Source organism: Lentzea sp. CA-135723, from assembly GCF_050936595.1.
GTDB lineage: Bacteria > Actinomycetota > Actinomycetes > Mycobacteriales > Pseudonocardiaceae > Lentzea.
This window is the reverse complement of the sequence record NZ_JBNJMK010000001.1, coordinates 3,530,484-3,757,677: the sequence shown is the minus strand read 5'-3', so window position 1 is coordinate 3,757,677 and position 227,194 is coordinate 3,530,484. Positions and strand designations below refer to the sequence as shown.

220 protein-coding genes, 3 rRNA genes and 2 pseudogenes (2 of these 225 only partly in view) are annotated in these 227,194 nt (G+C 69.5%); 128 read left to right on the top strand and 97 right to left on the bottom strand.

Annotated features, from left to right (window positions below):
• Both cobT and cobU read right to left on the bottom strand, forming a co-directional pair.
• Positions 1–595: pseudogene (gene cobT, locus ACQEU1_RS16455) on the bottom strand (nicotinate-nucleotide--dimethylbenzimidazole phosphoribosyltransferase) (its annotated part extends 437 nt beyond the left edge of the window); the annotation flags it as partial.
• Between the two features lie 9 nt (positions 596–604).
• Positions 605–1,144, bottom strand: a complete 540-nt coding sequence (gene cobU, locus ACQEU1_RS16450) for a bifunctional adenosylcobinamide kinase/adenosylcobinamide-phosphate guanylyltransferase (RefSeq protein ID WP_433201813.1) — start codon at positions 1,142–1,144, stop codon at positions 605–607.
• Between the two features lie 20 nt (positions 1,145–1,164).
• Here cobU and ACQEU1_RS16445 point away from each other — a divergent pair, with 20 nt between their 5' ends.
• Positions 1,165–1,365 carry a hypothetical protein gene (locus ACQEU1_RS16445; RefSeq protein ID WP_433201810.1) on the top strand — a complete coding sequence of 67 codons (201 nt, stop codon included), beginning with the start codon at positions 1,165–1,167 and terminating at the stop codon, positions 1,363–1,365.
• A gap of 1 nt (position 1,366) precedes the next feature.
• On the opposite strand, the gene ACQEU1_RS16440 is transcribed toward ACQEU1_RS16445, so the two are convergent.
• The 3 genes from ACQEU1_RS16440 to ACQEU1_RS16430 are packed head-to-tail and all read right to left on the bottom strand — an operon-like array spanning position 1,367 to position 3,657.
• The gene (locus tag ACQEU1_RS16440; protein WP_433201807.1) at positions 1,367–2,353 is read right to left on the bottom strand and encodes an aldo/keto reductase family protein; all 987 of its coding nucleotides are present in this window, start codon (positions 2,351–2,353) and stop codon (positions 1,367–1,369) included.
• A 33-nt stretch (positions 2,354–2,386) separates the two neighbouring features.
• Positions 2,387–3,019, bottom strand: coding sequence for a class I SAM-dependent methyltransferase (locus ACQEU1_RS16435; RefSeq protein WP_433201804.1), 633 nt, complete (start codon positions 3,017–3,019; stop codon positions 2,387–2,389).
• Positions 3,019–3,657 (bottom strand): DUF3043 domain-containing protein, encoded by a 639-nt coding sequence (locus tag ACQEU1_RS16430; RefSeq protein ID WP_433201801.1) that lies wholly within the window; start codon positions 3,655–3,657, stop codon positions 3,019–3,021. The genes ACQEU1_RS16435 and ACQEU1_RS16430 overlap by 1 nt, the downstream gene beginning before the upstream one ends.
• Positions 3,658–3,699: 42 nt before the next feature.
• Between ACQEU1_RS16430 and ACQEU1_RS16425 the strand changes: the two genes are divergently transcribed.
• Both ACQEU1_RS16425 and ACQEU1_RS16420 read left to right on the top strand, forming a co-directional pair.
• Positions 3,700–4,752, top strand: a complete 1,053-nt coding sequence (locus ACQEU1_RS16425; protein ID WP_433201798.1) for a glycerate kinase family protein — start codon at positions 3,700–3,702, stop codon at positions 4,750–4,752.
• A gap of 206 nt (positions 4,753–4,958) precedes the next feature.
• Positions 4,959–5,330, top strand: a complete 372-nt coding sequence (locus tag ACQEU1_RS16420; RefSeq protein WP_089922497.1) for a HesB/IscA family protein — start codon at positions 4,959–4,961, stop codon at positions 5,328–5,330.
• Positions 5,331–5,505: 175 nt separating this feature from the next.
• Here ACQEU1_RS16420 and ACQEU1_RS16415 read toward each other — a convergent pair whose 3' ends face one another.
• Positions 5,506–5,679: a hypothetical protein gene (locus ACQEU1_RS16415; RefSeq protein ID WP_157512842.1), complete on the bottom strand. Its 174-nt coding sequence runs from the start codon at positions 5,677–5,679 to the stop codon at positions 5,506–5,508.
• A gap of 157 nt (positions 5,680–5,836) precedes the next feature.
• Between ACQEU1_RS16415 and ACQEU1_RS16410 the strand changes: the two genes are divergently transcribed.
• The gene (locus ACQEU1_RS16410) at positions 5,837–6,769 is read left to right on the top strand and encodes a carbohydrate kinase family protein (protein ID WP_433211531.1); all 933 of its coding nucleotides are present in this window, start codon (positions 5,837–5,839) and stop codon (positions 6,767–6,769) included.
• Positions 6,770–6,776: 7 nt separating this feature from the next.
• The gene (locus ACQEU1_RS16405; RefSeq protein ID WP_433201793.1) at positions 6,777–7,544 is read left to right on the top strand and encodes a class I SAM-dependent methyltransferase; all 768 of its coding nucleotides are present in this window, start codon (positions 6,777–6,779) and stop codon (positions 7,542–7,544) included.
• Between the two features lie 42 nt (positions 7,545–7,586).
• Here ACQEU1_RS16405 and asnB read toward each other — a convergent pair whose 3' ends face one another.
• Positions 7,587–9,515, bottom strand: coding sequence for an asparagine synthase (glutamine-hydrolyzing) (gene asnB, locus ACQEU1_RS16400; protein ID WP_433201790.1), 1,929 nt, complete (start codon positions 9,513–9,515; stop codon positions 7,587–7,589).
• 194 nt (positions 9,516–9,709) lie between these two features.
• Between asnB and ctaC the strand changes: the two genes are divergently transcribed.
• Both ctaC and ACQEU1_RS16390 read left to right on the top strand, forming a co-directional pair.
• Positions 9,710–10,642 carry an aa3-type cytochrome oxidase subunit II gene (gene ctaC, locus ACQEU1_RS16395; protein WP_433201787.1) on the top strand — a complete coding sequence of 311 codons (933 nt, stop codon included), beginning with the start codon at positions 9,710–9,712 and terminating at the stop codon, positions 10,640–10,642.
• Between the two features lie 12 nt (positions 10,643–10,654).
• A complete protein-coding gene (locus ACQEU1_RS16390; protein ID WP_382439721.1) occupies positions 10,655–11,071 on the top strand; it encodes a cytochrome c oxidase subunit 4 in 417 nt (138 codons plus the stop codon).
• A 337-nt stretch (positions 11,072–11,408) separates the two neighbouring features.
• On the opposite strand, the gene ACQEU1_RS16385 is transcribed toward ACQEU1_RS16390, so the two are convergent.
• The 4 genes from ACQEU1_RS16385 to ACQEU1_RS16370 form a co-directional block, all read right to left on the bottom strand.
• Positions 11,409–12,089: a lysophospholipid acyltransferase family protein gene (locus tag ACQEU1_RS16385; protein ID WP_382439722.1), complete on the bottom strand. Its 681-nt coding sequence runs from the start codon at positions 12,087–12,089 to the stop codon at positions 11,409–11,411.
• A 192-nt stretch (positions 12,090–12,281) separates the two neighbouring features.
• On the bottom strand, positions 12,282–13,325 hold the full coding sequence (gene trpD, locus ACQEU1_RS16380; RefSeq protein WP_433201783.1) for an anthranilate phosphoribosyltransferase: 1,044 nt from the start codon (positions 13,323–13,325) through the stop codon (positions 12,282–12,284).
• A 6-nt stretch (positions 13,326–13,331) separates the two neighbouring features.
• Positions 13,332–13,742, bottom strand: a complete 411-nt coding sequence (locus tag ACQEU1_RS16375; RefSeq protein ID WP_433201780.1) for a hypothetical protein — start codon at positions 13,740–13,742, stop codon at positions 13,332–13,334.
• 65 nt (positions 13,743–13,807) lie between these two features.
• Positions 13,808–14,209 carry a hypothetical protein gene (locus tag ACQEU1_RS16370; RefSeq protein WP_433201777.1) on the bottom strand — a complete coding sequence of 134 codons (402 nt, stop codon included), beginning with the start codon at positions 14,207–14,209 and terminating at the stop codon, positions 13,808–13,810.
• A 93-nt stretch (positions 14,210–14,302) separates the two neighbouring features.
• On the opposite strand from ACQEU1_RS16370, the gene ctaE reads away from it, so the two are divergent.
• The 4 genes from ctaE to qcrB are packed head-to-tail and all read left to right on the top strand — an operon-like array spanning position 14,303 to position 18,558.
• Positions 14,303–14,911, top strand: a complete 609-nt coding sequence (gene ctaE, locus ACQEU1_RS16365) for an aa3-type cytochrome oxidase subunit III (RefSeq protein WP_382439726.1) — start codon at positions 14,303–14,305, stop codon at positions 14,909–14,911.
• Positions 14,912–14,963: 52 nt separating this feature from the next.
• On the top strand, positions 14,964–15,776 hold the full coding sequence (gene qcrC, locus ACQEU1_RS16360) for a cytochrome bc1 complex diheme cytochrome c subunit (protein WP_433201774.1): 813 nt from the start codon (positions 14,964–14,966) through the stop codon (positions 15,774–15,776).
• The gene (gene qcrA / locus ACQEU1_RS16355) at positions 15,773–16,897 is read left to right on the top strand and encodes a cytochrome bc1 complex Rieske iron-sulfur subunit (RefSeq protein ID WP_433201771.1); all 1,125 of its coding nucleotides are present in this window, start codon (positions 15,773–15,775) and stop codon (positions 16,895–16,897) included. Before qcrC ends, qcrA begins: the two co-directional genes overlap by 4 nt.
• On the top strand, positions 16,894–18,558 hold the full coding sequence (gene qcrB / locus ACQEU1_RS16350) for a cytochrome bc1 complex cytochrome b subunit (protein WP_433201768.1): 1,665 nt from the start codon (positions 16,894–16,896) through the stop codon (positions 18,556–18,558). Before qcrA ends, qcrB begins: the two co-directional genes overlap by 4 nt.
• Before the next feature lie 64 nt (positions 18,559–18,622).
• On the opposite strand, the gene ACQEU1_RS16345 is transcribed toward qcrB, so the two are convergent.
• A complete protein-coding gene (locus tag ACQEU1_RS16345; RefSeq protein WP_045309335.1) occupies positions 18,623–18,910 on the bottom strand; it encodes an Lrp/AsnC family transcriptional regulator in 288 nt (95 codons plus the stop codon).
• 69 nt (positions 18,911–18,979) lie between these two features.
• A complete protein-coding gene (locus tag ACQEU1_RS16340; RefSeq protein WP_433201764.1) occupies positions 18,980–20,680 on the bottom strand; it encodes a DEDD exonuclease domain-containing protein in 1,701 nt (566 codons plus the stop codon).
• A 184-nt stretch (positions 20,681–20,864) separates the two neighbouring features.
• On the opposite strand from ACQEU1_RS16340, the gene ACQEU1_RS16335 reads away from it, so the two are divergent.
• The 5 genes from ACQEU1_RS16335 to ACQEU1_RS16315 all read left to right on the top strand — a co-directional run bounded on the left by ACQEU1_RS16335 (position 20,865) and on the right by ACQEU1_RS16315 (position 25,443).
• Positions 20,865–22,223, top strand: coding sequence for an NYN domain-containing protein (locus tag ACQEU1_RS16335; RefSeq protein WP_433211528.1), 1,359 nt, complete (start codon positions 20,865–20,867; stop codon positions 22,221–22,223).
• Between the two features lie 128 nt (positions 22,224–22,351).
• Positions 22,352–23,293: a C40 family peptidase gene (locus ACQEU1_RS16330; RefSeq protein ID WP_433201761.1), complete on the top strand. Its 942-nt coding sequence runs from the start codon at positions 22,352–22,354 to the stop codon at positions 23,291–23,293.
• 10 nt (positions 23,294–23,303) lie between these two features.
• On the top strand, positions 23,304–24,071 hold the full coding sequence (locus tag ACQEU1_RS16325; protein WP_433201758.1) for a hypothetical protein: 768 nt from the start codon (positions 23,304–23,306) through the stop codon (positions 24,069–24,071).
• A gap of 9 nt (positions 24,072–24,080) precedes the next feature.
• Positions 24,081–25,184: a glycosyltransferase family 4 protein gene (locus ACQEU1_RS16320; RefSeq protein WP_433201755.1), complete on the top strand. Its 1,104-nt coding sequence runs from the start codon at positions 24,081–24,083 to the stop codon at positions 25,182–25,184.
• Between the two features lie 115 nt (positions 25,185–25,299).
• Complete coding sequence (locus ACQEU1_RS16315) at positions 25,300–25,443, top strand: hypothetical protein (RefSeq protein ID WP_433201752.1); 144 nt, start codon at positions 25,300–25,302, stop codon at positions 25,441–25,443.
• Here ACQEU1_RS16315 and ACQEU1_RS16310 read toward each other — a convergent pair.
• Complete coding sequence (locus ACQEU1_RS16310; protein ID WP_433201749.1) at positions 25,436–28,300, bottom strand: BTAD domain-containing putative transcriptional regulator; 2,865 nt, start codon at positions 28,298–28,300, stop codon at positions 25,436–25,438. The genes ACQEU1_RS16315 and ACQEU1_RS16310 overlap by 8 nt on opposite strands.
• 252 nt (positions 28,301–28,552) lie before the next feature.
• Entirely contained in the window at positions 28,553–30,349 is a 1,797-nt protein-coding gene (locus tag ACQEU1_RS16305; protein ID WP_433201746.1) for an AMP-dependent synthetase/ligase, read from the bottom strand.
• Positions 30,350–30,447: 98 nt separating this feature from the next.
• On the opposite strand from ACQEU1_RS16305, the gene ACQEU1_RS16300 reads away from it, so the two are divergent.
• The 6 genes from ACQEU1_RS16300 to ACQEU1_RS16275 are packed head-to-tail and all read left to right on the top strand — an operon-like array spanning position 30,448 to position 34,703.
• A complete protein-coding gene (locus ACQEU1_RS16300; protein ID WP_433201743.1) occupies positions 30,448–30,828 on the top strand; it encodes a polyketide cyclase / dehydrase and lipid transport in 381 nt (126 codons plus the stop codon).
• Between the two features lie 57 nt (positions 30,829–30,885).
• On the top strand, positions 30,886–31,674 hold the full coding sequence (locus tag ACQEU1_RS16295) for a metallophosphoesterase family protein (RefSeq protein WP_433201740.1): 789 nt from the start codon (positions 30,886–30,888) through the stop codon (positions 31,672–31,674).
• Positions 31,675–31,697: 23 nt separating this feature from the next.
• Positions 31,698–32,138 carry an SRPBCC family protein gene (locus ACQEU1_RS16290; protein WP_285647274.1) on the top strand — a complete coding sequence of 147 codons (441 nt, stop codon included), beginning with the start codon at positions 31,698–31,700 and terminating at the stop codon, positions 32,136–32,138.
• Complete coding sequence (locus ACQEU1_RS16285; protein ID WP_433201737.1) at positions 32,135–33,343, top strand: ArsA family ATPase; 1,209 nt, start codon at positions 32,135–32,137, stop codon at positions 33,341–33,343. Before ACQEU1_RS16290 ends, ACQEU1_RS16285 begins: the two co-directional genes overlap by 4 nt.
• A 26-nt stretch (positions 33,344–33,369) precedes the next feature.
• Positions 33,370–33,711 (top strand): hypothetical protein, encoded by a 342-nt coding sequence (locus ACQEU1_RS16280; RefSeq protein ID WP_433201734.1) that lies wholly within the window; start codon positions 33,370–33,372, stop codon positions 33,709–33,711.
• Positions 33,711–34,703: an ROK family glucokinase gene (locus tag ACQEU1_RS16275; protein ID WP_433201731.1), complete on the top strand. Its 993-nt coding sequence runs from the start codon at positions 33,711–33,713 to the stop codon at positions 34,701–34,703. Before ACQEU1_RS16280 ends, ACQEU1_RS16275 begins: the two co-directional genes overlap by 1 nt.
• Here ACQEU1_RS16275 and ACQEU1_RS16270 read toward each other — a convergent pair.
• On the bottom strand, positions 34,700–35,032 hold the full coding sequence (locus tag ACQEU1_RS16270) for a DUF3140 domain-containing protein (RefSeq protein WP_433201728.1): 333 nt from the start codon (positions 35,030–35,032) through the stop codon (positions 34,700–34,702). The genes ACQEU1_RS16275 and ACQEU1_RS16270 overlap by 4 nt on opposite strands.
• 52 nt (positions 35,033–35,084) lie before the next feature.
• Here ACQEU1_RS16270 and ACQEU1_RS16265 point away from each other — a divergent pair, with 52 nt between their 5' ends.
• Complete coding sequence (locus ACQEU1_RS16265; RefSeq protein ID WP_433201725.1) at positions 35,085–35,303, top strand: DUF2945 domain-containing protein; 219 nt, start codon at positions 35,085–35,087, stop codon at positions 35,301–35,303.
• Between the two features lie 99 nt (positions 35,304–35,402).
• On the opposite strand, the gene ACQEU1_RS16260 is transcribed toward ACQEU1_RS16265, so the two are convergent.
• Entirely contained in the window at positions 35,403–35,534 is a 132-nt protein-coding gene (locus ACQEU1_RS16260) for a hypothetical protein (RefSeq protein WP_382439742.1), read from the bottom strand.
• Between the two features lie 66 nt (positions 35,535–35,600).
• Positions 35,601–36,113, bottom strand: coding sequence for a hypothetical protein (locus ACQEU1_RS16255; RefSeq protein WP_433201722.1), 513 nt, complete (start codon positions 36,111–36,113; stop codon positions 35,601–35,603).
• A gap of 181 nt (positions 36,114–36,294) precedes the next feature.
• On the opposite strand from ACQEU1_RS16255, the gene ACQEU1_RS16250 reads away from it, so the two are divergent.
• From ACQEU1_RS16250 to ACQEU1_RS16230, 5 genes are all read left to right on the top strand, one after another.
• A complete protein-coding gene (locus tag ACQEU1_RS16250; protein WP_433201719.1) occupies positions 36,295–37,029 on the top strand; it encodes a lysophospholipid acyltransferase family protein in 735 nt (244 codons plus the stop codon).
• Positions 37,030–37,050: 21 nt separating this feature from the next.
• Complete coding sequence (locus ACQEU1_RS16245; RefSeq protein WP_433201716.1) at positions 37,051–37,563, top strand: polyadenylate-specific 3'-exoribonuclease AS; 513 nt, start codon at positions 37,051–37,053, stop codon at positions 37,561–37,563.
• Between the two features lie 76 nt (positions 37,564–37,639).
• Positions 37,640–38,668 (top strand): 6-phosphofructokinase, encoded by a 1,029-nt coding sequence (locus ACQEU1_RS16240; protein WP_433211525.1) that lies wholly within the window; start codon positions 37,640–37,642, stop codon positions 38,666–38,668.
• A 208-nt stretch (positions 38,669–38,876) separates the two neighbouring features.
• Positions 38,877–39,239, top strand: a complete 363-nt coding sequence (locus ACQEU1_RS16235; RefSeq protein ID WP_433201713.1) for a putative quinol monooxygenase — start codon at positions 38,877–38,879, stop codon at positions 39,237–39,239.
• 3 nt (positions 39,240–39,242) lie between these two features.
• Complete coding sequence (locus ACQEU1_RS16230) at positions 39,243–41,039, top strand: FAD-dependent monooxygenase (protein WP_433201710.1); 1,797 nt, start codon at positions 39,243–39,245, stop codon at positions 41,037–41,039.
• Positions 41,040–41,070: 31 nt separating this feature from the next.
• Here ACQEU1_RS16230 and ACQEU1_RS16225 read toward each other — a convergent pair whose 3' ends face one another.
• The 4 genes from ACQEU1_RS16225 to ACQEU1_RS16210 form a co-directional block, all read right to left on the bottom strand.
• The gene (locus ACQEU1_RS16225; RefSeq protein WP_433201707.1) at positions 41,071–41,430 is read right to left on the bottom strand and encodes a nuclear transport factor 2 family protein; all 360 of its coding nucleotides are present in this window, start codon (positions 41,428–41,430) and stop codon (positions 41,071–41,073) included.
• Complete coding sequence (locus ACQEU1_RS16220; RefSeq protein WP_382439749.1) at positions 41,427–41,885, bottom strand: cupin domain-containing protein; 459 nt, start codon at positions 41,883–41,885, stop codon at positions 41,427–41,429. Before ACQEU1_RS16220 ends, ACQEU1_RS16225 begins: the two co-directional genes overlap by 4 nt.
• Positions 41,845–43,350: a flavin-containing monooxygenase gene (locus tag ACQEU1_RS16215; RefSeq protein ID WP_433201703.1), complete on the bottom strand. Its 1,506-nt coding sequence runs from the start codon at positions 43,348–43,350 to the stop codon at positions 41,845–41,847. The genes ACQEU1_RS16220 and ACQEU1_RS16215 overlap by 41 nt, the downstream gene beginning before the upstream one ends.
• A 77-nt stretch (positions 43,351–43,427) precedes the next feature.
• Complete coding sequence (locus ACQEU1_RS16210) at positions 43,428–44,210, bottom strand: IclR family transcriptional regulator (RefSeq protein WP_433201700.1); 783 nt, start codon at positions 44,208–44,210, stop codon at positions 43,428–43,430.
• 39 nt (positions 44,211–44,249) lie between these two features.
• On the opposite strand from ACQEU1_RS16210, the gene ACQEU1_RS16205 reads away from it, so the two are divergent.
• Genes ACQEU1_RS16205 through ACQEU1_RS16190 form a run of 4 tightly spaced genes read left to right on the top strand, consistent with a single transcriptional unit; the run spans position 44,250 to position 47,375 of the window.
• A complete protein-coding gene (locus ACQEU1_RS16205; RefSeq protein WP_433201697.1) occupies positions 44,250–45,020 on the top strand; it encodes an SDR family oxidoreductase in 771 nt (256 codons plus the stop codon).
• 38 nt (positions 45,021–45,058) lie between these two features.
• A complete protein-coding gene (locus ACQEU1_RS16200; protein ID WP_433201694.1) occupies positions 45,059–45,565 on the top strand; it encodes a cupin domain-containing protein in 507 nt (168 codons plus the stop codon).
• Positions 45,562–46,446, top strand: coding sequence for an alpha/beta fold hydrolase (locus ACQEU1_RS16195; RefSeq protein WP_433201691.1), 885 nt, complete (start codon positions 45,562–45,564; stop codon positions 46,444–46,446). Before ACQEU1_RS16200 ends, ACQEU1_RS16195 begins: the two co-directional genes overlap by 4 nt.
• The gene (locus ACQEU1_RS16190; RefSeq protein ID WP_433201688.1) at positions 46,446–47,375 is read left to right on the top strand and encodes a 2,3-dihydroxyphenylpropionate 1,2-dioxygenase; all 930 of its coding nucleotides are present in this window, start codon (positions 46,446–46,448) and stop codon (positions 47,373–47,375) included. The genes ACQEU1_RS16195 and ACQEU1_RS16190 overlap by 1 nt, the downstream gene beginning before the upstream one ends.
• Positions 47,376–47,500: 125 nt before the next feature.
• On the opposite strand, the gene dmpG is transcribed toward ACQEU1_RS16190, so the two are convergent.
• From dmpG to ACQEU1_RS16175, 3 genes are read right to left on the bottom strand one after another with little or no spacing between them, the layout of a single operon-like run.
• Positions 47,501–48,499 (bottom strand): 4-hydroxy-2-oxovalerate aldolase, encoded by a 999-nt coding sequence (gene dmpG / locus ACQEU1_RS16185; RefSeq protein WP_433201685.1) that lies wholly within the window; start codon positions 48,497–48,499, stop codon positions 47,501–47,503.
• Positions 48,496–49,422 (bottom strand): acetaldehyde dehydrogenase (acetylating), encoded by a 927-nt coding sequence (locus tag ACQEU1_RS16180; protein WP_433201682.1) that lies wholly within the window; start codon positions 49,420–49,422, stop codon positions 48,496–48,498. Before ACQEU1_RS16180 ends, dmpG begins: the two co-directional genes overlap by 4 nt.
• Entirely contained in the window at positions 49,419–50,195 is a 777-nt protein-coding gene (locus ACQEU1_RS16175; RefSeq protein ID WP_433201679.1) for a 2-keto-4-pentenoate hydratase, read from the bottom strand. The genes ACQEU1_RS16180 and ACQEU1_RS16175 overlap by 4 nt, the downstream gene beginning before the upstream one ends.
• Before the next feature lie 80 nt (positions 50,196–50,275).
• On the opposite strand from ACQEU1_RS16175, the gene ACQEU1_RS16170 reads away from it, so the two are divergent.
• Positions 50,276–51,040, top strand: a complete 765-nt coding sequence (locus tag ACQEU1_RS16170) for an IclR family transcriptional regulator (RefSeq protein WP_433201676.1) — start codon at positions 50,276–50,278, stop codon at positions 51,038–51,040.
• A gap of 91 nt (positions 51,041–51,131) precedes the next feature.
• Here ACQEU1_RS16170 and ACQEU1_RS16165 read toward each other — a convergent pair whose 3' ends face one another.
• Positions 51,132–52,139 (bottom strand): DUF2891 domain-containing protein, encoded by a 1,008-nt coding sequence (locus ACQEU1_RS16165; RefSeq protein WP_433201673.1) that lies wholly within the window; start codon positions 52,137–52,139, stop codon positions 51,132–51,134.
• A gap of 166 nt (positions 52,140–52,305) precedes the next feature.
• Here ACQEU1_RS16165 and ACQEU1_RS16160 point away from each other — a divergent pair, with 166 nt between their 5' ends.
• Positions 52,306–53,694, top strand: a complete 1,389-nt coding sequence (locus ACQEU1_RS16160) for a class II 3-deoxy-7-phosphoheptulonate synthase (protein WP_433201670.1) — start codon at positions 52,306–52,308, stop codon at positions 53,692–53,694.
• Positions 53,695–53,753: 59 nt separating this feature from the next.
• Here the strand turns inward: ACQEU1_RS16160 and pknB are convergent, their stop codons facing one another.
• Positions 53,754–55,796 (bottom strand): Stk1 family PASTA domain-containing Ser/Thr kinase, encoded by a 2,043-nt coding sequence (gene pknB, locus ACQEU1_RS16155; RefSeq protein ID WP_433201667.1) that lies wholly within the window; start codon positions 55,794–55,796, stop codon positions 53,754–53,756.
• Between the two features lie 77 nt (positions 55,797–55,873).
• Here pknB and ACQEU1_RS16150 point away from each other — a divergent pair, with 77 nt between their 5' ends.
• Positions 55,874–56,242, top strand: a complete 369-nt coding sequence (locus ACQEU1_RS16150) for an Rv2175c family DNA-binding protein (protein ID WP_433201664.1) — start codon at positions 55,874–55,876, stop codon at positions 56,240–56,242.
• A 95-nt stretch (positions 56,243–56,337) separates the two neighbouring features.
• On the opposite strand, the gene ACQEU1_RS16145 is transcribed toward ACQEU1_RS16150, so the two are convergent.
• The 3 genes from ACQEU1_RS16145 to ACQEU1_RS16135 all read right to left on the bottom strand — a co-directional run bounded on the left by ACQEU1_RS16145 (position 56,338) and on the right by ACQEU1_RS16135 (position 59,964).
• Positions 56,338–57,246, bottom strand: coding sequence for a phytoene/squalene synthase family protein (locus ACQEU1_RS16145; RefSeq protein ID WP_433201661.1), 909 nt, complete (start codon positions 57,244–57,246; stop codon positions 56,338–56,340).
• Complete coding sequence (mptB, locus tag ACQEU1_RS16140) at positions 57,243–58,691, bottom strand: polyprenol phosphomannose-dependent alpha 1,6 mannosyltransferase MptB (protein ID WP_433201658.1); 1,449 nt, start codon at positions 58,689–58,691, stop codon at positions 57,243–57,245. The genes ACQEU1_RS16145 and mptB overlap by 4 nt, the downstream gene beginning before the upstream one ends.
• Positions 58,692–58,860: 169 nt before the next feature.
• Positions 58,861–59,964: a polyprenyl synthetase family protein gene (locus ACQEU1_RS16135; RefSeq protein WP_433201655.1), complete on the bottom strand. Its 1,104-nt coding sequence runs from the start codon at positions 59,962–59,964 to the stop codon at positions 58,861–58,863.
• A 68-nt stretch (positions 59,965–60,032) separates the two neighbouring features.
• Here ACQEU1_RS16135 and metF point away from each other — a divergent pair, with 68 nt between their 5' ends.
• The gene (metF, locus tag ACQEU1_RS16130) at positions 60,033–60,914 is read left to right on the top strand and encodes a methylenetetrahydrofolate reductase [NAD(P)H] (protein WP_433201652.1); all 882 of its coding nucleotides are present in this window, start codon (positions 60,033–60,035) and stop codon (positions 60,912–60,914) included.
• On the opposite strand, the gene ACQEU1_RS16125 is transcribed toward metF, so the two are convergent.
• Entirely contained in the window at positions 60,911–61,573 is a 663-nt protein-coding gene (locus tag ACQEU1_RS16125) for a DUF3153 domain-containing protein (RefSeq protein ID WP_394621773.1), read from the bottom strand. The two genes, metF and ACQEU1_RS16125, sit on opposite strands and share 4 nt — an antisense overlap.
• A 99-nt stretch (positions 61,574–61,672) precedes the next feature.
• On the opposite strand from ACQEU1_RS16125, the gene ACQEU1_RS16120 reads away from it, so the two are divergent.
• Positions 61,673–63,325, top strand: coding sequence for a DUF885 domain-containing protein (locus tag ACQEU1_RS16120; protein WP_433201648.1), 1,653 nt, complete (start codon positions 61,673–61,675; stop codon positions 63,323–63,325).
• A gap of 316 nt (positions 63,326–63,641) precedes the next feature.
• Here ACQEU1_RS16120 and ACQEU1_RS16115 read toward each other — a convergent pair whose 3' ends face one another.
• Positions 63,642–64,136 (bottom strand): VOC family protein, encoded by a 495-nt coding sequence (locus tag ACQEU1_RS16115; RefSeq protein ID WP_433201645.1) that lies wholly within the window; start codon positions 64,134–64,136, stop codon positions 63,642–63,644.
• A 24-nt stretch (positions 64,137–64,160) separates the two neighbouring features.
• Here ACQEU1_RS16115 and ACQEU1_RS16110 point away from each other — a divergent pair, with 24 nt between their 5' ends.
• On the top strand, positions 64,161–65,732 hold the full coding sequence (locus ACQEU1_RS16110) for an alkaline phosphatase D family protein (protein ID WP_433201642.1): 1,572 nt from the start codon (positions 64,161–64,163) through the stop codon (positions 65,730–65,732).
• On the opposite strand, the gene ACQEU1_RS16105 is transcribed toward ACQEU1_RS16110, so the two are convergent.
• Together ACQEU1_RS16105 and ACQEU1_RS16100 are read right to left on the bottom strand one after the other, a co-directional pair.
• Complete coding sequence (locus ACQEU1_RS16105) at positions 65,709–66,455, bottom strand: maleylpyruvate isomerase N-terminal domain-containing protein (RefSeq protein ID WP_433201639.1); 747 nt, start codon at positions 66,453–66,455, stop codon at positions 65,709–65,711. The genes ACQEU1_RS16110 and ACQEU1_RS16105 overlap by 24 nt on opposite strands.
• Complete coding sequence (locus ACQEU1_RS16100; protein ID WP_433201636.1) at positions 66,452–66,919, bottom strand: SAV_6107 family HEPN domain-containing protein; 468 nt, start codon at positions 66,917–66,919, stop codon at positions 66,452–66,454. The genes ACQEU1_RS16105 and ACQEU1_RS16100 overlap by 4 nt, the downstream gene beginning before the upstream one ends.
• Before the next feature lie 203 nt (positions 66,920–67,122).
• Here ACQEU1_RS16100 and ACQEU1_RS16095 point away from each other — a divergent pair, with 203 nt between their 5' ends.
• The 4 genes from ACQEU1_RS16095 (at position 67,123) to ACQEU1_RS16080 (ending at position 69,979) form a co-directional block, all read left to right on the top strand.
• Complete coding sequence (locus tag ACQEU1_RS16095; protein ID WP_433201633.1) at positions 67,123–67,665, top strand: YbaK/EbsC family protein; 543 nt, start codon at positions 67,123–67,125, stop codon at positions 67,663–67,665.
• On the top strand, positions 67,662–68,225 hold the full coding sequence (locus ACQEU1_RS16090) for a GNAT family N-acetyltransferase (protein WP_433201630.1): 564 nt from the start codon (positions 67,662–67,664) through the stop codon (positions 68,223–68,225). Before ACQEU1_RS16095 ends, ACQEU1_RS16090 begins: the two co-directional genes overlap by 4 nt.
• 141 nt (positions 68,226–68,366) lie before the next feature.
• Entirely contained in the window at positions 68,367–68,996 is a 630-nt protein-coding gene (locus ACQEU1_RS16085) for a GntR family transcriptional regulator (protein ID WP_433201627.1), read from the top strand.
• A complete protein-coding gene (locus tag ACQEU1_RS16080) occupies positions 68,993–69,979 on the top strand; it encodes a 1-aminocyclopropane-1-carboxylate deaminase (RefSeq protein ID WP_433201624.1) in 987 nt (328 codons plus the stop codon). Before ACQEU1_RS16085 ends, ACQEU1_RS16080 begins: the two co-directional genes overlap by 4 nt.
• Positions 69,980–70,081: 102 nt before the next feature.
• Here the strand turns inward: ACQEU1_RS16080 and ACQEU1_RS16075 are convergent, their stop codons facing one another.
• Positions 70,082–74,626: an ATP-dependent helicase gene (locus ACQEU1_RS16075; protein WP_433201621.1), complete on the bottom strand. Its 4,545-nt coding sequence runs from the start codon at positions 74,624–74,626 to the stop codon at positions 70,082–70,084.
• A 109-nt stretch (positions 74,627–74,735) separates the two neighbouring features.
• Between ACQEU1_RS16075 and ACQEU1_RS16070 the strand changes: the two genes are divergently transcribed.
• The 7 genes from ACQEU1_RS16070 (at position 74,736) to ACQEU1_RS16040 (ending at position 81,608) form a co-directional block, all read left to right on the top strand.
• Positions 74,736–76,580, top strand: coding sequence for an Hsp70 family protein (locus tag ACQEU1_RS16070; protein WP_433201618.1), 1,845 nt, complete (start codon positions 74,736–74,738; stop codon positions 76,578–76,580).
• Positions 76,581–76,633: 53 nt separating this feature from the next.
• Positions 76,634–77,890, top strand: coding sequence for an MFS transporter (locus ACQEU1_RS16065; RefSeq protein ID WP_433201615.1), 1,257 nt, complete (start codon positions 76,634–76,636; stop codon positions 77,888–77,890).
• Positions 77,891–77,899: 9 nt separating this feature from the next.
• Positions 77,900–78,094 carry a DUF3046 domain-containing protein gene (locus ACQEU1_RS16060; protein ID WP_433201612.1) on the top strand — a complete coding sequence of 65 codons (195 nt, stop codon included), beginning with the start codon at positions 77,900–77,902 and terminating at the stop codon, positions 78,092–78,094.
• A gap of 147 nt (positions 78,095–78,241) precedes the next feature.
• Positions 78,242–79,288, top strand: a complete 1,047-nt coding sequence (gene recA / locus ACQEU1_RS16055) for a recombinase RecA (RefSeq protein ID WP_433201609.1) — start codon at positions 78,242–78,244, stop codon at positions 79,286–79,288.
• Between the two features lie 13 nt (positions 79,289–79,301).
• Entirely contained in the window at positions 79,302–79,811 is a 510-nt protein-coding gene (locus ACQEU1_RS16050; protein ID WP_382439782.1) for a regulatory protein RecX, read from the top strand.
• A 395-nt stretch (positions 79,812–80,206) separates the two neighbouring features.
• Positions 80,207–80,659, top strand: coding sequence for a MarR family winged helix-turn-helix transcriptional regulator (locus tag ACQEU1_RS16045; protein WP_433201606.1), 453 nt, complete (start codon positions 80,207–80,209; stop codon positions 80,657–80,659).
• Positions 80,660–80,804: 145 nt separating this feature from the next.
• A complete protein-coding gene (locus tag ACQEU1_RS16040; RefSeq protein ID WP_433201603.1) occupies positions 80,805–81,608 on the top strand; it encodes an alpha/beta fold hydrolase in 804 nt (267 codons plus the stop codon).
• A gap of 67 nt (positions 81,609–81,675) precedes the next feature.
• Here the strand turns inward: ACQEU1_RS16040 and ACQEU1_RS16035 are convergent, their stop codons facing one another.
• Positions 81,676–82,476: a S1 family peptidase gene (locus tag ACQEU1_RS16035; protein WP_433201600.1), complete on the bottom strand. Its 801-nt coding sequence runs from the start codon at positions 82,474–82,476 to the stop codon at positions 81,676–81,678.
• A 146-nt stretch (positions 82,477–82,622) separates the two neighbouring features.
• Here ACQEU1_RS16035 and ACQEU1_RS16030 point away from each other — a divergent pair, with 146 nt between their 5' ends.
• The 4 genes and pseudogenes from ACQEU1_RS16030 to ACQEU1_RS16015 all read left to right on the top strand — a co-directional run bounded on the left by ACQEU1_RS16030 (position 82,623) and on the right by ACQEU1_RS16015 (position 85,334).
• Complete coding sequence (locus ACQEU1_RS16030) at positions 82,623–83,384, top strand: hypothetical protein (protein ID WP_433201597.1); 762 nt, start codon at positions 82,623–82,625, stop codon at positions 83,382–83,384.
• Between the two features lie 42 nt (positions 83,385–83,426).
• Positions 83,427–84,194: an RNA ligase family protein gene (locus ACQEU1_RS16025; RefSeq protein WP_433201594.1), complete on the top strand. Its 768-nt coding sequence runs from the start codon at positions 83,427–83,429 to the stop codon at positions 84,192–84,194.
• Positions 84,187–84,627, top strand: a pseudogene (locus ACQEU1_RS16020) (HD domain-containing protein); the annotation flags it as partial. The gene ACQEU1_RS16025 and the pseudogene ACQEU1_RS16020, both read left to right, overlap by 8 nt.
• A gap of 332 nt (positions 84,628–84,959) precedes the next feature.
• Entirely contained in the window at positions 84,960–85,334 is a 375-nt protein-coding gene (locus ACQEU1_RS16015; protein ID WP_433201591.1) for an AAA family ATPase, read from the top strand.
• A gap of 58 nt (positions 85,335–85,392) precedes the next feature.
• On the opposite strand, the gene ACQEU1_RS16010 is transcribed toward ACQEU1_RS16015, so the two are convergent.
• Positions 85,393–86,622 (bottom strand): DUF4142 domain-containing protein, encoded by a 1,230-nt coding sequence (locus ACQEU1_RS16010; RefSeq protein WP_433201588.1) that lies wholly within the window; start codon positions 86,620–86,622, stop codon positions 85,393–85,395.
• A 258-nt stretch (positions 86,623–86,880) separates the two neighbouring features.
• Here ACQEU1_RS16010 and ACQEU1_RS16005 point away from each other — a divergent pair, with 258 nt between their 5' ends.
• The 3 genes from ACQEU1_RS16005 to ACQEU1_RS15995 all read left to right on the top strand — a co-directional run bounded on the left by ACQEU1_RS16005 (position 86,881) and on the right by ACQEU1_RS15995 (position 90,623).
• A complete protein-coding gene (locus tag ACQEU1_RS16005; protein WP_394621751.1) occupies positions 86,881–87,408 on the top strand; it encodes a sigma-70 family RNA polymerase sigma factor in 528 nt (175 codons plus the stop codon).
• Between the two features lie 74 nt (positions 87,409–87,482).
• The gene (locus tag ACQEU1_RS16000; RefSeq protein WP_433201584.1) at positions 87,483–87,848 is read left to right on the top strand and encodes a zf-HC2 domain-containing protein; all 366 of its coding nucleotides are present in this window, start codon (positions 87,483–87,485) and stop codon (positions 87,846–87,848) included.
• A gap of 234 nt (positions 87,849–88,082) precedes the next feature.
• Positions 88,083–90,623, top strand: a complete 2,541-nt coding sequence (locus ACQEU1_RS15995; RefSeq protein ID WP_433201581.1) for a LuxR C-terminal-related transcriptional regulator — start codon at positions 88,083–88,085, stop codon at positions 90,621–90,623.
• On the opposite strand, the gene ACQEU1_RS15990 is transcribed toward ACQEU1_RS15995, so the two are convergent.
• The 4 genes from ACQEU1_RS15990 to edd form a co-directional block, all read right to left on the bottom strand.
• On the bottom strand, positions 90,583–91,785 hold the full coding sequence (locus ACQEU1_RS15990; RefSeq protein WP_433201578.1) for an MFS transporter: 1,203 nt from the start codon (positions 91,783–91,785) through the stop codon (positions 90,583–90,585). The genes ACQEU1_RS15995 and ACQEU1_RS15990 overlap by 41 nt on opposite strands.
• 32 nt (positions 91,786–91,817) lie before the next feature.
• Entirely contained in the window at positions 91,818–93,782 is a 1,965-nt protein-coding gene (locus ACQEU1_RS15985; protein ID WP_433201575.1) for a PEP/pyruvate-binding domain-containing protein, read from the bottom strand.
• Positions 93,783–93,996: 214 nt separating this feature from the next.
• A complete protein-coding gene (gene eda, locus ACQEU1_RS15980) occupies positions 93,997–94,620 on the bottom strand; it encodes a bifunctional 4-hydroxy-2-oxoglutarate aldolase/2-dehydro-3-deoxy-phosphogluconate aldolase (protein WP_433211522.1) in 624 nt (207 codons plus the stop codon).
• A gap of 311 nt (positions 94,621–94,931) precedes the next feature.
• On the bottom strand, positions 94,932–96,788 hold the full coding sequence (gene edd / locus ACQEU1_RS15975; RefSeq protein ID WP_433201572.1) for a phosphogluconate dehydratase: 1,857 nt from the start codon (positions 96,786–96,788) through the stop codon (positions 94,932–94,934).
• A gap of 227 nt (positions 96,789–97,015) precedes the next feature.
• On the opposite strand from edd, the gene ACQEU1_RS15970 reads away from it, so the two are divergent.
• From ACQEU1_RS15970 to ACQEU1_RS15955, 4 genes are all read left to right on the top strand, one after another.
• Positions 97,016–97,306 (top strand): hypothetical protein, encoded by a 291-nt coding sequence (locus tag ACQEU1_RS15970; protein WP_433201569.1) that lies wholly within the window; start codon positions 97,016–97,018, stop codon positions 97,304–97,306.
• An 86-nt stretch (positions 97,307–97,392) separates the two neighbouring features.
• Entirely contained in the window at positions 97,393–98,157 is a 765-nt protein-coding gene (locus tag ACQEU1_RS15965) for a hypothetical protein (protein ID WP_433201566.1), read from the top strand.
• A 9-nt stretch (positions 98,158–98,166) separates the two neighbouring features.
• A complete protein-coding gene (locus tag ACQEU1_RS15960) occupies positions 98,167–100,035 on the top strand; it encodes a fumarate reductase/succinate dehydrogenase flavoprotein subunit (RefSeq protein WP_433201563.1) in 1,869 nt (622 codons plus the stop codon).
• Entirely contained in the window at positions 100,032–100,781 is a 750-nt protein-coding gene (locus tag ACQEU1_RS15955) for a succinate dehydrogenase/fumarate reductase iron-sulfur subunit (RefSeq protein WP_433201560.1), read from the top strand. Before ACQEU1_RS15960 ends, ACQEU1_RS15955 begins: the two co-directional genes overlap by 4 nt.
• On the opposite strand, the gene ACQEU1_RS15950 is transcribed toward ACQEU1_RS15955, so the two are convergent.
• A complete protein-coding gene (locus ACQEU1_RS15950) occupies positions 100,768–101,433 on the bottom strand; it encodes a LuxR C-terminal-related transcriptional regulator (protein WP_433201557.1) in 666 nt (221 codons plus the stop codon). The two genes, ACQEU1_RS15955 and ACQEU1_RS15950, sit on opposite strands and share 14 nt — an antisense overlap.
• A 114-nt stretch (positions 101,434–101,547) precedes the next feature.
• Between ACQEU1_RS15950 and ACQEU1_RS15945 the strand changes: the two genes are divergently transcribed.
• From ACQEU1_RS15945 to ACQEU1_RS15935, 3 genes are read left to right on the top strand one after another with little or no spacing between them, the layout of a single operon-like run.
• The gene (locus tag ACQEU1_RS15945; RefSeq protein ID WP_433201554.1) at positions 101,548–101,817 is read left to right on the top strand and encodes a hypothetical protein; all 270 of its coding nucleotides are present in this window, start codon (positions 101,548–101,550) and stop codon (positions 101,815–101,817) included.
• 20 nt (positions 101,818–101,837) lie between these two features.
• Complete coding sequence (locus ACQEU1_RS15940; protein ID WP_433201551.1) at positions 101,838–102,203, top strand: hypothetical protein; 366 nt, start codon at positions 101,838–101,840, stop codon at positions 102,201–102,203.
• Positions 102,188–102,655 carry a hypothetical protein gene (locus ACQEU1_RS15935; RefSeq protein WP_433201548.1) on the top strand — a complete coding sequence of 156 codons (468 nt, stop codon included), beginning with the start codon at positions 102,188–102,190 and terminating at the stop codon, positions 102,653–102,655. The genes ACQEU1_RS15940 and ACQEU1_RS15935 overlap by 16 nt, the downstream gene beginning before the upstream one ends.
• Positions 102,656–102,705: 50 nt before the next feature.
• Here ACQEU1_RS15935 and ACQEU1_RS15930 read toward each other — a convergent pair whose 3' ends face one another.
• From ACQEU1_RS15930 to ACQEU1_RS15915, 4 genes are all read right to left on the bottom strand, one after another.
• On the bottom strand, positions 102,706–103,590 hold the full coding sequence (locus tag ACQEU1_RS15930) for an amino acid ABC transporter permease (protein WP_433201545.1): 885 nt from the start codon (positions 103,588–103,590) through the stop codon (positions 102,706–102,708).
• Positions 103,587–104,234, bottom strand: coding sequence for an amino acid ABC transporter permease (locus ACQEU1_RS15925; RefSeq protein WP_433201542.1), 648 nt, complete (start codon positions 104,232–104,234; stop codon positions 103,587–103,589). Before ACQEU1_RS15925 ends, ACQEU1_RS15930 begins: the two co-directional genes overlap by 4 nt.
• Positions 104,235–104,313: 79 nt before the next feature.
• Entirely contained in the window at positions 104,314–105,207 is an 894-nt protein-coding gene (locus ACQEU1_RS15920) for a glutamate ABC transporter substrate-binding protein (RefSeq protein ID WP_433201539.1), read from the bottom strand.
• Between the two features lie 41 nt (positions 105,208–105,248).
• Positions 105,249–105,977: an amino acid ABC transporter ATP-binding protein gene (locus tag ACQEU1_RS15915; RefSeq protein WP_177230107.1), complete on the bottom strand. Its 729-nt coding sequence runs from the start codon at positions 105,975–105,977 to the stop codon at positions 105,249–105,251.
• Positions 105,978–106,136: 159 nt separating this feature from the next.
• On the opposite strand from ACQEU1_RS15915, the gene ACQEU1_RS15910 reads away from it, so the two are divergent.
• Both ACQEU1_RS15910 and ACQEU1_RS15905 read left to right on the top strand, forming a co-directional pair.
• Positions 106,137–106,811: a response regulator transcription factor gene (locus ACQEU1_RS15910; RefSeq protein WP_266042156.1), complete on the top strand. Its 675-nt coding sequence runs from the start codon at positions 106,137–106,139 to the stop codon at positions 106,809–106,811.
• A gap of 56 nt (positions 106,812–106,867) precedes the next feature.
• Complete coding sequence (locus ACQEU1_RS15905) at positions 106,868–108,253, top strand: sensor histidine kinase (protein WP_433201535.1); 1,386 nt, start codon at positions 106,868–106,870, stop codon at positions 108,251–108,253.
• Between the two features lie 10 nt (positions 108,254–108,263).
• On the opposite strand, the gene ACQEU1_RS15900 is transcribed toward ACQEU1_RS15905, so the two are convergent.
• Positions 108,264–109,163 (bottom strand): TAXI family TRAP transporter solute-binding subunit, encoded by a 900-nt coding sequence (locus ACQEU1_RS15900; protein ID WP_433201532.1) that lies wholly within the window; start codon positions 109,161–109,163, stop codon positions 108,264–108,266.
• A gap of 155 nt (positions 109,164–109,318) precedes the next feature.
• Between ACQEU1_RS15900 and miaB the strand changes: the two genes are divergently transcribed.
• Together miaB and ACQEU1_RS15890 are read left to right on the top strand one after the other, a co-directional pair.
• Complete coding sequence (gene miaB, locus ACQEU1_RS15895; RefSeq protein WP_433201529.1) at positions 109,319–110,797, top strand: tRNA (N6-isopentenyl adenosine(37)-C2)-methylthiotransferase MiaB; 1,479 nt, start codon at positions 109,319–109,321, stop codon at positions 110,795–110,797.
• A 14-nt stretch (positions 110,798–110,811) separates the two neighbouring features.
• Positions 110,812–111,282 (top strand): Rv2732c family membrane protein, encoded by a 471-nt coding sequence (locus ACQEU1_RS15890; protein WP_433201526.1) that lies wholly within the window; start codon positions 110,812–110,814, stop codon positions 111,280–111,282.
• 341 nt (positions 111,283–111,623) lie between these two features.
• Here ACQEU1_RS15890 and ACQEU1_RS15885 read toward each other — a convergent pair whose 3' ends face one another.
• Positions 111,624–112,973 (bottom strand): DUF349 domain-containing protein, encoded by a 1,350-nt coding sequence (locus tag ACQEU1_RS15885; RefSeq protein ID WP_433201523.1) that lies wholly within the window; start codon positions 112,971–112,973, stop codon positions 111,624–111,626.
• A 170-nt stretch (positions 112,974–113,143) separates the two neighbouring features.
• Here ACQEU1_RS15885 and ACQEU1_RS15880 point away from each other — a divergent pair, with 170 nt between their 5' ends.
• Genes ACQEU1_RS15880 through dapF form a run of 3 tightly spaced genes read left to right on the top strand, consistent with a single transcriptional unit; the run spans position 113,144 to position 115,523 of the window.
• A complete protein-coding gene (locus ACQEU1_RS15880; protein WP_433201520.1) occupies positions 113,144–113,824 on the top strand; it encodes a class III extradiol dioxygenase subunit B-like domain-containing protein in 681 nt (226 codons plus the stop codon).
• Positions 113,821–114,729, top strand: coding sequence for a tRNA (adenosine(37)-N6)-dimethylallyltransferase MiaA (miaA, locus tag ACQEU1_RS15875; RefSeq protein WP_433201517.1), 909 nt, complete (start codon positions 113,821–113,823; stop codon positions 114,727–114,729). Before ACQEU1_RS15880 ends, miaA begins: the two co-directional genes overlap by 4 nt.
• Positions 114,717–115,523, top strand: coding sequence for a diaminopimelate epimerase (gene dapF / locus ACQEU1_RS15870; RefSeq protein WP_433201514.1), 807 nt, complete (start codon positions 114,717–114,719; stop codon positions 115,521–115,523). The genes miaA and dapF overlap by 13 nt, the downstream gene beginning before the upstream one ends.
• 32 nt (positions 115,524–115,555) lie before the next feature.
• On the opposite strand, the gene ACQEU1_RS15865 is transcribed toward dapF, so the two are convergent.
• Together ACQEU1_RS15865 and ACQEU1_RS15860 are read right to left on the bottom strand one after the other, a co-directional pair.
• Positions 115,556–116,437, bottom strand: coding sequence for an SMP-30/gluconolactonase/LRE family protein (locus ACQEU1_RS15865; RefSeq protein WP_433201511.1), 882 nt, complete (start codon positions 116,435–116,437; stop codon positions 115,556–115,558).
• On the bottom strand, positions 116,430–117,671 hold the full coding sequence (locus ACQEU1_RS15860) for an MFS transporter (RefSeq protein WP_433201508.1): 1,242 nt from the start codon (positions 117,669–117,671) through the stop codon (positions 116,430–116,432). Before ACQEU1_RS15860 ends, ACQEU1_RS15865 begins: the two co-directional genes overlap by 8 nt.
• 54 nt (positions 117,672–117,725) lie before the next feature.
• Between ACQEU1_RS15860 and ACQEU1_RS15855 the strand changes: the two genes are divergently transcribed.
• From ACQEU1_RS15855 to ACQEU1_RS15845, 3 genes are read left to right on the top strand one after another with little or no spacing between them, the layout of a single operon-like run.
• Positions 117,726–118,226, top strand: a complete 501-nt coding sequence (locus ACQEU1_RS15855) for an ArsR/SmtB family transcription factor (protein ID WP_433201505.1) — start codon at positions 117,726–117,728, stop codon at positions 118,224–118,226.
• Positions 118,227–118,251: 25 nt separating this feature from the next.
• Positions 118,252–119,715, top strand: a complete 1,464-nt coding sequence (hflX, locus tag ACQEU1_RS15850; protein ID WP_433201502.1) for a GTPase HflX — start codon at positions 118,252–118,254, stop codon at positions 119,713–119,715.
• A 35-nt stretch (positions 119,716–119,750) separates the two neighbouring features.
• The gene (locus ACQEU1_RS15845) at positions 119,751–120,662 is read left to right on the top strand and encodes a hypothetical protein (protein WP_433201499.1); all 912 of its coding nucleotides are present in this window, start codon (positions 119,751–119,753) and stop codon (positions 120,660–120,662) included.
• 102 nt (positions 120,663–120,764) lie between these two features.
• Here the strand turns inward: ACQEU1_RS15845 and lexA are convergent, their stop codons facing one another.
• Positions 120,765–121,442: a transcriptional repressor LexA gene (lexA, locus tag ACQEU1_RS15840; protein WP_433211518.1), complete on the bottom strand. Its 678-nt coding sequence runs from the start codon at positions 121,440–121,442 to the stop codon at positions 120,765–120,767.
• Positions 121,443–121,664: 222 nt separating this feature from the next.
• Here lexA and ACQEU1_RS15835 point away from each other — a divergent pair, with 222 nt between their 5' ends.
• The 3 genes from ACQEU1_RS15835 (at position 121,665) to ACQEU1_RS15825 (ending at position 125,599) form a co-directional block, all read left to right on the top strand.
• The gene (locus tag ACQEU1_RS15835; protein ID WP_433201496.1) at positions 121,665–121,949 is read left to right on the top strand and encodes a hypothetical protein; all 285 of its coding nucleotides are present in this window, start codon (positions 121,665–121,667) and stop codon (positions 121,947–121,949) included.
• Positions 121,950–122,222: 273 nt separating this feature from the next.
• Positions 122,223–122,693 carry a transcriptional regulator NrdR gene (gene nrdR, locus ACQEU1_RS15830; protein ID WP_089924179.1) on the top strand — a complete coding sequence of 157 codons (471 nt, stop codon included), beginning with the start codon at positions 122,223–122,225 and terminating at the stop codon, positions 122,691–122,693.
• A gap of 65 nt (positions 122,694–122,758) precedes the next feature.
• On the top strand, positions 122,759–125,599 hold the full coding sequence (locus ACQEU1_RS15825; RefSeq protein ID WP_433201492.1) for a vitamin B12-dependent ribonucleotide reductase: 2,841 nt from the start codon (positions 122,759–122,761) through the stop codon (positions 125,597–125,599).
• A gap of 90 nt (positions 125,600–125,689) precedes the next feature.
• Here the strand turns inward: ACQEU1_RS15825 and ACQEU1_RS15820 are convergent, their stop codons facing one another.
• Positions 125,690–126,211, bottom strand: coding sequence for an HNH endonuclease (locus ACQEU1_RS15820; protein ID WP_433201489.1), 522 nt, complete (start codon positions 126,209–126,211; stop codon positions 125,690–125,692).
• A gap of 98 nt (positions 126,212–126,309) precedes the next feature.
• On the opposite strand from ACQEU1_RS15820, the gene ACQEU1_RS15815 reads away from it, so the two are divergent.
• Positions 126,310–126,861 carry a hypothetical protein gene (locus tag ACQEU1_RS15815; RefSeq protein WP_382444397.1) on the top strand — a complete coding sequence of 184 codons (552 nt, stop codon included), beginning with the start codon at positions 126,310–126,312 and terminating at the stop codon, positions 126,859–126,861.
• On the opposite strand, the gene ACQEU1_RS15810 is transcribed toward ACQEU1_RS15815, so the two are convergent.
• Positions 126,836–127,633, bottom strand: coding sequence for a LysR family transcriptional regulator (locus ACQEU1_RS15810; protein WP_433201486.1), 798 nt, complete (start codon positions 127,631–127,633; stop codon positions 126,836–126,838). The genes ACQEU1_RS15815 and ACQEU1_RS15810 overlap by 26 nt on opposite strands.
• Positions 127,634–127,670: 37 nt before the next feature.
• Between ACQEU1_RS15810 and ACQEU1_RS15805 the strand changes: the two genes are divergently transcribed.
• The 3 genes from ACQEU1_RS15805 (at position 127,671) to ACQEU1_RS15795 (ending at position 131,839) form a co-directional block, all read left to right on the top strand.
• A complete protein-coding gene (locus tag ACQEU1_RS15805; RefSeq protein WP_433201483.1) occupies positions 127,671–128,567 on the top strand; it encodes an ADP-ribosylglycohydrolase family protein in 897 nt (298 codons plus the stop codon).
• 88 nt (positions 128,568–128,655) lie between these two features.
• On the top strand, positions 128,656–131,154 hold the full coding sequence (locus tag ACQEU1_RS15800) for a PEP/pyruvate-binding domain-containing protein (protein WP_433201480.1): 2,499 nt from the start codon (positions 128,656–128,658) through the stop codon (positions 131,152–131,154).
• A 28-nt stretch (positions 131,155–131,182) separates the two neighbouring features.
• Positions 131,183–131,839 carry an EcsC family protein gene (locus ACQEU1_RS15795; RefSeq protein WP_433201477.1) on the top strand — a complete coding sequence of 219 codons (657 nt, stop codon included), beginning with the start codon at positions 131,183–131,185 and terminating at the stop codon, positions 131,837–131,839.
• Here ACQEU1_RS15795 and ACQEU1_RS15790 read toward each other — a convergent pair.
• Entirely contained in the window at positions 131,836–132,594 is a 759-nt protein-coding gene (locus tag ACQEU1_RS15790) for a DUF4239 domain-containing protein (protein ID WP_433201474.1), read from the bottom strand. The genes ACQEU1_RS15795 and ACQEU1_RS15790 overlap by 4 nt on opposite strands.
• Positions 132,595–132,918: 324 nt before the next feature.
• Here ACQEU1_RS15790 and ACQEU1_RS15785 point away from each other — a divergent pair, with 324 nt between their 5' ends.
• From ACQEU1_RS15785 to ACQEU1_RS15770, 4 genes are all read left to right on the top strand, one after another.
• A complete protein-coding gene (locus ACQEU1_RS15785; protein ID WP_433201471.1) occupies positions 132,919–133,878 on the top strand; it encodes a DUF6923 family protein in 960 nt (319 codons plus the stop codon).
• 199 nt (positions 133,879–134,077) lie between these two features.
• Positions 134,078–134,239 carry a hypothetical protein gene (locus ACQEU1_RS15780; protein ID WP_433201468.1) on the top strand — a complete coding sequence of 54 codons (162 nt, stop codon included), beginning with the start codon at positions 134,078–134,080 and terminating at the stop codon, positions 134,237–134,239.
• A gap of 139 nt (positions 134,240–134,378) precedes the next feature.
• Positions 134,379–134,807, top strand: a complete 429-nt coding sequence (locus ACQEU1_RS15775; protein ID WP_433201465.1) for a CBS domain-containing protein — start codon at positions 134,379–134,381, stop codon at positions 134,805–134,807.
• A gap of 25 nt (positions 134,808–134,832) precedes the next feature.
• Entirely contained in the window at positions 134,833–135,759 is a 927-nt protein-coding gene (locus tag ACQEU1_RS15770; RefSeq protein WP_433201462.1) for an MBL fold metallo-hydrolase, read from the top strand.
• Between the two features lie 65 nt (positions 135,760–135,824).
• On the opposite strand, the gene ACQEU1_RS15765 is transcribed toward ACQEU1_RS15770, so the two are convergent.
• Positions 135,825–136,370: an SRPBCC domain-containing protein gene (locus ACQEU1_RS15765; protein WP_433201459.1), complete on the bottom strand. Its 546-nt coding sequence runs from the start codon at positions 136,368–136,370 to the stop codon at positions 135,825–135,827.
• Positions 136,354–136,701 carry an ArsR/SmtB family transcription factor gene (locus tag ACQEU1_RS15760; RefSeq protein WP_433201456.1) on the bottom strand — a complete coding sequence of 116 codons (348 nt, stop codon included), beginning with the start codon at positions 136,699–136,701 and terminating at the stop codon, positions 136,354–136,356. The genes ACQEU1_RS15765 and ACQEU1_RS15760 overlap by 17 nt, the downstream gene beginning before the upstream one ends.
• Before the next feature lie 92 nt (positions 136,702–136,793).
• Between ACQEU1_RS15760 and ACQEU1_RS15755 the strand changes: the two genes are divergently transcribed.
• Positions 136,794–137,759, top strand: coding sequence for a DUF3500 domain-containing protein (locus ACQEU1_RS15755; RefSeq protein ID WP_433201453.1), 966 nt, complete (start codon positions 136,794–136,796; stop codon positions 137,757–137,759).
• Positions 137,737–138,402 (top strand): endonuclease V, encoded by a 666-nt coding sequence (locus ACQEU1_RS15750; protein ID WP_433201450.1) that lies wholly within the window; start codon positions 137,737–137,739, stop codon positions 138,400–138,402. Before ACQEU1_RS15755 ends, ACQEU1_RS15750 begins: the two co-directional genes overlap by 23 nt.
• Here ACQEU1_RS15750 and lspA read toward each other — a convergent pair.
• From lspA to ACQEU1_RS15735, 3 genes are read right to left on the bottom strand one after another with little or no spacing between them, the layout of a single operon-like run.
• Positions 138,374–138,859, bottom strand: coding sequence for a signal peptidase II (gene lspA / locus ACQEU1_RS15745; RefSeq protein ID WP_433201447.1), 486 nt, complete (start codon positions 138,857–138,859; stop codon positions 138,374–138,376). The genes ACQEU1_RS15750 and lspA overlap by 29 nt on opposite strands.
• Before the next feature lie 49 nt (positions 138,860–138,908).
• Entirely contained in the window at positions 138,909–139,376 is a 468-nt protein-coding gene (locus tag ACQEU1_RS15740) for a YybH family protein (protein WP_433201444.1), read from the bottom strand.
• Between the two features lie 4 nt (positions 139,377–139,380).
• Positions 139,381–140,679: a 6-phospho-beta-glucosidase gene (locus ACQEU1_RS15735; protein ID WP_433201441.1), complete on the bottom strand. Its 1,299-nt coding sequence runs from the start codon at positions 140,677–140,679 to the stop codon at positions 139,381–139,383.
• Between the two features lie 312 nt (positions 140,680–140,991).
• Here ACQEU1_RS15735 and ACQEU1_RS15730 point away from each other — a divergent pair, with 312 nt between their 5' ends.
• Complete coding sequence (locus tag ACQEU1_RS15730; RefSeq protein ID WP_433201439.1) at positions 140,992–143,016, top strand: helicase; 2,025 nt, start codon at positions 140,992–140,994, stop codon at positions 143,014–143,016.
• Here ACQEU1_RS15730 and cutA read toward each other — a convergent pair.
• Entirely contained in the window at positions 142,999–143,313 is a 315-nt protein-coding gene (gene cutA, locus ACQEU1_RS15725; protein ID WP_433201437.1) for a divalent-cation tolerance protein CutA, read from the bottom strand. The two genes, ACQEU1_RS15730 and cutA, sit on opposite strands and share 18 nt — an antisense overlap.
• Entirely contained in the window at positions 143,310–144,311 is a 1,002-nt protein-coding gene (gene add, locus ACQEU1_RS15720) for an adenosine deaminase (RefSeq protein ID WP_433201434.1), read from the bottom strand. Before add ends, cutA begins: the two co-directional genes overlap by 4 nt.
• A gap of 108 nt (positions 144,312–144,419) precedes the next feature.
• Between add and ACQEU1_RS15715 the strand changes: the two genes are divergently transcribed.
• Positions 144,420–146,219 (top strand): Xaa-Pro dipeptidyl-peptidase, encoded by a 1,800-nt coding sequence (locus ACQEU1_RS15715; RefSeq protein ID WP_433201431.1) that lies wholly within the window; start codon positions 144,420–144,422, stop codon positions 146,217–146,219.
• Between the two features lie 173 nt (positions 146,220–146,392).
• The gene (locus ACQEU1_RS15710; RefSeq protein WP_433201428.1) at positions 146,393–147,433 is read left to right on the top strand and encodes a DUF4192 domain-containing protein; all 1,041 of its coding nucleotides are present in this window, start codon (positions 146,393–146,395) and stop codon (positions 147,431–147,433) included.
• Here the strand turns inward: ACQEU1_RS15710 and ACQEU1_RS15705 are convergent.
• Genes ACQEU1_RS15705 through ACQEU1_RS15690 form a run of 4 tightly spaced genes read right to left on the bottom strand, consistent with a single transcriptional unit; the run spans position 147,403 to position 152,279 of the window.
• Positions 147,403–149,406, bottom strand: a complete 2,004-nt coding sequence (locus tag ACQEU1_RS15705) for a prolyl oligopeptidase family serine peptidase (RefSeq protein WP_433201425.1) — start codon at positions 149,404–149,406, stop codon at positions 147,403–147,405. The two genes, ACQEU1_RS15710 and ACQEU1_RS15705, sit on opposite strands and share 31 nt — an antisense overlap.
• A gap of 6 nt (positions 149,407–149,412) precedes the next feature.
• Positions 149,413–150,375, bottom strand: a complete 963-nt coding sequence (gene galE / locus ACQEU1_RS15700; protein ID WP_433201422.1) for a UDP-glucose 4-epimerase GalE — start codon at positions 150,373–150,375, stop codon at positions 149,413–149,415.
• A 36-nt stretch (positions 150,376–150,411) separates the two neighbouring features.
• On the bottom strand, positions 150,412–151,587 hold the full coding sequence (galK, locus tag ACQEU1_RS15695; protein ID WP_433201419.1) for a galactokinase: 1,176 nt from the start codon (positions 151,585–151,587) through the stop codon (positions 150,412–150,414).
• A complete protein-coding gene (locus ACQEU1_RS15690; RefSeq protein WP_433201412.1) occupies positions 151,584–152,279 on the bottom strand; it encodes an iron dependent repressor, metal binding and dimerization domain protein in 696 nt (231 codons plus the stop codon). The genes galK and ACQEU1_RS15690 overlap by 4 nt, the downstream gene beginning before the upstream one ends.
• Positions 152,280–152,357: 78 nt before the next feature.
• On the opposite strand from ACQEU1_RS15690, the gene ACQEU1_RS15685 reads away from it, so the two are divergent.
• Complete coding sequence (locus ACQEU1_RS15685) at positions 152,358–153,209, top strand: sulfurtransferase (protein WP_433201409.1); 852 nt, start codon at positions 152,358–152,360, stop codon at positions 153,207–153,209.
• A gap of 27 nt (positions 153,210–153,236) precedes the next feature.
• Here ACQEU1_RS15685 and ACQEU1_RS15680 read toward each other — a convergent pair whose 3' ends face one another.
• Positions 153,237–153,845, bottom strand: a complete 609-nt coding sequence (locus ACQEU1_RS15680; protein WP_433201406.1) for a hypothetical protein — start codon at positions 153,843–153,845, stop codon at positions 153,237–153,239.
• Between the two features lie 78 nt (positions 153,846–153,923).
• Between ACQEU1_RS15680 and ACQEU1_RS15675 the strand changes: the two genes are divergently transcribed.
• From ACQEU1_RS15675 to ACQEU1_RS15655, 5 genes are all read left to right on the top strand, one after another.
• Entirely contained in the window at positions 153,924–155,096 is a 1,173-nt protein-coding gene (locus tag ACQEU1_RS15675; RefSeq protein ID WP_433201403.1) for an acetoin utilization protein AcuC, read from the top strand.
• A gap of 15 nt (positions 155,097–155,111) precedes the next feature.
• A complete protein-coding gene (locus ACQEU1_RS15670; protein ID WP_433201400.1) occupies positions 155,112–157,760 on the top strand; it encodes a GNAT family N-acetyltransferase in 2,649 nt (882 codons plus the stop codon).
• 175 nt (positions 157,761–157,935) lie between these two features.
• Entirely contained in the window at positions 157,936–158,766 is an 831-nt protein-coding gene (locus ACQEU1_RS15665; protein ID WP_433201397.1) for a glutamate ABC transporter substrate-binding protein, read from the top strand.
• A gap of 31 nt (positions 158,767–158,797) precedes the next feature.
• Positions 158,798–159,565, top strand: a complete 768-nt coding sequence (locus ACQEU1_RS15660; protein WP_433201394.1) for a GntR family transcriptional regulator — start codon at positions 158,798–158,800, stop codon at positions 159,563–159,565.
• Between the two features lie 274 nt (positions 159,566–159,839).
• Positions 159,840–160,187, top strand: a complete 348-nt coding sequence (locus tag ACQEU1_RS15655; RefSeq protein ID WP_382444365.1) for a hypothetical protein — start codon at positions 159,840–159,842, stop codon at positions 160,185–160,187.
• Between the two features lie 60 nt (positions 160,188–160,247).
• Here the strand turns inward: ACQEU1_RS15655 and ACQEU1_RS15650 are convergent, their stop codons facing one another.
• The 5 genes from ACQEU1_RS15650 to ACQEU1_RS15630 form a co-directional block, all read right to left on the bottom strand.
• Positions 160,248–160,829 (bottom strand): hypothetical protein, encoded by a 582-nt coding sequence (locus tag ACQEU1_RS15650; protein WP_433201390.1) that lies wholly within the window; start codon positions 160,827–160,829, stop codon positions 160,248–160,250.
• Entirely contained in the window at positions 160,822–161,406 is a 585-nt protein-coding gene (locus tag ACQEU1_RS15645) for a hypothetical protein (RefSeq protein ID WP_433201387.1), read from the bottom strand. Before ACQEU1_RS15645 ends, ACQEU1_RS15650 begins: the two co-directional genes overlap by 8 nt.
• A gap of 71 nt (positions 161,407–161,477) precedes the next feature.
• Positions 161,478–162,656, bottom strand: coding sequence for an RtcB family protein (locus ACQEU1_RS15640; protein ID WP_433201384.1), 1,179 nt, complete (start codon positions 162,654–162,656; stop codon positions 161,478–161,480).
• 96 nt (positions 162,657–162,752) lie between these two features.
• Entirely contained in the window at positions 162,753–163,553 is an 801-nt protein-coding gene (locus ACQEU1_RS15635; RefSeq protein ID WP_433201381.1) for an ABC transporter permease, read from the bottom strand.
• Positions 163,550–164,506: an ATP-binding cassette domain-containing protein gene (locus ACQEU1_RS15630; RefSeq protein ID WP_433201378.1), complete on the bottom strand. Its 957-nt coding sequence runs from the start codon at positions 164,504–164,506 to the stop codon at positions 163,550–163,552. The genes ACQEU1_RS15635 and ACQEU1_RS15630 overlap by 4 nt, the downstream gene beginning before the upstream one ends.
• Positions 164,507–164,615: 109 nt before the next feature.
• Between ACQEU1_RS15630 and ACQEU1_RS15625 the strand changes: the two genes are divergently transcribed.
• Both ACQEU1_RS15625 and cpt read left to right on the top strand, forming a co-directional pair.
• Positions 164,616–165,935 (top strand): flavin-containing monooxygenase, encoded by a 1,320-nt coding sequence (locus ACQEU1_RS15625; RefSeq protein ID WP_433201375.1) that lies wholly within the window; start codon positions 164,616–164,618, stop codon positions 165,933–165,935.
• Positions 165,936–165,975: 40 nt separating this feature from the next.
• Positions 165,976–166,524 (top strand): chloramphenicol phosphotransferase CPT, encoded by a 549-nt coding sequence (cpt, locus tag ACQEU1_RS15620; protein ID WP_433201372.1) that lies wholly within the window; start codon positions 165,976–165,978, stop codon positions 166,522–166,524.
• Here the strand turns inward: cpt and ACQEU1_RS15615 are convergent.
• From ACQEU1_RS15615 to ACQEU1_RS15600, 4 genes are all read right to left on the bottom strand, one after another.
• Positions 166,521–167,309, bottom strand: coding sequence for a radical SAM protein (locus ACQEU1_RS15615; protein WP_433201369.1), 789 nt, complete (start codon positions 167,307–167,309; stop codon positions 166,521–166,523). The two genes, cpt and ACQEU1_RS15615, sit on opposite strands and share 4 nt — an antisense overlap.
• Before the next feature lie 300 nt (positions 167,310–167,609).
• Entirely contained in the window at positions 167,610–169,112 is a 1,503-nt protein-coding gene (locus ACQEU1_RS15610) for an aldehyde dehydrogenase (NADP(+)) (RefSeq protein ID WP_433201366.1), read from the bottom strand.
• Complete coding sequence (locus tag ACQEU1_RS15605) at positions 169,109–169,936, bottom strand: NAD-dependent epimerase/dehydratase family protein (RefSeq protein WP_433201363.1); 828 nt, start codon at positions 169,934–169,936, stop codon at positions 169,109–169,111. The genes ACQEU1_RS15610 and ACQEU1_RS15605 overlap by 4 nt, the downstream gene beginning before the upstream one ends.
• A 40-nt stretch (positions 169,937–169,976) precedes the next feature.
• On the bottom strand, positions 169,977–170,765 hold the full coding sequence (locus ACQEU1_RS15600; RefSeq protein ID WP_433201360.1) for an IclR family transcriptional regulator: 789 nt from the start codon (positions 170,763–170,765) through the stop codon (positions 169,977–169,979).
• A 126-nt stretch (positions 170,766–170,891) separates the two neighbouring features.
• Between ACQEU1_RS15600 and ACQEU1_RS15595 the strand changes: the two genes are divergently transcribed.
• The 8 genes from ACQEU1_RS15595 (at position 170,892) to ACQEU1_RS15560 (ending at position 178,595) form a co-directional block, all read left to right on the top strand.
• On the top strand, positions 170,892–172,211 hold the full coding sequence (locus ACQEU1_RS15595) for an ABC transporter substrate-binding protein (RefSeq protein ID WP_433201357.1): 1,320 nt from the start codon (positions 170,892–170,894) through the stop codon (positions 172,209–172,211).
• A 77-nt stretch (positions 172,212–172,288) separates the two neighbouring features.
• Positions 172,289–173,179 carry a carbohydrate ABC transporter permease gene (locus ACQEU1_RS15590; protein ID WP_433201354.1) on the top strand — a complete coding sequence of 297 codons (891 nt, stop codon included), beginning with the start codon at positions 172,289–172,291 and terminating at the stop codon, positions 173,177–173,179.
• On the top strand, positions 173,176–174,057 hold the full coding sequence (locus tag ACQEU1_RS15585) for a carbohydrate ABC transporter permease (protein WP_433201351.1): 882 nt from the start codon (positions 173,176–173,178) through the stop codon (positions 174,055–174,057). The genes ACQEU1_RS15590 and ACQEU1_RS15585 overlap by 4 nt, the downstream gene beginning before the upstream one ends.
• Positions 174,058–174,065: 8 nt before the next feature.
• Positions 174,066–174,968 carry a 5-dehydro-4-deoxyglucarate dehydratase gene (locus ACQEU1_RS15580; RefSeq protein WP_433201348.1) on the top strand — a complete coding sequence of 301 codons (903 nt, stop codon included), beginning with the start codon at positions 174,066–174,068 and terminating at the stop codon, positions 174,966–174,968.
• Between the two features lie 13 nt (positions 174,969–174,981).
• On the top strand, positions 174,982–176,241 hold the full coding sequence (locus ACQEU1_RS15575) for a glucarate dehydratase family protein (protein WP_433201345.1): 1,260 nt from the start codon (positions 174,982–174,984) through the stop codon (positions 176,239–176,241).
• Positions 176,238–177,365 carry a hypothetical protein gene (locus tag ACQEU1_RS15570; RefSeq protein WP_433201342.1) on the top strand — a complete coding sequence of 376 codons (1,128 nt, stop codon included), beginning with the start codon at positions 176,238–176,240 and terminating at the stop codon, positions 177,363–177,365. The genes ACQEU1_RS15575 and ACQEU1_RS15570 overlap by 4 nt, the downstream gene beginning before the upstream one ends.
• Positions 177,366–177,619: 254 nt before the next feature.
• Entirely contained in the window at positions 177,620–177,910 is a 291-nt protein-coding gene (locus tag ACQEU1_RS15565; RefSeq protein WP_433201339.1) for a hypothetical protein, read from the top strand.
• Positions 177,911–178,052: 142 nt separating this feature from the next.
• Entirely contained in the window at positions 178,053–178,595 is a 543-nt protein-coding gene (locus tag ACQEU1_RS15560; protein ID WP_433201336.1) for a hypothetical protein, read from the top strand.
• A gap of 28 nt (positions 178,596–178,623) precedes the next feature.
• Here the strand turns inward: ACQEU1_RS15560 and ACQEU1_RS15555 are convergent, their stop codons facing one another.
• From ACQEU1_RS15555 to ACQEU1_RS15530, 6 genes are all read right to left on the bottom strand, one after another.
• A complete protein-coding gene (locus tag ACQEU1_RS15555; protein WP_433201334.1) occupies positions 178,624–179,004 on the bottom strand; it encodes a glyoxalase in 381 nt (126 codons plus the stop codon).
• Between the two features lie 62 nt (positions 179,005–179,066).
• Entirely contained in the window at positions 179,067–180,731 is a 1,665-nt protein-coding gene (locus tag ACQEU1_RS15550; protein WP_433201331.1) for a fumarate hydratase, read from the bottom strand.
• A gap of 238 nt (positions 180,732–180,969) precedes the next feature.
• Positions 180,970–181,959 (bottom strand): sigma-70 family RNA polymerase sigma factor, encoded by a 990-nt coding sequence (locus tag ACQEU1_RS15545; RefSeq protein ID WP_285647443.1) that lies wholly within the window; start codon positions 181,957–181,959, stop codon positions 180,970–180,972.
• A gap of 250 nt (positions 181,960–182,209) precedes the next feature.
• Positions 182,210–182,635, bottom strand: coding sequence for a D-aminoacyl-tRNA deacylase (gene dtd / locus ACQEU1_RS15540; protein WP_433201327.1), 426 nt, complete (start codon positions 182,633–182,635; stop codon positions 182,210–182,212).
• Positions 182,632–184,086, bottom strand: coding sequence for a DUF7059 domain-containing protein (locus tag ACQEU1_RS15535; protein ID WP_433201324.1), 1,455 nt, complete (start codon positions 184,084–184,086; stop codon positions 182,632–182,634). Before ACQEU1_RS15535 ends, dtd begins: the two co-directional genes overlap by 4 nt.
• A gap of 91 nt (positions 184,087–184,177) precedes the next feature.
• Positions 184,178–185,662 carry a PucR family transcriptional regulator gene (locus tag ACQEU1_RS15530; protein WP_433201321.1) on the bottom strand — a complete coding sequence of 495 codons (1,485 nt, stop codon included), beginning with the start codon at positions 185,660–185,662 and terminating at the stop codon, positions 184,178–184,180.
• Between the two features lie 76 nt (positions 185,663–185,738).
• Between ACQEU1_RS15530 and ACQEU1_RS15525 the strand changes: the two genes are divergently transcribed.
• The gene (locus ACQEU1_RS15525) at positions 185,739–186,053 is read left to right on the top strand and encodes a DUF3099 domain-containing protein (RefSeq protein ID WP_433201318.1); all 315 of its coding nucleotides are present in this window, start codon (positions 185,739–185,741) and stop codon (positions 186,051–186,053) included.
• A 51-nt stretch (positions 186,054–186,104) separates the two neighbouring features.
• On the opposite strand, the gene ACQEU1_RS15520 is transcribed toward ACQEU1_RS15525, so the two are convergent.
• Positions 186,105–186,983 carry a carbohydrate kinase family protein gene (locus ACQEU1_RS15520; protein ID WP_433201315.1) on the bottom strand — a complete coding sequence of 293 codons (879 nt, stop codon included), beginning with the start codon at positions 186,981–186,983 and terminating at the stop codon, positions 186,105–186,107.
• Positions 186,980–187,870 (bottom strand): pseudouridine-5'-phosphate glycosidase, encoded by an 891-nt coding sequence (locus tag ACQEU1_RS15515; protein WP_433201312.1) that lies wholly within the window; start codon positions 187,868–187,870, stop codon positions 186,980–186,982. The genes ACQEU1_RS15520 and ACQEU1_RS15515 overlap by 4 nt, the downstream gene beginning before the upstream one ends.
• Before the next feature lie 31 nt (positions 187,871–187,901).
• On the opposite strand from ACQEU1_RS15515, the gene ACQEU1_RS15510 reads away from it, so the two are divergent.
• The gene (locus ACQEU1_RS15510; protein ID WP_090006425.1) at positions 187,902–188,153 is read left to right on the top strand and encodes a DUF3039 domain-containing protein; all 252 of its coding nucleotides are present in this window, start codon (positions 187,902–187,904) and stop codon (positions 188,151–188,153) included.
• Positions 188,154–188,213: 60 nt separating this feature from the next.
• Here the strand turns inward: ACQEU1_RS15510 and ACQEU1_RS15505 are convergent, their stop codons facing one another.
• Entirely contained in the window at positions 188,214–189,311 is a 1,098-nt protein-coding gene (locus ACQEU1_RS15505) for a YihY/virulence factor BrkB family protein (RefSeq protein WP_433201309.1), read from the bottom strand.
• Positions 189,312–189,479: 168 nt separating this feature from the next.
• Here ACQEU1_RS15505 and ACQEU1_RS15500 point away from each other — a divergent pair, with 168 nt between their 5' ends.
• Complete coding sequence (locus tag ACQEU1_RS15500; protein WP_433201306.1) at positions 189,480–191,165, top strand: DEAD/DEAH box helicase; 1,686 nt, start codon at positions 189,480–189,482, stop codon at positions 191,163–191,165.
• 18 nt (positions 191,166–191,183) lie between these two features.
• On the opposite strand, the gene ACQEU1_RS15495 is transcribed toward ACQEU1_RS15500, so the two are convergent.
• Positions 191,184–191,972, bottom strand: coding sequence for a class I SAM-dependent methyltransferase (locus ACQEU1_RS15495; RefSeq protein ID WP_433201303.1), 789 nt, complete (start codon positions 191,970–191,972; stop codon positions 191,184–191,186).
• 247 nt (positions 191,973–192,219) lie between these two features.
• Here ACQEU1_RS15495 and ACQEU1_RS15490 point away from each other — a divergent pair, with 247 nt between their 5' ends.
• From ACQEU1_RS15490 to ACQEU1_RS15475, 4 genes are all read left to right on the top strand, one after another.
• A complete protein-coding gene (locus ACQEU1_RS15490) occupies positions 192,220–193,347 on the top strand; it encodes a sugar ABC transporter substrate-binding protein (RefSeq protein WP_433201300.1) in 1,128 nt (375 codons plus the stop codon).
• Positions 193,348–193,426: 79 nt separating this feature from the next.
• Positions 193,427–194,200, top strand: coding sequence for an ATP-binding cassette domain-containing protein (locus tag ACQEU1_RS15485; RefSeq protein ID WP_285647425.1), 774 nt, complete (start codon positions 193,427–193,429; stop codon positions 194,198–194,200).
• Positions 194,201–194,223: 23 nt separating this feature from the next.
• Positions 194,224–195,654: a sugar ABC transporter permease gene (locus tag ACQEU1_RS15480; RefSeq protein ID WP_433201296.1), complete on the top strand. Its 1,431-nt coding sequence runs from the start codon at positions 194,224–194,226 to the stop codon at positions 195,652–195,654.
• 4 nt (positions 195,655–195,658) lie between these two features.
• Positions 195,659–196,813: an ROK family protein gene (locus tag ACQEU1_RS15475; RefSeq protein ID WP_433201293.1), complete on the top strand. Its 1,155-nt coding sequence runs from the start codon at positions 195,659–195,661 to the stop codon at positions 196,811–196,813.
• 81 nt (positions 196,814–196,894) lie between these two features.
• On the opposite strand, the gene ACQEU1_RS15470 is transcribed toward ACQEU1_RS15475, so the two are convergent.
• The 4 genes from ACQEU1_RS15470 to ppgK form a co-directional block, all read right to left on the bottom strand.
• Positions 196,895–197,074, bottom strand: a complete 180-nt coding sequence (locus ACQEU1_RS15470) for a DUF7455 domain-containing protein (RefSeq protein WP_231642793.1) — start codon at positions 197,072–197,074, stop codon at positions 196,895–196,897.
• Between the two features lie 427 nt (positions 197,075–197,501).
• Entirely contained in the window at positions 197,502–198,044 is a 543-nt protein-coding gene (locus ACQEU1_RS15465; RefSeq protein WP_433201289.1) for a helix-turn-helix domain-containing protein, read from the bottom strand.
• 148 nt (positions 198,045–198,192) lie between these two features.
• Positions 198,193–199,503 carry an RNA polymerase sigma factor gene (locus ACQEU1_RS15460; RefSeq protein ID WP_433201286.1) on the bottom strand — a complete coding sequence of 437 codons (1,311 nt, stop codon included), beginning with the start codon at positions 199,501–199,503 and terminating at the stop codon, positions 198,193–198,195.
• A 218-nt stretch (positions 199,504–199,721) separates the two neighbouring features.
• Positions 199,722–200,483, bottom strand: coding sequence for a polyphosphate--glucose phosphotransferase (gene ppgK, locus ACQEU1_RS15455; RefSeq protein WP_433201283.1), 762 nt, complete (start codon positions 200,481–200,483; stop codon positions 199,722–199,724).
• Between the two features lie 116 nt (positions 200,484–200,599).
• Between ppgK and ACQEU1_RS15450 the strand changes: the two genes are divergently transcribed.
• Positions 200,600–201,394: an inositol monophosphatase family protein gene (locus ACQEU1_RS15450; RefSeq protein WP_433201280.1), complete on the top strand. Its 795-nt coding sequence runs from the start codon at positions 200,600–200,602 to the stop codon at positions 201,392–201,394.
• A gap of 233 nt (positions 201,395–201,627) precedes the next feature.
• Here the strand turns inward: ACQEU1_RS15450 and cei are convergent, their stop codons facing one another.
• Positions 201,628–202,347 (bottom strand): envelope integrity protein Cei, encoded by a 720-nt coding sequence (gene cei, locus ACQEU1_RS15445; protein ID WP_433201277.1) that lies wholly within the window; start codon positions 202,345–202,347, stop codon positions 201,628–201,630.
• A 422-nt stretch (positions 202,348–202,769) separates the two neighbouring features.
• Here cei and ACQEU1_RS15440 point away from each other — a divergent pair, with 422 nt between their 5' ends.
• On the top strand, positions 202,770–203,069 hold the full coding sequence (locus tag ACQEU1_RS15440) for a DUF4193 domain-containing protein (RefSeq protein ID WP_030474775.1): 300 nt from the start codon (positions 202,770–202,772) through the stop codon (positions 203,067–203,069).
• 124 nt (positions 203,070–203,193) lie between these two features.
• Here ACQEU1_RS15440 and ACQEU1_RS15435 read toward each other — a convergent pair whose 3' ends face one another.
• On the bottom strand, positions 203,194–203,655 hold the full coding sequence (locus tag ACQEU1_RS15435; RefSeq protein WP_433201273.1) for a DUF3093 domain-containing protein: 462 nt from the start codon (positions 203,653–203,655) through the stop codon (positions 203,194–203,196).
• 24 nt (positions 203,656–203,679) lie between these two features.
• On the opposite strand from ACQEU1_RS15435, the gene dut reads away from it, so the two are divergent.
• Positions 203,680–204,153 carry a dUTP diphosphatase gene (gene dut, locus ACQEU1_RS15430; RefSeq protein ID WP_382444324.1) on the top strand — a complete coding sequence of 158 codons (474 nt, stop codon included), beginning with the start codon at positions 203,680–203,682 and terminating at the stop codon, positions 204,151–204,153.
• Between the two features lie 4 nt (positions 204,154–204,157).
• Positions 204,158–204,772 (top strand): DUF3710 domain-containing protein, encoded by a 615-nt coding sequence (locus tag ACQEU1_RS15425; RefSeq protein WP_433201270.1) that lies wholly within the window; start codon positions 204,158–204,160, stop codon positions 204,770–204,772.
• Here the strand turns inward: ACQEU1_RS15425 and ACQEU1_RS15420 are convergent.
• Complete coding sequence (locus ACQEU1_RS15420; RefSeq protein ID WP_433201267.1) at positions 204,769–205,425, bottom strand: alpha/beta fold hydrolase; 657 nt, start codon at positions 205,423–205,425, stop codon at positions 204,769–204,771. The two genes, ACQEU1_RS15425 and ACQEU1_RS15420, sit on opposite strands and share 4 nt — an antisense overlap.
• Positions 205,426–205,494: 69 nt before the next feature.
• Between ACQEU1_RS15420 and ACQEU1_RS15415 the strand changes: the two genes are divergently transcribed.
• Together ACQEU1_RS15415 and ACQEU1_RS15410 are read left to right on the top strand one after the other, a co-directional pair.
• Positions 205,495–205,875 (top strand): OB-fold nucleic acid binding domain-containing protein, encoded by a 381-nt coding sequence (locus ACQEU1_RS15415; RefSeq protein ID WP_030474780.1) that lies wholly within the window; start codon positions 205,495–205,497, stop codon positions 205,873–205,875.
• Positions 205,872–206,636 (top strand): DUF3159 domain-containing protein, encoded by a 765-nt coding sequence (locus ACQEU1_RS15410; protein WP_433201264.1) that lies wholly within the window; start codon positions 205,872–205,874, stop codon positions 206,634–206,636. The genes ACQEU1_RS15415 and ACQEU1_RS15410 overlap by 4 nt, the downstream gene beginning before the upstream one ends.
• Before the next feature lie 104 nt (positions 206,637–206,740).
• On the opposite strand, the gene ACQEU1_RS15405 is transcribed toward ACQEU1_RS15410, so the two are convergent.
• The 4 genes from ACQEU1_RS15405 to ACQEU1_RS15390 form a co-directional block, all read right to left on the bottom strand.
• The gene (locus ACQEU1_RS15405; protein WP_433201261.1) at positions 206,741–209,287 is read right to left on the bottom strand and encodes an AAA family ATPase; all 2,547 of its coding nucleotides are present in this window, start codon (positions 209,285–209,287) and stop codon (positions 206,741–206,743) included.
• Positions 209,288–209,330: 43 nt separating this feature from the next.
• On the bottom strand, positions 209,331–211,874 hold the full coding sequence (locus ACQEU1_RS15400; protein WP_433201258.1) for an AAA family ATPase: 2,544 nt from the start codon (positions 211,872–211,874) through the stop codon (positions 209,331–209,333).
• Positions 211,875–211,970: 96 nt separating this feature from the next.
• Positions 211,971–212,627, bottom strand: a complete 657-nt coding sequence (locus ACQEU1_RS15395) for a potassium channel family protein (RefSeq protein WP_433201255.1) — start codon at positions 212,625–212,627, stop codon at positions 211,971–211,973.
• Positions 212,627–213,289 (bottom strand): potassium channel family protein, encoded by a 663-nt coding sequence (locus ACQEU1_RS15390; protein WP_433201252.1) that lies wholly within the window; start codon positions 213,287–213,289, stop codon positions 212,627–212,629. Before ACQEU1_RS15390 ends, ACQEU1_RS15395 begins: the two co-directional genes overlap by 1 nt.
• 82 nt (positions 213,290–213,371) lie before the next feature.
• On the opposite strand from ACQEU1_RS15390, the gene ACQEU1_RS15385 reads away from it, so the two are divergent.
• From ACQEU1_RS15385 to ACQEU1_RS15340, 10 genes are all read left to right on the top strand, one after another.
• Positions 213,372–215,357 (top strand): APC family permease, encoded by a 1,986-nt coding sequence (locus ACQEU1_RS15385; RefSeq protein ID WP_433201249.1) that lies wholly within the window; start codon positions 213,372–213,374, stop codon positions 215,355–215,357.
• Positions 215,354–216,559, top strand: a complete 1,206-nt coding sequence (locus ACQEU1_RS15380; protein WP_433201246.1) for a class I SAM-dependent RNA methyltransferase — start codon at positions 215,354–215,356, stop codon at positions 216,557–216,559. The genes ACQEU1_RS15385 and ACQEU1_RS15380 overlap by 4 nt, the downstream gene beginning before the upstream one ends.
• A 62-nt stretch (positions 216,560–216,621) precedes the next feature.
• Positions 216,622–218,526, top strand: coding sequence for a 1-deoxy-D-xylulose-5-phosphate synthase (gene dxs, locus ACQEU1_RS15375; protein ID WP_433201243.1), 1,905 nt, complete (start codon positions 216,622–216,624; stop codon positions 218,524–218,526).
• Between the two features lie 221 nt (positions 218,527–218,747).
• Positions 218,748–219,389: an SPFH domain-containing protein gene (locus ACQEU1_RS15370; RefSeq protein WP_433201240.1), complete on the top strand. Its 642-nt coding sequence runs from the start codon at positions 218,748–218,750 to the stop codon at positions 219,387–219,389.
• 63 nt (positions 219,390–219,452) lie between these two features.
• On the top strand, positions 219,453–220,136 hold the full coding sequence (locus tag ACQEU1_RS15365; protein ID WP_285647383.1) for a response regulator transcription factor: 684 nt from the start codon (positions 219,453–219,455) through the stop codon (positions 220,134–220,136).
• Positions 220,137–220,139: 3 nt separating this feature from the next.
• Positions 220,140–221,267, top strand: a complete 1,128-nt coding sequence (locus tag ACQEU1_RS15360; RefSeq protein ID WP_433201236.1) for a sensor histidine kinase — start codon at positions 220,140–220,142, stop codon at positions 221,265–221,267.
• 392 nt (positions 221,268–221,659) lie between these two features.
• Positions 221,660–223,176: ribosomal RNA gene (locus ACQEU1_RS15355) — 16S ribosomal RNA — on the top strand.
• A 342-nt stretch (positions 223,177–223,518) separates the two neighbouring features.
• Positions 223,519–226,603 (top strand): 23S ribosomal RNA (locus ACQEU1_RS15350).
• A gap of 110 nt (positions 226,604–226,713) precedes the next feature.
• Positions 226,714–226,830, top strand: a 5S ribosomal RNA gene (rrf, locus tag ACQEU1_RS15345).
• Together the 16S, 23S and 5S rRNA genes form the textbook arrangement of a ribosomal RNA operon.
• A gap of 179 nt (positions 226,831–227,009) precedes the next feature.
• The gene (locus ACQEU1_RS15340) at positions 227,010–227,174 is read left to right on the top strand and encodes a hypothetical protein (RefSeq protein ID WP_170176444.1); all 165 of its coding nucleotides are present in this window, start codon (positions 227,010–227,012) and stop codon (positions 227,172–227,174) included.
• Positions 227,175–227,176: 2 nt separating this feature from the next.
• Here ACQEU1_RS15340 and ACQEU1_RS15335 read toward each other — a convergent pair whose 3' ends face one another.
• A protein-coding gene (locus tag ACQEU1_RS15335) for a hypothetical protein (protein WP_433201232.1) crosses the window boundary here: on the bottom strand, positions 227,177–227,194 show its final stretch. It continues 573 nt past the right edge of the window; only the last 18 of its 591 coding nucleotides appear in the window; the start codon falls outside the window, past its right edge; the stop codon is at positions 227,177–227,179.

The following is a 227,194-nucleotide window of genomic DNA, read 5'->3' as shown; positions in this document are numbered from 1 at the left end:
CGCGCCCGACGACCGCGACGGGTTCCGACCCGGTCAGCGACGCGATCAGAACGGCCGACGGCGTCGTGTTGCCGATGCCCATGTCGCCGGCGATGAGCACGTCGGCGCCCGCGTCGACCTCCTCGTCGGCGAGCGCGCGGCCCGCCGCGACGGCGAGTTCGCACTGCTCGCGGGTGAGGGCGTCCTCGCGGTCGATCGACCCGGACGAGCGCCGCACCTTGTGCTGGCTGACCGCGGCCGGGGTGTCGGCGTCGACGGCCATGTCGACCACGCGCACGGTGGCGCCCGCGACCTGGGCCAGCACGTTCACCGCGGCGCCGCCGGTGAGGAAGTTGGCGACCATCTGCCCGGTCACCTCGCTCGGGTACGCCGACACGCCCTGGGCCGTGACGCCGTGGTCGCCCGCGAACACGACGACCCGCGGCCGCACGAACGGCTTCGGCGGCACGACGCCCTGGCAGGCGGCGATCCAGTTGCCCAGCTCTTCCAGGCGCCCGAGGGAGCCGATCGGCTTCGTCAGCACCGCGTGGCGGGCCTCGGCCTCGCGCAGAACTGTCTCGTCCGGCGGTTCGACCGGCGGGAACTCGGTGCTCACCTGGCGCTCCTATCGCAGCTTCAACGGGATACCGGCGACGAGGAGCGTGACCTCGTCGCACACCTCGGCGACGCGCGCGTTGAGCGCACCGAGGTGATCGCGGAAGAGCCTGCCAGAGCGCGTCGACGGAATGACGCCGAGGCCGACCTCCGCGGTCACGAGCACGAGTCGCGCGCGGCACGTGGCGACCGAGCGGTACAGCGCGTCGGCGTGGTGAGCGATCACGTCCGCGCCGTCGCCCTCCCACGCGCCCGCGTCGTCGAGCACGCCGACCAGCCACGTCGACAGGTCGTCGACCAGGATCGGCGGGTCCTCGTACTGGGTGGCCGTGAGCAGGGCGGGCAGGTCGGCGGGCGTCGACGCCTCGACCGTGTGCCACGTGGCGGGGCGCCGGGCGACGTGCGACGCGATGCGCGCGTCCCAGTCGGGGTCGTCCGGGTACCTGCGCGCGGTGGCCACGTACGTCACCACCGGGTCGGTGAGCAGGCCTTCCGCGTGTGCCGACTTGCCTGAACGCGCTCCGCCGAGCACGAGCGTTCTGGGTGACAAGAGTCAGTAGCCTTCGTCTCATGGAATTCCGCTGGCACTACCAGGATGCACACGGACGCGAGGTCGCGGGCCCGGATGTGACGTTCGCGGAGCAGACGGAAGCCGAGGACTGGTTCAGCGACCAGTGGCGTGACCTGCTCGAAGCCGGTGTCGAGCAGGTCACGCTGCTGCGGTCGGAGATCGAGGTGTACGGCCCGATGAGCCTGCACCCCGCGGGCTGACTCAGCCCTGGGCGGTGAGCCTCGGGTCGTCGGTGACGACGCCGTCGAGGACGGTGTCGATCTGCTTGAGCACGTCGTCGCCGAGCTCGACGTCGATGGCCTTGACGTTCTCGAAGACCTGCTCCGGACGTGACGCGCCGATGATCGCCGACGCGACGTTCGGGTTCTTCAGCACCCACGCGACGGCGAGCTGCGCGAGCGTGACGCCCGCTTCCTCGGCGATCGGCTTGAGCTGCTGCACGGCGTTGAGGACGTCGTCGCGCATCCAGCGCGCGATCATCTGCGACCCGCGCGCGTCGGCGAGGCGCGACCCCTCCGGCGCCTCGGCGCCCGGCAGGTACTTGCCGGTCAGGATGCCCTGCGCGATCGGGGAGAACACGATCTGGCTGATGCCCTCGCGCTCGCACGCCGGCACGACCTGCGGTTCGATGACCCGCCACAGCATCGAGTACTGCGGCTGGTGCGACACGAACGGCACGTTCAGCTCGCGGGCCAGCGCGGCGCCGCGGGTGATCTGCTCGGCGGTCCACTCGGACACGCCGACGTAGAGGACCTTGCCCTGGCGGACGAGGTCGGCGAACGCCAGCATCGTCTCTTCCAGCGGGACGGTGTGGTCGTACCGGTGCGCCTGGTACAGGTCGACGTAGTCGGTCTGCAGGCGCTTCAGCGACGCGTTGGCCGACTCCATGACGTGCTTGCGGCCGAGCCCGCGGTCGTTGGGGCCGCCGGGACCGGTCGGCCAGTAGACCTTGGTGAGGATCTCGAGCGACTCGCGCCGCTGCCCCTGCAGCGCCCGGCCGAGCACCGACTCCGCCGCCGTGTTGGCGTAGACGTCGGCTGTGTCGAAGGTCGTGATCCCCGACTCCAGCGCCGCCTTCACACAGGCGTGAGCCTGCTCCTCTTCCACCTGGGAGCCGTGGGTGAGCCAGTTGCCGTACGAGATCTCACTGATGGACAGGCCGCTGCGGCCGAGTCGACGGAACTTCATACATCGGAGCTTAAACCGACTTCGTTCGTACTGCTAATGAACTTCGGGCGCGTGCCACACGAGGGAATACCGCCAGAACAGCCGCCTGCGGATCCGCGCGCCGGGCAGGATCTCGGCCGCGGCCGCCCGGATCTCGTTCAGCGAGGGCGCGCTCATCACGATCGGCATGTCGACGTCGTACGGCTTGCCCGCCGTGCCGGTCGCGGCCTTCGCGAGACCGACCAGCGCGTTGGCGGGCAACGTCACCGCCTCCACCGCCCAGTCCACCGGGGTCGCGATGACGTAGAGCCCGACGACGACCAGCGTGCCGCCCGGCGCCGTCAGCTCCGCCAGCCTGCGGAGGCCTTCGCGCAACGGCAGGTGGTGCAGGCTCGCCTCGGCCGTGACGACGTCGTACCGACCGAGGTCCTCGGTGAACACGTCACCGCGCACCCACCGCACCCGGCTCGGCGTCGCGCTCGCGATCTCGATCATGCGCTCGCTGGCGTCGATCGCGGTGACCTCGCCTGCCGGGATCGACCGCGCCAGCACGCCGTGCCCGCAGCCGACGTCCAGCGCCGTCCTCGCCCCGGACGGCAGCTGCCGGAGCAGCCACCGGCGGTACCACGCGTTGTGGTCCCACCAGAGCTTCTCCGGAAGCTGGAGGTTGAGAGGAATCCTGCGCACTACTTGATGGCGTCGCCGGGGCCGACGCGCGGCTTGGGCACGCGCAGCTTGCGGATCTGGCTCGCGCGGATGAACGAGTACCAGCCGATCGACAGGCCCTTGATCGGCTCGGTCGGGAACTTGGCCCGCACCCGCCGCGTGACGAGCCTGCCGAGCACGATGCCCTCGATGACCATCGCGATCAGCATGAACGTCGTCGCCAGCGTCGCGTACCGCTGCACCGCGAGCGACGGCGTCAGCAGCGCCACGAACACCAGGACCGCGAGCGGCATGAACAGGCCCATGAGGTTGCGGCGCGAGTCGACGAGATCGCGGATGTACGCCTTCACCGGCCCGCGGTCGCGCGGCAGCAGGTACTTGTCCTCGCCCGCCATCATCCGCTGACGACGCTCCGTCGCCGCGGCACGACGCTCTTCCTTGCTCACCTTGTTGCCGCGCATGCGCTTGAACGCCTCGCGCTGCGTCTTGGGAGGCGGCGGCACCGGCCCGCTGCGCCGACCCTGCGCCTCACGCCGCTTGGGCGTCGCCTTGCCCTTGGCCGCCGTGCGCCCCCTGTCGAGAGGCTCGGCGAGCTCGGCCCCGGAGTCGGGAGCCTCGGCGGTGGCGGTGTCGTCGGAGTTGCGGCGCAAGAACCTCACACCATCAGGGTAGGGCAGCAGGTTTTCTGTACCTTTCGCGAGGTGCGCGTACTCATAGCTCCGGACTGCTTCGGCGGCACCCTGACCGCCCGCGAGGCCGCCGACGCCATCGCCACCGGCTGGCGCGAGGCCAAGCCCGACGACGTCGTCGTCCAACGCCCCCTGGCGGACGGAGGCCCCGGCTTCGTCGACGTCCTGCACGCCGCCCTCGACGGCGACATCCGGCACATCATGGTGACGGGCCCGCTCGGCACGCCCGTCGAAGCGCGCTGGCTCAGCGTGCACACCAACGGCACACGCACTGCGTACATCGAGTCCGCCGAGGCGTGCGGCCTCCACCTCATCCCCGCCGACCTCCGCCCGCAGACCTGCGAGACGGCCACGACGCGAGGCGTCGGCGAGCTCATCGCGGCAGCCGCGGTTGACAACGATGTCATCACGGTCGGCCTCGGCGGCTCCGGCACGACCGACGGCGGCGCCGGCATGCTCGCCGCCCTCGCCGACGCCAACGACGGCGCCGGTGCCGGCGCCGTCCTGACTGATATATCGCTCGTCGCCGCCTCCGACGTTGAGAACCCGCTTCTTGGCCCGCACGGCGCCGCTCACACCTTCGGCCCGCAGAAGGGCGCGTCGCCGGAGGCCGTCGAACGCCTCGAAGCCAGGCTCGCCGCCATGGACGTCCTCAAGCCCGTATCCGATATATCGGGTGCCGGCGCGGCAGGAGGCCTCGGCGCCGCGCTCCTGTCGCTGGGCGCGACGATGACGTCGGGCGCGGGCCTGGTCCGCACCCTCACCGGCCTCGACAGCGCGCTCGACGACGCCGACGTCGTCGTCACCGGCGAGGGCAGCTTCGACTGGCAGTCGCTGCGCGGCAAGCTCATCACCGCCGTCGCGGGCGGCGCCGCCGAACGCGGCATCCCGTGCATCGCCATCGCGGGCCAGGTGAGCGTCGGCCGCCGCGAGATGGGCGCGGCCGGCGTGCAGGACGCCTACTCCGTTTCGGAACACGTCGGCTCCGTGCGGAAGGCGATCGAGGAGGCTCGCGACAGCGTCGTCGCCACGGCCCAGCACGTCGCACGGCAGTGGTCGCGCTAACGCGACGACGACGTCGTCGTCGAACGCGGGTCGATCTCGGGCGCGGGGCCAGCTGATATATCGGTTGGCTCGAGCGTGGTCTACGTGACAGTCGACACCTAGGGCGTCGAGGCCCGTCGTTGTGGGACCATGGGGAGTGGAACAAGGCGGGGAACGCCCGTGTTGTTGATGGGTGAACCGCCCGCAGAGGACCTCTTAGGAGAGCCATGACGACCGCTCAGGACGCCGCTTCGACCGCTTCCGAGGCGCCCAGCCACGGCGTGACGCTGACCGATGCGGCCGCCGTCAAGGCCAAGGCGCTGCTCGACCAGGAGGGCCGCGACGACATGCACCTGCGCATCGCCGTCCAGCCCGGTGGTTGCGCCGGCCTTCGCTACCAGCTGTTCTTCGACGAGCGTGCGCTCGACGGCGACGCGATGGTCGACTTCAACGGCATGAAGGTCGCCGTTGACCGCATGAGCGCGCCCTACGTCGAAGGCGCTGTCATCGACTTCGTGGACACGATCGAGAAGCAGGGCTTCACGATCGACAACCCGAACGCCGGCGGGTCCTGCGCCTGCGGCGACTCGTTCCACTAAGGCGAACCAACGCGAGAGGCCGCGTTCCCGCACCGACGGGAACGCGGCCTCTCCGCGTGTGCGGGACCGGGAAAACTCCCAGTTGAGCCTGAAGGGACTGGTCGCCGGAGGCTCTGACCGGAAAGGTCAGACCCGCAAGCACGACCAGTCGCAAGACCCGGAAGTCAGGCCTGCGTCAGACGCCGTACTCGGCAAGGCCCTCGACCTGGTGGGCGCACCGCTCGTCGACCTGCCAGGGCGCGGCGGCGCGCGGGGCGGGAAGGGGGTGCTCGGGGTGGGTGAGAGCGAAGGGGAGCTGCGCGCAGTCCTCGATCAGTTCACTCATCGTGGTCGCTTCTGGGATCGTCACCAAAGGACCGTATGACGACGGCCTGACCTGCGGTAGCCCTACCAAACAGTAGTGTTCACGGCGGTACTCGTCCGGGTGAGCAGCTACGTAGCGCAACAAGAAAAGAGGAGCCGACGTGCCCCTAGCCGTGTGCGGCAGCATCGCGACCGACCATCTGATGCACTTCCCGGGTCGTTTCGCGGACCAGCTGGTCGCGGAGCGTCTCGACCGCGTGTCCCTGAGCTTCCTCGTCGACGACCTCGTCGTCCGGCGCGGCGGCATCGGCGCGAACATCGCGTTCGGCCTCGGTGTGCTCGGGGTGCGTCCGGTGCTCGTCGGCGCCGTCGGCAAGGACTTCGACGACTACCGCTCGTGGCTCGAACGGCACGGCGTCGACACCTCTGGCGTGTACGTGTCCGAGGTCTCGCACACCGCGCGGTTCGTGTGCACCACGGACGACGACATGTGCCAGATCGCCTCGTTCTACGCGGGTGCGATGGCCGAGGCGCGCAACATCGAGCTCGCGCCGATCGCGGGCCGCGTCGAGAACCTCGAGCTCGTCGTCATCAGCCCGGACGACCCCGCGGCGATGCTCCGGCACGCCGAGGAGTGCCGTCAGCGCGGCTACAAGTTCGCCGTCGACCCGTCGCAGCAGCTGGCCCGCATGGACGGCGAGCAGGCGCGCGCGTTCATCGACGGCGCCGAGTACCTCTTCAGCAACGACTACGAGTGGGAACTGCTGCTGCAGAAGACCGGCTGGACCGAGGCCGACGTCCTCGCCCGCGTCGGCAAGCGCGTCACCACGCTCGGCGCCAAGGGCGTCGAGATCGTCGACCGCGACGGTTTCTCGCTGCACGTCCCGGCTGTCCCCGAGGTCGCGAAGACCGACCCGACGGGTGTCGGCGACGGCTTCCGCGCGGGCTTCCTCGCCGGCATCACCGCGGGCCTGAGCATCGAACGGTCCGCTCAGCTCGGTTCGTTCATCGCGGTCGAGGTGCTCGAGACCGTCGGCACCCAGGAGTGGGTGATCGAGCGCGAAGCCGCGCTCACCCGCATTCGTGGCGCGTTTGGTACGGAAGCCGCTGAGGAGATCGCTCCCGTCCTGCCATGATCGGACAATGGGGACGTACCTGTTCGGCGACGCCGACGAAGAACCGCTCGATCCCAAGTTCGACGCGCTGAGCTCCCTGCTCGACGCGGGCACGTTCGCCCGCGTCGAGCAGCTCGGTGTCGCGGACGGCTGGCGCTGCCTCGAGGTCGGGGGTGGCGGGGGATCGGTCGCGAACTGGCTCGCCGACGTGGTCGCCCCGTCCGGGCACGTGACCGTCACCGACATCGACGTCACCCGGCTCGAGGAACGCGACAACGTCACCGTCCTGGAGCACGACGTAGTATCCAATATATTGCCGGGCAACGCGTTCGACCTGGTCCACGCCCGCCTGGTGCTCTTCTACCTCCCCGCCCGCGAGGTCGTGCTGCGCAAGCTGCGCGACGCGCTGCGCCCCGGCGGCTGGCTCGTGCTCGAGGAGTTCGACTGCCTCCCGCTCGAGGTCCTCAAGGCCGCCCCCGACGACGCGAAGCTGATAATGCGGGTGAAGAACGCCCTGCTGACGCTGCTCGACCAGGCAGGCGCCGAACTGGCGTGGGGCGCCCGCGTCGAGAGGGCGTTGCTCGACGCCGGCCTGAACGACGTCAGCGGCTCCCGCGAGGTGCAGGAGTGGGAGGGCGGGTCGGCCGGCTGCCGCCTGCTCGCCGCCACGGCACGCCTCGTGCGCGCGAAGCTGCCGCTCACCGACGACGAGTTCGACCGCTACCTCGACCTCATGGCGTCCCCGGAGACCGTCGTCAGCTCGTACGCGATCTGCAGCGCGCAGGGACGTCGATAACGCAGAAACGGAAAGGGCCCCTCCGCGGAGGGGCCCCACCGGTCAGAGCTTGACCGGGTAGTGCGGTTCCGGCACCACCGGGTGGATGCGGGCCTCGACGAAGATCCCGTGCCAGATCATGAACACCAGCAGCGCCCAGATGCGGCGGCTGTGGTCGAGCACGCCGGAGCGGTGCTCCTCGATCAGGCGCAGCACCGCGTTCTTGTCGATGTACTGGTCGGTCTGCGACGAACGCACGATGTCGACGGCCCACTCGTGCATCTCGTCCTTGAGCCAGTGCCGGATCGGCACCGGGAAGCCGAGCTTGCGGCGGTTCAGCACGTGCGCCGGCACGATGTCGCGGATCGCCTTGCGGAGCGCGAACTTCGTCGTGTCCTTCGTGATCTTCAACTCACTCGGGATCTGCGACGCGATCTTGAAGACCTCGGGGTCGAGGAACGGGACGCGCAGCTCCAGCGAGTTCGCCATGGTCATCTTGTCGGCCTTGACCAGGATGTCGCCGCGCAGCCACGTGAACAGGTCGACGTGCTGCATGCGCGTCACCGGGTCCCACGCCATCGACTCGCGGTACGGCTTCGCGGTCGCGTCCATGTGCGACACCGACGGGTCGTACGTCTTCAGCACCTGACGCAGCTGGTCGTCGAGGAAGATGCGCGCGTTGCCGTAGTAGCGCTCTTCGAGAGAGAGCGCGCCACGACGCAGCAGGTCCTTGCCGCGCACGCCGTGCGGGATCTTCGTGGAGACCTTGCCCATGGCCTTGCGCAGCGCGCCCGGCACCTTCTCGAAGCCCGCCAGCGACAGCGGCTCGCGGTAGATCGTGTACCCGCCGAACAGCTCGTCCGCGCCCTCGCCGGACAGCACGACCTTCACGTGCTGGCGCGCCTCACGCGCGATGAACCACAACGGCACGAGCGCAGGGTCGGCCACCGGGTCGTCGAGGTACCAGGTGATCAGCGGCAGCGCGTCCATCATCTCCTGCGCGCTGACCGTCCTGACCACGTGCTTCACGCCGATCAGCGCGGCCGACTCGGCGGCCACGTCGACCTCGGAGAACCCCTGCCGCTCGAAACCCGTCGTGAACGTGATCAGGTCCGGGTTGTGCTCCTTGGCGAGCGCCGCGACCACCGTCGAGTCGATGCCGCCGGACAGGAACGAGCCGACCGTCACGTCCGCGCGCATGTGCTTGGCGACCGAGTCGCGCAGCGCGGCGGTGATCTCGTCGTACAGGGCGTTCGCCTCGGCCTCGCTGCGGACCGTGCGGACCTTGAACTCCGCCGGGAAGTACCGCTCGAACCGCGGCGACTCGCCGGGGACCAGCGTGAAGGAGTGCCCCGACTCGACGCGCTGGATCGAGTCGTGCAGCGAGGCGGGCTCCGGCACGTACTGCAGCGTCAGGTAGTGCTGCAGGCCCTTGACGTTCATCTTCGGCGCGATGCCGATCGAGGACGCGATCTCCAGGAGGATCTTCTTCTCGCTGGAGAACGCGACACCGCTCTGGCCCTGCGCCCAGTACAGCGGCTTGATGCCGAACGGGTCGCGGCCGCCGAACAGCAGCTCGCGCTCGGAGTCCCAGATGATGAACGCGAACATGCCGCGCAGCTTCGTGATCGCCGCAGGTCCGAAGTAGTGGTAGGCGGCGACGATCGTCTCGGTGTCGCCGTCGGTGTGGAAGACCGCGCCGTGCTTCTCGGTGAGCTCGGCCCGCAGCTCCAGGTAGTTGTAGATCTCGCCGTTGAAGTTGATCGTGTACCGGCTCGGCGACTCCGCCGGACCCCAGGTCAGCGGCTGGTGGGAGTGCTCGATGTCGATGATGGCGAGCCGGTTGAAGCCGAACACGACCTCGTCGACCCGCCTGGTGCCGCTCTCGTCCGGCCCTCGGTGCCGCATGCAGCGCAGCGCCGCCTGCACGGCCGGGCGCGCGTTCTCGGCCTCGTTCTCGCTAGGGCAAACAAGTCCTGCCAGGCCGCACAAGGCTCTCGCACCTCTCAAGAAACACGAAGGGGAAGACCACGGGGAAGTCCTCAGTATGCCGAAGGCGCTCTGTGTGACCGAAACTGCACCGCAGCGGCGGTGCCCCCAAGGGGTGAGCGCAGTCCCGCTGGGCTACGCTCCCGCTTGATCCGTTGGCATGGCCAGATGTTTGTGAACGAGGAGGCGGGCGAGCAGTGGGCCTGAAGGAGGGCACCAGGGCATCCCGGCTGGTGAAGACCGCCGGGCTGGTAGGCCTGGTCGGTATCGGGGCCACCGGTTGCTCCACGGACGAGGTGCTGCGCTTCGGATGGCCGCAGGCCGTCACGCCGCAGGCCGAGAAGATGCGCGAGCTCTGGACGTGGTCCGTGATCGCCGCGCTCGTCGTCGGCGTCATCGTGTGGGGCCTGATCCTGTGGTCGATCGTGTTCCACCGCAAGAAGTCGGAGGAGCTGCCGCGTCAGACGGCGTACAACCTCCCGCTGGAGATCGTGCTCATCGTCGTGCCGACGGTGATCGTGGCGGTGCTGTTCTACTTCACCGCCATCACGCAGAACTACGTCACCGACAAGTCGGGCAAGCCCGACGTGAACGTCGACGTGATCGCGTTCCAGTGGAACTGGGAGTTCCAGTATCCGGACCACAAGACCGAGGAGGGCAAGGCCGTCAGCACGGTCGGCACCTCGGGTGAGGTCCCGATCATGGTGCTGCCGGCCGGCAAGCGCATCCAGTTCACGCTGCGCTCGACCGACGTCATCCACTCGTTCTTCGTGCCGGAGTTCCACTTCAAGCGGGACGTCTTCCCGCAGCCGGAGAAGAACAACCAGGACAACGTCTTCCAGATCGACCAGATCGACCGTCCCGGTGCGTTCGTCGGACGTTGTGCCGAGCTCTGCGGCTCGTACCACGCGGTGATGAACTTCGAGGTCCGCGCTCTCGAGTCGGCCGACTTCGACAAGTACATCGAGCTGCGCAAGCAGGTCAACGAGAAGACGGGCAAGCCGTACACCACGGCAGAGGCCCTGTCTCAGGTGAACTGCGACAAGTGGTGCTCCCCGCTGGCCACGACGACCACCCCGTTCAACACCGACCGGACGGCCCGCGAGGCCTCCGGCGCGGGCCAGAAGTAGGGACGCCCCGCGATGAAGATCGAAGCTCGCGTATTCGACCTGGTCATGGCCTTCTCGTTCCTGATGGCCATCGTCTACGGCTACTGGACGCACCTCGCGACCGGCCACGTCGAGCCCACCGGCACGGTGGCGCTCGCGCTGACCGGTGGCCTGGCCCTCATCACCGGCACCTACTTCCGGTTCGTCGCCCGCCGCATCGAGGTGCGGCCGGAGGACAACCCCGACGCCGAGGTGTCGGACGGCGCCGGCGAGCTGGGCTTCTTCAGCCCCGGCTCGTACTGGCCGGTCGGCCTCGCCGCCGCGGCGGCGACCACGGGTGTCGCGGTGGCGTTCTGGCACGTGTGGCTGCTCGTGATCGCCATCGTCATGGTGCTGATCATGGTCGGTGGCCTGGTGTTCGAGTACCACACCGGACCCAACCACGACTGATATCCGATATACCGGATATCGGACATCGCTCGGCCGAGGCCCTCTCCGCACGCGGAGGGGGCCTTCGTCGTTCCCGGCCCGACATCCAGCATGTGATACATCGCATACGGGATATCGCGTCCGAGCGCGAACATCGGATACGGGATATCGCGTCGTGCGCACAAGACAACGTTGTCATCCGCGAGGCGCCTGACTGGTCAGCTGATACATCGGATATCGGATATCGGTGGGCGCGCGACGGGTCCGCCGCGACCCCGCCGGACGTGACCACAAGCGAAAGGCCCTCCTCGCCGTCGTGGCGAGGAGGGCCTTCCGCTTCAAGCCCTGGGGGAGCCGGTCAGGCCGCCGCCGGCACCGGAGTCTTCTGGTAGGCGTCCACGTACTCCTGGCCGCTCAGGTCCAGGATGCGGTAGATGATCTCGTCGGTGACGCTGCGCAGCACCGGAAGCGACTCCTGCATGCCGTCGTAGCGGCTGAAGTCGAGCGGCTCGCCGAAGCGGATCGTCACCGGGACGATCTTGGGGAACCTGCTGCCGACGGGCTGCACCTTGTCCGTGCCGATGATGCCGACCGGGATGACCGGGGCGCCGGACTCGAGCGCCATGCGCGCCACGCCCGTGCGGCCGCGGTGCAGCATGCCGTCGAGCGAGCGGGTGCCCTCGGGGTAGATGGCGAACGCGTCGCCGCGGGCGAGGATCTCGGCGGCCGTGTCGAGGGCCGCGCGGGCGTCACGGCCCTTGCCGCGGTGCACCGGCACGTGGCCGAGCGACGAGAAGAACCAGCGCGACAGCGAGCCCTTCACGCCGGTGCCGGTGAAGTACTCGGCCTTCGCGAGGAACGACACGCGGCGCGGCACGACCATCGGGATCACGACGCTGTCGATGAAGCTGAGGTGGTTGGCCGCCAGGATGACGGGGCCGTCGGTGGGGATGTTCTCCAGACCGTCCACCACCGGGCGGTAGACGAGACGGGCTGTGCGCGCGACGACGTGCTTCATCACCGGGTAGAGGAGGGCCATGACTCCAGCATTCCAGGTGGCGATTGCGACGGCGTTACCACGTGGTGCGCATCTCGGGCCCATCACTCGCTCGGACTACACCGATGCGGCGGCCGTGCGACCACGGTCACGCGTCGGCGACGACGCGTGACCGAAACGGCCCCTCAGGCGGTCGAAGGAGCCTCAAGCGGCCCTCAGGCCGCCGAAAGAACTTCAGCGGCCCTTCAGGGCCGTCGAGAGCTCCACCCAGCGCGTCAGCAGTGCCGAGGCCTTGCCCGAGTCGATGGCGTCGGCCGCGCGGCTCAGCGAGGCCGTCAGGTCGGCGTGCAGGTCGTCGGAGAACCCACCGTGCGCCGCGATGGCGCCCGCCGCGTTCACGAGCACCGCGTCCCGCACCGAACCGGTCTTGCCGGCCACGAGGTCGCGGACCACCTGGGAGTTGACGGACGCGTCGCCGCCCTTCAGGTCCTCCTCGCGCGCGGGCTTCACGCCCAGCACCGCCGGGTCGATCGTCTCCGTGCGCACCACACCGTCCTGGGCGAGCCAGGCCGACGTCGTCGTGGTCGTGGTGATCTCGTCGAGGCCGTCGTCGCCGCGCACCACCAGCGCGGTGTTGCGGCGCCGCGCGAACACGCCGGCGATCAGCGGTGCCGCCGCCGCCCGCGCGCAGCCGATCAGGCCGACCTTGGGCTGCGCCGGGTTCGTCAGCGGGCCGAGCAGGTTGAACGACGTCGGGATGCCGATCTCGCGCCGCACCGGGCCCGCGTGCCGGAAGCCGGGGTGGAACACCGGCGCGAAGCAGAACCCGATGCCGAGCTCGCGCACGGTCTCCCGCACGCCCTCGGCGGGCAGGTCGATGGCGACGCCCAGCGCCTCCAGGACGTCCGCCGTGCCGCACTGCGACGACGCCGCCCGGTTGCCGTGCTTGACCACGGGCACGCCCGCGGCGGCCGTGATGATCGCGGCCATCGTCGAGATGTTGACCGAACCGGAATGGTCGCCGCCGGTGCCCACGATGTCGGTCGCCCGCACGTCCACCGTGAACCGGTTCGCGTGGTTGAGCATCATCGTGGCGAGGCCGTCGACCTCCTCCGGCGTCTCGCCCTTGGCGCGCAGCGCGACGATGAACGCCGCGATCTGCGCCGCCGTCGCCTCACCCGACATCACCTGGTCCATGCCCCAGGCGGTGTCGTCGGCGGTCAGGTCGGCGCCGTCGAGCAGGCGGTTGAGCAGCGAGGGCCAGGTGCGCTGGCTCATGGCGGATCAGCCCTTGACGACGGGCAATGCCGAGCCCCGCAGCACCTCGGCCACGGTCTCGGCGGCGGCCAGCGGGTCGAGCGGGTGCACCAGCACCGCGTCCGCCTGCGACCAGGTCGCGAGCCACCGGTCGTCCTTGCGGCGCACGGCCACCACGATCGGCGGGCAGTTCGTGATCTCGTCCTTGAGCTGGCGGGACAGGCCCATGCCACCGGTCGGCTGCGCCTCGCCGTCGAGGATCAGCAGGTCGACCGTGCCGTTGTCCACCTCGTAGAGGACGTCCGCGATCGTCCCGGCCTCGACGTAGTCGACGCGCCCGAGGTCCGGCGCGGGACGGCGGCCGACCGCAGTGATGATCGTCTCACGCACCTCGGGCCGGTGGCTGAACACCAGGATCTTCGTGGTCTGCGTGCTCATCTGGATCCTCCGCTGCGACTGCCGACTGCGGTCCTGTGAAGAAAGTGACCAAGGTCGCCACGATGCTATCGGGCCGGTTCGCGGGCGGGTTGCAGGGCGTCCCACCCCAGCGCCTCACCGCCCAGCCGCTGCGCCAGCGACGCCATCCGGGAGCGCTCCTGGGCGCAGTGCAGGGCGTCCAGCTTCTGCACCCTGCTGATATGCGATATATCACCGGCGACGAGTGTCCAGCCGTCCGGGCTCAGCAGCTCCCGCGCGCGTTCTACCTGGTCAGCGGGGATGCGCAGGTGGTGACGCAGAACGGCGAGGTCGTCCGCGCGCCACTGCGGGGAACGGGCCAGAACGGCCGAATCGGCCTCCGCGTGGTCGAACGCCTCGGCCACCACGACGAGCCCGGGATCGTCGATCGACAACGACGGCTCCTCCCGTCGCCGCAGCCTGTCCCGCAATCGGCCCAGCAAGCTCATTCGTTGATCTCCTAGCGATCACCCGCTGTGTGACCCGTCCCGCCCATGATCCGCGCAGGACCCGATGGGCGGACGGAAATTCCGCAAGCAATAATGCTGCGCGTGACCACGGCAGCGCCTTCAATCGGCCAGCGCGTGCACTCGCTGAACCGCCCGAACATGGTCAGCGTCGGCACGATCGTCTGGCTGTCCAGCGAGCTCATGTTCTTCGCTGGCCTCTTCGCCATGTTCTTCACGGTGAAGGCCCAGAACGAGGGACCTTGGCCCCCGCCCCCCACGCACCTGAACGTCCCCTACGCGTCGGTCTTCACGATCATCCTGGTCGCGTCGTCCTTCACGTGTCAGTGGGGCGTCTTCGCGGCGGAGCGGGGTGACGTCTTCGGCCTGCGTCGCTGGTACATCGTGACGCTGATCATGGGCGCGATCTTCGTCGGCGGGCAGGCAGGCGAGTACATCGAGCTGGTCGAGCACGGCACCACGATCCCGTCCTCGGCTTACGGCACGGTCTTCTACCTGACGACCGGCTTCCACGGCTTGCACGTCATCGGCGGTCTGATCGCCTTCGTCTACCTGCTGATCCGGACGAAGCTGAGCAAGTTCACGCCCGCGCAGGCCACCTCGGCGATCGTCGTGTCGTACTACTGGCACTTCGTCGACGTCGTGTGGATCGGGCTGTTCGCCATCATCTACATCGTGCCCTGACCTGCTCCCCAGCCACGAGCTCCCGAACTGACAGCAAGGGTTGCCGCACACCATGACCACCACGACGAAACGCCCCCGCGGCGCCCGCACCAAGCTGCGCCGCCGGGTGGCCGGACTGCTCGCACTGGGCTTCGCCCTGCTGAGCGCCGGCATGCTGTTCGCCGCCTTCGCGCCCCAGGCGCAGACCGCCCAGGCGCAGCAGCAGGACGCCCTGGTCCGCCAGGGCGAGCAGATCTACCTCAACACCTGCCTGAGCTGCCACGGCACGTCTCTCGAAGGTGTGAAGGACCGCGGGCCGAGCCTGATCGGCGTCGGCGACGCCGCGGTCTACTTCCAGACTTCCTCCGGCCGCATGCCCATGGCACGCCAGGAGGCGCAGGCCATCCGCAAGCCCGCGAAGCTCTCCCCCGAGGAGATCAACGCGCTGATGGCCTACATCACCACCAACGGCGGCGAGGGCCCGAAGAAGCCGTCCGAGTCCGGTGAGGCCCTGCGCGGCGACAACCCGGCGCGCGGTGGCGAGCTCTTCCGCCTCAACTGCGCCAGCTGCCACAACTTCACGGGTCGTGGTGGCGCGCTGTCCTCCGGCAAGTTCGCGCCCGAGCTCGACGGCGTGACCGAGGACCAGATCTACACGGCGATGCTGACCGGCCCGCAGAACATGCCGAAGTTCGGCGAGCGCCAGCTCACGCCGGAAGAGAAGAAAGACATCATCGCGTACGTCAAGTCGGTCACCGACGGCAACAACAACTCCGGTGGTGCCCCCCTCGGTGGGCTCGGGCCGGTGTCCGAGGGATTGATCGCGTTCATCGTGGGTATCGCCGCGCTCATCGGCGTGACCCTCTGGATCGGAGCCAAGGCATGAGCGGCGACAAGCCGATCGAGCTGCCCAGCGAGGCAGAACTCGCGGAGATGAGCCGGGACGAGCTCGTCAGGCTCGGCACGAAGATGGACGGCGTCGAGCTCGTCCACTACGAGGAGAAGTTCCCGGTCCCGGGCACGCGCGCCGAGCGTCGCGCCCAGCGCTCCGTCGCGCTGTGGTTCCTGATCTCCGCGCTGTCCGGCCTGGCCTTCCTCGGTGTGTTCCTGTTCTGGCCGTGGCAGTACGAGGCCCCGCACACCGACGGCCACATGTGGCACCAGCTGTACAACCCGCTGATCGGCCTGTTCTTGGGCCTGTCGGTCACCGGCCTCGGCGTTGGAGCGCTGCTCTACACCAAGAAGTTCCTCCCCGAGGAGCTCGCGGTGCAGCAGCGCCACGACGGCCCGTCGTCGGCCGTCGACCGCGCCACCCTGGTCGCGGAGCTCGCCGACGCGGGTGACCGCAGCGGCATCGCGCGCCGCAGCCTGATCAAGCGCACCGCGGGCCTCGGCGCCGGCGTGCTGGGCCTGGGCGTGGCCGCCGTTCCGCTGGGCGCGCTCATCAAGAACCCGCACTCGGACAGCGAGACCAAGAACTCGCTGTGGCACACCGGCTGGAAGGCCGAAAAGGGCGAGAAGGTCTACCTGCGCCGCCACACCGGCAACTTCCACGAGGTCTCGCTCGTGCGTCCCGAGGACGTCGAGCCGGGCGGTTTCGAGACGGTCTTCCCGTTCCGCGAGTCCGAGCGCGACGACGAGCACGCCCTGGTCGCGGCCCTCAAGCGCGCCGACGCCCCGGTCATGCTCATCCGCATGCGCCCGAACCAGGCGGTCACCAAGCGCGCGGGCCAGGAGGACTTCAACTACGGTGACCTGTACGCGTACTCGAAGATCTGCACGCACCTGGGTTGCCCGACGTCGCTCTTCGAGCAGCAGACCGGTCTGCTGCTGTGCCCGTGCCACCAGTCGCAGTTCGACGTCTTCGAATACGCGAAGCCGCGCTTCGGCCCGGCGACCCGTCCTCTTCCACAGCTTCCGATCACTGTGGATGAAGAGGGATACTTGGTAGCCCGCAGTGACTTCATCGAGGCTGTGGGACCGGCGTTCTGGGAGCGTAAGTCATGAGTGCCATCACCACGCCGACGAAGCCGGCCAACGCGGCCGCGCGCGTCGCAGGGGCGGCGGCCAACGCTGCCGACGAGCGGTACCACCCGGCCTCCGGGCTGCGGAAGCAGATCAACAAGGTCTTCCCGACCCACTGGTCGTTCCTGCTCGGTGAGATCGCGCTGTACAGCTTCATCGTGCTGCTGCTGTCGGGTACGTACCTGGCGTTGTTCTTCGACCCGTCGATGACCGAGGTCACCTACAACGGCGCGTTCGAGAACCTGCGCGGCATCGAGATGTCGCGGGCGTTCGCGTCCACGCTCGACATCTCGTTCGAGACGCGCGGTGGCCTGTTCGTCCGCCAGGTGCACCACTGGGCGGCGCTGCTGTTCATGGCCGCGATCGTCGTGCACATGTTCCGGATCTTCTTCACCGGCGCGTTCCGCAAGCCGCGTGAGATCAACTGGGTCATCGGCATCGTGCTGTTCATGCTCGGCGCGATCGAGGGCTTCCTCGGCTACTCGCTGCCGGACGACCTGCTCTCGGGCACCGGCCTCCGCGTCATGGCGGCGCTGCTGATCTCGTTCCCGGTCATCGGCACCTGGCTGAACTGGCTGATGTTCGGCGGGGAGTTCCCCGGCACCGACATCATCCCGATGCTCTACACCGCGCACATCCTGATCATCCCGGCGATCATCCTGGGTCTGATCGCGGCGCACCTCGCGCTCGTCTGGTACCAGAAGCACACGCAGTTCCCGGGCGTGGGCCGCAAGGAGACCAACGTCGTCGGCGTCCGCATCATGCCGGTGTTCGCGGCCAAGGGCGGTGGCTTCTTCGCCATCGTCGTCGGTGTCATCGCGATCATGGGTGGCGTCTTCCAGATCAACCCGATCTGGAACTTCGGCCCGTACAACCCCGCGCAGGTCTCCGCCGGTTCGCAGCCCGACTGGTACATGGGCTGGACCGACGGCCTGGTCCGCATCTGGCCGGCGTGGGAGTTCTACCTGGGCAACTACACGATTCCGGCGCCGTTCCTGCCGTTCATCCTCGGTCTGCCGCTGCTGACCGGCATCGCGGCGGTCTACCCGTGGATCGAGCGCAAGATGACCAAGGACTACGCGCACCACAACCTGCTGCAGCGCCCGCGTGACGTTCCGGTCCGCACCTCGCTCGGCTGGATGGCGATCACGTACTTCATGGTCCTGCTGCTCATGGGCGGCAACGACATCTTCGCGTACAAGTTCGACATCTCGTTGAACCTGACGACGTGGATGGGCCGCATCGGCATGCTGATCCTGCCGCCGATCGCGTACTTCATCTCGTACCGCGTCTGCATCGGCCTGCAGCGCGGTGACCGCGAGGTGCTGGAGCACGGCGTCGAGACGGGCATCATCAAGCGCCTGCCGCACGGCGAGTTCATCGAGATCCACCAGCCGCTCGGTCCGGTGGACGACCACGGCCACCCGATCCCGCTCGCCTACCAGGGCGCGTCGGTGCCGAAGAAGATGAACAAGCTCGGCTCGGCCGGTCACCCGGTCGCCGGCAGCACCTGGTCGCCGGACCCGGTCGAGGAGACCGTGGCCCTGGAGAACGCGCGCAAGCACGCGCACGTCACCGAGGGCACCAGCGCCCAGGACACGGCCGGTGAGCTCGCGGGCAAGCCGTCCGACACGAAGGACTGATCTTCAGCAGTGACGCGAAAGGCCCCCGTGAACTCCACGGGGGCCTTTCGTCTGTCTGCGGCTCCTACTGGGCGTCGTCGAGGCCGATGGCGAACGCCGCCTCGTCGTCGCGCTTCGAGTAGCTGCGGAACGCGATGTGCGTGTCGGTGTTCAGCACGCCGGCCACCTTGCTGATCTTGCCGGGGACGAGCGCGGCCAGGTCCTCGTGCTTGCTGACGCGCACCAGCGCGATCAGGTCGACGTCGCCGGCGCACGAGTACACCTCGGTGACTCCGTCGATGTCGGCGATCTCCTGCGCAGCCTCGGGAATGCGTTCGGCGGCGGCCTGGATCAGCACGATGGCGGTGACCACGGCGTCCTCCTCGGGGTCTGGGTGGCTCGAGCACCCGTAGTCTGCCCTACCGCCTGATCACCGGCGGCGTCAGTTCCAGCGGTCGAGCGGCGGGCGCGCCCCGGCGGCCTGCTCGGCCCACGGCACCCAGGCCGCGGCGGCAGCGGCGGGCGACGACCACGGTTCGTCCGCGTACACGAGGCGGGTGCCGGGCTGGTCGAGCCAGCGCAGCACGACACCGGCCTCCTCCGGCGGGGCGCCCCGGAGCGGGCCGGGCGTCGGGACGACCGTCTCGGCGGAGGCGACGAGCGCGTCGACCACCGGCATCGGGCGGATGCCCCGGCGAGCCACCCCCGCGGAAGCGAGACGGCCGTAGCGGACGACGGAGAACTCCCAGCCGCCCTCGCGGTCCGGCCTGGCGGCCACGAGCTGGGGGAGGGCGGCCAGGGCGGCGAGCCGCTGGGCGCGGTCGAGGGAGCGGACCAGGCCCGCCAGGCGGTCACGGCGGCGGGCCGCCTCCTCGAAGCGCTCGGCCGAGGCCAGGCCGTTGAGCTGGGTGACGAGGGTGTGGAGCGGGTCGGCGTTGCGGCCCACGACGAGGTCCTGCACGGCGACGACGGCGGGGGAGTACTCGGCGGCGGTCTGCCTGCCGGCGCAGGGGGCCTGGCAGCGGTCCAGTTCGGCGAGGGCGCAGGGGGAGGCGCGCTGGTTCGTCGCCGGGATCTTGATGGTGCACGAGCGCAGCGGCACGGCGTCGAGCAGGGCGTCGGCGACCGACTCGGCGGCCTGGCGTGTGCGGAACGGGCCCAGGGCGCCGTCGCGCGGTGTGCGGACCAGCGAGAACCGGGGGAAGGGTTCGTCGGTCAGGGTCAGCCACCAGGCGTGGTGGGGGTTCTTGGAACGCCGGTTGTAGGCGGGGCGGTGTGCGCGTAAGAGGCGCAGTTCGCGGACTTCGGCCTCCAGCGGGTGTGCGCACTCGACGGCGTCCACGCGGACGGCGAGAGCGACCATCTCGCGCAGCCTGCGGCGGCCCTCGCTGGCCGTGAAGTACTGGCGGACGCGGCGGCGCAGGTCGGACGCCGTGCCCACGTAGAGGACCTCCTCGCTCGGGCCGCGGAACAGGTACACGCCCGGCGAGTTGGGCAGGTGGGCCGCCAGGGAGCGCTTGCGGCGCTGTTCCGGCGTCACCTCCGGCAGGTACGCCAGCAGTTCTTCGAGCGAGTGCACGCCGACGTTGCCGACGCGTTCCAGCAACGAGTGCAGCACCTCGACCGTCGTGCGGGCGTCGGCGAGCGCGCGGTGCGTGGGCTTGGTCTCGGTGTGGAAGAGGTCGGAGAGCGCGGACAGGCGGCAGGACGGGGCCTCGTCGCGGCTCAGGACGCGGCGGGCGAGCTTCACCGTGCACACCACCGACGGCTTCGGCCAGCGGTAGCCGTGCCGTTCGCAGGCGGCCTTCATGAACCCGACGTCGAAGCCCGAGTTGTGCGCGACCAGCACCGACCCGGCGGCGAACTCCAGGAACGCGGGCAACACCGTCTTCATCGTGGGCGCGCCCGTCACCATCAGCTGCGTGATCCCGGTCAGCTGAGCCACCTGCGGCGGGATGCCGCGTTCGGGGTCGACGAGCGTCGCGAACTCGCCGAGGATCTCGCCGCCGCGCACCTTCACCGCACCGATCTCGGTGACGGCGTCCTCCTCGTGGCTGCCGCCCGTCGTCTCCAGGTCGAAGACGACGAACGTCGTGTCGCGCAGGGGCGTCCCGAGTTCGTCGAAGGACAGTTGTCCGGTCACGGTCGCTGACGTTAGCGACGGGGTCTGACAATTTTCGGAGCTGATCTTCGGGGCCGCTCTGACCTGCGGTTGCTCCATTGGAGTGGCGATCGGGTGATCTTTTCCAGATCGTTGTTCCGAAGGGCGGACACGTCCGTGCGTTGCTCGAGTGCGAGGGCTCTAGCCTGTGGGGGTGCCCGACCCGATGCCCGACCCGGAGATCGACCTGCCTGCTGAGGAGGCGGGTGAGTCCGCGGTGGAAGAGTCCCCTGAGGAATCCACTGTGGACTGGTCGGCGCTGCCGGAACCGCTGCGGGTGCGGCTCGCGGAACTGGGCGCGGACGCGCTGGGCGAGATGGCGAAGGTCGACGTGCCGCAGCACCTGCGTCCGGTGGCGAAGTTCGCGCCGACCAAGCGCGCCAGGCTGGGCGGCTCGCAGGTGGTGGCGGGGCTGCGCGACTCGGCGAACTTCCGCACCGCGGTGGTCGAGTGGCTGCGCAAGAACCGGCCGTCGACGCTGGAGGTGACGTCGCCGGACCCGGTGACGGCGGCCGCGGCGGCGGTGCTGACCGGCGACGACGTCGCGCTGCACTACGTGGAGCTCGTGTCGCGGCGGGTCGGTGACGCGACGCTGCGCGCGGAACGGGACGCGGCCGTCGTGCGCGCGGAACGGCTCGAAGGCGAGCTGGAACGGCTGCGGGCCGAGCGCACGCAGCTCGACGGCGCCGCCGAACGCGTCCGCGCGGACGCCGAAGTCGAGCTGGAACGCCTGCGCAAGCGGTTGCGCGAGCAGGGCGTGAAGCTGCGCGAGGCCAAGGACGCCGCCGAGGCCGCGGCCGCCGAGGTCGACAAGATCCAGGTGCGCACCGCGGACGAGGTCAAACGGGTCTCGGCTGAACGCGACCGCGAACGCGAACGCGCCGAGACCGAGCGCGGCAAGGCCCAGCGCGCGATCGCCGACGCCGAGGTGGCGCGGCAGTCCGCCCGCGAGGCCAGGCAGGCCGACGAGGTGCGGCTCGCGTTGCTCGTGGACACGCTCGACGGTGCCGTCACGGGCCTGCGCCGCGAGCTGGCGCTCGGAGGCAGCGGGCCGCGTCCCGCCGACCTCGTGCGGGGCGCCAGCGCGTCGCAGGGGGCCGTGGGGCGCGTCGAGGACCCGGCGGCGCTGGACCGGCTGCTGGCGTTGCCCGCCGTGCACCTCGTGGTGGACGGCTACAACGTCACGAAGACGGGCTATCCGGAGCTGTCGCTGTCGGATCAGCGCGATCGGCTCGTGCACCAGCTGGCGGTGCTGGCGGCGCGCACGGGAGCCGAGGTGACGCTGGTGTTCGACGGCGCCGGTGTGGTGGCCGTGCCCGCGGCGGCTCCTCGTGGCGTGCGCGTGCTCTTCAGCGACCCCGGCGTGCTGGCCGACGACGTGATCCGTGCGCTGGTCACCGCGGAGCCCGAGGGGCGGCCCGTGGTGGTGGTGACGTCGGATCGCGCGGTCGCGGACTCGGTGCGGCGGCGGGGTGCGCACCCGGTGCCGTCCGCTGTGCTGCTGGCCCGTCTCGGGCGCGTTTGATCACCCGGTAGCCTGACGCCGTCGATCTTGGCGGTCTGGTTCTGGCGAAGGGGATCGGCGACCTCATGTCGCGCAACTTCACCCGCGTTCTCGTGGTTCTCTTGTTGTTGGTTCCGGTGACTCCGGCTGTGTCCTTAGCCGCGCAACCGGCTGATCCCGCGCGCGCGTACGCGGATCTGACCGCGCAGGCGACGAAGCTCAACGAAGAGGTCCTACGCGCGCAGGAAGACCTCGTGAAGCGCAAGGGCGAGCTCGAACGCGCGACCGCGACGGTGGGAGCGGCGCAGCAGGTCGAGCGGCAGGCCAAGCGCGACAGGGACGACTTCCAGGGCCAGGTGGACCTCATCGCCCAGGCGTCGTTCGAAGGCGCCCGGTTCAACCAGCTGTCGGCGCTGCTCGTCGCGGACTCTCAGCAGGACTTCCTGAGCCGCCTCGAGATGATGCGCGTGCTGGCCGCGGACAAGGAGGAGTCGCTCGCGCGGCTGTCCGGCGCGGTCGAGCAGGCCCAGCAGGCGCACCAGGTCGCGGAGGACGCCCGCGCGCGGGCCGCGGAGACGACCGCGGCGGCCGAGAAGCTGAAGGGCGACCTGGACGCGCGCAACGCGGCGTTGCAGACGCAGATCAACGAGGTGCGGGCGGCGCTCACGCGACTGCCGGCGCCCGTCGTGAACCAGCTGCGCGATCCGGGGGACCGCGCGCAGGTCGGCGTGCCGGCAGGGGTGGCGGGGCAGGCGCTGACGTTCGCGCTGGGGCAGCGCGGCGACTCCTACCAGTACGGCGGCCTCGGGCCAGACGGCTGGGACTGCTCCGGGCTGACGATGAAGGCCTACGCCGCCGCCGGGTACACGATTCCGCGCACCTCCGGCGGCCAGGCCGGGGTCGGGCGCGTCGTGTCGCGCGGCGAGGTCCGCGCGGGTGACCTGATCGTCTACTACCCGAGCCGCTCCCACGTGGCCATGGCCGTCGACAACCAGCGCGCCGTGCACGCCTCGACCGAGGGGCAGCCGGTGAAGATCGCGCCCATCGACGCCATCGGGCCCATCGCGGTGATCCGGCGCATCGAGGGCTAGCGTTGCGCCGGTGAAGCACCTCCGGACGTTGATGGCGGTCACCGTCGCCATGACGTTCCTGCTGGGCGTCAGCGTCGCCTTGCGGCCTGTCGAGTCGCGGTCGACCGCGACCGACCGGTGCACCGAGTCGGTGCTGACGGCGTCGTCGGGCACCGTGACCAGCAGTTCCTGCGATGGAGAGCTGGCGGCGCGGGTGTCGGGGTTGCTGGACTCGTCCGTGCGCGAGGTCGGCGATATATTGGATATCGGTTGGGCTCGCCACGTCGACGTCGTCGTGCCGGCTTCGGACGGCGAACTCGTCGCGCTCGTCGGGCCCGCGTTCGCGGACATGGCGGGGATCGCCATCCGAGACGGTTCCGGGCAGAAGGTCGTGATCAACCGGGTGCGGGCCGCGGCGCTGACGGACCTGGAACTGCGGGTGCTGTTGCGGCACGAGATCACGCACGTCGCCACCCGCGATCTGACCTCGGACTCGGCGCCGCTGTGGCTGGTGGAGGGGTTCGCGGACTGGGTGGCGTTCCACGGGCTGGGGTTGTCGCTCCGGCAGGCCGCGCCGCTGCTCGAGCCGGACGTCTCGGCGTTGCCGTCCGACTTCGGCGGCCCCGGTCGCGATCTCGCCTACCAGCAGGCGTACTCGATCATGGTGTACCTCGAGTCGCGGCTGGGGGAGCGCGGCGTCGTGGACTTCTTCCTGCGCACCGCGTCGTTGTCCGCGGTGGACCCCGGTGCCGTCGACGTGGCGGGCTGGCGCGAGTTCCTGCGAACGAGCATCGGATAGCGTTGGTTCGTGCGTCGAACCTTGCTGGTGACCAACGACTTCCCGCCCCGCCCCGGTGGCATCCAGTCCTACCTGCACGCGTTGGCGACACGGATGCCCGCGGACTCGCTGGTCGTGTACGCGCCGAAGTGGAAGGGCGCGCGGGAGTTCGACGCCGAGCAGCCGTTCCCGGTGGTGCGGCACCCCACGTCGCTGATGCTGCCGACGCCGGACGTCCTGTCCCGCGCCCGCTCGATCGCCCGCGCCGAGTCGTGCGACGCGGCGTGGTTCGGGGCGGCGGCACCGCTCGCGTTGCTGGCGCCGTCACTCGGGCTCAGCCGCGCGGTGGCGTGCACGCACGGGCACGAGGTCGGCTGGTCGATGCTGCCGGTGGCGCGGCAGGCGTTGCGGGCGATCGGGTCCGGTGTGGACGTCGTGACCTACGTCAGCCGCTACACCCGGTCGCGGTTCGCGGCGGCGTTCGGGCCGATGGCGGCGCTCGAACACCTGCCGTCCGGTGTGGACACCGAGCAGTACCGCCCCGACCCGGCCGCGCGCGCCGAGATGCGCCGCCGCTACGGGCTGGGCGACCGGCCGGTGATCGTGTGCGTGTCGCGCCTGGTGCCGCGCAAGGGGCAGGACGTGCTGATCCGCGCGTTGCCCCTGATCCAGCGGACGGTGCCGGACGCCGCGCTGCTGATCGTCGGCGGCGGCCCGTACCGCGCGACGCTGGAGAAGCTCGCCGCCGGCTCGCGCGACGTCGTGCTGACCGGGTCCGTGCCGTGGGAGGAACTGCCCGCGCACTACAACGCAGGCGACGTCTTCGCGATGCCCTGCCGCACCCGCGGCCGCGGCCTCGACGTCGAAGGGCTCGGCATCGTCTACCTGGAGGCGTCGGCGACCGGGCTGCCGGTCGTGGCCGGACGGTCCGGCGGCGCCCCGGAGACCGTGCGGGACGGCATCACCGGCAACGTCGTCGACGGCCTCGACGTCGACGCCGTCGCCGAACGGATCGCCTCGTTGCTCGCCGACCCCGAGACCGCCGCCAAGATGGGGCGCGCCGGCCGGGAGTGGGTCAGCGACCACTGGCGTTGGGACCAGCTCGCGCACCGCCTCGAAACCCTCATCGGCTGACTGCACTACCCGATGTGTCGCGTTACTTGACGACGTTGACGACAGTGACGTCAACATTGACGACGCCCTCAATGTTGACGCTGATGTTGACGACATTGACGACGAGGTTGACTGCATGGACGTCGTCAATGTCGTCGTCAACATCAGCGTCAATGTCGTCAACATCAATGTCGTCGAGCTTGACGGAAGTGTGCTGTCGAAGACAACGTTGTCATTCGACCGTGCACTGATATATCGGATATCGGTTCAGGTCAGGTGAGGTCGCGGGCGCGGAGTTCCAGGGCGCGCAGGCCCAGTTCGGCGCCGCGCCGCACGGCCTCGTCAGCGGCGGAACGGGCGTCGGCGTCGCGGCCGTGATCGCGCAGGACGAGGGCGAGACCGATCAACGCTCGCACCTCGCCCGAGGCGTAGCCGATCCGCCGGGCCGTCGTGAGGGCCTGCTGGAAGAGGTCGGTGGCGGCGTCGAGGTCGGCCTGGGCGCGGCGCACCTCGCCCAGGGTGATGCGGGCGGAGGTCGCCACCTGCTGGTCGCCGCCGTCGGCCACCAGCCGCAGGGCGCGGGTGGCCAGCGAGGCGGCCGCGTCGGTGTTGCCGGCGGCGAGTTCGACGGCGGCCAGGTTCTCCAGGGTCTCGGCCTCGCCGGCCGGGACGTTGCCGATCTCCAGGGCCCGGCCGAGGTGCGCGCGGGCCTCGTCGAGGCGGCCCTGCAGGCGCAGGGCCATGCCCAGGTAGGTGTGGCTGTCGGCGTTCGGGGCGAGGGCCAGGGCCTGGGAGAAGTGGTCGACGGCGCCGTCGATCTCGCCCAGCTCGACGGAGAGCTGGCCCAGGTTGTAGAGGCTGGTGCTGACGGTGTCGGCCGACGACGAGCGCAGCATCTCCGTGCAGCGCAGCAGGACCTCGCGGGCGGCGGTCAGGTCGCCGGAGCGGCGGTGCACGAGGCTGAGGTTGTTCAGCACGCCCGCTTCGGCGTCCTCGTCGCCCAGCTCCCGGTACAGCGCCACGGCGTGGTCGTGGTGCTCGACCGAGCGCGCGTACTCGCCGAGCCGCAGGTAGAGGGTGCCCAGGTTGGCGTGCATCGCCGCCTCGGCCGGGCGGTGGCCGGACTCCTGGGCTGCCTGCAGGCCGTGGTGGGCCGTCGCCAGCCACTCGCCGACGTGCTGGCCGATCCAGAGGTAGCCGCGCAGGGCGTCGGCCAGCTGCCAGGCCATGACGGCGGGGCCGTGCTCGGCGGCGTGGCGGATGGCGGCGATCAGGTTCGGGCGTTCCGCGTCGAGCCAGGCCAGGGCCTCCGCGGAGCCGGAGATCCTGGGTGCGGGGCCCGCTGCCGACGACGCCAGCCGCACGATGCCGGGGTAGAGGAGCTCGGCGCAGCGTTCGACGCCGCGCTGGTAGTGGTTCAGCAGGGCGTTCCAGGAGGCCTGCTGCTCGGACGGGCTGTCGGACTCCTCGCGCAACGCGGCGGCGTAGCGGACGAGCTCGTCGTGGAAGCGGTAGCGGCCGGGCCCCGAGGAGACGACGAGGCGGGCGATCTCCAGCACCGTCAGCAGGCCCTCGGCGTCGACGTCAGCCAGCGCGGACGCCGCCTCCGCCGTGAAGTCCGGGCCCGGGACCAGCGACAACAGCCGGAACAGGCGTTGAGGGGCCGGCGGCAGGGCGGCGTAGGCGAGCTCGATCGGCGAGCCGGAGATCGTCACGTCACCGCGCCCCGCCAGGTAGGCCGCTGCCACGCGCAACGCCAGCGGCAGGTGCCCGCAGCGTTCGGCCAGCTCGGCGTGCGAGCCCGGTCCCAGCAGCGACGTCAGCAGCTGCACGGACTCGGCGGGTGGGAAGACATCCACCGGCACGGTCCGCGCGCCGTTGAGGGCGATCAGCCCGCGCAGGTCGTCCCGCGACGTCACGATCACCCGGCACGACGCCGTCCCCGGCAGCAACGGCCGCACCTGGTCCGGCGCCGACGCGTTGTCCAGCACCAGCAGCATCCGCCGTCCCGACAGCAACGACCGCAGCATCGTGCTCTGCTCGTCCAGGTCGGGCGGGATCTCGTCCGGCGGCACCCCCAGCGCCCGCAGGAACCGCGACAGCACGTCGACCCCGTCCGCCGGCGCGCCCAGCGCGTAGCCGCGCAGGTCGACGTAGAGCTGCCCGTCCGGGAACCGGTCCCGCAACAGGTGCGCCACGTGCACCGCCAGCGTCGTCTTGCCCACCCCCGGAGGCCCCGCCAGCGTCACGATCGGCACCGACCCCGTGACCAGCCCGGAGATCCGCTCGACGTGCGCCGCCCGCCCGGTGAAGTCCGCGATGTCGTCCGGCAGCCGCATCGGCGCCGCCGGCTCCCGCGCCACCACCGCGGCCACAACGGGCGCCGCGAGAGAGGGCGACCCCATCAGGATCGCCTGGTGCAACGACCGCAGCTCCGCCGACGGGTCGATGCCCAGCTGCTCGTCCAGCGTCCGGTCGAGCTGCCGGAACGCCTCCAGCGCCTCCGCCTGCCTGCTGGACCGGTACAACGCCAGCATCAGCTGCGCCCAGAACCTCTCCCGCAACGGGTGGTCCCGCGTCAGCGCGAACAGCTCCGGCACCAGGTCGGCGTGGTCGCCCAGCGCGAGCTCCACGTCGATCCGCTGCTCGTGCACCGTCATCAGCAGCTCGGTCAGCCGCGGCGCGTGCGCGCTGTACAACGTCTCCGACGGCACGTCCGACAGCACCGGCCCGCGCCACAGCTCCAACGCCTCGGCGAACGCCTTCCGCGCCGTCTCCAGGTCCTCCGCCGCGACCGCCACCCGCCCGCGAGCAGCGGCGTCGGCGAACCGGTGCGCGTCCACGGCCAGCGGATCCACCCGCATCCGGTAGCCGTCCGCGGCCGTCTGGATCAACGACGGATCACCCAACGCCGCGCGCAACCGCATCACGTACGTCTGCAACGTGCCCCGCGTGCGCGCGGGCGGCGTGTCCCCCCACACGTGCTCGACGAGTTCCGTCACGGGAACGACGCGGTTCGGCCGCAGCAGCAACGCCGCCAGCAACGCCCGGTGCTTGCCCGCCCGCAACACGACAGCGGAGCCGTCCAGGCGTACTTCCAACGGGCCGAGCAGCCGGAACTGCGGACCCGAAGCCATTGCCTACCCCTCGTGCGAGCCGGATGATCCCCCTCTGCCGCACAGCCTATTGGCGCGCTGTCGCCGAGTGACATCGGCGCGTCAGCGATACGTCAGCGCCGTACGGCAATCTTCTCCACGTCCCGGTCGGGGGGCCGGGGCAACAAACTTCTCGGGTTCGGCGGAGCACTCCGCGGATCACGATCGCTGGGGGTCGAAAGGCCCAGGAGCTCTCTCTCAGCTCCTGGGCCTTTCGCGCATTCCTACCTGGGACTACTTGGCGTAGATCGCGTCGATGTCCGCCGAGTACGTCGTCGCCACGACCGAGCGCTTCAGCTTCAGCGACGGCGTCATCTCGCCACCCGCCTCGGTGAAGTCGACCGGCAGCACCCGGAACTTGCGGATCGCCTCGGCCTTCGACACCGACTTGTTCGCCTCGTCCACCACGGCCTGGATCTCGGCCAGCAGGTCCGCGTCCTCGATCAGGTCGGGCACCTCGGCCGACGCGGGCTTGCCGCGCGACTCCTTCCACGACGGGAAGAACTCCGGGTCGATCGTGATCAGCGCGCCGATGAACGGCTGCTTGTCGCCGACGACCATGCACTGCGAGATCAGCGGGTGCGCCCGGATCCGGTCCTCGAGCTGCGCGGGGGAGACGTTCTTGCCACCGGCGGTGACGATGATCTCCTTCTTGCGGCCCGTGATCTTCAGGAACCCGTCGTCGTCGAGCTCGCCGATGTCACCGGTGTGGAACCAGCCGTCCTCCAAGGCCTCCTTGGTGGCGGCCTCGTTGTTCCAGTAGCCGGTGAAGACGATGTCGCCCTTGATGAGGATCTCGCCGTCGTCGGCGATCTTCACCGACGTGCCGGGCACCGGCAGGCCGACCGTGCCGACCTTCTCCTGGCCGCGGAACGTCACGCAGGCCGCCGCCGACGTCTCCGTCAGGCCGTAGCCCTCGTAGACCGGGATGCCCGCGCCGCGGAAGAAGTGCGACAGCCGGTCACCCAGCGGCGCGCCGCCGGAGACCGCCGCGATCGCCCGGCCGCCCAGTGCGCCGCGCAGCTTCGCGAACACCAGCTTGTCGAACACCGCGTGCTTGACCCGCAGCCCGAGGCCGGGACCGCCGTTGTCGAGCGCCTGGCTGTACGCGACGGACGTGGCCTCGGCGGCGTCGAAGATCTTGCCCTTGCCGCCGGCGTGCGCCTTCTGCTTCGCGCCGTTGTAGACCTTCTCGAACACGCGCGGCACCGCGACGACGAACGTCGGGCGGAACTGGCCGAGGTCCTCGACGAGGTTCTTCACGTCCGCGGTGTGGCCCAGCGTCGCCCGCGAGTACACACACGCGAGGTACAGGGCACGCGCCAGGATGTGCGCGAGCGGCAGGAACAGCAGCAGCGAGTTGCCGGCCGTGAGGATCTCCGGGAACCGCGACAGCGCCGACCGCACCTCGGACAGCAGGTTGCGGTGCGTCAGCGTGCAGCCCTTGGGCCGGCCCGTCGTGCCGGACGTGTAGACCAGCGTCGCCGTGGCGTCCGCCTGCACCTGACCGCGGCGCTCGTGCACCTGCTCGTCGGTGATCTCGGCGCCCAGCGCGGTCAGCTCGTCGACCGCGGCCGCCGAGCCCTCGATCTGCCACACGTGCCGCAGCTCGGGGAGCTTGCCGACGACGTCGTCGACCATCGTGCGGTGCGACGACGCCTCGACGAACACGGCCGTCGCGCCGGAGTCGGACAGGATCCACTCGATCTGGTCCGCCGACGACGTCTCGTAGATCGGCACCACGACGCCGCCCGCCGCCCAGATGGCGAAGTCGAGCAACGACCACTCGTAGCGCGTCTTGGACACCAGCCCGACCCGGTCGCCGAGCTCCAGACCGGCGGCTACCAGACCCTTCGCGACCGCCATGACCTGCGCGGCGAAGTCACGCGCGGTGATGTCGACCCAGGTGCCGTCGACCTGCCTGCGGAAGCTGACGGCGTTGCCGAAGCGCTCCGCGTTGGCCCACACCATGTCGGTGAGGTTCTCCTCCGGAGCCACAGCGGCGGTGGCGGGGACGCTGAACTCGCGCACGTCAACCTCCGTACGGTGATTTGTTACTGGTGGGGAAACTTAGCGTGTGATTCCGGCGATACAAAGGTCGGTACGCCCTTCCGTTACCTTTTGTCCTTATGGCCAGCGTGGACGTCGTCGACGAGACCTTCCTGGCGGTACCACCCGGTGTGGTCGCCGCCGCCTTCTCAACGCCCTCCTCGTGGCGCCTGTTCTGGCCCGACCTGGAGCTCGACGTGTACGCCGACCGGGGTGAGGAGGGGCTGCGCTGGACCGTCGGCGGCGCGCTCGTCGGCACGATGGAGGTCTGGCTCGAACCGGTGCTCGACGGCACTGTGCTGCACTACTTCCTCCGCGCTGACTCACCCGCCGGGCCGTTCGCGCCCCGCGACGCCCGCCGCGAGGTGCAACGCCGCCAGCTCGACGCCAAGTCGGTCTCGCTGGGGCTCAAGCTGACGCTGGAGGACGGTCGCCCGGCCGGATGCCCTCCGTCCGTGTGATCTTGCTCGACGTGCGTCCCGCTGAACACCCCCAAGCGCGTCAACTAAGTTGGAGACGTGCGGGTTCACGTGGTCTCGGATGTGCACGGCAACGCGGAGGCGCTGGCGCGCGCCGGTGAGGGCGCGGACGCCCTGGTCGTGCTCGGCGACCTGATCGACTTCGTCGACTACCACGACCACTCCAGGGGAATCCTCGGCCGCGTCTTCGGCCCGGAGAAGGTCGGGATCTTCGCCGAGCTGCGCCGCGGCACGCGCCGCGCGGACACGGCGAGCTACATCCGTTCCCTGTGGGACGGACTCGCCGACGCCCGTTCCGTGGTGGAAGAAGCGGTGCTGGAGCAGTACACGGCGTTGTTCGCGGCCATGTCCGCGCCCACCTACGCGACACCGGGCAATGTGGACAGTCCGCACCTGTGGCCGCAGTTCGCCGGGGTCGGCGTGCACGTCCTCGACGGCGAGGCCGCGGAGATCGGCGGGCTGAGGTTCGGGTTCGCGGGTGGCGGGCTGATGGTGCCCGGACTCGTGCGCAACCCCAACGCGCCGTGGTTCCCGTACCTGCGCACGGAGGAGGACATGGCCGCCGCGCTCGACCGGATGGGCCAGGTCGACGTGCTGTGCACGCACATCCCGCCGTTGGTGCCCGAACTCACCTACGACGTCGTCGCGCGCCGTCCCGAATGGGGGTCGCGGGCCGCGCTGGACAAGATCGTGCGCGAACGTCCGCGCTGGTCGGTGTTCGGGCACGTGCACCAGCCGCTGTCGCGCCGGGTGCGGGTCGGCTTCACCGAGTGCGTCAACGTGGGACATTTCCAGCGCAGCGGCAAGCCTCACGTCCTCAACTGGTGACCACGCGAGTAACCTCCACGTTCATGGCCGACGAGTCCACTCAGTCCATCGTCATCGACGCTCCGCCTGAGAAGATCATGGCGATCATCGCGGACTTCCCGTCGTACCCGGACTGGGCGAACGGGATGAAGGAAGTCGAGGTCCTCGACTCCCGCGACGACGGCCGTGCCGAGCAGGTGCGGTTCGCGATCGACCAGGGTCCCGTGAAGGACGAGTACACCCTGAAGTACGACTGGGCCGCCGACGGTCTGTCGGTGAAGTGGGAGCTCGTCAAGGGCACCATGCAGAAGGCGCAGCAGGGCAGCTACGTGCTGGCGCCGTCCGGCACCGGCACCAAGGTCACCTACACGCTCTCGGTGCAGCTGGTGATCCCGATGATCGGCCTGTTCCGCCGCAAGGCCGAGAAGCTGATCCTCGACACCGCGCTCAAGGAGCTCAAGAAGCGCGCGGAGAAGGCGGCTTGAGCCGGGTCCTGCTCTTCACCGGCAAGGGCGGGGTCGGCAAGACGACGTTGTCGGCCGCGACCGCCGCCTCGCTGGCGGCGAACGGCCGCAAGGCGCTCGTGGTGTCCACCGACCCCGCGCACTCGCTGGGCGACGCTCTCGACGTGCGGCTCGGCGCCGAACCGTCCGAAGTAGACGGATCCGCCGGTCTGTACGCGTGCCAGATCGACCCGCGCGGCCTGGTGGACGAGGCGTGGGGCGAGCTGCGCGGCCATCTGCGGACCGTGCTGGCGGGCGCCGGCGTCGACGAGCTCGACGCCGAGGAACTGACCGTGCTGCCCGGCGTCGAGGAACTGCTCGCTTTGGCCGAGGTGCGGCGGCTCGCCGCGTCCGGGCCCTGGGAGGTCGTGGTCGTCGACTGCGGGCCGACCGCGGAGACGTTGCGGCTGCTGTCGCTGCCGGAGGCGTTCGCGGGCTACCTCGAACGGCTCTTCCCCACGCACCGGCGCGTGGTGCGAGGGCTGCTCGCGGGCGTCGCGGGCACCGGCACCGTCGAGAAGTGGGACGCGACGGCCGACGCGCTGAGCCGTCTCGCGGAACGGCTGGACGCGTTGCGGTCGATGCTCGCGGACCCGTCGTCGTGCTCGGTGCGGCTGGTGCTGACGCCCGAACGCGTCGTCGCCGCCGAGACCCGCCGCACGCTGACGGCGTTGGCGCTGCAGGGAATCCGGGTCGACAGCGTGATCGCGAACCGCCTCGTGCCCTCGCCGGGTGCCGCGCGCGGGGCGGCCGCCTCGTGGCTGCGCACGCGCCGGCAGGAGCAGGACGCGGTGCTGGCCGAGCTGACCGGGATCGGCGAGATCCGCACGGTCGACCACCGCGCGTCGGAGCCCGTGGGCGTGCCGGCGCTGCTGGAGGTCGCCGAGCAGCTGTACGGCTCCGCGGACCCGTTGCCGGGAGACGCCGACGCCACGTCGATGCTGGAGGTGTCGGGCAGCGGACGCGGCCTCGACGCCCGGTACTCGCTGCGGATCGCGTTGCCGCTCGCCGACGACACGGAGCTGGACCTCGCGCGCGTGGGCGACGATCTGGCGTTGACCGTCGACAGCAGGCGTCGGCTCGTGGCGCTGCCGTCGTTGTTGAGGCGCTGCATCGTCACCGATGCGGAGATGGACTCGGGTGGCGTGACGGTGGGGTTCCGTCCAGACCCTTCCCTCTGGCGCTGACCGTGGCGCTGATCAGGAGTTCGTAGATGACCCAGGACAACGCAGGCAAGCTCGCCGAGGAGCTGCGGCTGCTGATCGACACCGCCGCCGAGCGGATGCAGCCGTGGCTGCAGCGCGTCGCCGAGGCGGGTGACGGCACGCACACGCCGGAGACGTGCGGCTGGTGCCCGCTGTGCAACGGCGTGGCGCTGCTGCGCGGCGACCGCTCCGAACTGGCCGCGAAGGCCGCCGAGCACGCGGCGGGCCTGGTCGCGGTGCTGCGGGCGGCCCTGCGCGAACCCGGCACGCCACCGCCTCCCGCGGACGAGCCGCGGCCGGACGCCGGTCAGCGCGTGCAGCACATCAAGGTCGTCAGGAAGACCGACTAGTGCTCACCGTCGGAGTGGACATCGGTGGCACCAGCGTGCGCGCGGGCGTCGTGGACCCGCGCGGCTCCGTCCTGGACACGTCCCGCGCCCCCACGCCCGCCGGTGAGCGCGCTCTCGAGGACGCGATCGTCGCCGCCGTCGAGGAGGTGGCCGACCGCCACACCGTGAGCGCCGTCGGCCTCGCCGTGGCGGGCTTCATCGCCTCGGACCGGCGCACGGTCCGGTTCGCACCGCACCTGGCGTGGCGGCAGGCCGACGTCGCCGACCGCATGAGCGACCGCCTCGGCATGCCGGTGGTCCTGGAACACGACGCGAACGCCGCCGCTCTCGCCGAACACCGGTTCGGCGCGGCCCGGGGCGCCAAGACCGCCGTGCTGGTCGCCATCGGCACCGGCATCGGCGCCGCGCTGCTGCTCAACGGCGAGGTCTTCCGCGGCGCCCACGGCGTGGCCCCCGAGCTGGGCCACCTGCGCGTCGTCCCGGACGGCCGCCCCTGCCCGTGCGGCAAGAACGGCTGCTGGGAGCGCTACTGCAGCGGCACGGCCCTGAGCGCCACCGCCGTGGAACTGCTGGCCAAACATCCCGGCGTGTCCACCGTCCTGGCGCGCGAGGCGGCCGGCGACTCCCGTGCCGTGACGGGCCGCCGCGTGGCCGGAGCCGCCCGAGACGGCGACCCGCTGGCCAAGCGCGCGATGGCCGACCTGGCCCGCTGGCTGGGCGAGGGCCTGGCGCTCGTCGCCGACGTCTACGACCCCGAGGTGATCGTCATCGGGGGAGGCGTGTCGACCTCGGCGCCGCTGTTCCTCGACGACGCCCGCGAGCGCTACGCCGCCGTCGTCACCGGGGCGGGGCACCGTCCGCTGGCCCGCATCCGCACCGCGCAGCTCGGCGACGACGCGGGCATCGTGGGCGCGGCGACCCTGGCCCGCGAGATGGCCACCAAGAACTCGCTGGGCAAGAACTCGCTGGCCAAGAACTCGCGGCGCTCCTAGCGCCGGAGGGGGTCGTGACCCCGGTTCATGAGGGAGTAGCGCCAGCGGGTGTCCTCCACGTCGCCGCCGGGCCGTTGCGCGAGGTGGCGGTGGACGTAACCGACCACCTTGCGCATGTGCTCGAAGTCGGCCTCGGTGAGGTCGTCGCGCCGCTTGCGCAGCAACGTGACGATGCGGCGGCCGGACGCGTGCCCGGTCGACTCGCCCGACTGCTTGTCGCCGGCCTGCTTCGACTCGTCCGACGCGAGCCACTCCTCGAGCGACGACGCCGTCATGTTGACCGCCTCGCCGAACTCCTCACGCGTCTGCTGCCGCTCGTCTTCGCGCACGGGTCGTCCTCCTGCTCGGATGGGTTCGTCCGAGTGGGGTACCCGTCCGGGCATGACGAAGCATCCGCTGAAGCCAGGTGACGAGGTCGAGTGGTCGAGCCACGGGTCGACCACCCACGGCGAGGTGAAGGAGGAGATCACCGAGGAGACGGAGGCCGCGGGGCGCGAGGTGAAGGCCTCGCCGGACGAGCCGCAGTACCGGGTCGAGAGCGCGAAGAGCGGCCGCGACGCCGTCCACAAGCCGGAAGCACTGCGGAAGAAGTCACACTGATATATCGGATATTGGAGTGTCGCGGCGGGCGTGTCGGGGTTGTTCACCCGCCGCGAACACCCTGGTTCAGCGTCCAGCCGGGTGTGGCCGGACCGGGATCTAGCGGCCGAGCAGGCGCAGGATGCGCGGGCGGCGGCGCTTGGCGCGCTCCGCGTCCTTCTTGCTCAGGGTCGCCATGGCGCGGGCCATCATCAGGTGCTGCATCTGGTCCATGGGCGCCACGGTAGGCATGACCGAATCGTTATCTGAAGGTTTGAGTGGCCGTTATCACGCCGTTACCGAATCCGGCGTGACCTGTCACACCTGGGCGCCGTCGTCCCATCCCGAGTCCGGTGGCGGGGTGTTGCGCATGCGCAGGATCAGCCAGCCGACGCCCGCGCACAGCGCCACCAGCGACAGCGGCGTGCCGATGCGCGACTGGAGTCCGAAGATGCCTGGTGCGACCAGCAGCAGGATGCCCAGCAGGAACAGGCCGAGCGCCGCGATCGTCGAGGCGCGCAGCACCGGGAACGGCGGCGGCTCCGGCGGCACGTAGTGGTCCTCGTCGGCCGGATCTCGGTATTTGGGCTCGTCGTCGAGGTCCGGCACCGGCTCGTCGGCGACCGCCGTGCGGGGTTCCTGCCCGCCGCGCCCGCCGTCCGGACCGCTGTCGGGCCCGTCGTCGGTGTCCGTGTTCGCCTCGTCCAGGTCGAGCCAGTCCTTGCCGACCCCGTCCCGTTCGAGACCCGCGACGATCTCGGCAAAGAGCTCGTCGACGTTCTCCGGTCCGTCGGTCGAGTCGCGCCGGGCGTTCATCCAGAGCCTCTCCACAAAGCAGCAACCCTCTGACCCCACATCGTTGCACGGGCGCGATGTGTTGCGGGTTACGGCAGTCGGCTCAGCCACCGCCGTGACGCACTAAGACGGGACTCGTTGTGTGAGGTGCGGTCGGCTCCGTAGGCTGATTGTCGGGATCAAGGTTCGCGGGGTCTTAAGGGAGGCGCTTCCCAAGGTGCTGTACTGGTTGATGAAGCACGTCCTCCTGGGACCGATTCTGCGGCTGTTCTTCCAGCCGAAGATCATCGAGGGCGCCGAGAACATCCCGAAGGACGGCGGCGCCATCCTGGCGAGCAACCACCTCGCCGTCTCCGACTCGTTCTTCCTGCCGCTGATGCTGTCGCGGCGGGTGACCTTCCCGGCGAAGATCGAGTACTTCACCGGCACGGGGATCAAGGGCAAGCTGCAGAAGTGGTTCTTCTCCGGCGTCGGCCAGGTGCCGATCGACCGGTCCAGCGCGTCCGCCGCGCAGGGAGCGCTCGACACCGGCGTCCGGATCGTGCGCGAGGGCAAACTGCTCGGCATCTACCCCGAGGGCACGCGCTCGCCCGACGCCCGTCTCTACAAGGGCAAGGTCGGCGTCGCGTGGATCGCGCTGGAGTCCGGCGCGCCGGTCATCCCGGTCGCGATGTTCGGCACGGACAAGGCCAACCCCATCGGCTCGAAGATGTGGAAGCCGTACCCGATCCGCATCAAGATCGGGAAGCCGCTCGACTTCTCCCGCTACGAGGGCCTGTCGGGTGACAGGTTCGTGCTGCGGTCCATCACCGACGAGATCATGTACGCGTTGATGGAGCTCTCCGGCCAGGAGTACGTCGACGTCTACGCGGCCAAGGCCAAGGAGCAGGCCGCCGACGTGCCCGAACAGGGCAAGAAGAGCGACCGGGTGCCCGAGAAGAAGGCGAGCTGACCGCACCCCTAGGGTGTCGCGGTGCGGTTTTTCTACGACTGTGAGTTCATCGAGGACGGGCTGACGATCGACCTCGTGTCGATCGGTGTGGTCGACGAGGAAGGCCGCGAGTTCTACGCCGTGTCCACCGAGTTCGACCCCGATCGCGCGGGGCCGTGGGTGCGCCAGAACGTCCTCAACCAGCTGCCCTCGCCCGCGGACAAGGCGTGGCGCAGCCGTGACCGCATCCGCGAGGACCTGCTCGACTTCCTCGGCGCCCGCAACGCCGCGCGCGACGAGGTCGAGCTGTGGGCGTGGTTCGCCGCCTACGACCACGTGGCGCTCGCGCAGCTGTGGGGTGCCATGCCGGCGTTGCCGCGCGCGTTGCCCCGGTTCACGCGCGACCTGCGGCAACGCTGGGACGACGTCGGCCGCCCCCGGCTGCCCGCGCCTCCGGCGGACGCCCACGACGCCCTCGCCGACGCCCGGCACAACCTCGCGCGCTGGAAGGTGATCGAGGAACAGCGGCGCAAAATCGGGTTTCCCGTCCGGTAGGTGAGACCCCGCGTTGCTGCACCGATACAGCTCGTGAAAGTCTGCGTGACACAGAACACGAGAGATGGGGAAGCAGATGCGCATCGGTGTGCTCACTGGCGGTGGTGACTGCCCCGGTCTGAACGCCGTGATCCGGGCCGTGGTCCGCAAGGGCATCAAGGCACACGGCTGGGAGATCGTCGGGTTCCGCAACGGGTGGCAGGGCCCGATCGAGAACCTCACCAAGGAGATCGGCCTCGCGGACGTCGAGGAGATCCTCACCCGCGGTGGCACCATCCTGGGCTCGTCGCGCACCAACCCGTACAAGGTCGAGGGCGGTGTCGACCGCATCCGCGAGACCATCGCGGCGAACAACATCGACGCCATCGTCGCGATCGGCGGCGAGGACACCCTCGGTGTCGCGAAGCGCCTGACCGACGACGGCATCGGCGTCGTGGGCGTGCCGAAGACGATCGACAACGACCTCGGCGCCACGGACTACACGTTCGGCTTCGACACGGCCGTGCACATCGCGACCGAGGCCATCGACCGCCTCCGCACCACGGCCGAGTCGCACCACCGCGCGCTCGTCGTCGAGGTCATGGGCCGGCACGCGGGCTGGATCGCGCTGCACTCGGGTCTCGCGGGTGGCGCGAACGTCATCCTCGTCCCGGAGCGCCCGTTCAGCGTCGACAAGGTCGTCGAGTGGGTCGAGCGCCGCTTCGAGCGCGAGTTCGCCCCGATCATCGTCGTCGCCGAGGGCGCGATCCCCGAGGGCGGCGCCGAGGTGCTGCACTCCGGTGAGCGCGACGCCTTCGGTCACGTCCGCCTCGGTGGCGTCGGCCAGTGGCTCGCGGAGGAGATCGCGGACCGCACCGGCAAGGAGTCCCGCGCGGCCGTCCTCGGCCACATCCAGCGCGGCGGCACGCCGACCGCCTACGACCGCGTCCTCGCGACCCGCTTCGGCCTGCACGCCGTCGACGCCGTCGCCGCCGGTGACTTCGGCACCATGGTCGCGCTGCGCGGCACCGACATCGTCCGCGTGAAGCTGTCGGAGGCGACGGCCGAGCTCAAGACCGTGCCGACCGAGCGCTACGAAGAGGCCGAGGTCTTTTTCGGCGCGTGATCCTCGGGCCTGATCTCTGGGCCTGATATATCGGATATTGCTGTGAATGCCGGGTGTCGACGCACAGTCGACGCCCGGCATTCCGCTTGTATACCGCCGGTGTCCCAACAGGTCCGCGAGTCCCGCTCGCTGGGACTCGCGTTGTGATCGCGTGCTCGCTCGCTGCGATGGTGAATTCACCATCCGTTGAGCAGTCAAGGGAGACCTCATGAGCGACGCGCGAGTGGCACCGGTCCTGCCGGAGCCGGACGCCGACGAGACAGGCCCGTACACGCACCTCGGGTTCGCGACGGCCAGGCCCGGTCACGAGGACGAGGTCGAGGCGTTGATCCTCGGCCTGGTCGCACCGTTGCGCGCGGAGGAGGGCTCGATCGAGTTCCACGTCCACCGCGACCGCGTCGACCGGCGGCGGTTCGTGATCTACGAGGCGTTCCGATCGAAGCAGGACCTCGAGAAGCACCTCGCCGAGCCGTACGTGCAGGAGTTCGTGCGGGCGATTCAGCCGCTCGTCGAGGGACCGCTCGTGCAGCAGTTCCTGCGCATGGTGAGCGACCTGCCGGCGGGGAGGTAGACCGTGGGCCTGCTGATCTTCGCCGTCGTCACCGTGCTGTTCCTGCTCACCCGCAGGATGTGGGGCAGGCTCACCGGCAACCCGTTGCCCCAGGTGACCGCCCGGCCGGGCCGTGGGTTCCTGGTCAACCTGGGCAAGGCGCGCACCCGTCCGGAACCCTCGGTCACCCCACCGAAACACGCCGGTCCGAGGCTGCCGCGCTACGACTGCGACGTCCTCGTCGTCGGCGCGGGGCCGAGCGGGCTGATGACCGCCGCGCTGCTGGTCCGCCAGGGCGTGAAGGTGTGCGTGGTCGACGCCAACGCCGGTCCGGCCACCGAGTCGAGGGCGTTCGCCGTCCAGGCCCGCACGATCGAGCTGTTCCGCAGCATCGGGCTCGCGGACGAACTCCTCGAACGCGGCGTCGTCACCACCGGCATCCGCTTCCACATCAGGGGCAGGCACGTCGGCGGGCTGAACTTCGACCGCGCGAAGGCCGCGACCACGCCGTACCAGTTCATCCTGATGGCGCCGCAGTCCGAAGTGGAGGAGGTGCTGCTGCAGGACCTCGCCCGGCACGGCATCACGGTCCGCCGCGGCACGAGGCTGACGCACCTGCACCAGACCGAGGACGCCGTCACCGCGAAGGTCGGCGAACGAACCGTCACGGCCCAGTACGTCGTCGGGGCCGACGGCGCGCACAGCACCGTCCGGCAGCAGCTGGGCATCAGCTTCGACGGCGACAAGTACGGCCAGCGCTACCTGCTCGCCGACTGCAAGGTCGACTGGCCGCTCGACCACGCGCACTTCCGGGTGTTCGTGAACCGCGAGCGCATCGGCCTCTTCCTGCCGCTCAACGGCGCCGAGACGTCCAGGGTCATGGTCACCGACTTCGGCGACCCGAAGGCCGAGTTCGACCTGCGGAACCTGCAACAGGAACTCCGCAAGGCGATGAACCTCGACGTCACCCTCAGCGCGCCGATCTGGACGAGCCGCTACCAGGTCCACCTCAAGGGCGTCGACGACTACCGCAGGGGCAGGGGTTTCCTGGTCGGCGACGCCGCCCACATCCACTCCCCGGCGGGCGGCCAGGGCATGAACACCGGCCTGCACGACGCCGCCAACCTCGCCTGGAAGCTCGCCACCGCGATCAACGACGACGTCGACCTGCTCGACACCTACTCCGCGGAACGGCACCCGGCGGGCGTGCGGCTGCTGAAGTTCACCGACCGCCTATACCGCGTCGCGGCCGGCCTGCGCGGCACCAGGGCGTGGCTGCGCGACACCGCGGGCCCGTTCCTGATCGGACGGATGTCGGCGGCGCCGCTCCCGCACCGCAGGTCGTTCCAGCGGCTCAGCCAGATCAGCCTCGGCTACCGGCCGAGCGCCCTCAACGTCAACGAGCTGCTCTACTCGCTCAAGGGACCGCTGGCGGGACAGCGCGTGCCGGACGCGCGGATCAACGACCGCGAGCAGGTGTTCGACCTGCTCCAGGACTACCAGCTGCACGTCGTCGCGTTGTCCCGCAAGCACCTCACGACGGACGAGATCAACGACCACACCAAGGCACTCGCCGAGCTCGACGTCATGCACCACCTGGTCGCCCGCGTCGAGCTGAGGACGGACGACCGCGTGCACCGGGCCGACTCGCCGCAGGTGTTCGAGCACTTCGGACTCACCGAGCCGGACTCCCAGGCCCTGTACGTGATCCGCCCGGACGGCCACGTCGCCTGGCGCTGCGACGAGCTGGACTTCGAGGCCTGCCGGCGGTTCCTCGGCACGCTGCGACGACCAGCCGTCCAGCAGGTCCAGGCCGCGTAAGAGAAAAGGGCCCGGGAGTCCCGGGCCCCTTTCACGCCAGCGCCGGCGCTATGTCCATGTGCACGCGGTAGTCCACGATCTCGTCCCCGGACATCCAGATCACCGTCACGCACGGCAACGCGAGCGGTTTCCCGTCCGGCGCCTCGGTCTCGATGGTGAACCGGCAGAACAACTGGTCGCCGACCTCGGCCACCTGGTCGACCACGTGCCGCACCCACGGCAACGCCCCCGCGGCACCGGCCGTGGCCGCCACCACCGCGTCCCGCCCGATCAACGGCTCGTTGTTGCCGAACACGTAACGAGCGTCCGCGGCGAACCAGGCTCCAAATGCCTCGGCGTCACCGGCATCGACGGCGGCGCACATCCGCCGCACCATGTCGGCGCGCGTCATGGCTTCTTCTGCAGCGAAAGACCGTGCTGCACCATGATCTCCGCGACCAGCTTCATGTCGCGCGGACCGGGAGGCAGCTCGGACAACGCCTGGTAGTAGTTCTCCAGGCCGGGAGGCGACACGACGGCCACCACCCGCGTCTCCTCGTCGAACGGGTTGTGGAACATGTGCGGCACTCCGCGCGGCATCAGCAGCGAGTCCCCGGCCCCCAGCACGTGCTCCTCGCCGTCGAGCTCGACCACGACCCGCCCCTGCACGCACGTGAACAGCTCGTCCTCGCGCGAGTGGATGTGCGTGGGCGGCCCGCCCAGGTTCGGCGGCACCACGTACTCGAACAACGAGTAGGCGCCCTTGGTGTCCGCGCCGGTCAGCCGCGTGTAGATGCCCAGGCCGATCGCGCCGACGTTCGTGCCCTCACCGCTGCGGTAGACGTGATGCTTCACGGGGGTTTCCATGGTCTCCAACCTCATTTCGACTGAGCCGGGCGAGCAGTGCGGGCGTGACCTTGCGGTACGCCGAGGGCGCGACGGGGTTGAGCCAGTGCGACGCGCGGGCCGCCCTGCCGATCTGCAACCCGAGGTCGGCGAGCACCTCGTCGGCGTTCTTGAGCGAGAACGGGATGATCTTCGTGCCGCGGCAGTGGTGCCGGTTCGTCGCGGTGTCCATGAACGCCAGCTGCGCGTCCACGTCCGCCCGGCGTGCTTCGGCGTTCGGGAGCGAGAGCGCTCCCACCAGGTCGGCCGCGATCCACAAGGCGGCCATCTCGGCGTTGAGCGGGCTGAAGAACGACGAGTTGTAGCCGTTGAAGTAGAGGCCGGGCACGCCGATCGGCTGGATCTGCCGGTACAGCACGAAGTTCCCGCGCTCGTCGAACAGGCGTTCCTGGACGGCCTCGGGCAGGAACGGCACTCCCTGCGTGAACCCGGTCGCGCACACGACGAGGTCCGCGGGCAGCACCGTGCCGTCCGAGAGTTCCGCACCTCCGGCCTTCAGCCGCGCGATCGTGCGGTCGCGGTGCACCCGGATCGCGCCGGAGTCGACGCCCTCGAAGAACCCTTCGGTGGCGAGGCCGATCGCGCCCTTGACGATGTCCTCCATCTGCCCGGACGGCACCAGGTCGTGCTTCGCGAGCCCGAACTGCCTGACCGACACCGACCCGAGCGAGTTGAGCATCGACCGGCGCATCCCGTTCGCCGGGCCGTGCAGGAACTTCTCGAACCCGCGCACCCACCGGTAGCGGAACAGCCCCTCGCCCATGCGCGTCAGCAGCAGCATCTTGAAGTTCACGACGCCCGCGATCTTGCGCGGCACCTTCCACAGCAGCTGCCGGGCGATGATGTCGGTGCTCGCGGCGACCCCGCTGATCGGCACCGTGACGTCGCACGCCGACTTGCCGTACCCGACGACGAGCGCGTGCTTGTCGCGCGCCTCCTCGACGTCGAGGAACTCGGTGCCCGCGAGCACCCGTCCGCCGGCGGCCTCGAACTCGTCACGGCCGGGGAAGTCCGGCACCAGCGGTTCGCAGAACACGCCGTTCGCCACCACCACGCGGTCGTAGCGGTACGTCGAACCCGTGTGCGTGGTCAGTTCCCAGCCGCCGCCGGCGGGCACCACGGACGTCACGGTCGTTTCCAGGCGCAGGCAGGCGTCGACGCCGAAGTGCCACGTGTAGGCCTCCAGGTACGCCTGCACCTGCTCGCCGGTCGGCCACTCCGGCAGGTCCTTCGGCATCGGGAAGTCCGAAAAGGAGTACTGGGCCTTCGGGCTCTGCGTGGTGAGCCCGGGATAGCGCCGGGTGCGGCTCCACACGCCGCCGACGTCCGGTGTCCGGTCGAAGACCTCGACCTCGTGGCCTGCCTGCAACAACACCTTCGCGGTGGTCAGGCCGGCGACTCCGGCGCCGATGATCGCGACTCGCATCCTGGGCCTCCTCGGTGAGGACGTGACGGACCACACTGTGGAGCTCGCCGCTGTGCCCGACCAACCAGGAGTCCCGGCTAGTGGGACTCCCAGCGCCGCGTCGAGTAGGCGCGGGTGGCCGCCGCTGCCGCCATCCGCACGGCGGGGCCGATCCGTTCCGGGCGCACCGCCGCGCTCGGCCCGGTCACCGACAACGCTGCCGCAACGCCGCCACCAGCGCTGAAGATGGGCGCGGCGATGCAGCTGATGCCGACGATGCCCTCCTCGCGGTCGTAGGCCCAGCCCCGGTCCGGGATCGCGGCGAGCTCACGGCGCAGCGTGGTCGGGCTGGTGATCGTGCGCGGGGTGCGGCGTTCCAGGCCCGCGGCGATCACCGCGTCCACAGTGGACGGATCGGCGTAGGCGAGCATCGCGCGGCCGAGGCCCGAGCAGTGCGCCGGGATCACGCCACCGACCTGGTCGAGCATCGGCATCGGCCGGTGCCCGGTGATCTTGTCCACGACCAGCACGCGGGTGCCGTCGAGAACCCCGAGCTGCACGGTCACGCGCGCGGCGGCGTACAGGTCCTGCAGGAACGGCAGCACGGCTTCGCGCAGCTCATGCCGCACGGGCACCAGGCTGGAGAGCTTGAACAGACCGGTGCTGATCCGGTAGCGGTCGCCCGGCTTGTCGAGCCAGCCGAGCTCGATCATCCGCCCGGCCGTCCGGTGCACCGTCGAGCGCGGAAGCCCGGACCTGCGCACCAGTTCGGCGAGGCCGAGCTCGCGGTGCGCGACGTCGAACGCGTCGAGGATCGCCGCCGCGCGTTCGAGTGAACCGCTCGGCTCGCCTGACTGCGAGTCCCGGTGACTGGGACTCATCCTTGGTCAACCATTCGCACACGGCGACTGTAGGAGCTCATGGACGCAAACACCACGCGGGTCGCACTCGTCGGGGGCGGCGCCGGCGGAATCGGGGCGGCGACGGCCGCGGCGCTGCGCGAGAGCGGGCACCGCGTCGTGCTGGCCGGGCGCACCGAGGCCACGTTGAAGGAGACCGCCTCCGCCCTCGACGCCGGCTACCTCGTCTGCGACCTCGCCGACCCGGCAGAGGCCACCGCGGTCGTCGGGGACGTCATCGACCGGTACGGCTCGCTCGACGTGCTGGTCGTGAACGCGGGCGGGCCGTCGCCCGGCGCGCTGCTCGACGTGCCGGACGCGCAGTGGCACCGCGACCTCGACCTCTTGTTGCTCGGGCCCCTCGCGTTGCTGCGGGAGGCTCTGCCGCTGATGGCGCGGCGGGGGTTCGGCCGCGTCGTCACGATCACCTCGACGGCCGTGCGGCAGCCGCAACCCGGCCTGGCGTCGTCGACGGTGCTGCGCGCTGCCGTGACGTCGGCGATGAAGCTGGCGTCACGGCGGTTCGCGGCGGACGGCGTCACGGTCAACTGCGTCGCACCGGGCGCGACGCTGACCCCGCGCCGGATGGAGGTGCTGATGCGCAGGGCGGAGTCGCTGGGTGTGGACTTCGGCACCGCCGCGGCTCAGGACATGGCGGACATCCCCGCTCTGCGCGCGGCGGATCCGGGCGAGATCGCCGCCGCTGTCGCGTTTCTGGCTTCACCGCAGGCTTCCTACGTCAACGGCACCGTGCTGACCGTCGACGGCGGCCGCACCGAGTTCTCCGTCTGAAAGGGATCGAGTTGGCCACCTCAGGACCCGACTTCGCCATGACCGACTTCCTCGGGGCGCTCACCCACGCCGTGCGGCCGGACGGCGCGCGGCCGTTGGTCGTGCACGACGACGAGCTGGAGACGATCCCGCCGGGCGCGGTGCCGAACCCGACGACGCTGCGCATCGCGGGCAAGCTGCCGACGTCGACGTTCGAGCTGTTCCGGCAGGTCATCCCGCCGGGCGAGAGCTCCGACATGCAGCGGCACTACCACGAGACCGTGCACTTCGTGATCTCCGGCGACGGCCACAGCGAGATCCAGCTCGCCGAACCCGACGTCTACGACACCGTGTCCTGGACCACCGGTTCGTTCGTCTACACGCCGCCGTGGACCTGGCACCGCCACTACAACGACTCCGCGGAGCACCCCGTCGAGTTCCTCACGATCGAGAACTCGCGGCTGCTCGCGCTGTTCGGGCTCGCCCGCAGGCAGAGCGCCGGCCTCGCGACGTTCGACGAGGCCCGCGCCCGTTTCGACACACCACCTTCTGGGGAGGACCAGTGATTCCCGAGCACGTCAGCATCTGGGGCGAACTGTCGCATGTGGACCACGTGGTGCGGCACGTCGACGTTCCGGTGCGCGGCCACACCGTGCGCACCAGGGTCCTGCAAGCGGGCTCCGGGCCCGAGCTGGTGCTGCTGCACGGCACCGGCGGCCACCTGGAGGCGTACGCGCGTGACATCGCGGGACTGGCCGAGGACTTCCACGTCACCGCCTACGACATGATCGGGCACGGCTGGTCGTCGTTGCCCGATCTGCCGTACACGATCGACGTGCTGTCCGAACACCTCGTGGGCCTGCTGGACGCGTTGGGTGTCGAGCGCGCGCACCTGTCAGGCGAGTCGCTGGGCGGCTGGGTAGTCGCGTGGGTCGCCGCGCACTTCCCGTCCCGTGTCGACCGGCTGGTGCTGAACACGCCGGGCAACATCGCGAACAAGCCCGAGGTCATGCAACGCATGCGGGACAGCACGATGGCGGCGGTCACCGACCCGAGCGAGGAGACCGTGCGGCGGCGGGTGGAGTTCCTGTTCCACCACAAGGAGATGGTCACCGACGAGCTGGTGAACCTGCGCCGCCAGGTGTACTCGCGGCCGGGGTTCGTGCAGGCCATCACCAACACGCTGGTGTTGCAGGACCCGGTGGTGCGCAAGGACTTCGCGTGGGACCCCGCGTGGGTCGGCAAGGTGGCCGCGCCGACGTTGCTGCTGTGGACCAGCCACGACCCGACGGGCGGCCTCGACGAGGCGGACATGCTGCTGGGGTGGCTGCCGGACGCGCGGCTGCACGTCATCGACGACGCCGGGCACTGGCCGCAGTGGGAGAAGGTCTCCGAGTTCCTCGACACGCACCGCACGTGGTTGCTGCACGGAAAGGACCCGTCCTGATGGCCGAGATCATCGGATTCGCGGGCATGTCGCACAGCCCGTTCGCGACGCTGCTGCCGCCGGACGGCGCCGGTCCCGGTTCGGTGTTCCTGCGGGACGCGGACCGGGTGCGGCTGGCGGTGGAGGAGCTCGCGCCGGACGCGATCGTCGTCGTCGGGCCGGACCACTTCCACGCCAACTTCTACGACGTGATGCCGCCGTTCGTGCTGGGCGTCGAGGAGGCGGTGGGGTTCGGCGACTTCGGCAGCAGCTCCGGCCCGCTGCCGGTGGAGCGGACGCTCGCCTGGTCGGCGCACAGCGGGCTGGCCGACGCCGGGTTCGACGTGTCGCTGTCGTACTCGCTGACGGTCGACCACGGGATCGTGCAGAGCTACGAGATGATCACCGGCGGCACGACGCTGCCGCTGGTGCCGCTGGTGGTCAACACGGCCGCGCCTCCGCTGCCGTCGCTCGACCGGTGCGTGGAGATGGGGCGCGCGCTGGGGGCGGCGCTGCGGTCGTCGGCGTTCCCCGGACGCGTGCTGGTCGTCGCCTCGGGCGGGCTGTCGCACTGGTTGCCGTCCAACGACCCGCGCGACCCCTCGGTGGTGGGGGAGCGGCGCGAGTCGCTGATCCGGGGCCGGGCCTACGCGAAGGAGTTCGCGGCGGCGCGGGAGCCTCGGGTGCGCGCGATGGGGGGCAACCCGGAGGCGCGCGTGAACGCGGCGTGGGACGGGTGGTTCCTCGACCGGCTGGCGGCGGGGGCGGCAGGGGAGGTCGCGGCGCTCGGGCACGAGGCCCTGGAGGACCACGCCGGCAGCGGCGGGCACGAGATCCGGTGCTGGCTGATCGGGCAGGTCGCCGTCGGCCTGCCGCTGGTGTGGACGAGCTACGAGCCCGTGCCGGAGTGGATCACCGGCATGGGCATCGGAACCACCTTCGAGGTGTGACCAACCGGTTGGTCGCCAGCCGCTCGGGCAACCAACCGGTTGGACGCTCCCTTTGAGCCAACCAACCGGTTGGGCACATCGGCCAGGCCAACCAACCGGTTGGACGCACCTGCCGGGGCAACCAACTATTTGGTCAGGTCCAGGGCGATGTCGGTGAGCATGTCCTCCTGGCCGCCCACCAGGCGCCGGCGTCCCGCTTCCAGCAGGAGGGTGCGGACGTCGGCGCCCGTGCGTTGGGCGGCCGTGTCGGCGTGGCGCAGGAACGAGCCGTAGACGCCCGCGTAGCCGAGGGTGAGGCTTTCGCGGTCTACGCGCACGGGCTTGTCCATGATCGGCCGGACGAGGTCGTCGGCGGCGTCCTGGAGTCGGAACAGGTCGGCGTTGTGCTGCCAGTGCTGGAGGTCGGCGACGGCGACGAACGGTTCGATGGGGCAGTTGCCCGCTCCCGCGCCGAGTCCGGCCAGGGACGCGTCGACGCGGGTGGCGCCCTCCTCGACGGCCGTGATGGAGTTCGCGACCGCGAGTGAGAGGTTCTCGTGGGCGTGAATGCCTATCTCGGTCGTGTCGTCGAGCACGTTCTTGTAGGCGCGGATGCGGTCGCGGACGTCGTTGGGCAGCAGGCGGCCGCCGGAGTCCGTCACGTAGACGCAGTGCGCGCCGTACGACTCCATGAGCTTCGCCTGCCTTGCGAGCTCTTTCGGTTCGGCGAGGTGACTCATCATCAGGAACCCGGACACGTCCATGCCGAGTTCGCGCGCGCCGGCGATGTGCTGGGCCGAGATGTCGGCCTCGGTGCAATGCGTGGCGATACGAACCGACTGCACGCCAAGGCCGTGTGCGCGCTTCAGGTCGTGCAGCGTGCCGATGCCCGGCAGCAGCAGCGTCGTGAGTTTGGCCTGGGTCAACGCTCCCGCGGCGGCCTCGATCCACTCCCAGTCGGTGTGGCTGCCGGGTCCGTAGACGAGCGAGCCGCCGCTGAGGCCGTCGCCGTGCGACACCTCGACGGCGTCGACCCCGGCCTCGTCCAGGGCCTTGGCGATCTCGGCGACCTTCTCGGGGTCGATGCGGTGCCGCAGGGCGTGCATGCCGTCCCTGAGCGTCACGTCCTGGAGGTAGAGCTTCATGCCCGCACCGCCGCTTTCCTCGCCGCCGCCATCGTTTCGGCGACCTGGAGCGCCGCGCTGGTCATGATGTCCAGGTTGCCCGCGTACGAGGGCAGGTAGTCGGCCGCGCCCCCGACCTCCAGCAGCACGGTGACCTGGTGCGTCACGGGGTCTTCCGTGAGCGTGCGGGGCTGGTCGGCCGGGTCGATCTGCACCGGTTGCTTGAGGCGGTAGCCGGGGACGTACGCGGCGACCTGCGTGATCATGTGCTCGACGGACTCGCGGATCCGGTGCCGCGTCTGCGGGTCCGGTGCGTTGACGAGCGCGAACACCGTGTCCCGCATGGTGATCGGCGGGTCGGCGGGGTTGAGCACGATGACGGCCTTGCCCCGCTTCGCGCCGCCGACGTCCGCGATGGCCTGCGCGGTCGTCTCGGTGAACTCGTCGATGTTGGCGCGCGTGCCGGGGCCGGCGCTGCGCGACGAGATCGAGGCGACGATCTCCGCGTACGGCACGGATGTGACCGTGTTGATCGCGGCGACGATCGGGATCGTGGCCTGGCCGCCGCAGGTGACCATGTTGACGTTGGGCGCGTCGAGGTGCTCGTCCAGGTTGACCGTCGGCACCACCATCGGCCCGATCGCGGCCGGGGTGAGGTCGATGACCTTCTTCCCGTGCCGCGCGAGGATCTCCGCGTGCCGGGCGTGGGCGCCTGCGGACGTCGCGTCGAACACGATCTCGACGTCCTCGAAACCGGGCATCGCGACGAGGCCGTCGATGCCGTCCGACGTGGTGGCGACGCCGAGCCCGCGGGCCTTGGCGAGGCCGTCCGAGCCGGGGTCGATGCCGGCGAGCGCCGCCACCTCCAGCGCGCTGGACCGCTTGAGCACCTTGATGACGAGGTCGGTGCCGATGTTGCCCGACCCGATGATCGCGACCTTCACCCGTTCCTCCCGAAGCTCGCGCGGACGGTGCCGAGGCCGGTGATGGTCGCCTCGACCTCGTCGCCCGCGACGACCGGCACCACGGGACCGAGCGCGCCGCTCAGCACGACCTCGCCCGCCTTCAGCGGGTCGCCGAGCGCCGCGGACGTCGTGGCGAGCCAGGCGAGGGCGGTCAGCGGGTCGCCCATGCAGTCGGCGCCGGTGCCGGTCGAGCGCTCCTCGCCGTTCAGCTTCAGCGTCATCCGGACGTCCTCGGTGGTCACGTCCCGGAGGTCCTTCTGCTCGCTGCCGAGCACGAACAGGCCGGCCGAGGCGTTGTCGGCGACCGTGTCGGCGAAGGTGATGTTCCAGCCCTCGACGCGGCTGTCCACAATCTCCAGCGAGGCCAGCACGGCCCCGACCGCCCGCGCGACCGTCTCCTCGTCGAACGGGCCCTCGTCGAGGTCCTCGCTCAGCACGAACGCCACCTCGGCCTCGACCCGCGGCTGCAACAACCGGCCGGTCGGCAGCACGTCGCCGTCCTTGAAGGCCATGTCGTCGAGCAACACCCCGAAGTCCGGCTGGCCGACCCCGAGCTGCCTGCGCACGGCGGGCGACGTGAGACCGATCTTGCGCCCGACCTGGACGGCGCCGTCCGCGACGCGCGCGGCGATGTTGAGCTGCTGCACCTCGTAGGCCTCGGCGTCGCCGACGAGATCCCGGACGGGCGCACACGTGACCTTGTCGCGCGAGGCCGTGGCCAGGCGCCGCGCTGCGGTTCGGACTTCGTTCATGCCGCACATCGTGGAGTCGCCCGCCGTCCCGTGGACACCAGAAAGTTCCGCTGAACGGAACTCGGTGGCACGATCGGGTCATGACCGAGGTCCCGAACACCCTGCTCGGCAAGGTGATGACGGTGCTCAACGCCTTCGGAGCCGACGACGACGAGCTCGGCTTCGCCGAACTGGGCCGCCGCACCGGCCTCTCGAAGGCGACCCTGCACCGCCTGCTCGGCGACCTGGTCGAGGTCCGCCTCCTGGACCGCGGCAGCCGCGGCTACCGCCTGGGCGGCCACCTGTTCCAGCTGGGGATCCGGGCCTCCGTCGAACGGCGCCTGGTCGAGGTGTCCACGCCGTACCTGGAAGACCTCTACGAACGCACCCACGAGACCGTCCACCTCGGCATCTCGGAAGGCCACGACGTCGTCTACGTCGCCAAGATCGGCGGCCACCGCCAGACCCCGACCCCGTCCCGCCTGGGCGGCAGGATGCCGCTGCACGCGTCGGCGATCGGCAAGGCCCTGCTCGCCCACTCACCCGCGGCGCTGCTCGCCTCAGTGCTCTCGGCCCCGCTGGAACGCCGGACGCCGCGCACGATCGCGACGCCGGGGATGCTGCGGCGGCAGCTCGCCACCGTCCGCGAGACGGGGGTGGCCTACGAGTTCGAGGAGTCGCGGGTCGGGCTGTGCTGCGTGGCGTCGCCGGTGCTCGGGCACGACGGCGAGGTGGTGGCGGCGGTGAGCGTCGCCGGCCCGACCACCCGGTTCGACCCGCGGGCGCACGCGGCCTCGGTGCACGCGGCGGCGACGGGCATCGCCCTCACCCTGATCCGCCGGGCAAGCCTCACCGCGGGCCACTGATATCCGATATCCGATGTACCGGACCTGGCCACTGATATCCGATATACCGGGTGCGGCCGCTGATATCCGATACATCAGCGGCCCGGCGGTGTCAGAAGGCCTTCACGTCCAGGTACGCGCCGAACGTGCCGAGCCAGTGGTCGGCCATGTACCCGTGCCCGCCGAACACGTAGCTCCACCCCGCCTCGCGGTGCGCCGCCGACGCGGTCCGGGCGAGCGACACGTACCGGTGCCCGTCCGGGAGGGCGTCCGCGATCGCCTCCCAGTTCCACGCGCGCGACAACGCGAGCCCGGCGAGGTGCGAGCCGTACGGGTCGCCGGGGTCGTCGACCGGGAACGGCTCGCGCAGCACGCGCCACCGTTCCGCCGTCAGGTCCGGCAGGTAGGCGTCGAGCCAGCCGGCGAACGCGTCGGCGGGCAGGGCGCGGCGCATCAGGTCGGCCGTCGTCAGCGCGGGGGAGAGGAAGTCGGCGGCGTCGGGTTCGAAACCGCCGTACCCGGCCTCGTCCCCGTGCCAGCGCAACGCGGCCGCGACGCACGCGTCGGCCAGTTCGGTGTCGCCCAGCGCCACGGCGGAGTCGTGGACCAGGCCCGTCGCGAACGCCGTGTTGCTGTGCGTGCCGGTGCGGATCGGCAGGCGCGCGGCCGAGACCCACTCCAGCCATCGGTCGCGCAGCACGTCCGCGATCGGCGCGACCGACCACGGCAGGTCCGAGGTCCGCAGCTCCGCGTCGAGCAGCAGCAGCCACGCCCAGCCGTACGGGCGCTCCCAGTACCGCCCGGCCGGGGAGGCGAAGAAGTCGGCCTCGACGGCGCAGTTGTCGGGGGTGACGAGCTTGTCGAGAGCGTTGCGTGCCGTGTCCGCTCCCGAGAGAGAGGGACGCAGACGCAGCAGCCGCACGGCGAGCCACGTCTGGTGCACGCACGAGTGCCAGTCGAACGACCCGGCGAACACGGGGTGCAGCACCCGTTGCGGCACGAGGCGGTGGTCTCCGTCGATCACGTGCGTCCAGTGCACCGGGTGATCGCGTTGGATGTTGTCGATCGCGATGCCCAGCAGCCGGGTCGCGGTGCTGTCATCCAATCGGGTGGCGTCCATGGCCCACATCATGCAATGAGATGTCTCGACTGGGCAGAGGTCGATAGTTGACCAGTAACAGACTTCACTCCGGTGGGGGTGTGGGCCACGTCGCCTGGAAACCACGTGCTGGACAGCTGACAGGCCCGGCAGGGTCTCTCAGTGTGGGACAACTAGGATGAGCAGCGTGAACTGGACCGTGGACGTGCCCATCGACACGCTTCCCGAGCTTCCGCCGCTGCCTCCCGAGATGCGCCAGCGCCTGGACGACGCCCTGTCGCGCCCGGCCGCCCAGCAGCCCGAGTGGCCCGACGCCGAACAGGTGCGTCGCGTGCGGACCGTGCTCGAGAGCGTGCCGCCGATCACCGTGCCCGCCGAGATCGACCGGCTGCACACGCAACTGGCGCAGGTCGCGAACGGTGAGGCGTTTCTGCTGCAGGGCGGTGACTGCGCGGAGACGTTCGCTGACAACACCGAGCCGCACATCCGCGCGAACATCCGGACCCTGCTGCAGATGGCCGTGGTGCTGACCTACGGCGCGAGCCTTCCCGTGGTGAAGGTCGGCCGCATCGCCGGCCAGTACGCCAAGCCCCGGTCGTCGGGCATCGACGCCCTCGGCCTGCCGTCCTACCGCGGCGACATCATCAACTCCCTGGTCGCGACGCCCGAGGCGCGCATCGCCGACCCCGGCCGCATGATCCGCGCGTACGCCAACGCGGGCGCGGCCATGAACCTGCTGCGCGCGCTCACCGGCGCGGGTCTCGCCGACCTGCACCGCGTGCACGACTGGAACCGCGACTTCGTGCGCACCTCGCCCGCGGGCGAGCGCTACGAGGCGCTGGCGGGCGAGATCGACCGCGGCCTCAAGTTCATGTCCGCGTGCGGCGTGAACGACCAGTCGCTGCACGGCACGGAGATCTTCGCCTCGCACGAGGCGCTGCTCCTCGACTACGAGCGCGCGCTGCTGCGCCTCGACACGACGGGCGACGAGCCGCGGCTCTACGACCTGTCGTCGCACTTCGTGTGGATCGGCGAGCGCACCCGTCAGCTCGACGGCGCGCACATCGCGTTCGCGGAGATGCTGTCGAACCCGATCGGCCTCAAGATCGGCCCGACGACGTCGCCGGAGCTCGCCGTCGAGTACGTCGAGCGCCTCGACCCGCACAACCGGCCGGGCCGCCTGACGCTCATCTCGCGCATGGGCAACCAGAAGGTGCGCGACGTGCTGCCCGCCATCATCGAGAAGGTCGAGGCCAGCGGCCACAAGGTCATCTGGCAGTGCGACCCGATGCACGGCAACACGCACGAGTCGTCGACCGGCTACAAGACCCGGCACTTCGACCGCATCGTCGACGAGGTCCAGGGCTTCTTCGAGGTGCACCGCCGTCTCGGCACGCACCCCGGCGGCATCCACATCGAGCTCACGGGTGAGGACGTCACCGAGTGCCTCGGCGGCGCCCAGGAGATCTCGGACGACGACCTCGCCGGCCGCTACGAGACGGCGTGCGACCCGCGCCTGAACACGCAGCAGTCGCTGGAGCTCGCGTTCCTCGTGGCCGAGATGCTGCGCTCGTAACTCCAGCCGAACGACGAAGGGCCCCGCGTCGAGAACGCGGGGCCCTTCGCTTTGCGGCCCTAGAGGCCGACGATCGTGATCTCGGTACCTCGCCGCACCCGCTGACCCGGCGGGATCGACTGGTTCACCACGGTCGCGTTGTTGCTCTTGTTGAACTCGACCTTCACCTTCAGGCCGGCCCGTTCGAGCTCCTCCTTCGCCTCCCGCACCTTCTTGCGGGCGACGTCCGGCACCTCGACCTCGCGGTTGTTCTCGAAGAACACCGTGACGCGCTTGCTCTGCGTCGGGTCGAGCACGGTGCCCGCGGGCGGGTCCGTGCGGGCCACCCGCGACCCGCCGTTCTCGGCGGCGTCCTCGCCACCCGCCTCGACGACCTCGATGCCCGCGCGCTGCAGCTCGGCGAACGCCTCGTCCTTCGTCTTGCCGACGACGTTCGGCACCGGCAGACGCGGCGGCGGTCCCTTGCTCAGGATCAGGATGACCGGCGAGTCGAGGTTGAGCGTCGTGCCAGGACGTGGGTCGACGCCCACGACCTTGCCGATCGGCACGGTGTCGTGGAACGCGTCCTTCGCCGCGTCCTTGGCGGCCTTCAGGCCCGCCGCCTGGATCTCCTTGGTCGCCGCGTCCACCTCGGCGCCGGTCTGGATGAACGGGACCACGGGCTTGCCGCGCGACACGACGATCTTCACGGACTCGTTCTTGCGCAGCTCGGTGCCCGGAGCGGGATCCGAGCTGATGACGGTGCCGTTGGGCACGTCGTTGGACGCCACCTTCTCGATCAGCCCGGTGAGGTCGGCCTTCTGGAGCAGCAGCATCGCGTTCTGCTCGGACTGGCCGGTCACCGTCGGCATCTCGGTGTAGCGGGCGGCGTTCACGTAGTAGGAGAACGCGCCGATCGCGATGATCAGCACGGCCGCCACGGAACCCCAGATCGTGAAGAGCTTCTTGCGCCGCTTGCGCTGCTCCTCGACGGGGTCGACCTTCGGCTTCTTCTGCGCGGGACGGCGGCGCGGCGGTGCGGGCGGGTCCTGCCGCTGCATCGTGCGCGTCGCCGAGATGCCGGGCGGGGGCGTGGGCGGACCGGTGTTGATGGTCGTCATCGCCGACGCGTTGGAGCTCGCCGGGCCGATCGGCGGCTTCGGCACCACCGGCCTGGTCAGCTCCGCCGCCGACGGCGGCGTCGCGCCCACCGCGACCGGGACCGGCCGCATGATGACCGTCCGGTCGTTCTCGGGCAGCGAACCGGGCACGGGCACCGGCTGCGGCGTGAGGCCCAGCTCCGTGCCCACCCGCTCCAGCTCGGCCAGGAACGCGTCGGCGTTCGCGGGCCGCAGCACGGGGCTGCGCCGCGTCGACTTGCGCACCAGCGTGTCGAGCGCCAGCGGGATGTCGGGAACCGACGGGACGTCCGAGTTCACGTGCTGGTAGGCCACCGAGAGGGGCGTCTCGCCCCGGTACGGCGCCTGGCCCGCCAGCATCTCGTAGAGCACGATGCCGGCCGCGTACACGTCACTGCGCGCGTCCGCGGCGCCCGTTTCCACCTGTTCAGGTGAAAGGTAGGCGACGGTGCCGAGGATCTCGCTGTCGCTCGTGACGCCGTTGACGCCGATCGAGCGCGCCAGCCCGAAGTCCGCCACCTTGACCTGGCCGCCGGGTCCGATCAGCACGTTCTCCGGCTTCACGTCCCGGTGCACCAGCCCGGCGCGATGTGCCGCGCCCAGCGCGGACAGCACCGGCCCGAGAATGCTCAACGCGACGGCGGGAGGGAGCTTGCCGCGCTGGTTGAGCAGGTCACGGAGGTTGCCGCCGTCGATCAGCTCCATCACCAGGTACACCTGGTCACCGTCGACGCCCTGGTCGTGCACGGACACCACGGCCGGGTGATGCAACTGGGCCGCGGCCCGTGCCTCGCGCTCGAAGCGCGCCACGAACGCGGGGTCGGCAGTAAGGTGAGGATCCATCACCTTGATGGCGACATCGCGATCGAGGCGGGTGTCACGACCTCGATAGACGGTGGACATGCCACCCCGTGCGAGCACGGAGTCCACCCGGTAGCGCTGCTCCAGCAGTCCACCCATCACGTTCGAAACCGACCTCTCCACAGTGCGAGATGGTAAAGCTCAGGATGACCCGGTTGGCGGAAGGGCGTTCCCAGTTCGGTTATGGCATTGTGACCCCCGTGAGTGCGATTCCTGCCGCTGCGGATGTACTGGCTGCCGACCTGGAGGTTCTCGACCTCCCCGAGGTGGCCGACCGAATGGGGCTTCCGGTCACCCGGGTCCACCAACTGCTGCGCGACGGGCAACTGCTCGCCGAGCGGCGCGCCGGCGTTCTCGTCATCCCCGCGGCGTTCCTCGCCGCCGGAGGAGCCGTGGTCAAGGGTCTGCCCGGCACCATCACGGTGCTGCGCGACCAGAACTTCTCCACGGCCGAGATTCTGCGCTGGCTCTTCACGGAGGACGACAGCCTCCCTGGCACTCCGATCGAAGCATTGCGCGGAGACCGTGGGCGCGAGGTAAAGCGCCGCGCGCAGTCCATGGGCTTCTAGACCACCTGACACGGCGGTTCCGGGCGTCTCCGCAGACGAGAGGCGCCTGGAGCCGCCGTGCGCGTCTCCGGGCCCCGCTACGGCTAAAGCAGGCCTCACCGCGACGTCACTGGGGGCGTCACCGGCTGCGTCGCACGGGCGAGAAGGGCACGGCCCGCGCCGGGCGCCGCCACGGCCAGCCGCCGCCATCCCGGCACGGCCACGCGCCGCCACAGCACCTCGCAGCCGACGAGCGCGAGGATGTCGCGGTACAGCGTGAACGCGGTCCGGACGCACGGCCGCGACGCCGCCGTCAGCATTCCGATGCCCGGCTCCGCCGACTGATATATCGCATATGAGTGTGCGACGAGGTCGTCGAGCGCCGCGCGCACCCGCTCGTCCGCGCGACGACCTCGTCGCACCCACCACAGCAGGTCGAGGTCGACGCCGTGCGCGGCGAGGACGTCCTGCGGCAGGTAGACGCGGCCGCGGTCGAGGTCCTCGCCGACGTCGCGGAGGAAGTTCGTCAGCTGGAACGCCACGCCGAGCCGGGCCGCGTACGGGGCCGCCTCCTCGCGCGGCACGACGGTGCCGAGCACCGGCAGCATCTGCAGGCCGATGACCTCGGCCGAGCCGTGCACGTAGACGCCGAGCGCGTCGAGGTCCGCGTACTCCGTCACGTCGAGGTCCATCCGCATCGACGTGAGGAAGTCGGCGAACAGCGACCGGTCGATGTCGTAGCGGCGCATCGTGTCGGTGAGCGCGTTCAGGACGGGGTTCGACGGCTCCCCGCTCGTGACGTCGCGGTCGAGGAGCGTCTCCAGGCGGTCGAGTTCACTCGCGCGGTCCTCGACCCCGGCGGCGTCGACGATCTCGTCGGCCCAGCGCGCGAACGCGTACAGCGCGTGCACGGCGGGACGCTGCTCAGGCCGCAGCAGCGTCGTGGCCAGGAAGAACGTCCTGCCGTACCGCGCGTTCACCCGGCGGCAGGCGGCGTAGTCCGAGGCCAGGCTCGCGGTGCTCATTCGTAGCGGGAGGACAGGCCGAACGGGTCCGGCTTCACCAGCGACCGCGCCGCGACACCCGACACCACCAGCGCGAAGAACAGGTAGCCCCACGAGTACAGGGCCGTGTCGCCGTTCGGGAACGTCACCAGCATCAGGAACAGCGACGCCACCACCATGGTGACCAGCGCGCCCGTCGTCCACGCGAACCCGGCGGCGAGGGCCAGCGGCCAGCTGAAGTACCAGGGCAGCGTCGCGGGGGACAGCAGCGCCACGGCCAGCATCGTCAGCGCGCCGCGGCGGATCGTGTCGCGCACCTCGCCGTCGCGCGACGCCCACCACTGCGTGTACGCGATCCAGACCAGGACCACGGACCCCAGGGCCCGCGCCACGCCGAGGAAGATGCCGCCGTCGACGTAGACGAACCAGTTCACGACCATGCGCACGAAGTCGCCGACCGCGCTCGGCAGCGACAGCCAGTTGATGATCATCGACGAGCTGCGCAGCGCCGGGATCCAGCCGAGGCTCACCCCGGCGATCACCGTGCACACCGCGAACGTCCCGAGGAACGCCACGAGGCCGGGCACCAGCGCCTTGCGGAACTGGGTCTTCCGGTCGCCGTCGAGGCGCGCCGCCCAGATCCAGACGAGGAACGGCACGATCACGACCGCCGTCGCCTTCACCGAGAACGCGAGGGCGAGCAGCACGAACCCGAGCACGTGCCTGCGGTCGAGCACCAGCAGCACGCCGGCCGCCATGAGCCCGATCATCAGCAGGTCGTTGTGCGCGCCGCCGATCAGGTGGATCAGCACCAGCGGGTTCGCCGCGACCAGCCACAGCGCGATCGTCGACTTGCCGCCCAGGTGCCTGCTCAGGCCCGGCAGCGACCAGCACAGCAGCACCAGGCCGCCCGCGAGCGAGAACCGCATGGCGACGACGCCGAGGATGACGCTCGCGTCCGTGATCCACACGATCGCCTTCGCGACCAGGATGAACAACGGCCCGTACGGCGCCGGCGTGTGCTGCCACACCCAGCTGACGTTCTCGCTCAGCGTGCTCTGCAGCACGGCGGGCCCGACCGTGTACGGGTCGTACCCGCTCAGCGCGAGCTGGCCCTGCGCCAGGTAGCTGTAGATGTCCTTGCTGAACAGCGGCGGTGCGAAGAGCAGCGGCAACGTCCAGACCGTCACCGCGACCAGCACCGCGAAGTCGCCGATCTCACCCCACCGCACGAGGCGGCCGAGCCGGATCCACGCCCAGATGACGAGGCCGAGGCCGAGGTACAGGACCATGCTCGCGAGGTCGCGGCCGTGGCCGTAGCGCAGCCAGCTCAGCCCCACCTGGGCGAGCAGCGGGTCGCGCTCCAGGATCGCGCCGGCACCCATGCCCCCGAGCGCGATCAGCGCCACGCCCAGCAGGCCCAGCATGGTCGTGCGGATGGGGATGGCGTAGGTGTTCGCGCGCACGACTGGATCAAGCTCCTGTGGAGACGCCTCGGAGCTCGTGCGGGGGAGGGACGGAGTTGCTGCCATCGCCCGAACATCGTTGCACAACGCGCGGAAGCGTCAGCAGGCAACGGCCCACACGGTCACGAGCAGTTAACCAACTCTCAGGAAAGAGGTTCCTTGATCGACTTCAGAAGGCCCGCTTCGTCGAGCTGATCGCGAGGTCCGCGAGCTTGGCCGCGGCCGGTTCGGCGACGGGGGCGTCGTCGAGGGCGGCCAGCGCGCTCTTCGTCAGCTCCTCGATGCGCTCCTCGACGGCGTCGACGGCGCCGACGTCGACGAGCGCGCGCCGGACCTCCTCGACGGTCTCGAGGTCGAGGTCGGGCTTGCCCAGGGCGATATCCAATATATCGGCGCCGAACTGCATGCCCAGCGCCACGAGCAGCGTGCGCTTGCCCTCGGCGAGGTCGTCGCCCGCGGGCTTGCCGGTGACCTCGGGGTCGCCGAACACGCCGAGCAGGTCGTCGCGCAGCTGGAACGCGACGCCGATGTCCGCGCCGAACGCCCGCAGCCCGTCGATCAGCTCCGGCGAGCCGCCCGCCATCGCCGCGCCCATGTGCAACGGCCGTTCGACGGTGTACGCGGCCGTCTTGAGCCGGTCGATGCGCACCGCGGCGTCGGGCGACGAGTCGCCCCGCGCCTGCGTCAGCACGTCGAGGTACTGGCCCGCGAGCATCTCCGTGCGCATGTCCCGCCACGGCTCGCTCATCCGGCGCAGCACCTCGGCGGGCAGCCCGGCCGCGAACAGCATGTCGTCCGCCCACGCCAGCGCGACGTCGCCGATCAGCACGGCCGCCGACATGCCGAAGCGTTCCGACGACCCGAGCCAGCCCTGCTCGCGGTGCCGCGCGCCGAACGCGATGTGCACCGTCGGCCTGCCCCGGCGCACCGAGGAGGCGTCCATCAGGTCGTCGTGGATCAGCGCGCACGCCTGGATCAGCTCCAGCGAGCTGACCGCCGTGAGCACCTCGTCCGCGAGCTCGCCGTCGGGGTCGCCCCCTGCCGCGCGCCAGCCCCACCACGCGTAGGTCGGGCGGATCCGCTTGCCCCCGCCCAGCACGAAGTCGGAGAGCGCGTCGACGGCGCTCGCGAAGCTAGGGTCCATCGCCTCTCCGGACGCGCGCCGGGAGGCCAGATAGGCGGTCAGTGCTTCTTCGACGTGCTGGGGCAAGGCGACGTCGATGGGGTGGTGGGACACACGTCCATGGTCCGCTGTGTCCCGGGACACGCGCATGTCGGGTCCGGCGTACCACATGGTGAGCTGGTGTCTCACCCAGCGGAAGACCCACTAGGGTTGGACCCATGACGTCGGTGGTGGACAGGCTCCAGGGGGAGTCCCCCAAGTTCTCGGTGGAGTTCCTGCCACCCAGGGACGCGGAGGACGAGAAGGTCCTCTGGAAGGCCGTCCGCGAGCTCGAGGGCCTCGACCCGGCGTTCGTGTCGATCACCTACGGCGCCGGCGGGTCGCGCCGCGACCGCACGATCCGCGCCACCGGCCGCATCGCGCAGGAGACGACGCTGCTGCCCGTCGCGCACCTCTGCGCCGTCGACCACTCGGTGGCCGAGCTGCGCAACGTCATCGGCTGGTACGCGGCGATCGGCGTGCGCAACGTCCTCGCGCTGCGCGGCGACCCTCCCGGCGACCCGATGGGCGAGTGGGTCGCGCACCCGGAAGGCCTGAACTACGCCGACGAGCTCGTCTCGCTCGTGCGCGAGCTCGGCGACTTCTGCGTGGGCGTGGCGGCGTTCCCGTACGGGCACCCGCGCTCGGCCGACCTCGACACCGACCTGAAGTTCCTGCTGCGCAAGCTCAACGCGGGCGCGGACTACGCGGTGGCCCAGCTGTTCCACGCGCCGGAGCCGTTCCTGCGGCTGCGCGACCGGGTGGCGGACGCGGGCTGCACCGCCGCGATCCTGCCGGGCATCATGCCGATGCTGTCGCCGCGCGGGCTGTCCAAGATCGTGGAGCTGTCCGGCGCCGACCTGCCGCTCGACGTCGTGCGGCGGCTGGAGCCGTACGCGGACGACGTCGCGGGGTTCCGGGCGACCGGCATCGACATCGCGACCGAGATGTGCCAGCGGCTGCTCGACGAGGGCGTTCCCGCGCTGCACTTCTACACGATGAACAGGTCGAAGGCGACGAAGGAAGTGCTGGGGCGCCTGGGTCTGGTCGCCCGCGCCTAGATCGTGACGTTGCGCTTGTGCGCGATGAGCGCGAGCACGACGACGATCAGAGCGGCGCCGCCGGTGAGCCCGGCGACCAGCAGCGCCCAGCCGAAGAACGACTGGGAGTTCTCGCCCGCGTACTGCACGGTCGCCTGGAGCATCGAGGCCTGACCGGGCTTCGGAGACCACGCGATCGTGTTGTTCTCCTCCTCTCGGCCGTTGGTGTTCACGATCTTGCCGGGGAAGCTGACCTTGATCTGGATGTCCGCGCGTTCCACCGGGACCTGCGTCAGGTCGACCGACCCCGACAGCGTGACAAGATCACCCGACCGGCGGAAGTTCAGGCTGTAGCGGCTGTTCGACGAGCTGGTGGTCATCGACAGCGTGCGCATCTCGTCGAACGACAGCCCGTTGAAGAACAGCTGCGTGCCGGCGTAGGACTCCACCCGGTACGGCTTGGTGGTCACCCGGCTCGCGAGCTCCGGTGGCACCTTGAGCTGCGGGCCGGGATCGTTGTCCTGCGTCGGAGGTGTCGCCGCGACGATCTCGCCGGAGATGCGGTCGTCGTCCGACACGGCCATGGCCGCGTACACGCGCACGCAGCCACTCAACGAGAACAAGGTGAGCAGCAAGAAGACCGGCAGCAGCAGTGCCCGGGAACGACGCACGGCGGACATCCTGCCAGGGCGGCCCAAACGACGCAGGTCCCCTCCGAAGGTCGTGAGCTTGACTAACTACCTTTTGGTGCCGAGGGGCGCGAGGTAGCGTCTCGAAACATGGCATCCGTGCACGACATCAGCAACAAGTTCGTCCGCGACTTCGTGGCGCTCGACCCCATCACGGCCACGAGCCTGGGCTTCGCGGGATCCGACGACCAGCTCACGGACCTCTCCCCGGACGGGCACGCCGCGCGCGACGACCTCGCCGCCCGCGCCCTCGCCGACGTCACCGCCGCCCAGCCCGCGGATGCCTCCGAGGAAGCGGCCCGCGCCGTCTTCCTGGAACGGATCGGGCTGGAGCACGAGCTGTACGAGGCAGGCGAGACCGAGTCCTCGCTGAACGTCATCGCGAGCCCGATCCAGTCGGTGCGCGACATCTTCGACCAGATGCCCACCGACACCCCGGAGCAGTGGGCCACGATCGGCCGCCGCCTCGCCGCCGTGCCCGCCGCACTGGACGGTCTGCGCGCCTCTCTCTCGCACGCCGCCTCCCGCGGAAACGTCTCCGCGCTGCGTCAGGTCACCCAGGTCGCCAAGCAGTGCGACACCTTCGCGTCGACCTTCTTCATCCCGTTCGCCGCCTCCGCGAACGTCGACGGCACCGTGCGCACCTCTCTCGACGCCGGCGCACAGGCCGCAGCCGCCGCCTACGCCGACTTCGCGTCGTTCCTGCGCACGACGCTCGCACCCCAGGCGCCGGCGAAGGACGCCGTCGGCGAGGAGCGCTACCGCCTCGGCTCGCGCTACTTCACCGGCTCGCGCCTCGACCTCGCCGAGGCCTACGCGTGGGGCTGGGAGGAGTTCCTCGGCATCGAGGCCGAGATGAAGGAGATCGCGGCGCGGCTCAAGCCGGGCGCCTCCCTCAAGGAGACCGCCGAGTACCTCGACGAGCACCCGCGTTACCAGGTGCACGGCCAGGACGGCCTGCGGAACTGGATGCAGGAGCTCTCCGACAAGGCCCTGCTCGACCTGCGCGACGTGCACTTCGACCTGCCCGACGCGCTGATGAACCTCGAGTGCAGGATCGCCCCGCCCGGTGGTGCCGTGGGCGCCTACTACACGCCGCCGACCGCGGACTTCTCCCGTCCCGGCCGCATGTGGTGGTCGATCGCCGAGGGCAAGTCGGTGTTCCCGACGTGGCGCGAGACCTCGACGGTCTACCACGAGGGCGTGCCGGGCCATCACCTCCAGTGCGCGACGGCGGTGTACCAGTCCGAGAAGCTGAACGACTTCCAGCGCCTCATGTGCTGGGTGTCGGGCCACGGCGAGGGCTGGGCGCTCTACTCCGAACGCCTCATGCGCGAGCTCGGCTACCTCGACGACGACGGCGACCTGCTCGGCATGCTCGACGCGCACCTGTTCCGCGCGGCCCGCGTCATCATCGACATCGGCATGCACCTGGAACTGGAGATCCCGGCGGGCACCGGCTTCCACCCCGGCGAGCGCTGGACGCCCGAGCTCGGCCTGGAGTTCATGCTGACCCGCACCCTTTCCGAGCCGGCCCACGTCCACGACGAGATCGACCGCTACCTCGGCTGGCCGGGCCAGGCGCCGGCGTACAAGATCGGCGAACGCCTGTGGCTCGCCGCCCGCGAGGACGCGCGGACCCGCAAGGGCGCCGACTTCGACCTCAAGCGCTTCCACACGGAGGCCCTGGAGATGGGTTCGATGGGCCTCGACACGCTGCGCGAACGGCTGGCCGCGCTGTAACCGACCGGTTGGTTGCAATGCTTTGACCAGAATTCGTGGTCCTTGTGCACAGACGTTCGCGGTCGTCCGCGACGTCTGTGCACAAGGGAACCTGTCGGCCAGGTGATATATCGGATATCAGCGGGGTTGCGTCCGCAGGCGGATCGACCGGATGGGCACCGCCGCCGCTCTTGATCCGCTGCGACAGCTGATGAGCCAGGCACTGCGCGAGGCTGTAGCCCTTGCCGGTGCCGCCCACCTCGGCGTTGAGCTCTCGGGCGACCTCCGGGTACGCCCTGTCGACCTTGACCGGCTGTCGCGGGATCGCTTCCGGGCGTCACGCAGGATCGGCGTAGCGGACGCGCACCCGGTTCGTGATCGGCTCCGGATCGTCGGTCCGCACGAACTCGAGCCACGGGCCGGGCTCTGGCCGCACCGACGCGAACCCGTCGCCGTCGCGCACCACCGGGTGGCCGGTCGCCTCGGCCGACGCCCGCGGGTCGGGCGAGTCGACGACGACGGCCGCGATCACGCCGGGGTACTCGGGGCGGGGTTCGAGGACGCAGAACTCGTTGCCCTGCGGGTCGCGCAGCACCACCCAGGGCACGTCGGCCTGGCCGACGTCCGCGTGTTCGGCGCCGAGCTTGAGCGCCCGCGCGACGATGTCCGCCTGGTGTTCGGGTGTCGACGAGGCCAGGTCGATGTGCACCCGGTTCTTCTCGATCTTCGGAGCGTCGCTCCACACGAACGTCAGCTCGATCTCGTCGCCGGCGAACTCGGACCAGAACGCGGCCAGCGCGGAGGGATCCGCCGACTCGAACGTGATTTCCACGCGTGCGAGGGTACTGTCTCGCGCGTGGCGAAGCTGGTGCTCGGACCCCTCCTGAGGCATGTCGACTCAACGTCCGCGACGGTGTGGGTCGAGGCCGACACCTCGTGCGAGGTGGACGTCAACGGACGCACGGCGCGGACGTTCCAGGCGGGTGCTCAGCACTTCGCCCTGGTACGGCTGGAAGAACTGGGGCCGCGCACCGAGTACGAGGTCAGGCTCGACGGCGACCTCGTCTGGCCGGAACCTGACAGCGAGTTCCCGAAACCCGTCATCCGCACCGGCGAGGTCCGCCGGATCGCCTTCGGGTCGTGCCGCGCCGCGCCCACCCAGCCGCTCGGGCCCGACGCGCTCGACGCGTTCGCGCAACGGCTGATGAAGACTCCAGAACAGGAGTGGCCGCAGGCCATGATCCTGCTGGGCGACCAGGTCTACGCCGACGAACCCACCGAAGACACCAAGCAGTGGCTGAAGAAGCGCCGCGACGGCACGGAGGAACCCGACGGCGAGGTCGTCCACTTCGGTGAGTACGCCCGGCTCTACCACGAGACCTGGGGCGACCCGGAGATCCGCTGGCTGCTGTCGGTCGTGCCCACCGCGATGATCTTCGACGACCACGACGTGCGCGACGACTGGAACACCTCGGAGACGTGGCGCAAGCAGATGGCCGACAAGCCGTGGTGGAAGGACAGGGTCCGCGGCGCCATCGCCTCCTACTGGGTCTACCAGCACCTGGGCAACCTCAGCCCGGCCGAGCTGGCGAAGGATCCCTTGTACGCCAAGGTGAAGGCCCAGGACACGGACGTGCTGCCGATGCTGGAGGAGTTCGCCGAGGCCGCCGACAAGGAGGTCGACGGCCACAAGTCGACGTGGTGGAGCTTCCGCCGCGACTTCGGCAGGGCCCGGCTGCTCATGGTCGACACGCGCTGCGGCCGCATCCTCGACGAGGGCGCGCGGCAGATGGTCAGCGACGACGAGTTCGCCTGGATCGAACGCAACACCGAGCACGACGACGAGTACGACCACCTGCTGATCGGCTCGTCGCTGCCGTGGCTGATGCCGCACGCGCTCAGCCACCTCCAGTCCATCAACGAGATCGGCGCGCAGAAACCCGGCTGGCAGGGCTGGGCCGCCGAGAAGATCCGGCAGGCCGTCGACCTGGAGCACTGGCCCGCGTTCCGCGCGTCGTTCGACCGGCTCTCCCGCATGATCGAGAAGGCCGGGAACAACGGCGCCGCGACGGTGTGCGTGCTCTCCGGCGACGTCCACCACAGCTACGTCGCCGAGGCCGAGTTCGCCAGTCCCACCAAGGCGGTCGTCGCGCAGCTCGTCTGCTCGCCGATCCACAACGAGGCGCCGAAGATCCTCCGGCCGGGGTTCCGGCTGTCGTGGTCCCGCCCGGCCTCGAAGGTCTTCCGCCGCCTCGCGACGTTCGTGGGCGTGCCGGAGGACCTGGTGCACTGGCGCAAGACCAGCGGCCCGCACTTCGGGAACTCCGTGGCACTGCTGGACTTCGACGGCCGCCGCGCCCGTTACCGGCTGATCTCGGCAACGGGCGGGGAGACGGCGTCGGTGTCACTTGGTCGCGAGCCGCAGTAGCGCCCACAGCTGCGCGACCGCGTCGTGGTCGCCGATCGTCTCGACCAGCCGGTCGGGCAACCGCCCCCACAACCAGCGGTACATCGTCATCGGGCTCGCCGACACCTGCGCGTCCGCGACGTGCGCGTCCTCCGGGTCGACCACCCGCCACGCCGACGCGCCCTGCGGACCGCAGCGCGTGAGCCACAGGTGATCCTCGACCTGGATCGTGACGAGGCTGTCTCGCGACCCCAGCACCCCGAGCACGTCCAGCTTGTGGCCGAGCCACAACGTGAGCACCTCGTCGACGCCGTCGACCGCCACCTCGTCGGCGACGGCACCGACCTCCATGCCCGCGGCGCCCTGGACGTCCATGCGGTGCAACGTCGTCTCGTGCGCGAGCCGCCGCCGCCAGAACCCGTGGTTCTGCTGTTGCGGCCACCACGTCGCGCACGGCTCGTCCTCGTCGTGCGCTTCGAGCCGCGCGATCACGGCCTGCGCGCCCGACCGCATGAACTCCAGCGGGTCGCCGCCGGGTTCCGGGTGGTCCTGCCACTCGCCGGCCTCTGGCTCGCGGCCGAGGTCCATCCACGCCAGCGCCCAGCGGTAACCGCCGCCGACGTGCCGCACGGTCTCCCCGAGGTTCAGCCCCGGACAGGCCGGCACGCCCTTGTGCGGCGGCTGGCCGAGCGCGGACATGGACAGCAGTTCCGCCTCGCGCCGCAGAACTTCCAGGTGGTTCACCTTCGTGCCTCGCTCATCACGCGGTCGACGAGCGCCACGAACTGAGCGGTCTGGCGCACCAGGTCGTCGGCCGTGCGCGCGTCGACGTGCCTGGTGATCCCCGCGAGCACGGCGGCCCGCGTGGACGACCACGACGCGAAGAAAGCCGCCCACTCACCCAGTTCGGGTGCGATCGCCGTGAGCAGCACCCACGCGCTGGTCGGCCGGGAACGCCCGCGATGAGGCCGTCCGCGCAACGCGAGCACCGCGGCGGCGGCGCGCAACGCGGCGAGGTAGGCGGTCGCGAACCGCTCGGACGGCTCCGGCGTGCTCTCCGCCTCGGCGAGCGAGTCGTGGGCCTGTCGCAGCAGGGCCAGCGCGGACGCCGGCGGCAACGACAGGGGTAGTGGTTCCGGCCTCGGTACGGGCAGTGGAATCGGGACGGGGACTGGGAAGGCTGCCGGATTCGTTGGTTCGGCTGTCATCTCGGCCTCCTCGTGGCGTCGGCGAACGACGTCACCGCCGAGGGGAAGCCGGCGGCTCTCGGAGGTGGGGTGCTTCCCCCACCCCACCTCCGAGGCATGGTGAGACTCGAACACATGTTCGAGTCCCCCTCAGCGTAGCTCCCGGCCGATGGATTCCTCAACCCGCCCCACCACGTGGGCGCGAGTCGTGGTCTGATGGAGACGTGAGTGCGCTCGAACACCCCGGAATCCGCAAGGTCGCGGAAGCCCTGCCGCCCGCCACCGCCGAACGCATCGTCGTGCTGCCGGACGCCGTGCGGACAGCGGCGGCCGCGGCGCAGGCGGTGGGCGTGCAGGCGGGCGCGATCGCGAACAGCCTGGTCTTCGCCGCCGTGCGCGACGGCGAGGCCGCCCCGTTGCTCGTGCTGACGTCGGGCGCGCACCGCGCGGACACGTCGCTGGTCGCCGCGCTCGTGGGCGCGGACGCCGTCAAGCGCGCCGACCCCGAGTTCGTCCGCGAGCACACGGGCCAGGTGATCGGCGGCGTCTCGCCGGTCGGGCACCCGGCGCCGATCGAGACCCTCGTCGACGAGTCCCTCTCCGGCTATGTCGAGATCTGGGCCGCCGCAGGGCATCCGCACGCCGTCTACCCCACGACGTTCGCGGACCTCGTCGAACTGACCGGCGGCCGCGTGGCCGTCGTGTCCGCTGAGGGGTCCGATGCCGCGTCCGGTTCTGCGTCTGTTCCCGGGGAGGTGCCGGCATGACGGCGTCGCCGCGCCTGGAGCGCATCGTCGAGTTCACCGCGCAGGAGCTGAACGTGCGGCTGGGCGAGGCCCTCGCCCTGTACGTGACGGCCATGAACTACCCGCCCGGCACCGTCGAGCAGCGCGCCCCGATGTGGCTCGCGCACATGATGCGCGAGGACTGGCGCTGCGTCGTCGCGCTGGGGGAGCAGGACGAGCTCGTCGGCATCGGCTACGGCTACCGGGGCGCGTCCGGTCAGTGGTGGCACGAGCAGGTGCGGCGCGGCCTCATGCAGGTGTCGCCGCCGCCCGTCGTCGAGGACTGGCTCACCGACTACTTCGAGCTCACCGAGCTGCACGTGCTGCCGCGCGCCCAGGGCCGCGGCCTCGGCGAGGACCTGCTGCGCCGCCTGATGGAGGGCGTGCCGTCCTCCCGCGTGCTGCTCTCCACGCCGGAAGGCCCGAGCAAGGCGTGGAAGCTCTACCGCCGTGTCGGCTTCGTCGACGTGCTGCGCCACTACCAGTTCACCGGCGACCCGCGCCCGTTCGCCGTCCTCGGCCGGACCCTGCCCGTCGTCTGACCCTGCCCGTCGGCTGGTCTTCCCCGTCGCCTGACCTTCCCTGACGGCCGACCTTCCCTGCGTCACCCGAGCCCCCGAGCCGCTTCCTGGCCAGGGGGCTCGTTGTTGCGATCACCGGGTCCCGCCCCTACTCTCACCAATATGCAATATATTGGATATGGGTCACTGAAGGAGCGGGCGGCGGCGGAGATCCGCACGGCCATCGTGCGCGGCGACCTGGAACCGGGCACGCCGATCAAGGACGTCGAGCTCGCCGAGAAGCTCGGCCTGTCCCGCACCCCGGTGCGCGAGGCGCTCGCCACGCTGACCGACGAGGGCCTGGTCGAGACCAAGCCGCACGCGTACACGAGGGTCACCGCGCTGGAGGCCGAACCCGTGCGCGACGCCCTCGTCGTCGTGCAGTCCATGCACTCCCTCGCCATCGGCATCGCGGTGCCGAAGATGACGGCCGACGACATCGCCGCGATGCGTGCCGCGAACAAGGCCTTCAAGAAGGCGCTCGACGCCGACGACGCCACCGCCGCGCTGGCCGCCGACGACGACTTCCACGCCGTCGCCGTCCGCTGCTGCGACAACTTCGCGATCACCGCGACCATCGACCGCTACACCCCGCTGGTGCGCCGGCTCGAGCACAGCCGCTTCTCCTCGCCGAACGCGCGCCACTCCGTGACGCAGCACGAGCAGATCATCGAGGCCTGCGAGAAGGGCGACGACCTGCGGGCCGCGACCTTGGCCGACCAGAACTGGAGCACGCTGAAGGAGGAACTGTGAACAGATTCCCGTTGCTCTTCGGGCCCTCGCCGGTCCACCGCCTCGACCGCCTGACCTCCCACCTCGGCGGCGCCGCGGTCTGGGCGAAGCGCGAGGACTGCAACTCCGGCCTCGCCTACGGCGGCAACAAGACCCGCAAGCTCGAGTACCTCGTCGCCGACGCCCTCGCCACCGGCTGCGACACCCTCGTGTCCATCGGCGGCATCCAGTCCAACCACACCCGCCAGGTCGCGGCCGCCGCGGCCCGCGCCGGTCTGAAAGCCGTGCTGGTGCAGGAGAGCTGGGTCGACTGGACCGACACCGGCAGCGACCGGGTGGGCAACATCCTGCTCAGCCGCATGATGGGAGCCGACGTCCGGCTGGTCAGCGCCGAGTTCGGCATCGGCGTCAAACCCGCCTGGGAACAGGCGATCGAGGAGGTCCGCGCCAACGGCGGCAAGCCCTACCCGATCCCGGCCGGCGCCTCCGACCACCCGCTGGGCGGCATGGGCTTCGCGAACTGGGCCGACGAGGTCCGCCGGCAGGAAGCGCAGCTCGGCGTCTACTTCGACACGATCGTCGTCTGCTCCGTCACCGGCAGCACCCAGGCGGGCATGGTCGCGGGCTTCGCCGGCGAGACCGGCCGCCGCGTGCTCGGCATCGACGCCTCCGCCAAGCCGGCCGAGACCCTCGCCCAGATCACCCGCATCGCCCACAACACCGCCAAGCTCCGCGAGGTCGCGGTGTCCGAAGAGGACATCCTCCTCGACGACCGCTTCCACGCCGGCACCTACGGCATCGCCGACGAGTCCACCGTGGACGCCATGCGCCTCGGCGCGAGCCTCGAAGGCATGATCACCGACCCGGTCTACGAGGGGAAGTCTCTGGCGGGGCTCATCCACCTCGTGTCGTCGGGGGAGATCGGCCGCGACTCCACCGTCCTCTACGCACATCTGGGCGGCCAGCCGGCGCTGAACGCCTACAGCTCGCTGTTCCCGGCGTAGCACCGGGGGAGAGGGCGCGGCACGAAACGGCGCTGTGGCAAGGAATGCGTGAGCGAACACGCACGCCCTGACGTCACGCCCTCAGACGTCATGCCCCAGATGTCACGCTCGGAGGCGCAAGCCCTTGGGCGTGGCCCGGAAGCCCGCCTCCTGCAGCACCGTGGCCAGGTGCGAGGTCAAGGCCACCTCTCCGTCGGCCCGCTGGACGGCGAGCTGGCCCAGCCAGCCGTCGCGGACCGCCCGGCTCAGGGCGTTCGCGGCGATGCGGAGGACGGGCTCGTCGTCGGTGAACGACAGCAGGGACTTGCCTCCTCTCTCCACGTAGAGCGCCGGTGTGCCGTCGACCAGCACGGCCAGCGCGCCTGCCTTGCGGGCCGGCCTGTGCTTGCCCTCGCCCAGCGGCGGCGGCCAGGGGAGCGCGGCTCCGTAGGGCTGGGCCGGGTCGGCCGCGGCCAGGACCACGGCCTGCTGGTCCGACGGGGGTTGCTGGCCCGGCGGGCGGGAGAGGGCTCGCATGCGGTCCACCGCGCCTCGGGCCGCGAACTGGGCCGCGCCCAGACCCTCGACCACGTAGCCGCGGATCACCTGACCGGACTCCTCCATGGCGCGCAGGACCTTGTAGACGCCGCTGAAGCCGCCTGTCACCCGTTCGGTGTCGAGGGCGCCCCTGGTCAGGACGCCGTGGCGTTCCAGGAAGGCCTCCGCTCTGGCGTGGGCTCGGCGGGTCGGGTCCTGGGCCGGGACCACGGCCAGGGACCAGCGGCCCGCGGCGGTGGGCGGGCCCGTGCGGGACGGCATGTCCGGGCGGGCGGCTCGCAGGCGGGCGTAACGGCCCCGGGGAGTGGCGCGGCGGGGTTTGTGGGCCGCGCCACCGCCGGAGACCAGGGCCCGCAACGGGGACAGGGTGTCGTTGGTGATCAGGCCCGCCCACACCAGGTCCCAGAGGGTGCCGACGACCTCGGCGTCCGTGCACGCCACGGACGCCGAGGCGCGGTCCACGACCTGGCGGAAGAACAGGGCGCCGCCCGCCAGGGCCTCCAGGACGGCGGTGTGCAGCGGGGACTCCGGGACGGACTCCGGCACCAGGTCCGGCAGCAGCAGGTCGGCCACGTCGGTGGGGGCCAGCGCGATCCAGCCGTCGCCGCCGCTCAGGGCGCCGCAGCCGGTCCAGGTCACCTCGCCGGACGCCGTCAGCTCGTCCAGCAGCGCCGGGTAGTAGCCGGGCAGGCGGGACGGCATGAGCAGGGACTCCAGCGCGCTCGCCGGGAGCGGGGCGCCCGCCAGCTGTTCCACCACCGAGAAGACGTCGTCGATCGTCGGGGCCGAGCGCAGGCGGCGGCCCAGGCCGTGCCACTGCGGCAGGAACCGCCCCAGCGCCGCGGGTTCCACCGGCTCCACCTCGGAGCGCAGCAACGCCAGCGAGGCCCGGCGCAGGCGGCGCAGGACGTCCGCGTCGCAGTACTCGGTGTGCGTGCCGCCGGGGCGCAGTTCGCCGCGCACCAGGCGGCCGGTCGCCGCCATCCGTTCCAGCACCGCCGTCACCACGGCGACGCCCAGGCCGAAGCGGGCGGCCGGTTCCGAGGCGGGGAACGGGCCGTGCGTGCGGGAGTAGCGGCTCAGCAGGTCGCCCAGCGGGTCCGCCACCGGCTCCGTGAACGCCTCGGGCACACCCACGGGAAGGGCCACGCCCAACGCGTCGCGGACCCGGCCCGCGTCCTCGATCGCGATCGTGCGTTCCTCGCCCGCGATGCGCACCCGGATCGCACGCCGCTGCGCCAGCAGCTCGTCCAGCCACTCGCGCGGGACGCCCCGCTCCAGCGCCTCGGCGTCGGAGAGATCTCCCAGGAACCGCAACAGGTCCGCGGTGTCCTCTGCGTGCCGGGGGCGCCGGTCCTCGCTCAGCCGCTGCAGGGCGCGTTCGACCTCGGCCACCACGTCCGGGTCGAGCAGCTCGCGGATCGCCTCCGAACCCAGGAGCTCCGCGAGCAGCGTCGAGTCGAGCGACAACGCGGCCGCGCGGCGTTCGGCCAGCGGCGCGTCGAGCTCGTAGAGGAACATGCCGACGTACCCGAAGAGCAGGCTGCGCGCGAACGGCGACGGCGACTTCGTCTCCACCTCGACCACCCGCACCCGCCGCGCGCGGACGTCCGCCATCAGCTCGCGCAGGCCCGGCACGTCGTAGACGTCCTGCAGGCACTCGCGCATCGCCTCCAGCACCACCGGGAAACGCTCGTACTTCGAGGCCACCGACAGCAGCTGCGCCGACCGCTGCCGCTGCTGCCACAACGGCGTGCGCCGGCGCGGATCGCGGCGGGGCAGCAGCAACGACCGGGCCGCGCACTCGCGGAACCGGGCCGCGAACAACGCCGAGCCGCCCACCTCCGCGACCACGATCTGCTCGACCTCGTCCGGGTCGAGCAGCACGTCCTCGGCGCTCGCCGTCACCTCCACGCCCTCGTAGTCCAGCGCGTCCGGCAGCCGCAGCACGATGCCGTCGTCGGAGTGCGCCGCCTGCACCTCGACCCCGCGCTTCTCCCGCAACCGGGCCGCGATCGCCAACGCCCACGGCGCGTTCACCTGCGCGCCGAACGGCGAGTGCACGACGAGCCGCCAGTCGCCCAGCTCGTCGCGGAACCGCTCCACCAGCACGGTCCTGTCGTTCGGGACGTGCCGGGTCGCCTCCCGCTGCTCGCCCAGGTACGCGAGCAGGTTGTCCGTCGCCCACTCGTCCAGCCCGGCGGACGTGGCCCGCTCCCGCGCCGCCGCGTCCTCCATCGTGGACACTTCGCGCAGGAACTTCCCCATCGCCCGGCCGAGCTCCAGCGGACGGCCCGGCGCGTCGCCCTTCCAGAACGGCATCCGCGCGGGCTGCCCCGGCGCGGGCACCACGATCACCCGGTCGTGCGTGATGTCCTCGACCCGCCACGACGACGTGCCCAGCAGGAACGTGTCGCCGACGCGGGACTCGTAGACCATCTCCTCGTCGAGCTCGCCGACCCGCGAACCCGGGCCGTTCTCCGAGGCGGGCGTCATGACCGCGAACAGCCCCCGGTCGGGGATCGTGCCCCCGGACGTGACCGCCAGCCGCTGCGACCCCGGCCTGCCGCGCAGCTCGGAGTTCACCCGGTCCCAGGTGATCCGCGGCCGCAGCTCGCCGAACTCCTCGGACGGGTACCGCCCCGACAGCATGTCGAGCACCGCGTCCATCGCCGAGTCCGGCAGCCCGGCGAACGGCGCCGCCCGCCGCACCAGCGCCGTCAGGTCGGCGACCGGCCACGACTCCATCGCCACCATCGCGACGACGTGCTGCGCCAGCACGTCGAGCGGGTTGCGCGGGAACTTCACGGCCTCGATCGCGCCGTCGCGCATCCGTTCCGCCACCACCGCGCACGACACCAGATCGCCCCGGAACTTCGGGAACATCACGCCCCGCGACACCGCGCCCACCTGGTGCCCGGCGCGGCCGACGCGCTGCAGACCGGAGGCGACCGACGGCGGCGCCTCGACCTGCACCACCAGGTCGACCGAGCCCATGTCGATGCCGAGCTCCAGCGACGACGTGGCCACCACGCACGGCAACCGGCCCGACTTCAGGTCCTCTTCCACGGCCGTGCGCTGCTCACGCGACATCGACCCGTGGTGCGCGCGGGCGACGGACGCCGTCTTCTGCACCGTCATCCCCGACTGCCCGATCGCCTCGGCGGGGAACGACTCCAGCTCGGCGGTCTCTTCCGCGAGCTCGTTCAGGCGCGCGGTCAGCCGTTCCGCGAGCCGCCGCGAGTTCGCGAACACGATCGTCGACCGGTGCGCCCGCACCAGCTCCAGCACCCGAGCCTCGACCGACGGCCAGATGGACGTGCGCTGCTCGGCGCCGGCGGCCGACCCCGACACCTCGCCCGTCGGCTGGCCGAGCAGCGCCATGTCCTCGACCGGTACCTCCACCTCGACCTGGATGGTCTTCGGCGTCTTCGGCTGCACGACCGTGATCGGCCGCCCGCCGGACAGGAACGTGCTGATCTCCTCGACCGGCCGCACCGTCGCGGACAGCCCGATCCGCTGCGCCGGGCGCTCCAGCAGCGCGTCCAGCCGTTCGAGTGACAACGCGAGGTGCGCGCCGCGCTTGGTGCCCGCCACCGCGTGCACCTCGTCGACGATCACCGTCTCCACGCCCCGCAACGACTCCCGCGCCGACGACGTGAGCAGCAGGAACAACGACTCCGGCGTCGTCACCAGCACGTCCGGCGGGGTGCGCCCGAACGCCCTGCGTTCCTCCGGCGACGTGTCGCCCGTGCGCATGCCGACCGTGATCGACGGCTCCGCGAGCCCCAGCCGCTGCGAGGCCTGCCTGATCCCGGTCAGCGGCGCGCGCAGGTTGCGTTCGACGTCCACCGCCAGCGCCTTCAACGGCGACACGTACAGCACCCGGCACCGCCGCTTCGGCTCGCCGGCGGGACCGGCCGACGCCAGCCGGTCGAGCGCCCACAGGAACGCCGCCAGCGTCTTGCCCGAGCCCGTCGGGGCGATGACCAGCGCGTGCTCGCCCGCCGCCGCGGCCGCCCACGCCCCTGTCTGCGCCTGGGTTGGCGCGGCGAAGGCCCCGGCGAACCACTGCCTGGTCGCCGGTGAGAATGCCTCCATCACGTCCATGGCGACCATCATGACGCCGGGGTCCGACAATTTCTGATTACGCAGGTCCGAGCACCCGGCACAGGCCGCTGTGGCACGATCACCCCGTACGTCCTGCGAGGGGAGCACGGTGCGCGTCCTGTCCGTCGACCTGGGCACCGCCAACACGGTTGCGGTGCTGTCCGACCACGGTGTGGTGGAGGTGGACGGCGGGCCGACGATGCCCTCGTCCGTCTACCTCGACGAGGACGGCTCCCTGCGCGTCGGCCGGGAAGCGGAGCGGCGCTCGCGCGAGGACCCGTCGCGCTACGAGGCGAACCCCAAGCGCCACATCGACAAGGCGACGTTCAAGATCGGTGAGCGGAACCTCCCGGTCAACGACGCGCTCGCGGCCATCTACGCGCGCGTGATGGAGGCCGTCACGGCGCTGCTCAAGGGCGAGCACCTCGACGAGATCCGCCTGACGCACCCGGCCGAGTGGGGCCCGAGCAGGCGCAACAAGCTGCTGTCGTCGGCCAGGCTCGCGGGCATGACCGGCGAGCTCGTGCCGGTGCCCGAGGCCATCGCGGTGGCCTCGCTCGGCGGCGGCCGCCCCCTCGCCGTCTACGACTTCGGCGCCGACACGTTCGACGTGTCCGTGCTCGACGCCCAGCACCGCATCCTCGCCGACGGCAGCCTCAGCGACGTCGGCGGTCTCGACATCGACCAGGCGCTGCTGGAGCACATCGGCCGCATGGTGTCGCACAAGGACCCGGCCGGCTGGCAGCGGCTGCTGCGTCCCACCACTGTGGACGACCACCGCGCGCGCCTGGGCCTGCGCGAGGAGCTGCGCCTGGCCAAGGAGGACCTCTCCGAGCTGCCTCAGGTCGAGGTGCTGATGCCGGAGCCGTTCGAGAAGGTCGTCATCACCCGCGCCGAACTGGAGGCGCTGGTCAGGTCGAGCCTCATCCGCACCACCGAGGTCCTGATCTCCGCGGTCCGCAAGGCGGGTGTCACGCCGGAGCACGTCTACCTCGTCGGCGGGTCCTGCCGGATGCCGCTGGTCGCGCAGATGATCGCGGAGAAGGTCGGCATCGTCCCGACCAACCCCGACCACCCGGAGACGATCGTCGCGTCCGGCGCGCTTGTCGTGGACCGCGAGATGATCACGCTCAAGGCCGAGGACGACAAGCCCAAGTTCGTCGAACCGCCCACGGTCGTGACCGCGCCGGTCAGCCCCGCCGTGACCGGGCCGCACCCGGTGAACCCGAACGTCAGCGGCTCGTACCCGAGCGGTTCCTACCCGAGTGGTTCCTACCCCAGCGGGTCGTACCCGCCCAGCGGCGGCTACCCGGTCACCGGCCCGTACCCGGTGAACCCGAACACCAGCAGCAGCTACCCCGCGAACTTCCCTCAGCAGCAAGCGCCCAAGAAGGACAACAAGAAGATCTTCATCGGCGTCGGTGCCGCCGTCGTCGCGGTGGCGGCCGTCATCGGCGCGACCGTCGCGCTGTCCGGCCCGAGCCTGCCGAGCGCCGACGAGTGCAAGGACGACGTCTCGCAGGACGACCAGGGCTTCACCAAGTGCCTGCGCCAGCTCGCCGGCCACGTGCCCGACGGTGGTGGCTGCGAGAAGGCCGACTCCGCGCAGATCACCGGCATGGAGGAGATCAAGGGCACCGTCGTGAGCTGCACGATCCGCGACGGCTACGCGGTGCAGTACATCCTCACCGACAGCGTCACGGGCGCCGAGAACAACGCCGAAGCCATCGCCAAGTCGTTCCAGACCGACCGCGTCGAGGCCGACTGGACCGGCAACGGCCTGCAGGGCGACTACCGCGCGGCCACCTCCAGCGGCACCGGCGTGCTCGTGTTCAGGGCCAAGGACCGCCCCATGTTCGGCATCCTCACCAAGAACGCCGAGGAGAACGCCGACGAGCTCAAGCCGGACGAAATGGCCGATTTCTTCGAGAAGTCGGTGCAGCCGGGCGAGTAACCGCCCCTGATGGACCTGTCGGCGCGAGGCCCGGCCGTGCCACGATCGTGATCATGGTGACCGTCGCGCCGCAGGTCGAACGCGTGCAGCGCAAGGTCGTCCGCGTGCTGACCGGCACCCAGGTGCTGGGGTCGGCGGCGGTGACGATCGGCCTCGCGTTCAGCACGCTGATCGCCGCGTCGCTCTCCGGGTCCGAGGCCGTCGGCGGACTCGCGCAGACCGCGGCCGTGGCCGGTGCCGCGCTGCTCGCCCTGCCCGGTGCCCGGCTCGCGCAACGGAGCGGGCGCCGTCCCGCGCTCGTCCTCGGCTACGGCATGGGCGCGCTCGGCGCGGTGATCGCCGCCGTCGCCGTGGGCCTCGGCCTGTGGCAGGTGCTGCTGGTGGGCCTGCTGCTCTTCGGAGGGGCGTCCAGCGCGAACTACGCGGCCCGTTACGCCGCAACGGATCTGGCGCATCCACACCGCCGTGCGCGGGAGCTCTCGAGAGTGGTGTGGGCCGCCATGATCGGCGCGGTCATCGGCCCGAACCTCGCCGACCCCGCCGGACGTGCGGCGGGCGCGCTGGGACTTCCGGCGGGCGTGGGGCCGTTCCTGCTCGCGGCCGTCGTGCTCGGCGCCGCCGTGCTGGTGATCCAGTTCGGACTGCGGCCGGACCCGCTGGTCGTCGTGAAGAGCACACGACCGGTTGAACCTGCTCACTGCGCCGGGGGCTCCAGCGCTACTCCCGGTGGCCTGAAGATCTGGGGATCACTCAATCCCATGGCACGACTTGCACTCGTTGGTGTGATGTTGTGCCACACCGCGATGGTCGGGCTGATGTCGATGACCCCGGTGCACATGAACCACGCCGGGTCTTCGTTGCGCGTCGTCGGCGTCGTGATCAGCCTGCACGTCGCCGCCATGTACGCCGCCAGTCCGCTGTTCGGGTGGCTGGCCGACCGGATCGGCCGCGTGCCGGTGCTCGCGATCGGCGCGTCGCTGGTGGTGGCGGCCTCCGGGGTCGCCGGGATGGCGCCCTCGCACGACGCGCCGCAGCTCGCCGCGGGCCTCGCGCTGCTCGGGTTCGGCTGGTCGGCGGGGCTGGTGGCCGGGTCGGCGTTGCTGACGGAGTCCGTGCGGGTCGAGGACCGCCCCGCCGCGCAGGGCCTGTCCGATCTGGTGATGAACGCCGGCGGCGCCATCGGGGGAGCGGTGTCCGGCATCGTCGTGACGGCGTGGTCCTACGCGGTGCTCGGGCTGATCGTCGGGTTCACCGCGCTGCCGCTGCTCGTCGTGTGCCTGCTGACCTCGCTGCGCAGGCCCGTTCGTTAGGGTCTGCCGGTGCGCATCACCATGTTCCGCAAACTCATGGCGGGGGAGTTCGGCCAGGTCAGGGCCGAGATGATCGCCCGCGACCACGTCCTGTCGGCGCTCGGCGGCCGCACCGCGGACCAGGCGCTGGAGGCCGGGATCGGCGCGAAGGAGATCTGGGTCGCGGTCTGCGAGGCGTTCGAAGTTCCCGAAAATCGTCGTTGAACAGCCGGTTCGGAGTGTCACGTGTGCTCGAACACGTGTTCGGCTACAGTGGCCGCGACCCCCGGCTTCGCAGAATTGTCAGACCCCGCCAGTAGCGTCAGGTCCAACATGACGAAGCAACGGCAGACGACAAAAGGTGGACCCAAGATGGCACCCGCAGCACCCGACCGGGACAAAGCGCTCGAGCTGGCCCTGGCGCAGATCGACAAGCAGTTCGGCAAGGGCTCCGTGATGCGCCTCGGCGAAGAGGGCCGTGCCCCGATCGAGGTGATCCCGACCGGCGCGATCGCGCTGGACGTGGCGCTCGGCATCGGCGGTCTGCCGAAGGGTCGCGTCGTCGAGATCTACGGTCCTGAGTCCTCCGGTAAGACCACCGTCGCCCTGCACGCCGTCGCGAACGCCCAGAAGGCCGGCGGCATCGCCGCGTTCATCGACGCGGAGCACGCCCTCGACCCGGAGTACGCGAAGCGGCTGGGCGTCGACACCGACGCGCTGCTGGTCTCCCAGCCCGACACCGGTGAGCAGGCGCTCGAGATCGCGGACATGCTGGTCCGCTCCGGCGCGCTCGACATCCTCGTCATCGACTCGGTCGCCGCTCTCGTGCCGCGCGCCGAGATCGAGGGCGAGATGGGTGACAACCACGTCGGTCTGCAGGCCCGCCTGATGAGCCAGGCGCTGCGCAAGATCACCGGTGCGCTCAGCGCGTCCGGCACGACCGCGATCTTCATCAACCAGCTGCGCGAGAAGATCGGCGTGATGTTCGGCTCCCCGGAGACCACGACCGGTGGTAAGGCGCTGAAGTTCTACGCCTCCGTGCGTCTGGACGTGCGCCGCATCGAGACCCTGAAGGACGGCGGCGAGCCCGTCGGCAACCGCACCAGGGTCAAGGTCGTGAAGAACAAGGTCGCGCCGCCGTTCAAGCAGGCCGAGTTCGACATCCTCTACGGCAAGGGCGTCTCCCGCGAGGGCTCGCTCATCGACATGGGCGTCGACCAGGGCATCCTGCGCAAGTCCGGTGCCTGGTACACCTACGAGGGCGACCAGCTGGGCCAGGGCAAGGAGAACGCCCGCAAGTTCCTGCTGGACAACCCGGACATCGCCAACGAGGTCGAGAAGCGCATCAAGGACAAGCTCGGCATCGGCGCCACCCTCGACGCCGAAGAGGCGGCCCCGGCCGCGCCCGTCGAGTTCTAAGAGGTAGTGGGGTTTGGACGAGGCTGAGGAGCAGCGCAAGGCGCGGGACATCTGCTACGCGCTGCTCACCGCCAGGGCCCGCTCCCGGCAGGAGCTGCACGACGCCCTGCTGCGCAAGGGAATCAGCGCCGGTGCCGCCGAGGTCGTGCTCGGCAAGTTCGACCGCGCCGGCCTGATCGACGACGCGCAGTTCGCCGAGATGTGGGTGCGGTCCCGGCACACGTACAACGGCCTGGGCCGCCGCGCCCTCGCCATGGAACTGCGCCGCAAGGGCGTGGCGGACGAGGTGGTGGCCGAGGCCGTCGCCGCGGTCGACGGCGAGGCCGAGGAAGAACGCGCCCGCGAGCTCGTCCGCAAACGGCTGCGCACCCTCTCCGGCGTGGACGAGACGACGAAGATCCGCCGCCTCGTGGGTGCGTTGGCGCGCAAGGGATACGCGGAAGGCCTGGCTTACCGCGTGGTGCGCGACGAGCTGCGGGACGCGGGCGACGAGGCGTCGGCGCTGGACGAGCCCTGGTCGTAGCCGGCCGCGGCTCGCGCGCCGGCGAGGGGCTGCTCGTGGTGGTGGCTCGCGTTTCGTGGTGGCGGCCGCTCGCGGTTGTGGCTTGCGGGCTGGCGTGGACCGCTGGTGGCTCGCGTGCTGTGAGCGGCATGTGGTGGCTGGCGTGGAACGCTCATGGCTGGCGTGGGCTGGTGGTGGCCGACGTGTCGTGGGCTGCTCGTGGTCCTGGCTTGCGGACGTGTTTTGCATGCCGTGGATCGCTCGTGGTGGCGGCTCGCGGTTCGTGATCGTGGCCGCCCGCTGTTATGGCTCGCGTGCCGGCGTGGACCGTTCGTGGTCGTGGCTTGCGCGGGCGTCAGCGGGGCGGCGTTCGCGGTAGCACCAGGTCCGGCGCTACCGCGAGTAATCTGGTTGACGTGAGCACCACTCCCGACACGTCGTCCGCGGTGACCCCCACGGTCTCCGACCTGCTCTGCTTCGACCTCTACACGACGTCGCGAGCGGTCACCGGCTTCTACCGGCCGATCCTCGACAAGGCGGGCATCACCTACCCGCAGTTCCTGGTGATGCTGCTGCTGTGGGAGCGGGACTCGCGGCCGATCCGGGAGCTCGTCCAGGAGCTCGACCTGGAGTACAGCACGCTCTCGCCGTTGATCAAGCGGCTGGAGAAGAGCGGCCTGCTGGTGCGCGTCACGCACCCCGACGACGAGCGCTCGGTGCTCGTCCAGCTCACGGACAAGGGCCGTGACCTGCGGTGGATCGGCGCCGAGATGACGACCCAGCTCGGCAAGGCCCTCGGCATGACCATCGAGGAGATCACCGTGCTGCGCAAGGCGTTGCACCGCGTGAAGCACGGTGCGGAGCGCTAGTCCGTCACCTCTGGTTCGTGAGCTCCCCTTGGTGAGCTGAAACACATCGCGCGCGAGGTAACTCGTCGGGTAACTTTCATCGTGCACGACCTAATCGAGCACGATGCGACACCGCCAAGGTGCCTGACGAGAGAGTGAGAGAGCAATGCGAGTGCGCAAGGTGATCGCGGTTCTGGGAACGCTGCTGGCTCTGGGCGCCGTGGTGCCGTCTTCCGCGGGTGCGGCCGACGAGACCGCTGAGAAGCACGGCGCGAAGAAGCCCACGGTCGTGCTGGTGCACGGTGCGTTCGCCGACGCCTCCAGCTGGAACGGCGTGGTGGACCGCTTGCAGCGCAAGGGTTTCCCGGTGGTGGCGGTGGCGAACCCGCTGCGGTCGGTGAGCGGTGACGCGAACTACCTGAAGCAGGTGCTGGCCTCGATCGAGGGGCCGATCGTCCTCGCCGGGCACTCCTACGGCGGCATGGTCCAGTCGGCAGCGGCGGTCGGCAACAAGAACGTGAAGTCGCTCGTCTACATCGCGGCGTTCGCGCCGGAGAAGGGCGAGAGCGCGCTCGGCCTGACCAACAAGTTCCCCGGCAGCAGCCTCGGGGACGCGGTGCGGCCGATCCCGCTCGGCGACGGCACCAACGACCTGGTGATCGCGCAGGACAGGTACTGGCAGCAGTTCGCGGCCGACGTGTCCCGCAAGGACGCGACGATCGCGGCGGCGACCCAGCGCCCGATCAACGACACCGCGCTGACCGAGGCGGCCGGCGAGCCCGCGTGGAAGACCATCCCGTCGTACTTCCTGGTGGCGGGCAAGGACAAGAACATCCCGCTCGCCGCGACCAAGTGGATGGCCGAGCGCGCCCACGCCCGTGAGCTGGTCGAGGTCAAGAACGCGTCGCACTCGGTGGCCGTGTCGCACCCGGACACCGTGGCCGACCTGATCGTGCGCGCCGCGCGGTAGGTCGCCGGACCGGTGCGAAGGACGGGGAAGCCGGGACGCGGGCAGGGGCGTCCCGGTTTCCCCGTGTCTACTGGGGTTTCGCGACCGCGCAGCCGGGCAGGGTGAGGTCGAGCGCGGAGCCGGGACCGAAGCAGGCGACGAGGCCGGCGGTCTGCTGGCCGTAGCCGATGCCCTTGCGGACGGTGATCTCTCCGGCGGTGTCGACCTCGCACGGGTTGTTCATCGTGCAACGGCCGCCGCTCTCGTTGCCGGTGTTGTTGACACCGACGACCTTGCCGCTCGCGGCGTCGACGATCGGTGAGCCGGACGTGCCGCCGATGGTGTCGCACGGCCGGGTGTAGCGCAGCGAGTCCTGCCAGGTCCACTTCGCTTCCCTGACCTGGTGGACGACGGCGTCGACCTGACACGAGTAGATCTTCGTCCAGTAGCCGGAGACGATCCGGATCTCCGACTGGGCGACGGGCCGCGACGCCGACAGCTCGAGTGCGCGGCCACCGTGCTTCCGCTGGATCTGCTGGTAGGTCTGGTCGAGCCGGTAGAGCGCGGCGTCGGTGCCGGTCATCGTCGCGTACACGATCTCGGTGCTCTTCAGCGTCGCGAGCTCCTTGCCGGATCCGTCGAGCAGCTTGAAGTCCCGGTTCGCGGGGACGCCGGTGAGCACCGCTCCCGGCTTCATCAGCTCGACGCAGTGGCCGTTCGTGAGCACGAGCGCCTGGTCGGTCTGGGTCGAGCCGGGCAGGCGGACGAGCGACCCCGAGCAGTTGTTCAGCTTCACCGCGCCGGTGAAGTCGGCGGCCTGAGCGGGAGTGGTCGTGACGCCGAGGGCGGTGATCGCGGTGAGCAGGGTTGCGACGAGTCGTCGAGCCATGTACGGATCGTAGTCGATCAACTACCTTCGGGAGTCGGCTGACTGGCCGCTACGTAACTCGATCGGGTGACGGAGCCAGGTGGAGCTAACAGTCGAAGCGGACCAATCGACGTCGTGGTCACACATCGCAACCGCCAGGAGCCGTGATGACCTACCCGCCGCCCGTCTACGCCCCGCCTCCGGTCGCCCCGCCGAAGCCCGCCCGGTTCGGCGCGCTCGCCTGGACCGCGGTGATCCTCGGAATCGTCGGCATTCTCAGCTCGTGGCTCATCTTCTTCAACAACCTCACCGCGATCGCCGCGTTCGTCGGTGTCGTGCTCGGCGTCGTCGCGTTGTTCGGCACGCGCAAGGTGCTCGCGGCGATCGGCGTCGTGCTCTGCGTCGTGGCGATCGTGCTGACGATGGTGGCGCAGCAGGCCGCGGTCGAGGAACTGGACAAGATCCTCGGCGGCGACACGAACCAGGGCCAGGTCGGCACCCCCGGCGAGCCCGCGAAGCAGGACGCGCCGGTGCAGAACCCGACCTGGGGCAAGCGCTTCACGTGGGACAACGGCCTCGCGGTCGACGTCGCCGCGCCGGTCGCGTGCCAGCCGGGCCAGTTCTCGATCCCGTCGGACATCGCCCGCGCGGTGAGGTTCGAGATCACCATCACCAACGGCACGACCGCCGCGTTCGAGACCGCGCTGATGTCGATCGGCACCGACGCGCAGTTCAACGGCCAGAAGGCCGAGATGGTGATCGACACCAGTGGCGGCTGCGACAGCACGTACGACTCGGCGACGGTGCTGCCGGGCAAGACCTACACGTTCCACGTCGCGTACGCGGTGGGCGCGCAGCCGGGGGAGATGCAGCTCGTGTTCGAGCCGACGTTCAACTCGTCCAAGGCGGCGTTCATCGGGCAGGCGTAAACCGTTCGCCCGCGAGCGTGCGGGCGGGTTACAAATCGGGGCATGTTGCGCAAGTACCCGCGAACGCCCCATCTGGAGGGCTCGCGCCTGCAGCCGGGCGACGAGGACCTCGGTCAGGTGCCGTTCCGCGCGATCGCGGGGCGGCACCTCGTCGTCGAGGAGAAGCTCGACGGCGCCAACGCGGGCATCAGCTTCGACTCCGGTGGCGTGCTGCGGCTCCAGTCGCGCGGTCACTTCCTGGCGGGCGGGCCGCGGGAACGGCAGTTCGCGCCGTTGAAGGCGTGGGCCGCGACGCACCAGAGCGTGCTGTGGGAACGGCTCGGCACGCGGTACGTGCTGTACGGGGAATGGCTCTACGCCAAGCACACCGTGTTCTACGACGCGCTGCCGCACCACTTCTGCGAGTTCGACCTGCTCGACCGGGAGTCGGGCGAGTTCCTGTCCACACCGGAACGCCGCCGCGTGCTCGCCGGGACGCCGGTGGTGTCCGTGCCGGTGCTCCACGAGGGTTCGCTGCGCCGGCTGAAGGACCTGACCGCGCTGCTCGGCCCGTCGACGTGCCGGACCTCGTCGTGGCGTGACGCGTTGGTGTCCTCGGCCCGTGCGCTGGGGCAGGACCCGGAAGTCGTTGTCGCGGAGACGGATTCCGACGACGACATGGAAGGCCTCTACATCAAGGTGGAGGAGGGCGGGCGCACGGTCGAGCGCTACAAGTGGGTGCGGCCGACGTTCCTCACCGCCGTGCTGGACTCGGGCAGCCACTGGCAGGACCGCCCGATCCTGCCGAATCTGGTGGTGGCCCGTGGTTGAGCAACCCGTGTTCGAACGGCTCTGCCCGACCGGTCCGCAGTGGACCCTCGACTGGGACGCCGTGCGCGAGGCGTTTCCGTGGGTGCGCGCTCTCGAAGGCGTGCCGCAAGACCCTGTGCACCACGCCGAGGGTGACGTCGCGATACATACCCGCATGGCGTGCGAGGCCTTGGCGTCGTTGCCCGAATGGCGCGCGCGACTCCCGGAAGACCGTGTGCGGTTGTTCGCGACGGTGCTGCTGCACGACGCCGCAAAGCCGTTCCGCACCCAGATCACGGACGGCCGTGTCACCGCGCACGGCCACTCGCGTGCCGGGGACCTGCTGGCCCGCAACGTGTTGTGGGAGATGGGCCGCCCGATCGCGTGGCGCGAGCACGTCGCCGCGCTGATCCGCCACCACCAGGTGCCGTTCTGGGCGCTCGAACGACCGGACCTCGACCGCATCGCGTTCCGGGTGAGCCTGCTCGCGCGCAACGACGACCTCGCGACCCTCGCCCGCGCCGACATCCTCGGCCGCGTCTGTTTCGACGCCGGCGCGGTGCTGGAGAACATCGCGCTGTTCGAGGAGTACTGCCGCGAACGCGCGTGCCTGGACCGGCCGCGCGAGTTCCCGTCCGACCACGCGCGCTTCCAGTACTTCCGCACGCCCGGCCGTGATCCGTCGTACGCCGCCTACGACGACACGCGCGTCGAGGTGACGGTCCTGTCCGGACTGCCGGGCGTCGGCAAGGACACTGGATCGCCACCCACCGCCCCGGATGGCGCGTGGTCAGTCTTGATGCCGTGCGTCTCCGTCTCGGCGTCACGCCCGATGGCGACCAACGAGCCGTTACCGCCGCCGCGTTCGAAGAGGCCCGTGTGCTGCTGCGGGCAGGGGAGCGGTTCGTGTGGAACGCGACCAACATCTCCCAGCAGATGCGCGAACGCTGCATCGGCCTCGCCGCCGACTACCGGGCACGGATCACGCTCGTCGGGCTCGAAGCGCCGAAGAACGTGATCCACGCACGCAACAGGGCCCGTCCGGAACCGGTGCCGGCCGCCGTCATCGACCGGCTCGCCGGCAAGTGGGAGGCCGTCGACCCGACCGAGGCGCACGTCGTCGACCTCGTCGACACCGCTGGTGTGAACCCCGGGCACTGATATATCGGTTGGCGAGGGCGGCATCCGATATATCAGTGCCCGGGGTGACGCCGATGTATCAGCGCCGGTGTTCGCCGTGGTGTCCTACGGCCCGGACCAGCCAGAGGGTGCCGGCGGCGGCCACCACCAGGACGGCGATGCCGGTGAGGAAGCCGACGCTCGTGGACGAGTCGTCGGGCTGAGGTGCCGGGCTGCTGTTCGGCTTGGGCTGCGCGATGGTCGGGATGTCGGTCATCAGCAGCGAGTTCGCCTTCACCAGGCCGGTGCTCTCCAGCAGGAGCATGTGCTTGAGGAGCAGGGTCAGCGCGGTCTGCGCGGCGGTGCGCGCCGCGACGTTCCTCGTCGTGGCCCGCGCCTGGGCGACCCGCATGATGAGCGAGCCGTCCGCGGCGCGGGACAGGTTCGCGTACATGCTGTCGAGCTCCTCGCCGGAGCTCGCCGAGATGGCCGTCGCCCACGACTTCTGCTCCGTCGTCGGCTCGGACGGGAGGTCCACCCCGATCTGCCGGGCCGCCTCCGCGACCGTCGCGGTCAGCTGCGTGTGCTCGGCGGCGAGCTGGCCCGCCACCTTGCGGACCTTCGCCTCGCGGGCGCGGTCGGAGCTCTCGCGGCTCGCCGGTTTCTGCCACAACGAGTGCTGGGTGAGCAGAACGAGCAGTTCCCGATCCGACGGTTCGATGTTCTGCCCGATCACGCGGACCGCGTTCACCTGTGCCTTGGCCGTCACCAGATCGAATGCGGACGGGTCGGCCTTGCCGGTGTTCTCCAGGGTCGTCATGGTGCGCACCAGCATTTGCACGGTCTGGTGGGCGAGCGTGCGAATTGTGGTGTTCTGCGTTGTCGCGCGCGTTTGCACGGCCATCACCAGAAGACCGCCCTGGGTCTGCCGGACGATCGTCGCGTAGGCGCGATCATGGTTGTCCCCGGTGCGTTCCGCCATCTCGTTGATGAGTGACTGGTGTTCACTGCTGACGTCGTTCGGCAGGACCACACCGAGTCCTTCCGCGGATTTCAGAAGATCGACGTCGAGTCGTGAGTGTCCCTCGAAGATGTCGCGCCCCGCGTTGCCCATCGCCGCATTCGTCGTGCGTGCCGGAGCCTCTTTGCTCACCGGTACCAACCAAGAGTTCGCTTGGCGCAGAGACACCATGAACGAACGATCCGACGGCTGCACGTCCGTCGATTGCGCATTGGCCGGGACGGCTCCGATGAAAGCTCCCAGAAATACGGCTGACAGGATGGCAAACAGTGCTGCCTGCTGTCCCAGCGTGCCCAACTGGTGACGCATAGTGCCCGTTCCTCCCCGCGATCGAGCTGCCTTCAAAGGTGATACGCGCTGGTGAGGTCTGAGTTCACGGGTGCGTTCGAATATGCATGTGATGTGGATCACATGGCTGTTGGCGAACCATTCGGGCTGAATTTACGTACCCGAGAGGTTTTCGTGTTCACGATGTAGGATTCCCCTCGATTCCACGCTCGGCCACCGAGTCGCTAGGTCTGCCGCCCGAAGCGAACGTCGCCGATATCTGGGGAGGTCGTCAGCTTCATGGGTGATCAGGGCAAGGTCGCACAAGCCCATCAGGACGAAGAATTGCTCACGTTGCTCTACGGGCAGTTCCAGAGGATGTTGTTCTCGCAGGTCCTGTGCCTGACCAACTACGACCGCCAGTGGACGGAAGACGTCGTTCAGGAGACGTTGATCAGGGCTTGGCAGAACTCCGCGCATCTCGTCCGGGAACCCGGTATGTTGCGCGGCTGGCTTTGTACTGTGGCTCGTCGCATTGTGATCGACGGATGGCGGAGCAGGCAGGCGCGCCCGCAGGAAGTGGAATTGTTGCGGCCGGACATCGCCGAATCCCCGGACGACACGGAACAGACACTTTCGGTAATGGTCATAACCGACGTGGTGCGCCAATTGAGTGACGAACACCGGTCGGCAATCTACGAAACGTATGTCATGGGACGAACGGTGAAGGAGGCCGCGCACGTTCTGGGAGTCCCGGAAGGAACCGTCAAGTCCCGGCTGTACAAGGCGATGCACACGATCCGCCGGGCGCTGCAGGACAGGAGCTAGTGATGGTGACCCGTCAACCACATCACGAGCACGCGCGAGCAGGACACGACCAAGATCCAGACGACGAAAACCGCATGAGCCCGGAAGGGCCGTGCGGTGATGTGGCGGCGTACGTGCTGGGGGTGCTCGACCCGGCCGAGCACGTCAGGTTTTCGAGGCACCTAGCCGGGTGTGAAGACTGCAAGCGCGACGCGGCCGACTTCGGCATGTTCGCGCCCGTGCTGCGGCCGGTGGTGCGCAGGTACCCGCCGGTGCGCGAGCCGTGCCCCATCGCGCGCAGCATCCTGCTGGTGGCGGCGGGCGTCGTGGTGGCCATCGCCGCGGTGCTCTCGGTCGTGGAGTCGCTGTCCTCGCACGGGGCCGACACCGTGGACGTCGGCACGCTCATCCGCGCCGCGCCCGCGCACCACGAGGGATTCCCGCTGGTCGAACGCATGTGACTCGTGACGGGAGCCGGTGAGCAGGCGGGCAAGGCGCAACCACGCGCGCACCAGCCCGGCGAACACCATCGCTCTCTCCCGTTCCCGACCGCGAACAGCTCACAGTTCCGTTAACCGTTACCTGTGGGTAAGTTTGCCCGACGACGAAGCGCAGGTCTCTACGGTCGGCACCGAAGGAACACCGAAACCTTCGACCTGCGGTCCTCTCGGTACCGAAGGCAGGGGTAGACAGAGGTGACATCTCCACTACTCGGCCGGGACGCGGAACTCGCGACTCTCGGACGCTTGCTCGACGACGCGGTCGACGGAACCGGCTCGTGCGTCGTCGTCACCGGTGGGTTCGGCATCGGCAAGACCGCGGTCCTCGACGCGCTCGCCGCCGACGCCCGCGACCGCGGCTTCACCGTCCGGCTCGCCAAGAGCGCCCGGCTGGAAAGCCATCTGCCCGGCGCCGTCGTGCGCCAGCTCGCGCCGTGCCTCGCCAACGAACACGACCTCGAAGAGCTGTACGCGCGCGCCGCGAACTCCGCGCGCAAGACGCCGATCCTCATGATCATCGACGACGTCCACGTCGCCGACACCTTCTCCAAGCGCGCGCTCGCGTACCTGCGCCCCCGGCTGCGGCACATGCCCGTCGTCATCGCGCTCGGCGCGTCGCAGGGCTACCTCGCCACCGACGAGGTCACGCTGCCCGAGATCGCCGGCGCCCACCCGCACCGCCTCGACCTCGACGGCCTCGACGTCGTCGCCGTCGAAGCGCTCGTCGAGGACCACCCCGACCGGGACCCGAAGCGCTGCCACGAGCTCACCGGCGGCAACCCGTACCTGCTGCAGGCCCTGCTGCGCGAGGACGGCGAGGGGTCGGCCGCCGTCGGCGAGATGGTCGGCGTGCGGCTGCGCGAGTACACCGGCGCCGCCGAGGTCGCGCGGTCCGCCGCCGTGCTGGACGGGGACGCGGGCCTGGAACTGCTGTCCGCGCTCACCGGGTTCGACGCGCTGCCCGCCGTCGACACGCTCGTCCGGCTCGGCGTGCTCGCCGACACGGACCCGCTCACGTTCCTGCACCCGTTCGTGCGCAACAGCATTCTCGCCGACATGCCGGTCGCGGTCCGGTCCGCCGCGCACGCCCGCGCCGCCTGGCTGCTGTTCGAGTCGGACGCCCCGGACGAACGCGTCGCCGAGCACGTGCTGAAGGCCAGGTCCGTCCGCTTACCGTGGTCCGTCGACCTGCTGCGCGAGGTCGGCGGCGTCGAGCACCTCGAACGCGCGCTGGAGGAACACCTCTCCGAACCCGACCGGCTGGCCGTCGAGGTCGAGCTCGGGCACACGGAACACCTGCGGGACAACGCACTCGGCCGCGACCGGGTCCGCGACGCGTTGATGCGCTGCGAGGACCCGCACCTCGCCGCGAACGTCGCGCTGGCGTTGATCCAGCGCATGTGCACGGGCACCGACGCGCACTTCGCCGTCTCGCTCGCGATCATGGTCGTGGCCCGGCTGATGCCCGAGGACCGCGACCTCGTCTGGAACCTCGTCTGCACCACGTACCTGTTGTCCGCCAACAGGGACGCGCGCATGGCCAACTGCGCCGGCAAGTACTTCGAGGACCTCGTCAACGACGTGCCGCAGGCCCAGGACCTCCAGCGCGCCCGGTCCGCGCTGCTCGCAGTCGGCAACGCCCGCAGCGGCGACTCGTACGCCGAGGCCGTCGAGTACGCGCTGGAAGCACTCGAGGGCGACTGGGTCGACGTCTTCGGCGAGCCCTACGTCTTCACGTTCCTGGTGCCCGTGCTCGGCGACAACCCCGAGCACATCAACAAGTTCTGGCTCTCGCACAGCACCGCGCCGGTCTCGCACGACCCGCACCTGCGCCGCGGGATGCTCAGCATGATCGCCCGCGCCAACGCGTTCCACAACGGCGGCGACCTCGCGCGCGCCTACACGTTCCTGACGCCGCCGGTGTCGACCGGCAACCAGGACTGCCCCGCCGTGGTGCTCGCGACCGCGAAGCTCGCCGAGGTGTGCGTCGAGATGGGGCAGTTCGACGAGGCCGCCCCGCTGGTCGCGCAGGACGGCGACCTGTTGCAGCACATCAACGTCGTCTACGCCCGTGGCCGGCTCAAGCTCGCGTCCTGCCACGCGGAGGGCGGCCTGGAGGACCTGCTGGAAGCGGGCCGCCGGCTCGCCGCGCGGGACATGCCGAACCCCGCGCTGATGCCGTGGCGCCATCACGCCGTGCGTGCGTACCTCGCGATCGGCAACCGCGACGACGCCGCCCGGCTCGCGCACGAGGAGCTCGACCTGGCCAAGCGGTGGGGTTCGCCGCGGGTGATCGGGACGGCGTTGATGAGCGTCGGCATCAGCACCGACGACGTCGAGGTCCTGCAGGAGGCGGAGGAGATCCTCGCCTCGTCACCGCACCGGTTGCTGCACGCCCAGTCGTTGTACTGGCTCGGCCACCACCTGCGCCGCAAGGGCCGTGCCGAGGCCGCGGCCCCGCACCTGCGGCAGGCGTACGACCTGGCCCGGCACCTGAGCGCGCACCCGCTCGCCAAGATCGCGGGCGACGAGGTCCGCGACGAGGACGACCAGGTGCAGTGCCTCACCAAGCAGGAGAACCGGGTCGCGCGGATGGCGGCGCAGGGCCTCACGAACCGGCAGATCGCCGAAGCCCTGCACCTCACCCGCCGCACCGTGGAGCTGCACCTGTCGAGCGCCTACCGCAAGCTCGGCATCACGGGACGGGCTGAGCTCGTCGCCGCCTTGTGGTCCTGACGACGAGCAGCAGACCCGCCAGCAACGCCATCACGAGCACGGTGACGGCCGACGAGAGGACCAGGAACTCGTCGAGCCGCCCGCTCGTGAGGTACGCGCCGAGCGCGATCGCCACGACCGCGCACACGGCACGGTCCATGATGGACTCCATCGACAGAATCGTGGCACGGTAACGGGAATCGGGGATCGCCTCGTTCAGCAGCTTCTTCTGGATGGGGAAGCTCATGCCCGCCGTCACGGAGAACAGGCACAGCAGCACGATCGTCACGACCCCACCGGACGGCACGATGAACCCGATCGCCAGCGCCATCACGACGGTCAGCAGGAACACCGACCTCGCCGGGCCGATCCTGCGCGACAGCCAGTGCGGACGCGCGGCGGCGACGGCCTCGAAGATCGTCATCGCGGCGAGCACCGAGCCGTACCAGGTGACCGGGACGTCCTTGGTGTCGAGGACGGGCTGGAACAGGTTCACCTGCAGGATCCTCACCAGCGTGAACATCGCGATGCCCTGGATCATCAGGAGCAGCAGCCAGCGCGAGCTCCTCAACGCCTGGAACGCGCCGCCGACGCCCGCGAGCAGTTTCGACGTCCTGCCCTCCGGTCGTTGCCAGCCTGGGATCGGCGGAAGCTTCAACGCGAAGACGACGGCGATCGCGGCGTTGATCGCGGTGAGCCAGTACGGCGACGGCATGTTCCACTGCATCAACAGGCCGATGACCGGCCAGTACACGATCTTGCCGATCAGGCTGTACGACCGCCCGACGCCCTCGGCCTTGAGGTAGAGGTGCCCGGCGCCGTGTGCGTGCAGATATTCGTAGAGGTACGCGCTCTGGGCGCCGGAGATCAACGACCTGGCGAGCGCGATCAGCAGGAAGTGCACCAGGAACCCGGTGTAGTTCCCGGCGAGTACCGGCACCAGGTTCGCGACGACCAGCACGCTCGCGCCGAGCCACAACGACGTGCGGTAGTCGAAGCGGTCCGCGACCATGCCGGTCGGGATCTCCATCAGGCAGAACGCGATGTAGTAGATCGACTGGATGCCGAAGATCTCGGCGTCACTCAGCCCGAGCTGCTTCTGGTACTCGTAGAAGACCGGGATCCACAGCAGCAGCCCGAAGAAGAACTGGAAGCCGTACGTCAGGCGGACGGCACGCGCCACTTCCGGAGTCGCCGGTACGCGAAGACCCGGCATCAGATCGAGTACGGCCGCAGCTGGAGCACGTACAGCACGTCGTCGGTGGCGAGCCACTCGATGTCGACCGGCGAGTCGAAGGTGTAGTCCGGCGAGAAGTGCGACTGGAGCAGGCGGCCCACGATCGCGAGCCGTTGCAGCTGCCGGTGGGCCTCGGGGCCGAGGTCCTGGGACGCGTCGCCGAGGGAGACCGTGCGGCCACCACCCTCCACAGTGGAGTACAGGTACTGCATGGGCTGCGTCGAACCCTCGACGACGTCGGTGACGTCCGGCGAGACGTTGACGTAGACGTTGCGGAAGTCGGCGCGGTTCATGGGGTTCGTGGTGACCATGACGCCACCGAAGTCGGCCTTGACCTGTTCCTGGACCACGACGCCCATGAAGCAGTCGTCCAGCGAGATGCCCGCCTGCTGCCTCAGTCGCACGCTTCTCGCGGACACGAGCGACGCCCACACCTCCTTGACCGACTCCACGATCTTCTCGGCGCTCGTGACGTGGTTGTACGACTCGTAGATGCCCGCGGCGGAGAACCCGGCGAGGTCCTCGGCGTTGGACGAGCTGCGCACCACGAACGTCCTTACACCGGCCAGGTTCTCGACGAGTGCGGTGTCCAGTTCGGACAGCAGGTAGTCCGGCACACGGGTCTTGCGGATGAGCTGCTGGAGCTCGACGCACAGCGGTTCGATCTCGCGGGCGTTGAGCTCCAGCGCCATCTTGAGCTTGCCGATGGCCTGCTGGATCTTCGGCGACGACTCCAGGAAGCCCTGGTGCATCGAGAACGGCAGCGCGACGCCGCGCGGCACCCTGACCCGTTCGGCGAGGAGCTGCTGGGCGGCCTGGAGCAGGTCGTCGTTCTCGGCGTCGAGCAGTTTCCGGAGGTAGGGCAGGAGGTTGTCGCGCGGCGGGCGCGGCACCGAGAAGAACCCGAGCAGGCGGCGCGGCGACTCGGAGGCGAGGACGTGGTGCAGCTCGCCGAGGTTCGCGGCCTTGGTGCCGTAGCGGTGGCTGTCGTTGTGGCGGATCCTCGCGAGGTTCACGATCGGGTTGTAGGTGTGCTCGGGCTCGTCGAGCGTGACGCGCTGCGCGTACCAGGCGGGCCGCTGACCGAGGTCCTGCGGCTCGTCGATCAGCCGCAGCCCGACCCCCGCGCTCTTGGGCGACACCTCGTACTCGACCCACTGGCCGTCGAGGTTCTCCCGGTCGATCAGGTCGAACGCCCCGATCTGGATGGCGTTCGGAATGGACCAGCCGGTCGCCAGGACGTTCGTGTGCGACAACGGTGTCGTGTGGCTCGCGTTGATGATGCCGGCGAGCCGCGGAATGTCGTCCGGAACGCGGTGCATCACCACGATGTCGAACCATTCGAGAGTGTTCTCGCGGTACTCCCGCTCGTCGCGGAATGCGCGCAACCGGCCCTTGGCCGTGCCGGGGTTCAATGCGACGAACTCCGCCGTCGAGAACAGTTCGTGCGCCAGGATGCGCGGCAGCCTGTCCGCCGGAATGCCGGCGACGGCCTGTTCCTGGAGGTGGTTCGCCGGCTTGAAGAACAACGGCGTCGCGGCGTCGACGTTGCGGCGCACCTCGGCGTGGAAGAACTCGATCATGTCCGCCGACATGGTGTCGACCTCGACGGTCTCCAGCGAGAACATGTTCCGGTCCTCGCGCTGGTGCAGTGACAGGATGCCGAGGAAGAACCGCCGGTCAGAGGCGTGGTAGAAGCTCTGGTTGAACTCGTCGATCCGCGCCCGCAGCTCGCTTTCGGCGAGGCCGAGGATCTCCGTGCCGATGTAGATCGCGTGGAACTCGTGGCGCGCGTTGTTCAGGAAGTGGATGGTGTCGTTCTGCCGGTCCACCACCACCTTGACGAATGAATAACCACCCAGACTGCCGGACAGCTGGTTGAATGCTGACAGGGTCAGCGGTTCTCCGACCAGCCCCGCCACGTCGGCTTCCTGGACAGCCACATCCGCTCCTCTCGCGCTCCATTGCAACGAGTGAGTGTGACATCGCTGTGGGTGGGGTTATTCCAGTCCGAATCTCAGTTGGTTCAACTTCTGTTCGCTTTTCCTTAAACCTCTGTTAATTGGAGACCGGCGTCACCTCCCGTCGGGTGAAGAATCCAACGTGGTGGGACGCCGGTCTCGTGTGCTGAGCCGAACTTCCGGTTCGTGATCTGGGTTACCCGAGCTGGGCGGACTCCCGGGCGAGCTTCTCGATCCGCTCCCAGTCGCCCTGCGCCAGGGCGTCCTTCGGCGCGAGCCACGAGCCGCCGACGCAGCCGACGTTCGCGAGCTTCAGGTAGTCCGGCGCGGTCTGCGGCGTGATGCCACCGGTCGGGCAGAACCGGACGTGCGGGATCGGCCCGCCGATCGACTTCAGGTAGTCCGCCCCGCCCGCCGCCTCGGCCGGGAAGAACTTGAGCGCCGTCAGCCCGCGCTCGGCCAGCCGCATCACCTCGGACACCGTCGCCGCACCCGGCAGGTAGGGCAACCCGGTCGCGTCGGCGGCGTCGAGCACCCGCTCGGTCGTGCCGGGCGTCACGAGGAACGCCGCACCGGCCTTCGCCGCCTGCTCCGCGTGCTCCGGCGCCGTGACGGTGCCCGCGCCGATCACGATCTCCGGCACCTCGCGCGCGACGTTCTCGATCGCGGCGAGCGCGGCCGGGGTGCGCAGCGTCAGCTCGATGACGCGCACGCCACCACGCAGCAGGGCCTGGGCGAGCGGCACCGCGTGGTCGGCGTCGTCGACCACGACGACGGGGATGACGGGCGACAGGCCGAGGAGGTCCGCGCCGGTGCTCACCCGAAGAACGTCGCTGGGGTTGTCGCCGTTGGTCACTGCTGCTCTCCTTGCCGGGATCCTGCTGCTGATGATGTTCTCAACGTTGACGACGTTGATGCTGACATTGACGACGTTGACGCCGAGGTTGACGACGTTGATTTCGTCAACCTCGTCAACGTCGACGTTGACGGAATCAACGTTGATGACGCCGAGGTTGAAGAGATCAACGTTGACGGCATCGTCGTTCGCCTCATTCCAGCCCGTCACCGTGGCGGCCGCCCACCGGGAGTGGCCGCTCTCACGTCCGCCACCCCGGCAAGCTGGTCGTCCACCTAGTGGTGCGTGACCGGCGCGAAGTGGTCGGCCGTGATCGGGCCGAACACCGTGGCGCCGCGGTCGGCGGGTCCGACGCTGCGGCGCAACGCGGCGAACAGCTCGCGCCCGGTGCCCATCCACTCGCGGCTGGTCGGCGGGAAGTCGACCAGCGGGCGCGTCGCCAGCTCCTCGGCGGGCACCCGCACCTCCAGCGTCCCGGCGCCGGCGTCGAGGCGGACGACGTCGCCGTCGCGCACCCGGCCGAGCGGGCCACCCACCGCGGCCTCCGGGGTCAGCTGGATGGCGGCCGGGATCTTGCCCGAGGCGCCGGACATGCGGCCGTCGGTCACCAGCGCGACCTTGTAGCCGCGGTCCATCAGGACGCCCAGCGGCGGGGTGAGCTTGTGCAGCTCCGGCATGCCGTTGGCCTGCGGGCCCTGCTGGCGGACGACGACGACCACGTCGCGGTCGAGCTCGCCCGCCTTGAAGGCCTCCTGGAACGCCTCCTGGGTGGTGAAGACGCGGGCAGGGGCCTCGACGACGTGGTTCTCGACCGCGACGGCCGACACCTTGATGACCGCGCGGCCGAGGTTGCCGGACAGCATGCGCAGCCCGCCGTCCGCGGCGAACGGCTCCGTGACCGGGCGCAGGACGTCGGTGTCGAGGGAACGGCCGGGGCCGTCGACCCAGATCAGCTCGCCGTCGGCCAGCATCGGCTCCTGGCGGTAGCGGTCCAGGCCGTGGCCCGCGACGGTGTTCACGTCGGCGTGCAGCAGGCCGGAGTCCAGGAGGGTGCCGACGACGAACTGGACGCCGCCCGCCGCCTGGAAGTGGTTGATGTCGGCGGCGCCGTTCGGGTAGACGCGGGCGATCAGCGGCACGACGGACGACAGGTCGGAGAAGTCGTCCCAGCTCAGCTCGATGCCCGCGGCGGCGGCGATGGCGACGAGGTGCATCGTGTGGTTCGTCGAACCGCCGGTGGCGAGCAGCGCCACCACGCCGTTGACCACGGCCTTCTCGTCGACGATGTGCGCGATCGGGGTGTAGCCCTCGCCCTTGGCCATCTCGACGGCGCGGCGGGCGGCGTGCTCGGTCAGCGCGCGGCGCAGGGTCGTCCCCGGCGGCACGAACGAGGCGCCCGGCAGGTGCAGGCCCATGACCTCGACGACCATCTGGTTCGAGTTCGCGGTGCCGTAGAACGTGCAGGTGCCGGGGGAGTGGTACGCGGCGGCCTCGGCCTCGAGCAGGTCCTCGCGGGACGCCTTGCCCTCCGCGTAGAGCTGCCGGACGCGCGCCTTCTCCTTGTTCGACAGGCCCGACGACATGGGCCCGGCGGGCACCAGGATCGACGGCAGGTGCCCGAACGAGAGCGCGCCGATCAGCAGCCCGGGCACGATCTTGTCGCACACGCCGAGCAGCACGGCCGCGTCGAACATCTCGTGCGACAGGGCCACACCGGTCGACATGGCGATGACGTCGCGGCTGAACAGCGACAGCTCCATGCCCTCACGGCCCTGGGTGATGCCGTCGCACATGGCGGGCACGCCGCCCGCGAACTGGGACACGCCGCCCGCCGCGCGGACCGAGTCCTTGATCCAGGCCGGGTACTCCTGGAACGGCTGGTGGGCCGACAGCATGTCGTTGTAGGACGACACGATCGCGACGTTGGACTTGCGCAGCGCGCGCAGCGCCGCCTTGTCACCGCCGGTGATTCCGGCGAAGCCGTGCGCCAGGTTGCTGCACGCGAAGCCGGACCGGGAAGTTCCGTCCTGCGCGGCGTCCGCCACGCGCTCGAGGTACGCACGGCGCGAGTCGGCGCTGCGGGCGGCGATGCGGCGTGTCACCTCAGTCAGAACAGGATGCAGTTCGGTCATGGGGGTCTCCGGGTCATCACGGGCCGTGGTGGGGCCCTTACGAGACGACAACGGTGGCGTCCCACGGACGGGCGTGACGCCACACACACTAAGTCATGGCTGGTCGTAGACACAAAAACGATTCAGTAACTGGGACTGAACCAGTTTTGAATCTTGGCGTGTGGTGCTTGTCACATGGCTTGAGATTGGGCAGAGTGCGGGGCACGACCTTGGAACGGAGGTGTCCCATGAACTCCACGGAGATCGTCGAGCTGCGCCGGGTCATCGGTCAGATGCGGCATGCCGTCAGCAATCTGCGCGCCCGATACGGCGACGTGGCTGCGGTTCAGCGTCTGGCCAACGACGTGGAACGCATGGACATCGACGCTTCCGAACTCGTCGACCTCGCCACCCCCAGGCAGCGGGAAGCGCCTCAAGTGGAACGCGAGGTCGTGGTCGTGCCAGACACGCCTTACGACGAGTCGCTCTGGAAGGACGCGGACGACGAAGGACTCGGTGGGTACCGGAACCGGACCTGACCCAGCCCGACCTCACGGCCCTCGCGGACAGCGGGGGCCGTTACGCGTTTTCTCCACAACGACGTGGACCCCCAGAAAGGTGACCAATGGCGAGGGCAGAGATCGCCGCCAGGACTCTGCGCACGGACCGATGGTGGTTGCCGCCGCTGACGACGTTCGTCGGCCTGCTGCTCATCTCGATCTACGCGGCGTTCCGCACGTTCCAGGGGGACTACTACTGGGTCGACCAGTACCACTACCTCACCCCGATGTACTCCCCGTGCCTCACGGAGGAGTGCGTACCGGCCGCATCGCACTTCGGTCAGTGGTTCCCCGCGCTGCCGGGGTTCCTGACACCGCCGCTGCTGATCATCCCGTTCCTGCTGGGATTCCGGATCACCTGCTACTACTACCGCAAGGCCTACTACCGCGCGGCCTGGGCGTCGCCGCCCGCGTGCGCCGTGGCCGAGCCGCACAGCAAGTACACCGGTGAGACCCGGTTCCCGCTCATCGCGCAGAACCTGCACCGCTACTTCTTCTACGCGGCCTCGCTGCTGTTGCTGGTCAACATCTACGACGCGATCTCCGCGTTCAGCACCGGCCTCGGGCTCGGCAACATCATCCTGCTGGTCAACGTCGGCCTGCTCGCCGCGTACACGCTGTCGTGCCACTCGTGCCGGCACATCGCGGGCGGGCGGCTCAAGCACTTCTCCAAACACCCGGTCCGCTACTGGATGTGGACGCAGATCTCCAAGCTCAACAACCGGCACATGCAACTCGCCTGGGCTTCGCTGATCTTCGTCTGCCTCACGGACCTGTACGTCGCGCTGGTCGCCTCGGGAACGATCTCCGACCTCCGCTTCATCAACTAAGGAGTGGTTTTGCCCGAGCTGGAAAGGCATTCGTTCGACGTTCTCGTGATCGGCGCGGGTGGTGCCGGTCTGCGTGCCGCGATCGAGGCCCGTGAGCACGGCCTGCGCACCGCCGTTCTCTGCAAGTCGTTGTTCGGCAAGGCCCACACCGTCATGGCCGAGGGCGGCATCGCCGCCGCCATGGGCAACGCGAACGAGAGCGACAACTGGCAGGTGCACTTCCGCGACACCATGCGCGGAGGCAAGTTCCTCAACAACTGGCGCATGGCCGAGCTGCACGCACAGGAAGCGCCGCAACGGGTCTGGGAACTGGAGACCTACGGCGCGCTGTTCGACCGCACCAAGGACGGCCGCATCTCGCAGCGCAACTTCGGTGGCCACGAGTACCCGCGCCTCGCCCACGTCGGAGACCGCACCGGCCTCGAGCTGATCCGCACGCTGCAGCAGAAGATCGTGTCGTTGCAGCAGGAGGACTTCAAGGAGTTCGGCGACTACGAGGAACGCCTGCGGGTGTTCCAGGAGTTCACCGTCACCGAGCTCGCGAAGGACGGCGACAGGATCTCCGGCGCGTTCGGCTACTGGCGCGAGTCCGGCCGGTTCGTGCTGTTCGAGGCACCGGCGGTGATCCTCGCGACCGGCGGCATCGGCAAGTCGTTCAAGGTCACCTCGAACTCCTGGGAGTACACGGGGGACGGTCACGCACTCGCGATGCGGGCCGGCGCCTCGCTGATCAACATGGAGTTCATCCAGTTCCACCCCACGGGAATGGTCTGGCCGCCGTCGGTCAAGGGCATCCTCGTCACCGAGTCCGTCCGCGGTGACGGTGGCGTGCTCAGGAACTCCGACGGCAAGCGGTTCATGTTCGACTACATCCCCGAGGTGTTCAAGGACAAGTACGCCGACAACGAGGCCGAGGCCGACCGCTGGTACACCGACCAGGCCAACAACCGGCGCCCGCCGGAGCTGCTGCCCCGCGACGAGGTCGCCCGCGCGATCAACTCCGAGGTGAAGGCGGGCCGCGGCTCACCCCACGGCGGCGTCTTCCTCGACGTGTCGACACGGCTGCCCGCCGAGGAGATCCGGCGGCGGCTGCCGTCCATGCACCACCAGTTCAAGGAACTGGCCGACGTGGACATCACCGCGCAGCCGATGGAGGTCGGCCCGACCTGCCACTACGTCATGGGCGGCGTCGAGGTCGACCCGGACACCGGATCCTCTTCCGTGCCAGGGCTTTACGCGGCCGGTGAGGTCTCCGGCGGCATGCACGGCTCGAACCGCCTCGGCGGCAACTCGCTGTCGGACCTGCTCGTCTTCGGACGGCGGGCGGGCGCGGGAGCGTCCGAGTACGTGCGGGCGATGAGCGAACGCCCGAAGGTCGCGGAGGACACCGTCACCGAGGCCAGGGCCATGGCGCTCAAGCCCTTCCAGGAGGAGGGCGGCGAGAACCCGTACACGCTGCACATGGAGCTCCAGCAGTCGATGAACGACCTCGTCGGCATCATCCGCCGCGCCGGTGAGATGGAGGAGGCGTTGCAGCGGCTGGAGAAGCTCAAGGAACGCGCCCGCTCGCTCACCGTCGAGGGCCACCAGCAGTTCAACCCCGGCTGGCACCTCGCGCTCGACCTGCGCAACATGCTGCTGGTGTCGGAGTGCGTCGCGAAGGCGGCGTTGCTGCGCACCGAGTCGCGCGGCGGTCACACCCGCGACGACCACCCCGTGATGGACGCGGAGTGGCGCCGGAAGCTGCTGGTGTGCACCACTTCCGGCGAGGGCGTCCGCGTCGAGGAGAAACCGCAGATCCCGATCCGGTCCGACCTGCTGGACCTGTTCGAACGCACCGAGCTGGAGAAGTACCTCACCGCCGAGGAGTTGTCATGAGCTACCAGGGGAAGTTCCGGGTGTGGCGCGGTGACGACGCCGGCGGCGCGCTGGAGGACTTCACCGTCGAGGTCAACGAGGGCGAGGTCGTCCTCGACATCATCCACCGGCTCCAGGCCACCCAGGCGCCGGACCTCGCGGTGCGGTGGAACTGCAAGGCGGGCAAGTGCGGGTCGTGCTCGGCCGAGATCAACGGACGGCCGCGGCTGCTGTGCATGACCCGGATGTCGACCTTCACCGAGGGCGAGACGATCACGGTCACGCCGATGCGGACGTTCCCGATCATCCGCGACCTCGTCACCGACGTGTCCTTCAACTACACCAAGGCGCGCGAGGTCCCGTCGTTCGCGCCGCCGAAGGACCTCGCGCCGGGCGAGTACCGGATGCAGCAGGTCGACGTGGAACGCTCGCAGGAGTTCCGCAAGTGCATCGAGTGCTTCCTGTGCCAGAACACCTGCCACGTGGTGCGTGACCACGAGGAGAACAAGGAGGCGTTCTCGGGCCCGCGGTTCCTCATGCGGGTCGCGGAGCTGGAGATGCACCCGCTCGACACGGCCGACCGCGTCGACCAGGCGCAGGACGAGCACGGCCTCGGCCTGTGCAACATCACCAAGTGCTGCACCGAGGTGTGCCCGGAGCACATCCACATCACCGACAACGCGCTCATCCCCATGAAGGAGCGCGTCGCCGACCGCAAGTACGACCCCGTCGTGTGGCTCGGCAACAAGCTGTTCAGGCGGTCCTAGCGACGGCCTGCGGGACGACCAGCCCGGACTCGTACGCCATCACCACGGCCTGAGCCCGGCTGGTCAGCCGCAGCTTCGTCATGACGCGGTTGAGGTGCGTCTTCACCGTCCCCTCGGTGACGGTGAGGCGCGCCGCGATCGCCGTGTTCGTCAGCCCGGTGCCGACGAGCCGCAGCACCTCGCGTTCGCGGTCCGTGAGCTCCTCCAGCCCCGTGCCGCCACCCCGTGCCGCCGCGCCGCCCCTCAGGTAGGCCGCCACGAGCCTGCGCATCACCGTCGGGCTGAACTGCATCTCCCCGGACGCCACGGCCGTGATGGCGGCGATCAGGCGGGCCGGTTCGGACTCCTTCAGCACGAACCCCGCCGCACCCAGCCGCAACGCCTCGTGGACGTGCTCGTCCAGGTCGAACGTCGTCAGCACGAGCACCCGCGCGGGCCCCGCGACGCTCTTCAACGCCGTCAGCCCCGGTAGGCGGATGTCGAGCAGGATCACGTCGGGCCGCGCCGAACAGGCGAGCTCGCACGCGGTGGCACTGTCGGAGGCCTCGCCCACGACGGTCAGGTCAGGTGCGGCGTTCAGCAACGCCACCAGGCCGGCTCTGAACAACGGCTGGTCGTCGACCACGAGCACGCGCGTCACAACGTCCCTCATTCAAGTGACGTCACCGCCGGCAGATCCCCCACCAGGAGCGTACCGCGAAAGTTGACGGGAGATCCACTGTTCGTGAGACGACCCGGTTCCGCCCGCGCCGATACGTTCCGGCACATGCGCACCGCATCGGCCGACCTGCTCGCCGTCCGCACGGTCACCGTGGACGGCTCGGACGTCTACCTCCGCGTCACCGACAGCCCGGTCGACCTGGAGATCCGGTGGTTCCGCGACGGACGGGTCGCGGGAGCGCCGGTGCTGTTCCCCGCGGGCGACCGCTCGCGCAGGCTGCTCGGCGCGAACTTCCCCGCCGGCACCACCTTCTGCCTCGACGTGGTGGGGGAGCAGGCCGACGCCTGGCGCGGTGTCGTCGACTGGAACGTCTGACCTTCCGAAGGGGACTCTCGATGAAACGCGCTCTCGCCGGCCTGCTCGCCCTGGGCTTCGCGATGCTGTCGGCCACGCCCGCGCAGGCGGCGTCGACGACGATCACCGTGCCGTTCAAGGAGAACCAGATCACCTGGTTCACCACCGCGCGCACGATCACCGTCGCCGGGTCCAACATCGACGCCCAGGTCGCGCTTGGCGGCGTCATGCAGCTCGCCTGGTACAAGTGCGGCGACCGCAACAACCGCGGCGCGTTCGTGCGCATGGAGGAGACCCGCAAGCACGTCGGCACGAACTTCAAGGCGGGCACCAAGTTCTGCCTCGCCTCGAACAGCCCGTACACCTCGGGCACCGTCGGAGGAACGCTGTGGTGGAGCGGAAACTGACCGCACTGCTAGCGCTCGCCCTGCTGACCGGGTGCGCCGCGCCCGCTCGGCAGGCGCCGGAGCTCGTCGACCAGCAGCGCTACACCCAGGACCTGCGCGACGGCTCGGCGAGGTTCACCTGGCCGGACGGCCGCACCCCTGACCTGGGCGTGCTCGCCGAGAAGTCGGGGCCGGGACCGGACAGGGCGCCCGCGGGCAGCGAGCGGATCGTCCTGGAGATCACCAACTCCTGCGCCTGGTACCTCGGCTGGGAGGACGCGCGCGAACGCGGCGACCAGGCGGCCACCGCGAAGGCATTGCAGGTCATGGGCGAGGTGCTGCCGAAGTTCTCACCCGAGGATCCGGACGGCCAGCGCTACGCCCGTGAGACCGCCGCGAAGGCGAAGCAGGGCGACGGCTCACTGGCCGCGGACTACGTGACCAACAACTGCGATTCCGTGCTCTGGAGATGACGAACGGGGCGTGTCCGAAGTGGACACGCCCCGTCTCGTCCTGAACGAGGTCAGACGGCGGAAGCCGAAGCGTGCCCGAGCTGGACATGCGTCGCGACGTCGTCGCCACCATCGGTGTGGATGACCTTCTTGTTGCGGCGGTTGCGCTTCTCGAGGTAAGTCGCGAGCCACGTCAGCAACAGGCACAGTCCAATGTAGATCAGCGCGACCACGATCATCACCGAGATCATCGGGCGACCGAAGTTCACCGCGTCACCACCGATGCGCGTGCCCCACCGCAGCAGCTCCTCGAACGTGATGAGGAAGCCGAGCGCGGTGTCCTTCAGCAGCACCACGAGCTGGCTGATGATGGTCGGCAGCATCGCCCGCAACGCCTGCGGCAGCAGCACGAGCGTCATCACCTGGGTCTTGCGCATGCCCAGCGCGTACGCGGCCTCGCTCTGGCCCTTCGGCAGCGAGTTGATGCCCGCGCGGAAGATCTCCGCGAGCACCGAGCCGTTGTACAGCATCAGGCTGATCACGACCGCCGTGAACGCGCTCAGCTTCACCCCGGCCACGGGAAGGCCGTAGTAGAAGAAGAACATCATGATCACGAGCGGGATCGCGCGGAAGACCTCGACGATCACCGCGGCGGGCGTGCGGATCCACGCGTGGTCGGACAGCCGGGCCGCCGCGAAGATCGCGCCGAACACCAGCGCCAGCACCGCGCCGACGGCGAACGCGGCCAGCGTGTTGCCGATCGCCTCCACCAGCGACAGCTGGATCACCTTGTAGTTGATCCAGTCGAGCCTGCGCGTGGTGAACTGGTCGGTGACGATGAACCGCATGGCCACGTACACCACGGCCGCGACGATCGCCGCGATGCCGATGACGGCCATGATCTTGTGACGGACGCGGGCCTTCGGGCCGGGGACGTCGAACAGCACCATGCTCATCGGGCCACGCTCCACCGCTTCTCGAAGACCTGCTGCACGTACGTCAGCGGCATGACCAGGATGACGAACCCGAGCGCGACCCAGAGGAGTCCGAGCAGGACGTTGTCACCCTGGTCCGACAGCTGCTCGCGGATGTTGCCCGCCTGGAAGACGGCGAACCCGGACGCGACCGTCGTGTTCTTCAGCAACGCGATCATGGTGCTCGTCATCGGCGGCACGACCGAGCGCATCGCCTGCGGCAGCACGACGTTGCCGAGCATCTGCGTGAACGTGAGCCCGAGCGCGCGCGACGCCTCCGCCTGGCCGACCGGCACGGTGTTGATGCCCGACCGCACCACCTCGCAGACGAACGCCGCCGTGTAGAGCGACAGCGCCACGACCGCGGCGGTGTACTCGTCGATCTTCAGGATCTCCAGCAGCGGGTACGCGAACACGAAGAACACGAAGACCAGCGTCAACGGCGTGTTGCGCAGGACCGTCACGTACGCCGTGCCGATGCCGCGGAACACGGGCACCGGGCTGACCCGCAGTGCCGCGAGGAGCGTGCCCAGCACCAGGGAGATCACCGCGGAGATCGCGAAGAGCTGGAGCGTCTGCCCGAACGCGTCGAGGAAGAAAGATAGGTTCTTGGTGAGGACGTTCATCGGTTTCCTTGCCGTCCGTCCGCCTTCAAAGGAACGGCCGGCGGACCCGCGTGGGATCCACCGGCCACGTGCACAACCGTCAGTACCGGTCGATCTTCGGCTTCTCCGCGGACGAGCCCGACTTGCCGAGCGTGCCGTCGTAGATCTTCTGCCAGGTGCCGTCGTCGAGCGAGGCCTGCAGGATGTCGTTCACCTTGTCGCGCAGCGCCTTGTCGTCCTTCGGCAGGCCGATGCCGTACGGCTCGCTGGAGAACGGCTTGCCGACGACCTTCAGCTTGCCCTCCTCGGCGGCCGCGTAGCCCTTGAGGATCGCGTCGTCGGTGGTGACGGCGTCGACCTCACCGTTGAGGAGCTTGGTGACGCACTGCGAGTAGCCCTGGAACTCGAGGACGTTGCCCTCCTCGGTGAGCTTCTCGTCCTTGATGCGCTTGGCCGGCGTGGAACCCGTGACCGAGCAGACCTTCTTGCCCTTGAGGGTGTCCTTGCTGGTGATGTCGGCGTTGTCCTTCTTCACCAGCAGGTCCTGGCCGGCGACGAAGTACGGGCCCGCGAACGCGACCTTCTCCTTGCGGCCCGCGTTGATCGTGTAGGTGCCGACGTAGTAGTCGACGTCCCCGTTGATCAGCGCCTGCTCACGCGCGGCCGACTGGACGGTCTTGTACTGGATCTTCTCGGGGTCGAAGCCGAGCTTCGCCGAGATGAGCTTCGCGATGTCGATGTCGAAGCCGCTGTACTTGTTCGTCGTCGGGTCCTTGTACCCGAGGCCCGGCTGGTCCTCCTTGACGCCGATGATCAGCGAGCCACGCGACTTCGCCTTGTCGAACGTGGGCGAACCCGCGACGGTGACGTCCTTGGCGACCTCGAACAGACCGGCGGGCGCGGCGCCCTGGTCGGCCGGAGCGCCTTCCTTGCCACACGCGGTCAGGGCCAGTGCGCCCGTCAGCAGCACCGCCGCAAGGGTGCGAACCCTCATCGTCCTTCTCCTGCCATTCGTTCTGGAAAGTGGGCTGACTACTAGTGAGTCAGGATCTTGCCAAGGAAGTCCTTCGCGCGGTTGGACTTCGGGGCCGAGAAGAACTCTTCCGGGGTCGAGTCCTCGACCACCTCGCCGTCGGACATGAAGATCACGCGGTCCGCGGCCTTGCGGGCGAAGCCCATCTCGTGCGTGACGACCAGCATGGTCATCCCGTCCTTCGCCAGGCCCGTCATGACGTCCAGGACCTCCTGGACCATCTCCGGGTCGAGCGCGGACGTCGGCTCGTCGAACAGCATCACCTTGGGCTTCATGGCGAGCGCGCGGGCGATCGCGGCGCGCTGCTGCTGGCCACCGGAGAGCTGGGCCGGGAACTTGTCGGCCTGGTTCGCGATGCCGACGCGCTCCAGCAGTTCCATCGCGGTCCGGCGCGCGTCGGCGGCGGGCGTCTTGCGCACCTTCACCGGCGCGAGCATGACGTTCTCGACGATGGTCTTGTGGGCGAACAGGTTGAAAGACTGGAACACCATGCCGACGTCTGCGCGCAGGCGGGCCAGTTCTTTTCCTTCGGCGGGAAGCGGCTGGCCGTCGACCTCGATGACACCGGAATCGATCGGTTCGAGGCGGTTGATGGTCCGGCACAGGGTCGACTTACCGGAACCCGACGGCCCCAGCACGACCACGACCTGCCCCTTCGGCACTTCCAGCTGCACGTTCTTGAGCACGTGCAACGGGCCGAAGAACTTGTCCACACCCGCCACGCGAATCATCGGCGGTGCAGAGGCGGCAGTCATCCAGTCCTCCATTTGGGGTCGTCGGCGTTGGCGGAAACCTAGGTGTCCGCCACCACACCAGTCCAGGACATTGAGCAAGACTTAGGGTCTCAACTCTGTCACAGGCAGACATCGGTTGCCCGGGAGGTAGCGAAAGTGCGCGTGCTGCTCGTCGAGGACGACGACAGGGTCGCCGAGGCCTTGGTCCCCGCCCTGACCAGACGGGGTTTCCACGTGGACCGCCAGGCCACGGGGCGCGGCACCCTCGACCGCCTGGCGGGCGTCGACGTGGTGCTGCTCGACCTCGGCCTGCCCGACATGGACGGCGTGACGCTGTGCCGCGCCATCAGGGCCGCGTCGGACGTCGCGATCATCGTGGTGTCCGCGCGAGGGGAGATCGACGACCGGATCCTCGGCCTGCACGCCGGGGCCGACGACTACCTCGTCAAGCCTTATGACGTGGGAGAACTCGTCGCTCGGGTGCACGCCGTGCGCCGGCGTCGCGGCGCCGACCCCGTCGGCGTGGGAGCGGTGTCCACGGAGGTCTTCGAGACCGGCGACGTGCGGGTCGACCTGGGGCGTCACGAGGTCACGGTCGCGGGGGAGTCGGTCGCCCTGTCCCGCAAGGAGTTCCAGGTGCTCGCGCTGGTGATGGCCGCGGGTGGCGCGGTGTGCACGCGGGAGCGCATCCTCGCGGAGGTGTGGGGCCGCACGTGGTCCGGCGCCAACCGGACGCTCGACGTGCACGTGGCCACGCTGCGGACCAAGCTCGGGAGGCCGTCGTTGCTGGAGACCGTGCGGGGCGTCGGCTACCGGCTGGGGCAGGTGTGATCTCGATTGGGTGATCTTTGCCGTCGGCGTGTCGCGACCGGGTGGGGTGACGGGCTGTGAGGTCGCGACTGCTGGGCGTGGTGCTCGCCCTGATCGTGCTCGTGCTGGTGGGTCTCGGCGTGCCGCTGGGCCGCAACGTGGCGGCGGCGGAGCAGCAGGAGATGTTCCTCGACCGGCTCACCGACACGAGCCGGTTCGCCTCGCTCGCGGCCCGGCCGCTGATCGACGACAAGCCGGACCTGCTGCTGCCGGAGCTGCAACGCTACGACGACCTCTACGACATCGGCGTGGCCGTGGTCGCGAGGGACGCGCCGACGGTGCCGCTGGTGGCGTCGCGCAACGACCTCGCGCTCGGCGAGAGCGGCGTGCAGGACCTGGTCAGCAAGGCCCTCGCCGGACGGCTGCCGGTCGCGCCGGCGGTGCTGCCGCCCTGGGACACCTCACGGCTGGTGCTCGCCGAACCCGTGCTGGTCGACGGCGAGGTGCGCGGCGCGGTGATCACGTTCTCGCCGACCACGAAGACCCGCTTCGAGGTGCTCGCCTGGTGGGCGTTGCTGCTCGCGGCGAGCCTGCTGGTGCTGGCGCTCGCCGTGCTGCTGGCGCTGCCGGTGGTGCGCTGGACGTTGCGGCCGGTGCAGGCCCTGGACGACGCGACCGGCAAGCTGCTCGCCGCCGTGGTGTCGGGCAGGCCGGTGCCGCCGGTGGGCGCGGAGAGCGGGCCGCCGGAACTGAGGCAGCTCAGCCGTTCCTTCGACCAGATGGCCGCGAACGTGAGCGATGTGCTGGCCTCCCAACGGGCTTTCGTCGCCGACGCCTCGCACCAGCTGCGCAACCCGTTGACGGCCCTGAAGCTCCGACTGTCCAACCTGGAGGGTCACGTCGACGCCGAGGCCGAGGTGCACCAGGTCGAGGCGCTCAGCGAGACCGACCGGCTCAACCGCATCCTCGACGAGCTGCTCGCGATGGCGCGCGCCGAGTCGAGCTCGGTGGACCCGGTGCCGGTGGACGTCGACAAGTCCGTGGCGGCGCGGTTGTCGGCGTGGCAGTCGGCCGCGGCGGCCAAGGAGGTGCACCTGGTGCTGGACGGGCAGCGGGTCGGCATGGCGCTCGTGCCGCCGCGCGGGGTAGAGACGATCCTGGACGCGTTGCTGGACAACGCGTTGAAGTTCACCGCCGAGGGCACGCTGATCGTCGTGGACGCGCGCAAGGCCGACGGGGTGATCACGTTGTCCGTCGCCGACCACGGACCGGGGCTGCAGGCCGACGAGCTGGAGCGCGCCACCGACCGGTTCTGGCGCAGCCCGGCGCACCAGAACGTGCCGGGGTCCGGTCTCGGGCTCTCGATCGTGCGGCTGGTGGTCGAACGCGTCGACGGCACCGTGCGGCTGGAGTCGCCAGAGGACGGCGGCCTGAAGGTCGTGGTCGAGCTCCCCGCCGTCTAGACCCCGGAGATCAGACCTTGGCTTCGCGGTAGTAGCGCATGGCGCCGTTGTGCAGCGGCACCGGCGACGTCTCGATCGCCGACCGCTGCTCGATGGTGCGGGCCGCCGAGTGCGCCTTCACGAGCTCGGGCTGCGCCTCGAACAGCTGGCGCACCAACGCCTCCGCCACGTCGTCCGACATCTTCTCGTTGACCAGCAGGAAGTTGCGCACGACGAGGGTGATGACCGGGCCGACCGGGTCCGTCTGCAGGTTGTACGTGGACGCGGGCAGCGTCGCCGAGCCGTAGACGGGCTTCTCCTTGCGGAACGTCGACAGCACGTCGCTCAGGTCGAGCATCCGCACGCCGAGGCCCTTGGTGAGGTCGGTGATGGTCTTGGTGGGCAGGCCACCTGACCAGAAGAACGCGTCGAGCCTGCCCTCGCGCATCGCCTGGGCGGAGTCGTCGAGGTTGAGGTTCACCGCCTGCGGCGTGACGCCCGCGGACTTCAGCAGGGCGCTCGCGATGATCTCGACGCCGGACTCGCGGCCGCCGATCGACACGCGCTTGCCCGACAGGTCGCGCAGCCTCGTCACCGGCAGGTCGGCGCGGACGATGACCTGCAGGTAGTCGTCGTGCATGCGGGCCAGGGCGCGCAGCTTGCCCGACCCCTCGACGCCTTCGAGCGCGTCGGCCTGGGAGAAGCCGACCTGGGCCTGGTCGTTGATCAGCCGGGTGACGTTGTCCTTCGACCCGGCCGTGGCGACGACCTGGGGTTTCACGATGCCGAGACGGCCGCTCCAGATGTCCGCGAGGCCGTTGCCCAGCGAGTAGTAGACGCCGCCGGGGCTGCCCGTGGCCATCGTGATCTTGACGTCCGCGACCGTGCTGCTACAGCCCGTCAGGACCGTTGCGGCGGCTAGCAGGCTCACGGCGGCATGTACTCGTCCCAGCACCACCGCATCGTGCCACGGGGGTCGCGCGTGATTGCACCCGACGAAGGTCCTGCCTGGTCAACGTGTGGATGCGCGGCGCTTGGGGCGGTCCGCGCGACTCGGGGCATCTACCAGGGGTTATCGTTTCAGGCGTGAGTACCGCGCAGGGTGGCAAGACCTTCCAGATCCGCACGTTCGGGTGCCAGATGAACGTGCACGACTCCGAGCGCCTCGCCGGTCTGCTCGAGGACGCCGGCTACGAGCGGGCCCTCGGCGACGAGGCGGACGTCGTCGTCTTCAACACCTGCGCGGTCCGCGAGAACGCCGACAACAAGCTGTACGGCACGCTCGGCCACCTCGCCCCGCGCAAGGCGGCGAAGCCCGGCATGCAGATCGCGGTCGGCGGCTGCCTCGCGCAGAAGGACCGCAGCGAGATCGTGCGGCGCGCGCCGTGGGTCGACGTCGTGTTCGGCACGCACAACATCGGCTCGCTGCCGGTGCTGCTGGAACGCGCGCGCCACAACGAGGAGGCGCAGGTCGAGATCCTCGACGCGCTGGAGACGTTCCCGTCGTCGTTGCCGGCCGCGCGCGACTCCGCCTACTCGGGCTGGGTGTCGATCTCGGTGGGCTGCAACAACACCTGCACGTTCTGCATCGTGCCGTCGTTGCGCGGCAAGGAGAAGGACCGCCGTCCCGGGGACGTGCTGGCCGAGGTGCAGACCCTGGTGGACGAGGGCGTGCTGGAGGTGACGCTGCTGGGCCAGAACGTCAACTCCTACGGCGTCGAGTTCGGCGACCGGCTCGCGTTCGGGAAGCTGCTGCGCGCGTGCGGGGAGATCGACGGGCTGGAGCGCGTGCGGTTCACCTCGCCGCACCCCAAGGACTTCACCGACGACGTCATCGCGGCGATGGCCGAGACGCCGAACGTGTGCCACAGCCTGCACATGCCGCTGCAGTCCGGTTCGGACCGGCTGCTGAAGGCGATGCGCCGCTCGTACCGCACCGAGAAGTACCTGGGGATCATCGAGAAGGTCCGCGCCGCGATGCCGGACGCCGCGATCACCACGGACATCATCGTCGGCTTCCCCGGTGAGACCGAGGAGGACTTCCAGGGCACGCTCGACGTCGTGCGCCAGGCGCGGTTCTCGTCGGCGTTCACGTTCCAGTACTCGAAGCGTCCCGGCACGCCCGCCGCCGACCTGCCGGACCAGCTGCCGAAGGCCGTCGTGCAGGAGCGGTTCGACCGGCTCGTGGCGTTGCAGAACGAGATGACGCACCAGCTCAACATCGAGCAGGTCGGCCGCACGGTCGAGGTGCTCGTCGCGACCGGCGAGGGCAAGCGCGACGCGGAGACGCAGCGCATGAGCGGCCGCGCCCGCGACGGCCGGCTGGTGCACTTCACGCCCGGCGGAACCGCGCCGCGTCCCGGTGACGTCGTGGAGACCGTCGTGACGTACGCGGCCCCGCACTACCTCGTCGCGGACGGCGAGCCGTTGTCGTGGCGCCGCACGAAGGCCGGCGACCGCTCCGAGGCCGGCATCAAGCCCAAGACCGCGGGCGTCGGCCTGGGTCTGCCCTCGTTCGGAGCACCCGCGCCGCTGCCCGCCGTCTCGGGGTGTGCGGCTCAGTGAGTGATGAGGACTTCTTGCGCAAGGAAATCGACGCTGTCGAGCACCAGGCCGCCAAGCGGATCGACCCCGGTACGGGCGCGCTGACGATCTCGATCGCCGTGCTGGCGTTGCTGGTGTCGCTGATCCTGCCGTGGGTGGGGGAGCACACCGGGCTGGAGGTCGTGCTCGGCGAGTCGGAGCTGTTCCTGCCCCGCCTGTTCTCGTTCCTCGCGCTCGGCGTCGGCGTCGTCGGCTCGGGCGTCACCCTGGCCGTGCGCCGCTGGGGCCTCGCGTGGGTGTGCTCGCTCGGGCTCTTCGCGGGGTCGATCATCGGGGTGCTGTCGATCTGGACGCAGCAGACCACGACGAGCAACAAGACCATCGGCCCCGGTCCCGGCGCCGGCCTGATCATCGCGGCGATCGCCACGATCGTGCTGCTGGTGAAGTGGCTGAAGATCGCGGCCTCGCGCCCGCCGCAGCTCGGCCAGGACCACCCCTCCGAATAGACCTCTGCCGCATGAGAGCCCCTCTCCCGGCCGGGAGAGGGGCTCTCACGCGTTACACCCTCTAACGGTCGAGAGCTTCTCTTGCTGCCGGGAGAGGGGTTCTAGTGCGTAACACCTTCTAACGGCCGGGAGCCTTTCTCCTGACCGGGAGGGGTTCTCATGCGTGACACCTTCTAACGGTCGAGAGCGTCTCTCCCAGCCGCGAGGGGTTCCCGTGCGTAACACCCTCTAGCGGCCGGGAGCCTCTCTCCCAGCCGGGAGGGGCTCTCACGCGCAACACCCTTCCAACGCCCGAGAGCCCCTCTCCCAGTCGGAAGAGGGGCTCTCGGGCGTTAGAACCTCTAGCGGGTCGCCAGGGCCTGCTCAGCGGCGGCGAGCCACTCGCGCCACTGCGCGGCCTGCGCCTCGGCCTGCTCCGTGCGGCGCTTGTCGCCCGCGGCACGGGCCTTGGCGGCCTGGGCCTCGAACTGCTCGACGCGCTCGCGGAACTGGGCCACGCGGGCCTCGGCCTCGGGGTCGGACCGGCGCCACTGGGCGTCGACCGCGCCGCGGACCTTCTCCTCGATCGTGCGGAGCTTGCCCTCGAGCTCGCGGATGCGCTCCCTCGGCACCTTGCCGATCGCGTCCCAGCGCTCCTGGATCTTGTAGAGCGCCGCGCGGGCCGCCTCGAGGTCGCTCGACGGGTCGATGCCCTCCGCCTCGGCGAGCAGCTCTTCCTTGAGCTTCGCGTTGGCCGAGAACTCGGCGTCCCGCTCGCTGAACGCCTCGGAGCGCTTCTGGAAGAACGCGTCCTGCGCGGCCCGGAACCGCTGCCACAGGGCGTCGTCGGCCTCCTTGGGCGCACGCCCTGCGGCCTTCCACTCGACCATCAGCTCCTTGTAACGACCGGCCGTGGGGCCCCAGTCGTCGGAGTCGATGAGCTTCTCGGCCTCGTCGACGAGCGCCTGCTTGGAGGTCTTCGCGACCGAACGCTGGCGGTCGAGGTCCGCGAAGTGCGAGCCGCGACGGCGGTTGAACGCGTCACGGGCCTTGGAGAACCGGCGCCACAGCTGCTCGTCGGTCTTGCGGTCGACGCCGCGGATGGTCTTCCACTCGTCGAGGATCTGCCGCAGCCGGTCGCCCGCGACCTTCCACTGGGTCGACTCGTTGGCGATCGACTCGGCCTCGTCGACGAGCGCCTGCTTGCGCTGCACGGACTGGGCGCGGGCGGCCTCCTTGGCCTCCTTCGCCTTCTCCATGCCGGCCTCTGCCCGCTCCAGCACGTGCTCGACGCGGGCGGCCAGCGCCTTGAGGTCACCGACGACGGCGGCCTCGGCCAGCTGCTCCTTGACGTGCTTCGCGCTGGTCAGGGCGTGCTTGGGGTCACCGGCGCCGGACGCGAGCCGCGACACGAGCAGCTCGACCTCGGTGCGCAGGTCGTCGAAGCGCCGCGCGAAGTGCGCGAGACCCTCGACCGGCTCGCCGGCCTGCCACGACCCGACAGCGCGTTCGCCGTCCTCGGTCTTCACGTACACGGTGCCGTCGGCGTCCACGCGCCCCCAGCGGTCAGGGTGGTCCGACGCCACGGGGACGGCCGGAGTGCCGGCCTGCGCCGCGGTCTCCTTCGGCGTTTTTTCGACCACACCCTCGGCTGCACCCTCGACCGGTGCGTTCTCCGCCACGGCCTGCGGTGTGCTGTCCTGCTCCGACATCGCCGGTTCCTCCCGTCTGACGCCCGTGCCTGCCACGGGCGCCCCGCCGTTGGCGGGGCCGATGCAATACGGGCGCTGGAGGGTCTCCCGTCCCCAGTTCCCCGCGCGCATTCAAACAGGTCAGAGCTCGACTCGGTACTGGGAGTCCACGATAGGTAGCCTCGTTCGTTGTGATCACCCGCGCTGCGGTGGTGCCGCACCCGCCTCTTCTGGTGCCAGAACTGGTGTCCGGCGCCGCCATGGAAACCGAGCCCGTGCGTGCCGCAACCCTTGCGGCAGCAGGGAAACTGCCAGGTCCGTGGATCGCCGTCGCGGTCGACGACGGAGGGCGCGCGACGTACGCGCCGCCGTTGTCGGGAAGTTTTCTCGGTTATGGGGTCGATGTGCGGGTGTCACTCGGCGGTGACGTGCCCGCGGACGCCACGATTCCGTTGCCGGTGCTCATCACCGCGTGGCTGCGGGAACGCTGCGCGGTCGAGGTGTCACGCGTTGAACTCGTTCCCCGTGACCTGCCCGTTTTCGACTGTGTCTCGTTTGGACGACAACTCGCTTCGGAGGACTGCGGGCTGTTGGTCCTCGGTGACGGATCGACGCGGCACGGCCCGCGTTCGCCGGGAGCGGACGACGAGCGTTCGGGACCTTTCGACTCCCTGGTCCACGGCCTGCTGGCCGGCGCCGATGTGGACGGCCTGCTCGGGCTCGACGTGGAGCTGGCCGCCGAGCTGGGGGCGCAGGGCCGGGCCGCGTGGCAGGTCCTCGCCGGGGTGCCCGGCCCGTGGCGCTGCTCGTCCGCCGAGTTCTTCGCACCTTTCGGCGTGGGCTACCACGTCGCCGTCTGGGAGCGCCCGTGATCAAGCCCATCGCCGTTGTCGGACCCACCGCCACCGGCAAGTCCGACCTGGCCGTCTCCCTCGCCGAGAGGTTCGGGGGAGAGGTCGTCAACGCCGACGCCATGCAGCTCTACCGGGGCATGGACATCGGCACGGCCAAGATGCCCCTCGCGGAACGCCGTGGCGTGCCGCACCACCTGTTCGACGTCCTGTCGGTCACCGAGACCGCGTCCGTCGCCGCCTACCAGCGCGAGACCAGGGCCGTCGTCGAGTCGTTGCTGGCCGCCGGTCGCGTGCCGGTGCTGGTCGGAGGTTCGGGACTTTACGTCCAGGCGGTGCTGGACGACCTGAAGTTCCCCGGCACCGACGACGCCGTGCGGCTGCGGTTCGAGGCCGAGCTGGCGTCGGCCGGCTCCGAGGCGTTGCACCGGCGGTTGCAGGAGCTCGACCCGGCCGCCGCGATCGCGATCCTGCCGTCCAACGGCCGCCGCATCGTGCGCGCGCTGGAGGTCATCGAGCTGACCGGGCAGCCGTTCTCCGCGAACCTCCCCAAGCCGGGTCCAGCCCGTTACGGCACCGTCCAGATCGGCGTGGACCGCGAGGTGTCCGAACTGGACGCGCGCGTCGACCAGCGGGTGGACGCGATGTTCGCGGCGGGCCTCGAGGACGAGGTGCGCGCGCTGGTCCGGATCGGCCTGCGCGACGGCAAGACCGCGTCCCGCGCGCTCGGCTACCAGCAGGTGCTGTCCGCAATGGACGGAGCCTGCACCATCGACTTCGCCGCCGAGGAGACCAAACGCGCCACCCGCCGGTTCGTGCGCCGGCAGCGTTCCTGGTTCCGGCGTGACCAGCGCATCACCTGGCTCGACGGTGCTGACCCGGATCTTTTGACCGCCGCCGGTAACCTGGTCCCGTGGAGTTCGTGAAGGGGCACGGCACGGAGAACGACTTCGTCGTCCTGCCCGACCTCGATGACCAGCTGGACCTGACCGTCGCGCGCGTCCAGGCGCTGTGCGACCGCCAGCGCGGCCTCGGCGCCGACGGCGTGCTGCGCGTGGTGCGGGTCGAGGGCAAGTGGTTCATGGACTACCGCAACGCCGACGGCTCCATCGCCGAGATGTGCGGCAACGGCCTGCGCGTCTTCGCCCGCTACCTGGTCGACGCCGGTCACCAGGAGCAGGGCGAGTTCGTCGTGGCCACCCGCGCGGGGGACCGCGTCGTGACCACGCACCCGGACGGCTCCGTCACGAACGACATGGGCCCGGCCCGCGTCACCGGCACGTCCATCGCCGCGGTCGACGGCACCGGCATCGGCGGCTTCGCGGTCGACGTCGGCAACCCGCACCTCGCCTGCGTGACCGAGACGCCGGTCGAGTCGTTCGACCTCACCGTGCCGCCCGGCTTCGACCCGGTGATGTTCCCGCACGGCGTCAACGTCGAGCTCGTCAACGTCCTCGACGCCGAGCCCGACCGCGGCGCGCTGCGCATGCGCGTCTACGAACGCGGCGTCGGCGAGACCCGCTCGTGCGGCACCGGCACCGTCGCGTCCGTCGCCTCGTGGCTCGCGGGCCAGGGCCGCACGACGGGGTCGGCGACCGTCGACGTCCTCGGCGGTCAGGTCTTCGTGACCATCGAACCGACGACGTCGACCCTCACCGGCCCGGCCGTCCTCGTCGCCCGCGGCGAACTCGACAAGTCCTGGTGGGACGCCCTCGTCTGATACCAGGTGACTGATATATCGGTTCCGATATATCAGTCGAGCTCGTAGACCTCGATCTTCCCGAGCCGCTCGGGCTTGACCACCTTCGGGTTCGAGTCGGGCGCGGTCAGGCACACCAGCTTGTCGCCGACGACGGCGACGGCGAACGCCGTCTGCGTCGTCTCGACCCGGTGCGTGATCGTGCCGCCCTCGGTCACCCGGAACACCGCGGGCTGCAACGCCGGCGCCACCCACACGCCGTCGCCGTCGCCGGCGATCCCGTCCGGCGCGATCCCGAACTCCTTGACGTCGGCCCACACCCGGCGGCCGTGCAACGACCCGTCGAGGTCGACCGAGAACGCGGTGAGCTTGAACGCGACGGTCTCGGCGACGACGAGGATGTTCCCGCTCTCCGACTCACCGGCCGGATCGGGCAGCAGGGCCATGCCGTTCGGGAACTTGAGGTCCTCGGCGACGACGCCGACGGAGCCGTCGGGCCGCACCAGCGCGAGCGACGCGCCGAGCGGGTCGAAGTCGGGTTCGAGCAGGCGCGGGAGGCCGACCTCGTCGATCAGGCCGTGCAGGTCGAAGCCGAAGTTGCCGACGTACGCGCGGCCCTCGGCGTCGACGAGCATGTCGTTGGCGTGGAAGGTCGCGATATCCGATATATCGGCGTGGACGACGAGGTCGTCACCGTCGAGACGGCGGACCGTCCGGTCGAGCATCGAGACGACGAGCAGGCGTCCGTCGGGCAGCCAGCCGAGGCCGGAGAGCTGGCCGTCGATCGCGGCGACGACCTCGTCGTCACCCGTCGCCAGGTCGAGGGCGTGCACCTCGCCCGCGTAGAAGTCCGAGTAGTAGAGGCGCCCGTCGGGACCGCGCCGCGGCCCCTCGCCGAAGTGCAGACCGTCCCGCACAACCTTCGTGTCAGCCATGCGCCTCGACGCTAGAGGTCGTCGGCAGGTCCCGCATAGTCCGCAACGGCGACAACAGCACCCACACCATCCCGCCCACCGCGCCGATCAGCGACACCCAGATCGTCGGCACGACACCGATCCACGTGCCGAGCCCGCCACCGAGCAGCGCGCCCAGCGGCGTCGCGCCCCACACCACCCAGCGGATCGAGGCGTTCATCCGCCCCAGCAGGTGGTCGGGGCAGATCGCCTGCCGGTAGCTCACCTGGCCGACGTTGTAGACGACGATGCCGAACGTGCTGACCGCCAGCCCGGCCATCGGCAGCGCGAGCCCCCAGCCGTCCGAGACGAACGGCAGAGTCAGGGTGAACGGCCAGGTCAGCAGCGGGATCAGCCAGATCATCCTGGCCTGCCCGACGAGCAGCCCGATCCGGTGCGCGAAGGCCGCGCCCAGCACGCCGCCGACCCCGCCCGCGCTGAGCACCAGGCCCGCCGTGCCCTCGCTCAGGTTCACGGTCTGGATCAGGAAGAGGATCATCACGGCGTTCTGGATGCCGTGGAAGAAGTTCGACGTGCCGGTGCAGGCGACGATCATCCGCAGGGTGACGTTGCCGAAGACGAACCGCAGCCCCTCCATGATCTCGCGGCGCAGGTGCGGGTCGGGGTGCCGTTCCGGCGCCGGCTCGACCGTCCGGATCCTCATCAGGAAGAACGCCGAGCTCAGGTACCCGAGCCCGGTCGCGAGGACGCTGTTGGCCGCCCCCAGGAACTGGGCCCCGTACCCGCCGATCGCGGGCCCCGACACCTCCGCCACCGACAGGCTGGCCTGGAGCTTCGAGTTGCCCTCGACGAGTTGGCCGCGGCCGACCAGCGACGGCAGGTACGACTGGTAGGCGACGTCGAAGAACACCGTGCACACGCCCACGGCGAGGCTCACGACGATGAGTTGCGGCAGTCCGAGCAGATCGGACCACCACGCGATCGGCACGCTCACCATCAGCACGGCGCGGACGACGTCCATCGCGATCATCAGCGGTTTGCGGCGCATCCGGTCGACCCAGACGCCGGCGGGCAGCCCGATCACCAGGAACGCCATCGTGCTCGCCGCGGCGAGCAGTCCCATCTCGAACGGTGTCGCGTTCAGCACACCCGCCGCGAGCAGCGGGACGACCGTCATGCCGACGTTCGCACCGAACTGGCTGATGGTGTCGCCCATCCAGAGCCTGCGGAAGTCGGGGTGCCCCCAAAGCGCCATGCCGGGGAGTCTGCGCCAAGTGATTGGAAACTGTCAATCACTTACACTGGGCCCGTGCCACCTCCCCGGAAACGACGGCCCGCGACGAGCGAGGAAGCCGCCGCGCTGAGCTCTGAGCTGCGGATTCGGATGATCCGCCTGACGTTCGACCGCCCGCTCACCAACAAGGAGCTCGCCGAACGCCTCGGCAAGGACCCGGCCACGACGCTGCACCACGTCCGCAAGCTCGTCGCCGCCGGTTTCCTCGAGGCGATGCCGCCCCGCGCGGGCAACCGGGGCGCGAAAGAGATCCCCTATCGGTCGACAGGGCTGTCCTGGCAGCTCGACAACAGCGAAAATGCGGTCGCCGTCGGTGAGGCGATGCTGCACGCTTTCCTCGGCGAGGTCGCCGACATCGGGCTCAGTGACGTGGATCAGAGCCGTCTGGTCGTGACCGTCGACCCGGAGGAACTAAAGCAGCGGCTCGCGTCGTTGATGGATGAGCTGGCCGCGCAACCGGTCAAGCCGGATGTTCCCCGTGTGGCGATCTACCTCGCGGTGTATCCGGGGGACTGACTGTCCGTGGGACGATGAAGGGCAAATGACGGAAAACATCCAGAGCACAGAGTTCGACGCCGAGTTCGACGCCACGTGGGACGAGGAGGAAGACTTCTCGACCGGCGACTTCGAACGCGTCGAGCGTGCCGCACTGCGCCGCGTGGCGGGGCTGTCGACCGAACTCCAGGACGTCACCGAGGTCGAGTACCGCCAGCTCCGCCTGGAGCGGGTCGTGCTGGTCGGGGTGTGGACCGAGGGCACCGCGGCGGACTCCGACGCGTCGATGGCCGAGCTCGCCCGCCTCGCCGAGACCGCCGGTTCCGAGGTCCTCGAAGGCGTCGTGCAGCGGCGCGACAAGCCGGACGCGGCGACGTACATCGGCTCGGGCAAGGTCTCCGAGCTGCGTGACGTGGTGCAGGCGACCGGCGCCGACACGGTGATCTGCGACGGTGAGCTCTCGCCCGGCCAGCTGCGTCAGCTGGAGGAGAAGCTCAAGGTCAAGGTCATCGACCGCACCGCGCTCATCCTGGACATCTTCGCGCAGCACGCGCAGTCCAAGGAGGGCAAGGCGCAGGTCGAGCTGGCGCAGCTGCAGTACCTGATGCCGCGTCTGCGCGGCTGGGGTGACTCGCTGTCCCGGCAGGCCGGTGGTCGTGCCGGCGGTGGCAACGGCGGTGTGGGTCTGCGCGGTCCCGGTGAGACCAAGATCGAGACCGACCGGCGCCGGATCCGCGCGCGCATCGCCAAGCTGCGCCGTGAGATCGCCGCGATCGGCGTCATCCGCGAGACCAAGCGGGGCCGCCGCACGGCGAACGAGATCCCGAGCATCGCGATCGCGGGCTACACCAACGCGGGCAAGTCGTCGCTGCTCAACGCGTTGACGGGCGCCGGGGTGCTGGTGGAGGACGCGCTGTTCGCCACTCTTGACCCGACGACCCGCCGCGCGCTGACGCCGGAAGGCCTGCCGTACACGCTGACGGACACGGTCGGCTTCGTCCGGCACCTGCCGCACCAGCTGGTCGAGGCGTTCCGCTCGACGCTGGAGGAGGTCGGCGGCTCCGACCTGCTCGTGCACGTGGTCGACGGCTCCGACGGCATGCCGGAGAAGCAGGTCAAGGCCGTGCGCGAGGTCCTCGCCGAGATCAACGAGGAGTCCGGCACGCCGATGCCGCGCGAGCTGCTCGTCGTGAACAAGATCGACGCGGTGGGCGACCTGGGCATGGCGCGGCTGCGCCACCTGTTCCCGGACGCGTCGTTCGTGTCGGCGCACGCGGGCGTGGGCATCGAGGAGCTGCGGGTCCGCATCGCCGAGCTGATGCCGCGTCCCGAGGTCGTCGTCGAGGCGCTCGTGCCGTACGCGCGCGGCGAGGTCGTGGCCCGCGTGCACCGCGATGGCGAGGTGCTGTCCGAGAAGCACACGGAGTCGGGCACGCTGCTGTCCGCCCGCGTGCGCCCGGACCTCGCCGGCGTCCTCGAGGAGTTCGCGACGAACGGAACGCCTGCTTGATCCCGCCTCCACCGGTGGACGTGTGCCCGGTAGAAATGCAGGAGCTCTCCGGGCTCACGTCCAACGGCACCGAGTTCTTCGCCGTCAGCGACAGCGACAACGGCACGTTGCGCATCCAGGTCATGGGCCGCGACTGCGTCGTGAAGCGCACGATCACCGCGCCCGTCGACCCGTTCGACGTCGAGGACCTCGCGATGACGCCGGACGGCACCCTCTGGGCGTCCGACACCGGCGACAACAACAAGTCCCGCCCCACGGTCGCCCTGCACAAGGTCTCGCCCTCGGGCGCCGTGGAGCGGTACCGCCTGACCTACCCGGACGGCAAGCACGACGCCGAGGCACTCCTCATCGACAAGTCCGGCACGCCGTACATCGTCACGAAGGAACCCCTCGGTTCCGCACTGGTGTATCGCCCGACCGGCCCGCTCCGAACCGATATATCAGTTCCGATGGAGCAGGTAGCGCGCGTGTCGCTGTCGTCGACGGACACCCCGGGCGGCCCCCTGGAAGGCACCCTCGACTCACGTCTCGTGACCGGCGCCGCCCAGACCGCCGACGGCTCCGTCATCGCGCTGCGCACCTACACCGACGCGTACCTCTACCCGGTCCCGGACGGCGACATCGTCAAGGCCCTGGCCGGCGACCCGGTGCGCGTCCCACTGCCGAACGAACCCCAGGGCGAGGCCGTCGCCTTCGACCCGGACGGCACCCTGCTGTCCGCCTCCGAAGGCGTCGGCACCCCGATCCGGGCCGTCGCGGGCGCCGCGGCCCTGGCCCAGCCACCCCCGCCGACGACCACGACGCCCCCGCCCGCGGCCGCGGGCGAACCCCAGGCCGCCGAGCCCGCGTCGACGTCGTGGCAGAACTGGCCCCTGGCGCTGACGCTGGGCGGCCTCGTGCTCGTCGTCGCCCTGGTCATCGGCCTGCGCTTCCGCCGCCGTGCCTGATCTCGGTTCTGATCTTCGGGCCTGACCTCTGGGCCTGGGAACACGACGATGCCCCGGCACTGATATCCGATATATCAGTGCCGGGGCATCGGTCTGCTTCAGCTAGGGAAGGCGCCTGAGCACGGTCACGACCTTGCCCAGGATGGTGGCCTCGTCGCCGTTGATCGGCTGGTAGGCCGGGTTGTGCGGCATCAGCCACACGTGGCCGTCCTTGCGCTTGAACGTCTTCACGGTCGCCTCGCCGTCGATCATGGCGGCGACGATCTCGCCCTGGTCGGCGGTGGGCTGCTTGCGGATCACGACCCAGTCGCCATCGGTGATCGCGGCGTCGATCATCGAGTCACCGACGACGCGCAGCAGGAACAGCTCGCCCTCGCCGACGATCTCGCGCGGCAGCGGGAACACGTCCTCGATCGACTCCTCCGCCAGGATCGGGCCACCGGCGGCGATCCGGCCGACCATCGGCACGTACGCGGGCGTCGGCTTGGACATCGGGTCGAGACCGGGGTCGATCTCGGTGGGCAGCATGCCGACCGCGCGCGGCCGGTTCGGGTCGCGGCGCAGGAAGCCCTTCCGCTCCAGTGCGCGCAGCTGGTAGGCGACCGACGAGGTCGAGGTAAGGCCCACGGCCTCACCGATCTCGCGCACGCTCGGCGGGTAACCGAAACGGTCGACCCAGTCGCGAATCACGTCGAGCACCTTGCGCTGACGCAAAGTCAGGCCGGCGTTTCCCGCGATCTCGCTTACCTCTGTCTCCACAAGAGCGGGGTCCGGGTCGATCGTCTTGCCTGCCACGGTCGCTGTCCTCCTCGCCGCCCCCAGTTCGAATGGGATTCCGGCCTCCGTCGATCTTCGTGGTCGACGGTAGTCGTGTTTGCTGCACAGATCAAACACCTGTTCGAGGTATTTGGGCGCGTGTTGTGGCGTTCGGAGTGCCGGTCTGGTAGAAATTCGCACGGACGTTCGATCGAACCCCTGTTCGATCAAGGTGGCTGACCTGCGATGGAGGTCGTGATGTCGGTGCTCGTCGAGAAGCGGTTGCGCGTGGTCGAGGACGCGGACGTAGCAGCGGGACGTCCCCTCCGTTCGGGTCCCCGGGTCATGCCGCGGCGTCCCGCGACGAGGCCGCACCCGGTCGTGGTGCCCGCCCGGCGCGAGTCGAGCTCGTGCGAGGTCCGTCCGAAGCGCGAGTCGTTGTTCGAACTGATCGCCGTCGGCGTCCTGAGCGCACTCACGGTGGTCGCGCTCGGCGTGCTCTACCTACAGCAGGCGGGGGTCACCCCGTAGGTCTGCCCCTACATCTTGTGTTTCGCTGCCCGCAGGTGACGTGGACTCTCCGTCATCGGCGGGCATTTTTGCGTAATCGCCGCTGATCGTCGGCGGTTCGCCCAACAGGGTGACACGCGACGCGCCGTGTCGAGTTGCGTCCGCGTCCGCAGAGATCTAGGTTCTACCCCTACATCTAGTGGTTGCACCGTTGTAAGTAGTCCACAGGTTGTGGGTAACCCGACCAGTGCGGCTGCTGCGATGGGTGCTGCGCGGGGGAAGGGGTGAGGTGGCGTGCGGTGTCCGTTCTGCCGCCATTCGGACTCGCGGGTGGTCGACTCCCGCGAGGTCGACGAGGGACAGGTGATCCGTCGTCGGCGCTCCTGCAACAGCTGCAGCCGCCGGTTCACCACGGTCGAAGAAGCGGTTCTCGCCGTGGTCAAGCGCTCCGGCGTGACGGAGCCTTTCAGCCGCGACAAGGTGGTCGTCGGCGTGCGCAGGGCGTGCCAGGGCCGCCCGGTCGACGAGGACGCGTTCCAGGTGCTCGCACAGCAGGTGGAAGAGTCGATCCGGTCGACGGGGTGCGCGGAGATCGCGAGCCACGAGGTGGGTCTCGCCATTCTCGGCCCCCTGCGCGAACTCGACGAGGTCGCTTATCTGCGCTTCGCGAGCGTTTACAGGTCCTTCTCGTCCGTCGAGGACTTCGAGAAGGAAATTCTTGATCTTCGCACCGCTCGTGCCGAGGAAGCACCGGCCGAGCAGTGATCCGCGCGCACTTAAGCGCGTGAAGCAACCATCTTTTCCAAGCACCTGCACGAGGGAGATCCACCGTGACCGAGACCGTCGGCGGCTCAGCCAAGAAGACAGCCGCGCGGGCGGCTGCGAAGCCTGCCGCGCTGAAGGTCCAGCGCGTCTACACCACCGAAGGCCGCCACCCCTACGACGAGGTCACGTGGGAGCGCCGCGACGTCGTCATGACGAACTGGCGTGACGGCTCGGTGAACTTCGAGCAGCGCGGTGTCGAGTTCCCCGAGTCCTGGTCGGTGAACGCCACCAACATCGTCACCAGCAAGTACTTCCGCGGTGCCGTCGGCAGCGAGAAGCGCGAGCAGTCGCTGCGCCAGCTGATCGACCGCGTCGTGAAGACCTACGTGGGCGCCGGCAAGGAGCACGGCTACTTCACGGGCGAGCAGGACGCCGAGATCTTCGAGCACGAGCTGACCTACATGCTCCTGCACCAGGTGTTCAGCTTCAACTCGCCGGTGTGGTTCAACGTCGGCACGAGCTCGCCGCAGCAGGTCAGCGCGTGCTTCATCCTCGCGGTCGACGACACGATGGAGTCGATCCTCAACTGGTACCGCGAGGAGGGCCTGATCTTCAAGGGCGGCTCCGGCGCAGGCCTGAACCTCTCGCGCATCCGGTCGTCGAAGGAGCTGCTGTCCTCCGGCGGCACCGCGTCCGGCCCGGTGTCGTTCATGCGCGGCGCCGACGCGTCCGCGGGCACCATCAAGTCCGGTGGCGCCACCCGCCGCGCGGCCAAGATGGTCGTCCTCGACGTCGACCACCCGGACGTCGTCGAGTTCATCGAGACCAAGGCGCGCGAAGAGGACAAGATCCGCGCCCTGCGCGACGCCGGGTTCGACATGGACCTCGGCGGCGCGGACATCGTGTCCGTGCAGTACCAGAACGCGAACAACTCGATCCGCGTGTCGGACGAGTTCATGCACGCGTACGAGAACGGCGGCGACTTCGGCCTGCGCGGCCGGCAGACCGGCGAGGTCATCGAGCGGATCGACGCCAAGGAGCTGTTCGGCAAGCTCGCCAAGGCCGCGTGGGAGTGCGCCGACCCCGGCATCCAGTACGACGACACGATCAACGACTGGCACACCTGCCCGGAGTCGGGCCGCATCACCGCGTCCAACCCGTGCTCGGAGTACATGCACCTGGACAACTCCAGCTGCAACCTCGCGTCGCTCAACCTGATGAAGTTCCTCGGCACCGACGGCAAGTTCGACGCCGTCACGTTCGCCAAGGCCGTCGAGCTGATCATCACCGCGATGGACATCTCGATCTGCTTCGCGGACTTCCCGACCGAGCCGATCGCGGACACCACCCGCAAGTTCCGCCAGCTCGGCATCGGCTACGCCAACCTCGGCGCGCTGCTGATGGCGACCGGCCACGCGTACGACTCCGAGGGCGGCCGCGCGCTGGCCGCGACCATCACCTCGCTGATGACCGGTGTCTCGTACCGCCGTTCCGCGGAGCTCGCGGGCTTCGTCGGCGCCTACGACGGCTACAAGCGCAACGCCACCGCGCACCAGCGCGTCATGCGCAAGCACGCCGCCGCGAACGACCTGATCCGCACCTACCACGCGAACGACTCCGCGGTGCACAAGGTCGCGACCGAGGCCTGGCAGCAGGCGCTGGAGATCGGCGCGAAGAACGGCTGGCGCAACGCCCAGGCATCCGTGCTGGCCCCCACCGGCACCATCGGCCTGATGATGGACTGCGACACCACCGGTATCGAGCCGGACCTGGCCCTGGTCAAGTTCAAGAAGCTCGTCGGCGGCGGCTCGATGCAGATCGTCAACCAGACCGTGCCGCGCGCCCTCAAGGCCCTCGGCTACCTGGACGAGCAGATCGAGGCGATCGTCGAGTTCATCGGCGAGCACGGCCACGTCGTCGACGCGCCGGGCCTGCGCCGCGAGCACTACGAGGTCTTCGACTGCGCCATGGGCGAGCGCTCCATCGCGCCCATGGGCCACGTGCGGATGATGGCGGCCACCCAGCCGTTCCTGTCCGGCGCGATCTCCAAGACCGTCAACATGCCGGAGACCGCGTCCGTCGAGGACGTCGAGGAGATCTACTACCAGGGCTGGAAGCTCGGCCTGAAGGCGCTCGCGATCTACCGCGACAACTGCAAGGTCGGCCAGCCGCTGTCCGCGGGCAAGGGCGCCAAGGCCACCGAGGAGAAGAAGGCCGCAGGAGACTCTTCCGCGACCGTCGTCGAGTACCGCCCGGTCCGCAAGCGCCTGCCGAAGAAGCGCCCGTCGCAGACCGTGTCGTTCACGGTCGGTGGCGCCGAGGGCTACCTGCACGCCGGCTCGTACCCGGACAACGGCCTCGGCGAGATCTTCGTCAAGCTCGGCAAGCAGGGCTCCACGCTCGCCGGCGTGATGGACGCGTTCTCGATGTCGATCTCGGTCGGCCTCCAGTACGGCATCCCGCTCGAGTTCTACGTCTCGAAGTTCCAGAACCTGCGCTTCGAGCCGGCGGGCATGACCGACGACCCGGACGTCCGCATCGCCACCTCGGTGCTCGACTACCTGTTCCGCCGCCTGGCGCTCGACTACCTGCCGTACGACAAGCGTGCGCAGCTCGGCATCTTCACCGCCGACGAGCGCTCCGCGCAGGTCGCGGGCGAGTACGGCGCCCCGACGTCGCCCGACGTGGACCTCGAGGGCCTGCGCGGCTCCGTGGAGGCCGCGCCGAAGCAGGTCGAGGCGGCCGTCGAGACCCCGAAGCACGTGGGCAGCTCGACCGAGCTGCTGGAGCTGCACCTGGGCAAGGCCGCGGACGCGCCGCTGTGCATGACCTGCGGCACGAAGATGCGTCCGGCGGGCTCGTGCTACCTGTGCGAGGGCTGCGGCAGCACCTCCGGCTGCAGCTGATCACGGCAGCGAGACCCTCTGACTGGATGCGGTGGTCGAACGCCGCATCCAGTCGCGGGAGTTAGACCCTGTAACAAAAGTGGCGGGTCGTCACGGCAGCTTGATGCCGTGGCGGTCCGCCAGCTTCTTCTCGACCTCCGCGATCACGCACGCGATCGTCGACGGGTTGAGCCGCCCCTCCCCGAACCGCACGACCGTCTTCGCGAACTCGTCCGCCGCCAGCGCCCGGCACTCGGCGTTCAGCGAGCGGTGGTCGACCCCGGCCTCCTCGAAGCACTCCAGTGGCTTGCGGCCGAAGATGACCTCGAACTCCTCCCACCCGCGCAACGTCCAGTACGTGTCGGTGAACGGCGTCGACGTCGCGCGCAGCCACCGCCACAGGTACTTCGGGTCCACGTGGCTCGGCGACTCGCTGACGCAGCGCCCGCACAGCAGCACGACGTTGTCCGTGGTGCGGCTGCCGCCCATGGACGCGGGCACCACGAGGTGTTGCTCCAGTGAGGACCTGTAACCGCAGCGCCAGCATCTCTCGTGTGCGGTGCTCCAGTCGATGACGAGGTCGACCTCGTGCTCGACCCAGTGCGCGACGATCTGCTGGTTGCTGATGCGCATGTGACCCTTCCCCAGGTGTTGCCTCCCCTGTCGGTGATGAAGGCGATTCCGTTTCACCCACTCGCAACTGATAGAACATCTCGCAGTAAGGGGGAGAGATGCCTTCGTTCGACGACTTGCGCCGGTACCTGCTCGGTCAGCTCAACGCCGCTGTCCGGCGCCCCGGCATGTACGGCGGTGAGGCGGTGATCCTCACCCTGCTCGACGCGCTGGCGTTCGCCGACGACCGCACGGACCGGTGGCAGAACGAGCTCGACGCGCTGGTGAAGCGCGGCGCGGCCAACGCCGCGATGGTGAGCGGCGCGGTGCACGAGGCGCTCGGTCACCGCAGCGAGGACGTCATGGCGTCGGTGTACGCGGACCTCGCGCACCGGCAGGGCTGGCTGAGCCTCGACGCCGACAGCCGCATCCCCGGCGTGCTGGGGGAGCGGGACTGCCTGCTCGACGACGTCATCGCCGAGTACGGCGAGCCGCCGCTCTGGCTGGGCGGCACGAACCCCAAGTACTCGAAGACGCTCGGCTACCCGGACCGCTCGGGCGCGCTGGTGTTCTTCCACTTCATGCCGGAGCTGCGGCTGATGGCGACACGACGAGGCGACGGCGGCTTCCGCGACAGCTTCGTCTTCACCCCCGCGGGGCTGGCCCGCTGACGATCTCGGCGAACTCGGCGATCAACGGCGTGTGGCGGTGTGCCGCCCACGCCAGCACGACCTCGTTCGGTGCGATGTCCGAGATCGGCACGTGCGTGAGGTCCTCTCGCGAGTAGAACACCGCCGTCGACAACGGCAACACGGCCACACCACCCTGCAAGGCCACGTGCTCCAGCTTCTCCTCAACAGACCGGACACCGGGCGTCACCCCGTGCTGCACAAGACGCTCACCGGCGAGATCTGACTCCAGCACGCTCTCCTTGCCCGCCAACCGATGCGAAGCAGGCACCACCGCGACGCGCGGCTCGGCGAACAACGGCACACACCGCAGGCCGTCGAGCGACACCGGCAGCCGCAAGTACCCGACGTCCACCCGCCCGTCGTGGATCACCTCGACCTGGTCCTCCCACGTCGTGCGCAGCACGTCGATCCGCACCGAAGGATGCCGCGCCGCCAGCACCCGCACCGCGGGCGTGACGATCAGCCCGGGCATGAACCCGACGGTGAACGACTCCGTCCCGACACGCCGCAGCAAAGCCGAAGCCTGCGCGAGCAACGGCCGTGCGTCGTCCAGCAGCCGTGCGCCGGCATCTGTCAGCACGGTGCCCGAAGAAGAACGGTCGAACAGCTGCGCGCCGAGCTCGGCCTCCAAAGCGCGGATCTGCCGCGACAACACCGGCTGCGCGATGTGCAGGGCCTCGGCGGCGCGCCCGAAGTTCAGATGCTCCGCCACAGCCACGAAGTACCGAAGCTTGCGGAGGTCCAAATCCATGTGACCAGCGTAGGCCAAACCGGTAAAATCGCAGGTGATGCGCATAGTTCTGCACACTCGCGCGCGCCTGGACCTCGCATACGCCTCGCTCGACGGCCTCTCCGTCGGCGACGCTCTGGGCGCTCAGTTCTTCATGGTCGGCCGCTCGATCCCCGACCTCGTGGCCGGCAGGCCGCCACGGGGCCCGTGGGAGTGGACCGACGACACCGAAATGGCCTGCAACCTCGTCACCGAACTGCGCGACCACGGCGAAGTCGACCAGACCCGCCTCGCCACCACGTTCGCCGAGCGCTGCGAGCCCTACCGCGGCTACGGCGCGGGAGCGTTCACCATCCTGCGCAAGATCCGCCAGGGCACGCCGTGGAAGGAAGCGGCCTCCAGCGCGTTCGACGGCCAGGGTTCGTGCGGCAACGGTGCCGCGATGCGGATCGCACCGCTGGGCGCGTACTTCGCCGACGACCCGGAAACCGTGACGGCACAGGCGATCCGGGCCAGCGAGGTGACGCACCAGCATCCCGAGGGCGTCATGGGCGGCCTCGCCGTGGCGCACGCGTCGGCGATCGCGGCCAAGGCGCGGCTGACCGGCGCACCACCGCGCGACCTGCTCGGCACGGTCCTGGAGCACCTCGAAGACTCGTTCGTGCGCAAGGGGATCGAGAAGGCGCGCAAGATCGACACCGCCGAGGAGGCCGCGTACGTGCTCGGCAACGGCTCGCGCGTGACGGCCCAGGACACCGTGCCGTTCACGCTCTGGGTCGCCGCCCACCACCTCGGCGACTACGAAGCCGCGGTCACCACCTGCGTCCAGGCGGGCGGCGACATCGACACGACGGCCGCGATCGCCGGCGGCATCGTCGCGCACCCGCCGGAGGAGTGGCGACGCGAACGCGAGCCGCTGCCCGACTGGGTCGACCGCGCTGACCAGGAGCTTTAACCTCAACGGGGTGTTTTATTCATCACGTGTTGAGTTTTTGGACGAATCCTCGTAACCTCCTCCCCAGGCGGAACCTGGAGGGGTCACCATGGCGTTCACGATCGGCTTCAAGTCCATCGACGGCACGATGCTCGCCACCGTGGGCGGCAAGGCCGCGAACCTCGGTGAGCTCACCAGGGCCGGTCTGCCGGTGCCGCACGGCTTCTGCGTCACCACCGACGCCTACCGCGAGGTCGCGGAGGCCGACGCCCTGGCGGGCACCACGCCGGAGAACGCCCGCAGGACGGTGCTGGAAACCCCTGTGCCGCAGGAGATCCGGGACGCGATCATCGCCGAGTACCGCAAGCTCGGCGACGACGTACCGGTCGCGGTGAGGTCCAGCGCGACCGCCGAGGACCTGCCGTTCGCGAGCTTCGCGGGCCAGCAGGACACGTTCCTCAACGTCGTCGGCGAGGACGAGGTGGTCGACGCCGTGCGCCGTTGCTGGGCGTCGCTGTGGACGGACCGCGCCGTCAGCTACCGCGAGACGAACGGCATCGACCACATCACCACCTACCTCGCCGTTGTCGTGCAACGGATGGTGCAGTCCGCGGTGTCCGGTGTGATGTTCACGGCGAACCCGGTCACCGGCACGCGCGACCAGATCGTCATCGACGCGAGCCCCGGCCTTGGCGAGGCCGTCGTGTCCGGCGCCGTCAACCCCGACCACTTCGTCGTCGACGGCGCCGACATCGTCGAGAAACGGCTGGGGGACAAGAAGTTCGTCATCCGCTCACGGCCGGGCGGCGGCATCGAGCACGTCGACGTCGGCGCGAGCGGCGAGCAGTGCCTCACCGACGGCCAGATCCACGCGCTCGCCGTCCTCGGCCGCAAGGTGCAGGCGCACTACGGGTCGCCGCAGGACACCGAGTGGGCGATCGACGACGACGGCGACCTGCACCTCACCCAGGCGCGCCCGATCACGACGCTGTTCCCGTTGCCGGACAACCCCGACGGCGGCGCGCACGCCTACTTCTGCTTCAGCCTCGCGCAGGGCCTCGAACGCCCGATCACGCCGATGGGCCGCGCGGTGTTCCGGGAGATCTCCAAGTCCGCCTTCGAGATCGTCATCGGCGACCCGGCCAGTCAGTCCTATGTGGAGAACGGCGAGCGCATCTTCTTCGACGTCACCAAGGTGTTGCGCAGCAAGGTCGGCCGCGAGTTCGTGACGCGCCTGCTCGGCGTGATGGAGGCGCGCTCCTCCGAGGTGCTGCGCGGCCTGTTCGACGACCCGAGGTTCGCGATCAGGAGCTCGTCGCCGACGCCCGCCCTCAAGCGCGTGTTCCGGCTCGCGCGACGGTTCCACGTGCCCGTGACGGCGGTGAAAGCCTTGGCGAACCCCGAAAAGGCGGTGCGGACCGCGTTGCTGATGGAGCGCGAGGTCCTGGAGAGGTCCGCTCAGCTCACGATCGAACAGGCGCTGCGCCAGTGCGTCGTGCCGGTGCTGCCGAAGCTCGCGCCGACCGCGTTGATCGGGTTCGCGATGCTCGGCCTGGCCGGCAAGGTCGTGAAGACCAAGCCGGGGGAGCTGCAGACCGTGCTGCGCGGCCTGCCGAACAACATCACCACCGAGATGGACCTGGCGATGTGGGAGCTGGCGCAGGAGATCCGCCACGATCCTCCTGCGCTGAAACAGTTCCAGGACGGCGAACGCCCGGCAGCGCTCGACCGGTTCCTCGCGCGGTGGGGGCACCGGGCCGTCGCCGAGATCGACCTGGGCCTGCCGCGGTGGTCCGACGACCCGGCGCACGTCGTCGGCGTCGTGAAGAACTACCTGCGGCTGGACGGTGACCAGGCGCACCCCGACGCGGTCTTCGCGCGGGGCGCCGCCGAGGCCGAGGCGATGATCGAGACGCTGGCGCGGCGCGCGTGGGGACGTGGCTGGTTCGTGCGCTTCGCGTTGCGCCGCACCAGGTTGCTCGCCGGCCTGCGGGAGTACCCGAAGTACCTGATCATCACGTTGTTCGGCGCGCTGAGGAAGCGGATCGCCGCGCTGGGAGCCGAGCTCGTCGCCGCGGACCGCCTCGACGCCGTGGACGACGTGTGCTTCCTGAACCTCGAGGAACTGCGGTCGGAACGAGGAGACCTGCGCCCGCTGGTGGCACGGCGGCGGGAGGTCTACGACCGCGAGATGCGGCGCAGGCACATCCCGCGCGTGCTGCTGTCCGACGGCACGGAACCCGAAGCGGTGCACCACGGCGGCCCTGTCGAGGGCGACCTCGTCGGCACCCCGGCGTCGGCGGGCACGATCACCGGCGTCGCGCGCGTCGTCATGGACCCCGTGGGGGCGCACCTCGAACCCGGCGAGATCCTCGTGGCGCCGTCGACCGATCCCGGCTGGACTCCGCTGTTCCTGACGGCGGGCGGGCTGGTGATGGAGATGGGCGGCGCGAACTCGCACGGTGCCGTGGTGGCGCGGGAGTACGGGATTCCAGCGGTCGTGGGCGTGCGCGAGGCCGTGACGAGGATCAGGACGGGGGAGCGGATCACCGTGGACGGCAGCACGGGCGCGGTGACCACGGCCGGCTCGCCCGTTGAGGTCTCATAGTGCCTGCCGGACGCGTAATGTCGGGATTGTGGCTGAGTCCAAGGGTGAGCTGAACAAGGCCCAGCAGGGCATCGCCGACTACCTGCTGCGAGCCGGTGTGGACGGCTTCGGGCCGTTCAAGAGCGCGAAGGAGTCCGCGTCCGACGCGCTCGTCAAGAAGGGCGACGAGGTCGACGCGGTCAAGCACCTCATCCGCACGCACGTCGCGCTGGCGGGAGCGCAGGGCTTCGTGACGAACCTCGGCGGCCTGATCACGTTGCCGATCTCGCTGCCGTCCAACGTCGCGGCCACCTACGTCATCCAGACGCACCTCATCGCGTCCATCGCGTCGTTGCGCGGACACGACGTGGACAGCGACGAGGTGCAGATGGCGATCCTTCTCTGCCTGCTCGGGAATGCCGGAACCGAGCTGTTCAAAAAAGTCGGCATCAAGCAGTTCACCAAGAAGGCCGCCTCGGCGCTCATTACAAAATACGGTACAAAGAAACTCGGCACCATCGCCGCCAAGGGTGTTCCGGTACTGGGCGGCGTCATCGGTGGCACCGTCGACGCCGCCTCTACCAGAGCGGTCGGCGCATTCGCAAATCGCTACTTCACGCAGGCGGACCCATTGCCGAAGGTGATCGACGGCGAGGTTCTGCACGTGCAGATCGAGGAAGCGGACGGAACGAACGATTCGCGCTAACTCAGGCGGTCGAGTGCGGAGCTGAACGCGTCCGGCGGGATGAGCACACCGCCGCTGAACGGGTTCTGCAGCTGGTAGATCGCGAACAGCAGCAGAATCAGCGTCGAGCTCAGCGTGACGGTGATCAGCAGCTGCGAGATCAGGTTCGGCCCGCCGAACAGGTACGGGAACAGCAGCGATAGGACCGTGCCGATCAGCAGCGCGAGCCACACGACGGGGCTGACGCCGCCGCCCGACGCGTCCAGGCGTTCCTGACGCGCCTGGTAGACCTCCCAGAGCTGGTTCGCGGCCTCCGCCTTGCGGTCCTCCTGCCAGCCGCCGTCCGGCGCCGACGTCGCGATCGTGTCCCTGAGCTGGTTCAACGTGTTCCAGCCCGCGTTGCCGACGTCCTCGCCCTCGCGCATGCGGGGCCACTCGTCGTCGACGACGGTGGACACGTACTCGCGGATCAGGCCGTCGACCTTGGACTTCGCGGGTTCCGGCAGCGAGTCCGCGGACCAGTTCACGGCGACCAGCGAGTTCGCTTCCTTCTGCACCTGTTCCTCAGCGCCGTTGGCCGCGTCGAACAGCGAGATCAGGATGAACGCGGCCAGGACCGCGTGCAGTCCGGCGACGATGCTGAACACCGATCCGCCCGCGCCGAGGTTCTTCTCGGCGACTTCGTCCGAGCCGAACCGGCGGGTGACGACGACGAGAACGGCGGAGATGACGGCGGCACCGAGAACCCAGAGCGTGCCGCTGAGGTAAATGCTCAATTCGGCTCCTTTCTGGTGTGGGATTAGACCACGGTCTACTGTGACCGGTACAGCACGGTCTGGTGAACGAGTAATGGTCAGGTGGGAATGCGCGGCAACGACAGAAATACCCGGTTGTCGTATTGGGCTACTCCATCCCGGTGGCGGAGGGATTCGCTGGCGTTGAGCGCGGTCTCGACGCTATTGGTGCTTTCCGCGCCGTTCACCAGCGCCGTTGCGCAGGCCGCGCAGCCGAACTGTGACGCTTATCAAGTGCGTTCATCCCATCGTGGAGATCTGTCGACCTTCACGAAAGTGGAACCGTCATCCGGTGGGGTGACGGAAGTGGCCCGCCTGGACTACGCGGTGAACGCGCTGGGGTACTCGGCGTCGTTGGGCCGTTTGGTTGGACTTACCTCGCGCGGGCACTACTGGTGGAAGAACCCCTCGCACGTGGTGCTGATCGACACCAAGGGCGTGGTCAACGACCTCGGACCCGTTGAGGCGCAGTGGTTCCGCACCGACGACGTGTCGGCGGGCGCGGTCGTCGGCACAACGTTCTACGTGCGTGACACGGCTCGGTTGCACGCCATCGACATCGACCCGGCCAGCCCGACATATCTCAGGATCGTGCGGACCGTCGTGCTCGACTGGCCCGCGATGATGCTGGACGACTTCGCCGTCAACCCGGTGACCGGGCAGCTGACCGGGGTGTCGGCGGCCGGCTGGGGGCCGGGCGAGGTCGTGTCGTTCGACCCGGTGTCCGGGCGCCTGCTGAGCAGGACCGAGATCCCCGCGCTGCCCGGCAAGTCGACCTACGGCGCCGTCATCATCGACGCCGCCGGCACCATCTACGCCATCAACAACGGCTATCAGGGCAGCAGCCGTCTCTACCGCATCACGGGTACGACGGCGGTGGAGCTGTCGACGGGGCCGCAGATGGGCATGATCGACGCGGCGGGCTGCCTGCCGAACCCGATGCCGCCCCGCGTCGAACCTCCCGCGCCCCGTCCCGAGGTGCCGGTGCCCCCTGCCCCTGCTCCGCCCGTGCCGGCTCCAGCGCCCGCGCCTGTTCCCGTCGTGCAACAGCCGCCGCCGCCTCCTCCCGCGGTGACGACGCCGCCTGCTTCCGTTCCGCCGCAACCGGTTCCGGTGCGGGCCGCGCGCCAGCGACCCGAACCGCGCGAGGAGCTTCCGGTCGCCGCCGAGACCACCCCGATGACCAAGTCCCGCAAGTGGGCGATCGTCACCGTGATCCTCGTGATGCTCGGCGCCGGTACCGCGGCAGCACGCGCCCGCGGTTAATTCGGTTGGCACTGGACGACGTCGTCGCTAGCGTTGCGGACATGTTCCTCATCTGATGAACCTCCGCGGCGCTCTCGACGCCGCCCTCGCGACCTATGTCGTCGCGCTCTCTCACGGTGACCCAACGCGCGGGTCGAACTCTCACGGCCGTTCTCTTCGCCGTGCCTATTGCACGCCCTCTTCGTGAGGAGGCTTTCGCATGCCTGACACCAGCCAGCCCGAGCCCGGCAACCGCGCCGCACGCCGCGCGCGGCAGCGGGCCAAGCAGGACCAGAACACGCACTTCTCGCTGCCGCAGCAGCGCGCGCCGATGGTCCAGCCGCGCCAGTTCGCGACCCGTCGCCGCGGTGGTACCGCGTAGCCGACGCCGAACAGGCGCGACGCCGCAGGGGGACGCGATCGAGCGCGTCCCCCTGCTCCCTTCGTGGTTCGATCTCCCGTTCTGTCCGGATCCGATCTAGCCTGAGGTGCTACCGGACCGACAGGATCGGAGGCGCCAGATGAGGATCGCTGACGTTTTGCGGACCAAGGGATCGGCGGTCGCGACAATCGACCCGGACGTCCCAGTGGCCGAACTGCTCAGAGCGCTCGCCGAACACAACGTCGGCGCGATCGTCGTGGTCGGCCCGTCCGGCGTGGCGGGGATCGTGTCCGAGCGCGACGTCGTGCGCCGGCTGCACGAGACCGGCGTAGACCTGCTCGAATCACCCGTGTCGGCGATCATGACCGCCGACGTCTTCACCTGCACGCCCTCGGACACGGTGGACAGCCTCACGGTCGTGATGACCGAACGGCGCTTCCGCCACGTCCCGGTCGTCTCCGACGGCGAGCTCGTCGGAATCGTGAGCATCGGTGACGTCGTGAAGAGCAGGATCGGGCAGCTGGAGCAGTCGCAGGACCAGCTGCAGGCCTACATCGCCCAGGGCTGACCGCCACCTCACTACGCTTGATCGGGTGAAACCCATCGGCGAGCCCGAGCTCGTAGAGGTAGCGCCAGGAGTCCACGCCTACGTCCAGCCGGACGGCTCCTGGATGATCAACAACACGGGCGTCGTCGTCGGCTCCGACGACACACTCCTGCTCGTGGACACCACGTCCACCGAGGCGCGCAACCGGGCGTTGCTCGCCTCGGTGGCGTTGGTGTGCCCGGCAGACCCGAGCTACGTGATCAACACCCATCACCACGGCGACCACACGTTCGGCAACTGGCTGGTCCCGCCGGCGACCACCATCATCGGCCACGACGCCTGCCGCGAAGAGGTCATCACCGCGGGCCTGCTCGCCTCCCAGGTCCTGACCGGCCCGGACTACGGCCACATCGAGGTCCGCCCGCCGTCGCTCACTTACGCCACGACGCTGACCCTGCACCTGGGCACACGCGTCGTCGAACTGCACCACCCCGGCCCCGCCCACACCCGAGGCGACACCGTCGTCTGGCTCCCGGCCGACCGCGTCCTGTTCACCGGCGACCTGGTCTTCGCGGGCGGCCAGCCGTTCCTCGCCGAAGGCAGCATCAACGGCTATCTGTCCGCGCTGGAGTTCCTCCGCGCGTTCGACGCCGACGTCGTCGTCCCCGGACACGGCCCGCTGCTGCGCGGCCCCGAGATCGCCCGCGTGCTCGACGACCTCGTCGCCTACACGACCTACCTCGCGGACCTCGCGTCGTCCGGTCACGCCGCGGCCAGGACCCCGATGGAGGTCGTCCGCGAAGCAGGCGAGTCCCGCTTCTCGTCGTGGCAGGAGCCCGAACGCCTGGTCGGCAACCTCCACCGCGCCTACCACGAACTGGACGGCAAGCCCCTCGCCGAACGCCTCGAGCTGACGCGCGTCTGGATGGACATGATGGAGCTCCACGGCGGCCCCATCGCCTGCCACGCCTGACCCAAATCCAATATATTGCTGTGCCCGTTGAGGTCGACCTCAACGGGCACAGCAGGTGCCGGGTGCTAGACGGCCTGGTCGATGCCGGGCGGTTCGGGGACGTTCTCGGTCTTGGTGCCCGACGGCATCGCCCACATGAAGGCGCGCATCATCGCGTACTGGAACCTCAGGCCGGCGCCGACGTCGCCGGACTCCACGACCTGCTTGAGCGCGGCGAGGATGCCCTTCCACGTGGCGTCGACCTTGTCGAGCCGCTTGACGCCCTCCGGCCAGCCGGAGTTGCGCACCGTGACGCGCGTGCCGCCGTCGACCTCCTCGAGCTCCCACGAGACGACGGTCCACGGGTCGTCGCGCATGGTGAGCCGTTGCGTGTGGGAGAGCAGCCGCGGCGGGTCGACCTCGACGACGCGGCCGACGACGAAGACCCGCTTGCCGTCGGTCGACCGGTAGTACAGCGGCGCGCCGGGTTCGAGCGCGGAGTCGAGGATCGCGTCCATCATGGCGCGCTGCTTGCCGTCGAGTTTGGTGATCTCCGCCCACACCTTCTCGATGGGCGCGGCGATCACGATGCTGTGCAACAGCTCGGTGCCGGGTTCAGCCAACGTCCTCATCCTCCTGTTCGGCGTTCTCGACCGTGATCTTCAGACCGACCAACGCCGCTGCCCAGTCCTGCTCGTAGTGCGAAACCCACCGCTGGTGGATCTGCTGGATGGGCACGGGATTCAGGTGGTTGACCCGCTTCCGGCCCCGCGGCTCCACGAGCACCAGATCGGCCTCGCGAAGCACACCGAGGTGCTGCATGACGACGTGCCGGCTCGTCTCCAACGCCTCGACCAGCTCACCCGTGGTGCGCGGGCCCGTGCGCAGGACGTCGAGGATCGCGCGCCTCAGCGGGTTCGCCAGGGCGCGCCAGACGGCGTCGTCATCATGTGGCAACTTCATTACGTAAGATTTTTAACACCTAATCGAGCTCATGTCGAGCACCAGAACTTCTACCTGCTGCTCCGCCACCTCAAGGCCTATAGGTTCGAACGATGCTGCACGACGTCGCCGACGCCACGCGCCGATATATCGGTTTGCTCGCCGGTGACCAGCGCGACGAGGCGATCCGCGCGGTCACCGACGACGACCTCCGGCACCGCTGGTCGTACACACCCGGTACACGACCAGGGCTCGCTCTCGGCGACCTCCGGCGCGACCAGCGCAAAGCCGTGCACGGCATGCTCGCGACCGTCCTCAGTCCGCACGCCTACGCCCAAGCAGCGGCGGTGATGGCGTTGGAGGACGTGCTCGACCACCGCGAAGGCGGCCACCGCGACCGCCACAACGGCGACTACTGGACGGTGCTCTTCGGCAAGCCCGGCGGCGACGAGCCGTGGGGCTGGCGCGTCGAAGGCCACCACCTGTCGGTGAACGTCGTCGTCGCCGACGGCCGCGTCTCCGCGACGCCGTTCTTCCTCGGCGCGAACCCGGCCCGCGTCACCTACCGCGGACGCGTCGTCGGCCAGCCGTTGCGACTCGAAGAGGAACTGGCCCGCGAACTCCTCGACCGCATGGGCCCGACCGCCCGCGGCCTCGCCGTCGTCGGCGACACCGCGCCGCACGACATCCGCACCGGCAACGCGCCGCGCATCAGCCCGTCCGAACCGGTGGGCGTCACGCCGGCCCAGCTCGGCAAACCCGCGGCCGAGCTGTTCGTCGACGTCGTCCGCCTCTACCTGGACCGTCTCTCGTACGAACTGGCCGACGACGAGTTCGCCCGGCTCGACCCCGAACGCCTGCACTTCTCGTGGGAGGGCTCGCTGCGCAGAGGCGAGGGCCATTACTACCGGATCCAGGGCCCGGACCTGCTCATCGAGTACGACAACACGGCCAACGAGGCCAACCACGTCCACACCGTCTGGCGTCGTCACTCAGGTGACTTCGGCGACGACCTCCTCGCCGCCCACTACGACGCGTCACGGCACACTGTCGCCCGTGGAGTGGCCCAGAACGGTTGACGACGCCGTCGCGACGCAAGAACGCCTGCGCACCCAGGTGATCACCACCAGCGCCCCTGATCTGCGCATTGACACCGTCGCGGGCCTCGACGTCGGCTACCGGAGCGACGACGAGGTCGTCGGCGTCTGCGTCGTGTTCGACGCGAAGACTCTGGCCGTCCTCGACGAGGCCGTCGTCGAGGACAAGACCGACTTCCCATATATTGCCGGGCTCTTCGCGTTCCGCGAGATGCCGGTCCTGCTGCGAACGCTCGACCAGGTGACCGTCACGCCAGACCTCTTGGTCGCGGACGGTCAGGGCCTCGCGCACCCGCGCCGGTTCGGCCTGGCATGCCATCTCGGCGTGCACACAGGCATCCCGAGCATCGGCGTCGCGAAGAACGCGATGGGCAGGTTCGAGCAACCCGGCCACTCCCGCGGGTCGGCGAGCGACCTCGTCATGGACGGCGACCACGGCGACGAGGTCGTCGGCAGGGCGCTCAGGACGCAGGACGGCGTGAAACCGGTCTTCGTGTCGGTCGGCCACAAGATCGACCTCGACCGGGCGTGCGCCGAAGTGCTGCGCCTGGCCCCGCGCTACCGGCTGCCCGAGACGACCCGCCGCGCCGACACGCTCACGCGGCGGGTTGCTTCGTCGGGGTGAAGCTCAGCAGCACGAGCAGGATCGCGCCGCACACGAGCGCGATGTCCGCGACGTTGCCGACGAACCAGCCGTTGTAGTCGATGAAGTCGACGACGTGCCCGCGCGCGAAACCCGGCGGCCGGAACAGCCGGTCGAGCAGGTGCGTCGTCGCACCGCCCAGCATCAACGCGAGTGCGACCGCCCGCAGCCTCGTCTGCGGCTGCATCCCGTACCGGGCGAGCATCACGACGGCGACGGCGGCGACGATGGTGAAGATCCACGTCGACCCCGCGCCGATCGAGAACGCGGCACCGGGGTTGTAGAGGAGCCTGAGCTGCAGGAACTCCCCGAGCAGGGGAATGGGCGCGCGGCCGGTCAGCGCGCTCTCGGCCCAGAACTTCGTGGCCTGGTCCAGCAGCAGCACGAGCACGGCGATGCCCATGACGAGTGGCACGCGGCGAGAGGTGGTGGTGTCCATTTGCCGACGAGCGTAGTTAAGAACACCACCACTCGGCATCAGACCCTGGTCACGCCGTGAACGCGTCGACGTCATCGACCGCCGCGGCGGCGTGAAACTCCTCCTCCAGAGACTCCGACCGCTCGTTGGTGTCGTAGTCGACGCAGATGCGCCACCGTCCGTCCGTACGTCGCGAATACGTGTGGAAGCGGCCATAGAACGTGCGCCCATCACCGTCCGCACGCGTCGACACGAGCTGAAAGACGCCACGCTCGCTCGCGACATCGCCCGCCGCGATCCGCTCCACGAACCGGAACGAGATGCTCACCGAACTGCCGCGATCGGCGAGGTCGGCGAACCACGACTCCGTCTGGGCCGCGAACCCGGAGAACCCGAGCACCTCCTTCGCCGGGCCACCCGCGCGAATCAGATCGGGCGAGTACAGGCTCAGGAACGCCGGCGCGTCCAGCTCCCCGTACGCCAGCCGGAACGGGTGCCACACGTCTTCGTTGAGCTGCCGCAGCAGATCGGTGTCCACGACCTCAGAAGGTAGCGCCGAAGACCCCCGACAGGAGCGGATGAGCGTCCACGATCTTGCGGGCGACGCTGACGGAGTCGACGAGCGGATGCAACGCCAACGCCTTCACCGCGTGCGCGCGCTCGCCACTGATGGCCGCCTTGATCGTCGCCCGTTCGACGACCTTGAGCGCCGTGACGAGTCCGACGCCCTCGTCCGGCACCTGGCTGACCGACACGGGCCGCGCGCCGTTCGCGTCGACGAGGCTCGGCACCTCGACGATGGCGTCCGCGTCGAGACACGACAACGTCGTCCTGTTCGGCACGTTGAGGATCAACGTCGCTCGCTGGTCCGACGCGATCGCGTGCATCAGGTCGAGCGCGACCCGTTCGTAGCCGCCCCCGTCGAGGTCGTCGGCGTCGCGCTCGTCCTCACGCGTCTCGGCCATGTAGGTCTGCTCGCGTTCGAGACGGGTTCGATCCCAGCTCTCCCACGAAGGCGCCGCGTAGAACCGTTGCTGCTGCTCCAGCAGAAACGCCCCGCGCGACGCACCGGCCTCCACCGCCTCACGCGTGAAGTAGTAGTAGTGCAGGTACTCGTTCGGAATGGCCCCCAACGTCCGCAGCCACTCGGCGCCGAACAGCTTGCCCTCCTCGAACGACTCCAGCCGCGCGGTGTCGGCGAGCAGGTCCGGCAGCACATCGCGCCCCCGCACGTGAACACCCCGCAACCAGCCGAGGTGGTTGAGACCGGCGTAGTCGAGCCACACGTCGTCGAGGCCGGCGCCGGCAGCACGCGCGACCCGCTTGCCGAGCCCGACGGGGGAGTCGCAGATGCCGATGACACGGTGACCGAGATACGCCGACATCGCCTCGGTGACCATGCCGGCGGGGTTCGTGAAGTTGATGACCCACGCGTCCGGCGCGTGCACTGATATACGGCGCGCGATGTCGATCGCGACGGGCACGGTGCGCAACCCGTATGCGACGCCCCCGGCGCCGACGGTCTCCTGCCCGAGCACGCCACACCCCGCCGCGACGCTCTCGTCGGCCGCGCGTCCTTCGAGCCCGCCGACGCGGATCGCCGAGAACACGAAGTCCGCGCCCCGCACCGCCTCGTCGAGGTCCGTCGACGTCGTCACGGCGGGAGCGTCCGGTACATCAGTCGCGAGCTCACTCAGCACGCCGCCGATCGCGGAGAGCCGGGTGGCGTCGAGGTCGTGCAGGACCACCTCGGTCACGCGGCCGGGCGAACGATCGGCGAGCAACGCGCGATAGACGAGCGGCACGCGAAAGCCGCCCCCGCCCAGGATGACCAGCTTCATGCCCCGACCACGTCCATTCCGACCTCTCCGCGCAGTGCGATCCACTTCGGCGAATCTAACATTTCCAGCTGCGGTGGAGGCCGAACAACGGCGGTTAGGAAATCCAGGCGCCTAGGCCTGCTGTCGACATCGACGCGACAACCCGCACACAAGGTCAGCGACACTTGCCGCTGGTAGAGGCGGTAGGGATGGCTTCGTCGCGGGATCGCTCAACGGGTTCCGCGCGCGACTGAAGTGTGATAAAAAGAATGGCTTTGCGATTTCGGAATGAATTTTCCGGAAAGACAGCGTTATTGTATCACAGGGGGCAAGGTGTTGGCGAGCGAACAGTCACGGATCACCTCTCTGTACGAAAAGCTCGACAAAGAACGGAACAAAGCGGCCGCCGACCTCGCGGCCGCCCTGCGGGACACCGTCACCCAGCGGCTGGACCGCGAGGCCTCCGTGAACCTGCTGAGCAGGGAAGTGGGGAAGTACCGGGCGGCGGAGGAAGGACTGTGCTTCGGCCGCATCGACTCGGCGAACGGCGACCAGACCTACATCGGCCGCGTCGGCCTCTTCGACGACGACTTCGAACCGCTGCTGCTGGACTGGCGCGCACCCGCGGCGCGCCCGTTCTACACGGCGACCGCCGCGAACCCGGAGGGCGTCGTGCTGCGGCGGCACTTCCGCGTCCGCGACCGCGAGCTGTGCGACTTCCACGACGACGAACTGCTGACCGACACGACCGCACTGCTCAACGCCCTGAACGCGCCGAGGACCGCGACGATGCGCGACATCGTCTCGACCATCCAGGCCGAGCAGGACGAGATCATCCGCTACGCGGGCCCCGGCGTCCTGGTGATCGAGGGCGGACCCGGCACCGGCAAGACCGCCGTGGCCCTGCACCGCGTGGCATACCTGCTGTACACACGCCGTGAACGACTGTCCCGGCACGGTGTGCTGATCGTCGGCCCGAACACCGGCTTCCTCCGCTACGTCGGCGACGTCCTCCCGTCGCTGGGCGAGACCGACGTCGTGTTCGCAACGCCCGGCGAGCTCTACCCAGGCGTCACGACCGACGTGGAAGACACTCCGTCGTTGCAACGACTGAAGGGCGATATATCGGTCCTGGACCTCCTGGCCGTCGCCGTCGCCGACCGCCAGGAACTCCCCGACGACCCCATCGAGATCGAGCTGGACGACGTCGTCGTCCCGCTCGACGCCCACACGGCCGCCGTCGCACGGGAGAAGACCCGCTACTACGAACTCCCGCACAACGCCGCCCGCAAGTACTTCTTCCTCGCGCTCGCCGAGGAACTCGTCGCGCCGGCGTTGCGACTGATCGGCGTCGACTGGCCGGAGATCGAGGAGGACGTCCGCCACGAACTCCGCCACAGCACGATCCTGCGCGACGCCGTCGACCGGCTGTGGCCGCTCCTCACCCCCGAACAACTTCTCGCCGACCTGTACGGAGGCCGCTGCTTCCGCATCGGCGCACCGGAGCTGTACCGCCCCGACGCCGAGGCGTGGACGGTGTCCGACGTGCCCCTGCTCGACGAACTCGCCGACCTGCTCGGCTCCGACGGCACCGCGGAACGCGCGGCGAGGCGAGAAGAGGAGGAACAGCTCGACTACGCGCGCGGCGTCATGGACGTCCTGTCCATCGACAAGCGCGCGGACTCCGACGAGTACATCGTCACGGACTTCGTCAACGCCGAGGCGCTGGCCACCCGGCACGAGGTGCGCGACCAACGCACCCTCGCCGAACGCGCCGCCGACGACCGCACGTGGACGTACGGCCACGTCGTCGTCGACGAAGCACAGGAACTGTCCGCAATGGACTGGCGCGTGCTGCTGCGCCGATGCCCCAACAAGTCCATGACCGTCGTCGGCGACCTGGCCCAGCGCCAGGCGGCCGGCGGCGTCCGCAGCTGGGGAACGGTGTTCGACCGGTTCGCCTACCGCAGGCTGGAGGTCAACTACCGCACCCCCGGCGAGATCATGGCCGTCGCCACCCCGGTCCTGAAGCTCGTCGACCCCGACGCGTCCGCACCGGTGTCGGTGCGCCAAGCCGGCACACACCCGTGGGCCCGCCGCGTCACCGACATGCCGGCCGCCGTCCGCGACGAGCTCGACGCGCACGCCGCCGCACGCAACGGCCGCACGATCGCCGTCATCGGCGAAGGCTGGATGCCGCCCCGCGCGGCGAAGGGGCTGGAGTTCGACGTCGTCCTCGTCGTCGAACCGCACCGCATGTCACCCAGCGAGCTGTACGTGGCGCTGACGAGGGCGACGCAGCAGCTAGGCGTCCTGCACACCGAACCGCTGCCACGCCACCTACGAGGTCTCCTCTGAAACCCACGCCAGGTAGTCGTCGTTGCCCCCGGCCACAGGGGTGACGACGACCTCGGGCACGTCATAGGTGTGATTCGCCTTGATGTGCGCGACGAGGTCGTCGACGCGGATGGCGGTCGTCTTCACGACGCACTGCCACTCCGCGTCGACGCGCACCTCGCCGTCCCACCTGTACACACTGCGGATCGGCACGATCTGCACACACGCGCCCAGCCGCGCCTCGACGACTCCCTTGGCCAGCGACTCCGCGGCCTCGGCGGAGTCGACCGTCGTCGTCACCACGCACACACCACTCACAGCGCGTCGATCTCCTTCACCAGCCGGTCCTTGAGCTCGGCCGGCGCGAACGACGCCCGCACCGCCGCCCGCGCGAGGCCGGCGAGCTCGTCGCGCCCGAAGCCGAACCGTTCATGGCACACCAGGTACTCGCGATCGAGATCGGTGTGGAACATGCCGGGGTCGTCGGTGCTGATCGTCACCGGCACCCCGGCCTCCACGAGCCGCGGCAGATGGTGCCCGTCCAACGACTTCACCGCGCCCGTGCGGATGTTCGACGTCGGGCACACCTCGACGACGACGCCCTCGTCGGCCAGATGCCGCAGCAAAGCAGGATCCTGCACCGCACTGACGCCGTGCCCGATCCGTTCGGCACGCAGATCGCGCAACGCGGCCCAGATCTCGCTCGGCGGCGTCGTCTCACCGGCGTGCGGCACCATGTGCAACCCGGCGTCGCGCGCCATCGCGAAGGCCTCGCGGAAGTTCGTCCTCGGCGAATCCGACTCGAACCCGCCCAGCCCGAACCCGACCAGCCCCTCGGGCCGGTGCTCGGTCGCGAACCGCGCACTCGTCATGCCCCAGTCGCCATCCCAGATGCCGGGCACGTCGAAGATCCACTGCAGCTCGACGCCATGCACCGCGAGCGCTTCCTCACGACCTGCGCGCAACGCCTCGACGAGTTCGTCAGGCGCGATGCCCGCCCGAAGATGACTCGTCGCGCTGATCGTCAGCTCCGCGTACCGGATGTTGGTTCGCGCGGCGTCACGGGCGTATCCGACGACGAGGGTGCGGACGTCCTCGCCGGTGGTGACGAGGTCGTTGACGATGCCGTAGACGTTGATGAAGTGCCGGAAGTCCCTGAACTCGTAGAACTTCCGCAACGCCGCCTCCTCGGCCGGCACCCGCCCACCGGGGTGGTTCCGAGCGAGCGCGAGGACGGTCTCGACGGAGGCGGCGCCCACGAGGTGGACGTGCAGCTCGGCCTTCGGCAGCGCGTGGACGAAGTCGGAAATGTGCACGGCCCATGCTCTCAGGTCAAGGGCCGTTCGACGGGTGACATGTCTTGCAGTCAAAGGAGAGGGTGCAGGGCGAATCCCTGTCTCTGGCTTCCGCATTGGGGGTGCCTCGTGAGGGGCGCACGAAGAGTTGCACTGCTGACAGCGGTGCTGGTTCTGCCATTCCTGCCCGCGACGGCGAACGCCGCCGAAGGGCCGGTGTTCCAGGACGGCGAGGCGCAACCCGTCTTCGATCCGAAGGACGTGGTGAAGGAGAGCCTCTGGGTCCGCGCACCGGTCGACAGCGACCGCGACGGCAAGGACGACGAGGTCTACACCGAGGTCGTCCGGCCCCGCGCCACCGAGCGAGGCCTCAAGGTCCCCGTCGTCTACATGGTCAGCCCGTACTTCTCGGGTGGCAACGACGTCGCTAACCACAATGTCGACGTCGAGCTGTACGTGCCAGACAAGCGCAACGGCCGTTTGCTGAAGTCCTCCTCCGACGAACGCATCACCGCCGCGCTCGGCCCGAACCCGATCACCTCCGGCCGTTACGAGGCGTACTTCATCGCACGCGGCTACGCCGTCGTCTACGCCGAATCGCTCGGCACCGGCAAGTCGACGGGCTGCCCGACCACCGGCGACGTCAACGAGACGATCGGCGCGCGTGTCGTCGTCGACTGGCTCAACGGCCGTGCGTCCGCACGCACCGCCACGGGCGAAGCCATCAAGGCGACCTGGTCGACCGGCAAGACCGGCATGATGGGCGTCTCCTACAACGGAACGCTGCCCAACGCCGTCGCCTCCACCGGCGTGCGCGGCCTCGAGGCCATCGTGCCGATCGCCGCCATCTCCAACTGGTACGACTACTACCGCGCGGACGGCGCCGTCGTCGCCCCCGGCACGTTCCAGGGCGAGGACGCCGACGTGCTCGCCGAGTACGTCTACACGCGCGCGGACCGCGAGATCTGCAAGCCGATCATCGCCGAGATCGCCAAGGACCAGGACCGCGTCACCGGTGACTACAACCGGTTCTGGGACAAGCGCAACTACATGAACGACGTCCGCAAGGTCCGCGCGGCCGTGCTCGCGGTGCACGGGCTCAACGACTGGAACGTCAAGATGACGCACGTCGAGCAGTGGTACTCGGCGTTGAAGAAGGTCGGTGCGCCGCACAAGATCTGGCTGCACCAGTCGGGTCACACCGACCCCGACACGCTGCGGTCCGCCGAGTGGCGGCGCACGCTCAACCGCTGGTTCACGCAGTACCTCTGGGGTCACCGCAACGGCGTCGACAAGGAGCCGAAGGCGACGATCCAGCGCGAGGACAAGACGTGGGCCGACGAGAAGGACTGGCCGGCTCCCGGCACCTCCGACGTGCGGCTGCGCCTGTCCGCAGGAGGCACTGCCAAGGGCGGGCTCGGCGTTCTGCCCGGCCACGGCGTCGAGAAGCTGACCGACGACGCGACGAAGACGGCCGAGTCGCTGATCGACCTGGCGACCTCGCCGAACCGCCTCTCCTACACCTCGGAGGCGGCGAAGAAGCCGGTGCGGCTGTCCGGCAAGTCGACGGCGAACCTGCGCCTAGCGTTCGACCGTCCCGCGGCCAACGTGACGACGCTGCTCGTCGACCGCGCCCCGGACGGGAGGTCGCACGTCATAACCCGCGGTTCGACCGATCCGCAGAACCGTGAACGGCCGGACAGGACCACGCCGATCAAGCCCGGCAAGTTCTACGACGTCGAGGTGCCGATCGTGCCGGACGACTACGTCCTGCAGACCGGGCACAAGCTCGAGTTCGTCGTGATCTCCAGCGACTACGACTACACCCTGCGCCCCCAGCCGGGTGCGGGCCTCTCGCTGGACCTCACCCGGACGTCGGTGGAACTGCCTGTCGTCGGCGGCTGGCGCACGCTGTTCCAGTCGTTCTGACGTGTCGCCGCGCTTCGGTCTCCAGAGGCCGAAGCGCGGCACCCTAACAGCAACCCCCGACAAACCCGGGCTTCCGGGCACCGCAAGATCTCAACCTGTCCACACCCGCCGAGTTGTCCACAACTTCCCGGCAACCCCGGCCTGCCCCCAAGCCCACCCTCCACAGTGGGCACATGCCCTCAACCCTCCCGAAGCCCATCCGCGTTCGCGAAGCAGGCGACCTCTACGCCGCGATCCCGCACCTGATGGGGTTCCACCCGGCCGACTCACTCGTCGTGATGGTGCTGCAGGACGACGTGGTCAACATGACCATGCGCGTCGACCTGCCCAGACCACGACATAGGGGATACCTGGCAGCTCAGCTGGAAGGCCCCCTGCTCGATCACGGTGCGGCGGAGGTGATCCTCGCGGTCGTGAGCGCGCCCTCGGAGAACATGCCCGAGGAGCTGCCCCACGAGCAGTTGATAGCCACGCTCAGGAATCGGCTGGGCGGTGTCGGCATCGACGTCGTCGAAGCCGTGTGGCTGCCGTCGTGCCAGAAAGACGCGCAGTGGCTCTGCTATCTCGACATCGACTGCCACGGCACATTGCCGGATCCTCAGCTGTCCGCTGTCGCCGCCGCGTCCGCGCACGAGGGCAACGTGACGTTCGAGTCACGTGCCGCCCTGGCCGCGATTGCCGCGCTGGATCCGCCTGAAGCCCTGGAACGCAGATCCGCGCTGCTCGACGAGCTCATGGCGGCCGTCGAGGACCCCGACCCGAGCGTCGAACTGCGCCGGGTGAGCGACGCGATCGACGCGGTGGAACATCGCAAGGGACCGTTGCCGGACAAGGAGATCGTCGCCCTGGCGAGGGCGTTGGCGATGCCCGTCGTCAGGGACGCCAGCATGGGGTTCGCCACGCAGGCGAGGTCCAGGCTCGCGGAACGGCTGTGGCTCGAGCTCACCAGGACCTGCCCGGCGCCGGAACGAGCGGAGCCGGCCGCCCTGCTCGCGTTCTACGCCTATCAGCGCGGTGATGGCGGAGTCGCGTCCATCGCGCTCGACGCCGCGGACGAGGCCTGCCCCGGCCATGCGTTGAGCAGCCTGATCCGTTCCGCGGTCAGCAGCGCGTTCCGGCCCTCCGACATGCGGGCGCTGTCCGCGACGTGCATGGACAGCGCCCGTTCACTGCTCGTTCGCGGTCAGAGCAGTCCGGGTCGTTCCCAGTCCTGATCCAGCACGTGCTCGGCCAGGAACGCCCACACCGTCTCGTACCAGACCCGAGAGTTGCCGGGGGTGAGAATCCAGTGGTTTTCAGTTGGGAAATAAAGATATTTCGCCTTGACCCCGTGGCGGACGAGGTCGAAGTAGAGGCGATGCCCCTCACCGATGGGAACCCGGTAGTCCTTGTCCCCGTGGATGACGAGCATGGGGGTCTTGATGTCAGCCACTCGCAGGTGCGGGGAGTTGGCCAGGATCCGCTCCGGCTGCGTGAGGGGGTCGCCCATCTCCCGCATCCAGAAGTAGGAGCTGTCGGTGCCGCCGGAGAAGGCGTCGAGGTGCCACAGCGAGGCGTGCGTGACGATGGCGCGGAACCGGTCGGTCTGAGTGGCGATCCAGTTGGCCATGTAGCCGCCGAACGAGCCACCCATCGCGGCAGTGCGGGAGGCGTCGATGTCGGCCCGCTCGACCGCGACGTCCGTGATGGCCATCAGGTCCGTGTAGGGCTCGGCACCCCAGCGGCCCCAGCCGGCCTTGATGAAGTCCGGCCCGTACCCGGTCGACAGGGCGGGGTCGGGCAGCAGGACGGCGTAGCCGCGGGCGGCCATCAGCCACGGGTTCCAGCGCCAGGTCCAGCCGTTCCAGCTCATGACCGGACCGCCGTGCACCCACAGCACCAGGGGCGCGGGGGAGTCGGCGGAGGCGCCTTCCGGCAGCACCAGCCAGGACCGGACGGTCCTGCCGTCGGCGACGACCGTCGAGATCTCGGTGAGGGTGCCGGGCACGGACGCGAGCGCGCCGGGCGCGCGCAGCCGTTCTGGATCCTGATCGGCACCGGTGGCGGCGAGCCGTACGGGCTGCGGCGGGTGGTCGACCGAGTTGCGCAGCGCGTACAGCGTCTTGCCGTCCGGGCTCACGACCAGGTCGCTGTAGTAACCGGAGACCGTCAGCTTCGTGATCTCACCGGTCGACAGGTCCAGCCGCCAGAGCGGCTGGTGCCCGAGATGGCTGGCGGTGAAGAACACCGCGGACCCGTCCGGGCTCACCACCGGGTGGTCCGGCTCCTCCTGGAAGCCGGGCGCCACTGGCGTGATCGAGTTGTCGGCCAGGTCGACGCGCACCAGATCGCGCCGGTGCGGGGAGTCCGGAGTGGACTCGCGGAACCGGACCGCGATCACCGTGGCCGAGTCCGGCGTGAACATGGCTCCGTGGAAGGAGAAACCCTCCTCGGAGGCGATGGCGCGGGACTCGCCGCCACTCGTCGCCACGATCCGCAGCTCGGTGCGGCGGCCGTAGGCGGCGCTGACGTCGACGTCGTGGCCGTAGACGGCCAGCTTCCCGTCCGGGCTCAGCGCGACGTCCTCGTCGCTGAGCCTGCTCTCGGAGTCCCCGCTCAGGGCGGCGACGGTTTCGGCGGTGACGTCCGCGAGGGGAGCCGCGAACAGTCGCGGGTAGGCAGGGCCGAGGTCCGCGTCCCAGTACCTGATCGGGTACGACTCGTGCAGGATCGCTGTCACGCCGGCGTCCTCACGGGCCTTGCGCTTGGCGTCGTCGCTCTCGCCGAACTCCGTGAAGCGGTACGCCGAGGACGTGAACAGCACCGTCTCGCCCGCGGCGCGCACCTGACCGACTCCGCCACCCGGCCGCAGCACCTCGGCGGCCTCGCCCCGGACCGGAAGCCGCCAGAGCGCCTTCTTGTCCTTGGTCCCACCTGGTTTCGCGAGCGGGTCCGGACGCGCCGACAGGAACAGCAGCGACCCGTCCGCGGCGAACACCGGGGAGGAGTCGCCCTTGGCGGAGCGGGTGAGCCGCACGGCCTCCCGCTCGCCGGTGGGGTCGACCTCCCAGAGCGAGCCCTGCCACGTCTTGCCGTCCGCGGCGAGCGAGGACACGACCGTGACGAGCCGGGTGCCGTCCGGGGACAGCGCGAGCGACGCGAGCCGCGGGGTGGCGTTGTAGCTCTCGAAGGAGGCGAAGTCGGTCATCCCGGCTCAGGCTCCGTGCCGGGCGCGGGTGAACTCCCACGCGTCGCGGACGATGCCGGTGATGTCCGCGCGCTCGGGCTTCCAGCCGAGTTCGGTGCGGGCCCGCTCGGCGGAGGCGACGAGGACGGCCGGGTCGCCGGCGCGCCGAGGGGCGACGACGGCGGGGATCGGGTGGCCGGTGACCTCGCGGCAGGTGTCGATGACCTGCTTCACCGAGAAGCCGGTGCCGTTGCCCAGGTTGTAGATCCGGTGCTCTCCGGCGGTGGCGTTCTCCAGCGCGAGGAGGTGGGCGTCCGCGAGGTCGAGGACGTGGATGTAGTCGCGGACGCAGGTGCCGTCCTCGGTGGGCCAGTCCTCGCCGTAGATCGAGATGTGCTCGCGCTGCCCGAGCGCGACCTGCAGCACGAGCGGGATGAGGTGGGTCTCGGTCGCGTGCCGCTCGCCGATGCTGCCGTAGGCGCCGGCGACGTTGAAGTACCGCAGGCTCGTCGCCGCGAGGCCGTGCGCCGCGGCGTACGACGTGATCGCGTGGTCGATGGCCAGCTTGGTGGCGCCGTAGGTGTTGGTCGGCGCGGTGGGGGCGGTCTCGGGGATCGGCACCTCCCGCGGCTCGCCGTACGTCGCGGCAGTCGAGGAGAAGACGAGCTTCGGCGTGCCGTGATCCTTCATCGCGTCGAGGAGCTGAATCGCGGTAAGGACGTTGCCCGTCCAATACTTGCCGGGGTCCTGCATGGACTCGCCGACGAGGGACTTCGCCGCGAAGTGCAGAACTCCGTCGAACCCTTCCGCGAGGACATCGCCGATCACGTCGGCGATGTCGCCCTGGATGAAGCGCGCTCCCGTGGGCACGGCGTCCTCGTGGCCGGTCGAGAGGTCGTCGAGGACGACCACCTCGTGCCCGGCTTCGAGCAGCCTGGCAGCGCACACACTGCCGACGTATCCGGCCCCGCCCGTGACGAGCAGCTTCACCACAGTCCTCGCATTCCTGGTCAAGATCGTTCTTGGCTACCGGTCCCTGCCCGCACCCGCGGACGGAACCGCCGTGAAAAGCCTCGGCCGCGTGAGCGAGCGCGAGGCGAAGCCGGCGAGCACGGACCGCTCGACCTCGTCGTGCCGTTCGACGGGCACGAGGGCGATGGCCGAACCGCCGAAGCCGCCGCCGACCATCCGGGCGCCCAGAGCGCCGGCCGCCATCGCGGAGTCGACGGCGACGTCGAGCTCCAGGCAGGAGACGCGGTAGTCGTCCCGGAGGCTCGCGTGGGAACCCGAGAGCAGCGTGCCGACGTCGGCGAGCTTGCCCGCGCGGAGCAGCTCGACCGTGCGCAGGACCCTGTCGTTCTCGGTCACGACGTGCCGCACCAGCGGACGCAGGTCTTCGGGCAGCCGGACGAGCGTCTGGTCGAGCTCCGCGATGTCGACGTCCCGCAGCGCGGGGACGCCGAGGATGGCGGCCGCGCGCTCGCAGCCCGCCCGCCGGGCGCCGTAACCGCCGTCGACGAGGGCGTGGCTCGCGCGGGTGTCGATGACGAGCACCTCGAGCCCGCTGGCAGCCGCGTCGAACGCGACCTGTTCCGGCTTGCCGGAGCGCACGTCGTAAAACAGCGCGTGCGCTTCGACGCAGCACAGCGATGCCGTCTGGTCCAGGATGCCGGTTGGCGCGCCCACGAAGTCGTTCTCGGAGCGCTGCACCCAGCGCGCGATGTCCGGCCGCTCGGCGTCGACGCCGGCGAGGCCGAGCAGCGCGAGCGCGACAGCGCACTCCAGGGCGTGCGAGGAGGACAGACCGGCCCCGGCGGGCACGTCGCCCGCGATGACGAGGTCAGCCCCTGCGGTGACGGGGATCCCCTGCTCCCGCAGGGCCCAGGCGACGCCGCTGGGGTACGCGGCCCACCCCTTGACGGTGCCGGGGACTAGGTCGGCGACCACGACCGGGTCCGCCTCCTGCACCCCGCCGTCGTCGCCCATCGTGCCGACGTTCATCACGCCGTCGGTGCGGGGCGACGCCGCGACCGCGATGCGGTGGGGCAACGCGAACGGCAGCACGTAGCCGTCGTTGTAGTCGGTGTGCTCGCCGATGAGGTTGACGCGGCCAGGAGCCGACCACACGCCCTCCGGCGTGCGCCCGTACAGGCGCTGGAACGCCTCGGCCGCCTTCGCCGCCGGTGTCGTCGCCTGGGTCACCGGGCGAGCACCAGGACGGCGTGGGCGACCGCGGGGTCGAGCTCGGCCTTGTTGCCGTTGCCGCCGCGCACCTGGATGACCTTGGCGCCACCGAGCGCCTCGACCTCCACGGTGCCGCCCGGCACCACGCCGGCGTCCTTCAGCTCGGCCATGAGGTCCGGGTCGAGCTGGACGTGCTCGGCGATGCGGCGCACCTCGACGCGGCCGCCACCGCGGCGGGCCACCTCGTCCACGCGCACCAGGTCCGCCTCGGCGGGCGGGGCGGGCTCGCCGTCGCCCAGCTTGTCGAGGCCCGGGATCGGGTTGCCGTAGGGCGAGGTGGTGGGGTTGCCGAGGAGCTTGATGAGCTTGCGTTCGACCGCCTCGCTCATCACATGCTCCCAGCGGCACGCCTCGCTGTGCACGTGCTCCCACTCGAGCCCGATGATGTCCACGAGGAGGCGCTCGGCGAGCCGGTGCTTGCGCATGACGGCGATCGCGAGGTTGCGGCCCTGCTCGGTGAGCTCGAGGTGGCGGTCCTCCGCCACGATCACCAGGCCGTCGCGTTCCATGCGGCCGACGGTCTGGCTCACCGTCGGTCCACTTTGGCCCAGGCGCTCGGCGATGCGGGCGCGCAGGGGCACCACGCCTTCTTCCTCAAGCTCGTAGATCGTGCGGAGATACATCTCCGTGGTGTCGATGAGGTCGTTCACACCCGCTCCCCTTCGTATGGTGTCAATGGTAGTCGTGCCGGGGGACACAGGTGTCCGCGCGGGTGCAGGATGTGAGTCGTGCATCCCTTGATCACTCCTGAGGCCCTCGCCGACGCGCTGAGTGCGCGTCCGGCCACCGTTGTGCTGGACGTCCGGTGGCGTCTCGGTGGACCACCCGGACGCCAAGACTACGAGGTCAGCCACGTGCCTGGCGCGGTGTACGTGGATCTGGACACCGAGTTGTCCTCTCCGCCCGGTGCCGGGGGCCGTCATCCGCTGCCGGAGCCGGAGCGCCTGCAGGACGTGCTGCGTCGTGCCGGCGTGCGTGAGGGTGGCCGGGTCGTGGCCTATGACGCGGGGGACGGGTCGGTCGCCGCGCGGGTGTGGTGGCTGCTGCGGTGGGCCGGGTTCGGTGAGGTCGCGGTGCTGGACGGCGGGTTCGCCGCGTGGGAGGCCGCCGGGCTGCCGGTGACCGCCGAGGTGCCGGCCGAGCTTGGTGGGGATGCCCTCGGTGACGTGGTGGTGCGGCCTGGGCAGATGCCCGTGCTGGACGCGGACGGGGCGGCGGCGCTCGCGCGGGACGGGGTGTTGCTGGACGCGCGGGCCGCTGCTCGGTATCGCGGGGAGACCGAGCCGGTGGATCCGAAGGCCGGGCACGTTCCGGGCGCGCTCAACGCGCCGTCCGCCGGGCACGTCGGGGCGGACGGGCGGTGGCTCGGGGCCGAGGAGCTGGCCTCGCGGTTCGCTGGGCTCGGGGTGTCGGGTGGTGGGGCCGTCGGGGCTTACTGCGGGTCCGGGGTGACCGCCTCGTCCGTGGTGCTCGCGCTGGAGGTCGCTGGGATCACGTCGGCTGAGAAGCCGGCCGCTTTGTACGCCGGGTCGTGGTCCAACTGGTGTGCGTTGGACCGGGAGGTCGCTACCGGCGGCTGAGTCGTGGGCCTGGTGCCGGTGGTGTGGTCAGGCGTTGGGGATTCGGTTGAAGCCCTCGGTGGCGAGTTTGAGGGCCGTTGCGCAGGTGTCCAGGTCGTCGATCGCCAGGACGCTCACCGAGAAGGCCGAGGTGATGGCGGCCGGGTCGTCGGTCAGCATGACCGTGACCTGGCAGTCCTCCTTGGAGGCGGCGACCTGCCAGGCGGTGTTGCCGCCGATCTCGATCTGCTTCTTCTCGCCGTCCTGTTCCAGGATGTCCGGGACCGTGACGATCTGGGTGATGACGGCGGACGGGCCCGTGGTGGTGTGGATGCAGCCGCCGTCCGCCGAGGACTTGCCGCCGGTGGCGGCTTCGATGTCCGCCGCCTTGAGGACGCCGCAGGTTTCGAGGCCGGTGGCCTTCTTCTTGGTGGAGATCTTCACCTTGCCCTGCTGCTGTTGCGGGGCGGTGGGGGTGGCCGGCTTGGAGTTGGCGGTGCTGGCCGGCGCCTTCCTCGAGGTCGTGGTGGGGTCGGAGGCCTCTTGGGTGGCGTTCGGGTCGGCCGTGGCGGTGCCCTTGACCTCGGCGGCGCAGCCGGTGGCGGCGAGGAGGGTCAGGCTCAGTGCTGCCAGTACGGCCGCTGGTCTCAGGTGCATGCGCCTCTGACCCCTGTTCGGTGAGATCGGTTCCGCCGGCCAGGTGCGCCGGGGCGAAGCGACTGTAGGTTGCTGGGCATGGGTAAGCCAGCCGCGGTTGTCTGGGACAGGTCCTTCCTCGGGTACGACCTCGGTGGCGACCATCCGCTCAATCCCGTGCGGCTCGACCTGACGGTGCGGCTCGCGACCTCGCTCGGGGTGTTGGACGGCGTGGAGTTGCGGGTGCCGGAGGCGGCCGGCGACGAAGAGATCGAGCTGGTGCACAAGCCCGGGTATTTGAGCGCTGTGCAGGCCGCGCCCACCGCGGGGTGGGATGTCGGGCACGGGCTGGGGACGGCGGACAACCCCGTGTTCGAGCGGATGCACGAGGCCTCTGCGTTGGTCGTCGGCGGGTCGTTGGTGGCGGCTCGGGCCATTGCGTCGGGGGAGGTGGACCGGGCTGTCAACATCGCGGGTGGGCTGCATCACGCCATGCCGGACAGCGCGGCCGGGTTCTGCGTCTACAACGACTGCGCGGTGGCCATCGAGTGGTTGTTGCGCAGCGGGGTGGAGCGCGTTGCTTACGTCGACGTCGACGTGCACCACGGGGACGGGGTGCAGACGGCGTTCTGGGACGACCCGCGGGTGTTGACGGTGTCGTTGCACCAGCATCCGATGAGCCTGTGGCCCGGTACCGGGTGGGCCGGTGAGGTCGGGGGTGCCGGGGCCGAGGGGAGCGCGGTCAACGTGCCGTTGCCCGCCGGGACCCGGGACGGCGGGTGGTTGCGGGCGTTCCACGCGACGGTGCCGGCGTTGCTGCGGGCGTTCCGGCCCCAGGTGCTGGTGACGCAGTGCGGAGTGGACACGCATCGGGAGGATCCGCTGGCGGACCTGTCGTTGAGCGTGGACGGGCATCGGGCGATCTACCAGGCTTTTCGGGACCTCGTGAACGAGCACGGGTACAAGTGGCTCGCGCTCGGCGGGGGCGGGTACGAGTTGTTGCGGGTGGTGCCGCGGTCGTGGACGCACCTGCTGGCGACGGTGCTGGACCGGGACGTCGACCCCAACCGGCCGCTGCCCGCGGACTGGGTGGCTCATGCGACACGGATCGCACCTGAGTGGCCCCTGCCCGCGTCGATGACCGACGGATGCGACCCTGGGTACCAGCCGTGGGGCGGGGACTCGGAGGAGCCGGTGGACAAGGCGATCCGCGAGACGCGCCGTGCGGTGTTCCCGCTGCACGGGCTTGATCCCGACGACCCCAGGGACTGACAGGTGCCGGACCGCGTGCCCGACGATGTGACCGGTGAGCGGGATCCGTTCGACTTCCCGCGGCGGTGGGAGGCCGACGTCGTCCTGAGCGACGGCGGCACGGTCCACCTGCGGCCCATCACGCCCGACGACGGCGAGCAGCTGCGGGAGTTCCACGGGCGGCTGTCGGAGCGCACGCGGTACTTCCGGTACTTCGGGCCGTACCCGCGGATCCCGCAACGGGACCTGGAGCGGTTCAGCACGGTCGACCACCACGACCGGGTCGCGCTCATCGCGTTGCTCGGCGACGACATCGTCGCCGTCGGGCGGTTCGACCGGCTGCACGGCGGCGGGCGCCGCGGCGACAGCGCCGAGGTCGCGTTCGTCGTCGAGGACGGGCATCAGGGGCGCGGGCTCGGCAGCATCCTGCTCGAACACCTCGCCGCCGCGGCCAGGGAGGTCGGGCTCGCCCGGTTCGAGGCCGAGGTGCTCGCCGAGAACGGGCAGATGGTCCGGGTGTTCCGCGACGCCGGCTACCAGGTCAGCAGGGCGTTCGAGGAGGGCGTGCTGCACCTGGAGTTCGCGATCGACCCGACCGACGAGTCCGTCGCCGTCGCCAGGGCACGGGAGCAGGCCGCCGAGGCGCGCAGCGTGCACAACCTGCTGCATCCGCGCAGCGTCGCGGTCATCGGCGCGTCCACCGACCCCACCAAGATCGGGCACGCGGTCCTCAAGAACCTCCTCGAGGCCGACTTCAACGGGCCTGTCTACCCCGTCAACGCCGAGCACCGCGCCGTACGGGGCGTGCGGGCCTATCCGACCGTGCTCGACATCCCCGACGACGTCGACCTCGCCGTCGTAGCCGTGCCCGCCGCCAGCGTCGACGAAGTCATGGACGGATGCCTGGCCAAGGGCGTGAAGGCGCTCGTCGTCGTCAGTTCGGGCTACGGCGAGACGGGGCCCGACGGGCTGTCGGCCGAACGCAGGCTCGCGGCGGAGGCGAGAGCGCACGGCATGCGCGTCGTCGGCCCGAACGCGCTCGGCGTCCTCAACCTCGACCCCAAGGTCCGCCTCAACGCGAGCCTCGCCCCCAAGCTGCCCGAACGGGGCCGCGCGGGCTTCTTCTGCCAGTCCGGAGCCCTCGGCACGGCCATCCTCGCCAACGCCGCCGGCTGGGGCCTCGGCCTGTCGACGTTCGTCTCCGCCGGCAACCGCGCCGACGTCTCCGGCAACGACCTCCTGCAGTACTGGGAGACCGACCCCGCCACCGACGTCGTCCTGCTCTACCTGGAGTCCTTCGGCAACCCGCGCAAGTTCGCGCGGCTCGCGAGACGGCTCGGCCGCACCAAGCCCATCGTCGCGGTGAAGTCCGGCCGCCACGCCGTCGTCCCCGGCCTCGCCGCCACCGCCGCCAAGGTCGACGAGGCGAGCGTCCAGGCCCTGTTCGAGCAGGCCGGCGTGATCAGGGTCGACTCGCTGGCCCAGCTCTTCGACACCGCCCTGCTGCTCGCCCACCAGCCGCTGCCCAAGGGCAGGCGCGTCGCCGTCGTCGGCAACTCCACCGCGATCGGCCTGCTCGCCGCCGACACGCTGCTCGCCCAGGACCTCGAGCTCGCGGGCGACCCCGTCGACGTCGGCGCCCAGGCCACGCCCGAGGAGTTCGCCAAGGCCGTCCGCGAGGCACTCGACCGCGCCGACACCGACGCCCTCGTCGTCGTGTTCGTGCCGCCGGTCGCCGTCCCCGGCACCGCCTACGCCCGCGCCATCAGGGAAGCCGCGCACCGCGCGAAGCCGATCGTGTCGACGTTCCTCGCGGTCGAGGGCGTCCCCGACGAGCTGCGGATTCCGGGCAAGGGCGGGATTCCCAGCTACGCCAGTCCCGAACGCGCCGTGCTCGCCCTCGCCAGGGCCGTCCGCTACGCCCGCTGGCGCGCCGCGCCGCAGGGCACCTTCGTCCGCCCGGACGGCATCGACCTCGACCAAGCGAGGTCCATTGTGGACAGCCCGGCGGTCGAGACCCGGCTCGATGACGAGCAGGCCGTGCGACTGCTGCGCTGCTACGGCATCGACGTCGTCCCGTTCCGCATCGCCCGCAGCGAGGAGGAGGCAGCCCAGGCCGCGGACGAACTCGGCTACCCCGTCGCGATGAAGGCCACCAGCGAACGCCTGCGCCACCGCACCGACCTCGTCGGCGTGCGCCTCGACGTCGCCCAGCAGGAGTCCGTCCGGGCCGCCTACCACGACCTCGCCGCGCTCTCCGGCAACCCCGGCGTCTACGTGCAACGCATGGCGCCCAAGGGAGTCAGCTGCGTCCTGGGCCTGCAGGACGACCCGAGCTTCGGCACGCTGGTCTGGTTCGGACTGTCGGGACTGGTCAGCGACCTGCTCGGCGACCGCGCCTACCGGGCCGTCCCGCTCACCGACACCGACGCGGCGGAACTCGTTGCCGCACCGAAAGCGGCGCCGCTGCTCACCGGCTACCGCGGCGACGAACCCGCGGACCTGAAAGCACTTCAGGAACTGGTACTCCGTTTGGCGGCGTTGGCCGAGGACCTTCCGGAGGTGCGCTCGTTGAAGCTCGAACCAGTTCTTGCTTCCGCCGCAGGCGCTTTCGTGAGCAGTGCGCGCATCGTCGTCGGACCCCCTCCGTCGCTGCACGACGCGGGACCGCGCCGTCTCCGGTAACCCGCTACTGATGAGTTACCGCAACGATTCCGATGTTTCATTCGCGTTGAGGTATGGACATGCGTCCTTTCGGCGCTTAGGTTTCCCGCATCGCCGAGCAGCACCCACCCAGGTGCGCAGGCGCATGCCCGTGGAATAAACGCCTTTGCTGAGAAACAGCTGTGAGTAGGGACGAATGACGCCGAGAGCACTTCTCCGCCTGGTGGCAGCCATCGCCGCCGTGCTCCTGCTCGCATCGTGCGCGGGTGGCGGCGGATCCGGAATGGCCGGCAAGGTCAGCTCGAACGACCGCATGGTCATCGCCGTGTCGTACGACCAGCCCGGACTGTCGGTCCGCAGGCTCGACGGCAGCTACCGCGGGTTCGACGTCGACGTCGCCAAGTACATCGCGGGCGAGCTGGGCGTCCCCGAGCAGAACATCACCTGGAGGGAAGCGCAGCCCGGCAACCGGGAGACCCTCCTGACCAGCGGTGAGGCCGACATGGTGGTCTCCACCTACTCGATCACCGACAAGCGCAAGCAGATCGTCGACTTCGTCGGCCCCTACTTCGTCGCGGGCCAGGACCTGCTGGTGCGCATGAACGAGAGCCGCATCGAGGGCCCGAAGTCGCTCAACGCCACCCTCCGCCTGTGCTCCACCGCCGGTTCGACCTCCGCCGCGTACGTCCGCGACCAGTTCGCGAAGGACGTGAAGATGGTCGAGTACGCGAAGTTCAGCGACTGCGTCACGGCGCTGCTCGCGGAGAACGTCGACGCCGTCACCACCGACGACGTGCTGCTCGCCGGGTACGCCGCGCAGAACCCCGAGCTCCTGCGGGTCGTCGGCGACCCGTTCAGCAAGGAGGAGTACGGCGTCGGCCTGCACCGCGACGACCCCGACAGCAAGGCCAAGGTCCAGGCCGCGATGCAGAAGATGATCGACACCGGCGCCTGGCGCAAGTCGCTGGAGGCCAACATCGGATCTTCCGGCTACAAGATCCCCGACCCGCCGAAGCTGGCCCCGTGATCACACGCGGCGTCACGTAGGCTCACGCCACGTGAACCGCGTCCCGCCGCACCGCGCTGATCGACCCGTTCGCGCGGGCATTCCCGAACACGGCCGCGTCCCGCGTTACTACGCGGTCAAGGCCGAGCTGTTCGACCTCGTCGAGAACCTCGGCGAAGGCACCGTCCTGCCGTCCGAACGCGAGCTCGCCGAACGGTTCTCCGTCTCCCGCGTCACGCTCCGCCAGGCCGTCAGCGAGCTCGTGCTCGAAGGCAAGCTCATCCGCCGCCAGGGCAGCGGCACGTTCGTCGCGCCGCCCAAGCTCGTCCAGCCGTTGTCCCTGGTCAGCTACACCGAGGGCATGCGCAGGCAGGGCGTCGAACCGAACCGCACGGTCATCACCGTCGAGGAGCTCGGCGCCGACGAGGGCCTCGCCCGCGACCTGGTGCTTGACCCCGGCGACCCGATCCTGCACCTCGAACGCGTGCTGCTCGCCGACGACGAACGCATCGGACTCGAATCGACCTACCTCAGCCTGACCCGCTTCCCGGACCTGATGGAGAAGCTCGACCCCGCCGGCTCGCTCTACGCGTGCCTCACCGAACGGCTCGGCGTGCGGTTCGCGGAGGCCGAGGAACGCGTTGAGACCGTGCTCGCCACGCCCCGCGAGGCGTTGCTGATCGGCACGAACCCGGCGCTGCCGATGCTGTTGCTGCACCGCGTGTCCTACGACGTCGACGGTCACCCGATCGAACGCGCCCGGTCGTTGTACCGGGGCGACAGGTTCAGCTTCGTGGCGCGGCTGCACGCGGAGCGCTGAGTCGCGCCTGTCCACTGTGGAGGGAATTCCTTTCGGGCCCCAACGGACAACGCTCTGCACTTTGCGTGACTTCCTTGGCGCGTCCGGGAGAGTGACGTTCGGCCGCGCTGACGCGAGCGCCGCCGCACCGGCGGACGAAGTGACTGCGGGTCACCGGAACCCCGTGCGGGCACAGGAAGAGACCGCCCGTTCGCACTCGTTCCCCGCTCAAGTCGCGGAGGTACTGTTGGTGGGACGAACTTCAGGACGTCCGCAACGGTGCGGAGGAGCGGGGGTGGCCGTGTCCTTCAAGGCGGAGTTCCTCGCAGAGCTCGAAGACTGCCTGCGCGGCTACGGCGCGGTTCCGGTGAGCAGTCCCGACGCGCTGGCGTTGTTCATCGAGTTCGTGCGCGCTCTTCCGGAGACCGATCAGAGGCTGCGCTGCCTCGAAGGCGTCGACCAGGGGTCGGGGTCGTTCTGGAACAACCCCGCCGTGTGGTGGGAGCAGGTGCCGCGGTTCGGTGCCGGGCTGCCGCGGTGCGGGTCGGCGGAGTGCCGCAAGCTGCTGGACGACATGCTGGACGAGGCGATCAGCGACGAGATCGACGTGCTGGAGATGGAGATCCGCGAACTCCCCAGCTGACCTGGACATGCCTGCCGGCGCCGCCACCTGTTACGGCCACGGCGCCGGGGCTTCCAGCACTTATTTGACGGCGACCAGCGACTTGAACAGTTCCCGATAGCGGTGGAGAGCCAGTCGCAGGTCCTCGGTCTGTGGATCACTGTTTCCCTCGAGCTGCTTGGTGAGGGAGCGGTGGCGGCTGGTCAGCTCCTCCAGGGCGCGCGTCACGAGCTCGTCGGCCTTGCGGACCGCGGACTTCGGGTCGTCGACGAAGTCGTACTGCACGGCCTGCCACTCGTCTTCCAGCTTGCCGACCGGACGCGACTCCGTGGTGTGCTGCGGCTCCGCGTGACGCTGGTCGGAGCGCTGCGCCTCGGCGTGGCGCTGTTCGGTGCGTTGCGGTTCCGTGCGCTGGTGTTCGTTCCTCTGCGCGTCCGCGGTCTTCTGCGCGTCCGCGGGGCGCTGGGGCTCGGTGCGCTGCGTCTCGGTGCGCTGCGCATCAGTGCGCTGTGCATCGGTGCGCTGTGCGTCGATCCGTTGTGCCTCAGCGTGTTGCGCTTCGACGCGCTGCGCCTGCTGCGGCATGCGTTCGGTCTGCTGGGGCGACTGCTGGGGTCGCGCCGGGGTGGGAACCCCAGCGGCGTGGGTCTGGGCCTCAGACATCGGTCTTCTCCTTCCGCGTGGCTTCCCGGTTCTTGCGCGGCGCCGTGCCGCGTTCGAGCAGATCGGTGAACAGTTCGCGGTAGTGCACCATCGCGGTGCGCAGGTCCTCGGTGCTCGCCTCGCCGATCTCCTGGCGCTCCGAGATGTCGTGCGCCTTGCGGTAGTGCTCCAGCGTCTTCGCGTGCTCGACCGACAGAACGCTCAGCTGCGCCTCGTACCCCTCGGTGGGGTACCCGCGCTCGGCCATCAGATCGGTCACGAGGCGGTCGGCGTCGGCGATGGCGCTCTCCGGCGAGTCGACGAACTTCGCCTGCACGGTCGCCCAGTGCCGGCGGTAACTCTCCTGTGCCGTCGGGGAAAGCGGCTTCAGGTCGAACTCGCTGTGGCGGTGCTCCCGCTCCGCGAGCTCCTTCTCCGCCGCTGATCTGTTGTCGCTGTGCTCGACCACGCGGTCGTACTCAGGGCCGAAGCGGTCGCGGAGCTTCTTGCGCTGCATGGCAGGCCTCAGCACGATCACGAGGATCACCAATGCCGCGACGATCGCGACCACAACGCCGATGATGGCGCCCGTTGACATGGAAAAACCTCCAAGACAGGCAAACTCTCTGGCTGTCCGGGAGGCTTTCCCGTTCACTCACAAGGGAAACATCAACCCTTGATACAAACCACCTGCTTGAGCTTGGCGACCACCTCGACCAGGTCGGACTGGTTCGCCATCACCGCGTCGATGTCCTTGTAGGCGCCTGGAATCTCGTCCACGACACCGGAGTCCTTGCGGCACTCGACCCCACTTGTCTGGGCGGCGAGATCCTTCGTCGTGAACGTCTTGCGGGCCTTGTTGCGCGACATCCTGCGGCCGGCGCCGTGCGACGCCGACATGAACGAGTCGGGGTTCCCGAGCCCGCGCACGATGTACGACCCGGTGCCCATGGAGCCGGGGATGATCCCCAGCTCGCCCCGTCCGGCGCGGATCGCACCCTTGCGCGTCACCAGGACGTCCTCGCCGAAGTGCTTCTCCTCGGCGACGTAGTTGTGGTGCGCGGAGATGGGTTCGTCGAAGGAGACCTGTGGGAACTCCTCGCGCAGCACGTCGCAGACCAGGCGCAGCATGACCGCGCGATTGCGGCGCGCGTAGTCCTGCGCCCAGTACAGGTCGTGCCGGTAGGACGCCATCTCCCGCGTGCCCGCGAGGAACACGGCCAGGTCCGGGTCCGGCAGCTCGGAGTTGTGCGCGAGCGTGCGCGCCACCGCGATGTGGTGCTGCGCCAGCTCGTTGCCGATCCCGCGCGACCCCGAGTGCAGCATGACCCACACCTGCTGGTCCCCGTCGAGGCAGACCTCCAGGAAGTGGTTGCCGCCGCCGAGCGTGCCCATCTGGTGCATCGCCTTGTCGGCGCGCGCCTTCACCACCGGCGTGAGGTCGTCGAACTTCCTCCAGAACACGCCCCAGTCGGACGCGTCCCTCTCGGTGAACGCCGTCGCGCGGTGCTGTCCGAACCCGACGGGGACGACGGACTCCATGCGGGACCGCAGGCCCCGCAGTGTCTCCGGCAGGTCGTTGGCCGTGAGCGAGGTGCGCACGGCGGTCATGCCGCAGCCGATGTCCACGCCGACCGCCGCGGGGGAGACGGCGTCGCGCAACGCGATCACCGAACCCACCGTGGCGCCCTTGCCGTAGTGCACGTCCGGCATGACCGCGACGTGCTTGAAAGCCCAGGGCAGCGAGGAGATGTTCTGCAACTGCTGCATGGCGAACTCCTCGACCTCTTCCGGTCGAGTCCACATGCGGATGTCCACGTTCTGGCCGCGGACCACGGTTGCTGCCATGCGTACGAGGTTAGGCGGCGCTTCGCGGCTTCCACAAAGGAGTTTCCCGGGAGTTCCTTGAGCGCCAACGAACTCGCTTAAGGCCGGCGACCCAGTTCAGCGGGCCACGGCGCGCTTGTACTGGTAGTTGGCCAGCGGAACGAAGATCAGCAGGAAGATCACCACCCAGGCGAGCGAAGCGATCACCGGGTGCTGCAACGGCCACGCGTCCGGCGCGGGCTGCAGGGGAGAGGTGTTGCCGAACAGTTCGCGGGCGGCGAGCGTGACGGCGGAGACCGGGTTCCACTCGGCGATGTGCCGCAGGCCCGCCGGGAGGTTCTCCGACTGCACGAACGTGTTCGCGATGTAGGTGATCGGGAAGATGAAGATGAAGCTCGCGTTGTTGAACACCTCGGGACTGCGCACCAGCAGCCCGATCCACGCCATCGCCCACGAGAACGCGTAGGCGAACAGCAGCAGGATCCCCACCGCCGCGAGCGCCTCCAGCGGCGACGAGTGGATGCGCCAGCCGACGATCAGGCCGGTGATCATCATGATGACGATGACCAGCGCGTTGTTGACCAGGTCCGACGTGGTGCGGCCGATCAGCACGGCCGAGCGCGCCATCGGCAGCGACCGGAACCTGTCGATGATGCCCTTGGTCATGTCCTCGGCCAGACCGCTGCCGGTGATGGTGGCGCCGAACAGCACGGTCTGCGCGAAGATGCCCGCCATCAGGAACTCGCGGTAGTCCATGCCGGGGATCTGGATCGAGCCGCCGAACACGTAGGCGAACAGCAGCACGAACATGATCGGCGCCGCGGTGGAGAACACCAGCAGGTCCGGCACGCGTTTGATCTTGATGAGGTTGCGCTTGGCGACGACACCGCCGTCCGCGAGCGCTTGCAGCAGCTTCACTTCTCGTCCTCGCCTTCGGCGTGGTGGCCGGTCAGGGTCAGGAACACGTCGTCGAGCGTCGGCCGGCGCAGTCCGATGTCGAGGACCTTCACCGACTCGGCGTCGAGGCGCCGGATCGCCTCCATCAGCACCGCCGAACCGCCGGAGACCGGCACGGTCAGGTGCCCCTGGCGGTCGTCCGACCCGATCTGGCCGACGGCGAGGTCGGCGAGAGCGGACCTCGCCGCCACGAGCGCGTCGGGCGAGGCGACGGACAGTTCGAGGCGTTCGCCGCCGACCTGGTCCTTCAGCTGGTCCGCGGTGCCCTCGGCGATGACCTTGCCCTGGTCGATCACGGCGATCTGGTCGGCGAGCCGGTCGGCCTCCTCCAGGTACTGGGTGGTGAGCAGCAGCGTGGTGCCGCCCTGGACGAGCTCCTCGATCACGTCCCACATGCCGAGGCGGGACCGCGGGTCGAGGCCCGTCGTCGGTTCGTCGAGGAACAGCACCGACGGCTTCGCGACGAGCGCGCCCGCGAGGTCGAGGCGCCGCCGCATGCCGCCCGAGTAGCCCTTCACGGGACGGTCCGCGGCGTCCTCGAGGTCGAACCGGGTGAGCAGCTCGCGGGCGCGTTCGCGGCTCCGCGCGCGGCCCAGGTGGTACAGCCTGCCGACCATGTCGAGGTTCTCGAACCCGGTGAGGTTGTCGTCGACGGCCGCGTACTGGCCGGACAGCCCGATCCGGCCGCGCAGCTCCTCGGCCTGCGTGCGGACGTCGAGCCCGGCGACGCGCGCCGTGCCCTCGTCGGCCTCGAGCAGGGTGGTGAACACGCGCACGGCCGTCGTCTTGCCGGCGCCGTTCGGACCCAGCAGCCCCATGATGGTGCCCTCGGGGACCCTGAGGTCCAGGCCGTCGAGCGCGACGACCGTTCCGTACCGTTTGATCAGGCCTTCGGCCACGATCGCGTCTGTCATGCGGGCCATCATGGCGGTCGGGTCTGACAATTTCGTCCGATTTCCGGCCGCGCCGGGGTGAACGGCCGGAGATTGACAGCGACCGCGAACGTGAAAATACTTCAGTCGCATGGAACGCGTGTGCGTCATCGGGGCGGGCTCGTCCGGCATCGCCGCATGTCAGGTGCTCGGCGCCCGCGGCATCGAGTACGACTGCCTCGAGGCCGGATCCGAGATCGGCGGCAACTGGCGCTACCTCAACGACAACGGCATGTCGTCGGCCTATCGCTCCCTCCACATCAACACCTCGCGGCAGATGATGGAGTTCAGGTCCTACCCGATGCCCGCGCACCTGCCCGCGTATCCGTCGCACTTCCAGATCGCCGAGTACTTCGACGACTTCGTGAAGCACCACGGGTTCCGCGACCGCATCCGGTTCCGCACCGAGGTGACCTCCGTTTCCGTCGCGCCCGGTGGCTATTCGGTGACGGCACGCGATCGCGACAGCGGCGAGGAGTTTTCGGGTGTCTACCGTTCAGTGATCGTCGCGAACGGGCACCACTGGTCGCCCCGGATGCCCGAGCCCGCGTTTCCCGGTTCGTTCGACGGCGAGCAGACGCACGCGCACTTCTACAAGACGCCGGAACGATTCGCCGGCAAGAAGGTGCTGGTTCTCGGCATCGGCAATTCGGCGTGCGACATCGCCGTCGAGACTTCCCGGGTGTCCGCCAGGACGTTTCTCGCCATGCGCCGCGGCGCGCACATCATGCCGAAGTACCTGTTCGGCATGCCCACCGATCATCTGACGACCTCGCCGCTGGCCCGGTTCGCGCCCGCCTGGCTGCAGTCGCTGTCCCTGCGGGCGATGCTGCGGCTGGCCCGCGGCCGGCTGTCGGACTACGGGCTGCCGGAGCCGTCGCACGCGATCCTGGCGGCGCACCCGACGGTGTCCGACGACCTGCTGACCCGGCTCGGGCACGGCGACATCACCGTGAAGCCGAACGTGTCCCGGCTGGACGGGTCCGGGGTGGTGTTCGCGGACGGGTCGCGCGAGGACGTCGACGTGATCGTGTACTGCACCGGATACCAGGTGGAGTTCCCGTTCCTGGATCCGGCGGAGTTCCCGGCGGTGTCGGACGCGGGCAACGAGGTCTCGCTGTACCGGCGGGTCGTGGACCCCGCGCACCCCGGGCTGTACTTCCTCGGCCTGATCCAGCCGCTCGGGGCGATCATGCCGCTGGCCGAGGCGCAGGCCGAGTGGATCGCCGACCTGGTCTCCGGGAGCGGGGCGCTGCCGCCGGTGCCGGAGATGAAGGCGGAGATCACCGCCTACCGGGAACGGCTGCGGCGGCGGTACGTGAAGTCGTCGCGGCACACCCTGGAGGTCGACTTCCTCGGCTACCGGCGCGAGCTGGAGGCGGAACGGCGGGCGGGCGCGGCCCGGCGCTGAGCCGGGTTGCCGGCGCGGCGGGATGGGTACCGTCGGGGGCGTGCCGACCAGTGCTCAGGTGATCGTTCTCAACGGTGGGTCCAGCTCCGGCAAGTCGGGCATCGCGCGCTGCCTGCAGGCGGTGCTGCCCGAGGCGTGGCTCGCGATCGGCGTCGACACGCTGATCGACGTGCTGCCGGCGCGGCTGCGGCTCGGGTCCGAGGGGATCGGGTTCGGCGGGGAAGGCGAGGTCAGCGCCGGGGCCGAGTTCCGGCTGCTGGAGGACGCGTGGATGGCGGGCGTCGCGACGATGGTGCGCTCCGGGGCACGGGTGATCGTCGACGACGTGTTCCTCGGCGGGACCGAGTCGAGGAAGCGGTGGGAGACCGCGCTCGACGGGCTCGACGTCCTGTGGGTCGGGGTGCGGTGCGACGCCGCCGTCGCCGTCGGACGCGAACTCGCGCGCGGCGACCGGGTGGCCGGGATGGCCGAGGCGCAGGCCGAGCTGGTGCACCGCGGGATGACGTACGACGTCGAGGTCGACAGCGCCCAGGCCGAGGCGATCGAGTGCGCACGGGTGATCGCCGCGGCGGTCGTGCGGACCCCCTAACGCGGCGGGTCGTCGTTCGGGGCGCAGGAACCGCCGCCCTGGGGCCAGCAGGAGGCGCCCACGGGTACCGGCGCGCGGTACGTCGACCTCGACAGGATCGTCGCAAGATCAGTATCCAATATATTGCCCAGGCTGACGCGGCGCGCGAAGACGCACGGCCAGACGTCGCCGGACGGGGCGATCGCGACGGCGCCGTCGCCGCACCGGCCGCACAGCTGGTTCAGCGCGGAAGCGTTTGCGCCGCGGCCGACGGCGCGCTGCCGGTCCGTGCCGATCGAGACGACGCCGAGCGATCTCAGGTCGGCGATGGCGTCCCTGGTGGGGGAGCCGACGTCGATCACCCCGGCGCGCAGGGGGATGTCGCGGCTCAGCGCCTCGGCGATGTTGGCGCGGGTGCGGGCGTGGCTGCCCCGGCGGCGCGTGACGGACTCGTGGTGGGTTGGCGCGGCGGAGTAGTAGCTGGTGGCCAGTCGCACTCCGGGACGGGAGAAGGACTCCCACAGGCGCGGGCCGATGTGCACGAGATTGCTGAACACCTCGACCTCGAGACCGGCGCTCAGCGCGCGGTCGATGAAGCGCGGTAAATCCGGGTGCAATGTCGGCTCTCCGCCGATGAACTGAACCGAGCGCGCACCCAGTTCGGCGACGGCGTCGACGGCGCGGAACCAATCGTCGGCACCCAGTCTCCCCGAGTCGCCGCGCGGTCCGGAGTCCGCGTAGCAGTGGGTGCAGCTCAGCTGGCATTTCCCGGTGATCTCAAGCCATGCGAAACGCAGGTCGGTCATGTCCCGCTCCCCTGGACGTAGCCGTGCGATAACCCATCTTGCACCGGCCGGACGCCAAAAGAGCTGTCGAATTCATCCAAACATCGAACTGCTGTTGAGCGGATGACATGTCGCCGACACGAATAGGCCGAAGACCTCGTCGTATTGGTTATAACCGAGTAATCGTCTCGATAGGGAGCGTCTCATTAGGGACGCCCGGGAAACTGCTTCCGCGGGCGGGAGGCGGGACCGGAGAGGGAGCGCGCAAAGAGAAACGGGGCCGCCGGCGCGATGCCGGCGACCCCGTCCTCGGAGGGAAGATCAGTGCGTGCCGAGCACGCCGTCCACGCGACGCGGAATACCGAGCGGGTTCGCGTCCTGCAACTCGGCCGGCAGCAACGCGTCCGGCCACGACTGGTAGGTCACCGGCGCGATCCAGCGGCGGATAGACGTGGCGCCCACCGACGTGTGCAGCGGGTTCGTCGTCGCGGGCCACGGGCCGCCGTGGTGCTGGCCCCACGCCACCGCGACACCGGTCGGCCAGGCGTTGAAGATGAGCCGACCCGCCACGTGCCGCAGGATCTCGGCGACCTCACCGGCCTCGGCGTGGTCGGAGTCGGCCGCGTGCACCGTGCCGGTCAGCGTGCCCGGCAGCTTCGCGAGCACCGAGTGCAGCTCGGACGGCGACGAGTAGGTGACGACCAGCGCCGCCGGGCCGAAGTGCTCCTCGGTCAGCTTCTCCAGGTTCTGCTCGAACACCTCGACCGGCGTGGTGAACAGCAGCGGAGCCACCGCCCACGCCTCGTCCGGCCGGGTCCCCGCCGACACGACGGACACCAGGTCCGACGCGGCCAGGGCGTCCGTGCCCGCCTGGTAGGAGTCGCACATCCGCTCGTTCAGCATCGCACCACCCGACGACGCCGCGACGGCCTCGCCCAGCGCGGGCACGATCGACTCCGGCGCGAACACCAGGCCGGGGTTCGTGCAGAACTGCCCGACGCCCATCACCAGCGACTGGGCGAACCCGGCCGCGATGTCCGGCGTGGCGGCGCCCGGCAGGATCACCGTCGGGTTCACGCTGCCCAGCTCGCCGTAGAACGGGATGGGGTCCGGCCGGCCCTGCGCCAGGTCGAACAACGCGCGCCCGCCACCGGTGGACCCGGTGAACCCGACCGCGCGCACCGCCGCGTGCTTCACCAGCGCGACACCGGACTCGGTGCCGTACACGATCCCGAACACGCCCTCCGGCGCACCGGCCTCGCGCAGCGCGTCCACGACGACCCGCGCGGTCTCCCGCGACGTCGACGGGTGCGCCGAATGCGCCTTCACCACGACGGAACAGCCCGACGCCAGTGCCGAGGCGGTGTCGCCACCGGCCACCGAGAACGCGAACGGGAAGTTCGACGCGGAGAACACCGCGACCGTCCCCAGTGGACGGAGCACGCGCCGCAGCACCGGCCGCGGCGGGATGATGTCCGGGTTCGCCGTGTCCAGGGTGGCCTCGACGTAGCTGCCCTCGCGCAGCACCTCCGCGAACAGCCGCAGCTGGTTCGTCGTGCGCTTCAGCTCGGTCGTCAGCCGCGGCACGCCCAGCGCCGTCTCACCGTCGGCTGTCTCGACCAGCAACGCCGACTCGCCGTCGAGCGCGTCCGCGACCTTCTCCAGCACGACGGCGCGCTCTGCCGCCGGAACCGCGGACCACGCCGTGAACGCGACGGCCGCGGCCGAGGCGATCCGATCCACCTCGCTGTCGGGGGTCTTGGCGACCGGTTCACCGAACGGCTCACCGGTGCGCGGGTTGTATCCCTGAACGACGTGGCTCAACGCCCTGCCTCCTTGACTGCCGTGTCGAAATCGGGGCCGCACCAGGCCCCGCCAACGAACCTCGCCGCGGGCGACGAAGGGTCGAGCTCACCGCCGTGCTGCTCCAGCACGGCGGCCGCGTACTCCTCGGAGTCGTCCTGCGGTTCGTACCCGATCGCGCGCGCCTCCTCCAGGGAGAACCAGCCGCGCTTGTTGTCCGAGACACCCCAGACGATCCGGAAACCGGGCGACTCGACGGAGAGGCACGCCTCGAACAGGCGCGCGCCGTCGTCCGGCGACATCCACGTCGACAGCATCCGCACGTCGCGCGGCTTCTCGAAGCACGACCCGATGCGGATCGCGATCACGTCCATGCCGTAGCGGTCCGCGTACAGCGACCCCAGCGCCTCCAAGGCCACTTTGGACACTCCGTAGTACGTGTCCGGGCGTGGGAACGCGTAGTCGCCCGCCTCGCCGTCCGCGCGCTCGACGTAGCCGACCGCGTGGTTCGAGCTGGCCAGCACGACCCGCCGGACACCGGAGCGCCGCGCGGCCTCCAGCACCGTGTGCGTGCCGTCGATGTTGACGCGCAGGATCTTGTCCCACGACTCTTCCAGGCTGTGGCCGCCGAGGTGGATCACCGCGTCGACGTCCTTCATCGCCGCCTCCATGGCGGCCATGTCGGTCACCGACGCCTCGACGAGCTCGACGTTCTCGCCGTCGGCGGCCGCGGGCAGCTCCGCGATGTCCAGCAGCCGCAGGACACGGCCCTGCGCCGCGAGGCGGGTGCGCATGAGCGTGCCCACCCCGCCGCCGGCGCCGGTGATCAGGATGCGTGCGGTCACGGGATGGAACCCTCCGTCTTGTTCAGGTTTCGGCACAACGTCAACGGCCGAACTGGCGCAGCAGTTCGGTGATCGTCCGCGCGGCGTCGAGCAGCGCGCCGACGACCTGCCGTTCGTGCTCGGGCGTGAGCCTGCCCAGCGGAACCGAGCAGCTCATGGCGTCCAGCACGGGATTGCGGTACGGCAACGCCACCGCGAAGCAGCCCAGTCCGGGCGTGTTCTCCTCGCGTTCGTGGGCGTAGCCGACGTTGCGGAACCCGGCGAGCTGCTCGTGCAACGCCGCCCGGTCGGTCACGGTGTTGGGGGTCAGCGGCGACAGCTCGGCGGGCAGGATCAGGTCGACGTCCTCCGGCGTGCGCGTCGACAGCACGGCCTTGCCCAGCGACGTCGAGTGCGCGGGCAGCCGGCGGCCGACGCGCGAGACGACGCGCAGGTGGTGCTCGGACTCGCGGCTCGCCAGGTACACGACGTCCGCACCGTCCAAACGGGCCAGGTGGACCGTCTCGTTGATGTCCTGGCGCACCTGCTCCATCACCCGGATCGCCGCGCGCACAACGGGATCGTGGTCCAAATAGGACGTACCGACGAGCAGTGCGCGCACGCCGATGCCGTACGTGCCGCGGTCGGAGTCGACCTCCACCCAGCCGCGCGCCACCAGCGTCTGCAACAGCATGTAGAGGCTGGACTTCGGGTAGCTGAGCTCCCGGTGCAGCTCCGTGAGCGTCAACCTGCGGTCTGACGCGGACAGCACCTCGAGAAGCTCCACCGTGCGGTCGGCGGACTTCACCGCGCCAGGACGAGCCGTGCCCTTGCCGATCGGCGACGCCACCTGCAGCCTCCTCGAAACAGGGAAGAAACTTTCCCTTGACACGTTGCTGTGGTGATTCTTACAGTCCTGTCCCAGGTTCACAAGTACGACCCACGTTCACATATCTGAACACGAAGGGCTCCGACGATGCGCCGTAGAACTGCCACAACACTTGCCACGCTGGGCGTGGCCGCGCTGCTCGCGGGATGCGGCGGCGGTGGCACGGCGGCGACGTCCAACAAAGACCCGAACAAGCCTCTGGAGGTGTGGACCCGCTCCACTGAGGCGACCGCGAAGGTCTACGAGAAGATCTTCAAGTCGTTCACCGAGAAGACCGGTGTGCAGGTCGACTACAAGCCGATCTTCAACGACTTCGACAAGCAGGTGCAGCAGCGCGCCGCCTCGAAGGACCTCCCCGACGTCGTCATCACCGACACGGGCTCGCTCGGCAACTTCGTCAAGCAGGGCTGGACGACCGAGGTCAACAAGGACGACGTCGCGGGTGCCGGCGACATCGTCGACCGCGCGTGGAACAACGGGAAGGGCGCGGACGGCAAGTTCTACGCCATCCCCTACTCCACCCAGGCGATGGTCACGCTGATCCGCAAGGACTGGCGCGAGAAGCTCGGCAAGCCCGTCCCCACCACGTGGGAGGAGCTGGACGACCTCGCGAAGGCCTTCACCTACAACGACCCCGACGGCAACGGGCAGAACGACACCTACGGCATGCTCGTGCCCGGCACCACCGACCGCGGCTACCTCGCCTGGTGGGCCGCGAGCTACATCTGGCAGGGCGGCGGCGACATCCTCGAGGACGAGGGCGACGGCAAGTTCCGCGTCGGCATCGACTCGCCGGAGTCCACCAAGGCCGTCGAACGGCTGCGCAAGCTCTTCTGCGAGGACAAGGTCATGCAGCCCGGCTCGCTGACCCTCGGCACGAACGACGCGCACCCGCTGTTCGAGTCCGGTAAGAGCGGCATCTACCTCACCGGCCCGTACATGATCGGCCGCTTCGACAAGTCGGTCGGCAAGGACAAGTACGAGGTCGTCGCGTCCCCGAAGGGACCGGCCGGCGCCACCGTGCTCGGCGAGGGCGAGAACATCTACCAGATGGCCGGCTCCGCGAAGACCGCCGACCAGAAGAAGCTCGCCGAGTACCTGATCACGCCCGAGGCGCAGCAGGCGGGCATGAAGGGCGACCCGCAGCCGGTCGTGCGGCTCCCCGTCAACAAGACCGTCGACGTCAACGCGACGTACAAGGACCCGCGCTGGGCGACCGTGGCGGGCGTGTACTCGAGCGAGGCGCGGCCGTTCCCCAGCGTCCCGAACTTCGCGCCGTTCCGGCAGAAGACCTCGGAGACCCTCAACTCCATCTTCGCGAAGTGCCCCGCGGACTCCTCGGCTGAGCTGAAGACCCTCGCGGAAGCCCTCAAGAAGGAACTCGAAAACCAGAAGGCGTCGAAGTGACCTCTGTTCAGTCACTCGGCGAAACCCGAGACGTGGGCTCGACGGCTAGTGGCGGCGGTGCCGTCGAAACCCACCCCGTGAGGCGGCGCCGCCGGCGCCGCCTCACGGGAGCCACCTTCATCCCGTGGCTCTTCCTGCTCCCCGCCGCGCTGATCTTCCTGGTCTTCAAGTTCATCCCGATGGCCGAAGGCATCCGGCTCTCGCTGTTCGAGGTCCGGCCGTTCCTCGGGGACATCTTCGTCGGGTTCAAGAACTACGCGACGATCCTGCAGGACGAGAAGTTCCTGACCGCCAGCTGGCACACGCTCGTGCTGGCGGGCGGTCAGACGATCGGCGCGATGGTGATCGGCTTCTTCCTGGCGTTGCTGCTGGAAGGCCACACCAAGTCGTTGTGGTTCGTGCGGTCCGCGGTGTTCCTGCCCGTCGTGGCGGCCACCGCGGTCATCGGTGAGATCTGGCGGCTGTTCTTCTACCCGGCGCCGGAGGGCTTCCTCAACGAGCTGATCTCGTGGGTGGGGCTCGGGCCGTGGGAGTACATCCACAACACGGACACCTCGCTGGTGTCGGTCATGTTCGTCGGCATCTGGAAGCACGCGCCGTACGACATGGTGCTGATCCTCGCCGGGCTCGCCGGCATCGACCGCCAGCAGTACGAGGCGGCCGCGATCGACGGAGCCACGACGCCGCAACGGATCTGGAACGTCACGCTCCCCGCGTTGCGGCCGGTGATCACGATCCTGCTGACCCTGGCGGCGATCCGCGGCCTGCGCGTCTTCACCGAGGTGTACGTCCTCACCGGCGGTGGTCCCGCGGGATCGACCGACGTCTGGATGACCCGCGTGTACACCACGGCGTTCGAACAGTCCGAAGCCGGACTCGCGTCGGCTGGTTCTGTGCTGTTGTTCCTGGTAACCCTGATCCTCACGGTCAGCGTGCAGTGGTACCGCCGCAGGAGGGAAGCGCGATGAGCACGGTGAACTCGAGCCGGTTCGACAGCGCCATCGGCTGGTCGACCCGCACGGACGCGTGGTTCAGCAGGGGCATCAGGTTCCTCCTGTCGGCCATCGCTGTAATCCTTTTCTGCGGGCCGCTGCTGGTCATCTTCTCCGGGGCGTTCGACCACAACCCGGACCCGACCCAGCTGTCGGTGATCCCGGACAACCCGTCGCTCATCAACTTCCAGGTGGCGGCGGAGAACAAGATCTGGCACTACCTGATGAACTCGCTGATCATCGCGGGTGGTGCGCTGCTGTTGCAGCTGGCGGTGAGCGTTTTCGCCGCGTACGCGTTGGCGCGCAAGAAGTTCCGCGGTCAGGCCATCGCACTGCTGGTCATCCTCGCCACGATGATGTTGCCGGAGGAGGTCATCGCGATCCCGCTGTCGCTGGTGATCGGAGACCTACCGCTGGTGCACGTGAGTCTCAAGGGCACCCTGCTGGGCGTCATCCTCCCGCTGGGGGCCTGGGGTTTCTCCATCTTCGTCATGACGGAGTTCATGAAGGAGATCCCCAACGAGCTGGAGGAAGCGGCCAAAGTGGACGGTGCGGGGGAGCTGCGCCTCTTCGCGCAGATCATCCTCCCGCTGTGCAAACCCGCGCTCGGCGTGATCGCCGTGTTCGGCTTCAACATGATTTGGGAGCAGTACCTGCTCCCCCTGATCGTCGCCGCTGACCCCTCCGATTACACGCTCACGGTCGCACTTCTCGCGCTCCGCTCCGACGACATGGTCGGAACGGGCATCGTGCTGGCCGGTGCGTTGCTGGCGCTGGTACCTAGCCTGGTCGTGTACCTGTCGCTGCAGAAGTCCTTCCTGCGTGGGATCACCACCGGAGCGATCAAGGGATGAGTCTGGTTATGCAACTCGATGGTGTGCTGTTCTTTCCGGTGACCCCGTTCGACAGCGAGGGGAACATCGCGTACGACGTGCTCGCCGAGCACGTCAAGCACGGTGTCTCCGCCGGGCCGGGCGCGGTGTTCGTCGCGTGCGGCACCGGCGAGTTCCACGCCCTGGGGCTGGAGGAGTTCGAACGGGCCGTCGCCGTCGCGGTCGAGGCCACCGCGGGCAAGGTGCCGGTGTTCGCCGGGGCGGGCGGGTCGATCGCGCAGACCAAGGAGTTCGTGCGGGCCGCCGGACGCGCCGGCGCGCAGGGCATCCTGCTGCTGCCGCCGTACCTGGTGACGAACCCGGCCGCGGGGCTCGTGCGGTACGTCGCGGAGGCCGCCGGCGCGTCCGAGCTGCCGGTCATCGTGTACCAGCGCAACAACGCGCGGTTCACGCCGGAGACCGCCGTCGAGGTCGCCTCGATCCCGAACGTCGTGGGCTTCAAGGACGGCCTGGGCGACCTCGACCAGATGCAGCGGATCGTGCTGTCGGTTCGTGCCAACGTTGACAAGCCCTTCCAGTTCTTCAACGGCCTGCCCACCGCGGAGATGACGCAGCTCGCGTACCGCGCGATCGGGGTCGAGCTCTACTCGTCGGCGGTGTTCTGCTTCGCGCCGGAGATCTCGATCGGTTTTTACAACGCTGTACAGGCAGGCGACACCGAGCTCGTGAACCGGTTCCTCTACGAGTTCTACAAGCCGCTGGTCGAGCTGCGCGACAAGGTCCCCGGCTACGCGGTCGCGCTGGTGAAGGCCGCGGTGCGCGCGAACGGCCTCGACGTCGGGGGAGTGCGCCCGCCGCTGGTCGACCCCGCCGACGAGCACCTGGCCGCGCTCGACAAGATCATCGCCGCTGGTAAGGCACTGCTGAGCTGAGAGGGCGGTCGGCATGAAGATCACCGAGATTGTCCTGACACCGATCGCGTTCCGGGACCCGCCGCTGCTCAACTCGGCCGGCGTGCACGAGCCGTGGGCGCTGCGCACGATCGTCGAGGTGCACACCGACGAGGGCATCTCGGGGCTGGGGGAGACCTACGGCGACCTCGGGCACCTGGAGCGCTCACGGTCCGTTGTGGACTCTCTGATCGGCCTCGACGTCTTCGCGTTGAACGAGATGCACGCGCGGGTCGCCGCCGTGCTCGGCGGCAAGGCCGGGCCGGACAAGCACGGCCTGACCGGCAAGATCACCGCCGAGAGCACCGTCGACCGGGTGTACTCGCCGTTCGAGGTGGCGTGCCTGGACATCCAGGGCAAGGCCTTGGGACGTCCGGTGCACGACCTGCTGGGCGGTCGCGTCCGTGACGCGGTGCCGTACTCCGCCTACCTGTTCTACAAGTGGGACGGGCACCCCGGTGCCGAGCCCGACGAGTGGGGCGAGGCGGTCGACCCCGCCGGGATCGTCGCGCAGGCTTCGAAGATGATCTCGCAGTACGGCTTCGGGTCGATCAAGCTCAAGGGCGGTGTCTTCCCGCCGGAGCAGGAGATCGAGGCGATCCGCGCGCTGCGCGAGGCGTTCCCGGACCACCCGCTGCGGCTCGACCCGAACGCGGCGTGGTCGGTCGAGACGTCGGTGCGCGTGGCCGCCGAGCTCGACGGCGTGCTGGAGTACCTGGAGGATCCGACGCCGGAGATCTCCGGGATGGCGGAGGTCGCCGCGAAGGCCCCGATGCCGTTGGCCACCAACATGTGCGTGGTCGCGTTCGAGCACCTGCGGCCGTCGGTGGAGCAGGACGCCGTGCAGGTGCTGCTTTCGGACCACCACTACTGGGGCGGTCTGCAGCGCTCCCGTCAGCTGGGCATGATCTGCCAGACGTTCGGCATCGGCCTGTCGATGCACTCGAACTCGCACCTCGGCATCTCGCTGGCCGCGATGACGCACCTGGCCGCGGCGACGCCGAACCTGAACTACGCCTGCGACACGCACTACCCGTGGAACGCGGCCGACGAGGTCGTCGAACCCGGCGTGCTGTCCTTCGTGGGCGGTGCGGTGCCGGTTCCCACGACGCCCGGTCTCGGGGTGTCGCTGGACCGCGACGCGCTGGCACGCCTGGCGGAGAACTACGTCCGGTGCGGCATCACGGCCCGGGACGACACGGGCTACATGCAGAAGTTCGACCCGAGCTACGAGAGGAAGCGTCCCCGGTGGTGAAGTCGGTTGTCCACGCCTATCCGTGGGACCTGGTCGGAGACCCTGAGGCCGTCGCGCGGTACCAGGACCTCGGCGTCGACGCGATCGCCCTTGCCGCGTCGTACCACACGGTGCGGGCCGCGACGCCGTTGCACCCGGCGCATCGCCTGGTGGACGCGCGGCACGCGGCGTTCTACCTGCCGGTGCGCGCGTCGAAGTACGGCCGCCTGGTGCCGGCCGAACCGTCCTGGGTGGACGGTCCGGACTCGTTCGGCGCCGCGGCCGCTCTCGTTCGCGCGGCGGGACTTCCCGTGTACGCGTGGACGGTGCTGACGCACAGCTCGCGGCTGGGCGACCTGCACCCCGATCTCACCGTGGTCAACGCGTTCGGGGACCGCTACCCATACGCGCTGTGCACCGCGCAGCCCGACGTCGTCGAGTACACGTCGGTACTGGTGTCGGAGGTGCTGGAGCTCGGCGCGCCGGACGGGATCATCCTGGAGGCCGCCGGGCCGCTCGGGTTCTTCCACGGCGGGCACCACGAGAAGACCGACGGCACGGACTGGAACGCGGTGCAGCAGAAGCTGTTGTCGCTGTGCTTCTGCTCTGCCTGCACCACCCTGTACGCCGACCCGGATGCCCTGCGTGAAGCGGTCCGGGCCGGGGTTGATCGCGGTGCTCCCAGTGTTGAGGAAGCACTGGGAGCGCTCGCGGACGATGTCCGGGCCGTGCGCACCGGTGTCGTGCGGTCGTTGCGGCAGCGCCTGGTCGGCGAGATCCGTGCCGCCGCGCCTTCTGTCCGGGTCGGGATGCACGTGACGGCGGACCCCTGGGGCACCGGGCCGTTCGCGACCGTCGCGGGTGGAGTCGGCGCGGACGTCGACGTGCTGACGACGATGTGCTGGCCGGGGCCGGACGTCGCGGTGCCGGGCATCGAGGCGTTGCGCGCGGTCGCCCCGGACACGCGGATCGCCGCGTACGTCCTGGGGTTGCCGCCGAAGCCCGCCGACGGCGCCGCGCTGTCGAAGGAGTGGCTCGCGTACGCCGACGCCGGCGTGGAGGAGTTCCACCTCTACCACGGGGGTCTCGCGTCCGAGGCCAGGCTGTCAGCTCTGCGAGAGGCTGTAACGGCCGTTAACCGGTGACGCTTCGGCGTTAGCCGGTAACTGTGAAGAGAAGTGCCTGCAACCCGTCGTGACGGTGGTTCCGTCCTCTCACCATGAGGCACATAGGAACCGTAGTTGGCACTGGCGTCCTGCTGCTCGTCATCTCGGCCTGTGGCAGTGCGCAGAACGCGGGCACTGGAGCGGGTGGCGGTCAGGAACTTCCTGTCGCCACCTCCTCCTCCGAGGTCCCGCCGAACGTCGCACCCGGTGAAATGCCGCCGGACGGCAAACCCGTGACCAAGCTCGACGCCAACGGTCTGGCCGCGGACTTTCCGCGCACCGTGTGGACGGAGGGTGACGGGAAAACGGTCGGCGTGGTGGCCCAGGAGGGCGGCTGCGGCAAGGCGAGCGCTTCGGTGCTGGAGCAGAACGCCACCACCGTCAAGATCGAGCTGCTCGAGACGCTGCCGCTGACCAAGCAGATGTGCACCATGGACATCCGCTTCCCCCCGCTCACCGTGCAGCTGTCCGAGCCCCTGGCCGAGCGCACCGTCGTGCTGACGTCGCGGACGGAAGAGAAGTAGACCTCCCTCCCCGGTGCCCGGCCGGCACCTGCCCCGCCGGCCGGGTACCTCTTACTCCCGTTACACCCTCTGACAAACCTGACCGGACATCACGCAGGACATTTACGGGGACTTTCCGTCCCGGTTTGCGAGGATGGGCGCCATGAGAAACGCCGTCGCTGCCGTTGCTCTCGCCGTCGTGCTCGTCGGCTGTTCGTCCGGCACGCAGTCGAGCGCACCCGGCTCCAGCTCGCCGGGCTCGTCGCCCTCGGGCACGAGCACGAACGCGCCCGGTTCGAGCGGCACCCCGGGAACGGGCTCGTCCGGCACGAACCCGGCCCCACCCGTGCAGCCCCCGGTCTCGATCTCGGAGGAGAAGCCGGTCGTCCCGCCCAACGTCACGCCCGTGGCGAAGGAGAAGGTCGACACGACATCGTTGTCAGACACCTACCGCGACGAGGCCTACGTCTTCGGCGACGGCCGCGACGTGGAGGTCTTCGGCGTGGGCGGCGGCTGCAAGGAGGCACGGGCCGAGATCACCGGCCAGTCCGCCGACGTCGTCCAGATCACCCTGGTCACGATCACCAAGCAACCGGCGGGCACCGTGTGCACGCAGGAGGTCCGCCAGGTCCCCCTGACCGTCCGCCTCGACGCCCCGCTCGGCGACCGCCGCCTGGTCCTCGAGGCCCGCGAGGAATCGGCCTGAAGCCGGACCGGCTGACGCGACAGGGTCCTCAGGCCTCGGCCAGGAACTCGACGCGGTTGCCGACGCCGTCGAAGGTGTGGAAGCGGCGCCGGCCGGGGATCTCCGCCGGATCGGCCCAGACGACGGGGTGACCCGCCGCCGCCACCGCGCCGGCCACCCAGGTCACGTCGACGACGAACGCCGGGTGCGCCTTGCGGGCGGGGCGGAAGTCGTCCTCGACGCCGACGTGCACCTCACCGCCTCCTGGCACCGCGAACCAGCAGCCGCCGCGAGCGGCGAGCAGGGGTGGCTTGGGCAGTTCCGGCCAGCCGAGCACGCCCGTGTAGAAGGCGCGCTGGTCGTCCTCGGCGCCTGCGGGACAGGCGACCTGCACGTGGTGGATCACGACGAAACCCCCGATCAACGGCAACGGTACAACCGTACTGTTAGATCGGGGGTTTCGCGGGTGTTAGAGGGTCTAACGTCCGTGGATCAACGGCGGAAGCTGATCTGGAGGGTCGGGGTGGACGTCTCCGCGAAGAAGTCGTTGCCCTTGTCGTCGACGACGACGAACGCGGGGAAGTCCTCGACCTCGATCTTCCAGACGGCCTCCATGCCGAGCTCGGGGTACTCGAGCACCTCGACCTTGCGGATGCAGTCCTGGGCAAGGCGGGCGGCGGGGCCGCCGATCGAACCCAGGTAGAAGCCGCCGTGCGTGGCGCACGCGTTGGTGACCTGCTTGGAGCGGTTGCCCTTCGCGAGCATCACCATCGAGCCACCGGCCGCCTGGAACTGCTCGACGTAGGAGTCCATGCGGCCCGCCGTCGTCGGACCGAACGAGCCCGACGCGTAGCCCTCCGGCGTCTTGGCCGGTCCGGCGTAGTAGACCGGGTGGTCCTTCATGTACTGCGGCATGTCCTCGCCGGCGTCGAGGCGTTCCTTGATCTTGGCGTGCGCGATGTCGCGGGCCACGACCAGTGGGCCGGTGAGGGACACGCGGGTCTTCACCGGGAGCTTGGTGAGGATGTCGCGGATCTCCGACATCGGGCGCGTCAGGTCGATGTTGACGACCTCGTCGGACAGGTCCTCGCCCTCGATCTCGGGCAGGAACTGCGCGGGGTCGCGTTCCATCTGCTCCAGGAACACGCCCTCGGAGGTGATGCGGGCCTTGGCCTGGCGGTCGGCCGAGCACGAGACCGCGATGCCGACCGGCAGCGACGCGCCGTGGCGGGGGAGCCGGATGACGCGCACGTCGTGGCAGAAGTACTTGCCGCCGAACTGCGCGCCGATGCCGAAGTTGCGCGTGAGCTCCAGGACCTGCTCCTCGAGGTCCTTGTCGCGGAACGCGTGGCCCGCGGGGGAGCCCTCCGCCGGCAGGTCGTCGAGGTAGCGGGCCGAGGCGAGCTTCGCGACCTTGAGGTTCTGCTCGGCCGACAGACCGCCGACGACAACCGCCAGGTGGTACGGCGGGCAGGCCGCGGTGCCGAGCGAGCGGAGCTTCTCGTCCAGGAACGACGCGAGGCGCTTCGGGTTCAGCACCGCCTTCGTCTCCTGGTAGAGGAACGTCTTGTTGGCGCTGCCGCCGCCCTTGGCCATGAACAGGAACTCGTAGACGGGCTCCTGGCCGGGCTTGTGGAACACCTCGATCTGCGCGGGCAGGTTCGTCCCGGTGTTCTTCTCGTCCCAGAACGTCACGGGAGCCATCTGCGAGTAGCGCAGGTTGAGCTCCTGGTACGCCTCGAAGACGCCGCGGGCGAGCGCCTTCTCGTCGTCACCGCCGGTCAGGACGGTCTCGGAGCGCTTGCCCATGATGATCGCGGTGCCGGTGTCCTGGCACATCGGCAGCACGCCGCCGGACGCGATGGCGGCGTTGCGCAGCAGGTCCATGGCGACGAACCGGTCGTTGCCGGACGCCTCGGGGTCGTCGATGATCTTGCGCAGCTGGGCGAGGTGGGACGGGCGCAGCAGGTGCTGGATGTCCCGGATTGCTTCCTTCGCGAGCAGCGTCAGCGTCTCGGGCGCGATCTCCAGGAACTTGCGGTCACCGGCCTCGATCAGCTTCACCCCGTCCGACGTGACGAGGCGGTACTCGGTCTCGGTGTCCTTCGCGAGCGGAAGGACGTCGGTGTACTCGAAAGTGGTGGGCACGGCGTACACAACTCCAACGGTGTGCAGTTCGGATCAGAAAACCGTACCGCCACCAAAGCGACGCATCGGCCCGCGTCCACCGTGTTCTTCGCTACGGCCCCGCGAACGCGGAAGGCCGGGGCGGCCCCCGGCCGTCCCGACCTTCCTTCGCGTGCTTCACCCGACTCACGACGGGCGTCGCGTGGCTCTGGTAACGCCCGACCGTGCCGTGAGTTGAGTCACAAGTCAATACTGCCGGACGGGTGACTTACGAGGCGTACGCCCGCAGCTTCGCCGCCCGCTCGCCCTGCCGGAGCTTCGACATGACCTCTCGCTCGATCTGACGCACCCGTTCGCGCGACAGGCCGAACCGCTTGCCGATCTGGTCCAGCGTGCGCGGCTGGCCGTCCTCGAGGCCGTAGCGCAGCCGGATCACGGCCTGCTCGCGCGGCTCCAACGTCGCGAGCACGCGGCGCAGGTCGTCCTGCAGCAGCCCGGAGATGACGGCGCTCTCGGCGTCGGTGGCGTCCGAGTCCTCGATGAAGTCACCGAGGGGCGCGTCCTCCTCCGTGCCGACCGGCATGTCGAGCGATACCGGGTCACGGGCGTGGTCGAGCAGGTCGGCGACCTTGTCGACGTTCAGGCCCGCTTCCTTCGCCAGCTCCTCGTTCGTCGCCTCGCGGCCGAGCGTCTGGTGCAGGTCGCGCTTGATCCGCGCGAGCTTGTTCACCTGCTCGACGAGGTGGACGGGGAGGCGGATGGTGCGGCCCTGGTCGGCCATGCCGCGCGTGATCGCCTGGCGGATCCACCACGTCGCGTACGTCGAGAACTTGAAGCCCTTGGTGTAGTCGAACTTCTCGACCGCCCTGATCAGGCCCAGGTTGCCCTCCTGGATCAGGTCCAGCAGCGGCATGCCGCGGCCCGTGTAGCGCTTGGCCAGCGACACGACGAGGCGCAGGTTGGCCTTGAGCAGGTGGTCCTTGGCGCGGCGGCCGTCGCGGACGAGCTCCCCCAGCTCTTCGCGACGGGTGGGGGTGAGGCGCTTGGCCGTCTCCATGACGTGCTGCGCGAACACACCGGCCTCGATGCGCTTGGCGAGCTCCACCTCCTCCTCAGCGGTGAGGAGTGCGGTCTTGCCGATTCCGTTCAGGTAGACTCGAACGAGGTCGGCTGCTGGTCCCTGCGCGTCGAGTTCGTGCTCGACGACGGTGGGCGTGTTCTCTCCGACTTCACGGTCGGAGATCCTCGTGACGGTCATGGATCTCCCTCCCCCTGGTGCGGGCGACGCTGCTGTCGGTGAGGACAGTCGCGCGTGGCGGTCAAGGCGGCGCGGCGCTGCGCCCTGGTTGCCGGTTGCGGCGGGCCCGCTCGGGATCCCATCGCTAGCTGGCTGATACCTGGGTAACGAACGCGATTCCGAATTCGTTCCCGACTTCCATGACCTGAAGACGTCACCGCTGTCACAGCGGTTGCGCGACTAATCTGAGAACTGCCTGAGAACCGTTTACTCAGAGCTCTACGATCACCGTGAACGGACCGTCGTTCACGCTCCGTACCTTCATCTCGGCTCTGAATCGTCCCGTTTCGACGCGGGCGCCCTTTTGGAGCAGTTCCTGCACGACGGCGTTCACCAACGGTTCGGCGTGCTCGGGCCGGGCGGCCGCCGTCCAGGACGGACGGCGGCCCTTGCGCGTGTCCCCGTAGAGGGTGAACTGGCTGACGACCAGCAGCGGAGCGCCGGTCGACTCGCACGACTGCTCGTCGTCGAGGATGCGGAGCCCGTGCAGCTTCTGGGCCATTTTGGCCGCGTGCTCGGGTGTGTCGTCGTGGTGGACGCCGAGCAGCACCAGCAATCCGGGCTCGTCGATCGCGCCGACGATCTTCCCTTCGACTTCGACACTCGCCTCTGTGACGCGCGCCACAACCGCTTTCACGCGGGAATCAACATTCCGTGCCGGATGAGATCACGAACGATCGGCAAGGCCGCTTCCGCGTCGATTTCTCCGTAAGCGAACTCCAGGAGTGCGAGCAGGTCCTCCAGTGGCAGGGCGCCGTTGCAGCCGGCGACGAGCCGGGCCGTCGCCTCGTCGACCTCGTGCTGCCAGCCAGGCCCGTCGGTGCGGTGCAGTCGCGCGACGACCTTGCGCCAGCCCTCGTCGCCCGGCTCGGACACCTCCTCGAGCAGCACGGTGTCGGCGACCCGGAACCGCTGACCCAGCAGGTCGGGGTTCGCGCGGAGCCACGCGACGTTGTCGAGCCAGCGCGCGGCCTCCGGGCCCAGCGGGTCGTCGTAGGCGTGGCGCAGGTCCTCGCAGATGACCTGGGAGTGCATCTCGTCGGTGCGGCGCAGCGTCACGTAGCCGAAGCCGACGCCCTGGACGTCGTTCTCCTCGAACCAGTCGAGCCACGCGGAGGCCTTCTGCCTGCCCTCGGGGCTGCGCGGGTCGACGCCCGCGTCCTTGAGCCACGTGCCGACGTACAGCGCGGGCTCGGCGATGTCGCGCTGCACGAACCACGCGTCGACGCCGCCGCGGGGCAGCCAGCTCGACACGCGCTCCTCCCAGTCCTCGCCCTTGCGGTGCACCCAGGACGCGAGCAGCTGGCCCACGCCGCCCTCGTTGAGGAACGCGGGCAGCTGGCGGATGACCAGCGCGGACGCGTCGTCGCCGCCGAGACCGGAGTCGCGGTAGACGAAGTCGACGCGCGGCGGGCCGACGACGAACGGCGGGTTGCAGACGACCTGGTCGAACCGGCGGTTGCGGACCGGGCCGAACCACTCGCCCTGGAGCGTCTCGACGTCCAGCTCGTTCATCCGGAACGTGCCCTGGGCGAGCCTCAGCGCGCGTTCGGACAGGTCGGTGGCGGTGATCTTCTGGGCGAACGTGCTGGCGTGCAGGGCCTGCACGCCGCAGCCGGTGCCGAGGTCGAGCAACGTGCCGACAGGCGTGCGCCTGGTGGCGCGCGCGAGGCTGATGGACGCGTGGCCGACGCCGAGCACGTGGTCCTCGGGGACGGCGCCGCCGCGCACGTCGGAGTCGAGGTCCGCGATCACCCACCAGTTGTCCTCGTAGGGCCGGACGTCCAGGCCTGCCCTCAGGTCCTTCGTCAGGATCTCGTTCCGGACGGCGTCGTCGACGTCGACACCGGCCAGCGCCGCGCGGACGTCCTTCTCCGGCTCCTCGTCGCCGAGCAGGAACAGGCGGATCAGCGTGCCGAGCGACCCGGCGTCCTTGCTGGCGCGGCGGGCGGGCTCCGGTTCGCCGCGGCCGAGAGCGGCGTGGGCCTGCGGGCCGAGCGCGTCGACGACGCCGTCCGCGGTGTAGCCGGCGTTCAGGAAGGCCTCGCGCAGACGGGCGCACAGGTCGGCAGAGAGATCGGGGTGCACGGGAGGAGATGCTTTCACGCCCCGGGATTCGCCGCGGACCCAGACGCTGAGCTGGGCGGTCTGGTGCGGACCTGCACACACTCCCGCGGGCTCAGCGCGTGATCTGGAGTGCGATGGCCATCGCGAGCCGCTGGTCGGCGTCGTCGAGGGGGAGCGGTGTCACCTCGGCCATCTTCTGCATGCGGTAGCGCAACGTGTTGGGGTGCACGCCGAGCTCTCTCGCCGCCGCCCGCACGTCCCCCTGGTTCGCGAGCCAGGCCCGCAACGTCGCCGCGTACTGCGTCCCGTTCTCCGCGTCGAATCGCAATATGTTGGATATCGGACCTCGCGTCGGCAGTCGACCGGCTTCGGCGACGGCCGCGAGGCGCTGCAGCAACACCTGAGCCCACGCGTCGTCGTATACGACCGGTGTGCCGGTGGAGAGCGCGAGGCATTCGTCGGCTTCCTGCCGCGAGGTCGGCAGCTGTGCCGCCTCGGCCGGGCCGCCGATGCCCGCGAGCACCGTCGCTTCCGCTGGAAGTTCTCGCACCAGTGAACGCACCCACGCGACGGCGTCGTCGGCCGCGGGGATGACGGTGTAGAGGACGTTGCCGAACAACGCGCTGCGTCCCGGCCGCGACCAGCCGAAGCCGGCCGTCGCCCGCTGGAACGCGAGCACCGCCGCGCCGTGCTCGCCCTCGCCGGCGTGCGCCTGCACCGCGATCACCCGCAGGTCGGCCGACGGCAGCCCGAGCCGTGCGACGTCGGCCGACTCGGGGTGCTCCAGGAGCCTGATGACGAGATCGGCCTCGGCCTGCCGTTCGAGGTCCGTCGACGCCCGCGACCGCAACAGGTGCAACGCCGCCGTGCGCGCGCCGTCGACCAACGCCGCACTGCGCGCCGCGTCCACCGGGCCGGTCACCTCGACCCAGACCGACCCGAGCAGCTCCCGCCCGGCCCGCACCGCCGCGACGAGCCGGTTGCCCAGCTGGTCGGTCAGCTTGGGCACGAAGATCGGCTCGTCCGACGTCGCCAGGTGGGTGAACACGCCGAACTCGTCCAGCGCCCTCCGCGCCTCCTCCGGCACCCGCCGCCCGAGGATCGTCTGCACCCGGACGGGGTCGACGTCCTCCTGCCGGTACGAGTAGGCGAGCACGCGCGACTGCTGGTCCTCGATCGTCACCGGCCCGCCCACGACACCCGCGATCACGTCCGCGAGCCCGAACAGGTCCCCGGTCCGCGTCCCGCCGTTGACCAGCGTCTGCGTGACGTTCGCCAGTTGGCTCCACGGCACCGACGGGTCCACGAGCAACACCGCGGCCCCGGACTTCTTCGCCGCCGCGACCACCCGCTCGTCCAGCGGCGGCTTGCCGTGCAGCACCACCGCGGACGCCGCCGTCGACGACACCAGCCGCACCGCCGCCGCGACCGAAGGCGTGCCGAGACCGAGCAGCACGTCCCCTGCGGCGGCCGGCGTGTTTTCCGCCGGGTCGTGCAGGGCAACCCCGCGGAGTTCGGCGTCGCGACCCTTCGGCGCGCAGGCCAGATGCGTGCCCAGACTGCCGAGCACGTCCACGAGGCGATCAAGGGCGACCACCCGCGGATGTTAACCGCCGACCGGCTGTCCCGGTCGTCACTCGGACGTGGGACGATGAGGGAGTGGAGGTGGTGTCGTGAGCAGTCCCGACCGGAACGACACCCCGGTGTTGATCACCGAGGCGGCCCCGTCCTACGAAGAACAGCACGCCGCCCGGCGCAAGAAGTACGCGATCATGATGAGCCTGCGCTTCCCGTGCCTCATCCTCGCGGCCTTGTTCTCGCACACCTGGTGGCTCGCCCTGTTCTTCATCGTGCTGTCCGTGCCGTTGCCGTGGATGGCCGTGCTGATCGCGAACGACCGGCCGCCGCGCAAGACCGAGAAGGTCAACCGCCACGAGGTGGAGCGCCGCGCCATCGCGCCGAAGAGCACGACCGTCATCGACGGCTGACCACCGATGTATCAGTCGGAGAACTGATCTATCGGTCGAAGAACGACGAGGTCAGCGGGGTGGCTGGGCGCCGACGACGCCGACGGCGCGTGACCCGGCCCGCACCCCGCCGAGCAGTGCGTCGCGCTTCGACGCACCCGACAGCCACGCCGCGAGGAACCCCGCGTCGAACGCGTCGCCGGCACCCGTCGAGTCGACGCACTCGGTGACTTCAGCGGGGACCGAGACGAGCTCGTCGGCGTCGACCCATGTCGCGCCGTCCGGGCCGGACGTCACGACGACCGCCCCGACGTGCGACAGCAGCGCCTTCGCCGAGGCGGGCTCCGGCGACCCGGTCAGGGCGAGGAGCTCGTCGGCGTTGGGCAGCAGGAAGTCGACGTCGCGCACGTCCTCCAGGAACGCCTCCGCCGAGTGGATCAGGACGGCGGCCTGCGGGTCCACCGACGTGGTCCACCCCGCCGCGCGCGCCGCCGCCAGCACCGCCAGACCGGCCGGGCGGGACGTCGCGTCCAGCAGCACGTAGCCGGACAGGTGCAGGTGGCCGTCCGCACCGGCGAGCAGGCCCGGGTCGAGGTCGGCGGGGGAGAAGCGGGCGTTCGCGCCCCGGTCGGGCAGCATCGAGCGCTGGCCGTTCTCGTCCACCAGGACCACGACGCAGCAGGTGGCCAGGTCGGGGTCGACGGCGAAGGCGCACTGGACGCCCGCGGTGGTGAGCTCGGCGTGGACCTGGCGGCCCGCCGAGTCGGCGCCCACGCGCGCCACCAGGACCGGGGAGGCGCCGCAGGCGGCGAGCCAGACGGCCGTGTTGGCGCCGGCGCCGCCCGGTTCGATGGTGACCTTGGCCCGCACGTCGCCGCCGTGGGCGATGGGGCCGGTGTGGCGGGCCACCACGTCCAGGCCCGCGTCGCCGACCACGACCACCGGCCTCACTTGGCGAGCTCGACTGCTACCGCGGCGGCCACGGACACGTTGCTGACGACCAGTTCCTCGTTGGCGTCGAGGCTCACGCCGTCAGAGGCGGTGTGGAAGTGCTCCAGCAGCACAGGGGTGACGTCCTTGCCGCGCACGTCCTGGTCGACGAGCTTCCGCAGCCCCTCGGCGAGGAGGCGGTCGTGCAGGTCCGCGTCCATCTCGTACGCGGCGGGGATGGGGTTGACCAGCAGCATTCCGCGCCCGCCCGCGGCGAAGACGGCGGCGGCCTCGGCGGCGTTCTCGACGCGCCACGGGACGTCGAACTCCGACTCGCGGCGGTAGAAGGCAGGGAAGCGGGACGTGCGGTAGCCGACGACGGGGACCGATCGGGTCTCCAGGACCTCCAGCGTGGCGCCCATGTCCAGGATCGACTTCACGCCGGAGCAGACCGTCAGGACCGGCGTCGTCGCCATCACGTCGAGGTCGGCGGAGACGTCCCACGTGTCGCGCGCGCCGCGGTGCACGCCGCCGAGGCCGCCGGTGCCGAAGACGCGGATGCCGGCCTGGTGGGCGAGGGCCGAGGTCGAGGCCACGGTCGTCGCGCCGCTGCGGCCCAGGGCGTAGGCCGGGCCGAGGTCGCGCAGCGAGAGCTTCAGCAGGTCGCCCGCGTTGCAGACGCGGTCGAGCTCGGACTCGGTGAGGCCGACGTGCGGCACGCCGTCGAGCACGGCGATCGTCGCGGGAACGGCGCCCGCCTCGCGGACGACCTTCTCCAGGCGTGCGGCGACCACGAGATTGCGCGGAGCGGGCAGGCCGTGGGACAGGATGGTGCTCTCGAGCGCGACGACCGGACGGTTCTCGTCGAGGGCGGCGGCAACTTCATCGGCGATGTGCAGCGTGGTCACGAGGGGACATCATCCCAGGTACCCTGGGCGCGTGAGCACCCAGACTCTCCCCGAGGTCGACGTACGGCCGGACGAGACCGACCAGTCTTCGGACGACACCCCGAAGATGTTCCACTACGTGCGCAAGGCGAAGATCGCCGAAAGCGCCGTGATGGGCACGCACGTGGTCGCTCTGTGCGGCGAGGTCTTCCCGGTCACGCGGTCGCCGAAGCCCGGTTCGCCGGTGTGCCCGGACTGCAAGAAGATCTACGAGAACCTGCCTCCCGGCGGGGACGGCGACTAGACCCCAGAACGTGACGCGCCCGGCGCCCCGGACTTCCCGGGACGCCGGGCGTTGCTGTTCTCAGACCGGCTTGCCCTGCTGCTTCTCCCCCTCGGGTGAGGGCTTCTGGATCGGCAACGGCGAGGTCAGCTGCGTGTCGGCGGGCGACGGCGCCGAGTAGCCGTTGTTCGGTTCAGGTTCCGGCTTCGGTCGCTCGCTCTCCGAACGGATGCGGGACGCCGCGCGCTCCAGCTCCAGCCTGCGCCACCGGCGGCGCTGGCGGCGGGTCATGCGGGCGGGCCACATGTCCTGGATGGCGCTGTTGAAGTACGCGCCGATCGTGATCGCCAGGCCGATGAAGAACACGAACAGCAGGAACGCGATCGGCGTCGCCAGCGCGCCGTAGGTGTAGCCGGTGGTGGTGATCCACTGGATGTACAGGCGCAGGCCGATCGACGACAGGATGAACACCGCCATCGCGAGGATCGCGCCTGGGAGCACGCGGTGGTACGGCAGCCGGCGTGGCAGCGCCACCTTGTAGAGCGCCGACAGCGAGAGCACGAGCAGCAGCGCGACGCCGGGGTAGTAGAAGCGGCCGACCCACGTCGTGATGTACGGCTGCCACGACTCCGGGAAGAACTCCGGCAGCACGTCCGGGCCGAGCGCCAGCACCGGCAGCCCGATCACCAGCGCCACCAGCGACACCATGTAGAGCAGCAACGCGAAGATGCGCTGCCACAGCTCGTTGCGCACGCCGTACTGCCCGTGCGCCACGGTGATCGCGTCGACGAACGACGACATGGCCGACGACCCCGCCCACAGCGAGATCAGGAAACCGATGGAGACGATCTCGCCCTTGCCGGTCGAGAGGATCTCCGCGACCGTGGGCTGGATCACGCCGTTCACGACATCCGCGCTGAAGATCGTCCGGGTGAACCCGATGATCCTCTCCTGCACGGCCTTGACGACCTCGTCGCCGAACCAGGTGCCGAGCCAGCCCATCGAGCCCAGCACGCCGAGCAGCAGTGGCGGGAACGACAGCGTCTGCCAGAACGCGGCCTCGGCGGCTTCTGAGAAGATGTTGCCCTGCCACGCCTTCGACAGCGTGCGCGCGAGTAGACGCAGCGGCCCCTTTCGGCCGGACCTGCGTGGTGCGTCGTTGTCGGAAGGCGAACCCATCGCAGTGACAAGCATGGTGCATGGGGCCACGTTTCGCGGCATCGACGCTCGGAACAGGTAGAGTCGCAGTGCCCTCGGCCACGGTCCGCCTGAGGGTCTTGCTATGTCTGACCTGCGCAAATGAGGAGAAACACGTCTGTGACAGCGCCAGCAGCAACGCCGGCAGCAATGCGACCGCTGCGAGCCTGGCAGCGGCGCGCGCTGACCAAGTACCTCGCCGCGAAGCCGCAGGACTTCCTCGCCGTCGCGACGCCCGGCGCGGGCAAGACGACCTTCGGGCTGCGGGTCGCGGCCGAACTGCTGGCCGACCGGACGATCGAGGCCGTCACGATCGTCACGCCCACCGAGCACCTCAAGCACCAGTGGGCGAAGGCCGCCGCCGAGCAGGGCATCCACATCGACTCGAACTTCCGCAACACCAACGCGATGACCTCCCGCGACTACCACGGCGTGGCCGTCACGTACGCGCAGGTGGCCGCCCATCCGACGTTGCACCGCGTGCGCACCGAGAACCGCAAGACGCTCGTGCTGCTCGACGAGGTGCACCACGGCGGTGACGCCAAGTCGTGGGGTGACGCGATCCGCGAGGCCTTCACGCCCGCCGTGCGCCGCCTCTGCCTCACCGGCACGCCGTTCCGGTCGGACGACTCGCCGATCCCGTTCGTGCAGTACGAGGAGAGCAACGGCGGCTTCAAGACCTCCAAGGCCGACCACACCTACGGCTACTCCGACGCGCTGCGCGACGGCGTGGTCCGGCCCGTGCTGTTCCTCGCGTACTCGGGTGAGGCGTCGTGGCGGACCAGCGCGGGCGAGGAGTACACCGCACGACTGGGTGAACCTCTCACCCAGGAGCAGACCGCGCGGGCCTGGCGCACCGCCCTGGACCCGGCCGGCGACTGGATGGCGTCCGTCCTGCGCGCCGCCGACCAGCGGCTCACCCAGAAGCGCGAGAACGGCCTGCCCGACGCGGGCGGTCTGGTGATCGCGACCGACCAGACGGTCGCCAAGGCCTACGCGCAGGTGTTGCAGCGCGTCACGGGCCAGATCCCCACGCTCGTCCTGTCCGACGACCCGAAGGCGTCCGGCCGGATCGCCGAGTTCGCCGCGACGACCGAACGCTGGATGATCGCCGTCCGCATGGTGTCCGAGGGCGTCGACGTGCCGCGGCTCGCGGTCGGGGTGTACGCGACGTCGTCGTCGACCCCGTTGTTCTTCGCGCAGGCCATCGGCCGCTTCGTGCGCAACCGGAAGCCCGGTGAGACCGCGACGGTGTTCCTGCCGTCGGTGCCGGTGCTGCTGCAGCTCGCGTCGGAGCTGGAAGCCGAACGCGACCACGTCCTCGGCAAGCCGCACCGCGAGAAGGACGGCTGGGACGACGAGCTCATGGCCGCGGCCAACCAGGCCAAGGACGAGCCCGGTGAGGACGAACGCGCGTTCACGGCCCTCGGCACCACCGCCGAGCTCGACCAGGTGATCTTCGACGGCTCGTCGTTCGGCGCGCCGACCCAGGCGGGCTCGGAGGAGGAGCAGGAGTACCTCGGCCTGCCCGGCCTGCTCGAACCCGACCAGGTGCGCACCCTGCTGCTGCAACGGCAGGAGGAGCAGATGGCGCTCGCCGCCAAACGCCCCAAGCCCGAGGTCGCCGTGCGCGAGGCACGGCCCGTGGGTGTGCAGGAACGCCTCACGTCGTTGCGCAAGGAGCTCAACACCCTCGTCGCGATGCACCACCACCGCACGAAGAAGCCGCACGGCAAGATCCACAACCAGCTGCGCGAGTACTGCGGCGGCCCGCCGACCGCGATGGCCACCATCGAACAGCTCGAGGAACGGATCTCGACGCTGCGTTCGTGGTAGCGACTGATATCCGATATATCAGTCGCGGGTGACGGCGACGGCCAGCGTCGAGTAGCGCGCGGTGAACGACCCGCCGAGCGCGTCGATCGCGACGCCGACGTCGTCGAGGAGCTCGGCGGTCTGCTCGGGGCTGATCATCGCCATCGGGCTCATGGTGAGCATGAGGTCGGTGTACTCGGCGGTCGTGTAGGTCCGCTCCCAGTCCGCCTCCCAGTGTTCGACATCGCCGAACGCCCCGGTGGCGACGAGCGCGTCGGCGGTGCGCACGCAGCCGGCCCGGTACGCGTCGTACGCCTCGCGGTAGGAGTGGCCGACGCGATGCGTCATGTGCGGCGCGACCTTGTCGTACGCCGCGACGAAGGCGTCGGCGATCGGCTCCGGCGTCCCGAACACGTGCCACAGCCCGACGAACACCCCGCCCGGCCGCAGCACCCGCGCGGCCTGCGGCGGACCGGCCTCCGCGTCGACCCAGTGCCACGACTGCCCGGCGACGACGGCGTCGAACTCGCGCCCGGCCGGGTCCCACGCCTCGAACTTCGCCACCTCGACGTCCACGCCGGTCGCGCGGGCGAACGCCGCCATCCGCTCGTCGTGCTCGACGCCGACGACGTCCAGCCCCGCCGCCAGCAGCTGCCGCGACAGCACCCCGGTCCCGCACCCGACCTCGGCCACGCGCGGACCGGGAGAGGCGGCGACCACCTTGTCGATCAACGACGCGGGGTAGGCCGGGCGGGTGCGGTCGTAGAGGGCTGCTTCGGCACCGTAGGAGCTCGCCGCTCGTTTGGCGGCTTCCTCGTCGAAGGTCATGCACCCAACCTAGGGGTGTCCGGGAGATGACCGGTGAGAGTCCGCCGAGGTCGGCGACCGATATGTCGCCGTTGTAATCCGTAGCGCGGTGGTAACGCTCTCACGACTCTCGGTGACCAAATTTCGCCAGGGTTACCGCATCGTTGCGACTTAATCGATCCAGTGTGGTTCCGGTCACGCATATGTCGGGCATACGTTGTGCGCCACAACATTCTCTGTGACACAGCGCAGTGAAAGGGACTGGCGGATGCGCAGCAAGACTCTCGCTTCCATCGCCGTGACCGCGGGCCTCGCCCTGGCGGTCTCGGCATGCGGCGCCAACTCGTCCTCCGGCACCGGAGGAACCTCAGAATCGAACTCTGCTGGCAGCGGCTCGGGCGCGAAGGTCGGCGTGATCCTGCCCGAGACCAAGACCTCCGCCCGCTGGGAGGGCTTCGACAAGCCCCTCCTGGAAGCGGCGCTGAAGGCCGAGGGTCTCGACCCCGACATCCAGAACGCCCAGGGTGACGTCCAGAAGTTCAGCACCCTCGCCGACGGCATGATCAACAACGGCGTCAAGGTCCTGATCATCGCGACGCCCAACGCCGAGGTCGGCGCGTCCGTCGCCAAGAAGGCTCAGGCCCAGGGCATCCAGGTCATCGACTACGACCGCCTGAACACCGGTGGCTCCTCGTCCTACTACGTGTCGTTCGACAACGTGAAGGTCGGCGAGCTGCAGGGCCAGGGCATGGCCGACGCGCTCAAGGACGCCCCGCAGGGCGCGAACGTCATCGAGATCGAGGGCGCGCCGACGGACAACAACGCGACTCTCTTCGCGGACGGCCAGAAGAAGGTCCTCAAGCCGCTGTACGACTCGGGCAAGCTCAAGCTCGTCCAGTCGCAGCCGATCGACGACTGGGACAACCAGAAGGGTGGTCAGGTCTTCGAGCAGATCCTGACCGGCAACGGCGGCAAGGTCGACGGCGTCGTCGCCGCGAACGACGGCCTCGCGGGCGCGGTCATCACCGTGCTCAAGAAGGTCGGCCTCAACGGCAAGGTGCCGGTCACGGGTCAGGACGCGACCCCGGACGGCCTCCAGGCCGTGCTGCTCAAGGACCAGTACATGACGGTCTTCAAGCCGATCAAGGAAGAGGCCGAGGCCACCGCCAAGCTGGCCGGCTTCCTCGCCAAGGGCGACACCGCGGGCGCCGACAAGCTGGCCTCGGGTAGCACCAAGGACACCAAGGCCAACCGCGACGTCAAGTCCGTGCTGCTCACCTCGCAGCTGATCACGCGCGACAAGGTCAAGGTCGTCGTGGACGCCGGCTTCGTCAAGGCGTCGGAGATCTGCGTGGCCGCCACCCAGGCCGCGTGCACCGAGCTCGGCATCAAGTAAGGACCACTCGCGACGAGGGCGGGGTGCGCGCACACGTGCACCCCGCCTCTCGCCGCGTGGTAACCACGGAGGAAACCCAGTGAGCGAGCCGATTCTCGAGCTCCGCGGCATCAACAAGAGCTTCGGTCCCGTGCACGTCCTGCACGACATCGACCTCGACGTGAACCCCGGTGAGGTCACAGCCCTCGTCGGCGACAACGGCGCGGGCAAGTCGACGCTGGTCAAGTGCATCGCGGGCATCCACCCGACCGACTCGGGCGAGGTCCTGTTCGCCGGCGAGCCGGTGCACATCAAGGGCCCGCGCGACGCCGCGGATCTCGGGATCGAGGTCGTCTACCAGGACCTCGCGCTGGCCGACAACCTCGACATCGTCCAGAACATGTTCCTCGGCCGCGAGCGCACCAAGGGTGGCCTGCTTGACGAGTCGGACATGGAGCAGGCGGCGCGCAAGACCCTCGCGTCCCTGTCGGTGCGCACGGTCAAGTCGGTGCGCACGCAGGTGTCGTCGCTGTCCGGCGGTCAGCGCCAGACCGTGGCGATCGCCAAGGCCGTGCTGTGGAACAGCAAGGTCGTGCTGCTCGACGAACCCACCGCCGCACTCGGCGTCGCGCAGACGCGCCAGGTCCTCGACCTGGTCCGCCGGCTCGCGGAGCAGGGCCTGGGCGTCGTGCTGATCAGCCACAACATGAACGACGTCTTCGAGGTCGCCGACAAGATCGCGTGCCTCTACCTCGGCCGCATGGCCGCCGTCGTGTCGACCAAGGACGTCACGCACGGACAGGTCGTCGAGCTGATCACCGCCGGTCGTTCCGGTGACCTGGGCATCGCCCGCCCCGAGGCGGCGACGATCTGATGAGTACCGAAGAGGCGAGCAGCATGACCGACACCACCGAAACGCACGAGGCGGAGGCGGCCCAGCAGGGCGCCATCTCCGACTTCGGCATCGACACGACCTCCCGGTCCGCCGGTGAGGCCATCAGGGACTACTGGTCCAGCGTCCGCGGCGGCGAGCTCGGCTCCCTGCCCGCTCTGCTCGGCCTGATCGTCCTGCTCATCGTGTTCAGTTCGCTGTCCGAGTCGTTCTTCACCCTCGGCAACCTCGCCAACCTGCTCCAGCAGGGCGCCAGCATCACCATCATCGCGATGGGCCTGGTGTTCGTGCTGCTGCTCGGCGAGATCGACCTGTCCGCCGGCACCGCGTCCGGCGTGACGGCCTCCGTGATGGCGCTCGACCTGATCAACGGCGGCAACCTGCTCGGCGGCATGGGCGACGGCGTCTTCTACGTCTTCTGCGGCTGGCTGGTCCTCGCGGTCGGTCTCTCGCTGCTGATGCGCCTGTGGACCGGCGCCGTGCTGTCCGGCATCGCGCTGCTCATCGCTCTGCTCGGCGTTCCCGCGAACGCGTGGATCGGCATGCTGCTGGCGATCTGCGTCGGCGCGTCGATCGGCTGCATCACCGGCTACCTGGTCGCGAAGGTCGGCATCCCGTCGTTCGTCGTGACACTGGCGCTGTTCCTCGTGTGGAGCGGTGTGGTGCTGCAGTTCATCGGCCAGGGCGGCACCCTCGGCCTGCGCGACGACACGATCTTCCAGGTCGCCAACGGCAACATCGGCACCGCCGGGTCGTGGATCCTGTGCCTGCTGGCGGTCGGCGGCTACGCGGCCGTCGTGCTCAACCGGCACTTCACCCGGCTGCGCAAGGGCCTCGTCGCCTCGCCGACGGCCCTGGTGCTGGCCAAGATCGGTGGCCTCGCGCTGCTCGCCGCCGTCGCGACGTTCGCGCTGACGCAGAACCGGTCGCCAACGACCCTCGTGGTGATCTCCGGCGTGCCGTACGTCGTGCCGCTCGTGCTCGTCCTGCTGGTCATCGGCACGTTCGTGCTCGACCGCACCAGCTACGGCCGGCACCTCTACGCGGTCGGCGGCAACAAGGAGGCCGCGCGCCGCGCCGGCATCAACGTGGAGAAGATCCGCATGAGCGTCTTCGTGATCGCCTCCTCGGCGGCCGCGATCGGCGCCATCGTCTACTCCTCCAAGGTCGGCTCCGTCGACCCGAACGCCGGTGGCGGCAACACCCTGCTGATGTCGGTCGGTGCGGCCGTCATCGGTGGCACGTCGCTGTTCGGCGGCAAGGGCCGGCTGCGTGACGCCGTCATCGGTGGTGCGGTGCTGGCGGTCATCGCGAACGGCATGGGCCTGCTCAAGCAGCCCTCCGCCGTCGTGTTCATGGTGACCGGCCTCGTCCTGCTGCTCGCCGCGAGCGTCGACGCGCTGTCCCGCCGCCGGGCGGCGACCGCGGCTCGCTGACCCGGTGACGGGACCCACGTCCGGCACCCGTCCCGACGAGATCCGCAGGCACAACAGGACGGCGCTGCTGCGCCGCCTGCACGTCGACGGACCGTCCACCAGGGCGTCGCTCGCGGCTGAGCTCGGGCTCAACCGCAGCACGATCAAGGCCCTGGTGGACGGCCTCGCCGAAGCCGGTGTGGTCGCCGAACGCGTGCCCGCTCTGCGCAGCGGAGCGGGCCGCCCCTCCCTGCTGGTCCTGCCCCAGCCGCACGCCGCGGTCGTCATCGCGATCGACGTGCGGGTGGAGCACGTGGCCATGGGGTTCGTCGGACTCGGCGGCGAGATCCTCGGCAGGGACAGCTGGAACCTGCACCGGACGCGTGATCCGGGTGAGGTCATCACGCACATCGTCGAGTCGGCGCGCCTCATGGCCGACGACCTCGATGTCACCGCCGTCGGGGTGGGCGTCTCGGTGCCCGGCGTGGTCCGCCGCGCCGACGGGCACGTGCACGAGGCGCCCAACCTGCACTGGACCGGGGTGGCGCTCGGCAAACGCCTGGAAGCGGTGCTGAAGCTGCCGGTCCAGGTCGGCAACGACGCGGAACTGGGCGCGCTCGCGGAGCACGTGCGCGGCGCGGCCAGGGAGTCCTCGGACATGGTCTACATCTCCGCGGACGTCGGCGTCGGCGGGGGAGTGATCCTCGCGGGGCAGCCGTTGCGCGGCTCCGGCGGTTACGTCGGCGAGCTCGGGCACATGGTGGTCAACCCGCACGGGCGCCGTTGTTACTGCGGCTGCGACGGCTGCTGGGAGACCGAGGTGGGCGAACCGGCGCTGTGCCGGGCGCTCGGACTGCCCGACGACGCGCCGCGCGGTGCCGTCGTCGCGGCGTTGCGGGCGCTGGACGAACCGGCGGTGCTCGACGAGTTCGCCGGCTGGCTCGCGCTGGGGCTCTCGAACATCGTCAACGTCCTCGGCCCCGAGCTCGTCGTGCTCGGCGACCTCTACACGGCGCTGCCCGCGTCCGTCGTCGAGTCGGTGAGCGCGGCGGTGCAGAAGCGCAGTCTCGTGTCCCGGGCGCTCGGCGGAGCCCAGGTCGTGACGTCACCCCTGGGCCGCGACGCGAAGCTCGTCGGAGCCGCGGAACTGGCCTTCGAACCGGTGCTCGACGCCATCTGAGTCGCTGGGAACGTCGCTGAAATGCGAAGGGGGCGGAGATCCAACCGGATCTCCGCCCCGAGCGGCTAGGTGGGGTGGAAGTCAGCCCTGCTGAATCTCAGCAGCGAGTTCGCGCAACTTCTCACTGTGCGCGCGAGCGTGGTGCCCGCAGAACAGCAGCTCGCCCCCGGACGGGAGCAAGGCGCGAACCTGGGCAGCAGCCCCGCAGCGGTCGCAGCGGTCGGCAGCGGTCAACTCGGGGCGGGTGAGTGCTGCGGTCATGATGAATCTCCCTCCGTCCCGGCAACGGAACTGAGGTGTTCCGGTGCCCTCTTACCAAGCTGCGACCACGGCGCCCCTGGATGGTGCGCGGTGCTCGCTGGCTCCACTCTGACAGACGTTTCGGCGATAGTCAGTGTTCCCGTGTACGTGGCGACTCGCGTCACTCTCCGAAATACCCGCTCGCAGCAGGATCACACTCGCGTTTTCTACCTGTTCACCGTCTTGACACGCACAGCCCGCAACCGGAAACCCGCTGGTGGAGCAGTGTTTTCGGGCCATCCGGTCGGTTGCGTGCCACCGAGAGTGTGATATCGGTTGCCCTTGTCCGCCCTCCGCGAACAGGTCACGAACGTCCCACGATTCGGACGCGGAACCGTGATCGAAGTCCCGATCGTGGACCGTTCGGCCACGTTCCGTGCCCGGTCGATCAGCTCGCGAGGGCGGTGCTGATCGCCCGCGCGGCGTGCCCCACGGCGTCCTGGAGGGCCGTGGCGCTGCGGCCGTGGTCGAGCACCGCGGACACCGTGCCGATGACGCTGCTTCCCTGCGCGCGCACCGGGGCGCTGACGAACTCGATGCCCGCCGGCACCGTCGCCCCCGGCCGCAACCGGGCCACGTCCTCGGCCCGCACCAGGCTCGCCGCCGCCACGAGCACCCGGTCGCGCCTCGGCACCGCGAGGATCGCCGACGTCCTGATCGTCGCCGACAACGCCCGCAACGGCTGCCGCGCGACCTGGAGGATGCCCGGCGCCGGTTCCCACGCCTGCCCGTACCGGAACATCTGCGCGCCCACGCGGTAGCGGCCGCGCACGTTCTCCACCGCTCCCAGCACCTCCAGCTGTTCCAGGAGGCGGTGCACCGTCGTCTTCGGCATCTCGCACCGGTCGGCGAGCTGGGACAGCCCGAGCTCGCCCTCGTCCAGCAGCCTGTCCAGCAGTGAGAAAGCCCCTTCGAGTACCGACCTGCCCATGTCCCCAGCCCCCTCGTTCCGTTGTGCGGAACCGATGCTGGCGCGGGCCTGCCCGCGGGCACATGAGTACAGGGGTGCTCAATTTTCGAAAACACGACGGCCCCGCACCGAACCGGTGCGGGGCCGCGTGCGTATGACTCGGTAAGACCTAGTCGAGGTAGTCCCGCAGCACCTGCGAACGGGACGGGTGACGCAGCTTCGACATCGTCTTGGACTCGATCTGGCGGATGCGCTCACGCGTGACGCCGTAGACCTGGCCGATCTCGTCCAGCGTGCGCGGCTGGCCGTCGGTGAGGCCGAAGCGCAACCGGACGACGCCCGCCTCGCGCTCGGACAGCGTCGCGAGCACGGACTGCAGCTGGTCCTGCAGCAACGTGAACGAGACGGCGTCGACCGCGACGACGGCCTCGGAGTCCTCGATGAAGTCGCCGAGCTGGCTGTCGCCTTCGTCGCCGATCGTCTGGTCCAGCGAGATGGGCTCACGCGCGTACTGCTGGATCTCCAGCACCTTCTCGGGCGTGATGTCCATTTCCTTGGCGAGCTCTTCCGGGGTGGGCTCGCGGCCCAGGTCCTGGAGCAGTTCGCGCTGGATGCGACCGAGCTTGTTGATGACCTCGACCATGTGCACCGGGATGCGGATGGTGCGGGCCTGGTCGGCCATCGCGCGAGTGATCGCCTGACGGATCCACCAGGTGGCGTACGTCGAGAACTTGTAGCCCTTGGTGTAGTCGAACTTCTCGACCGCGCGGATCAGACCGAGGTTGCCCTCCTGGATCAGGTCCAGGAACGCCATGCCGCGGCCCGTGTAGCGCTTGGCGAGCGACACGACGAGGCGGAGGTTCGCCTCGAGCAGGTGGTTCTTGGCGCGTTCGCCGTCGCGGACGATCCAGCGGAGGTCGCGGCGCAGCTGCGGCGTGAGCTTCTCCGCCTCCTCCTCGGAACGGCGGACGCGCTCGGCGGCGTAGAGACCCGCCTCGATGCGCTTGGCGAGCTCGACCTCCTCCTCGGCGTTGAGGAGGGCGACCTTGCCGATCTGCTTGAGGTAGGCGCGGACGGAGTCGGCCGACGCGGTGAGCTCCGCGTCCTTGCGCGCCTGGCGCAGGGCCTCGGACTCCTCCTCGTCCCAGACGAAGTCACCCTCCTGCTTGGGGTCCTCCGCCTCCTCCGGCTCGTCGACGACCGGCTCGTCGACGATCTCGACGTCCTCCAGGTCCTCGGCGCCGGGAGCGCCCTCCATGTCCTCGGGCTCTTCGCCGGGCTTGCCGGCGCCCTTCGCGGCAGGATCGGCCTTGCCGGCCGTCTTGCGCGGGGCCTTGGCGGCGGCGGGCTTCTTCGCTGCCGCAGCGGTCGTCTTGCGCTTCGGCTTCTCCTCGGCCTCGCCGGCCGCGGTCGCCTTGGTCGTCTTGGCGGCGCTCGCGGCGGAGCTGGAGCGTCGGGTTGCGGTTTCTGCGGCTGCCACGTACGCCCTTTCGCGACGGTCGTTCAAGGCGGACCAGAGGGCGCGAAACCTCGGTCGCCAGAGTTCAGGGGATCTCCCCGCCGATCTTGCTTGGCGGGTGTGCGTTCCATTGTAACGACGTCGGTGACCGGGTGTTGCGCCCCGAGGTGCTTCGAGGCGCTCCCACCTGCGTTTTCCCAGCTAGATCGAGTCGGACACGATTCGGTGTCGAACGCTCACTAGGGGCGTACGCCGTGCGCGGCGGCCCACGCGGCGCCGACGATGCCCGCGTCGTTCTTCAGCGCGGCGGCGACCACCTCGGTGCGAACCTCGAGCAACGGCAACCACTTGTGCGCCTTCTTGCTCACGCCGCCACCGGCGATGAAGAGGTCGGGCCAGATGAGGTCTTCCAGCACGTTCATGTACCGCGTGACCCTGGGCGTCCACTCCTCCCAGGACAGGTCCTTCTCCTCCTTCACGGAGGCGGCCGCGCGCGTCTCCGCGTCGTGCCCGTCGACCTGCAGGTGCCCGAACTCGGTGTTCGGCACCAGCTTGCCGTCCAGGAACACCGCGCTGCCGATGCCCGTGCCGAACGTCAGCAGGACCACGGTCCCGTTCTTGCCCACCCCGGCGCCGAACGACATCTCCGCGATGCCGGCCGCGTCCGCGTCGTTCATCACGACGATGTCCTCGGGCCTGCGCTTGAGGCGCTCCGCGAACAACGTCTGGGCGTCGCAGTTGATCCAGCCCTTGTCGACGTTCGCCGCGCTGAGGGCCACCCCGTGCTTGACCACGCACGGGAGCGTGATCCCGACCGGGCCCTCCCACTGGAACTTCTCGACGATCTCCGCGACCACCTCGGCCACCGCCTGCGGTGTCGAGGGCTGGGGCGTGGGGATCCGCATGCGTTCGCCGTCCAGTGCTCCTGCTTCGAGGTCGACCAGGCCGCCCTTGACGCCGGAGCCGCCGATGTCCACACCGAACCCGCGGGTGATGCCCATCCCCGTGGTCCTTCCTACTCGATCCTGCTTGCTTCGATTCAGTACACCGTGGTGCGCAGACATTAGCCTGACGTTGTCCGATAGTCCCGTGCTAGTGACACAGGAGGGAACCGGTCGTGTTCGATCCCCGGCCACTCGTCGACATCGCTACGGCCATCGGACGGGAAGCGGGTGCTCTTGTTCAGCGCATGCGTGCCTCCGCCGTCGTCTCGTTCGACACCAAGAGCACCTCGACCGACGTCGTGACCGCAGCCGACCGCGCCTCGGAACAACTCGTACGGACGCGTCTGTCCGAGTCCCGTCCCGGTGAGCCCGTGCTCGGCGAGGAGGAGGGCGGCGAGGTGGTCGAGGGGCTGACCTGGGTCGTCGACCCCATCGACGGCACCGTCAACTACCTCTACGGAATCCCCTGGTACTCGGTGTCGATCGCAGCGCAGCTCGACGGCGAGTCCGTCGCCGGCGCCGTCGTCGAACCCGCCACCGGTCGCGTGTGGACCGCCGCACGCGGCTACGGCGCGTTCCTGGACGGTTCGCCGGTGCGCGTGTCCGCCACCACCGACCTGTCCCTGTCGTTGCTGGGGTACGGGTTCGCCTACCGGCCGGAGCGGCGGCAGCGTCAGGCCGACGCGTGGGCCGGGATGGCGACCAGGGTCCGCGACCTCCGCCGGGCGGGGGCCGCGTCGCTGGACCTGTGCTCGGTGGCGTCGGGGCGGCTCGACGCCTACGCCGAGCACGGGCTGGGGCGGTGGGACTGGGCCGCGGGCGGGTTGATCGCCGCGGAGGCCGGTGCCGTCGTCCGGCTGCCGGGGTCGTCGCCAGAGCTGGGAGCGGACGCGACCTTCGCGTCAGCGCCCGGCGTCGCCGACGAGATGTACCGGGCGCTGGCGGAGAGCGGCTTCGGCAAGGTCTGAAACCCGCAGTTCAGAGCAGTGATGTACCGCTTGTGCACATGACGTTGAGGACGGCCTCGACGTCATGTGCACATTGATTCGAGGTTGACGACTCAACGCTGGTGTTGATTCGAGGTTGACCAGTCAACGTCGGTGTTGAGTCGTCAATGTTGACTGCACTGCACAGCGCAGGGCCGTACTTGATTGAGCAGTACTGGACTGGACCGGGCAGTACTGGACTGAACTGGGCGGGGTCAGGCGCAGGTGACGTCGCGCGCGCCGGACAGGTTGTCGGCGTTGATCGACGGGGGAGCGGCCGCGGCGACCTGGCCCCCCTGCTGCTCCGGCTGCTGCGCCGCCCACTCGGCGAGCTGGTCGAGGACCTTGCGCGCGTTGCTGTTCGGCTTGACCTCGTCGAACTTCTTGCCGATCGCGATGTCCACCGTGGCGTCCTGGCGGTCGTCGCGGACGAGCTCCAGGCAAGGTTCGAGCAACGAGAGCGTGCGTGCGGCCGAGGCTCCCGGCGCGCCGAAGCGGATCTGGCCGCGGCAGGTCATGTCGCCCGCCGGGTAGACGAGGTCGTTGCCGGGGTCGGCCGCCTGCTTGAGGCCCAGCTCGGTGAACATCGTCGCGACGGCCTTGGCGTGGTTGCGCTGCGTCGAGGCGTTGACGACCTTGAAGTTCACGTCGCCGACCGGCACCGGGTTCGTGCGGTCCAGCGCGTCGTGCTCCAGCACGGTGCCGAGCGCCGGGGGCGGTGGCGTCGAAGGCGCGGCCGGATCGGCCGGGGCGCTCTCCGATGACACGACGTTGCCGGGCGCGTTGCACTTGATGGCCGCGTCCACGTCACTCGCGTTGCCGAGCACCTTCACCCACACGAACACGGAACTGACCAACAGCACCGCGAACAGGACGAGCGCGGGCACGGGCCGACGCCTCTTGTAAGGCGTCAAGCTTCCCGATGCGGATCCCACGTTCGAAGCCCTCCCCGTGATCCGTCCCCTGAGATCAGCCTAGGCCCTGCCCGGCTGTCGCGCGCTCCGACCGGCGTGACCGAACGCACCGGCCTGATTGCTCACAGTCAAGACGGTACCGACCTGACGCCAGGTTGCACGCCAGAGCGCACATGCACCCGCACAGCGTATCGGTCCAGCGTACAAAGGTTGTGTCACCCGTCCGGTCGGTAAGGGGTAACCCGATGTTGAGTCATCCGGACAGTGAGCTACCCTCTGCGCGCTCCGCACACATGTCGATCAAGCCGATGGTCACGTCAAGGGGGTTGGCACGACCGACGGGTGTGAGAGACCTACGTCACCTTGACGTGGGGCACAAATGAGGTCGCTGGAGCGTTAACCAGCGACACGAACAGTCTCCGTAGACCGCAGGGGTGAAGAAGATGGCGACCGACTACGACGCGCCGCGTCGCAGCGAGGCGGACGAACTCGCTGAGGACTCCCTCGAGGAGTTGAAAGCCCGGCGGAACGAGACGCAGTCCGGCGTCGTCGACGTCGACGAGGACGCGAGCGCTGAGAACTTCGAGCTGCCCGGCGCCGATCTGTCCGGCGAGGAGCTCACGTTCAAGGTCCTGCCCAAGCAGGCCGACGAGTTCACGTGCTCGAAGTGCTTCCTGGTGCACCACCGCAGCAGGCTCGCCGAGGACAACGGCGGCACGTACATCTGCCGCGACTGCGCCTGATGCTCGACGCACGGCACCTGACCAGCGTCTGAACCAGCGCCCTGACCGCAGGGCGCGAGCAGTCAGCGAAGTCCGCCGAAAAGAAACTGGGCGCTCACCCTCACGGGTGGCGCCCAGTTGTGTTTCAGGACTTGATCGCGGCGGCGAGCTCGTCCGGGCGCCGCGTGCTGATCACCCAGTAGGGGGTCGGGTCCTCCGGGTCGGTCACGTGCACCCGCACGAGCGGCTTGACCCAGCCCCGGTGCACGACGAACGCGGCGGGGTCGAGGTCGCGGCCCATGGTCCGGCGGCGGTCCTCGGCGGAGATGATCTCGACGTCGCCGAGCAGCTCCAGCGGGATGTGCGCGTCACCGGCGCGCAGCTCCCCGTCCGCCACCTCGACCTTCGTCGACCCCATCTTGTAGATGAGCGCGGCGGTCAGGGGCAGCAGGACCACGTACGGCAGCCAGGACCGGACGCCGGGGAAGCCCATGTGCACCTCGGCGGCCAGCAACGCGGCCGCGAGCAGCGGCAGGGGCCAGATCCACCACGTCACGTACAGGCGCTCGCGGAAGGTCGTAGTGGCGGTCACGGCAGTCTCACTCACGTCGTCAGGGTAATCTCGGCCGCCGTGTCCAGCGTCGAGGTGTTGCTGACCCGGCTCGATCCGGGGGTTCCCGTGCCCGCCTACGCCCGTCATGGCGACGCGGGCGCTGATCTGGTCACCACGTCGGACGTGGTCATTCCACCAGGCGAGCGCGCCGTGGTCGGCACCGGTGTCGCGATCGCGCTGCCGGACGGGTTCGCGGGGTTCGTCCACCCGAGGTCGGGCCTCGCGGCGAGGGTCGGCCTGAGCGTGGTGAACACTCCCGGCACGATCGACTCGGGCTACCGCGGTGAGATCCGCGTTTGCCTCGTGAACCATGATCTTCGGGAGCCGATCGCGCTGTCCCGGGGCGACCGGATCGCCCAGCTCGTCGTGCAACGCGTCGAGCACGCGGTGTTCCGCGAGGTCACCGAGCTCCCCGAGACGGAGCGCGGTGCGGGAGGCTATGGCTCGACCGGCGGGCACGTGGTGCTCGCCCGTACGAATGCGGAGGGGTAGGGGCATGTTCGGAAGGCGCCGCAAGCGCGGTCGTCACTCCTCGGGGGCCGTCGACACCGGTCAGGAGCACGACGAGTTCGACGAGGTCGTCGACGGCCCGTGGGACTCCACGGTCGCGCCCCACGACGACGTGCAGCGGCTCGACCTGGGATCGGTGCAGCTGCCGATGCCGGACGAGGCCCAGCTGCAGGTCGAGATGGACCAGCAGAACGGCTCCGTGCGCGCCGTGCACGTCCTCACGTCCGTCGGCCAGCTGACGGTCAGCGCGTTCGCCGCGCCGAAGTCCGGCGGCCTGTGGCGGGAGGTCGGTGCCGAGCTGATCGACGGCCTCAAGGAGGACGGCGCCCGCATCAACCGCGAGAACGGCGAGTGGGGCGAGGAGATCACCGCGCGCAACCAGGGCGTGCAGATCCTCTTCGTCGGCGTCGACGGCCCGCGCTGGATGCTGCGCGGTGTCGCCGCCGGCCCCGAGGAGCACTTCGAGCAGAACTCCGCGGCGCTGCGCGAGATGCTGCGCGGCACCGTGGTCGTGCGCGGCGAGCAGCCGATGCCGCCCCGCACCCCGCTGCCGGTCGAGCTGCCGGAGGCGATCGCCCGGCACATCCAGCAGCAGGGCTAGATCGCCTGCTGCCACGCCTGCACCGCACGCCCGAGCGCGTGCGGGTAGGCGTCCAGCGTCGTCGTGAGGAGCACGGCGCGGGGCATCGCCTCCGCCCATAGCCGGGCGATCTCGATCGGGTGCACCGGATCGTCGGTGCACCCGAGGATCCCGGCCGGCACGTCCAGCGACCTCAGCTCTTCGAGCGTCGGCGCGAGCGACTCGGCGGCCTCCTCGAAGTGCGGCACCAGCAGGTCGCCGTACCCGTGCCAGGCCCGCGACAGCTCGTCGTGCAACCAACCGGTCGTTCCGGCCAACGCCGTTGCCACGCCCTGGTTCCTGACGATCTCCGCGCTGACCTTCGCCGCCTGCGCCGCGGGCGCGCCGTCCGGTTCGCCGATCCACGCCGGCAGCGCCAGCACGAGTCCCGCGCACCGGCCGGGGTTCCGCGCCGCCCACCGCGCCGCGACGTGCGCGCCCAGCGAGACGCCGCCCACCACGATCGGGTGGCCTGCCGGGGCATTTTCGAGGGCCGTCGACCGTTCACCCAGTGTGCGAACGGTTGGAGCGTTCAGAACGGCACCGACCTGCGACAACGGTTCGGTGAAGACAGACCGGACGAACACCTCGTCGGAGGCGGTACCGGGCAGCAGGAGGACGGTCTCGGCAGGCACGCCGAAGATTGTCGTTGCCTCTGCGTACCCTCACTGTCAGACGGTCCACACCACGGGGCCACCTGAGCAATGCAGGAGTCGGGGATGAGCGGCTATTGGCGCCGCTTGGTACGTCGCTTGACCAGTGACGTGACCGAGCTCGACGCGGACGACCTCTCGCGAAAAGCGGAGGCCGTCGGCGCGGTGAAGGCCTGCGACTGCAAGTCCGGTGAGGAGGTCACCGTCCTCGGCAGGCTCCGCAGCGTGGAGCTCTGTCCCCGGGACGCGGCCGCCACACTCGAAGCGGAGCTCTACGACGGCACCGAGGGCGTCACCCTCGTCTGGCTCGGCCGCCGTCGCATCGCGGGAATCGAGCCTGGTCGCACGATCAAGGCCCGAGGCCGCATCGCCGTGCGCGACGGGCGCAAGGTGCTCTACAACCCCTATTACGAGTTGCAGAACGCTTCATGACCTCAGCTGAGACCGAAGAAAAGCAGCCCACCGTCCTCGAGCAGATGGGCGGCGTGAGCGGAATGCTCTACTCGTCGCTGCCCGTGCTCATCTTCGTGATCATCAACTTCGCGACCAAGAACCTGATGGCCGCGATCATCGGCTCCCTCGCCGCCGCGGTCGTCATCGGCGTCGTCCTGGCCGTGCGCAAGGGCACCGTCCAGCCCGCGATCTCCGCCGTCTTCGGCGTCGGCATCGCGGCCTTCATCGCCTACAAGACAGGCGAGGCGAAGGGTTTCTTCCTCTTCGGCATCTGGCAGAGCGTCGTGTACGGCAGCGCGTTCCTGCTGTCGATCATCCTGCGCTGGCCGCTCGCCGGCGTGATCTGGACGTTCCTCAACGGCAGGGACCGCTCCTGGCGCTCCGACAAGGCCACGGTCCGCGACTACGACATCGCGACCTTCGTGTGGGCCCTGGTGTTCTTCGCGCGCTTCGTGGTGCAGCGCTGGCTCTACGACGAGGACCAGGTCGGCTGGCTCGCCGTCGCCCGCCTCGGCATGGGCTACCCGCTGATGGCCGTCGCCCTGCTCGCCACGGTCTGGGCCGTCCGCCGCGCCGACAAGCGCCTCAAGGCGGCCGAGGAGGCCGCCGAGGCGAAGGTCGCCGCGGAGGCCGAGGTGAACGAGGTGCTCGCCCGCACGGCAGACGACCTCCTCACCCCGGACATGGACGAGCTCAAGCGCTCCGTCGACGCCGACTCGCGCGACAAGTCCAGAGACTGACCCGCTCGACCCCACACGGCCGGCGCCCCACCTCGGGGCGCCGGCCGTGGTCGTTCCTGGCCACGATCCGGAGGAGTGCTCCGCGAACGGACGTCGGCGCGCGGTCAGTGGGGGCCGAGGACGGTGCGCAGTTCGTCGCGACCTGTCACGCCGAGCACGCCGTAGATCGCGTGCAGGTGGTTGTCGACGGTGCGTTTGGACGTGTGCAACCGGGTGGCGATCTGCTGGTTGGTGAGTCCGGAGGTGGCCAGGCGGGCGACCTCGGTCTGACGGCGGGTCAGACGGGTGCGGTGGGCGAGGTCGTCGGCGCGCAGTGCCGGGATGCGGGCGGTGTCGAAGTCGCGGGCCAGGAGGGCCTGGCGGGCGGAGGTCCTGGCGGCGGCGCGGGGGTCGCCCTGGGCGCGGTGCAGGCGGGTGGCGGCGGCCAGCGCTTCGGCGGCGTGGAGGGTGGCGCCGAGGTGCTGGAAGGCCGTCGCGGTGCTTTCCAGCAGGGTGGGGGCGGCTTGCGTCAGCGCGGTGGCGTGGGCGGCGTAGGTCCTGGTCAGGGCGTCGTCCACGGTGGTCGTGAGGGTGGTCAGGCGGCGGGAGGTGTCGGCACCCAGGCGGGCGGCGTCGTGCAGGGCCATGGCTTCGCTGCCGCACGCGCCCAGCGCGGCGCATTCGTCGGCGGCGGTCAGGGCTGCGGTTCTGGCGGCGGGGAGGTCGCCGGTCGCGGCCAGGACCCAGGAGCGGGCCAGGGAGACGGTGAGGCCCGCCAGGCGCCAGGCCGGGCGGCGGGCGGACTCGGCTCTGGCCAGGGAGTCCCGGGCGAGGGCGGTGTCGCCGGTGAGGGCGGCGGCGAAGGCGAGGTTGGCCAGGGCGATGGCGTCGAAGATCAGCGGGGGCGCGGCGGAGGACGGTTTGGGGGTGCCTTCGCGGGCCAGGCGGAGGGCTTGGGCGCCGTGGCCTCGCATGCGCGCGCAGAAGGACAGCACGCTGTAGAGGGACGTCGCGCCGGTGAAGGCGAGTTCGTCGAACGGGCGTGTGTGCATCGTCAGCGCCAAGGCTTCGGCTTCGGAGAGGCGTCCGGCGAACGCCAGGGCGAAGCTGCGCATCCGCAGGGCGCCGTCGTCGGGCTCGGACGTCGGCGAGTAGGCGTCGATTTCCGTTAGTACGTCGCTGTAGCGGCCCGCGTGGAGGAGACACAGCGCTCTGGTGCGTTGCATGTGGACGGACAGATGAGGTGCTACGGGCTGATGGGTGCGTTCCAGCACGGACGCCACATGGTCGTGTTGTGCAGCAGAGATGACGCGCACGACGCGCAGCCAGTCGCGCAGGTCCGGTGGCAGGGAAGGAACGTCGACGCTGTCGAGCACGGCCGCGGCGGTACCGGCGTCGCCGAGGCCGAAGTGCAGGTTCATCGCGCGGGTGGCGCCCAGCCGGCTCCGGTCCTCCGCGGACAGGGGGCCGGACATCACGTCGGCGAGCGTCGCCTCCGCTTCGGACGGGGCCCGGCCGTGCATCAGGACCTGGCCGAACACGTGGCCCACGCGGTTCAGGCCGCCCGCCGCCACGGCGCCGCGGCAGAGGCGTTCGGCGAGCGTCACGTCCTGGGCGGCCCAGGCCTGTTCGGCGGCCGCGGCGAGGAGGTCGACCGAGGGCGGCGCACCGCTGTCGAGGCGCCAGGTGGCTATGCGCATCAGGTCTTCGCGGCGGCGGGCGCCGGTTGCTTCGAGAGCGGTGGCCAACGCGCGTTGGTGGGATCGCGCGCGCAACGTCGGGCATGTGGCGCGGAGCAGGCTGCCGTACAGGGGATGTCCTAGGTGCACGATCGCGCGACGGTCCGATGACGCGACACGGATCAAACCGCGCGTTTCGAGGTCGTCCAGTGCTTCTTCCTGAACCAGCGGTGCCAGCAGGTCCAGCTCGACGGGTTCGGAGTAGGCGAGGAGCTCCAGCGCGTGCCGGTGCGCGGAGTCGAGGCGGCCCAGGTTCGAGCGCACGAGCTCGGCGAGGCGGCCGTCGAGCTCGATCGCGCCGTGCCACGACCAGATGCCGTCGTCGGCGCGCAACGACCCCACGGCGCGTCCGGACACGACGAGTTCCCTGAGGTACAACGGGTTTCCGGCGCTCACCGACCACAGCAACGACGCGGAACGCGTATCAATCGGACCGCCCAGCGCGCGTTCGAGTAGCAGGTCGGACTCGGCGCGCGACAAATCGCCGAGCGGGTAGCGGCGCAGCAGGCCCTCCTGCCACAGCTCGGTGCGTTCGCCCGGACGTGAGGTCACCAGAACGCGTGCGTGCCCATGCCGGATCACGTGGTGCAGCAACGCGATGGACGCGTCATCGAGCAGATGCGCGTCATCCACCACGATCACCAACGGCCGTGGCAACGCCAACAGGTGTTCCACGGCGCGACCAAGCGGATTCGCCGTGCGCAAGTCGGCAGGCAGCATCGCGGCCATGGCACCGAACGGGATGGATGACGTCGCCACGGTGGCATAGCAGCGACGCGCCACCACGCCGGTGCGTTCGAGCCGTGTGACGACCTCGTCCGTGAGCCGCGTCTTGCCCACACCTGCGGGCCCAACGAGCGCCGCACCGGCCTCGGACGTCAGCGCGGACATCACGTCCTCGAGTTCCCGCGCCCTGCCCACGAACGGCCACACGTCTCGCAGTGTGCCCAGGTTCTGGCCCACAGCGCACATCGATTTATGCGCCGAGGCCGAACAACGCGCGCAAGCCACCCCGTCCGGTCACACCGACGGCGGCGTACGTCGTGTGCAGGTGGTTGTCCACGGTGCGTTTGGCGATGGCGAGCCGCGAGGCGATCTCCACGTTCGTCAGCCCCGCCACGGCCAGACGCGCGATTTCCAGCTGACGTGGCGTCAACGCGACGAGCGTGCTCGTCACCGCCAGACCGGGCGTGGTCGCGCCGTCGAACGACTCCATGAGCGCCGACGCCTTCTTCTCCAATCGGTCGGCGTCCCGTGGCCGGTCGTGCAGCCGTGACAGCCTGCTGGCCTCCGCGAGCGCCTCGGCCGCGTACAACGTGGCACCGCACGCCAAGAACGCCGCCGCCACCTCCTCCAGCCCCGCTGGGTCACGCAACGCGCGCGCTTGGGCGTGCGATGCGTACGCGGTCGTCAGTGGGTCACGCCGAGACTTGGCGAGTTCCAGCAAACGAGGCGAGGTGTCCGCACCGAACCGTGCGGCGTCGTGCAGCGAACCGATCTCATCGGAGTGTGCGCCGTGCTCCCTGGCCAACGCAGCGTTGCCCAAGGCGGCTTGCATGGCCTCGTTGACCCGCCCAGCTCCCGCGAGCACCCACGACCGTGCGGCTCCCACGGCGAACTGCGCGATACGCCACGCGGGCCGCAACCCGGCCTCCGCGCGTGCCAGCGCACGGAACGCACGATCAGACTGCCCGTGCAACGCCGCCCCCGCCGCGAACTCGGCCAGCAGCAGCACGTCCCACATCATCGGCAACGTCCCGGGCTCGGTCACGCCCTCCGCCGTGACGCGCACGGCGGCCGCGGCCTTCCCGCGCATCCGGGCGCTCTGGCTCAGCAGCATCCGCGGCGGCACCTGCGTCACCGACCAGCGGCTCTCCTCGATCACCTCGGCCAGCGCCCGCAAGGCCCGCTTCTCGGCCTCCACCAGGAGACCGCTGCGCAGCAGGCTCTCGTTGCGCACGCCCCGCGCCGCCGCCACCAGCGTCGGGAACCGCCCCGCCGCCGCGAGCACCGCCGGCTCGTTCTCCCGCACCCGCGCGATCGCCTCGGGGTACCGCCCGGCGAACTGGTCCGCGAACGCCAGCACCTGCCGTCCCGCCGTCGCCGCCCAGCCGCCCTCGGCGACCAGCAACTCCCCGCCGAGCCGCGCGATCCGCAGGGGTGCCGCTTCCAGCGCGAACATCAGCGAGAAGAACAACACCGCGTGCTCGAGCTCGGCGGGCAGCTCCCGTTCGGTCACGTGGTCCAGCACGGCCACAGCGGCGCCGTCGTCACCGACACCGAAGAACAGGTTGAACGCGCGGGCACAGCCGACCTGGATCAACGTCGCCACGTCACCGCACGACGCCATGGCCGACGCGAACACGGACTCAGCCTCATCGCATTGGCGTTGGTACATCAGCACAAGACCCAGCACGAGCCCGACGCGTGGCGTCATCCCCCGGGCAACGGCGGCCCGCGAGAGTCGTTCGGCAAGTTCCCAGTCCTGTGCGGACAGTGCGTGTTCGGCCGCACGAGCCAGAACGTCCGGTGAGTCCGCCGTCCCGCTGTCGAGCCGCCACGTCGCGAGGCGCACCGCATCACCGGGCCGGTCCACACCGGCGGATTCGAGCCTGTCTGCCAATGCACGCCTGTGCGCCCGTGCACGCAACGTCGGACAAGTAGCCCGCAGGCGCGCGCTGTACAAGGGATGCGCAACGCGCGCACGTCCGTCATCACCGACACGCACGAACCCCATGTCCACCAAGTCCCGTGGCACGGGCACCAACGAAGGTTCTAGCGGCTCCCCGTACGCCAGCAGCTCCAACGCCCTCCGCTGCGGTTGCGCGAGCCGACCCAGTGTCAGGTCCACGAGCTCGGCGAGCCGCCCGGACAGCTCCAGCGGCCCGTTCCAGCTCCACCCGCCCTCGGTCTCGGCCAGCGCGCCGGAGTGCCGCCCGGCCGCCACGAGCTCCTTGAGGTACAACGGGTTCCCCTGGCTGTTCGCCCACACCAGGTGCCGCGTCGACACGTCGGCGGGCCCTCCCAGCGCCGCGGCCAGCAACGCGTCCGCACGTTCCTGATCGAGCGCCTCGACCGCGACGACGGTCAGCCCCTCGATGCCCCAGCAAGGCCGCGCGGTGCACATGACCCGCATCAGCCGATGACGCACAAGGTGTTGCAACACCAACAACGAAGCGTCATCGAGCAGATGAGCGTCATCGACCGACAACACCCGTTGCCCGCCACGAGAGAGATGCTCAGCGGCCGCCCGCACCGACGACGAAGGAAGCAGCCCACGAGAAGCAGGCAGGCCCGAAGGCACGAGCGATGCGAACGCACCGAGTGGAATACGCGATGTGGCGACCGTGGCGTAACAACGCACCACCGGGTGCGGCACGGCGAGAAGCGCCTCAGAGGCCAGCCGTGTCTTCCCCACGCCAGGAGGGCCGGACAACACCACAGCGCCGTCCACGGCCAGCGCCCGCAGCGCGGTCCGCAACTCTCTCTCGCGCCCGACCAGGGGCAGCTGATCGCTCACGGGTAGTAAGTGCCCGCATCCGTTCCGCAGATACGGAACGACCATGCCGCCGTGAGGCCCTCACGGCGGCAACCACCCGATCCGGCTAACGCCGGGCTAGTACCCGAGCGCGGACTTGATCTCCTGCTCGACCGCCGCGGTGGTGACGAACAGCAGCTCGTCGCCCCCTTCCAGGGTGTCGTCGGGCTGCGGCACGATGACCCGCCCGCCGCGCAGGATCGTCACCAGAGCGGCGTCGCGCGGCAGCGTCAGCTCCGACACCGCCCGGCCGGCGAACGGCGTCGACTCGTCGAGCGTGATCTCCACCAGGTTCGCCTGCCCCTGACGCAACGTCAGCAGCCTCACGACGTCACCGATCGTCACGGACTCCTCGACCATGGCGGCCAGCAGCCGTGGCGTCGACACGGCCACGTCGACACCCCACGACTCGGTGAACAGCCATTCGTTCGTGGGGTCGTTCACGCGCGCGATGACGCGACGGACCGCGAACTCGGTCTTCGCCAGCAGGGACACCACGAGGTTGACCTTGTCGTCACCGGTCGCGGCGATCACCACGTCGCACAGGTGCATGCCCGCGTCCTCCAAAGAGGACAATTCGCACGCATCGGCCTGCACCCACTCGGCCTGCTCCACGGAGTTCGGGTCGAAGTGCGCCCGGTCCCGTTCGATCAGCATGACCTGATGCCCGTCCGAGACGAGCTCCTGCGCGATGGACCGCCCCACCGCTCCCGCGCCCGCGATCGCGACCCGCATCAGCTCTCCTCCGGTGCCTGCAGCGCCGCCGCCGCGACGTCGGTGATCGTGCCGGACAACGCCGCCACGTAGATGGTGTCGTCCGCCTGCACCATGGTCTTCGCGTCCGGCAGCACGCCCGTGCCGAACCGCATCACGAACGCCACGCGCGCGCCGATCGCCTCCTCGAGCTCGCGCACCGGCCGCCCGACCCACTCCTCGTCGACCTCGATCGGCAGCACCGCCACCGTGCCGGACGGGTCGCGCCACGCCGTCGCCGCTCCCTCGGGCAGCAGCATGCGCAGGAACCGGTCGGTCGACCACGGCACCGTCGCCACCGTGGGGATGCCCAGGCGCTCGTACACGGCCGCGCGCTTGTGGTCGTAGATGCGCGCGACGACGTGCTCGACGCCGAACGTCTCCCGCGCCACCCGCGCCGAGATGATGTTCGAGTTGTCGCCGCTGGAGACCGCCGCGAACGCGCCCGCGCGCTCGATCCCGGCCTCGATCAGGACATTGCGGTCGAAACCGTTGCCGACGACCTGCTGTCCGTGGAAGTCGCTGCCCAGCCTGCGGAACGACTGCGAATCCTTGTCGATCACGGCGACCTGGTGGTCGAGTCGCTCCAGAGCCCTGGCCAGGGACGCCCCCACCCGGCCACAGCCCATGATCACCACGTGCACGACATGCCTCCTCAGGCGAACTCTGCGCAGAACCTACCGAGCATTAGCCCGTCCCGGTGAGCGGACCCCTTACGCTCTGGCCGTGTCCAAGCTCGCCACCGCTGCCAAACGCCTCCTGGTCGGACGGCCGTTCCGCAGCGATCGCCTCGCTCACACCCTGCTGCCCAAACGCATCGCCTTGCCGGTCTTCGCCTCCGACGCCATGTCGTCGGTCGCGTACGCCCCGGAAGAGATCTTCCTGATGCTGTCGGTGGCCGGCTTGAGCGCCTATGCAATGGCGCCGTGGGTGGGTGTCGCGGTCGTCGTGGTCATGCTCACCGTGGTCGCCAGCTACCGCCAGAACGTGCACGCCTACCCGTCCGGCGGCGGCGACTACGAGGTCGCGACGGTCAACCTCGGGCGCAGAGCGGGGCTCACGGTGGCGAGCGCCCTGCTCGTCGACTACATCCTCACGGTCGCCGTGTCGATCTCGGCGGCGGCGGCGAACATCGGGTCGGCGATCCCGTTCGTCGCGACGCACAAGGCGGAGTTCGCGGTCGCGGCCATCGTGCTGCTGACGGCGGTCAACCTGCGCGGCATCCGCGAGTCCGGCACCGCGTTCGCCATCCCCGTCTACGCGTTCATGGTCGGCATCTTCGGCCTGATCGGCTACGGCCTGTTCCGCGGGTTCGTGATGGGCGATGACATGCGCGCCGAGAGCTCCGGCCTGGAGATCCACGCCGAGTCGGACCACCTGATGGGCCTCGCGTTCGTGTTCCTCGTGCTGCGTGCGTTCTCATCGGGCTGTGCGGCGCTCACGGGCGTGGAGGCCATCAGCAACGGTGTGCCCGCTTTCCGCAAGCCGAAGTCACGCAACGCCGCCACGACGCTGCTGCTGATGGGCGGCATCTCCGTGGTCATGCTGATGGGCCTGATCATCCTGGCCCAGCTCACCGACGTGCGGATGGCCGAGTTCCCGAAGGACCAGATCGCCAACGCGCCCGACGGCTACGAGCAGAAGACGATGGTCGCGCAGATCGCGCACGCCGTGTTCGACAGCTTCCCGCCGGGCTTCTACTTCATCGCCGGCGTCACCGCGCTGATCCTCGTGCTCGCCGCCAACACCGCGTTCAACGGGTTCCCGGTGCTCGGCTCGATCCTCGCCCAGGACCGCTACCTGCCGCGTCAGTTGCACACCCGCGGCGACCGGCTGGCGTTCTCCAACGGCATCCTGTTCCTCGCCGGGTTCGCGGTCGTGCTCGTGATCGCGTTCGACGCCGAGGTCACCCGGCTGATCCAGCTCTACATCGTCGGCGTGTTCGTGTCGTTCACGCTGAGCCAGCTCGGCATGATCAAGCACTGGCAGCGGCTGCTCAAGAGCGAGACCGACCCGCAGGCGCGGACCAGGATGCGCCGCTCGCAGGCCATCAACACGTTCGGTCTCGCGTTGACGGCGACCGTGCTGATCATCGTGCTCATCACGAAGTTCACCAAGGGCGCGTGGATCGCCATCGCCGCGATGGCCGCCATCTACGCGTTGATGACCGCTATCAGGAAGCACTACGACACGGTCGCCGAGGAGCTTCGCAAGCAGGAGCGCGTGCGGACCATGCCCGCGCGCAACCACGCGATGGTGCTCGTGTCCAAGTTGCACATGCCCACGCTGCGCGCGTTGTCCTACGCGAAGGCCACCCGGCCGGACGTGCTGGAGGCCGTCACGGTCAACGTCGACGACGGCGACACCCGCAAGCTCGTCGCCGAGTGGGAGAAGGAGAACTTCAAGATCCCGCTCAAGGTCATCGAGTCCCCCTACCGGGAGATCACCAAGCCCGTCCTCGACTACGTCAAGCGCGTCAAGTCGGACAACCCGCGCGACGTTGTTACGGTGTTCATCCCCGAGTACGTCGTCGGCCACTGGTGGGAGCAGCTGCTGCACAACCAGAGCGCGTTGCGGCTCAAGGGAAGGCTGCTGTTCCAGCCGGGTGTGATGGTGACGAGCGTGCCGTGGCAGCTCGAGTCCTCGGTGAAGGTCAAGGACAAGGACGTCATCGCGCCCGGCGCTGTCCGAAGGGGACTTGACGACCGATGAGCACTGCCAAAGAAGACTGGACCGGCCGCAAGGTCGAGGTCGAGGTCGGACCCGTCGCGCACGGCGGGCATTTCGTCGCACGGCACGAGGGGCGCGTTCTGTTCGTGCGTCACGCACTGCCCGGCGAACGCGTCGTGGCGTCGGTGTACGAGGACAACGGCGGGTCGTTCTGCCGTGCGGACGCCATCGAGATCCTGGAGCCGTCACCGGACCGCGTCGAGGCGCCCTGCCCGTTCAGCGGGCCGGGGATGTGCGGCGGGTGCGACTTCCAGCACGTGTCGTGGGACGCGCAGCGCCAGCTCAAGGCCCAGGTCGTCCGCGAGCAGCTGAGCCGCCTGGGCAAGATCGAACGGGACGTGGTCGTCGAGGCGCTGCCAGGCGGCCCGCTGGAGTGGCGGACCCGCATCCGGATGGCCGTCGACCGCGACGGGCGACCCGGTTTCCGCGGCACCCGTTCCCACGATGTGATCCCGATCGACCACTGTGTGATCTCCCGGCCGGGCATGGTCGAGGCCGTGGCCGACCGAACGTGGCGGGCCCAGGAGCTCACCATCGTCCAGGACGGTGACGGCAACCGGCATGTGGGTGAGGTGCGCGGCCGACACACCGTGCGACGCGCCGGATCGGATACGGCCGTCGAGACCGCGGCCAGTCGAAAGTGGCGAATTTCCGCGGACGGCTTCTGGCAGGTCCACCCCGCCTCTGCGGACACGTTCGCCACGGTCGTGGGGGAGTGGGCGGCGGCGGAGCCCGGCCAACGCGCGTGGGACCTCTACGGCGGCGCGGGCCTGTTCGCGTCGGTGCTCGGACGGCAGGTCGGCGAGACCGGATCCGTGCTGGTCGTGGAGTCGTTTCCAGGCGTGGTGGAAGACGGCCGGCGCAACCTCCGCCGCATGTCCCAGGTCGAGTTCGTGGTGGACAAGGTCGAACGCGCCGTGGGGCGCCGTCTGCCCGTTGAGGACCCTCACGTCGTGGTGCTCGACCCCCCTCGCAAGGGTGCGGGCAAGGTCGTTGTGGCTGAAGTCGCACGGCGCCGTCCGCAGCGCGTCGTCTACGTCGCCTGCGACCCCGCCGCCCTGGCCCGCGACCTGGCCGAATTCACTGTTCAGGGGTACCGGCTGGCTGATCTTCGGGCGTTCGACGCGTTCCCGATGACCCACCACGTGGAGTGCATCGCGCTGCTGCTTCCTGAGACCGGCTGACAAGGCGTCTCAGTGGCATCTCCGTAGACTGAGCCGAAGTCTTCAGGAGTGAGGTGGGCGTGGTGACCCTGCTGGAGTCCGTGCACGGACCAGCTGATCTGAAACGGATGGACGAGGCGCAGCTGAAGCAGCTGTGCGAGGAGATCCGTCGTTTTCTGGTCGACAAGGTGTCCAAGACGGGCGGGCACCTCGGCCCGAACCTGGGTGTCGTCGAGCTGACCGTGGCGCTGCACCGCGTCTTCGACTCGCCGCAGGACCCGATCGTCTTCGACACCGGGCATCAGTCGTACGTGCACAAGATCGTCACGGGCCGCCGCGACGGCTTCGACCGGCTCCGTCAGAAGGACGGCATGTCGGGCTACCCGTCGCGGTCGGAGTCCGAGCACGACGTGCAGGAGAGCTCGCACGCCTCGACGGCGCTGTCCTACGCGGACGGCCTCGCGAAGGCGAAGCAGATCAACGGCGCGCACGGCCACGTGGTCGCCGTCGTCGGAGATGGCGCGCTGACCGGCGGTATGTGCTGGGAGGCGTTGAACAACATCGCGTCGGACAAGAACCGTCCGGTCGTGATCGTCGTCAACGACAACGGCCGCTCCTACTCGCCGACGATCGGTGGTCTCGCCGACCACCTGTCGTCGCTGCGCCTGCGCCCCGGCTACGAGCGCGTGCTGGAGAAGGGCAAGAGCGCGCTGCAGCAGACGCCGTTCTTCGGCAAGCCGCTGTACGCCGCGCTGCACGCCGCCAAGCGCGGCATCAAGGACGCCCTGGCGCCGCAGGCGATGTTCGAGGACCTCGGTCTCAAGTACATCGGCCCGGTCGACGGCCACGACATGGCGACCTTGGAGTCCGCGCTCCAGCGCGCGAAGTCGTTCGGCGGCCCGGTGATCGTGCACGCGGTCACCCGCAAGGGCATGGGGTTCGCGCCGGCCGAGAACCACCAGGCCGACCAGATGCACGCCACCGGCGTCATCGACCCGATCACCGGCGAGGACGTGAAGCCCGCCGGACGCACGTGGACGCACGTCTTCTCCGACTCGCTCGTGGAGATCGGCCGCGAACGCTCCGACGTCGTGGCGATCACCGCCGCGATGCAGGGCCCGACCGGCCTCGACGCGTTCGCCAAGGCGTTCCCGGAGCGCTTCTACGACGTCGGCATCGCCGAGCAGCACGCGATGACGTCCGCCGCCGGCCTCGCGATCGGTGGCCTGCACCCGGTCGTCGCCGTCTACGCGACGTTCCTCAACCGGGCGTTCGACCAGCTGCTCATGGACGTCGCGCTGCACAAGCAGGGCGTCACGGTCGTGCTGGACCGCTCGGGCGTCACCGGCCCGGACGGCGCGTCGCACCACGGCATGTGGGACATGTCCATCTGCGGTGTCGTCCCCGGCATCCACGTGGCCGCGCCCCGTGACGCGGGCACGCTGACCGAGGAGCTGCGCGAGGCCGTGGCGATCTCGGACGCGCCCACGGTGATCCGCTACCCGAAGGCGTCCGTCGGACCGGATCTGCCCGCTTTGGAGCGTGTGGGTTCCGTCGACGTGTTGCGGCGGTCGGGTTCTGACGTGCTGTTGGTGACCGTCGGCGCGTTGGGTGAGCTTGGTGTCCAGGCCGCGCAACGGCTGGAGGACCAGGGCATCGGCGTGACGGTCGTCGACCCGCGGTGGATCTACCCGATGTCCGTGGACCTCGTGGAGATGGCCGCGTCGCACAAGCTCGTCGTGACCGTCGAGGACGGTGGCCGGCACGGTGGCTTCGGCTCGTCGTTCGCGGCCGCGTTGCGCGACGCGGACGTCGACGTGCCGTTGCGCGACATCGCGTTGCCGCAGCAGTTCCACGACCACGGTTCGAGGGGCGAGGTGCTGGCGTTGTGCGGCATCACCGCGCAGGACGTCGCACGGCGCGTGACGGAGTGGGCGGCTCGCCTGGAGTGCCTGCCCGTGGAAATCGACGCGCCCGCAGAGAAGTAGTCCGCTAGCCTTCCGTCTCGCCACGTCTCAGCGGCCCGGCAGGGTTTCCTGCCCGGGTTCCGCGGTTCAGGACGTGGCAGGTGCCCATGGAGCATCAGGTTCGAATCCTGAGCGCCACGACCCCGGTCGCACACGGGGGTGGCCGGCCTTGCGAGTCCCTTGTGGACTCCCGCCGGACGCCTCGCCGGCCGGGGTCGTGGTCTATCCGGGACGGAGGAGCGGTGAAGCACACGTTGTTCCCGTGGGAGCGGGGTGTTCGGTTCGATCGTGGTGTGCTCGTGGGCGAGGTCGAGCCCGGTGAGCACAAGCTGCCCCGGTACGCCGTGCTGCACCGTGTCGACGTGCGTCCGCGCACGATGACTCCGGCCGCACAGGACGTGCCGACCTCTGACGGCGTGCTCGTGCGTGTAACCGTGGTCGTCCGTTGGGCCGTGTCTTCGGCCACGACGTTCGTGGTGGCATCGGCTGGTCCTGAGGGTGAGCTCTACACGGCCGTGCAGCTGGCGTTGCGCGGTGCCGTGGTCACGCGCGCGCACTCGGCCGTGGACGCCGAACGGGAGACGATCGCCGCCGAGGTGCTGGCCGCCGTGGGTGCTCGGGCCGCCGAGCTGGGTGTGACGGTCTCCGAGGTGGCCGTCCGCGACGTCGTCATGCCCGGTGAGCTGCGGCGGGCCGCGCTGGCCGAGCTGGTGGCGGCGTCCGAGGGACGGGTGGCACTGGAGCGTGCGCGTGGGGAGACGGCGGCGCTGCGGTCGTTGCTCAACGCCGCTCGCCTGGCCGAGGAGCACCCGGCGTTGCTGGAGCTTCGGGCACTTCAGGCTGCCTCCACGGTCGTAGTGGATCGGCCCGCACGTAAGTCGTAGCCAAAATCAGCCTGTCAAAGTGTCGTTAAGTGCTTTCTCAGGTGTGTGTGGCACCTTTGAGGCGTGCGGATTCTGGTAGTCGAGGACGAGGCGCCTCTGGCCGACGCGATCGCTCGCGGCCTGAGGCGCGAAGGCATGGCCGTGGACGTCGCGTACGACGGCGAGACCGGGCACGAGAAGTCGACCGTCACGCGGTACGACGTGGTTGTGCTCGACCGCGACCTGCCGGGGATGTCCGGTGACGAGCTGTGCAAGGAGATCCTCAGCTCCGGCGCGCTCACCAGGGTCATGATGCTCACGGCCAGCGGGTCCATCGAAGACCGCGTGTCCGGGCTGTCGCTCGGCGCCGACGACTACCTCGCGAAGCCGTTCGCGTTCCCCGAGCTGGTCGCGCGCGTACGGGCGTTGGCCCGGCGCGCCACTCCGGCCACACCGCCCGTGCTCGCCGCACAGGACGTGGAGCTGGACCCGGCCCGTCGCACCGTGTCTCGAGGTGGCACGCCCATCGAGCTCACGCGCAAGGAGTTCGGCGTCCTCGAAGTGCTGCTCGCGGCCAAGGGATCGGTCGTCAGCAGTGAGGAGCTGCTGGAGCGCGTGTGGGACGAGAACGCGGACCCGTTCACCACGACCGTGCGCGTAACCGTGATGACGTTGCGCAAGAAGCTGGGCGAACCGGGCATCATCGACACCGTCGTGGGCTCCGGGTACCGGGTGCCGAGTGCTTCGAACGGATCTGCTGAGGACTGACCTATGCGAAGGCGCGGACCAGGACTGCGTCTCCGGATCACCCTGCTCACCACCGCGCTCGTCGCGGTGGTGAGCGCTGTCCTGCTCTTCCTCGGGTGGACGCTGGTGGGGCGGGTCTTCGACTCGTCGCCGTCGTTCCCCTCCGACAGCCAGGTGACGGTGGACGGCGTGACCGTCACCGTGAAGACGCTGACCGACGCGCTGACGTCGGCCGCACGCGCGGACCTGCTGCGCGCGGGACTGATCGCGTTCGCGTGCATGGTGGTGGCCGCCGGTGTGCTGGCGTGGACGTTCACCGGCCGCGTGCTGAAACCGCTGCATGACGTCACGGGCGCCGCACGGCAGTTGTCCGCGGAGTCGCTCGGGTCGCGGTTGCGCCTGGAAGGGCCGCGTGACGAGGTCGCGGAGCTCGCGGACACGTTCGACTCGATGCTCGACCGGCTCGAGGCGGCCTTCGACTCGCAACGCCGGTTCGTGGCGAACGCGTCGCACGAACTGCGCACCCCTCTCTCGGTGGTGCGCACGGAGTTGGACGTGACGCTGTCCGATCCAGAAGCCGATGTCGAAGAACTGCGCCGCATGGCCGGTGTCGTGCGTACGGCGGGGGAGCGTGCCGAACAGCTGGTGTCCGCGCTGCTGCTGCTCGCGCGTACGGATGGCATCGGGCTTGCCGTGCACGAACCCGTTGACCTGTCCGCGGTGGTGGAGTCGGCGTGGAGGGCGACACGGGCCGAAGCCGACGCACGGAACCTGCGCACTGTCTTCCGGTGCGTGCCGGCGCTCGCCGTCGGAGATCCCGCGCTGTTGGAGCGCATCGCCGGCAACCTGCTGGAGAACGCCGTCCGGCACAACCACGTCGGGGGGTGGATCGAGACCGTGGTGGAGACGGGGCCGCAGTGGTCCGTGCTGCGAGTGTCGTCGTCCGGTCCGTTGATCCCGCCGGACCGCGTGGAGGAGCTGTTCGAGCCGTTCCGCCGCGGGGTGAAGGACAGGACCAGCCAGTCCGGCACCGGTCTGGGGCTCTCGATCGTGCGTGCCGCGGTGGCCGCTCACGGCGGGTTTGCGCAGGCAGTGGCCGTGCCGACCGGTGGGTTGTCGGTCAGTGTTCACCTGCCGAGCGCACCCCGTTGACCCCGGATTCAAGATTTCTGGCGTGGCCCCGGTCACACTGTGCGTCGATCTTGCGAGGTTTGGGCCGTCCGCGTGGTGTCTGACCTGCGGTTAGTCCGTACGTGACCCCCGATTTGGATCTCGTGGGACGCCCGTGTAAATTTCTCCATGTCAGCACGGAACGGGCCGGGAAACACAGCCGGAACGGAGTGCGGGACACAAAACTTTCTAGCCAGACACAGCCCCGGAAGTGACTCTCCTCGGAGATGAGCTGCGGTGAGCGCGTGTTCTTTGAGAACTCAACAGCGTGCCGAAACACAGCCAGTAATATGAATACCCCTCGTCGGGGTATTCCTTTGAGAGTAATACCAGATTGCCAGACATATTCCGTCTGGAGCGATCAAACACAATCCTTATTGGAGAGTTTGATCCTGGCTCAGGACGAACGCTGGCGGCGTGCTTAACACATGCAAGTCGAGCGGTAAGGCCCTTCGGGGTACACGAGCGGCGAACGGGTGAGTAACACGTGGGTAACCTGCCCTGTACTCTGGGATAAGCCTTGGAAACGAGGTCTAATACCGGATACGACCTTCGATCGCATGATTGAAGGTGGAAAGTTCCGGCGGTATGGGATGGACCCGCGGCCTATCAGCTTGTTGGTGGGGTAATGGCCTACCAAGGCGACGACGGGTAGCCGGCCTGAGAGGGTGACCGGCCACACTGGGACTGAGACACGGCCCAGACTCCTACGGGAGGCAGCAGTGGGGAATATTGCACAATGGGCGAAAGCCTGATGCAGCGACGCCGCGTGAGGGATGACGGCCTTCGGGTTGTAAACCTCTTTCAGCAGGGACGAAGCGCAAGTGACGGTACCTGCAGAAGAAGCACCGGCTAACTACGTGCCAGCAGCCGCGGTAATACGTAGGGTGCGAGCGTTGTCCGGAATTATTGGGCGTAAAGAGCTCGTAGGCGGTTTGTCGCGTCGGCCGTGAAAACTTGGGGCTTAACTCCAAGCTTGCGGTCGATACGGGCAGACTTGAGTTCGGCAGGGGAGACTGGAATTCCTGGTGTAGCGGTGAAATGCGCAGATATCAGGAGGAACACCGGTGGCGAAGGCGGGTCTCTGGGCCGATACTGACGCTGAGGAGCGAAAGCGTGGGGAGCGAACAGGATTAGATACCCTGGTAGTCCACGCCGTAAACGGTGGGTGCTAGGTGTGGGGGGCTTCCACGCCCTCTGTGCCGCAGCTAACGCATTAAGCACCCCGCCTGGGGAGTACGGCCGCAAGGCTAAAACTCAAAGGAATTGACGGGGGCCCGCACAAGCGGCGGAGCATGTGGATTAATTCGATGCAACGCGAAGAACCTTACCTGGGCTTGACATGCACTGGAAACCAGTAGAGATATTGGCCCCCTTGTGGCCGGTGTACAGGTGGTGCATGGCTGTCGTCAGCTCGTGTCGTGAGATGTTGGGTTAAGTCCCGCAACGAGCGCAACCCTCGTTCCATGTTGCCAGCACGTTATGGTGGGGACTCATGGGAGACTGCCGGGGTCAACTCGGAGGAAGGTGGGGATGACGTCAAGTCATCATGCCCCTTATGTCCAGGGCTTCACACATGCTACAATGGCCGGTACAAAGGGCTGCTAAACCGCGAGGTGGAGCGAATCCCATAAAGCCGGTCTCAGTTCGGATCGGGGTCTGCAACTCGACCCCGTGAAGTCGGAGTCGCTAGTAATCGCAGATCAGCAACGCTGCGGTGAATACGTTCCCGGGCCTTGTACACACCGCCCGTCACGTCACGAAAGTCGGTAACACCCGAAGCCCGTGGCTCAACCCGCAAGGGGGAGAGCGGTCGAAGGTGGGACTGGCGATTGGGACGAAGTCGTAACAAGGTAGCCGTACCGGAAGGTGCGGCTGGATCACCTCCTTTCTAAGGAGCATCTACCAGTGTTCGGAGCAAACGTCTCCGCGCTGGTCAGAACCTGCACTCGCTTAAGCGAGGTAGGGCTCATTAGTGGATGCTGGCTGGCTTGACACACAGTTGTCGCTGGAGTGAGTACTGCAGGCTTGCCTGCGTGGAAAGGTCCAGAGAGGGCTGAGTGAATAGATCGGTACGCTGTTGGGTCCTGAGAGAACACGCTTAGTGTCTTTCAGTGATCGGCCATCGGCCGCGGACGAACCACCTGACCTTTGAGATCAGGCCGGCGTTCGCAGTAGAGCTGGTGGATCTGATTGTTCTTTGAGAACTGCACAGTGGATGCGAGCATCTTTGTAGCAAGTTAGTAAGGGCATACGGTGGATGTCTTGGCACCAGGAGCCGATGAAGGACGTAGGAGACTGCGAAAAGTCTAGGGGAGCTGTCAACCGAGCTGAGATCCTAGAATTTCCGAATGGGGAAACCCGGCCCCAGTCATGTGGGGTCACCCATACCTGAACACATAGGGTATGTGGAGGGAACGCGGGGAAGTGAAACATCTCAGTACCCGCAGGAAGAGAAAACAACCGTGATTCCGTGAGTAGTGGCGAGCGAAAGCGGATGAGGCTAAACCGCGTCTGTGTGATACCCGGCAGGGGTTGCATTCGCGGGGTCGTGGGACCTCCTCACTAGTTCTGCCGGACTAGTAACGAGTTAAAAACCATTGTGGTTAGAGGAATACGTCTGGAAAGCGTGAGCGTAGAGGGTGAAACTCCCGTACTCGAAAACCCGATGGCTTGTTGGAGTGTTCCCAAGTAGCAGCGTACTCGTGAAATTCGCTGTGAATCTGGCGGGACCACCCGCTAAGCCTAAATACTCCCTGGTGACCGATAGCGGACTAGTACCGTGAGGGAAAGATGAAAAGTACCCCGGGAGGGGAGTGAAATAGTACCTGAAACCGTGTGCCTACAATCCGTCGGAGCCTTTAGGGGTGACGGCGTGCCTTTTGAAGAATGAGCCTGCGAGTTAGTGCTACGTGGCGAGGTTAACCCGTGTGGGGTAGCCGTAGCGAAAGCGAGTCTGAATAGGGCGTTTGAGTCGCGTGGTCTAGACCCGAAGCGGTGTGATCTAGCCATGGCCAGGGTGAAGCGCGGGTAAGACCGCGTGGAGGCCCGAACCCACCAGGGTTGAAAACCTGGGGGATGAGCTGTGGTTAGGGGTGAAAGGCCAATCAAACACCGTGATAGCTGGTTCTCCCCGAAATGCATTTAGGTGCAGCGTCGCATGTTTCACCGCGGGGGTAGAGCACTGGATGGTCTAGGGGGCCCACAAGCTTACCGAAATCAACCAAACTCCGAATACCGTGGTGTGAGAGTGCGGCAGTGAGACTGCGGGGGATAAGCTTCGTAGTCGAGAGGGAAACAGCCCAGAACGCCAGCTAAGGTCCCTAAGTGTGTGCTAAGTGGGAAAGGATGTGGGGTCGCACAGACAGCCAGGAGGTTGGCTTAGAAGCAGCCACCCTTTAAAGAGTGCGTAATAGCTCACTGGTCAAGTGGTCCTGCGCCGACAATGTAGCGGGGCTTAAGCACACCACCGAAGCTGTGTCATTTCAGCCTTGAGCTGGGATGGGTAGGGGAGCGTCGTGTAGCGGTTGAAGCGGCGGAGTAATCCAGCCGTGGACGCTATGCGAGTGAGAATGCAGGCATGAGTAGCGAAAGACGAGTGAGAAACTCGTCCGCCGGATGACCAAGGGTTCCTGGGCCAGGCTAATCCGCCCAGGGTAAGTCGGGACCTAAGGCGAGGCCGACAGGCGTAGTCGATGGACAACGGGTTGATATTCCCGTACCCGTGTGAACGCGCCCATGATGAACCTTGTGATACTAACCGCCCGAAGCACCTGTCGAAACTCTTCGGAGCTAGATGGAATGTGGAGCGCGGGACCTGAACTTGTAGTAGTCAAGCGATGGGGTGACGCAGGAGGGTAGCTCCGCCAGTGAGTGGTAGTACTGGTGCAAGCGTGTAGGGAGAGGCATAGGCAAATCCGTGCCTCACATATCCTGAGACGTGATGCGTAGCCGATTGAGGCGAAGTAGAGTGATCCCATGCTGCCGAGAAAAGCCTCTAGCGAGCTTTCACGCGGCCCGTACCCCAAACCGACACAGGTGGTCAGGTAGAGAATACCGAGGCGATCGGGCGAACTGTGGTTAAGGAACTCGGCAAAATGCCCCCGTAACTTCGGGAGAAGGGGGGCCGTAGCGCTTGAAGCCTCTTGCGGGCTAGGGCGAGACGGCCGCAGAGACCAGCGAGAAGCGACTGTTTACTAAAAACACAGGTCCATGCGAAGTCGCAAGACGATGTATATGGACTGACGCCTGCCCGGTGCTGGAACGTTAAGGGGACCGGTTAGTCCTTCGGGGCGAAGCTGAGAACTTAAGCGCCAGTAAACGGCGGTGGTAACTATAACCATCCTAAGGTAGCGAAATTCCTTGTCGGGTAAGTTCCGACCTGCACGAATGGCGTAACGACTTCTCGACTGTCTCAACCGCAGGCCCGGCGAAATTGCATTACGAGTAAAGATGCTCGTTACGCGCGGCAGGACGGAAAGACCCCGGGACCTTTACTATAGCTTGGTATTGGTGTTCGATTCGGCTTGTGTAGGATAGGTGGGAGACTGTGAAGCGGCCACGCCAGTGGTTGTGGAGTCATCGTTGAAATACCACTCTGGTCGTATTGGATGTCTAACCTCGGTCCGTGATCCGGATCAGGGACAGTGCCTGGTGGGTAGTTTAACTGGGGCGGTTGCCTCCCAAAGAGTAACGGAGGCGCTCAAAGGTTCCCTCAGCCTGGTTGGCAATCAGGTGTTGAGTGCAAGTGCACAAGGGAGCTTGACTGTGAGACTGACGGGTCGAGCAGGGACGAAAGTCGGAACTAGTGATCCGGCCATGGCTTGTGGAAGCGTGGTCGCTCAACGGATAAAAGGTACCCCGGGGATAACAGGCTGATCTTCCCCAAGAGTCCATATCGACGGGATGGTTTGGCACCTCGATGTCGGCTCGTCGCATCCTGGGGCTGGAGTAGGTCCCAAGGGTTGGGCTGTTCGCCCATTAAAGCGGTACGCGAGCTGGGTTTAGAACGTCGTGAGACAGTTCGGTCCCTATCCGCCGCGCGCGTAGGATACTTGAGGAAGGCTGTCCCTAGTACGAGAGGACCGGGACGGACGGACCGCTGGTGTGCCAGTTGTTCTGCCAAGAGCATTGCTGGTTGGCTACGTTCGGAAGGGATAACCGCTGAAGGCATCTAAGCGGGAAGCTCGTTCCAAGATGAGGTATCCCACTCTTCGTGAGTTAAGGCCCCCAGCTAGACCACTGGGTTGATAGGCCAGAGGTGGAAGACCGGTAACGGTTGGAGCTGACTGGTACTAATAGGCCGAGGACTTGTTACAAAGACGCTACGCATCCACTGTGCGGTTCTGGGAGAACAACCAGAACCGATCGACCCCCGCAAGGCTGGTTCAGCTTGCTGGTCGGGGTTGCTGGTTGAATTCCATAGTGTTTCGGTGGTTATAGCGTTGGGGAAACACCCGGTCCCATTCCGAACCCGGTAGTTAAGCCCTTCTGCGCCGATGGTACTGCACTGGTTACGGTGTGGGAGAGTAGGTCGCCGCCGAACTTAATTTGCCCTGCGGGTTGAGCGCCAGAAGCGCTCCCCGCAGGGCTTTTTTCGTGCCCTTTTTCCCATGTCGTCGTGCATGGAGAGCTGTGCTCCTTGAGCGGCTGACCGGGTGATGAGACCTCGGCGAGCGGGTGACGTGAGTCAGGCTCGGGTTGTGCGTCCCTACCGTGATCGTCATGAACGAGCAGTGGGCAGGGGAGGCACCTTTGCGGTGGCGAGCGCGCAGGAGGCGGGGCAGGCACGCCCGCGAGCCCGCGCCGTCCTCGCAGTCGATCCTGCCCGCAGTGCTCGGCGTCGTGCTGCTGGTGTGCCTGATCCTCCTCCTGCTGACTTACCTCTAGTCCTAGCGGGACTGCAGTGC

Coding starts and splice junctions, on each gene's coding strand:
- ACQEU1_RS15665 (WP_433201397.1), top strand. CDS start 157,936: ATGACGCCGAGAGCACTTCTCCGCCTGGTGGCAGCCATCGCCGCCGTG.
- hflX (WP_433201502.1), top strand. CDS start 118,252: ATGACGGAAAACATCCAGAGCACAGAGTTCGACGCCGAGTTCGACGCC.
- ACQEU1_RS15440 (WP_030474775.1), top strand. CDS start 202,770: ATGGCGACCGACTACGACGCGCCGCGTCGCAGCGAGGCGGACGAACTC.
- ACQEU1_RS15945 (WP_433201554.1), top strand. CDS start 101,548: ATGCGCACCGCATCGGCCGACCTGCTCGCCGTCCGCACGGTCACCGTG.
- ACQEU1_RS15860 (WP_433201508.1), bottom strand. CDS start 117,671: ATGGCGCTTTGGGGGCACCCCGACTTCCGCAGGCTCTGGATGGGCGAC.
- metF (WP_433201652.1), top strand. CDS start 60,033: ATGACGTCGGTGGTGGACAGGCTCCAGGGGGAGTCCCCCAAGTTCTCG.
- ACQEU1_RS15630 (WP_433201378.1), bottom strand. CDS start 164,506: ATGACAGACGCGATCGTGGCCGAAGGCCTGATCAAACGGTACGGAACG.
- ACQEU1_RS16265 (WP_433201725.1), top strand. CDS start 35,085: ATGACGAAGCATCCGCTGAAGCCAGGTGACGAGGTCGAGTGGTCGAGC.
- ACQEU1_RS15595 (WP_433201357.1), top strand. CDS start 170,892: ATGCGCCGTAGAACTGCCACAACACTTGCCACGCTGGGCGTGGCCGCG.
- ACQEU1_RS16440 (WP_433201807.1), bottom strand. CDS start 2,353: ATGAAGTTCCGTCGACTCGGCCGCAGCGGCCTGTCCATCAGTGAGATC.
- ACQEU1_RS15805 (WP_433201483.1), top strand. CDS start 127,671: ATGCGCATAGTTCTGCACACTCGCGCGCGCCTGGACCTCGCATACGCC.
- ACQEU1_RS16390 (WP_382439721.1), top strand. CDS start 10,655: ATGAAGATCGAAGCTCGCGTATTCGACCTGGTCATGGCCTTCTCGTTC.
- ACQEU1_RS16170 (WP_433201676.1), top strand. CDS start 50,276: ATGACCGAGGTCCCGAACACCCTGCTCGGCAAGGTGATGACGGTGCTC.
- ACQEU1_RS16175 (WP_433201679.1), bottom strand. CDS start 50,195: ATGAACGAAGTCCGAACCGCAGCGCGGCGCCTGGCCACGGCCTCGCGC.
- qcrC (WP_433201774.1), top strand. CDS start 14,964: ATGACCACCACGACGAAACGCCCCCGCGGCGCCCGCACCAAGCTGCGC.
- ACQEU1_RS16200 (WP_433201694.1), top strand. CDS start 45,059: ATGACCGACTTCCTCGGGGCGCTCACCCACGCCGTGCGGCCGGACGGC.
- ACQEU1_RS16290 (WP_285647274.1), top strand. CDS start 31,698: ATGGCCGACGAGTCCACTCAGTCCATCGTCATCGACGCTCCGCCTGAG.
- ACQEU1_RS15810 (WP_433201486.1), bottom strand. CDS start 127,633: ATGGATTTGGACCTCCGCAAGCTTCGGTACTTCGTGGCTGTGGCGGAG.
- ACQEU1_RS15465 (WP_433201289.1), bottom strand. CDS start 198,044: ATGGGCAGGTCGGTACTCGAAGGGGCTTTCTCACTGCTGGACAGGCTG.
- ACQEU1_RS16385 (WP_382439722.1), bottom strand. CDS start 12,089: ATGGCCCTCCTCTACCCGGTGATGAAGCACGTCGTCGCGCGCACAGCC.
- ACQEU1_RS15395 (WP_433201255.1), bottom strand. CDS start 212,627: ATGCGGGTCGCGATCGCGGGCGCGGGAGCGGTGGGGCGGTCCATCGCG.
- ACQEU1_RS16145 (WP_433201661.1), bottom strand. CDS start 57,246: ATGAGCACCGCGAGCCTGGCCTCGGACTACGCCGCCTGCCGCCGGGTG.
- ACQEU1_RS15930 (WP_433201545.1), bottom strand. CDS start 103,590: ATGAGCATGGTGCTGTTCGACGTCCCCGGCCCGAAGGCCCGCGTCCGT.
- ACQEU1_RS15925 (WP_433201542.1), bottom strand. CDS start 104,234: ATGAACGTCCTCACCAAGAACCTATCTTTCTTCCTCGACGCGTTCGGG.
- ACQEU1_RS16135 (WP_433201655.1), bottom strand. CDS start 59,964: ATGCGCGTGTCCCGGGACACAGCGGACCATGGACGTGTGTCCCACCAC.
- ACQEU1_RS15780 (WP_433201468.1), top strand. CDS start 134,078: ATGCCTGACACCAGCCAGCCCGAGCCCGGCAACCGCGCCGCACGCCGC.
- lspA (WP_433201447.1), bottom strand. CDS start 138,859: ATGGACACCACCACCTCTCGCCGCGTGCCACTCGTCATGGGCATCGCC.
- ACQEU1_RS16205 (WP_433201697.1), top strand. CDS start 44,250: ATGGACGCAAACACCACGCGGGTCGCACTCGTCGGGGGCGGCGCCGGC.
- ACQEU1_RS15490 (WP_433201300.1), top strand. CDS start 192,220: ATGCGCAGCAAGACTCTCGCTTCCATCGCCGTGACCGCGGGCCTCGCC.
- ACQEU1_RS16240 (WP_433211525.1), top strand. CDS start 37,640: ATGCGCATCGGTGTGCTCACTGGCGGTGGTGACTGCCCCGGTCTGAAC.
- ctaE (WP_382439726.1), top strand. CDS start 14,303: ATGCTGCGCGTGACCACGGCAGCGCCTTCAATCGGCCAGCGCGTGCAC.
- ACQEU1_RS16100 (WP_433201636.1), bottom strand. CDS start 66,919: ATGACAGCCGAACCAACGAATCCGGCAGCCTTCCCAGTCCCCGTCCCG.
- ACQEU1_RS15650 (WP_433201390.1), bottom strand. CDS start 160,829: ATGTCTGAGGCCCAGACCCACGCCGCTGGGGTTCCCACCCCGGCGCGA.
- ACQEU1_RS16405 (WP_433201793.1), top strand. CDS start 6,777: ATGGGGACGTACCTGTTCGGCGACGCCGACGAAGAACCGCTCGATCCC.
- ppgK (WP_433201283.1), bottom strand. CDS start 200,483: ATGGGCATCACCCGCGGGTTCGGTGTGGACATCGGCGGCTCCGGCGTC.
- ACQEU1_RS16035 (WP_433201600.1), bottom strand. CDS start 82,476: ATGGCTCGACGACTCGTCGCAACCCTGCTCACCGCGATCACCGCCCTC.
- ACQEU1_RS15735 (WP_433201441.1), bottom strand. CDS start 140,679: ATGAAGCTGGTCATCCTGGGCGGGGGCGGCTTTCGCGTGCCGCTCGTC.
- qcrA (WP_433201771.1), top strand. CDS start 15,773: ATGAGCGGCGACAAGCCGATCGAGCTGCCCAGCGAGGCAGAACTCGCG.
- ACQEU1_RS16260 (WP_382439742.1), bottom strand. CDS start 35,534: ATGCCTACCGTGGCGCCCATGGACCAGATGCAGCACCTGATGATGGCC.
- ACQEU1_RS16065 (WP_433201615.1), top strand. CDS start 76,634: ATGGTGACCGTCGCGCCGCAGGTCGAACGCGTGCAGCGCAAGGTCGTC.
- ACQEU1_RS15425 (WP_433201270.1), top strand. CDS start 204,158: ATGTTCGGAAGGCGCCGCAAGCGCGGTCGTCACTCCTCGGGGGCCGTC.
- ACQEU1_RS16370 (WP_433201777.1), bottom strand. CDS start 14,209: ATGAGCTTGCTGGGCCGATTGCGGGACAGGCTGCGGCGACGGGAGGAG.
- ACQEU1_RS15470 (WP_231642793.1), bottom strand. CDS start 197,074: ATGACCGCAGCACTCACCCGCCCCGAGTTGACCGCTGCCGACCGCTGC.
- ACQEU1_RS15495 (WP_433201303.1), bottom strand. CDS start 191,972: ATGACCTTCGACGAGGAAGCCGCCAAACGAGCGGCGAGCTCCTACGGT.
- ACQEU1_RS15950 (WP_433201557.1), bottom strand. CDS start 101,433: ATGAGGGACGTTGTGACGCGCGTGCTCGTGGTCGACGACCAGCCGTTG.
- ACQEU1_RS15415 (WP_030474780.1), top strand. CDS start 205,495: ATGCAGGAGTCGGGGATGAGCGGCTATTGGCGCCGCTTGGTACGTCGC.
- trpD (WP_433201783.1), bottom strand. CDS start 13,325: ATGAGCCAGCGCACCTGGCCCTCGCTGCTCAACCGCCTGCTCGACGGC.
- ACQEU1_RS15820 (WP_433201489.1), bottom strand. CDS start 126,211: ATGCGCATCAGCAACCAGCAGATCGTCGCGCACTGGGTCGAGCACGAG.
- ACQEU1_RS15480 (WP_433201296.1), top strand. CDS start 194,224: ATGACCGACACCACCGAAACGCACGAGGCGGAGGCGGCCCAGCAGGGC.
- ACQEU1_RS15340 (WP_170176444.1), top strand. CDS start 227,010: ATGAACGAGCAGTGGGCAGGGGAGGCACCTTTGCGGTGGCGAGCGCGC.
- ACQEU1_RS15505 (WP_433201309.1), bottom strand. CDS start 189,311: ATGGGTTCGCCTTCCGACAACGACGCACCACGCAGGTCCGGCCGAAAG.
- ACQEU1_RS16120 (WP_433201648.1), top strand. CDS start 61,673: ATGGCATCCGTGCACGACATCAGCAACAAGTTCGTCCGCGACTTCGTG.
- ACQEU1_RS15765 (WP_433201459.1), bottom strand. CDS start 136,370: ATGAGGACGTTGGCTGAACCCGGCACCGAGCTGTTGCACAGCATCGTG.
- ACQEU1_RS15965 (WP_433201566.1), top strand. CDS start 97,393: ATGGCGAGGGCAGAGATCGCCGCCAGGACTCTGCGCACGGACCGATGG.
- ACQEU1_RS15920 (WP_433201539.1), bottom strand. CDS start 105,207: ATGAGGGTTCGCACCCTTGCGGCGGTGCTGCTGACGGGCGCACTGGCC.
- ACQEU1_RS16310 (WP_433201749.1), bottom strand. CDS start 28,300: ATGGCTTCGGGTCCGCAGTTCCGGCTGCTCGGCCCGTTGGAAGTACGC.
- ACQEU1_RS15755 (WP_433201453.1), top strand. CDS start 136,794: ATGCTGCACGACGTCGCCGACGCCACGCGCCGATATATCGGTTTGCTC.
- ACQEU1_RS15675 (WP_433201403.1), top strand. CDS start 153,924: ATGGGTAAGCCAGCCGCGGTTGTCTGGGACAGGTCCTTCCTCGGGTAC.
- ACQEU1_RS16280 (WP_433201734.1), top strand. CDS start 33,370: ATGACCCAGGACAACGCAGGCAAGCTCGCCGAGGAGCTGCGGCTGCTG.
- ACQEU1_RS16235 (WP_433201713.1), top strand. CDS start 38,877: ATGAGCGACGCGCGAGTGGCACCGGTCCTGCCGGAGCCGGACGCCGAC.
- ACQEU1_RS15885 (WP_433201523.1), bottom strand. CDS start 112,973: ATGTCGGAGCAGGACAGCACACCGCAGGCCGTGGCGGAGAACGCACCG.
- ACQEU1_RS15705 (WP_433201425.1), bottom strand. CDS start 149,406: ATGACCGACTTCGCCTCCTTCGAGAGCTACAACGCCACCCCGCGGCTC.
- ACQEU1_RS15775 (WP_433201465.1), top strand. CDS start 134,379: ATGAGGATCGCTGACGTTTTGCGGACCAAGGGATCGGCGGTCGCGACA.
- ACQEU1_RS16300 (WP_433201743.1), top strand. CDS start 30,448: ATGGCCAGCGTGGACGTCGTCGACGAGACCTTCCTGGCGGTACCACCC.
- ACQEU1_RS15575 (WP_433201345.1), top strand. CDS start 174,982: ATGAAGATCACCGAGATTGTCCTGACACCGATCGCGTTCCGGGACCCG.
- ACQEU1_RS15615 (WP_433201369.1), bottom strand. CDS start 167,309: ATGACCGACCTGCGTTTCGCATGGCTTGAGATCACCGGGAAATGCCAG.
- ACQEU1_RS16190 (WP_433201688.1), top strand. CDS start 46,446: ATGGCCGAGATCATCGGATTCGCGGGCATGTCGCACAGCCCGTTCGCG.
- ACQEU1_RS15645 (WP_433201387.1), bottom strand. CDS start 161,406: ATGTCAACGGGCGCCATCATCGGCGTTGTGGTCGCGATCGTCGCGGCA.
- ACQEU1_RS15680 (WP_433201406.1), bottom strand. CDS start 153,845: ATGCACCTGAGACCAGCGGCCGTACTGGCAGCACTGAGCCTGACCCTC.
- ACQEU1_RS15845 (WP_433201499.1), top strand. CDS start 119,751: ATGCAGGAGCTCTCCGGGCTCACGTCCAACGGCACCGAGTTCTTCGCC.
- ACQEU1_RS15835 (WP_433201496.1), top strand. CDS start 121,665: ATGGAGGTCGTGATGTCGGTGCTCGTCGAGAAGCGGTTGCGCGTGGTC.
- ACQEU1_RS16005 (WP_394621751.1), top strand. CDS start 86,881: ATGGGTGATCAGGGCAAGGTCGCACAAGCCCATCAGGACGAAGAATTG.
- ACQEU1_RS15410 (WP_433201264.1), top strand. CDS start 205,872: ATGACCTCAGCTGAGACCGAAGAAAAGCAGCCCACCGTCCTCGAGCAG.
- qcrB (WP_433201768.1), top strand. CDS start 16,894: ATGAGTGCCATCACCACGCCGACGAAGCCGGCCAACGCGGCCGCGCGC.
- ACQEU1_RS15560 (WP_433201336.1), top strand. CDS start 178,053: ATGAGAAACGCCGTCGCTGCCGTTGCTCTCGCCGTCGTGCTCGTCGGC.
- ACQEU1_RS15940 (WP_433201551.1), top strand. CDS start 101,838: ATGAAACGCGCTCTCGCCGGCCTGCTCGCCCTGGGCTTCGCGATGCTG.
- ACQEU1_RS16085 (WP_433201627.1), top strand. CDS start 68,367: ATGCAATATATTGGATATGGGTCACTGAAGGAGCGGGCGGCGGCGGAG.
- ACQEU1_RS15710 (WP_433201428.1), top strand. CDS start 146,393: ATGCCCTCAACCCTCCCGAAGCCCATCCGCGTTCGCGAAGCAGGCGAC.
- ACQEU1_RS16335 (WP_433211528.1), top strand. CDS start 20,865: ATGCCCGACCCGGAGATCGACCTGCCTGCTGAGGAGGCGGGTGAGTCC.
- ACQEU1_RS16445 (WP_433201810.1), top strand. CDS start 1,165: ATGGAATTCCGCTGGCACTACCAGGATGCACACGGACGCGAGGTCGCG.
- ACQEU1_RS15970 (WP_433201569.1), top strand. CDS start 97,016: ATGAACTCCACGGAGATCGTCGAGCTGCGCCGGGTCATCGGTCAGATG.
- ACQEU1_RS15915 (WP_177230107.1), bottom strand. CDS start 105,977: ATGATTCGCGTGGCGGGTGTGGACAAGTTCTTCGGCCCGTTGCACGTG.
- ACQEU1_RS15580 (WP_433201348.1), top strand. CDS start 174,066: ATGCAACTCGATGGTGTGCTGTTCTTTCCGGTGACCCCGTTCGACAGC.
- ACQEU1_RS16000 (WP_433201584.1), top strand. CDS start 87,483: ATGAGCCCGGAAGGGCCGTGCGGTGATGTGGCGGCGTACGTGCTGGGG.
- ACQEU1_RS15380 (WP_433201246.1), top strand. CDS start 215,354: ATGAGCACTGCCAAAGAAGACTGGACCGGCCGCAAGGTCGAGGTCGAG.
- ACQEU1_RS16090 (WP_433201630.1), top strand. CDS start 67,662: ATGACGGCGTCGCCGCGCCTGGAGCGCATCGTCGAGTTCACCGCGCAG.
- ACQEU1_RS16040 (WP_433201603.1), top strand. CDS start 80,805: ATGCGAGTGCGCAAGGTGATCGCGGTTCTGGGAACGCTGCTGGCTCTG.
- ACQEU1_RS16075 (WP_433201621.1), bottom strand. CDS start 74,626: ATGGACGTGATGGAGGCATTCTCACCGGCGACCAGGCAGTGGTTCGCC.
- ACQEU1_RS16410 (WP_433211531.1), top strand. CDS start 5,837: ATGCACTTCCCGGGTCGTTTCGCGGACCAGCTGGTCGCGGAGCGTCTC.
- ACQEU1_RS15760 (WP_433201456.1), bottom strand. CDS start 136,701: ATGAAGTTGCCACATGATGACGACGCCGTCTGGCGCGCCCTGGCGAAC.
- ACQEU1_RS16225 (WP_433201707.1), bottom strand. CDS start 41,430: ATGACGCGCGCCGACATGGTGCGGCGGATGTGCGCCGCCGTCGATGCC.
- ACQEU1_RS15545 (WP_285647443.1), bottom strand. CDS start 181,959: ATGACCGTCACGAGGATCTCCGACCGTGAAGTCGGAGAGAACACGCCC.
- ACQEU1_RS16220 (WP_382439749.1), bottom strand. CDS start 41,885: ATGGAAACCCCCGTGAAGCATCACGTCTACCGCAGCGGTGAGGGCACG.
- ACQEU1_RS15500 (WP_433201306.1), top strand. CDS start 189,480: ATGCGACCGCTGCGAGCCTGGCAGCGGCGCGCGCTGACCAAGTACCTC.
- ACQEU1_RS15360 (WP_433201236.1), top strand. CDS start 220,140: ATGCGAAGGCGCGGACCAGGACTGCGTCTCCGGATCACCCTGCTCACC.
- ACQEU1_RS15640 (WP_433201384.1), bottom strand. CDS start 162,656: ATGGCAGCAACCGTGGTCCGCGGCCAGAACGTGGACATCCGCATGTGG.
- ACQEU1_RS15955 (WP_433201560.1), top strand. CDS start 100,032: ATGAGCTACCAGGGGAAGTTCCGGGTGTGGCGCGGTGACGACGCCGGC.
- ACQEU1_RS16025 (WP_433201594.1), top strand. CDS start 83,427: ATGTTGCGCAAGTACCCGCGAACGCCCCATCTGGAGGGCTCGCGCCTG.
- ACQEU1_RS15585 (WP_433201351.1), top strand. CDS start 173,176: ATGAGCACGGTGAACTCGAGCCGGTTCGACAGCGCCATCGGCTGGTCG.
- recA (WP_433201609.1), top strand. CDS start 78,242: ATGGCACCCGCAGCACCCGACCGGGACAAAGCGCTCGAGCTGGCCCTG.
- ACQEU1_RS16215 (WP_433201703.1), bottom strand. CDS start 43,350: ATGCGAGTCGCGATCATCGGCGCCGGAGTCGCCGGCCTGACCACCGCG.
- ACQEU1_RS16125 (WP_394621773.1), bottom strand. CDS start 61,573: ATGTCCGCCGTGCGTCGTTCCCGGGCACTGCTGCTGCCGGTCTTCTTG.
- edd (WP_433201572.1), bottom strand. CDS start 96,788: ATGACCGAACTGCATCCTGTTCTGACTGAGGTGACACGCCGCATCGCC.
- ACQEU1_RS16420 (WP_089922497.1), top strand. CDS start 4,959: ATGACGACCGCTCAGGACGCCGCTTCGACCGCTTCCGAGGCGCCCAGC.
- ACQEU1_RS15800 (WP_433201480.1), top strand. CDS start 128,656: ATGGCGTTCACGATCGGCTTCAAGTCCATCGACGGCACGATGCTCGCC.
- dmpG (WP_433201685.1), bottom strand. CDS start 48,499: ATGAAGCTCTACCTCCAGGACGTGACGCTCAGGGACGGCATGCACGCC.
- ACQEU1_RS16210 (WP_433201700.1), bottom strand. CDS start 44,210: ATGAGTCCCAGTCACCGGGACTCGCAGTCAGGCGAGCCGAGCGGTTCA.
- ACQEU1_RS16030 (WP_433201597.1), top strand. CDS start 82,623: ATGACCTACCCGCCGCCCGTCTACGCCCCGCCTCCGGTCGCCCCGCCG.
- ACQEU1_RS15625 (WP_433201375.1), top strand. CDS start 164,616: ATGGAACGCGTGTGCGTCATCGGGGCGGGCTCGTCCGGCATCGCCGCA.
- ACQEU1_RS16010 (WP_433201588.1), bottom strand. CDS start 86,622: ATGCGTCACCAGTTGGGCACGCTGGGACAGCAGGCAGCACTGTTTGCC.
- ACQEU1_RS15865 (WP_433201511.1), bottom strand. CDS start 116,437: ATGGCTGACACGAAGGTTGTGCGGGACGGTCTGCACTTCGGCGAGGGG.
- ACQEU1_RS16315 (WP_433201752.1), top strand. CDS start 25,300: ATGGACGTCGTCAATGTCGTCGTCAACATCAGCGTCAATGTCGTCAAC.
- ACQEU1_RS15815 (WP_382444397.1), top strand. CDS start 126,310: ATGCCTTCGTTCGACGACTTGCGCCGGTACCTGCTCGGTCAGCTCAAC.
- ACQEU1_RS16165 (WP_433201673.1), bottom strand. CDS start 52,139: ATGGACGCCACCCGATTGGATGACAGCACCGCGACCCGGCTGCTGGGC.
- ACQEU1_RS16375 (WP_433201780.1), bottom strand. CDS start 13,742: ATGAGCACGCAGACCACGAAGATCCTGGTGTTCAGCCACCGGCCCGAG.